This is a genomic window from Enterobacter sp. BNK-18, from assembly GCF_047456135.1.
In the GTDB taxonomy this organism is placed as follows: domain Bacteria; phylum Pseudomonadota; class Gammaproteobacteria; order Enterobacterales; family Enterobacteriaceae; genus Enterobacter; species Enterobacter ludwigii.
In genome coordinates this window covers 1,485,091-1,712,697 of the sequence record NZ_CP179899.1, presented here as the reverse complement: position 1 = coordinate 1,712,697, position 227,607 = coordinate 1,485,091, and the positions used below count along the sequence as shown (strand labels likewise).

General features: G+C 54.0%; 216 protein-coding genes, 5 pseudogenes and 1 other annotated feature (2 of these 222 cut by a window edge). Of the genes and pseudogenes, 120 read left to right on the top strand and 101 right to left on the bottom strand.

All coding sequences use genetic code 11. The features are described from left to right. From ACMGG3_RS08180 to ACMGG3_RS08165, 4 genes are all read left to right on the top strand, one after another. Nucleotides 1–152, top strand: partial view of an SDR family NAD(P)-dependent oxidoreductase gene (locus ACMGG3_RS08180; protein ID WP_414149774.1) — the end only. It extends 628 nt beyond the left edge of the window; 152 of the gene's 780 nt are visible here — the last part of the coding sequence; its start codon lies off the left edge, out of view; it ends in the stop codon at nt 150–152. Nucleotides 153–250: 98 nt separating this feature from the next. Beyond that, complete coding sequence (locus ACMGG3_RS08175; protein WP_333179228.1) at nt 251–1,069, top strand: oxidoreductase; 819 nt, start codon at nt 251–253, stop codon at nt 1,067–1,069. A gap of 4 nt (nt 1,070–1,073) precedes the next feature. Then, a complete protein-coding gene (locus ACMGG3_RS08170; protein WP_244047237.1) occupies nt 1,074–1,484 on the top strand; it encodes a hypothetical protein in 411 nt (136 codons plus the stop codon). Continuing rightward, nucleotides 1,481–2,500, top strand: a complete 1,020-nt coding sequence (locus ACMGG3_RS08165) for an NADP-dependent oxidoreductase (RefSeq protein ID WP_193162248.1) — start codon at nt 1,481–1,483, stop codon at nt 2,498–2,500. The genes ACMGG3_RS08170 and ACMGG3_RS08165 overlap by 4 nt, the downstream gene beginning before the upstream one ends. An 87-nt stretch (nt 2,501–2,587) precedes the next feature. Here the strand turns inward: ACMGG3_RS08165 and attM are convergent, their stop codons facing one another. Beyond that, nucleotides 2,588–3,379 (bottom strand): AttM family quorum-quenching N-acyl homoserine lactonase, encoded by a 792-nt coding sequence (gene attM / locus ACMGG3_RS08160; protein WP_414149773.1) that lies wholly within the window; start codon nt 3,377–3,379, stop codon nt 2,588–2,590. Nucleotides 3,380–3,541: 162 nt separating this feature from the next. On the opposite strand from attM, the gene ACMGG3_RS08155 reads away from it, so the two are divergent. After that, nucleotides 3,542–4,441 (top strand): LysR family transcriptional regulator, encoded by a 900-nt coding sequence (locus ACMGG3_RS08155; RefSeq protein ID WP_410397895.1) that lies wholly within the window; start codon nt 3,542–3,544, stop codon nt 4,439–4,441. A 161-nt stretch (nt 4,442–4,602) separates the two neighbouring features. Here ACMGG3_RS08155 and ACMGG3_RS08150 read toward each other — a convergent pair whose 3' ends face one another. Then, a complete protein-coding gene (locus ACMGG3_RS08150; RefSeq protein WP_277492067.1) occupies nt 4,603–5,505 on the bottom strand; it encodes a LysR family transcriptional regulator in 903 nt (300 codons plus the stop codon). A gap of 98 nt (nt 5,506–5,603) precedes the next feature. Here ACMGG3_RS08150 and ACMGG3_RS08145 point away from each other — a divergent pair, with 98 nt between their 5' ends. After that, nucleotides 5,604–6,326: an SDR family oxidoreductase gene (locus ACMGG3_RS08145; RefSeq protein WP_414149772.1), complete on the top strand. Its 723-nt coding sequence runs from the start codon at nt 5,604–5,606 to the stop codon at nt 6,324–6,326. Nucleotides 6,327–6,467: 141 nt separating this feature from the next. On the opposite strand, the gene ACMGG3_RS08140 is transcribed toward ACMGG3_RS08145, so the two are convergent. After that, complete coding sequence (locus ACMGG3_RS08140; RefSeq protein WP_414149771.1) at nt 6,468–7,079, bottom strand: SDR family NAD(P)-dependent oxidoreductase; 612 nt, start codon at nt 7,077–7,079, stop codon at nt 6,468–6,470. Between the two features lie 248 nt (nt 7,080–7,327). Between ACMGG3_RS08140 and ACMGG3_RS08135 the strand changes: the two genes are divergently transcribed. The 3 genes from ACMGG3_RS08135 to ACMGG3_RS08125 all read left to right on the top strand — a co-directional run bounded on the left by ACMGG3_RS08135 (nt 7,328) and on the right by ACMGG3_RS08125 (nt 9,807). Next, the gene (locus ACMGG3_RS08135; protein WP_020882407.1) at nt 7,328–7,675 is read left to right on the top strand and encodes a MerR family transcriptional regulator; all 348 of its coding nucleotides are present in this window, start codon (nt 7,328–7,330) and stop codon (nt 7,673–7,675) included. 37 nt (nt 7,676–7,712) lie between these two features. Beyond that, nucleotides 7,713–8,465 carry a glucose 1-dehydrogenase gene (locus ACMGG3_RS08130; RefSeq protein ID WP_414149770.1) on the top strand — a complete coding sequence of 251 codons (753 nt, stop codon included), beginning with the start codon at nt 7,713–7,715 and terminating at the stop codon, nt 8,463–8,465. A gap of 136 nt (nt 8,466–8,601) precedes the next feature. After that, nucleotides 8,602–9,807 carry an NAD(P)/FAD-dependent oxidoreductase gene (locus ACMGG3_RS08125; protein ID WP_414149769.1) on the top strand — a complete coding sequence of 402 codons (1,206 nt, stop codon included), beginning with the start codon at nt 8,602–8,604 and terminating at the stop codon, nt 9,805–9,807. A 39-nt stretch (nt 9,808–9,846) separates the two neighbouring features. On the opposite strand, the gene ACMGG3_RS08120 is transcribed toward ACMGG3_RS08125, so the two are convergent. Next, on the bottom strand, nt 9,847–10,743 hold the full coding sequence (locus ACMGG3_RS08120; protein WP_014170406.1) for a helix-turn-helix domain-containing protein: 897 nt from the start codon (nt 10,741–10,743) through the stop codon (nt 9,847–9,849). A 174-nt stretch (nt 10,744–10,917) separates the two neighbouring features. On the opposite strand from ACMGG3_RS08120, the gene ACMGG3_RS08115 reads away from it, so the two are divergent. Continuing rightward, nucleotides 10,918–11,859, top strand: coding sequence for an MBL fold metallo-hydrolase (locus ACMGG3_RS08115; protein WP_073971023.1), 942 nt, complete (start codon nt 10,918–10,920; stop codon nt 11,857–11,859). Nucleotides 11,860–11,965: 106 nt separating this feature from the next. Here the strand turns inward: ACMGG3_RS08115 and ACMGG3_RS08110 are convergent, their stop codons facing one another. Next, the gene (locus ACMGG3_RS08110; RefSeq protein ID WP_020882412.1) at nt 11,966–12,733 is read right to left on the bottom strand and encodes an alpha/beta fold hydrolase; all 768 of its coding nucleotides are present in this window, start codon (nt 12,731–12,733) and stop codon (nt 11,966–11,968) included. A 75-nt stretch (nt 12,734–12,808) separates the two neighbouring features. Next, nucleotides 12,809–13,630, bottom strand: coding sequence for an alpha/beta fold hydrolase (locus ACMGG3_RS08105; protein ID WP_063924878.1), 822 nt, complete (start codon nt 13,628–13,630; stop codon nt 12,809–12,811). A 140-nt stretch (nt 13,631–13,770) separates the two neighbouring features. On the opposite strand from ACMGG3_RS08105, the gene ACMGG3_RS08100 reads away from it, so the two are divergent. Both ACMGG3_RS08100 and ACMGG3_RS08095 read left to right on the top strand, forming a co-directional pair. After that, nucleotides 13,771–14,250: a MarR family winged helix-turn-helix transcriptional regulator gene (locus ACMGG3_RS08100; protein ID WP_025203961.1), complete on the top strand. Its 480-nt coding sequence runs from the start codon at nt 13,771–13,773 to the stop codon at nt 14,248–14,250. A gap of 127 nt (nt 14,251–14,377) precedes the next feature. Beyond that, the gene (locus ACMGG3_RS08095; RefSeq protein ID WP_414149768.1) at nt 14,378–15,031 is read left to right on the top strand and encodes a DsbA family protein; all 654 of its coding nucleotides are present in this window, start codon (nt 14,378–14,380) and stop codon (nt 15,029–15,031) included. Nucleotides 15,032–15,108: 77 nt separating this feature from the next. Here the strand turns inward: ACMGG3_RS08095 and ACMGG3_RS08090 are convergent, their stop codons facing one another. Beyond that, entirely contained in the window at nt 15,109–15,714 is a 606-nt protein-coding gene (locus ACMGG3_RS08090; protein WP_113656296.1) for a transporter, read from the bottom strand. A gap of 589 nt (nt 15,715–16,303) precedes the next feature. Between ACMGG3_RS08090 and cspA the strand changes: the two genes are divergently transcribed. Beyond that, on the top strand, nt 16,304–16,516 hold the full coding sequence (gene cspA, locus ACMGG3_RS08085; RefSeq protein WP_014170400.1) for an RNA chaperone/antiterminator CspA: 213 nt from the start codon (nt 16,304–16,306) through the stop codon (nt 16,514–16,516). Between the two features lie 166 nt (nt 16,517–16,682). Here the strand turns inward: cspA and ACMGG3_RS08080 are convergent, their stop codons facing one another. The 3 genes from ACMGG3_RS08080 to ACMGG3_RS08070 form a co-directional block, all read right to left on the bottom strand. Further along, nucleotides 16,683–17,939: a mechanosensitive ion channel family protein gene (locus ACMGG3_RS08080; RefSeq protein WP_014170399.1), complete on the bottom strand. Its 1,257-nt coding sequence runs from the start codon at nt 17,937–17,939 to the stop codon at nt 16,683–16,685. A 314-nt stretch (nt 17,940–18,253) separates the two neighbouring features. Further along, a complete protein-coding gene (locus ACMGG3_RS08075; RefSeq protein WP_014170398.1) occupies nt 18,254–19,123 on the bottom strand; it encodes an aldo/keto reductase in 870 nt (289 codons plus the stop codon). Between the two features lie 143 nt (nt 19,124–19,266). Then, a complete protein-coding gene (locus ACMGG3_RS08070; protein ID WP_014170397.1) occupies nt 19,267–20,031 on the bottom strand; it encodes an SDR family NAD(P)-dependent oxidoreductase in 765 nt (254 codons plus the stop codon). Between the two features lie 266 nt (nt 20,032–20,297). Here ACMGG3_RS08070 and ACMGG3_RS08065 point away from each other — a divergent pair, with 266 nt between their 5' ends. After that, on the top strand, nt 20,298–21,197 hold the full coding sequence (locus ACMGG3_RS08065) for a LysR family transcriptional regulator (protein ID WP_032680878.1): 900 nt from the start codon (nt 20,298–20,300) through the stop codon (nt 21,195–21,197). Nucleotides 21,198–21,272: 75 nt separating this feature from the next. Here ACMGG3_RS08065 and ACMGG3_RS08060 read toward each other — a convergent pair whose 3' ends face one another. From ACMGG3_RS08060 to ACMGG3_RS08025, 8 genes are all read right to left on the bottom strand, one after another. Then, nucleotides 21,273–22,064 (bottom strand): carboxymuconolactone decarboxylase family protein, encoded by a 792-nt coding sequence (locus ACMGG3_RS08060; protein ID WP_414149767.1) that lies wholly within the window; start codon nt 22,062–22,064, stop codon nt 21,273–21,275. Further along, nucleotides 22,064–22,561: a cupin domain-containing protein gene (locus ACMGG3_RS08055; RefSeq protein WP_309950131.1), complete on the bottom strand. Its 498-nt coding sequence runs from the start codon at nt 22,559–22,561 to the stop codon at nt 22,064–22,066. The genes ACMGG3_RS08060 and ACMGG3_RS08055 overlap by 1 nt, the downstream gene beginning before the upstream one ends. Before the next feature lie 109 nt (nt 22,562–22,670). Further along, nucleotides 22,671–23,027, bottom strand: a complete 357-nt coding sequence (locus tag ACMGG3_RS08050; protein ID WP_050736893.1) for a cyclophilin-like fold protein — start codon at nt 23,025–23,027, stop codon at nt 22,671–22,673. 173 nt (nt 23,028–23,200) lie between these two features. After that, a complete protein-coding gene (locus ACMGG3_RS08045) occupies nt 23,201–24,304 on the bottom strand; it encodes a flavin monoamine oxidase family protein (protein WP_309950133.1) in 1,104 nt (367 codons plus the stop codon). Beyond that, nucleotides 24,301–24,984, bottom strand: a complete 684-nt coding sequence (locus ACMGG3_RS08040) for a cupin domain-containing protein (RefSeq protein WP_080456927.1) — start codon at nt 24,982–24,984, stop codon at nt 24,301–24,303. Before ACMGG3_RS08040 ends, ACMGG3_RS08045 begins: the two co-directional genes overlap by 4 nt. Nucleotides 24,985–25,027: 43 nt before the next feature. After that, complete coding sequence (locus tag ACMGG3_RS08035; protein WP_014170390.1) at nt 25,028–25,372, bottom strand: carboxymuconolactone decarboxylase family protein; 345 nt, start codon at nt 25,370–25,372, stop codon at nt 25,028–25,030. A gap of 38 nt (nt 25,373–25,410) precedes the next feature. After that, entirely contained in the window at nt 25,411–25,692 is a 282-nt protein-coding gene (locus ACMGG3_RS08030; protein WP_309950136.1) for a hypothetical protein, read from the bottom strand. A 216-nt stretch (nt 25,693–25,908) separates the two neighbouring features. Next, entirely contained in the window at nt 25,909–26,823 is a 915-nt protein-coding gene (locus tag ACMGG3_RS08025) for a LysR substrate-binding domain-containing protein (RefSeq protein WP_414149766.1), read from the bottom strand. Between the two features lie 176 nt (nt 26,824–26,999). Here ACMGG3_RS08025 and ACMGG3_RS08020 point away from each other — a divergent pair, with 176 nt between their 5' ends. Then, complete coding sequence (locus ACMGG3_RS08020; protein ID WP_044858489.1) at nt 27,000–27,776, top strand: SDR family NAD(P)-dependent oxidoreductase; 777 nt, start codon at nt 27,000–27,002, stop codon at nt 27,774–27,776. 46 nt (nt 27,777–27,822) lie between these two features. After that, nucleotides 27,823–28,830 (top strand): zinc-binding dehydrogenase, encoded by a 1,008-nt coding sequence (locus tag ACMGG3_RS08015; protein ID WP_020882430.1) that lies wholly within the window; start codon nt 27,823–27,825, stop codon nt 28,828–28,830. A 43-nt stretch (nt 28,831–28,873) separates the two neighbouring features. On the opposite strand, the gene trpA is transcribed toward ACMGG3_RS08015, so the two are convergent. The 6 genes from trpA to trpL all read right to left on the bottom strand — a co-directional run bounded on the left by trpA (nt 28,874) and on the right by trpL (nt 35,547). Continuing rightward, nucleotides 28,874–29,683, bottom strand: coding sequence for a tryptophan synthase subunit alpha (gene trpA / locus ACMGG3_RS08010; protein WP_047955704.1), 810 nt, complete (start codon nt 29,681–29,683; stop codon nt 28,874–28,876). Next, entirely contained in the window at nt 29,683–30,876 is a 1,194-nt protein-coding gene (gene trpB / locus ACMGG3_RS08005) for a tryptophan synthase subunit beta (RefSeq protein WP_020882431.1), read from the bottom strand. The genes trpA and trpB overlap by 1 nt, the downstream gene beginning before the upstream one ends. A 10-nt stretch (nt 30,877–30,886) precedes the next feature. Continuing rightward, entirely contained in the window at nt 30,887–32,245 is a 1,359-nt protein-coding gene (trpCF, locus tag ACMGG3_RS08000) for a bifunctional indole-3-glycerol-phosphate synthase TrpC/phosphoribosylanthranilate isomerase TrpF (protein WP_414149765.1), read from the bottom strand. Nucleotides 32,246–32,248: 3 nt separating this feature from the next. Further along, nucleotides 32,249–33,844, bottom strand: a complete 1,596-nt coding sequence (gene trpD, locus ACMGG3_RS07995; RefSeq protein ID WP_014170382.1) for a bifunctional anthranilate synthase glutamate amidotransferase component TrpG/anthranilate phosphoribosyltransferase TrpD — start codon at nt 33,842–33,844, stop codon at nt 32,249–32,251. Continuing rightward, entirely contained in the window at nt 33,844–35,406 is a 1,563-nt protein-coding gene (locus ACMGG3_RS07990) for an anthranilate synthase component 1 (RefSeq protein ID WP_025203978.1), read from the bottom strand. Before ACMGG3_RS07990 ends, trpD begins: the two co-directional genes overlap by 1 nt. A gap of 25 nt (nt 35,407–35,431) precedes the next feature. Then, nucleotides 35,432–35,526, bottom strand: a sequence feature (Trp leader region). Next, the gene (gene trpL, locus ACMGG3_RS07985; protein ID WP_106993556.1) at nt 35,503–35,547 is read right to left on the bottom strand and encodes a trp operon leader peptide; all 45 of its coding nucleotides are present in this window, start codon (nt 35,545–35,547) and stop codon (nt 35,503–35,505) included. Its footprint overlaps the feature before it by 24 nt. Nucleotides 35,548–35,674: 127 nt before the next feature. Here trpL and rnm point away from each other — a divergent pair, with 127 nt between their 5' ends. The 3 genes from rnm to rluB all read left to right on the top strand — a co-directional run bounded on the left by rnm (nt 35,675) and on the right by rluB (nt 38,157). Beyond that, on the top strand, nt 35,675–36,568 hold the full coding sequence (gene rnm / locus ACMGG3_RS07980) for an RNase RNM (RefSeq protein WP_106504174.1): 894 nt from the start codon (nt 35,675–35,677) through the stop codon (nt 36,566–36,568). Beyond that, complete coding sequence (locus ACMGG3_RS07975) at nt 36,565–37,185, top strand: L-threonylcarbamoyladenylate synthase (protein ID WP_044866586.1); 621 nt, start codon at nt 36,565–36,567, stop codon at nt 37,183–37,185. The genes rnm and ACMGG3_RS07975 overlap by 4 nt, the downstream gene beginning before the upstream one ends. A gap of 96 nt (nt 37,186–37,281) precedes the next feature. Beyond that, nucleotides 37,282–38,157, top strand: a complete 876-nt coding sequence (gene rluB, locus ACMGG3_RS07970; RefSeq protein WP_008502809.1) for a 23S rRNA pseudouridine(2605) synthase RluB — start codon at nt 37,282–37,284, stop codon at nt 38,155–38,157. A gap of 35 nt (nt 38,158–38,192) precedes the next feature. Here rluB and cobO read toward each other — a convergent pair whose 3' ends face one another. Both cobO and ACMGG3_RS07960 read right to left on the bottom strand, forming a co-directional pair. Next, complete coding sequence (gene cobO / locus ACMGG3_RS07965; protein ID WP_020882435.1) at nt 38,193–38,783, bottom strand: cob(I)yrinic acid a,c-diamide adenosyltransferase; 591 nt, start codon at nt 38,781–38,783, stop codon at nt 38,193–38,195. Next, nucleotides 38,780–39,541: a YciK family oxidoreductase gene (locus ACMGG3_RS07960; protein ID WP_020882436.1), complete on the bottom strand. Its 762-nt coding sequence runs from the start codon at nt 39,539–39,541 to the stop codon at nt 38,780–38,782. The genes cobO and ACMGG3_RS07960 overlap by 4 nt, the downstream gene beginning before the upstream one ends. A gap of 250 nt (nt 39,542–39,791) precedes the next feature. On the opposite strand from ACMGG3_RS07960, the gene sohB reads away from it, so the two are divergent. Next, nucleotides 39,792–40,838, top strand: coding sequence for a protease SohB (gene sohB / locus ACMGG3_RS07955; RefSeq protein ID WP_020882437.1), 1,047 nt, complete (start codon nt 39,792–39,794; stop codon nt 40,836–40,838). A 34-nt stretch (nt 40,839–40,872) separates the two neighbouring features. Here sohB and ACMGG3_RS07950 read toward each other — a convergent pair whose 3' ends face one another. Beyond that, nucleotides 40,873–41,124: a YciN family protein gene (locus ACMGG3_RS07950; protein ID WP_020882438.1), complete on the bottom strand. Its 252-nt coding sequence runs from the start codon at nt 41,122–41,124 to the stop codon at nt 40,873–40,875. A 399-nt stretch (nt 41,125–41,523) separates the two neighbouring features. Between ACMGG3_RS07950 and topA the strand changes: the two genes are divergently transcribed. From topA to acnA, 6 genes are all read left to right on the top strand, one after another. Then, a complete protein-coding gene (topA, locus tag ACMGG3_RS07945; protein WP_414149764.1) occupies nt 41,524–44,121 on the top strand; it encodes a type I DNA topoisomerase in 2,598 nt (865 codons plus the stop codon). A 187-nt stretch (nt 44,122–44,308) separates the two neighbouring features. Next, nucleotides 44,309–45,283: an HTH-type transcriptional regulator CysB gene (gene cysB, locus ACMGG3_RS07940; RefSeq protein ID WP_006175683.1), complete on the top strand. Its 975-nt coding sequence runs from the start codon at nt 44,309–44,311 to the stop codon at nt 45,281–45,283. A gap of 338 nt (nt 45,284–45,621) precedes the next feature. After that, the gene (locus ACMGG3_RS07935) at nt 45,622–45,762 is read left to right on the top strand and encodes a YmiA family putative membrane protein (RefSeq protein WP_214579162.1); all 141 of its coding nucleotides are present in this window, start codon (nt 45,622–45,624) and stop codon (nt 45,760–45,762) included. A gap of 2 nt (nt 45,763–45,764) precedes the next feature. After that, nucleotides 45,765–45,935: a hypothetical protein gene (locus ACMGG3_RS07930; protein WP_032669764.1), complete on the top strand. Its 171-nt coding sequence runs from the start codon at nt 45,765–45,767 to the stop codon at nt 45,933–45,935. Nucleotides 45,936–46,075: 140 nt separating this feature from the next. Next, nucleotides 46,076–46,174 carry a small membrane protein YmiC gene (gene ymiC, locus ACMGG3_RS07925; RefSeq protein ID WP_032669830.1) on the top strand — a complete coding sequence of 33 codons (99 nt, stop codon included), beginning with the start codon at nt 46,076–46,078 and terminating at the stop codon, nt 46,172–46,174. Between the two features lie 163 nt (nt 46,175–46,337). Next, a complete protein-coding gene (acnA, locus tag ACMGG3_RS07920) occupies nt 46,338–49,013 on the top strand; it encodes an aconitate hydratase AcnA (protein WP_414149763.1) in 2,676 nt (891 codons plus the stop codon). Nucleotides 49,014–49,057: 44 nt separating this feature from the next. Here the strand turns inward: acnA and ribA are convergent, their stop codons facing one another. Continuing rightward, complete coding sequence (gene ribA, locus ACMGG3_RS07915; protein WP_003856813.1) at nt 49,058–49,648, bottom strand: GTP cyclohydrolase II; 591 nt, start codon at nt 49,646–49,648, stop codon at nt 49,058–49,060. A gap of 197 nt (nt 49,649–49,845) precedes the next feature. On the opposite strand from ribA, the gene pgpB reads away from it, so the two are divergent. From pgpB to yciH, 5 genes are all read left to right on the top strand, one after another. Next, entirely contained in the window at nt 49,846–50,613 is a 768-nt protein-coding gene (pgpB, locus tag ACMGG3_RS07910; protein ID WP_414149762.1) for a phosphatidylglycerophosphatase B, read from the top strand. 148 nt (nt 50,614–50,761) lie between these two features. Then, nucleotides 50,762–51,070 (top strand): LapA family protein, encoded by a 309-nt coding sequence (locus ACMGG3_RS07905; RefSeq protein WP_013096374.1) that lies wholly within the window; start codon nt 50,762–50,764, stop codon nt 51,068–51,070. A 6-nt stretch (nt 51,071–51,076) separates the two neighbouring features. Next, nucleotides 51,077–52,246, top strand: coding sequence for a lipopolysaccharide assembly protein LapB (lapB, locus tag ACMGG3_RS07900; protein WP_014170367.1), 1,170 nt, complete (start codon nt 51,077–51,079; stop codon nt 52,244–52,246). 185 nt (nt 52,247–52,431) lie between these two features. After that, nucleotides 52,432–53,169, top strand: coding sequence for an orotidine-5'-phosphate decarboxylase (gene pyrF / locus ACMGG3_RS07895; RefSeq protein ID WP_020882443.1), 738 nt, complete (start codon nt 52,432–52,434; stop codon nt 53,167–53,169). Beyond that, on the top strand, nt 53,169–53,495 hold the full coding sequence (gene yciH, locus ACMGG3_RS07890) for a stress response translation initiation inhibitor YciH (protein WP_014170365.1): 327 nt from the start codon (nt 53,169–53,171) through the stop codon (nt 53,493–53,495). Before pyrF ends, yciH begins: the two co-directional genes overlap by 1 nt. 103 nt (nt 53,496–53,598) lie before the next feature. Here yciH and osmB read toward each other — a convergent pair whose 3' ends face one another. The 3 genes from osmB to ACMGG3_RS07875 form a co-directional block, all read right to left on the bottom strand. After that, nucleotides 53,599–53,817, bottom strand: coding sequence for an osmotically-inducible lipoprotein OsmB (gene osmB / locus ACMGG3_RS07885; RefSeq protein ID WP_008501216.1), 219 nt, complete (start codon nt 53,815–53,817; stop codon nt 53,599–53,601). 263 nt (nt 53,818–54,080) lie between these two features. After that, nucleotides 54,081–54,833 (bottom strand): DNA-binding transcriptional regulator YciT, encoded by a 753-nt coding sequence (locus tag ACMGG3_RS07880; RefSeq protein WP_047356767.1) that lies wholly within the window; start codon nt 54,831–54,833, stop codon nt 54,081–54,083. A 43-nt stretch (nt 54,834–54,876) separates the two neighbouring features. After that, on the bottom strand, nt 54,877–55,059 hold the full coding sequence (locus tag ACMGG3_RS07875) for a hypothetical protein (RefSeq protein WP_025204000.1): 183 nt from the start codon (nt 55,057–55,059) through the stop codon (nt 54,877–54,879). Between the two features lie 192 nt (nt 55,060–55,251). Here ACMGG3_RS07875 and ACMGG3_RS07870 point away from each other — a divergent pair, with 192 nt between their 5' ends. Then, nucleotides 55,252–56,118, top strand: a complete 867-nt coding sequence (locus ACMGG3_RS07870; RefSeq protein WP_414149761.1) for a crotonase/enoyl-CoA hydratase family protein — start codon at nt 55,252–55,254, stop codon at nt 56,116–56,118. Here the strand turns inward: ACMGG3_RS07870 and pdeR are convergent. From pdeR to fabI, 4 genes are all read right to left on the bottom strand, one after another. Then, the gene (gene pdeR / locus ACMGG3_RS07865; RefSeq protein WP_014170361.1) at nt 56,115–58,106 is read right to left on the bottom strand and encodes a cyclic di-GMP phosphodiesterase; all 1,992 of its coding nucleotides are present in this window, start codon (nt 58,104–58,106) and stop codon (nt 56,115–56,117) included. The two genes, ACMGG3_RS07870 and pdeR, sit on opposite strands and share 4 nt — an antisense overlap. A 324-nt stretch (nt 58,107–58,430) precedes the next feature. Next, nucleotides 58,431–60,365 (bottom strand): exoribonuclease II, encoded by a 1,935-nt coding sequence (locus tag ACMGG3_RS07860; protein WP_414149760.1) that lies wholly within the window; start codon nt 60,363–60,365, stop codon nt 58,431–58,433. Nucleotides 60,366–60,453: 88 nt separating this feature from the next. Further along, nucleotides 60,454–61,440: a CMD domain-containing protein gene (locus tag ACMGG3_RS07855; RefSeq protein ID WP_414149759.1), complete on the bottom strand. Its 987-nt coding sequence runs from the start codon at nt 61,438–61,440 to the stop codon at nt 60,454–60,456. A gap of 156 nt (nt 61,441–61,596) precedes the next feature. Continuing rightward, nucleotides 61,597–62,385: an enoyl-ACP reductase FabI gene (gene fabI / locus ACMGG3_RS07850; protein ID WP_020882447.1), complete on the bottom strand. Its 789-nt coding sequence runs from the start codon at nt 62,383–62,385 to the stop codon at nt 61,597–61,599. Nucleotides 62,386–62,702: 317 nt separating this feature from the next. Between fabI and ACMGG3_RS07845 the strand changes: the two genes are divergently transcribed. The 3 genes from ACMGG3_RS07845 to ACMGG3_RS07835 all read left to right on the top strand — a co-directional run bounded on the left by ACMGG3_RS07845 (nt 62,703) and on the right by ACMGG3_RS07835 (nt 65,800). Then, on the top strand, nt 62,703–63,527 hold the full coding sequence (locus tag ACMGG3_RS07845) for a helix-turn-helix transcriptional regulator (RefSeq protein ID WP_414149758.1): 825 nt from the start codon (nt 62,703–62,705) through the stop codon (nt 63,525–63,527). Nucleotides 63,528–63,983: 456 nt separating this feature from the next. Next, nucleotides 63,984–64,268, top strand: coding sequence for a hypothetical protein (locus tag ACMGG3_RS07840; RefSeq protein WP_032678287.1), 285 nt, complete (start codon nt 63,984–63,986; stop codon nt 64,266–64,268). 182 nt (nt 64,269–64,450) lie between these two features. Then, nucleotides 64,451–65,800 carry a GGDEF domain-containing protein gene (locus ACMGG3_RS07835; protein ID WP_032679689.1) on the top strand — a complete coding sequence of 450 codons (1,350 nt, stop codon included), beginning with the start codon at nt 64,451–64,453 and terminating at the stop codon, nt 65,798–65,800. A gap of 52 nt (nt 65,801–65,852) precedes the next feature. Here ACMGG3_RS07835 and ACMGG3_RS07830 read toward each other — a convergent pair whose 3' ends face one another. Both ACMGG3_RS07830 and ACMGG3_RS07825 read right to left on the bottom strand, forming a co-directional pair. Next, nucleotides 65,853–66,677 carry a helix-turn-helix domain-containing protein gene (locus ACMGG3_RS07830; RefSeq protein WP_414149757.1) on the bottom strand — a complete coding sequence of 275 codons (825 nt, stop codon included), beginning with the start codon at nt 66,675–66,677 and terminating at the stop codon, nt 65,853–65,855. A gap of 72 nt (nt 66,678–66,749) precedes the next feature. Then, nucleotides 66,750–67,145, bottom strand: a complete 396-nt coding sequence (locus tag ACMGG3_RS07825; RefSeq protein ID WP_020882451.1) for a RidA family protein — start codon at nt 67,143–67,145, stop codon at nt 66,750–66,752. 132 nt (nt 67,146–67,277) lie between these two features. Between ACMGG3_RS07825 and ACMGG3_RS07820 the strand changes: the two genes are divergently transcribed. After that, a complete protein-coding gene (locus ACMGG3_RS07820) occupies nt 67,278–67,868 on the top strand; it encodes a TetR/AcrR family transcriptional regulator (RefSeq protein ID WP_047955693.1) in 591 nt (196 codons plus the stop codon). Nucleotides 67,869–68,015: 147 nt separating this feature from the next. Here ACMGG3_RS07820 and sapF read toward each other — a convergent pair whose 3' ends face one another. The 6 genes from sapF to pspF all read right to left on the bottom strand — a co-directional run bounded on the left by sapF (nt 68,016) and on the right by pspF (nt 74,361). After that, nucleotides 68,016–68,822: a putrescine export ABC transporter ATP-binding protein SapF gene (gene sapF, locus ACMGG3_RS07815; protein WP_014170351.1), complete on the bottom strand. Its 807-nt coding sequence runs from the start codon at nt 68,820–68,822 to the stop codon at nt 68,016–68,018. Between the two features lies 1 nt (nt 68,823). Beyond that, nucleotides 68,824–69,816: a putrescine export ABC transporter ATP-binding protein SapD gene (gene sapD / locus ACMGG3_RS07810; RefSeq protein WP_014170350.1), complete on the bottom strand. Its 993-nt coding sequence runs from the start codon at nt 69,814–69,816 to the stop codon at nt 68,824–68,826. Beyond that, on the bottom strand, nt 69,816–70,706 hold the full coding sequence (gene sapC, locus ACMGG3_RS07805; RefSeq protein WP_014170349.1) for a putrescine export ABC transporter permease SapC: 891 nt from the start codon (nt 70,704–70,706) through the stop codon (nt 69,816–69,818). Before sapC ends, sapD begins: the two co-directional genes overlap by 1 nt. Continuing rightward, a complete protein-coding gene (gene sapB / locus ACMGG3_RS07800) occupies nt 70,693–71,658 on the bottom strand; it encodes a putrescine export ABC transporter permease SapB (RefSeq protein WP_014170348.1) in 966 nt (321 codons plus the stop codon). Before sapB ends, sapC begins: the two co-directional genes overlap by 14 nt. Then, nucleotides 71,655–73,295: an ABC transporter substrate-binding protein SapA gene (sapA, locus tag ACMGG3_RS07795; protein WP_020882454.1), complete on the bottom strand. Its 1,641-nt coding sequence runs from the start codon at nt 73,293–73,295 to the stop codon at nt 71,655–71,657. The genes sapB and sapA overlap by 4 nt, the downstream gene beginning before the upstream one ends. An 88-nt stretch (nt 73,296–73,383) precedes the next feature. Continuing rightward, nucleotides 73,384–74,361 carry a phage shock protein operon transcriptional activator gene (gene pspF, locus ACMGG3_RS07790; protein WP_044866560.1) on the bottom strand — a complete coding sequence of 326 codons (978 nt, stop codon included), beginning with the start codon at nt 74,359–74,361 and terminating at the stop codon, nt 73,384–73,386. Nucleotides 74,362–74,527: 166 nt separating this feature from the next. Between pspF and pspA the strand changes: the two genes are divergently transcribed. The 15 genes from pspA to ACMGG3_RS07715 all read left to right on the top strand — a co-directional run bounded on the left by pspA (nt 74,528) and on the right by ACMGG3_RS07715 (nt 88,958). Next, nucleotides 74,528–75,196 carry a phage shock protein PspA gene (gene pspA / locus ACMGG3_RS07785; protein WP_014170345.1) on the top strand — a complete coding sequence of 223 codons (669 nt, stop codon included), beginning with the start codon at nt 74,528–74,530 and terminating at the stop codon, nt 75,194–75,196. Between the two features lie 54 nt (nt 75,197–75,250). Further along, nucleotides 75,251–75,475 (top strand): envelope stress response membrane protein PspB, encoded by a 225-nt coding sequence (pspB, locus tag ACMGG3_RS07780; RefSeq protein ID WP_025204011.1) that lies wholly within the window; start codon nt 75,251–75,253, stop codon nt 75,473–75,475. Then, nucleotides 75,475–75,834 (top strand): envelope stress response membrane protein PspC, encoded by a 360-nt coding sequence (pspC, locus tag ACMGG3_RS07775; RefSeq protein ID WP_014170343.1) that lies wholly within the window; start codon nt 75,475–75,477, stop codon nt 75,832–75,834. Before pspB ends, pspC begins: the two co-directional genes overlap by 1 nt. Before the next feature lie 12 nt (nt 75,835–75,846). Continuing rightward, nucleotides 75,847–76,071: a phage shock protein PspD gene (gene pspD, locus ACMGG3_RS07770; RefSeq protein ID WP_014170342.1), complete on the top strand. Its 225-nt coding sequence runs from the start codon at nt 75,847–75,849 to the stop codon at nt 76,069–76,071. Between the two features lie 185 nt (nt 76,072–76,256). Then, nucleotides 76,257–77,954 carry a sugar phosphorylase gene (locus tag ACMGG3_RS07765; RefSeq protein WP_414149756.1) on the top strand — a complete coding sequence of 566 codons (1,698 nt, stop codon included), beginning with the start codon at nt 76,257–76,259 and terminating at the stop codon, nt 77,952–77,954. A 15-nt stretch (nt 77,955–77,969) separates the two neighbouring features. Then, entirely contained in the window at nt 77,970–79,262 is a 1,293-nt protein-coding gene (locus ACMGG3_RS07760; protein ID WP_032678282.1) for an ABC transporter substrate-binding protein, read from the top strand. 22 nt (nt 79,263–79,284) lie between these two features. Then, nucleotides 79,285–80,166 (top strand): carbohydrate ABC transporter permease, encoded by an 882-nt coding sequence (locus ACMGG3_RS07755; RefSeq protein WP_025204014.1) that lies wholly within the window; start codon nt 79,285–79,287, stop codon nt 80,164–80,166. Continuing rightward, on the top strand, nt 80,153–80,995 hold the full coding sequence (locus ACMGG3_RS07750) for a carbohydrate ABC transporter permease (protein WP_020882460.1): 843 nt from the start codon (nt 80,153–80,155) through the stop codon (nt 80,993–80,995). The genes ACMGG3_RS07755 and ACMGG3_RS07750 overlap by 14 nt, the downstream gene beginning before the upstream one ends. A 28-nt stretch (nt 80,996–81,023) precedes the next feature. After that, complete coding sequence (locus ACMGG3_RS07745; RefSeq protein ID WP_047356413.1) at nt 81,024–82,076, top strand: zinc-dependent alcohol dehydrogenase; 1,053 nt, start codon at nt 81,024–81,026, stop codon at nt 82,074–82,076. A 16-nt stretch (nt 82,077–82,092) separates the two neighbouring features. Next, nucleotides 82,093–82,881, top strand: coding sequence for a sugar phosphate isomerase/epimerase family protein (locus ACMGG3_RS07740; protein WP_414149755.1), 789 nt, complete (start codon nt 82,093–82,095; stop codon nt 82,879–82,881). Between the two features lie 14 nt (nt 82,882–82,895). After that, nucleotides 82,896–83,951 (top strand): Gfo/Idh/MocA family protein, encoded by a 1,056-nt coding sequence (locus tag ACMGG3_RS07735; RefSeq protein ID WP_414149754.1) that lies wholly within the window; start codon nt 82,896–82,898, stop codon nt 83,949–83,951. Then, the gene (locus ACMGG3_RS07730; protein ID WP_414149753.1) at nt 83,945–86,224 is read left to right on the top strand and encodes a glycoside hydrolase family 65 protein; all 2,280 of its coding nucleotides are present in this window, start codon (nt 83,945–83,947) and stop codon (nt 86,222–86,224) included. Before ACMGG3_RS07735 ends, ACMGG3_RS07730 begins: the two co-directional genes overlap by 7 nt. Next, nucleotides 86,214–86,891, top strand: coding sequence for a beta-phosphoglucomutase (pgmB, locus tag ACMGG3_RS07725; RefSeq protein WP_059305683.1), 678 nt, complete (start codon nt 86,214–86,216; stop codon nt 86,889–86,891). Before ACMGG3_RS07730 ends, pgmB begins: the two co-directional genes overlap by 11 nt. A gap of 3 nt (nt 86,892–86,894) precedes the next feature. After that, nucleotides 86,895–87,977, top strand: a complete 1,083-nt coding sequence (locus ACMGG3_RS07720; RefSeq protein WP_106504169.1) for an ABC transporter ATP-binding protein — start codon at nt 86,895–86,897, stop codon at nt 87,975–87,977. A 66-nt stretch (nt 87,978–88,043) separates the two neighbouring features. Further along, nucleotides 88,044–88,958: an OmpG family monomeric porin gene (locus ACMGG3_RS07715; RefSeq protein ID WP_025204021.1), complete on the top strand. Its 915-nt coding sequence runs from the start codon at nt 88,044–88,046 to the stop codon at nt 88,956–88,958. Between the two features lie 34 nt (nt 88,959–88,992). Here ACMGG3_RS07715 and ACMGG3_RS07710 read toward each other — a convergent pair whose 3' ends face one another. Beyond that, entirely contained in the window at nt 88,993–90,003 is a 1,011-nt protein-coding gene (locus ACMGG3_RS07710) for a LacI family DNA-binding transcriptional regulator (RefSeq protein ID WP_086532457.1), read from the bottom strand. Nucleotides 90,004–90,158: 155 nt separating this feature from the next. Here ACMGG3_RS07710 and ACMGG3_RS07705 point away from each other — a divergent pair, with 155 nt between their 5' ends. The 3 genes from ACMGG3_RS07705 (at nt 90,159) to tyrR (ending at nt 94,260) form a co-directional block, all read left to right on the top strand. Then, nucleotides 90,159–91,556: a YcjX family protein gene (locus tag ACMGG3_RS07705; protein WP_221716269.1), complete on the top strand. Its 1,398-nt coding sequence runs from the start codon at nt 90,159–90,161 to the stop codon at nt 91,554–91,556. Continuing rightward, a complete protein-coding gene (locus ACMGG3_RS07700; RefSeq protein WP_138614097.1) occupies nt 91,553–92,605 on the top strand; it encodes a YcjF family protein in 1,053 nt (350 codons plus the stop codon). The genes ACMGG3_RS07705 and ACMGG3_RS07700 overlap by 4 nt, the downstream gene beginning before the upstream one ends. Nucleotides 92,606–92,718: 113 nt before the next feature. Beyond that, complete coding sequence (gene tyrR / locus ACMGG3_RS07695) at nt 92,719–94,260, top strand: transcriptional regulator TyrR (protein ID WP_014170325.1); 1,542 nt, start codon at nt 92,719–92,721, stop codon at nt 94,258–94,260. 35 nt (nt 94,261–94,295) lie between these two features. Here tyrR and ACMGG3_RS07690 read toward each other — a convergent pair whose 3' ends face one another. Next, the gene (locus ACMGG3_RS07690) at nt 94,296–95,504 is read right to left on the bottom strand and encodes an aldose 1-epimerase family protein (RefSeq protein ID WP_370977359.1); all 1,209 of its coding nucleotides are present in this window, start codon (nt 95,502–95,504) and stop codon (nt 94,296–94,298) included. A 332-nt stretch (nt 95,505–95,836) separates the two neighbouring features. Continuing rightward, entirely contained in the window at nt 95,837–96,343 is a 507-nt protein-coding gene (tpx, locus tag ACMGG3_RS07685) for a thiol peroxidase (protein ID WP_014170323.1), read from the bottom strand. Between the two features lie 107 nt (nt 96,344–96,450). Between tpx and ycjG the strand changes: the two genes are divergently transcribed. Next, nucleotides 96,451–97,416: an L-Ala-D/L-Glu epimerase gene (gene ycjG / locus ACMGG3_RS07680; RefSeq protein ID WP_032678269.1), complete on the top strand. Its 966-nt coding sequence runs from the start codon at nt 96,451–96,453 to the stop codon at nt 97,414–97,416. Here ycjG and mpaA read toward each other — a convergent pair. After that, on the bottom strand, nt 97,407–98,120 hold the full coding sequence (gene mpaA / locus ACMGG3_RS07675; protein ID WP_020882474.1) for a murein tripeptide amidase MpaA: 714 nt from the start codon (nt 98,118–98,120) through the stop codon (nt 97,407–97,409). The genes ycjG and mpaA overlap by 10 nt on opposite strands. 185 nt (nt 98,121–98,305) lie before the next feature. Between mpaA and ACMGG3_RS07670 the strand changes: the two genes are divergently transcribed. Together ACMGG3_RS07670 and ACMGG3_RS07665 are read left to right on the top strand one after the other, a co-directional pair. After that, nucleotides 98,306–99,922: a peptide ABC transporter substrate-binding protein gene (locus tag ACMGG3_RS07670; protein ID WP_032678268.1), complete on the top strand. Its 1,617-nt coding sequence runs from the start codon at nt 98,306–98,308 to the stop codon at nt 99,920–99,922. 115 nt (nt 99,923–100,037) lie between these two features. After that, nucleotides 100,038–100,796, top strand: a complete 759-nt coding sequence (locus ACMGG3_RS07665) for a hypothetical protein (RefSeq protein WP_063156475.1) — start codon at nt 100,038–100,040, stop codon at nt 100,794–100,796. Between the two features lie 69 nt (nt 100,797–100,865). On the opposite strand, the gene ACMGG3_RS07660 is transcribed toward ACMGG3_RS07665, so the two are convergent. The 4 genes from ACMGG3_RS07660 to ACMGG3_RS07645 all read right to left on the bottom strand — a co-directional run bounded on the left by ACMGG3_RS07660 (nt 100,866) and on the right by ACMGG3_RS07645 (nt 105,315). Beyond that, complete coding sequence (locus ACMGG3_RS07660; RefSeq protein ID WP_025204027.1) at nt 100,866–101,429, bottom strand: DJ-1/PfpI family protein; 564 nt, start codon at nt 101,427–101,429, stop codon at nt 100,866–100,868. A gap of 217 nt (nt 101,430–101,646) precedes the next feature. Further along, entirely contained in the window at nt 101,647–101,787 is a 141-nt protein-coding gene (locus ACMGG3_RS07655) for an Ecr family regulatory small membrane protein (RefSeq protein WP_020882478.1), read from the bottom strand. 73 nt (nt 101,788–101,860) lie between these two features. Then, a complete protein-coding gene (locus ACMGG3_RS07650) occupies nt 101,861–103,093 on the bottom strand; it encodes a sensor domain-containing diguanylate cyclase (RefSeq protein ID WP_014170316.1) in 1,233 nt (410 codons plus the stop codon). Nucleotides 103,094–103,185: 92 nt separating this feature from the next. After that, nucleotides 103,186–105,315, bottom strand: a complete 2,130-nt coding sequence (locus ACMGG3_RS07645) for a putative bifunctional diguanylate cyclase/phosphodiesterase (protein WP_311382616.1) — start codon at nt 105,313–105,315, stop codon at nt 103,186–103,188. Nucleotides 105,316–105,772: 457 nt separating this feature from the next. Between ACMGG3_RS07645 and ACMGG3_RS07640 the strand changes: the two genes are divergently transcribed. The 3 genes from ACMGG3_RS07640 (at nt 105,773) to dbpA (ending at nt 109,966) form a co-directional block, all read left to right on the top strand. Further along, nucleotides 105,773–106,924 (top strand): methyl-accepting chemotaxis protein, encoded by a 1,152-nt coding sequence (locus tag ACMGG3_RS07640; protein ID WP_279256215.1) that lies wholly within the window; start codon nt 105,773–105,775, stop codon nt 106,922–106,924. A 200-nt stretch (nt 106,925–107,124) separates the two neighbouring features. After that, entirely contained in the window at nt 107,125–108,108 is a 984-nt protein-coding gene (gene zntB / locus ACMGG3_RS07635; protein ID WP_014170313.1) for a zinc transporter ZntB, read from the top strand. A gap of 484 nt (nt 108,109–108,592) precedes the next feature. After that, nucleotides 108,593–109,966: an ATP-dependent RNA helicase DbpA gene (gene dbpA / locus ACMGG3_RS07630; RefSeq protein ID WP_068794673.1), complete on the top strand. Its 1,374-nt coding sequence runs from the start codon at nt 108,593–108,595 to the stop codon at nt 109,964–109,966. A gap of 50 nt (nt 109,967–110,016) precedes the next feature. Here the strand turns inward: dbpA and ttcA are convergent, their stop codons facing one another. Together ttcA and ACMGG3_RS07620 are read right to left on the bottom strand one after the other, a co-directional pair. Beyond that, nucleotides 110,017–110,952 carry a tRNA 2-thiocytidine(32) synthetase TtcA gene (gene ttcA / locus ACMGG3_RS07625; RefSeq protein ID WP_138013879.1) on the bottom strand — a complete coding sequence of 312 codons (936 nt, stop codon included), beginning with the start codon at nt 110,950–110,952 and terminating at the stop codon, nt 110,017–110,019. 141 nt (nt 110,953–111,093) lie between these two features. Continuing rightward, a pseudogene (locus ACMGG3_RS07620) lies at nt 111,094–111,210 on the bottom strand (site-specific integrase); the annotation flags it as partial. Nucleotides 111,211–111,300: 90 nt separating this feature from the next. On the opposite strand from ACMGG3_RS07620, the gene ACMGG3_RS07615 reads away from it, so the two are divergent. The 5 genes from ACMGG3_RS07615 to ACMGG3_RS07595 all read left to right on the top strand — a co-directional run bounded on the left by ACMGG3_RS07615 (nt 111,301) and on the right by ACMGG3_RS07595 (nt 113,135). Then, nucleotides 111,301–111,645, top strand: a complete 345-nt coding sequence (locus ACMGG3_RS07615; RefSeq protein ID WP_020884005.1) for a DUF1294 domain-containing protein — start codon at nt 111,301–111,303, stop codon at nt 111,643–111,645. Between the two features lie 144 nt (nt 111,646–111,789). Beyond that, complete coding sequence (locus ACMGG3_RS07610; RefSeq protein WP_020884006.1) at nt 111,790–112,239, top strand: hypothetical protein; 450 nt, start codon at nt 111,790–111,792, stop codon at nt 112,237–112,239. A 134-nt stretch (nt 112,240–112,373) separates the two neighbouring features. After that, nucleotides 112,374–112,571, top strand: coding sequence for a hypothetical protein (locus ACMGG3_RS07605; protein WP_014170281.1), 198 nt, complete (start codon nt 112,374–112,376; stop codon nt 112,569–112,571). 3 nt (nt 112,572–112,574) lie between these two features. Further along, the gene (locus tag ACMGG3_RS07600; protein ID WP_394245671.1) at nt 112,575–112,988 is read left to right on the top strand and encodes a GFA family protein; all 414 of its coding nucleotides are present in this window, start codon (nt 112,575–112,577) and stop codon (nt 112,986–112,988) included. Between the two features lie 69 nt (nt 112,989–113,057). Beyond that, nucleotides 113,058–113,135, top strand: coding sequence for a hypothetical protein (locus tag ACMGG3_RS07595; protein WP_223263916.1), 78 nt, complete (start codon nt 113,058–113,060; stop codon nt 113,133–113,135). A gap of 58 nt (nt 113,136–113,193) precedes the next feature. Here ACMGG3_RS07595 and ACMGG3_RS07590 read toward each other — a convergent pair whose 3' ends face one another. From ACMGG3_RS07590 to nifJ, 3 genes are all read right to left on the bottom strand, one after another. Then, on the bottom strand, nt 113,194–113,400 hold the full coding sequence (locus ACMGG3_RS07590; RefSeq protein WP_032678257.1) for a hypothetical protein: 207 nt from the start codon (nt 113,398–113,400) through the stop codon (nt 113,194–113,196). 143 nt (nt 113,401–113,543) lie between these two features. Beyond that, nucleotides 113,544–114,653 (bottom strand): porin OmpC, encoded by a 1,110-nt coding sequence (gene ompC / locus ACMGG3_RS07585; RefSeq protein ID WP_020884010.1) that lies wholly within the window; start codon nt 114,651–114,653, stop codon nt 113,544–113,546. A 392-nt stretch (nt 114,654–115,045) separates the two neighbouring features. After that, nucleotides 115,046–118,570, bottom strand: coding sequence for a pyruvate:ferredoxin (flavodoxin) oxidoreductase (gene nifJ, locus ACMGG3_RS07580; protein WP_410393771.1), 3,525 nt, complete (start codon nt 118,568–118,570; stop codon nt 115,046–115,048). Nucleotides 118,571–118,843: 273 nt separating this feature from the next. Between nifJ and ACMGG3_RS07575 the strand changes: the two genes are divergently transcribed. Beyond that, the gene (locus ACMGG3_RS07575) at nt 118,844–119,110 is read left to right on the top strand and encodes a DUF333 domain-containing protein (protein WP_014170276.1); all 267 of its coding nucleotides are present in this window, start codon (nt 118,844–118,846) and stop codon (nt 119,108–119,110) included. Here the strand turns inward: ACMGG3_RS07575 and hslJ are convergent, their stop codons facing one another. The 4 genes from hslJ to ACMGG3_RS07555 form a co-directional block, all read right to left on the bottom strand. Continuing rightward, nucleotides 119,111–119,548 (bottom strand): heat shock protein HslJ, encoded by a 438-nt coding sequence (gene hslJ / locus ACMGG3_RS07570; protein WP_014170275.1) that lies wholly within the window; start codon nt 119,546–119,548, stop codon nt 119,111–119,113. Between the two features lie 127 nt (nt 119,549–119,675). After that, nucleotides 119,676–119,804: a DUF2474 domain-containing protein gene (locus ACMGG3_RS07565; protein WP_014170274.1), complete on the bottom strand. Its 129-nt coding sequence runs from the start codon at nt 119,802–119,804 to the stop codon at nt 119,676–119,678. After that, nucleotides 119,804–120,814 (bottom strand): cytochrome d ubiquinol oxidase subunit II, encoded by a 1,011-nt coding sequence (gene cydB, locus ACMGG3_RS07560; RefSeq protein WP_251884532.1) that lies wholly within the window; start codon nt 120,812–120,814, stop codon nt 119,804–119,806. The genes ACMGG3_RS07565 and cydB overlap by 1 nt, the downstream gene beginning before the upstream one ends. After that, the gene (locus ACMGG3_RS07555; RefSeq protein WP_219373054.1) at nt 120,814–122,214 is read right to left on the bottom strand and encodes a cytochrome ubiquinol oxidase subunit I; all 1,401 of its coding nucleotides are present in this window, start codon (nt 122,212–122,214) and stop codon (nt 120,814–120,816) included. Before ACMGG3_RS07555 ends, cydB begins: the two co-directional genes overlap by 1 nt. Before the next feature lie 394 nt (nt 122,215–122,608). On the opposite strand from ACMGG3_RS07555, the gene ACMGG3_RS07550 reads away from it, so the two are divergent. From ACMGG3_RS07550 to ACMGG3_RS07510, 9 genes are all read left to right on the top strand, one after another. Next, the gene (locus tag ACMGG3_RS07550; protein ID WP_020884014.1) at nt 122,609–122,797 is read left to right on the top strand and encodes a hypothetical protein; all 189 of its coding nucleotides are present in this window, start codon (nt 122,609–122,611) and stop codon (nt 122,795–122,797) included. Nucleotides 122,798–122,879: 82 nt separating this feature from the next. After that, the gene (locus ACMGG3_RS07545; protein WP_020884015.1) at nt 122,880–124,289 is read left to right on the top strand and encodes a PLP-dependent aminotransferase family protein; all 1,410 of its coding nucleotides are present in this window, start codon (nt 122,880–122,882) and stop codon (nt 124,287–124,289) included. 273 nt (nt 124,290–124,562) lie between these two features. Next, nucleotides 124,563–125,708, top strand: coding sequence for a putative ABC transporter substrate-binding protein YdcS (gene ydcS, locus ACMGG3_RS07540; RefSeq protein ID WP_414149752.1), 1,146 nt, complete (start codon nt 124,563–124,565; stop codon nt 125,706–125,708). A gap of 15 nt (nt 125,709–125,723) precedes the next feature. After that, on the top strand, nt 125,724–126,737 hold the full coding sequence (locus ACMGG3_RS07535) for an ABC transporter ATP-binding protein (RefSeq protein ID WP_126488146.1): 1,014 nt from the start codon (nt 125,724–125,726) through the stop codon (nt 126,735–126,737). A gap of 43 nt (nt 126,738–126,780) precedes the next feature. Further along, nucleotides 126,781–127,683, top strand: coding sequence for an ABC transporter permease (locus ACMGG3_RS07530; RefSeq protein ID WP_108648610.1), 903 nt, complete (start codon nt 126,781–126,783; stop codon nt 127,681–127,683). Then, nucleotides 127,673–128,479, top strand: coding sequence for an ABC transporter permease (locus ACMGG3_RS07525; protein WP_032680927.1), 807 nt, complete (start codon nt 127,673–127,675; stop codon nt 128,477–128,479). Before ACMGG3_RS07530 ends, ACMGG3_RS07525 begins: the two co-directional genes overlap by 11 nt. A 24-nt stretch (nt 128,480–128,503) precedes the next feature. Further along, the gene (gene patD / locus ACMGG3_RS07520; RefSeq protein ID WP_044857707.1) at nt 128,504–129,928 is read left to right on the top strand and encodes an aminobutyraldehyde dehydrogenase; all 1,425 of its coding nucleotides are present in this window, start codon (nt 128,504–128,506) and stop codon (nt 129,926–129,928) included. Nucleotides 129,929–130,083: 155 nt separating this feature from the next. Next, the gene (locus ACMGG3_RS07515; protein ID WP_032670341.1) at nt 130,084–130,257 is read left to right on the top strand and encodes a GhoT/OrtT family toxin; all 174 of its coding nucleotides are present in this window, start codon (nt 130,084–130,086) and stop codon (nt 130,255–130,257) included. Between the two features lie 86 nt (nt 130,258–130,343). Further along, complete coding sequence (locus ACMGG3_RS07510) at nt 130,344–131,102, top strand: alpha/beta fold hydrolase (RefSeq protein ID WP_414149751.1); 759 nt, start codon at nt 130,344–130,346, stop codon at nt 131,100–131,102. A gap of 150 nt (nt 131,103–131,252) precedes the next feature. Here ACMGG3_RS07510 and ACMGG3_RS07505 read toward each other — a convergent pair. The 3 genes and pseudogenes from ACMGG3_RS07505 to ACMGG3_RS07495 all read right to left on the bottom strand — a co-directional run. Next, a pseudogene (locus tag ACMGG3_RS07505) lies at nt 131,253–133,202 on the bottom strand (virulence factor SrfC family protein); the annotation flags it as partial. A 666-nt stretch (nt 133,203–133,868) separates the two neighbouring features. Continuing rightward, a pseudogene (locus ACMGG3_RS07500) lies at nt 133,869–136,211 on the bottom strand (virulence factor SrfB); the annotation flags it as partial. A 4-nt stretch (nt 136,212–136,215) separates the two neighbouring features. Then, a complete protein-coding gene (locus ACMGG3_RS07495; RefSeq protein WP_044868216.1) occupies nt 136,216–137,568 on the bottom strand; it encodes an SrfA family protein in 1,353 nt (450 codons plus the stop codon). A gap of 283 nt (nt 137,569–137,851) precedes the next feature. On the opposite strand from ACMGG3_RS07495, the gene ACMGG3_RS07490 reads away from it, so the two are divergent. After that, on the top strand, nt 137,852–139,450 hold the full coding sequence (locus tag ACMGG3_RS07490; RefSeq protein WP_025204114.1) for an ABC transporter substrate-binding protein: 1,599 nt from the start codon (nt 137,852–137,854) through the stop codon (nt 139,448–139,450). A gap of 51 nt (nt 139,451–139,501) precedes the next feature. Further along, nucleotides 139,502–139,735 (top strand): YdcY family protein, encoded by a 234-nt coding sequence (locus ACMGG3_RS07485; RefSeq protein ID WP_049023144.1) that lies wholly within the window; start codon nt 139,502–139,504, stop codon nt 139,733–139,735. 14 nt (nt 139,736–139,749) lie between these two features. Here the strand turns inward: ACMGG3_RS07485 and ACMGG3_RS07480 are convergent, their stop codons facing one another. Further along, nucleotides 139,750–140,199 carry a DMT family transporter gene (locus tag ACMGG3_RS07480; protein ID WP_014170257.1) on the bottom strand — a complete coding sequence of 150 codons (450 nt, stop codon included), beginning with the start codon at nt 140,197–140,199 and terminating at the stop codon, nt 139,750–139,752. Then, entirely contained in the window at nt 140,196–140,714 is a 519-nt protein-coding gene (locus ACMGG3_RS07475) for a GNAT family N-acetyltransferase (RefSeq protein ID WP_020884028.1), read from the bottom strand. Before ACMGG3_RS07475 ends, ACMGG3_RS07480 begins: the two co-directional genes overlap by 4 nt. Before the next feature lie 150 nt (nt 140,715–140,864). On the opposite strand from ACMGG3_RS07475, the gene ACMGG3_RS07470 reads away from it, so the two are divergent. The 3 genes from ACMGG3_RS07470 to ACMGG3_RS07460 all read left to right on the top strand — a co-directional run bounded on the left by ACMGG3_RS07470 (nt 140,865) and on the right by ACMGG3_RS07460 (nt 143,469). Further along, a complete protein-coding gene (locus ACMGG3_RS07470) occupies nt 140,865–141,440 on the top strand; it encodes a helix-turn-helix domain-containing protein (RefSeq protein WP_032670344.1) in 576 nt (191 codons plus the stop codon). A 65-nt stretch (nt 141,441–141,505) separates the two neighbouring features. Beyond that, nucleotides 141,506–142,546: an NADP-dependent oxidoreductase gene (locus ACMGG3_RS07465; RefSeq protein ID WP_121339641.1), complete on the top strand. Its 1,041-nt coding sequence runs from the start codon at nt 141,506–141,508 to the stop codon at nt 142,544–142,546. Between the two features lie 254 nt (nt 142,547–142,800). Next, nucleotides 142,801–143,469: a GntR family transcriptional regulator gene (locus ACMGG3_RS07460; protein ID WP_020884031.1), complete on the top strand. Its 669-nt coding sequence runs from the start codon at nt 142,801–142,803 to the stop codon at nt 143,467–143,469. A gap of 133 nt (nt 143,470–143,602) precedes the next feature. Here the strand turns inward: ACMGG3_RS07460 and pqqU are convergent, their stop codons facing one another. After that, nucleotides 143,603–145,717: a TonB-dependent receptor PqqU gene (pqqU, locus tag ACMGG3_RS07455; protein WP_414149750.1), complete on the bottom strand. Its 2,115-nt coding sequence runs from the start codon at nt 145,715–145,717 to the stop codon at nt 143,603–143,605. A gap of 241 nt (nt 145,718–145,958) precedes the next feature. On the opposite strand from pqqU, the gene ACMGG3_RS07450 reads away from it, so the two are divergent. Beyond that, nucleotides 145,959–147,020, top strand: coding sequence for a YncE family protein (locus tag ACMGG3_RS07450; protein ID WP_032678242.1), 1,062 nt, complete (start codon nt 145,959–145,961; stop codon nt 147,018–147,020). A gap of 71 nt (nt 147,021–147,091) precedes the next feature. Here ACMGG3_RS07450 and ansP read toward each other — a convergent pair whose 3' ends face one another. Together ansP and ACMGG3_RS07440 are read right to left on the bottom strand one after the other, a co-directional pair. Further along, nucleotides 147,092–148,588: an L-asparagine permease gene (gene ansP, locus ACMGG3_RS07445; protein WP_020884034.1), complete on the bottom strand. Its 1,497-nt coding sequence runs from the start codon at nt 148,586–148,588 to the stop codon at nt 147,092–147,094. 347 nt (nt 148,589–148,935) lie between these two features. Next, nucleotides 148,936–150,471, bottom strand: a complete 1,536-nt coding sequence (locus tag ACMGG3_RS07440; RefSeq protein WP_414149749.1) for a methyl-accepting chemotaxis protein — start codon at nt 150,469–150,471, stop codon at nt 148,936–148,938. A 341-nt stretch (nt 150,472–150,812) separates the two neighbouring features. Between ACMGG3_RS07440 and ACMGG3_RS07435 the strand changes: the two genes are divergently transcribed. The 10 genes and pseudogenes from ACMGG3_RS07435 to pptA all read left to right on the top strand — a co-directional run bounded on the left by ACMGG3_RS07435 (nt 150,813) and on the right by pptA (nt 159,897). Beyond that, nucleotides 150,813–151,352, top strand: a complete 540-nt coding sequence (locus ACMGG3_RS07435) for an AAA family ATPase (protein ID WP_025204120.1) — start codon at nt 150,813–150,815, stop codon at nt 151,350–151,352. A 110-nt stretch (nt 151,353–151,462) separates the two neighbouring features. Continuing rightward, nucleotides 151,463–152,482: an LLM class flavin-dependent oxidoreductase gene (locus ACMGG3_RS07430; protein ID WP_032678238.1), complete on the top strand. Its 1,020-nt coding sequence runs from the start codon at nt 151,463–151,465 to the stop codon at nt 152,480–152,482. Next, the gene (locus ACMGG3_RS07425; protein ID WP_032680943.1) at nt 152,461–153,582 is read left to right on the top strand and encodes an amidohydrolase; all 1,122 of its coding nucleotides are present in this window, start codon (nt 152,461–152,463) and stop codon (nt 153,580–153,582) included. The genes ACMGG3_RS07430 and ACMGG3_RS07425 overlap by 22 nt, the downstream gene beginning before the upstream one ends. Nucleotides 153,583–153,598: 16 nt before the next feature. After that, a pseudogene (locus tag ACMGG3_RS07420) lies at nt 153,599–155,862 on the top strand (NtaA/DmoA family FMN-dependent monooxygenase). Nucleotides 155,863–155,871: 9 nt separating this feature from the next. Further along, complete coding sequence (locus ACMGG3_RS07415; RefSeq protein ID WP_106504156.1) at nt 155,872–156,381, top strand: GNAT family N-acetyltransferase; 510 nt, start codon at nt 155,872–155,874, stop codon at nt 156,379–156,381. Nucleotides 156,382–156,390: 9 nt separating this feature from the next. Continuing rightward, nucleotides 156,391–157,317, top strand: a complete 927-nt coding sequence (locus tag ACMGG3_RS07410) for an amino acid ABC transporter permease (RefSeq protein WP_020884042.1) — start codon at nt 156,391–156,393, stop codon at nt 157,315–157,317. Next, nucleotides 157,301–158,074 (top strand): amino acid ABC transporter ATP-binding protein, encoded by a 774-nt coding sequence (locus tag ACMGG3_RS07405; RefSeq protein WP_014170239.1) that lies wholly within the window; start codon nt 157,301–157,303, stop codon nt 158,072–158,074. The genes ACMGG3_RS07410 and ACMGG3_RS07405 overlap by 17 nt, the downstream gene beginning before the upstream one ends. A 9-nt stretch (nt 158,075–158,083) precedes the next feature. Continuing rightward, a complete protein-coding gene (locus ACMGG3_RS07400; RefSeq protein WP_020884043.1) occupies nt 158,084–158,971 on the top strand; it encodes a transporter substrate-binding domain-containing protein in 888 nt (295 codons plus the stop codon). A 40-nt stretch (nt 158,972–159,011) separates the two neighbouring features. After that, a complete protein-coding gene (locus tag ACMGG3_RS07395; RefSeq protein ID WP_121339646.1) occupies nt 159,012–159,629 on the top strand; it encodes a glutathione S-transferase family protein in 618 nt (205 codons plus the stop codon). Nucleotides 159,630–159,666: 37 nt separating this feature from the next. Next, on the top strand, nt 159,667–159,897 hold the full coding sequence (pptA, locus tag ACMGG3_RS07390) for a tautomerase PptA (RefSeq protein ID WP_040017580.1): 231 nt from the start codon (nt 159,667–159,669) through the stop codon (nt 159,895–159,897). Between the two features lie 43 nt (nt 159,898–159,940). On the opposite strand, the gene ACMGG3_RS07385 is transcribed toward pptA, so the two are convergent. After that, nucleotides 159,941–160,240 (bottom strand): ArsR/SmtB family transcription factor, encoded by a 300-nt coding sequence (locus tag ACMGG3_RS07385; RefSeq protein WP_014170235.1) that lies wholly within the window; start codon nt 160,238–160,240, stop codon nt 159,941–159,943. Between the two features lie 161 nt (nt 160,241–160,401). On the opposite strand from ACMGG3_RS07385, the gene fusA reads away from it, so the two are divergent. Beyond that, nucleotides 160,402–162,501 (top strand): elongation factor G, encoded by a 2,100-nt coding sequence (fusA, locus tag ACMGG3_RS07380; RefSeq protein WP_020884046.1) that lies wholly within the window; start codon nt 160,402–160,404, stop codon nt 162,499–162,501. Nucleotides 162,502–162,543: 42 nt separating this feature from the next. Here fusA and ACMGG3_RS07375 read toward each other — a convergent pair whose 3' ends face one another. Further along, the gene (locus ACMGG3_RS07375) at nt 162,544–163,119 is read right to left on the bottom strand and encodes a flavin reductase family protein (protein ID WP_414149748.1); all 576 of its coding nucleotides are present in this window, start codon (nt 163,117–163,119) and stop codon (nt 162,544–162,546) included. Nucleotides 163,120–163,262: 143 nt separating this feature from the next. On the opposite strand from ACMGG3_RS07375, the gene nhoA reads away from it, so the two are divergent. Then, nucleotides 163,263–164,108, top strand: coding sequence for an N-hydroxyarylamine O-acetyltransferase (gene nhoA / locus ACMGG3_RS07370; RefSeq protein WP_346589217.1), 846 nt, complete (start codon nt 163,263–163,265; stop codon nt 164,106–164,108). Between the two features lie 42 nt (nt 164,109–164,150). Here the strand turns inward: nhoA and narI are convergent, their stop codons facing one another. The 6 genes from narI to ACMGG3_RS07340 all read right to left on the bottom strand — a co-directional run bounded on the left by narI (nt 164,151) and on the right by ACMGG3_RS07340 (nt 173,038). Next, on the bottom strand, nt 164,151–164,831 hold the full coding sequence (gene narI / locus ACMGG3_RS07365) for a respiratory nitrate reductase subunit gamma (protein WP_014170231.1): 681 nt from the start codon (nt 164,829–164,831) through the stop codon (nt 164,151–164,153). Further along, a complete protein-coding gene (narW, locus tag ACMGG3_RS07360; RefSeq protein WP_414149747.1) occupies nt 164,828–165,523 on the bottom strand; it encodes a nitrate reductase molybdenum cofactor assembly chaperone in 696 nt (231 codons plus the stop codon). Before narW ends, narI begins: the two co-directional genes overlap by 4 nt. Continuing rightward, a complete protein-coding gene (gene narH / locus ACMGG3_RS07355; RefSeq protein WP_020884050.1) occupies nt 165,523–167,067 on the bottom strand; it encodes a nitrate reductase subunit beta in 1,545 nt (514 codons plus the stop codon). Before narH ends, narW begins: the two co-directional genes overlap by 1 nt. Further along, nucleotides 167,064–170,804 carry a nitrate reductase subunit alpha gene (locus ACMGG3_RS07350; RefSeq protein WP_414149746.1) on the bottom strand — a complete coding sequence of 1,247 codons (3,741 nt, stop codon included), beginning with the start codon at nt 170,802–170,804 and terminating at the stop codon, nt 167,064–167,066. Before ACMGG3_RS07350 ends, narH begins: the two co-directional genes overlap by 4 nt. A 66-nt stretch (nt 170,805–170,870) precedes the next feature. Next, on the bottom strand, nt 170,871–172,256 hold the full coding sequence (locus ACMGG3_RS07345) for a NarK family nitrate/nitrite MFS transporter (RefSeq protein ID WP_414149745.1): 1,386 nt from the start codon (nt 172,254–172,256) through the stop codon (nt 170,871–170,873). A gap of 206 nt (nt 172,257–172,462) precedes the next feature. Further along, the gene (locus ACMGG3_RS07340; protein ID WP_032680950.1) at nt 172,463–173,038 is read right to left on the bottom strand and encodes a TetR family transcriptional regulator; all 576 of its coding nucleotides are present in this window, start codon (nt 173,036–173,038) and stop codon (nt 172,463–172,465) included. 116 nt (nt 173,039–173,154) lie between these two features. Between ACMGG3_RS07340 and ACMGG3_RS07335 the strand changes: the two genes are divergently transcribed. Beyond that, a complete protein-coding gene (locus tag ACMGG3_RS07335; RefSeq protein WP_025204129.1) occupies nt 173,155–174,642 on the top strand; it encodes an MFS transporter in 1,488 nt (495 codons plus the stop codon). Between the two features lie 38 nt (nt 174,643–174,680). Here ACMGG3_RS07335 and ACMGG3_RS07330 read toward each other — a convergent pair whose 3' ends face one another. The 3 genes from ACMGG3_RS07330 to yddG all read right to left on the bottom strand — a co-directional run bounded on the left by ACMGG3_RS07330 (nt 174,681) and on the right by yddG (nt 177,801). After that, nucleotides 174,681–175,139 carry a GFA family protein gene (locus tag ACMGG3_RS07330; RefSeq protein WP_163305600.1) on the bottom strand — a complete coding sequence of 153 codons (459 nt, stop codon included), beginning with the start codon at nt 175,137–175,139 and terminating at the stop codon, nt 174,681–174,683. A gap of 79 nt (nt 175,140–175,218) precedes the next feature. Then, entirely contained in the window at nt 175,219–176,292 is a 1,074-nt protein-coding gene (ompD, locus tag ACMGG3_RS07325; RefSeq protein ID WP_020884056.1) for a porin OmpD, read from the bottom strand. Nucleotides 176,293–176,922: 630 nt separating this feature from the next. Next, a complete protein-coding gene (gene yddG / locus ACMGG3_RS07320) occupies nt 176,923–177,801 on the bottom strand; it encodes an aromatic amino acid DMT transporter YddG (RefSeq protein ID WP_014170222.1) in 879 nt (292 codons plus the stop codon). Nucleotides 177,802–178,022: 221 nt separating this feature from the next. Here yddG and fdnG point away from each other — a divergent pair, with 221 nt between their 5' ends. The 3 genes from fdnG to fdnI are packed head-to-tail and all read left to right on the top strand — an operon-like array spanning nt 178,023 to nt 182,612. Beyond that, nucleotides 178,023–181,070 carry a formate dehydrogenase-N subunit alpha gene (gene fdnG / locus ACMGG3_RS07315; RefSeq protein WP_154819385.1) on the top strand — a complete coding sequence of 1,016 codons (3,048 nt, stop codon included), beginning with the start codon at nt 178,023–178,025 and terminating at the stop codon, nt 181,068–181,070. An 11-nt stretch (nt 181,071–181,081) separates the two neighbouring features. Further along, the gene (gene fdxH, locus ACMGG3_RS07310; protein WP_063156453.1) at nt 181,082–181,966 is read left to right on the top strand and encodes a formate dehydrogenase subunit beta; all 885 of its coding nucleotides are present in this window, start codon (nt 181,082–181,084) and stop codon (nt 181,964–181,966) included. Further along, nucleotides 181,959–182,612 carry a formate dehydrogenase-N subunit gamma gene (gene fdnI / locus ACMGG3_RS07305; RefSeq protein ID WP_020884059.1) on the top strand — a complete coding sequence of 218 codons (654 nt, stop codon included), beginning with the start codon at nt 181,959–181,961 and terminating at the stop codon, nt 182,610–182,612. The genes fdxH and fdnI overlap by 8 nt, the downstream gene beginning before the upstream one ends. Nucleotides 182,613–182,655: 43 nt before the next feature. Here fdnI and ppk2 read toward each other — a convergent pair whose 3' ends face one another. Then, complete coding sequence (gene ppk2, locus ACMGG3_RS07300; RefSeq protein ID WP_025204134.1) at nt 182,656–183,474, bottom strand: polyphosphate kinase 2; 819 nt, start codon at nt 183,472–183,474, stop codon at nt 182,656–182,658. Between the two features lie 166 nt (nt 183,475–183,640). Here ppk2 and araJ point away from each other — a divergent pair, with 166 nt between their 5' ends. Next, complete coding sequence (gene araJ, locus ACMGG3_RS07295) at nt 183,641–184,819, top strand: MFS transporter AraJ (protein WP_342863384.1); 1,179 nt, start codon at nt 183,641–183,643, stop codon at nt 184,817–184,819. Nucleotides 184,820–184,849: 30 nt separating this feature from the next. Here araJ and ACMGG3_RS07290 read toward each other — a convergent pair whose 3' ends face one another. After that, complete coding sequence (locus ACMGG3_RS07290; RefSeq protein WP_414149744.1) at nt 184,850–186,052, bottom strand: NAD(P)/FAD-dependent oxidoreductase; 1,203 nt, start codon at nt 186,050–186,052, stop codon at nt 184,850–184,852. A 199-nt stretch (nt 186,053–186,251) separates the two neighbouring features. Between ACMGG3_RS07290 and ACMGG3_RS07285 the strand changes: the two genes are divergently transcribed. Continuing rightward, nucleotides 186,252–186,758, top strand: coding sequence for an RrF2 family transcriptional regulator (locus tag ACMGG3_RS07285; RefSeq protein WP_014170178.1), 507 nt, complete (start codon nt 186,252–186,254; stop codon nt 186,756–186,758). Between the two features lie 43 nt (nt 186,759–186,801). On the opposite strand, the gene adhP is transcribed toward ACMGG3_RS07285, so the two are convergent. From adhP to ACMGG3_RS07255, 6 genes are all read right to left on the bottom strand, one after another. Beyond that, entirely contained in the window at nt 186,802–187,812 is a 1,011-nt protein-coding gene (gene adhP, locus ACMGG3_RS07280) for an alcohol dehydrogenase AdhP (protein WP_020884077.1), read from the bottom strand. A 205-nt stretch (nt 187,813–188,017) separates the two neighbouring features. Then, nucleotides 188,018–189,727, bottom strand: coding sequence for an ABC-F family ATP-binding cassette domain-containing protein (locus ACMGG3_RS07275; protein WP_414149743.1), 1,710 nt, complete (start codon nt 189,725–189,727; stop codon nt 188,018–188,020). A gap of 323 nt (nt 189,728–190,050) precedes the next feature. After that, nucleotides 190,051–191,748, bottom strand: a complete 1,698-nt coding sequence (locus tag ACMGG3_RS07270) for an NAD-dependent malic enzyme (protein ID WP_020884079.1) — start codon at nt 191,746–191,748, stop codon at nt 190,051–190,053. Nucleotides 191,749–191,924: 176 nt separating this feature from the next. Then, nucleotides 191,925–192,062, bottom strand: a complete 138-nt coding sequence (gene sra, locus ACMGG3_RS07265; RefSeq protein WP_013096533.1) for a stationary-phase-induced ribosome-associated protein — start codon at nt 192,060–192,062, stop codon at nt 191,925–191,927. A 95-nt stretch (nt 192,063–192,157) separates the two neighbouring features. Beyond that, on the bottom strand, nt 192,158–192,373 hold the full coding sequence (bdm, locus tag ACMGG3_RS07260; RefSeq protein WP_020884080.1) for a biofilm-dependent modulation protein: 216 nt from the start codon (nt 192,371–192,373) through the stop codon (nt 192,158–192,160). Nucleotides 192,374–192,604: 231 nt separating this feature from the next. Next, nucleotides 192,605–193,456, bottom strand: a complete 852-nt coding sequence (locus ACMGG3_RS07255) for a Vmh family MBL fold metallo-hydrolase (protein WP_025204138.1) — start codon at nt 193,454–193,456, stop codon at nt 192,605–192,607. A 111-nt stretch (nt 193,457–193,567) separates the two neighbouring features. Between ACMGG3_RS07255 and ACMGG3_RS07250 the strand changes: the two genes are divergently transcribed. After that, nucleotides 193,568–194,443, top strand: a complete 876-nt coding sequence (locus ACMGG3_RS07250; RefSeq protein ID WP_414149742.1) for a LysR family transcriptional regulator — start codon at nt 193,568–193,570, stop codon at nt 194,441–194,443. Nucleotides 194,444–194,466: 23 nt separating this feature from the next. Here the strand turns inward: ACMGG3_RS07250 and ACMGG3_RS07245 are convergent, their stop codons facing one another. Beyond that, nucleotides 194,467–195,426 carry a hypothetical protein gene (locus tag ACMGG3_RS07245; protein WP_047356455.1) on the bottom strand — a complete coding sequence of 320 codons (960 nt, stop codon included), beginning with the start codon at nt 195,424–195,426 and terminating at the stop codon, nt 194,467–194,469. Nucleotides 195,427–195,553: 127 nt separating this feature from the next. Between ACMGG3_RS07245 and ACMGG3_RS07240 the strand changes: the two genes are divergently transcribed. Beyond that, the gene (locus ACMGG3_RS07240) at nt 195,554–195,982 is read left to right on the top strand and encodes an OsmC family protein (protein ID WP_014170171.1); all 429 of its coding nucleotides are present in this window, start codon (nt 195,554–195,556) and stop codon (nt 195,980–195,982) included. 78 nt (nt 195,983–196,060) lie between these two features. Here the strand turns inward: ACMGG3_RS07240 and ACMGG3_RS07235 are convergent, their stop codons facing one another. The 3 genes from ACMGG3_RS07235 to ACMGG3_RS07225 form a co-directional block, all read right to left on the bottom strand. Continuing rightward, nucleotides 196,061–196,480 carry a hypothetical protein gene (locus tag ACMGG3_RS07235; protein ID WP_014170170.1) on the bottom strand — a complete coding sequence of 140 codons (420 nt, stop codon included), beginning with the start codon at nt 196,478–196,480 and terminating at the stop codon, nt 196,061–196,063. After that, nucleotides 196,458–196,850, bottom strand: coding sequence for a polymorphic toxin type 44 domain-containing protein (locus ACMGG3_RS07230; RefSeq protein ID WP_020884085.1), 393 nt, complete (start codon nt 196,848–196,850; stop codon nt 196,458–196,460). The genes ACMGG3_RS07235 and ACMGG3_RS07230 overlap by 23 nt, the downstream gene beginning before the upstream one ends. Before the next feature lie 147 nt (nt 196,851–196,997). Beyond that, nucleotides 196,998–197,903, bottom strand: coding sequence for a LysR family transcriptional regulator (locus ACMGG3_RS07225; protein ID WP_032680963.1), 906 nt, complete (start codon nt 197,901–197,903; stop codon nt 196,998–197,000). 153 nt (nt 197,904–198,056) lie between these two features. Between ACMGG3_RS07225 and ACMGG3_RS07220 the strand changes: the two genes are divergently transcribed. Next, nucleotides 198,057–198,806: an SDR family NAD(P)-dependent oxidoreductase gene (locus ACMGG3_RS07220; protein ID WP_020884087.1), complete on the top strand. Its 750-nt coding sequence runs from the start codon at nt 198,057–198,059 to the stop codon at nt 198,804–198,806. 26 nt (nt 198,807–198,832) lie between these two features. Here ACMGG3_RS07220 and ACMGG3_RS07215 read toward each other — a convergent pair whose 3' ends face one another. Genes ACMGG3_RS07215 through ACMGG3_RS07185 form a run of 7 tightly spaced genes read right to left on the bottom strand, consistent with a single transcriptional unit; the run spans nt 198,833 to nt 205,670 of the window. After that, nucleotides 198,833–199,765: an ABC transporter ATP-binding protein gene (locus ACMGG3_RS07215; RefSeq protein WP_063156450.1), complete on the bottom strand. Its 933-nt coding sequence runs from the start codon at nt 199,763–199,765 to the stop codon at nt 198,833–198,835. Further along, complete coding sequence (locus tag ACMGG3_RS07210) at nt 199,758–200,744, bottom strand: ABC transporter ATP-binding protein (RefSeq protein WP_414149741.1); 987 nt, start codon at nt 200,742–200,744, stop codon at nt 199,758–199,760. The genes ACMGG3_RS07215 and ACMGG3_RS07210 overlap by 8 nt, the downstream gene beginning before the upstream one ends. After that, entirely contained in the window at nt 200,741–201,637 is an 897-nt protein-coding gene (gene ddpC, locus ACMGG3_RS07205; RefSeq protein ID WP_414149740.1) for a D,D-dipeptide ABC transporter permease, read from the bottom strand. Before ddpC ends, ACMGG3_RS07210 begins: the two co-directional genes overlap by 4 nt. Beyond that, nucleotides 201,634–202,656, bottom strand: a complete 1,023-nt coding sequence (locus tag ACMGG3_RS07200; protein ID WP_014170162.1) for an ABC transporter permease — start codon at nt 202,654–202,656, stop codon at nt 201,634–201,636. The genes ddpC and ACMGG3_RS07200 overlap by 4 nt, the downstream gene beginning before the upstream one ends. A 23-nt stretch (nt 202,657–202,679) precedes the next feature. Beyond that, the gene (locus tag ACMGG3_RS07195; protein WP_414149739.1) at nt 202,680–204,212 is read right to left on the bottom strand and encodes an ABC transporter substrate-binding protein; all 1,533 of its coding nucleotides are present in this window, start codon (nt 204,210–204,212) and stop codon (nt 202,680–202,682) included. A gap of 15 nt (nt 204,213–204,227) precedes the next feature. Continuing rightward, on the bottom strand, nt 204,228–204,803 hold the full coding sequence (gene ddpX, locus ACMGG3_RS07190) for a D-alanyl-D-alanine dipeptidase (RefSeq protein WP_014170160.1): 576 nt from the start codon (nt 204,801–204,803) through the stop codon (nt 204,228–204,230). A 12-nt stretch (nt 204,804–204,815) separates the two neighbouring features. Beyond that, complete coding sequence (locus tag ACMGG3_RS07185; RefSeq protein ID WP_025204147.1) at nt 204,816–205,670, bottom strand: MurR/RpiR family transcriptional regulator; 855 nt, start codon at nt 205,668–205,670, stop codon at nt 204,816–204,818. Nucleotides 205,671–205,936: 266 nt separating this feature from the next. Here ACMGG3_RS07185 and ACMGG3_RS07180 point away from each other — a divergent pair, with 266 nt between their 5' ends. From ACMGG3_RS07180 to dsbG, 18 genes and pseudogenes are all read left to right on the top strand, one after another. Further along, a complete protein-coding gene (locus ACMGG3_RS07180; RefSeq protein WP_251884512.1) occupies nt 205,937–207,418 on the top strand; it encodes an alpha/beta hydrolase in 1,482 nt (493 codons plus the stop codon). A 93-nt stretch (nt 207,419–207,511) separates the two neighbouring features. Beyond that, complete coding sequence (locus ACMGG3_RS07175) at nt 207,512–208,723, top strand: diguanylate phosphodiesterase (protein ID WP_025204149.1); 1,212 nt, start codon at nt 207,512–207,514, stop codon at nt 208,721–208,723. An 89-nt stretch (nt 208,724–208,812) separates the two neighbouring features. Beyond that, on the top strand, nt 208,813–209,718 hold the full coding sequence (locus ACMGG3_RS07170) for an aminoimidazole riboside kinase (RefSeq protein ID WP_063924923.1): 906 nt from the start codon (nt 208,813–208,815) through the stop codon (nt 209,716–209,718). A gap of 173 nt (nt 209,719–209,891) precedes the next feature. Next, nucleotides 209,892–211,409 carry a carbohydrate porin gene (locus ACMGG3_RS07165; RefSeq protein ID WP_014170154.1) on the top strand — a complete coding sequence of 506 codons (1,518 nt, stop codon included), beginning with the start codon at nt 209,892–209,894 and terminating at the stop codon, nt 211,407–211,409. A gap of 67 nt (nt 211,410–211,476) precedes the next feature. After that, entirely contained in the window at nt 211,477–212,847 is a 1,371-nt protein-coding gene (locus ACMGG3_RS07160; protein WP_014170153.1) for a sucrose-specific PTS transporter subunit IIBC, read from the top strand. Continuing rightward, a complete protein-coding gene (locus ACMGG3_RS07155) occupies nt 212,847–214,253 on the top strand; it encodes a sucrose-6-phosphate hydrolase (protein ID WP_410377095.1) in 1,407 nt (468 codons plus the stop codon). The genes ACMGG3_RS07160 and ACMGG3_RS07155 overlap by 1 nt, the downstream gene beginning before the upstream one ends. 28 nt (nt 214,254–214,281) lie before the next feature. Further along, a complete protein-coding gene (locus ACMGG3_RS07150) occupies nt 214,282–215,298 on the top strand; it encodes a LacI family DNA-binding transcriptional regulator (protein WP_014170151.1) in 1,017 nt (338 codons plus the stop codon). Nucleotides 215,299–215,395: 97 nt separating this feature from the next. Further along, entirely contained in the window at nt 215,396–216,946 is a 1,551-nt protein-coding gene (locus tag ACMGG3_RS07145; protein WP_059306097.1) for a methyl-accepting chemotaxis protein, read from the top strand. A 216-nt stretch (nt 216,947–217,162) separates the two neighbouring features. After that, a pseudogene (locus ACMGG3_RS07140) lies at nt 217,163–217,736 on the top strand (replication endonuclease); the annotation flags it as partial. Between the two features lie 119 nt (nt 217,737–217,855). Further along, on the top strand, nt 217,856–218,629 hold the full coding sequence (locus ACMGG3_RS07135) for a hypothetical protein (RefSeq protein ID WP_127341443.1): 774 nt from the start codon (nt 217,856–217,858) through the stop codon (nt 218,627–218,629). A 69-nt stretch (nt 218,630–218,698) separates the two neighbouring features. Continuing rightward, the gene (locus tag ACMGG3_RS07130; protein WP_014170115.1) at nt 218,699–219,334 is read left to right on the top strand and encodes a phage baseplate assembly protein V; all 636 of its coding nucleotides are present in this window, start codon (nt 218,699–218,701) and stop codon (nt 219,332–219,334) included. Next, nucleotides 219,331–219,669, top strand: a complete 339-nt coding sequence (locus ACMGG3_RS07125; protein WP_014170114.1) for a GPW/Gp25 family protein — start codon at nt 219,331–219,333, stop codon at nt 219,667–219,669. The genes ACMGG3_RS07130 and ACMGG3_RS07125 overlap by 4 nt, the downstream gene beginning before the upstream one ends. 159 nt (nt 219,670–219,828) lie before the next feature. Then, entirely contained in the window at nt 219,829–220,248 is a 420-nt protein-coding gene (locus ACMGG3_RS07120; RefSeq protein WP_414149738.1) for a hypothetical protein, read from the top strand. Between the two features lie 5 nt (nt 220,249–220,253). After that, nucleotides 220,254–220,811, top strand: a complete 558-nt coding sequence (locus ACMGG3_RS07115) for an RNA polymerase sigma factor (RefSeq protein ID WP_185791269.1) — start codon at nt 220,254–220,256, stop codon at nt 220,809–220,811. An 87-nt stretch (nt 220,812–220,898) separates the two neighbouring features. Beyond that, nucleotides 220,899–221,270, top strand: coding sequence for a hypothetical protein (locus ACMGG3_RS07110; RefSeq protein ID WP_014170111.1), 372 nt, complete (start codon nt 220,899–220,901; stop codon nt 221,268–221,270). 47 nt (nt 221,271–221,317) lie between these two features. Then, nucleotides 221,318–223,351: a protein-disulfide reductase DsbD family protein gene (locus ACMGG3_RS07105; RefSeq protein ID WP_414149737.1), complete on the top strand. Its 2,034-nt coding sequence runs from the start codon at nt 221,318–221,320 to the stop codon at nt 223,349–223,351. 7 nt (nt 223,352–223,358) lie between these two features. After that, nucleotides 223,359–223,970 (top strand): DsbA family protein, encoded by a 612-nt coding sequence (locus tag ACMGG3_RS07100; protein WP_020884110.1) that lies wholly within the window; start codon nt 223,359–223,361, stop codon nt 223,968–223,970. Nucleotides 223,971–224,012: 42 nt separating this feature from the next. Continuing rightward, nucleotides 224,013–224,771, top strand: coding sequence for a thiol:disulfide interchange protein DsbG (gene dsbG, locus ACMGG3_RS07095; RefSeq protein ID WP_050736814.1), 759 nt, complete (start codon nt 224,013–224,015; stop codon nt 224,769–224,771). A 48-nt stretch (nt 224,772–224,819) separates the two neighbouring features. On the opposite strand, the gene ACMGG3_RS07090 is transcribed toward dsbG, so the two are convergent. The 3 genes from ACMGG3_RS07090 to ACMGG3_RS07080 form a co-directional block, all read right to left on the bottom strand. Further along, the gene (locus tag ACMGG3_RS07090) at nt 224,820–226,112 is read right to left on the bottom strand and encodes a glycoside hydrolase family 10 protein (RefSeq protein WP_185791195.1); all 1,293 of its coding nucleotides are present in this window, start codon (nt 226,110–226,112) and stop codon (nt 224,820–224,822) included. Between the two features lie 7 nt (nt 226,113–226,119). Beyond that, nucleotides 226,120–226,407 (bottom strand): VF530 family protein, encoded by a 288-nt coding sequence (locus ACMGG3_RS07085; RefSeq protein WP_279256937.1) that lies wholly within the window; start codon nt 226,405–226,407, stop codon nt 226,120–226,122. A gap of 153 nt (nt 226,408–226,560) precedes the next feature. Further along, nucleotides 226,561–227,607: the 3' portion of a UbiD family decarboxylase gene (locus ACMGG3_RS07080; RefSeq protein ID WP_040017527.1), read on the bottom strand. 444 nt of this gene lie beyond the right edge of the window; 1,047 of the gene's 1,491 nt are visible here — the last part of the coding sequence; its start codon lies beyond the right edge, outside the window; its stop codon occupies nt 226,561–226,563.

Sequence of the window (227,607 nt, the reverse complement as noted above, 5' to 3'; positions counted from 1 at the left end):
TTGACGCAGCCCTGGCCGGCTTTGATCGTCGCGAACTCGTCACCATCCCTCCTTTACAAAATGCTGCCCACTGGGATGACCTGGAGAAGGCGCGTCAGGCTCTGCTGGCGGATATCAATCAGGCTAAAGCGGCAGAACGGTACACAGTGTAGCCACGGGGATTCGGCATAACCCTATGCCGCGTTGTTTCCCTGCAGCGTGTTGTTGCGCTGCAGGGTGAGCAGGACTCCATCAAGAGAGCGTAGTGAGAATGACAAAAAAACGTGTAGCACTGGTGACCGGAGCTTCTTCGGGGATCGGTGAGGCGTCGGCTAAAAAGCTGCTGGCCGCGGGGTATACGGTCTATGGCACCAGCCGGCGCGGTGCGCAGGCAGGCACACATCCCTTTGCGTTATTAACGCTTGATGTGACGGACGATGCGTCCGTGAGCGCCGCCATTGAGGCGTTACTGCACCTGGAAGGGCGGATAGATTTGCTGGTGAATAATGCGGGCTTTGGGGTTGCTCCTGCGGCCGCGGAAGAAAGTTCGATTGATCAGGCCAGGCGTATTTTCGACACCAACTTTCTTGGCCTGGTCAGAATGACGCGGGCAGTGATCCCGCACATGCGCCGTCAGGGCAGTGGCCGCATCATCAACATTGGTTCGATATTAGGGATTGTCCCGCTACCGTACGTGGCACTGTATGCAGCCAGTAAGCATGCGGTTGAAGGGTATACGGGCGCGCTGGACCATGAACTGCGCGCACAGGGTATCAGGGTTTCCGTGATCGAGCCGGCCTATATAAAGACACAGTTCGACGCAAACAATTTAGAACCTGACGCGAAGCTAGAAGAATATGAACTTCTCCGGGCTAAGCTGAACAACGTCGTCAGCAAGGCAATGGACGAAGCGGAACGTCCGGAAGTGGTGGCTGATGTGGTGGTAAAGGCTGCCCAGTCTTTACGGCCTAAGGTGCGTTATACGGCGGGCACGCTGGCGGGGAAACTAGATTTCATTCGCCGCTTTGCGCCTGCTTCACTTCTGGACAAAGTAGTACGCAACAGTCTTCAGCTCGACGCGAAAGAATAAGAATATGAAATTTTCTCAACTGGCTATTCTGACTGCCGGGTTGTTTTTCATCCTGGCGGCGATATGGATGTTCTGCCCGCAACTGCTGTTAACGCAGTGGGGAATCACGCCATCACCAGGAACTGATGTGCTCGGCCATCGCTCTGCCGCCCTGTACGCGGGCCTGGGGGTGATGTGTTTATTCGCCAGGCACGCAGAGCCCTCGCTGGCCCGCTATGCCCTGGCAGCAGGGATCGGTACGTTATGTTTGATTTTAGCCGTGTCCGGCGTTGTTGAGTGGTATGCAGGACACGTTAATGGGCAGATCGTTATTGCAGTATTTATCGAGCTATTCCTGGGTATCGCTTTTTTACTCAGCAACAGCGTTGGTAAGAAACATGCCACCGGCAAACCCGGCAGAGTAAAAGACAAATGAATAAGAAGACGATGAAAGCATTTACGTTCAAACGCTATGGTAAATCCCCTGAACTGGGATTCGACGACGTAGATTTTCCCTCCCCTGGTGATGATGAAATTCTGGTCAAAGTGTATGCAGTAGGTCTGAACCCGATCGATAACATGATCCCGACCGGCATGTTCAAACGTGTTCTGCATTTCAGTCTCCCCGCGACGTTGGGCAGTGACGTGTCCGGCGTTGTCGTTGCCACAGGACGCCGCGTGACGCGTTTCAAAGCAGGCGACGAGGTGTTTGCCAGTATTTTTGACAGGGGAACGGGTTCGCTTGCTGAATTTGTGCGGGTGCCAGAAAACCTTGCAGCGTTAAAACCCGCCACTCTGGATTTCGTACAGGCAGCGTCGCTTCCGATGGTCGGTCTCACCTCCTGGCAAGCGCTGACGGAACGCGCGAAGCTGCGAGCGGGGCAGAAAGTATTTATCCCGGCCGGCTCCGGTGGAATTGGCAGTTTTGCTATCCAACTGGCAAAACACCTTGGCGCAACGGTAGGGACGACAACCAGCACCGCCAACATTGACTGGGTGAGCCGCCTTGGTGCAGATGAGGTGGTTGACTATAAAAAGCAGGAATTCGAAAAAGTGCTGAGCGGCTACGATATTGTCCTCGGGACTATCAGAGGTGACGCGATTGAGAAATCCACCCAAATCCTTAAACCGGGAGGGAAGATAGTTTCCCTGATCGGGCCGTTAGATACGGCTTTCGCACGGGAAAGACACCTTAATGTGTTCCTGCGTTTCGTATTAGGACTGATGAGCCGCAAAATCATGCGACTGTCAAAAAAACGAGGGTTAACCTATTCGTTTCTCTTTGTCCGCCCTGATGGCAGCCAGCTTAGCCAAATCGCTGAACTCATGGACGCTCAACGCATCAAACCCGTTATCGACAACGTTTTCCCCTTTGCCGAAACTGGCGACGCCTTCGCCTATCTGGCTCGCGGGCATGCAAAGGGGAAAGTGGTGGTTAAAATTCATGAGTGATAGCAATGAAGGCTTGCCTCTGTGCTAAGCATAAATGACCAGGGTTATCGCCTCAGGGAAGAGGTATTGTCACTATCACCGTTCGTATCAGTTATAGCCCTCCGTCTTCATCGCATAATGCGGCCAGATATCAGGATCGTGCCCGGGAATAATTTCCGCATTATGCATCTGGGTAACCACTCTTAGTTTTGCCACCGATCGTGCCACCTCACTGGCCGATGTCATCAAGCCAGGCAGGGCTTTATCCTGAAAATGGTCAAGCGTATAGGCAGCATCTATCGCCAGGGTGAACGATTTTCCACTCGGCAAGGAGACGACAAAAGATTGATGACCCGGGGAGTGGCCTGGTGTGTAAATAATTTTCAGAACGCCGTCGCGATACAGATCAAAACCGTCATCGGCATCTCCTGCCAGAAACTGCCATTTGAGACCTTCGCGATGAAAATCTTTCCGACAGTAGGCCCCGGCGGTAAACCAGTCCGGTGAAAAGGCATAGTCGTACTCAGCACGCTGCACAAGATGAGTGGCTTCAGGAAAGCGGCCAATCGCACCGGTATGGTCAGAATGGAGGTGGGAGAGTAAAACATAACGCACCGATTCTGGCCTTATTCCGAGCTTCGCCAGTTGTCTTCTACAGCCCTGGTTTGTATCCATGATGGGTTGATACTGGTCAACAGTCGGTCCCCAGTAGGCGCGGGGCTCCTTCAGCCCTTCCACCGCAAGACCACCGTCAATAACAACATTCCCCTGCGGATGCGTCAGTAAAAACCAGGGGACAGGTATAATGTAGTCGGAGCCTTCACCCTGATTCATCCTGATATCGTGATATTTACAACGCTGATAGCCCGACTGGAACATATAAAGCCTGATATCTGACATGCTTCTTTTCCCGTAAAAAAATGAAATGTTCTGTACGCCACAGCTACAACAGCCGTGGACGCACAGATTTTCATTAATCGAAGGGCCTGGCAGTAGAGGGGCGGGACCACTTTCATTTATCGGTTTTACCAATATAATCGGTGAATGGATTTACTTACGGCAATGCGTATTTTCATTCGGGTGGTTGAGCGCGGAAGCATGTCTGCCGCTGCGCGCGATCTCGGCATCGGACAGCCGGCGGTCAGTGAAAGGATAGAGCGTCTGGAAGCTCATCTTAATACCCGCCTGCTGCGACGTCACACGCGCCGAATGTCTCTCACGAATAGCGGGACGCTGTTCTATGAACGGAGCAAAAGCGCCGTTGCAGCGGCTGACCATGCGCTGGCAATCGTGGATAATGGTGAAGCAATTAGTGGAACCCTGCGCATTGCCGCACCCTATGGTGCCGGGGAAGAGTTACTTATGCCCGCCCTGCTTAAACTGCAATTGGCCTATCCGGGCATAAACATAGATCTGGTGCTCAGTGACAGAGTGACGGACCCGGTCACCGAAGGTGTGGATATCTCGCTACGTCTTGGTGAGGCGGGGGAAGGATATTATGTTGTCCGCCCGTTGGGGAAAATTGAGCGGTTGCTGGTGGCCTCTCCCGAATATTTGCAGCGTTATGATATGCCCCGTACACCGGGTGAGCTCGCCCGACATGCGTTTGCTCGTGTTTCGGGCCTGTTTATGAATAACCATGTGACGCTGATCGCGCCTGACAACGCGTTACTCACCGTCCCTGTGAGAATAACATTCACTTCCAGCCACTGGCGGCCGTTACGTACTGTACTTCTGGCAGGAAAGGCAATCGGGGTATTGCAGTCTCCGGTTTGCCGACAGGAGATTGCCGACGGGCATCTCGTACCTGTGTTACCCGACTACCTTGTTCCTTCATTCCCTGCATATCTACTTTATCCCCCGGCTAATATCATCTCCGCTGAAACACGAGCATGTGTCGCTTTCCTTGAAAACGAACTTCGCACAAGCCTTACGCGCTCGGTAACAAAAGGGCAGCCATAGTTCTCAAACTCGAATATGAGGCTGTTAAATAAACGGTTGAACAAAATTTCTTGCCTGCCTGAGGTACACCCCGGTTAATGGCTTGCCCAGTCGAGCATGCGTCATTCGCTGCTACGGCGCGGCAACTCTCCGGCAGCTAAATATTCTGCGCGGGTTTGAAACTACTGCAGTGACGTCTTCCCCCACTGCCTGACGTGTTCAATCAGAGCCCGCAGCTTGGGGGCCATATTTCGACGTTGCGGGAAGTACAGATAAAACCCAGGAAAAGGCGGAAGAAAATCATCCAGTAATGAAACAAGCTGTCCTTTTTCAATAAATGGCCTGAATGTTTCATAGGTTGCAAAGGTAATTCCTCCCCCCGCAAGCGCGAGCCTGAGCATGAGACGGAGATCGTTGGTGGTGATATGCGGTTCAACCGCCACGTCGAAAGGTATTCCCGCTTCCTCAAATTCCCAGCGATAGGGCGCGACGTCTGGCGATGGGCGCCAGCCGATACAGCGATGGCGGATAAGCTCTCGCGGATGGCGCGGTGCGCTGTGGGCGGCCAGATAAGTTGGTGATGCCACCACCACTTCCCGTTGCTGTCCCGTCAGAGGGACAGCAATCATGTCTTTTTCGATCACGTCACCGAGCCTTACGCCGGCATCAAAGCCCGCTGCCACGATATCAAATTCGTCATCCGACACGACGATATCGATGGTGACGGCAGGGTTAGCGGCTGCAAATGACGCGAGCAGAGGGCCTGAAAGAAATTCTTCTGCAATTGAGGTGACAGCAATTTTCAGATGCCCTCGCGGCCCGTTGTCAGAGAGAACGTCTTCGCACGCCGCGTCAATCGTTGATAGCGGTATGGACAACGATTTTCGCAGCCGTTCTCCCGCTTCAGTCAGGTTTACCGAACGCGTGGTGCGCATGACAAGCAGGGTCCCGAACGTATCCTCCAGGCGTCTGATCCCCTGGCTGACCGCCGATCGCGTCACGCCAAGACGTTCGGCGGCAGCGCTGAAGCTATGTTCCTCCGCGACAGCCAGAAACAGAGGTAAAAGATTAAGGTCAATTTTCATTGTTTAGGTTTGCTAACCAGTGCGTACACCAGTGGCAGGATACACGAAACAATACCCGCGTTCTATTATCCCTCTGAACTCAACTGAAGGAATAAATCATGGATAAAGTCATCTTGATCACCGGTGCATCCAGCGGTATCGGAGAGGGTATTGCACGAGAGCTTGGCAATGCAGGCGCGAAGTTATTACTTGGGGCACGCAGGAAAGATCGTATTGAAGCTATCGCTGCAGAAATCCGCAGTACAGGCGGGTATGCTGAAGCCTGCGAGCTGGATGTCACAAATCGCCAGTCGATGTCTGATTTCGTGCAGGCGGCATTGACTACGTGGGGGCGTATTGATGTTCTGATCAACAACGCGGGAATAATGCCCCTTTCTCCGCTGGCAGCGGGTAAATATGATGAATGGGAACGTACCATTGATGTGAATATCAAGGGCGTACTATGGGGGATTGGCGCCGTGCTTCCCACCATGGAAGCGCAGGGCTCCGGTCAGATAATCAATATTGGCTCTATCGGCGCGCTCTCTGTGGTGCCGACAGCCGCCGTCTATTGCGCCACAAAGTTCGCCGTTCGGGCGATTTCAGATGGCTTGCGACAGGAAAGCGCCAGCATCCGAGTCACCTGCGTCAACCCCGGTGTGGTGGAAAGCGAACTTGCCTCGACCATTACTCATCCGGAAACGCAGGCGGCAATGGAGGTATACCGTTCCATTGCACTCCAGCCGGCTGATATTGCCCGCGCTGTTCGGCAAGTGATTGAAGCACCTGAAAATGTTGATACAACAGAAATCACGATTCGACCTACCGCGTCTGCGAACTGAACTGGCTAACGCATATGCACCACGAAAGCTGCCTGTAAGGCAGCTTTTTTTGTCGTGTCACAGAGTGCAGGGTGAAAATTGTATGTGTATTGAAAACGTCATAACGCGGGCCAGACAACCGGTTTGGCCCGCATGGCAAACTTACCACTGCTGCTCTGTGGGCATGATGAACAATTCTGCCACGTCGACATGATCCGGCGCGCGCAGCACATAAAGGATGGAATCAGCAATATCCTCTGACTTCAGGAACGTCATGTGTTCCTTCAGGTTTTCCATCTGTGCACGGTAGTTTTCGTCAGTAATGTGCTCGAATAATTCACTTTCAACCGCGCCTGGCTGAAGTGAGGTTACGCGAATATTGTATTGAGACGATAGCTCCATGCGTAATACATCTGAAAATGCGGCTACCGCATGTTTCGTCGCGCAATATACCCCGAGTCCAGCGAACGTTTTTCTGCCCGCAATCGAGGACGTATTGATGATATGCCCTGACTTTTGCGCTTGCATCACCGGTAGTACCGCGGCAACCGTGTTCATTAAGCCCTTAATATTGACATCAGCCATACAGTACGCTGCGGTGACCTCGCCATCGCGTCGGTAATGCCAGAATGCGAAATCTTTTTCCTTCTTCTGCATAAAGAAATTGATAATGTCGGGGTGAGTATTAACACTGCCGCCGTACTTATAATAAGCCGCCTGGTAATGCGTGAAGTTTGAACGTTCCCATCCAAAAAGCGAATGTCTGAAGCCCATTATTGTTTCTCCTTGCAATCTCATCAGAGGGCGCTGTCAGCGCCGGGCAGTTCTGTCTGAACAGGCTGATTATCCCGACCGTTAATCAATAAACGGTCAAGGCAAAATCAAGATTGCTGCAATCTTCGTTGGCGGAGTTAATTTTGCCTGTCTCAGGAAATATCTGCTTACATTCCAGCTAACGCTATGCTCTTTACATTGACACTAGTGTCAATGTTGTAGAGTGCATCTATGACGAGGAGAAAGGTATGCGACCATCTGAACTGGCGGCGCTCACTGGCGTCAGCACCCGAGTGCTCAGACATTATGAAGCTAAAGGACTGATTGTTTCTCAGCGGTTGGACAACGGTTATCGGAATTACGACGCGAAAGACGTCGAGAAAGTGAGATGGATAATCTCGCTTTTAAAATGTGGGTTCAGTACCCGACAGATTGCAGAGCTGGAAAAGTTTTCTCAGGTAAGCGACATGGATGATGCGCGTTTTATCCAGTGTCTGGCCCAGCACAGAGAAAAACTTCGGGCACTGGACACGCTTATCGAATTACTTAATGAACGCAGAAATACACTTGCCACGCGTATTCACGCCTACGAGTGATCGCGCTGTCTGAGCAGTAATAACAGGAAATATCATCATGAAACAGTTAGACAATAAAGTCGCGTTAATTACCGGAGGCAGTAGCGGTATCGGACTGGCCACGGCCAAACGGTTTATTGAAGAAGGTGCAAAGGTGATTATCACTGGCAGGAATGCAGAAACCCTGCAGCAGGCGATGAATGAACTCGGTGACGATAATGCACTGTCAATACAACACGATAACAGTGACATACGAAGCCATGAAAACCTCTTTCGCATTATTAACGAAAAATACGGCAAGCTGGATGTGATGTTTGCAAATGCCGGTGTTATTGTGCTTTCCGATTTCCCGGCTTCCTCCGAAGATGATTTTAATACTCAGTTTGATATCAACGTAAAAGGGACGTTTTTCGCCGTGCAACAGGCCCTCCCGTTAATGTCCGACGGTGGCTCGATAATATTAACGTCCTCCATTGCGCATTATAAAGGGTTCGATGGACACACTATCTATGCCGCCTCAAAAGCCGCGCTGCGATCTTTTGCCCGCAGCTGGACGACCGACCTTAAAGGCCGTGGGATCCGCGTGAATTGCCTGAGCCCAGGACCCGTCGCCACACCGATTATCAGTAAAATGGGCGTTTCCCTGAGCGATCGCGAGATTTTTGACGCCAGCATCGCAAGTCGTATTCCGTTAGGTCGTTTAGGCAAACCTGACGAGGTGGCCGCGGCAGCGCTGTTTCTTGCATCGGATGAAAGCAGTTTTATTTCGGGTATCGACCTGTCTGTCGATGGCGGGATGGGGCAAATTTAGCGGCGCGCGCAGCGCTGATAAAAAAACATCAAATTTGATTAAAGCACATCAATTTTGCTAGAGCAGGCAGGTTTGACTTTCACTACTCTTGGTGCGGTAACGACATTTTCATCATCCGCTGTTAACAGGTATCGCTATGAAAAAACGTATTATTATTGCCGGTTCGGGTTTTGCAGGTATGTGGGCCGCCATTTCAGCAGCAAGGCTGGTTCATATGGAAAAGGCAAATGATCGGATTGAGATTTTTTTGGTTTCTCCGGAACCCGCATTAACCATTCGTCCAAGATTGTATGAAGCCGTACTGGAAAATATGGCACCCTCTATTCTGCGTGTTCTTGAGGCTGCGGGTGTGCACTATATTGCCGGTTATGTCACCGATATTGATGCAGAAAATAAAACTATCTCGGTAAAAAAAGAGAGTGGCGAAACCTCAGTTAATTTTGACAGTTTTGTGCTGGCCACCGGAAGCCAGGCATTTCACCCTGAACTGCCGGGGATCACGGAATACAGTTTTGACGTGAACTCATTGAATGCTGCTCATGAACTGGAGCAACACCTCATGTCGTTAGCTTCAGAGCCTGATTCTGCCGCACGAAATACTGTTGTCGCCGCCGGTGGGGGCCTGACCGGGCTTGAGACCGCCACTGAAATGCCGGAACGCCTCAGAGACCTCTTGGGTTCGGAGCGCCATTTGCAGGTTATTATTGTGGACAGTTCGAACAAAATTGGTCAGGCGATGGGCGAGGATGCCTGTGAGATCATCAATCAGGCGCTGGTCAGTAATGGCGTGACTGTACGAACGGGCGTCAGAGTGCGCGCAATCAACGCTGAGGGGGTGATGCTTTCGGACGATGAATTTATCCCCAGCAAAACGGTGATATGGACGGCGGGAATGCGGGCCAGCGCGTTAGCCGGGCTCATCCCGGGCGACCACGATAATCTGGGCCGTGTTATTGGGGATGCGTATCTGCGGGCACCTGCCGCCAGGGGTATCTTCGTTACCGGCGATACCGTAAAAGTCCCTACGGATGATGAAGGTAATTATAACGTCATGTCCTGCCAGCATGCGATGAGCCTGGGGCGCGTCGCCGGTCATAACGCGGCAGCAGAAATACTGGGATTACCGCTGCATTCTTACAGCCAGCCAAAATATGTTACCTGTCTTGATCTGGGCAAATGGGGGGCGGTCTACACGGAAGGCTGGGATCATCAGGTTATGTACCAGGGCATGGAAGCGAAAAAAATAAAGCAGGAAATTAATACTCAGTGGATTTATCCGCCAGAACCCGACAGAGAGAAAATGTTTTCTGTTGCTAACCCTGATTACATTATTGTTCCGTAACAGGCCATCTCTGTTGATGCTGCCTGGCGGCAGGCAGCATCAACGCGTGTTCTTTTTTTCACGCCATTGACCGGGGGTCAAGCCTGTTATTTTTCTGAAGGCCTGGGTAAATGCATTTTGCGAGCCATAGCCGCTTTCAATGGCAATTTCTGTAATCAGTTTATCGGTGTGTTGTAACTCGTGGAAAGCGCGTTCCATTACGCGCTGCTTAAGCCACCCGTACGGGGTTAAGCCGGTACTGTTTTTAAAGGCACGGCAGAAATGAGCTGAGGAAACTCCCAGTTCAAGAGCCAGTGATTTAATCGTGACATCACCTATCGGGCTGTTATCCAGTTTTTCCAGCGCCATTTTTAATGCGCGCGAAGACAATACTCCTTGCGACTGGCCTGCGGCTGTCAGCGTGTTGGAGTGGTTTTTTATTAACTGTAATATTAATGACAGTGTTAAGTGCTCGCAGAGCAGTTGGTTAATTTTGTTATTGTCCGAAATGATTTCCGCAACGGCCAGCGTAATTTTTGATGCCGTCTCATCAAAATGCGCTGTGCGTAAGAGTAACTCAGCAGTGGGTATCTCCATTTGATTCAGAAGATCGGCGAAAATATTATCAGGAATATATAAATGCATAACATCTACAAGACCAGCAATATCCCAGCGAGATGTACTTCCCTGAGGAATTGTCGTGATGGCGCCTTTCCGGATCGTGTTTTTAACGATTTTATTTTCTGTTTTTCGCTCAACACGCTGCATATGTCCAACGTGAGCAATAATCACATGTTGATCGAGTGGCGGGATAGTTTCATGCAATGGCCCATGCGGCCAGTGATAACAGCGAATTTGCAGCGCATCTCCACTGTCTATGCCTAATTCAGGTCGGTTCTTTAATACCTGAGCCATTTTATGAACGGCATCGTCAAGAGGAATGTCATGATTTTTCATGAGTATACCTGTTAATAACAGTGGGCATCCTAAGAGTATAGCGATGTTTTAACCCTGTTTCATTGTGTTCTGTCTGTATGTTTATTTTTGATGATGGGAAATAACAGAGGGGAAAAAGTCATTTCTACGGTGTGTATACCCTTAAATCGATTAATTATGTTGTCCGGAGGAAATATGGCGATATCTAAGAATGATGCAGCGTCGTTAGCACCTGTTAATGGTACCTCGCATGTGGAAGCCGTTTATGAAAAGGTGCCATCACGTTATGCACTACAGGTCGGTAAGATTGATGTTCTGGTGATCAGTGACGGCGTGTTGTCATTACCTGGACCCATGTTGGGTCATAACGCGGAGGCCTCCGAACGTACCCACTGGTTTGAAGATAAGTTTCTGCCTGCCGATTTTCTCGACTGGGCATTAAATGTGGTTCTCGTGCATAGCGGTGACCGGACGATCCTGGTTGATGCAGGGATGGGGGAGGCTTTCCCTGATTTACCCCGCGCCGGGCGAACGGTTAACCGCCTGGCGTCAGCGGGGATAGATCTTGCCAGCGTCACGGATGTGATTATCACGCATCTGCATATGGATCACGTTGGTGGGCTGCTTATTGAGGGTGTGAAAGCGCGCATGCGGTCAGATCTTCGCATTCATGTCGCTGCTGCTGAGGTGGAATTTTGGCGTGACCCCGATTTTTCACAGGTTTCCATGCCGCCTGGTTTCCCGGAAGCGCTGCGCCAAACCGCTACCCAATTTTTGCAAGCGTACCAGACTCAACTGCATACATTCGAAGATGAATACGAGGTTGCACCCGGCGTGCGTGTTGTTCGTACAGGCGGGCATACTCCCGGACACAGCGTGGTAAGGCTGGCCTCTGAGGGGGAACGACTCACCTTTGCCGGCGATGCTATTTTCCAGGTTGGGTTTGAACATCCTGACTGGTTCAATGGTTTCGACCATTATCCCGAAGAAGCGGCACAGATTCGCATTCGTCTGTTGCAGGAACTGGCAGATAACAGGGAGTCATTGATCGCTACTCATCTCTCATTCCCGTCTGTCTGCCATGTTGCTGTCGACGGCGATACGTTCCGTTGCATTCCGGGTCCCTGGGATTATTAAGAATACCGCTGATGTCATTTTCACGGATACCGGCAGGAACATAAGAGGCATTACATATACGGCCATCCCTCAGACGAGGGATGGCGTTCAGGGGGGAGAGCGATGTTTACTTCGCCGCTTCCTCAATAAGTGTGGCAACGTCCTGCGGATGAGAAACCATCACGACATGGGATGCGCCCTTGATCACCACGGTGTGTTTTGAGCCCGCGCGTTCAGCCATGAATCGCAAACCCTGGGCGGGGATATTCTTGTCGCCGTCACCGTAAATAAAGTAAGAGGGCAGTTTTTTCCAGGCAGGTGCCCCTGACTTTTCAGTTAAAGCCGCTTCGGTAATCGGTCTTTGCCCTGCGGCCATCAGCGCCGCCTCTTTAGCTGAAACGTCATGTGCGAATTGCTGGTGGAACTTCGCCTGGTCGATGGAGAGATCGACGCTACCATCAGCCAGCTTCACCGGTGCGGCGAGCGCCTGGCCAAGCGTGCCGCCAGGGAATTTTCCGGCCAGGTCGGCCGCCGCTTCACCGGCATCCGGAGCAAATGCGGCGACATACACCAGCGATTTCACATTGTTTGTATCACGGGCCGCGTTCGTAATGACCTGGCCACCATAGGAATGGCCGACAAGGACGACCGGCCCCTTAATATTGTTCACCACGGAAGAGACGTAAGCCGCATCAGTCGAAACACTGCGCAGCGGATTCGCCGCAGCGACGACGTTATACCCGTCCTTTTGCAGGATTTGGGTAACGCCATTCCAGCTAGAAGAGTCGGCAAAGGCACCATGAACCAGGACAACAGTCGGCTTAGCGGTTTCTGCGATAGCGCTGGCAGACAGCAAAACGGTGGCAACGGCAAGGGAGGCAGCAAATTTGGACATGATCGTTCCTCTTTTCAATTCAGTTTAAAGGCTATGCATATGATGGTTGCGGCCTGTCTGGAACAGGCCACCTTGTTAGTTGCGAATAAAGGCCAGTACGTCAGCGTTAAAGCGATCGGCTTCTGTCTCCGCCAGTCCATGTGAACCGCCGGCATATATCGTCAGCGTCGCATTCGCGACGATCTCAGCGGCGCGGTGTGCAGATGCCTTAATGGGGACAATCTGGTCGTCGTCGCCATGAATAATCAGGGTAGGGCGATCAATCTGTTGCAGGTCGTGTGTGTAATCGACTTCAGAGAACTCATGGATGCAGTCATATTGCCCCTTAATACCGCCCTGCAGGCCGATTCTGCGGAAGTTTTCCCGCAACCCGTCATTGGTGGGGACATGGTCACGGTTGAAGCCATAGAACGGAACCGTCAGGTCGAAGTAAAACTGTGAGCGGTTTTTGGCCGTGCCTTCGCGGATGGCATCAAACACCTCCATCGGGGTGCCGTCAGGATTGGCATCCGTCCGGAGCATCAGAGGAGGGACAGCGCCGACCAGAACGACTTTAGCCACACGTGAGGTACCATGACGACCGATATAATGTGCAACTTCGCCGCCCCCTGTTGAGTGACCCACTAAAATCAGATCCTTCAGATCCAGCGCCTCAATCAGCTCAGCGAGATCGTCCGCATACTGATCCATATTGTTGCCGTGGAAAGTCTGGTCCGAACGCCCGTGGCTGCGACGGTCGTGTGCGATGACCCGGAAACCCTTCTGGCTGAAAAACAGCATCTGCTGATCCCAGGCATCAGACGATAACGGCCATCCATGAGCGAAGAGGATAGGCTGACCTGAACCCCAGTCTTTGTAGAAAATGCCTGTTCCGTCTGTGGTGGTGAAAGTTGTCATTTCGTTCTCCTGTCATGTGTTGCGCTATTAGTTTGTGTGCGACTTGTTTGTGTGCAAATGAATATGGCAGCCCTTTTTGCCTTTGTCAATCGCTTGCAATTAAATCGTATGCAAATTATTTTAGGGGGACTGGAGGACATATGACTAAACACACTACTTCCGAGGATTCCCTGCCCGATGTGCACGGTATGCTCTGTTTCTCTCTTTACTCAGCGGGACATGCTTTTACCCAGCTCTATCGTCCCATGCTCGATAAGCTTGGCCTGACCTATCCCCAGTATCTGGTGATGGTCACCTTGTGGAATCAGGATGGGCGAACAGTGAAGGAACTGAGTGGAATTCTTTTTCTTGAGTCCAGCACGCTGACCCCTTTACTGAAGCGGCTGGAGACTGCGGGGTTGATCACCCGGACACGCAATCCGAAGGATGAGCGCGAAGTGCTTATCCACCTAACGGAGAAGGGTGAGGCGCTGAAAAGCGAGACCAGCACTATCACGCGCTGTATTGTGGATACCCTTGGGATGGACGCCGACATCATTGCTGACATCAAAGCATCAGTTGATAAGATCCGTGACAAGATCCACCGTGCGCAAAAACCGGACGCCGATGACCTATCCTGATTGAGAGGCGGGCAGGGACATTCTGTCCATTCGTCCGCTCCATGAAACACTGAATTTACTGGAGGGCTGTTTTTCGCATTGAGGAATCTCATTATGATGAGTGCTGATGCTTACCAGGGGATACCGCATGCGCATTGACAATCTACAGTATTTTTTTGACCCACTTTGCGGCTGGTGCTATGCCAGCTCGCCTGCCCTGAACTACCTGGCGCAACATTACAGCGAAAAACTCACGTTAATGCCCAGTGGTCTATTTTGTGATGAGGGAGCCAGGGACATCACCCCCCAATGGGCAGAATATGCGTGGACAAACGATCAGCGGATTGCTTCGCTGACCGGCCAGCCATTCAGTGAGCGTTATCACCAGCTCCTGAACTCAGGTGCGCGCTTTGATTCTACGTTTATGAACCGGGCACTCACGGCTTTCCATGAAATCAGCCCGGCGGCAGAAGCAGGGCTGCTTCGTGCACTGCAACATGCCCGCTATGTACTGGGGCGTGATACCGCGCAAAGTAACGTAGTGGAAGAGATCGGCATTGCCTGGGCTCGGGAAAATCACCTTGACCTTAACGACTTTGTCGGGCGGCTTGATGCCGATGACGGGCTTCGCAGCCTGACAGACGACAGGATCGCTGACGTAAAGCGTCTTATGAATCAAAAAGGTTTCAGAGGGGTTCCACTGCTGTTGGTTACGGTTGACAGCACTGAGCACATTATTAGCGGCCACGATCTTTACGGCGGAGCAAAAAGCATCAGCGAGGCGCTGGCAAAGCTTGCATAGCCAACATCGAGGTTTCCGGTTTTACACCCCGGTGCTTCGTTTACCAGTAGTGTTTATCCCTCCTCCGAATACCAGAATCATTTCTGGTGGGGGAGCGACCGGAAAGAGCAGTAGTACCCTACAGATGCTATAAGGCAGAGCATATACCCGAATGACTCGCTGCCTTCCTCCACGACATTTTTGACCACCCTGACGTAGCTTTGATCAAGTATTGCGTACCATAATCCGTGCATTCCAAACAGCCGGGAGAAGACCAGGACTGCCAACAGACCACTGAGCATCACGCCGTACCACGGGGTACGGGTATAGTTTGCCAGTTGCGTAAGGGTAAGACGATAATGGATAACGGGATAAAGCAAAGCGCAAACGGCGGAAAGCAGTGCAAACCATACCCAGCTTCCGTGAGCCAGAAGATCGAAAAATGCATCCAGTTCTCGAATCAGCATGGAGAGGAAAAAGCCGCCAATCAGGATGTTGCAATAGCGCATGAATGCCCATTTCTTCGCCAGCAGGAAGTGTATAAATACGATGCCCCCTAAAACTGTTTCCTGCACAATTTCGGTCAGCGATATCTCCGGTATATCCAGATTAAATAAATAGATATCCGCCCACAGGCAAAGCACGGGCACAGTGCAGGCTGCTGACGCGAAGAGAAAGAAGAAAAAGCTTTTGAGCACAGACATTAACACCACCACTTTCATTCAAAACACCTATGATAAGTGGCTTCGAACGAAAATCTATTTCACTTTGTGCGCTATAGGCATGAATTTTAAGCATTTTGAGCTACTTAGCGCGGGCGCATTAGCTTTCCACCTCAGACTTCAGCCTTGCATCAGAAATCCAGGTGGAAAGTCGCCTGCGCGATGTAATCCCATGCCAGACGAGATCAGCCTCTGGTTGAGCAGTCACGCGCATACGATGACCCATCGTCAGACGGGTATCCACCCTCAAAAGGGGCGGTATGCTTTAGCTAAACAGGGCGTGAATACGCTGTTCCAGCGCCTTAATTTCCATAGCCATTCAGCCGTCCGGGTGTTTAAGTGGTTATAATAAAAAATAAAAACTTTGCTTAAAATATTTTTCTGTGCCTAAATAGCGTCATCGGTTTGGAATACAGACCTTATTAAAGCAGTTTAGTAAAGCAGTCCTCAGTTCAGGTGTTATCAATAGATACTCTTCTTCGTGAGCCTCCTCCTAAGTGCCAAATAAGTTACTCTCTAAATACAGGCCATCATCGCCGCGCTTAGTGGCTCAAAAAATAAGGAATTATCTATGTCTAATAAAATGACTGGTTTAGTAAAATGGTTTAACTCTGATAAAGGTTTTGGCTTTATCACTCCTGACGACGGCAGCAAAGATGTATTCGTACACTTCTCTGCTATTCAGAGCGACAGCTACAAATCTCTTGATGAAGGCCAGAAAGTGTCCTTCACCATTGAAAATGGCGCTAAAGGCCCAGCAGCGGGTAACGTTTCTCCGCTGTAAGTCGCGCACATTGTCGGTGAGCCTTACGATAGCGATGAAGACGCGAGTCTGAGCAGTTAAGCTTCACCGATAATAAAAAAACCCGCCGAGTGCGGGTTTTTTTATGGCTTCAGGATGGTGATAGGCTGTCTATTATTCCGTTTTACCGGCCTGTTTTCAAAAAAGCTTAACCTTCACCCGGAGGTGGGGTGCGGTCCCGAAGGCTGTGTTCCTGTGATAAACGCCAGAAATCATGTCCTGCCGGATACTGATATAAGCGGAGCGAGAATTGACCGGCGACAGCGGTGATGTATTCAAATATCGCTGACTGAGTATTTTCATACTCCATCCACAGTACGGAAGAGGTAAAGCAATAAATTTCCAGGGGAATACCCGACGGCGTAGGCTTCAGCGTTCTCACCACAATATACATATCTTTGATAATATCAGGCCGATCGGCGAGCCAGGCCATCAGGTAGTGCCGAAAGAGCGTTAAATTTGTCAGGCCATTATCCATAAACCAACTGTCCGGTACGCCCAGGGGATCACGCCCGTCGATGAGTTTTGCCAGCGGTTCATTCGTGCCGCGCAGGGCCAGCATCGGGGCCAGCGTTTCCTGCGTGAGAAATGTAACGGAGTGCTGATCGATCGTGGTGCTGCGCATAATCCGGCGCGCGCCTGACGAAAACATGGCCTGCCAGTTGGTATACGTTTCGGTCAGAAAGTTTTTGGTCGGGATACGCGAGATCGTGTTATCCCAGTTACGGATAGTAATGGTGTGCAGCGCAATGTCGGTCACTTCGCCACTCAGGTTTTTATCGGGCATTTCAATCCAGTCCCCCAACTGCAGGACGTCATTTGACGAAAGCTGGATATTGGCAACGAGCGAAAGCAGGGTATGCTGAAAGACTAACATCAGCACGGCCGCCACGGCCCCGAGGCTGGAAATAATAATCGCGGGGGATTTATTCGACATGACGGCAAGGATCATGATCGCGGCAATGACGTGAATAAATATTTTCCCTATCTGGATATAGCCTTTGATAGAGTGATTTTTACGCTTCGTCTTGCGTAAATATGAGCTGTTGACAATATCCAACATCTCATTGAAGAAAACCGATAGAAAAATAAAGAATAAAATCCCACAAATGGTATTTATTGCCGTCACCAGCGATGCAGGCATATTGGGCATAAACTGCAGGACGTAATAAACGATAATAACCGGAATGAAATTCGACAGCTTTTCGGCTATGCGACGATCTTTTTCCAGCGGGACATCCTGTTTATGGCTGGCAAAGAAGACCTTACGAACGATTTTTATGAGCAGGAATTTGCACATCAGGTGCGCAAAGAAACCTGAGATGACCAACAGAATAAGATTAAATCCAATGGACAGAGCCGGATTGCTTTCTATAAATGTTAATAAATAATCCAAGTACACCATCGCTTATCGCCTGAATAAGTATGCCATTTTGTATTAACCTTATTCAAAAGATAAATACAAAGATTTAACCAAATCATATAATGGCATATCCGGTACAGACAAGTCCACGACCTGAATCCTAAGTCGCACAGACCTATTTTGTTACGGTCGGTAACTTTATTTCCAGAACCGTTCCAGGCAATAAAAGCAGACGATGCCCACCTTCAGCATTTGGATCGCTAAAACATATATTCTCTCCCTGTTCGGTACCGAAGCAGGGAGAGGGGCGTTACATTCTCTGCAGAAGTGGAAGAGGGTGGCACGCCGCGTCGCGCTTAGTCGTGGATTTTTACACCCAGACACCCGCGAACAAACTCAGGGTTAAAGTGTTTAACCGCATCGCCAACATAGCCTAAGTCGAGCGAACTGATTTGCGCCATTTCGGCATCGCTCAGGGAGAAATCCCAGATAGCCAGGTTCTCCTCAATCCGGTTCTGATGCGTAGATTTAGGAATGACGGTAACGCCACGTTGCACATTCCAGCGCAGAATGATCTGAGCGATGGTTTTTTGATGCGCTTCGGCAATCCCCTTGAGCATTTCATTTTCGTACGGTTTGTGCCTTCCGCCGCCAAGTGGTGCCCAGGCTTCTGGCTGAACGTTGTAATATTTCATGGTCTCAAGCGCGTCAGATTGCGCAAAGTAAGGGTGTAATTCCACCTGATTTACCATGGGCTTAATTCTGACCGTTTCACAGAAGTTGGTGAGCACGTGGGCGTAGAAATTAGACACGCCAATCGCTTTTAGCTTTCCGGCATCATACGCATCTTCCAAAGCCCGCCACGCGCTGAAATAATCGCGCATTGCCTGATGCAATAAGTAGAGATCGAAATAGTCTAATCCCGATTTTTTTAACGAGGCCTCAATACCGGCTTTGGCGGTCTCGTAGCTTGCCATGTCCTGCACCCACAGCTTAGAGGTAATAAATAACTCCTCGCGGGTACACAGACCTTCAGCGATGGCTTCACGAACGGCATCGCCCACGGCGTCTTCATTGCCGTACACTGCTGCGGTATCAATGAGGCGATAGCCTGTACGAATGGCGCTCAGCACTGACTGTTTACATTCTTCTTTATCGGTGACCTGAAAAACACCAAAACCCGCCATCGGCATTCTGAGGTTGTTGCTTAATACTGTATATTCCACTGAAGAGTCCCTCCACCCTGTATAGACACCATTCAAAAGTATAAACAGAACCACGACGAACCCGTGGTAATCGTCTTTATTCTTTCAAATCGCTGAATACGCTGGTCTACACCCTGTCGGGAATAAACCAGAATGACATCTGATTACTGAACCGTATAACCGCCATCAATTGCCAGAGCCTGTCCGGTGACGAAGCTGGCATCGGAACTGCACAACCATAAGACGGCGCGCGCGATCTCTTCGGGCTCGCCCAGGCGACCAATTGGCTGCAGCTTCATGAGCTCGGCCATTGCGTCAGGCTCGCTGTTCAGCATATTTTCGACCATTGGCGTGCGGATAATGCCGGGACAAACGGCGTTGATCTGTATTCCACGCGCGGCATATTCCAGTGCTGCGCTTTTGGTCAGCCCGAGGACGCCATGCTTTGTCGCATGATAAACGCCGCGCCCGGCAATGCCGACCAGCCCGCCCAGAGACGAACAGTTAACGATAGCGCCACTTTTCTGACGGCGCATTTGTTGCAGCTCATATTTCATGCAGTTCCAGATACCCCGCAGGTTAATCGCGTTGACGCGATCAAACTCTTCGCCGCTGGCATCTGCGGTTTCTGCAATGGGGCTCTGAATACCGGCGTTGTTATAGGCGGCGTCGAGCTGACCAAACGCCTGTACTGCATTCTCGATCATGCGTCTGACCTGCTCTTCGTCAGTCACGTCGCAGACGACGGGTTTAACGGTATACCCTTCGGCCAGTAGCGCATCCGCTTCGCGAGATAACGCATCCTCGCGAATATCTGCCATCACCACCGTTGCGCCAGATTCGCAAAATGCCCTGACGGTCGCGAGCCCCATACCGGAAGCCGCGCCGGTGACCAGCGCCACCTTGCCACTAAAATCATACTTAACCATTTGATACCTCTTATCGTGGAATCACGTGCAATGAAGACGTCTCACGTTGTGTAAAAGTATTCTGCGGGAAATGTGATGTTGTTAAAACTGACTAAATCAAAATGCAGTAATGAGGAATTTTCATAAATTAGATAGACTGTTTCTCGTACAGCGCAGGCGGCCGTCATTTATAATGAACGCCATACCGCCAGAACGCTTTTCGTCTGAAGAGACAGTGTATTGGGATGAATCAGCCACCCCTTTTTTCCGGATATCAGAGGCCCAGATTGGCACGAGAAAATCTTAATGACTTAATGGCTTTTATTGCCGTTGCGCGCGAAAAAAGCTTCACCAAAGCTGCGGCCCAATTAGGCGTATCGCAGTCAGCCCTGAGCCATACTATGCGTACCCTCGAATCTCGGCTGGGGATGAAACTGCTGACTCGCACCACGCGCAGTATTGCGTTAACCGATATTGGTCAGTCCATGCTGGATGACCTGGGGCCTTACATCGATGGTATTCAGGGTCGTTTGCAGTCCTTGAAAGATCTCAACAGCAAACCCGCGGGTACGGTGCGCATATCAACGTCAGATTATGCTATCGGGTCTGTTATCTGGCCGAAGCTAGAACCGCTGCTTAAAGAATATCCTGACATTAGTCTGGAGCTGATTGATGACTATGCCTTGACGGATATTGTTTCCGGGCGGTTTGATGCAGGAACCCGTCTGGGGGAACAGATCTCCAACGGCATGATTTCCGTGCGTATTGGCCCGGATGTCCGTTTTGCCGTGGTCGGCTCACCTGATTATTTTTCCCACAATCCTCAGCCGCAGCACCCTAACGATCTGATTGATTACAACTGCATCAACCTGCGGTTTCCTACGCATGGCAATTTATACGTCTGGGAATTTGAAAAAGAGGGTAAAAGCCTGAACGTGAAAGTCACTGGCCAGCTGGTCTTTAGCCGGATCTATCAGTGCCTTCAGGCTGCAGTGGAAGGGTACGGCCTGGCGCATGTTCCGCGTGATATCGCAGAAAAGCATATCGCCCGTGGGGAGCTTATTAGCGTGCTCGACGACTGGTGCCCCTACTGGGATGGCTATTATATTTACTATCCCGAGAACCGAAATCTTTCGAAAGCATTCCAGCTGGTGGTCGACGCGCTACGCCATTACAAACATCCCTGAAGAGAGACGTTTGTCAGCAACGCAAAGCCAGGCCCCTCATCCGGTGCCTGGCGTTTACAGTTGCGTGGCTAAATGTCAGGCATTATCCCTGCCGGCAAACACCTCTTTAAAGACCGGCATCGCCGAGAAAATATTGGGCCAGCCCGCAACAAAGGCCAGTTGCGTCAGGACTTCGGACGCCTGGGTCCGGGTTAAACCATTGTCCATGGCGCGGTTGAGATGGTAAGGAACCTGGGCCACCTGGCCGGCAGTGACCAACGCGCTGACCGTGATCAGACTTCTGTCCCGTGGCGCCAGTCCGGGCCTGAGCCACAGGTTCTGGAATAGCGCGTCGGTCGTGTATTTCACTACGCCCGGCGAGACCTTGCCAAAGTTTGATTCAACCAGCGTGGCACGCTTGTTTTCCGACTCTTCATCCAGCGGCAGGAAATTCACCTTTCCGCCTGGCAAGGAAGCGGTATCGATATGGCGTTGAGCAAACAGCTGACGCGTGATCAGCGCCGCAGAGGTGGCGTTCGGCCAGCCGGCGTAAAAAGCCAGGTGGGTGATTGTCTCTGAGATTTCCGCAGGTTTTACGCCGCTGTCCAGCGCCACGTTGAGGTAGTGGGGAAGTTCCGCCGTATCATTGCGGCTGATCAGCGCTGCAACCGTCACCAGGCTTCGATCGCGTCGCGACAGTTCCGGGCGATTCCAGAGATCTTTTTCAATAAACTGTTCTGAATAGGCAGCCATTGCTGGCGCGACCTGGGTTACAGCGTCCCGTGAGTCTTCCGGTTTCATTGTCGAACTCCTGTTTTGAGTAGTCTGGGAGACACATCCGTTAATCAATAAGAGTGAAACGATAAGCAGGGCGGTTCTGTTCAGCATTAATGCCCTCCCGCCTGCAGGTACTGCGCATCGCTGACTTTTTCAAGCCAGTTCACGTTTTGCCCCTGCTCATTCGATTCCTGAATGGCCATATGCACCATCGTGGTTTTATCCGTTGCGCCGTGCCAGTGTTTAACCCCTGGTGGGCATTGAATGACATCCCCGGCGTGCACGGTTTTTCGCTCCTGCCCCCACTCCTGCACCCAGCCCGTCCCGGACGTGACCACCAGTGTTTGCCCAAGCGGATGGGTATGCCAGTCGGAACGTGCGCCGGGCACGAAGGTGACATACGCGGCGCCTGCTCTTTGCGGGGCGACAGGTGAGAAGAGGGGGTCAATGTAAGCACGTCCGGTAAAGTGGTCAGCGGGTTCGGCAATCGTCGCGCGACTGCCCGTTTCAGACACGGTCATTTGAGTTGAAGGGGTGGTTTCGCTGTGTGCGGACATACCTGCAAATACCAATAGTGATGCTGCTACAGAGGTGAAACGGATCATCATACTCTCCTGTTGTGAATGAAACGGCAAACCCGGTACCGGGAAAAAGAGAAGGGGATAAATGTGTTGTGATGAGATTTGCCGGCTGTGCCGGAAATACATATTCGGGCGGCTACTTATCCGTCAGTAGCTCAAATCGGGCATTATATTCAGCAGGTGATACGGGCAAGGCATCCGGTTCGTCTAATTGCCCCAGCGTAATTAATCCCGACGCATATCCGTGTGCTTTATAGAAAATCGCCAGATTTCCCCACGGGGCATATAGCGTGATATCACCCTTAGCGGCCGCGGTACCCGCAGGTGCGCCGGCCGTGGACAGGTGGCGAGGAAGATCGCCGATTTTCTCTTCCCCGGCATAATCTTTCAGCTGCAGCGTAAGGGGCAACAGTGCGATAAAGTCACGACTGGTTTGGCTGCTATTCAACGTTGCGGTCAGCGTCTTGTCGTTCAGTATAATTTTTATCTTCATCGGGTTTTCCTGTATGAGTTCGTTGCGCCAGCCGGCAATCGTCTGCAGTCATTGGCAACTATTCTTAACAGAAATAAACCGCGTGTTAATAGGCGTTATCAGAATAGAAAAATGAATAAATTTCATTAATCCGGTCCGGGAAGCAAAATGTTTGTTATCGGCAGATACAGGCCTCAGGGTCTGGCAACGTGGCGTAACCAGTGCCCAACGCCTTCAGCAGCAGCGTCAATTGCGCCGGCCAGATAACCCGAAAATTGCGGTGACCATTCGCTGGCAATCCCGGTTAATTTATCAGCCCATTCTTCCTGCGCCGGAATCTGTTGCGGCTGTGCGTGCCCGACGTCCTGCTGCAGGTCAAATTCTGTCGTCGTAAACGGATCGGCGGCCCAGTCTTTTATCCACTCGGCTTCAGGCTCTGCCGCGTCTTCTCCGAAGAGTCGCACCAGTTGCTCCCGGCACAGTCGCTTGAGTTCGGCCTCGCTCACCGTCCATCGCGATTTTGCCGGTACGCCAATAAAACCAAAGATAGCCGTTTTGCTGGTATCGGGCTCTGACACATCGTGAATTTCAACCATCGGACCCACACGGCTGCTTACGTCGCCGGAGAGATACTGTGACTGCAAAAAGTCGGCCTGGTACAGGGCGACATATTTTGCGTGAGGCGCCATCCAGGTTGGCGTTTTACGCCAGTGTGAAAGTATCTGCTCCGGCAATGCCGGCTCGAACGTCATTTTTGCTGCCAGCGCGGGAGGCAGGGCGAGGAAAACGTGTTCACCGGTGAAAAGTGAGCCTTCGCCCGTTTCGGACTGCGTCGCGACCTGCATACCCTCGCCGAGACGGGAAATAGAAACCACCTGATGGTCTGACTTAATCTTCTGCGCCGGGATCTGGCGTGTTAATGCGCTCGTCAGCGTCTGCATTCCACCCTGAAGCCTGAACGACTCCGGTGATGTCACATAGGCAGGATAACGTTGCGCAGGGGACGTCGTCTGGCGTTCATAAAGCATATCCCCCGGTCGCCCCTGAGGGAGAGGCGTTAATCCAAGTTGATGAACCAGGTGTGCGAAGTCAGGCTGAATTTCCGGCCAGAACCAGGTCGCACCCATGTCCACATGAACCCCATCAGGCGTGTTTGCTAACGCCTGACCTGAAAGTACGCGACCGCCGGTTCTTTTCCTCGCTTCCAGTATCACGTAATCCACTCCCGCTTTTTCAAGCAGTGTGCCCGCATACAGGCCGCTGACACCCGCACCAATGATAATAACGCTGCCTTTCATGGTATCGCTCCGGTCAGTGTGGTCGGGCTGAGATGTCCCGTTTTAAGATAAAAAAGTGCCCCAGAGGCGGCGGCCGTCAGCGCCGGCAAATCGCCTTCAGGAAATCTGAGCCAGCTTCCTTTCAGGTAACGACCTTCCGGTGCGCTGATTTCACCTTCGAGAAGCAGGAGCTCGGCTCCTCCGGCGAGCGGAGCGCAGAAGAGTCGTTCACCCGGTGCGATCCTCTGAAGCTGGGTGGTTTCCGCTACGCTTGCGAACAGGGGACAAAGGAGTCTGTGCGGCTGGCCGTGCCAGCGACTCGCCTCGTTGGTATTGATCCTGACCGGTTCCTGTTCTTCTGAGGCGAACTGGCGCAGCTTAACGAAAAGGGTGGTGCCGTCACGACTGGACGGTCGATGCGACGAGCCGTCCGGGCTGCGCAGATACCAGCCAGCCGGATAATCGGTTCCGTTTTCCGTAAAGGTACCGCTCAGCACCAGAATCTCTTCTCCGCCGGGGTGGGTGTGCTCAGGAAAAACAGAATCAGGGGCATACCTGACAAGGCTGGTTGCGCGGGCCTGCTCGCGGCCAATGCGATCAAGCATGACGCGATCCACACCGGGCTGCGGGGAGGGCACCCAGCGGTAGTCATCAGGAGTAATGATGGCTCGCTGTGAAAAATCAGAATTCAGTAACATCATAGTCAGTCATTAAACGGCACCGCAGGCGGTGCCGTATACAGGTTTATTTTGTTGGCAGGTTGTCAAAAACATCCAGAGCCCGGGCGGTGTAGGTTAACGCAGCACCGGCGTTCAGACTGATGGCAACGGAAAGCGCTTCAGCTATCTCTTCACGCGTTGCGCCTTTCTTAACCGCAGCTTCCACATGTACCGCCAGGCAACCATCACAGCGAGTGGTAACGGCAACAGCCAGCGCAATCAGTTCGTGGGTCTTGGGATCAAGGTGCTGATTTTCAGAAGCCCCTTTATCCATCTGCTGTAAGCCTTTCATAAATTCAGGCTGCAGTCTGGCAAATTTCCCGACGGTGGCCAGCAGGCTGGTGCGATATTCATTCCAGTTTAAAAACATTCATAGCTCCGGTACGTGTAGGTTTCAGAAAATGCCCGTTACAGGACGTCGTAAATGCGGATTTCAGGCGCGCTGTTCAGATACGGTTTCAGTGCTTCAACGACGTCCTGGGTGAAAAGCGGACTGCTGAGATACGCCTGTGCCTGGGACACGGTTTTAAATCCGTGCAGGACCTGCACGTCCTCGTCACGAACAAGCAGTTCTTTAGAGGTGGCACCGTCGATGGTGGTCAGGAACGGGGTTTTGTATTGCTGGTAGACCCCGACGGCTGCCGCACGGTTTTCATTACTGATATCAAGGCTGATTTGCAGATAAGCCATCGTTCTCTCCTTCGCTCAGGGTTAAGGCAAGGCGGCCGGATAAGGTACCGGTCTGCTTTACCGTTCGTTGAGGGCGATTATGAGAAAGCCGGTTATCTTCAACAAATCAGTTAATCTTGCGTTGCAGAAAAGAAAAACTATGTCGGACGTCTGAAGAGAGAAGCATCATGCCGGTACGCGATGACCCTTGCCGCATGATGCTTAAAAAAGGGGGAGTTATGGATTGTCAGAGACCACGTCATGAAGAAGCCAGTCGTGAAATATTTTTACTTCTTCACGCATGGCGGTGTGCTGCGGGGTCACCAGGTAGTAAGACCATGTTAACGGCCAGCGATGGTCTGGGTGCAATTGAACCAGTTGCCCGGTTTCAATCAGCTGTTTCACCAGCGCGTGACGCACAATCGCCACCCCCCGGCCGCTCAGGGCCGAGAGAATAACCGCGGAGGTGGAGTTAATATGCAGCCTGCTTTCCAGCGCGCCAGGGGCATTGACGGTACGGAGAACGTCGTCCCATGAGGGAAAATTCGCGCCCGGGTGCGGCGTGTCATCGTGGATCAGCTTCTGCGTGGCGAGCCAGTCACCACAGGCAATTTTCTCCGGAGGCACCAGGCGGGGGCTACAGACCAGCACCGCCTCTTCATCCATCAGCCAGGTTTTATTCACGCCGGGCCAGTCTCCCTGTCCGCAGCGAATGCCGATATCCGCCTCGCCGTGCGATACGTCCATCAGCTTTTCCGTGACGTTAAGCCGCAGATCGATTGTGTCATGCGTTTCTGAGAAGCGGTTAAGACTCTCCATCAGCCAGTTCATCATCAATACCTGAGAGGCGGTGACGACCACGACAGAACGTGCGCGACGTCCGCGCAGTTTGTTTAACCCGCTTTCCAGCTTGTCCAGGCCCTGCGTAATGTCCTGCAGCGCATCCTGAGCCTCATCCACCAGCGTCAGGCGCTCCTTACCCGACCGCGTACGGCGAAGCAGCGGGTGGCCTACCCAGTCTTCGAGCGAACGAACAAGCTGGCCTACTGCGGCAGGCGTCACGCCAAGCTCTTGCGCTGCACCGGTAAAGCTGCCGTGACGGGCGGTCGCTTCAAAAGCATGTAGCCATTTAAGTCTGTTCAGGGAACGCATTGCAGGTACTCCGATTTATTCTTTCTTTCAGTATACCTGAGCGAAGAAGATTTTCTTTCCTGTGTCGCAATTTCTTCTCAGTCGTCAACCCTGATGCAGGGTGGCATTCTGGATGCACACGATGAGGAGCGAGGCTTTTCATCAATGACAACCAAATGTTCTAAAAGAGGTTAGCGATGAACGCATCTTTTGCCGGTAAAAAGCTGTTAGTGGTCGGTGGTACAAGCGGTATGGGCTTCGAAACGGCGAAGCGGGTTCTGAAAAACGGTGGCAGCGTGGTGCTGGTGGGGAACCGCAAGGACAAAGCGGAGCAGGCTCGTCAGGCGCTGGCGGTCGACGGGCCGGTATCCATCATCGTGGCTGACCTGATGAAAGAAGAGGGTATGCAGCACGTGATGAATACCATCAATGCTGAACACAAAGACATCAGCCTGCTGGTCAATGCCGCTGGCGTGTTCTTCCCGAAACCGTTTACTGAACATGAAGCGTCAGATTACGACATGTACATGAGCATCAACCGCGCGACCTTCTTCATCACCCGTGATGTGGTGCGCAATATGGTTGATGCCGGTATTAAAGGCTCCATCGTCAATATCGGCTCTATGTGGGCACAGCAGGCCATCGGGGCCACGCCGTCTTCCGCATATTCCATGGCGAAAGCCGGCCTGCATGCATGGACCAAAAACCTGGCTATTGAGCTGGGCGGGAAAGGCATTCGCGTCAATGCCGTGTCTCCGGCCGTTGTTCACACGCCAATTTATGAAGGCTTCATCCCGAAAGACGATGTAAAAGAGGTGATGAACAGCTTCGACAGCTTCCATCCGATTGGCCGCGTGGGTACGCCGGGCGATGTGGCTGAAACGGTTGCCTTCCTGCTTTCTGACAAGACAGGCTGGGTCACCGGCGCAATCTGGGACATTGACGGCGGCGTCATGGCTGGCCGTAACGCATAATACACCGCTCATCACAGGTGATACCGTGAATAAAACTTTTCTTGCTATGCAGGTTTCCTCGCCGGGCGTGCTTGAAATGGTCGTCAGACCGTTGCCCGAGCCGGGGCCCGAGGACGTACTGATCAAAATTGAGGTATGCGGCGTTTGTGGTGCCGATCTTCAGGATGCGGAGAAGGTACCGGAAGCGGGGCAGCCCGGGCGCATTCCGGGCCATGAAATTGTGGGCCACATTACCCGGAAAGGAGATGCAGTTCCCGGGATCTGGCACACCGGTCAGCGCGTGGGCGTCGGGCGTCTTGGGGGATATTGCCAGCATTGCCCGCCTTGCCGTAACGGGCTTTTTCACCTGTGTGAAAATCAGCTAACGCCGGGGCTGAGCTGTGACGGAGGTTACGCCGAGTATGTTGTTATCCGCCATACCGCGCTGATTGCCATTCCTTCAGCGCTCACTTCTGTTCACGCGGCCCCGATCTTGTGCGCCGGTACGGCAACCTTTAACGCGTTGCGTCAATCCGGTGCCAGCGCGGGAGACAGGGTGGCTATTCTCGGTATTGGTGGCTTAGGCCATATGGCGATTCAGTACGCCCGTAGGATGGGGTTTGAGGTTATCGTGATTGCGCGCGGCAGTGAAAAGGCGCATGACGCTTTACAGCTGGGCGCCCATCACTATATCGATGCGCAGACGGAAAACGCGGCGGAACGGCTGAGAGCGGAAGGCGGTGTCGAGATTATTGTGGCCACTGCCCCGGATGCAGACGCGGTTTCAGCGTTATTGCCAGCCCTGGCCCCCAGAGGAAAAGCGATCCTGTTGGGTGCCGGACGCACACCGTTGCAGGTCATGCCGGGTATGATGATTGGCGCGGAACGCACCCTGACAGGTTCATTTGTCAGCACCCCGTCGCAAACCGAACGCGCGCTGCGTTTCAGCCACCTCTTTCAGACGCTGCCAGTCACAGAGCTGATGCCCTTTGAACAGGCAAATGAGGCGCTCGACAGGTTACGGCAGGGAAAGGCGCGCTACCGGATAGTGCTTACGATGAACCCGGATAACTGATCGGCAGAAACACCGTCTGGCGGGGAGCCAGACGGTGGAGAGGTTACGCTTTACGCGTTGCCGCTTTCATTGCGCTCACAAACGTTTTCAGCTCAGCCAGCATTTGCTCTGGCTTGTCCACGTTCTTCTCAATGATTTTAACGATAGCGGAGCCTGAAATTGCACCGGCTGCGTTAGCGTCAATTGCCGCCGTGACCTGATCGGGAGATGAAATCCCAAAGCCCTGCAGCGGAGGAGCCGCGTGGTATTCAGCCAGCTTCTCGACCAGATGATGCAGAGGCAGCGCCGCTTTGTTCTCCGCGCCAGTTACACCCGCACGGGAGAGCAGGTAGGTATACCCGCGACCATAAGAGGCAATCTGGCGCAGCAGTTCATCATCGGCGTTTGGCGGGCAGATGAAGATAGGTGCCACGTTATGGCGCATCGCCGCCTGGCGGAACGGCGCAGATTCTTCAACCGGTACGTCTGCCACCAGCACCGAGTCAACGCCCACGCGCGCGCATTCTGCATAAAAGATATCAATACCGCGACTGAAGACCAGGTTGGCATACATCAACAGGCCAATCGGAATGGTCGGGTGCTTCTGGCGGATAGCGGCCAGCATCTCAAAACATTGCCCCGGGGTGACACCGGCCGCGAATGCCCGCAGCGTTGCGTTCTGGATAGTCGGGCCATCGGCCAGAGGATCGGAAAACGGAATACCCAGCTCCAGCGCGTCGGCACCGGCCTCAATCAGGGTGTCGATAATTTTCAGCGACTGCTCAGGACCCGGATCACCCAGCGTCACGAAGGGAACGAACGCGCCTTCCTGGCGAGATTTCAGTGCTGCAAATGCGTTATCGTAGCGTTCCATCAGATTTCCCCTCGTGCTTTCAAAATATCGTGAACGGTGAAGATGTCTTTATCACCGCGACCGGAAAGGTTAACCACCAGCAATTGCTCTTTTTCCGGGTTCTCTTTCATCATTTTCAGCGCATGCGCCAGGGCGTGAGAGGACTCCAGGGCAGGAATGATCCCTTCGTGGCGACAGAGCGTTTTAAACGCCTCCAGGGCTTCGTCATCGGTAATGGAAACGTAGTCTGCACGACCGGTGCTGTTCAGGAAGGCGTGCTGAGGCCCAACGGAAGGGAAATCCAGGCCTGCCGAGATAGAGTATGACTCTTCAATCTGGCCGTCATCGGTCTGCATCATCGGTGCTTTCATACCGAAGTAGATCCCCACGCGACCATGTTTCAACGGTGCGCCGTGCTCACCGGTTTCAATTCCGTGGCCTGCAGGTTCAACGCCAATCAGCCCGACGCTGGTTTCGTCGATGAAATCAGCGAACATGCCGATAGCGTTAGAGCCACCGCCAACGCAGGCGATCACCGCATCCGGCAGACGCCCCTCTTTTTCCAGGATCTGCGCTTTGGTCTCTTCGCCAATCATGCGCTGGAATTCACGCACAATCGTCGGGAACGGGTGCGGGCCTGCAGCGGTGCCAAGCATATAGTGCGCGGTTTCATAGCTGCCAGACCAGTCGCGCAGCGCTTCGTTACACGCATCCTTCAGCGTCGCGGAACCACTGTGCACCGGGATCACTTCAGCGCCCATCAGACGCATACGGAATACGTTAGGTGACTGGCGCTCAACGTCTTTTGCGCCCATGTAAATGCGGCATTTCAGACCGAGAAGGGCGCTGGCAAGGGCTGATGCCACCCCGTGCTGGCCTGCGCCAGTTTCAGCGATGATTTCGGTTTTACCCATCCGTTTTGCAAGCAGCGCCTGACCCAACACCTGGTTGGTTTTATGCGCGCCGCCGTGCAGCAAATCTTCACGCTTAAGATACAGCGTAGTTTTGGTGCCTTCGGTCAGGTTACGGCATTTCGTCAGGGCCGTTGGACGGCCAGCGTAGTTTTTCAGCAGGTCGGTAAACTCAGCCTGAAACGCCGGATCTTTCTGCGCGCTCACGAACGCTTCTTCCAGCTGGCGCAGGGCGGGCATCAGGATTTGCGGGACGTACATCCCGCCGAACTCACCAAAATAGGGGTTTAGTAATGTCGTCATCTTCTCTTCCTTAATATGCACGCAGAGTTTTAAATACCGAGGCCAGCTTACTGGCATCTTTGATGCCCGGTTGCGACTCTACGCCTGAATTGAAATCGAGGCCCGCGCAGCCCGCTTTGGCGGCTTCCACGCAGTTATCCGGGCTAAGTCCACCCGCCAGCAAAACATTGTCCAGCACTTCGCCGTGCAACAGGGACCAGTCAAAACGCTGTCCCGTGCCGCCCTGGCCATTATCGAGTACGTATTTATCAACATGATTCAGGTTACGCTCAGGCAACCTGTTGCCCACGCTCTGCGCTTTCCAGATTTGCACCTGAGGTGCCAGTGCGCTGCGCAGGGCATCGATATAGGCCTGATCTTCGTTGCCATGAAGCTGCACCGCATGCAGAGATAACGCTTCGGCTTTTGCTACCACGTCGGCGATATCCGCGTTGCGAAAGACCCCCACATAGCTGAGTGGCGCTGCCGTCATCACCTGACGCGCCTGCGCTTCGGTCACCACGCGAGGGGAGGAGGCGACAAAAATCAGCCCGCCGTAAATCGCACCGGCTTCATACGCGGCCAGGGCATCCTCTTCACGGGTCAAGCCGCACACTTTGTTTTCACCCAACAGTACGCGGCGCACCGCGGCATTGAGATCGTCATGTTCCATCATTGCTGAACCAATCAGGAAACCGTTGGCGAAATGGCTCAGCTCGCGGACCTGTGCGTAGCTGTTAATACCGGATTCACTGATCACGGTGACGCCAGAGCCCAGACGCGGCGCCAGCTGGCGCGTGCGGTTCAGGTCAATCGACAGGTCACGCAGATCGCGGTTGTTGATGCCGACCACTTTGGCTTTCAGCGCAATGGCGCGTTCCAGCTCCTCTTCGTTGCTCACTTCGGTCAGCACGCCCATATTCAGACTGTGCGCAACCGCAGCGAGCTGGCGATACTGTTCGTCATCCAGCACTGAGAGCATCAGCAGGCAGGCATCGGCCTGGTAAAAGCGTGCCAGCCAGATCTGATACGGGTCGATAATAAAGTCTTTGCACAGGATCGGTTGTGGCGCGATCCCGCTGACAACAGGCAGGAAATCGAAGCTGCCCTGGAAATACTTCTCATCCGTCAGCACGGAGATGGCTGACGCATGATGTTTGTAGATACCGGCAATTCGCGCCGGATCGAAATCGTCACGGATAACGCCTTTCGACGGGGACGCTTTTTTGCACTCAAGAATAAACGCGGTGCGTGCGCCCTGCAGAGCATCATAGAAACGACGGCTGCTCGGGACAACGTCATTCTGGAAGCTGGCCAGCGGCTGCTGTGCTTTACGTGCTTCCACCCAGATGGCCTTATCGGCAACGATTTTCGCTAAAACGGTCTGCATTCTTTACCCTCTTGCCGCAAGTGCGGTAACGCGATCGTAAGCTGCACCTGAGCGCAGTACGTTCAGAACTTTTTGTGCGTTGGCTTTGAGGTCTTCCTCGCCGTGCAAACGCATCAGCATCGCGACGTTGGCAGCGACGGCGGCCTCGTGGGCGACCTCACCTTTACCTTGTAATAAGCGCGTCAGAATGTCACGGTTTTCTTCAGGCGTGCCGCCCGCCAGCGCTTCCTGATGGTAAGGCGTTAAACCAAAGTCGCTCGCCTCCAGCTGATAGCTCAGGATTTCACCGTCGCGAAGTTCGGCCACCAGCGTTGGCGCATGCAGCGACACTTCATCCATTCCCCCACTGTGAACCACCGCGGCACGTTGATAACCCAGCACGCGCAGGGTCTCTGCAATCGGCAGAACCAGCTCCGGACTGTAGACGCCAATCAGCGCCAGCGGTGGATGGGCCGGGTTGATCAGCGGGCCGAGCACGTTAAACAGCGTGCGGGTTTTAAGCTGCTGGCGAACCGGCATCGCATGGCGGAAACCGGTGTGATATTTCGGCGCAAACAGGAAGCAGACGCCCAGGTCGTCCAGGGCTTCACGCGAACGTTCGGCGTTCATCTCGAGATTGATGCCGAATGCGGCCAGCAGGTCCGACGATCCCGACCGGCTGGAGACGCTGCGGTTACCGTGCTTCGCCACTTTCAAACCACAGGCAGCCGCCACGAAGGCGCTGGCGGTGGAGATATTGATGCTGTTGCTGCCGTCACCACCGGTACCGACGATATCCGCAAACATGTAGTCCGGGCGCGGGAACGGGGCGGCATTTTCCAGCAGCGCCGTTGCCGCACCGGCAATTTCCTGCGGGCTTTCACCGCGAACTTTCATGCTCACCAGCGCGGCCGCCAGTTGTTCAGGCTTCAGTTCACCGCGAACCACGGCGGAGAAGAGCTGGTGGCTCTCCTGCTGGCTCAGGGTCTGTGCCTGATACAATTTTTCCAGAACAGGTTGCAGGGTGTTGGTCTGTTCCAGTTTCTGCAGCGCCCAGTCCAGGGTCTGTTCCAGCAGACGCGCGCCGTGAGAGGTGAGGATTGACTCCGGATGGAACTGCATCCCACAGACACGATCGGTATCGTGACGTACGGCCATCACCATGCCTTCGAACGAGGCGTTAATGGTCAGGCCTGCCGGGATGTTGCTGCCGACCAGCGAGTGGTAGCGCGCCACCGGCAGCGGATTCGGCAGCCCGGCAAACATCGCCTGACCGTCATGTTCAATGCTGGAGGCTTTACCGTGCAGGATTTCACCCGCCTGGCCGACGTATCCGCCATAGGCTTCAACAATCGCCTGATGCCCCAGGCAGATGCCGATAATAGGCAACTTGCCGCGCATACGGGTCAGAAGTTCAGGCATACAGCCCGCTTCACTGGGGGCGCCGGGGCCAGGAGAGAGCATCAGCACCGGGTTTTGCATGGTTGCCAGACGCTCAATCAGGGTTTGCGCCGGCACGTGGTTACGATAGATAACGACGTTGTGACCATTCGCACGCAGCTGATCTGCCAGGTTATAGGTAAAGGAGTCGATATTATCGAGCAGCAGAATGTCAGCCATCAGAAAATCTCCTGTGCATGGTGTGCGGTAGCGATGGCGCGCAATACCGCGCGAGCTTTATTGCGCGTTTCGTCAGCTTCAGACTGCGGAACAGAATCAAGAACCACCCCGGCGCCCGCCTGGACGGTGGCAATGCCGTCTTCAACATAGGCAGAGCGGATAACGATGCAGGTATCAAGGTCACCGTGCGCGGTGAAATAACCCACCGCACCGCCATAGCTGCCACGACGACGCCCTTCGGCGGCGGCGATAAGCTGCATCGCACGGACTTTCGGCGCACCGCTCAGGGTGCCCATATTCATGCAGGCGCGATAGGCGTGCAGCACGTCGAGGTCGTTGCGCAGTTCACCCACCACGCGGGAGACCAGGTGCATCACGAAGGAGTAACGGTCGACTTTCGTTAAGTCAGCCACATAGCGGCTGCCGGGAGTACAAATGCGGGCCAGATCGTTACGCGCCAGGTCAACCAGCATCAGGTGCTCGGAGAGTTCTTTGTGGTCGGTGCGCATTTCCAGTTCGATACGGCTGTCGAGATCGCGATCCAGAGAGCCATCGGCGCGACGCCCGCGCGGACGTGTACCGGCAATCGGGTAGATCTCGATCTGGCGGCTGGTGGCGTCGTATTTCAGGGAGCTTTCCGGTGACGCACCAAACAGGGTGAACTCGTTGTCCTGCATAAAGAACATATACGGGCTTGGGTTGCTCTTTTTGAGCACGTCATAGGCCGCCAGCGGCGACGGGCAGGGCAGTGAGAAACGACGGGACGGGACGACCTGGAAAATTTCCCCGGCGCGAATCGCCTTTTGCATCTGACGCACCACGGCACCGTACTGATCGTCGGTCTGGTTAACCTCACAGGTCATCTTCTCTACATGCTGAACCGGCAGTGCGGGTGGCGCTTCGGTCATTTGCTGTTGCAGCTGAGCAATGCGCTGCTCAAGACGTGTTTTCTCGGTCACGGATGGCGTGAACAGGCTCGCCTGAATACGGGTGTATTTTTTCTGATGGTCGATCACCAGCAGGGTTTCGGCCAGGTAGAAGCAGTAGTCAGGGCAGCGGTTGCCCTGTTCGGTTTCCGGCAGGTCTTCGAAACCGGCGACCAGATCGTAAGCAAACAGCCCGCCAAAGAACATTGCTTCGCGTTCATCTTCTGGTACCGAGACCAGGTTTTGCAGCAGGCGGAAGGCATCGAAGACTGACAAAGAACAGAGGCGTGCATCTTCGTCAAGCAGTTGGCTGACCGGCGGGAAATGCAGTACCCGCACTTCCGGGTGACGTTCATTCTCGATGCCCGCTGGCAGGGAAGCGTCCAGCAGTGGCAGCAGCGCGGCACCGTTCTCAGAGAGCGCCTTAATCGTGACAGTGTCACCCAGCGCGGTAATGCGCAATGCGCTGTCGACCAGCAGCAGGCTCTTAAGATCGTCTTTACTGTCAATATCTGCGGATTCCAGCAGCAACGTTGCCGGACGCGCACCGCAGACCTGATGAAACAGCGCGGTTGGGTTGTGGCGATAGACCGCCTCGCAGGTCAGCAATTCGAGGTGTGGTTTGGCTGTTTGCATTATGTTGTTCTCATTTATTCTGTTCAAAAAAAAGCCCGCTTAGTCGCGGGCTGGGTATCTGTTTGCATTTTGCAGACGTGTGACACTGCCCGATAATCAGGATGTGCGCCACCAACCGTGCAGAGTGAAATGTGCTGTCATTTTCAGATACCTTTCTCGTGTGAACTTGCGTACTAGTTAACTAGTTCGATGGCGAGTTGTCAACCCTTGATTTCAGAATTTCGCGCCAAGCCGTTATCATAGGGGTTTCGGATGTCTTTAACCTGCTATGGGAAGTGCTTTGAGCGATACCACCTACGCCGTAATTTATGATTTACACAGCCATACTCAGGCCTCTGATGGCCTGCTGACACCCGAAGCCCTGGTTCATCGCGCCGTTGAAATGCGTGTCGGCACGCTGGCGATAACCGATCACGATACGACAGATGCTATTCCCGCGGCGCGCGCCGAAATTGCCCGCAGCGGACTGGCGCTGAATCTGGTGCCCGGCGTCGAAATTTCGACAGTCTGGGAAAATCACGAAATACACATTGTTGGCCTCAATATCGATATTGAACATCCGGCAATGCGTGCGTTTTTGCAAGAACAAAAATCGCGCCGCAACGAACGCGCCGAAATGATTGGTGAGCGACTGGAAAAAGCGCATATTCCCGGAGCGCTGGAAGGTGCACAGAAACTGGCAAACGGTGGGGCGGTGACGCGCGGCCATTTTGCCCGTTTTCTGGTTGAGGCGGGCAAAGCCACGACGATGGCGGACGTGTTTAAAAAATATCTGGCACGCGGGAAAACCGGTTACGTTCCGCCACAGTGGTGTACAATAGAACAAGCTATTGATGTCATTCATCATTCTGGCGGTAAGGCCGTGCTCGCCCATCCGGGGCGGTATAATCTTTCTGCTAAGTGGCTGAAAAGACTGCTGGCGCACTTTGCCGAATGTGGCGGTGAGGCGATGGAAGTCGCCCAGTGTCAGCAGGCGCCCAATGAGCGTGCGCAGCTCGCAACCTACGCGCGTCAGTTCGGTCTGCTGGGTTCGCAGGGGTCGGATTTCCATCAGCCCTGTGCGTGGATCGAGCTGGGACGCAAGCTCTGGTTGCCCGCAGGCGTTGAGCCCGTCTGGCAGCTGTGGGAACAGCCGCAGAAAATTGAAGAGAGGGAAGTATGAGTCAGTTTTTCTATATTCATCCGGATAACCCGCAGCCACGCTTAATTAATCAGGCCGTGGAGATCGTTCGCAAAGGCGGCGTGATTGTCTACCCGACCGATTCTGGCTATGCGCTGGGCTGTAAAATTGAAGACAAAGGGGCGATGGAGCGCATTTGCCGCATTCGTCAGCTGCCGGACGGCCATAACTTTACCCTGATGTGCCGCGATCTTTCTGAACTGTCGACCTACGCGTATGTCGATAACGTGGCGTTTCGTCTGATCAAAAATAACACGCCGGGCAACTACACCTTTATTCTTAAAGGAACCAAGGAAGTGCCGCGCCGACTGTTACAGGAAAAGCGTAAAACCATCGGGATGCGCGTACCGTCCAACCCGATTGCGCAGGCGCTGCTGGAAACCCTCGGCGAGCCGATGCTTTCGACTTCTTTAATGTTGCCTGGCAACGAGTTCACCGAATCCGATCCCGAAGAGATTAAAGACCGTCTGGAAAAGGTGGTCGAGTTGATTATTCATGGCGGCTACCTTGGTCAGCAGCCAACCACCGTTGTTGACTTAACCGAAGATGCGCCAGAAGTGATTCGTGAAGGCGTGGGTGATGTTAAGCCTTTCTTGTAAGGGTGTAAGCAGATATACTACGCGGCCATCAAAGCAGGGCTGAGCCCTCTTTTGACCTGATTCGACGCCTGTGAAGGCGACACCTGAGGAAGCTCAATGAGCGAGAAGTTACAGAAAGTGCTGGCGCGTGCCGGCCACGGTTCACGCCGTGAAATCGAAGCCATTATTGAAGCGGGTCGCGTGAGTGTGGACGGTAAAATCGCCACGCTGGGTGACCGCGTAGAAATCGTACCGGGATTGAAGATCCGCATCGACGGTCATCTTATCTCCGTGAAAGAGTCCGCTGAGCAGATTTGCCGCGTGCTGGCGTATTACAAGCCAGAAGGCGAGCTGTGTACGCGCAACGACCCTGAAGGTCGCCCGACGGTGTTTGACCGTCTGCCTAAACTGCGCGGCGCTCGCTGGATTGCCGTGGGTCGTCTGGACGTGAATACCTGCGGCCTGCTGCTGTTTACCACTGATGGTGAACTGGCAAACCGTCTGATGCACCCTAGCCGTGAAGTGGAACGCGAATACGCCGTGCGTGTCTTCGGCCAGGTTGATGAGAATAAACTGCGCGATCTGTCACGCGGCGTTCAGCTGGAAGACGGTCCTGCGGCATTTAAAACCATCAAATTTACCGGTGGCGAAGGCATTAACCAGTGGTACAACGTTACCCTGACTGAAGGCCGTAACCGCGAAGTACGTCGTCTTTGGGAAGCGGTAGGTGTGCAGGTGAGCCGTCTGATCCGTGTCCGTTATGGCGACATCCTGCTGCCAAAAGGTCTGCCACGGGGTGGTTATACCGAGCTGGATCTGACACAGACTAACTACCTACGTGAACTGGTCGGCCTGACGCCAGAAACCACCTCTAAAGTGGCGGTGGAAAAAGATCGTCGTCGTATGAAGGCGAATCAGATCCGTCGTGCGGTGAAACGCCATAGCCAGGTGAGCAGCAACCGCCGCTCTGGCAGCCGTAACAACAACGGTTAACATAAAAGCCCGGTGATGATCACCGGGCTTTTTTCTTAGTAATCAATACCGATTTGCGCTTTGATTCCCGCGTCAAACGCGTGTTTGACCGGACGCAGTTCGCTGACGGTATCAGCAAGCTCCAGTATTTCCCGATGACAGCCACGCCCCGTGACGATAACCGTCTGGTGCGCCGGGCGTTGTTGTAACGCCTCCAGTACCGCATCCAGCGGGAGATAGTCGTAGGCCACCATATAGGTTATCTCATCCAGCAGAACCATATTCAGGGCGGGGTCTGCCAGCATTCTTTTGGCGTGCTCCCAGACTGCAAGACAAGCTGCAGTATCGGTTTCCCGGTTCTGCGTATCCCATGTAAAACCTGTCGCCATCACCTGAAATTCAACGCCATGCGGTTCAAGCAGATTACGTTCGCCGTTCGGCCATTCGCCTTTGATGAACTGAATGACGCCCACTTTCTGCCCGTGACCGACAGCACGCGTGGCGGTGCCAAATGCAGCGGTAGTTTTACCTTTGCCGTTACCGGTAAAGACGATAATTATCCCGCGCTCGTCCTGTGCGGCCGCAACGCGCGCATCGACCTGTTCCTTCAGACGCTGCTGGCGTTGTTGATGGCGTTCTTCACTCATTGCGAAATCCCTGGTTTACGGCCCGGCTGGGCATCGAAGGTCATCCCCGTTTTACGTCGGCTGTCGTCGCCCATCAGCCAGAGATAGAGCGGCATAATGTCTGCGGGTGTTTTCAGTTTCTGCGGGTCTTCCGACGGGAAGGCGCTGGCGCGCATTTTGGTGCGCGTTCCACCCGGGTTAATGCAATTTACGCGCAGATGGCGGCTTTGATACTCCTCCGCCAGCACCTGCATCATCCCTTCAGTCGCGAATTTCGAGACGGCATATGCCCCCCAGTTGGCTCGACCTTCGCGGCCTACGCTTGAGGAGGTAAAGACCAGCGAGCCGGACTCGGATTTAAGTAATAAAGGAAGCAATGCCTGCGTCAGGAAAAACGTGCCGTTGACGTTGACCTGCATCACCTGCTGCCAGATATCGGGATCCTGTTCATCCATAGGACGGACTTCTCCCAGCAAACCTGCATTGTGCAGGACACCGTCCAGCCGCGGATAGTGGGCGCTAATACGGTGAGCAAGCTCCTGGCACACCGCTGGCGTGCAGGTGAGTAAATCGAGGGTATACCACGGGGCCGGAATGCCGCCTGCCGCCTCTATTTCCTGCGCGACGCTTTTCAGTTTCTCTTCGTTACGACCAATAAGAATAACGCTCGCGCCATAGTCAGCGTAGGTCAGGGCCGCCTCGCGACCAATTCCGTCGCTGGCACCGGTGACCAGAATGATGCGATTTTGCAGCAGATTTTTTTGCGGTTGATAATGCACGGGGACTCCTCTGGCGCGCAGTGACGCAATGACGCCTTCTTTATGACTTTTCGGCTTTATGCCCGAATTAGCATGAGAATTCAATCAGTCTACAGGAGGCATTACTGTAAAATTAACAATTTGCAAATATTTAAACCCCCATGAGGGGATTCCTGAAGCAGGCTCGCAGAGGTAATGTCACGAGCGAGACGCATGGGCAGGGCTGTTGTACACTGCCGTGAAAGAATCGTGGTTAAACAAGGTGGAACGCGTGGAATTACTTTCTCAGTATGGGTTGTTTTTGGCCAAAATCGCAACGGTGGTGATTGCCATTGCGGTGATTGCCGTTCTGATTGTAAACCTGACGCAGCGTAAGCGTCAGCGTGGGGAGTTACGCATTACCCGCCTGAGTGAGCAGTATAAAGAGATGCAGGAAGATATGTCTCTGTCGCTGCTCGATAGCCATCAACAGAAGCAGTGGCTTAAAGCGCAGAAGAAAAAGCATAAACAGGAAGCCAAAGCGGCAAAAGCGAAAGCAAAGCTCAATGCACCGCAGGATGAGGCAAAGCCACGCGTCTATGTGCTCGACTTTAAAGGCAGCATGGATGCGCATGAAGTTTCTTCTCTGCGCGAAGAGGTCACTGCCGTTCTTGCCGTGGCAAAACCGCAGGATCAGGTGGTGGTGCGTCTTGAAAGCCCGGGCGGTGTGGTACACGGTTACGGACTGGCTGCGTCACAGCTGCAGCGCCTGCGTGAAAAACAGATCCCGCTGACCGTTGCGGTGGATAAAGTCGCGGCGAGCGGTGGCTACATGATGGCCTGCGTCGCGGATAAAATTGTGGCGGCACCGTTTTCTATTATTGGTTCAATCGGTGTGGTTGCGCAAATCCCTAACTTTAACCGCTTCCTCAAAAACAAAGAGATCGACATTGAACTGCACACGGCCGGGCAGTACAAACGCACTCTGACGCTGCTGGGGGAAAACACGGAAGAAGGGCGTCAGAAATTCCGTGAAGATCTCAATGAAACGCACCACCTCTTTAAAGACTTTGTGCACCGCATGCGCCCATCGCTCGATATTGAGCAGGTCGCGACGGGGGAGCACTGGTACGGTATCCAGGCCCAGGAGAAAGGACTGGTAGATGAAGTGGGCACCAGCGATGACCTGCTGCTGAACCTGATGGATGGCCGTGAGCTGGTGGGCGTGCGCTTTACGCAGCGCAAGCGTCTGCTCGATCGCTTTACCAACAGTGCGGCAGAAAGTGCCGATCGGCTGTTGCTCCGCTGGCTACAGCGCGGACAAAAACCGTTGCTGTAAACAAAAACGCGAGGCTCAGGCCTCGCGTTTAGCATTAATCAACCAGGTGATATTTCTCTGAAAGCGTATGCGCCAGGTATTTAAACATGTTAAACACGGCGGTGCTTTTCGGGGTAGGTAGCCCCTGTTCGTCAAGGAAGTATTCGCCGCTGAAAACCAGCACGCCATTACGCTGTTCTACGCCGGTGGCTTCAATGCCCGCCAGAGTATCTTCATGATCACGGATAAGCTTGTTTGCTTCGATAAGCAGAGAGACTCGGTCAATTGGTTGGGTCGTATTGTGCATAATCCACTCCTTAAACAGTGACAATAGTCTACGCCGAGGGCGCTTTGGGGGCAAATTTTCCCTGTAATCTGAGGGGATAAGGCGCAGGAGCCTGGCTGGCGTGATTTGCTTTTGCATGCTAATAAAGTTGCGTAACGGATTTTATCAGGTAGAGTGTGCGCTTTCGTCATTCTGGCAACAGAATTGCTTGACATTCGACCGGTAATTCGTCACGAATCATATGAGGCGTGAGAAAAATACCCGAAAACTCAATCACCTGGGCGTCATTTCTCTGACGTTCGGTAAGACAAAGGGGTTGATATCCCCTGACGCAGTCGCAATATCAATGACGCGTCGTCAGTGGAAGGGAAATCAACGTGCGGCGTATTCCTGGAAGAATTAAATTAGGTAAAGGTGAATATGGGTAAAGCTCTCGTCATCGTTGAGTCCCCGGCAAAAGCCAAAACGATCAATAAGTATCTGGGTAATGACTACGTGGTTAAGTCCAGCGTGGGTCATATCCGCGATTTGCCGACCAGTGGCTCAGCCAGCAAAAAGAGCGCAGACTCTACCTCCACCAAAGGGGCTAAAAAGCCTAAAAAGGATGAACGTAGCGCGCTTGTCAACCGCATGGGTGTTAACCCATGGCACAACTGGGATGCACAATACGAAGTGCTGCCCGGGAAAGAAAAAGTTGTTAATGAGCTGAAACAGCTTGCTGAAAAAGCAGACCACATCTATCTCGCAACCGACCTTGACCGCGAAGGGGAAGCCATTGCGTGGCACCTGCGGGAAGTGATCGGTGGTGATGACAAACGCTACAGCCGTGTAGTGTTTAACGAAATTACGAAGAATGCGATTCGTCAGGCGTTTGAAAAGCCGGGCGAACTGAACATTGACCGTGTAAACGCGCAGCAGGCACGTCGCTTTATGGACCGTGTTGTAGGCTACATGGTGTCTCCACTGCTGTGGAAAAAGATTGCCCGTGGTCTGTCCGCAGGCCGTGTGCAATCCGTTGCCGTGCGTCTTGTCGTTGAACGTGAACGCGAAATTAAAGCGTTTGTGCCAGAAGAGTTCTGGGAAGTCGACGCGAATGTCACCACGCCGGGCGGGGATGCTCTGCCGCTGCAGGTGAGCCATCAGAACGACAAGCCTTTCCGTCCTGAAAACCGTGACCAGACCATGGCCGCGGTGGCGCTGCTGGAAAAAGCACGCTATCAGGTTCTGGAGCGTGAAGACAAACCGACCAGCAGTAAGCCTGGCGCACCGTTTATTACCTCTACGCTGCAACAGGCCGCAAGCACGCGTCTGGGTTATGGCGTGAAGAAAACCATGATGATGGCCCAGCGCTTGTATGAAGCGGGTTACATCACCTACATGCGTACCGACTCGACTAACCTGAGTCAGGATGCGGTTAACATGGTGCGCGGCTATATCGGTGACAATTTCGGTAAGAAATACCTGCCGGAAAGCGCTAACCAGTACGCCAGCAAAGAGAACTCACAGGAAGCGCACGAAGCCATTCGTCCTTCTGACGTCTCTGTGTTAGCGGAATCGCTGAAGGATATGGAAGCCGACGCCCAGAAGCTGTACCAGCTTATCTGGCGCCAGTTCGTCGCGTGTCAAATGACACCCGCGCAGTACGATTCCACTACGCTTACCGTTGGTGCGGGTGATTTCCGGCTGAAAGCGCGTGGCCGTATCCTGCGTTTCGACGGCTGGACGAAAGTCATGCCTGCACTGCGTAAAGGCGACGAAGACCGAACGCTGCCGGCGGTGAACAAAGGGGATGAACTCTCTCTGGTTGACCTTGTGCCAGCTCAGCACTTTACCAAGCCGCCTGCGCGCTTTAGCGAAGCATCGCTGGTAAAAGAGCTGGAGAAACGCGGTATTGGTCGTCCGTCAACCTATGCGTCAATCATTTCGACCATTCAGGATCGTGGCTATGTGCGTGTTGAAAACCGCCGTTTCTACGCTGAAAAAATGGGCGAGATCGTAACCGACCGTCTGGAAGCCAACTTCCGCGAGTTGATGAACTACGACTTTACCGCACAGATGGAAGACAGTCTTGACCAGGTTGCCAGCCATCAGGCGGAGTGGAAGAAAGTGCTCGACAGCTTCTTCAGCGACTTTACCAACCAGCTTGAAAAAGCGGAGAAAGATCCTGAAGAGGGCGGCATGCTGCCTAATCAGATGGTACTGACCAGCATCGATTGCCCAACCTGTGGCCGAAAGATGGGGATCCGTACTGCGACAACAGGCGTCTTCCTCGGTTGCTCCGGCTATGCGTTATCGCCGAAAGAGCGCTGCAAAACCACCATCAACCTGGTACCTGAGAACGAAGTTCTTAACGTGCTGGAGGGTGACGATGCAGAAACCAATGCCCTGCGTGCCAAACGTCGTTGTAAGAAATGTGGCACGGCGATGGACAGCTACCTGATCGATCCGAAACGCAAATTGCACGTCTGCGGGAATAACCCAACGTGTGATGGTTATGAGATCGAAGAGGGTGAGTTCCGCATCAAAGGCTATGACGGCCCTATCGTTGAGTGTGAGAAGTGTGGCTCGGAAATGCACCTGAAAATGGGGCGTTTCGGGAAATACATGGCGTGCACCAACGACGAGTGTAAGAACACCCGTAAGATTCTGCGTAACGGTGAAGTCGCGCCGCCGAAGGAAGATCCGGTTCCGCTGCCAGAATTGCCGTGTGAGAAGTCTGACGCCTATTTCGTGCTGCGTGACGGTGCTGCCGGGGTCTTCCTCGCGGCCAACACCTTCCCGAAATCGCGTGAAACCCGCGCGCCGCTGGTGGAAGAGCTGCATCGCTTCCGCGACCGTCTGCCTGAGAAATTGCGTTATCTGGCCGATGCGCCACAGCAGGATCCTGAAGGGAATAAAACGGTGTTACGTTTTAGCCGTAAAACAAAACAGCAGTACGTTGCGGCTGAGAAAGAGGGGAAAGCGACCGGTTGGTCCGCCTTCTTTGTCGACGGAAAATGGGTTGAAGGCAAGAAATAATCTTCCCTAACCGTAACTTACCTGTAAAAGGGCCGGACTTCCGGCCCTTTTTTATTACCTTGTTATTATTTTTTGTTCCGTACTATACAGTCAGGCTATAAATGATATAGTGGTTATAGTTAACCCTTTTCTTATTATCAAATCGTCTTAAGCGATTGACCGCGTGCGCTAAATCGGATGGTCTGGCATGAAATTACAGCAGCTTCGTTATATCGTTGAGGTGGTGAATCACAACCTTAACGTCTCTTCTACCGCTGAGGGGTTATATACCTCGCAACCGGGCATCAGCAAACAGGTTCGTATGCTGGAGGACGAATTAGGTATCCAGATTTTCGCCCGCAGCGGTAAACACCTCACGCAGGTGACACCCGCCGGGCAGGAAATCATTCGTATTGCCCGGGAAGTCCTCTCCAAAGTTGACGCTATTAAGTCCGTGGCGGGTGAACATACCTGGCCGGATAAAGGCTCGCTTTATATTGCCACAACGCATACTCAGGCGCGTTATGCGCTGCCAGGCGTTATTAAGGGCTTTATAGAACGTTATCCCCGCGTCTCTTTGCATATGCATCAGGGCTCGCCCACGCAAATCGCTGAAGCGGTTTCAAAGGGCAACGCGGACTTTGCCATCGCGACAGAAGCGCTTCACCTGTATGACGATCTGGTTATGCTACCGTGCTACCACTGGAACCGTTCTATCGTAGTGACCCCGGATCATCCGCTGGCGGGGAAAGGGTCGGTGACTATTGAAGAGCTGGCGCAATATCCTTTAGTGACATACACCTTCGGCTTCACCGGACGCTCTGAGCTTGATACGGCCTTTAACCGGGCGGGATTAACGCCGCGCATTGTCTTTACCGCCACGGATGCTGATGTCATTAAAACCTATGTGCGGCTTGGCCTGGGCGTTGGGGTGATTGCCAGCATGGCCGTCGACCCGGTTTCAGATCCGGATTTGGTTCGTCTTGATGCGCACGATATTTTCAGCCACAGCACGACCAAAATTGGTTTCCGTCGCAGCACCTTCCTGCGCAGCTATATGTATGATTTTATTCAACGCTTTGCCCCGCATTTAACGCGTGACGTGGTCGATACGGCGGTTGCATTACGCTCAAATGAAGATATTGAAGAGATGTTTAAAGACATCAAACTTCCGGCAAAATAATCACTCCCGGTATCTTTCCCTCACGGAAAGATACCGAATTAACTCCTCAAAGCTAAATCATAATTATCATCATCTACATTTTCCCTGCCATATAATGTCATTACCCATTTAATCTGTATGGTTTTAATGTCGTGAATTGGCGACAAAAGTAGAAAGTAATTTACGGCTACGCAAATATTTCTTTTCAATTATTTATTTCTGGTCAAAAGATTGAATATTTCCCACCAATTGATGCGTAAATTCACTGGCTTTTCGGCTAAAGTTTCTTTAGGATTTATCTCAACAGATGATTAATTGTACCAATTGTTTGGTCCTAAATGATAAGCGATATCGATTGTATGAGGTTAGCAATGCCTTCAGGAAGTGAAGAACCGCAAAGGGATCCTGCGCTCAAGCGTAAAGCCTGGCTGGCGGTCTTTCTCGTCTCCGCCCTGTTTTGGGTAGTGGTTGCTCTCCTTGCCTGGAAATATTGGGGTTGAATATGGCAGTGACGGTACGTACAGAAACGGTAAAACAGATGTGTCAGCATCGTGACAGTGGTCACAAAGGACGCAAAGCACCTGCGACCGTTGTCCCCGCGTCCTGGAAACTGACGCCACAGCAGCAAGCCTTTATTGATGTGTTCGCAGAAGACGAACCCAAAAAACAATAATTTAGTTAATTGCGTAATGATGCAAATAGTCTGAATAAAGACTCTGCACCTTTGTACTCTTTAATAAATACACATCAGCAATATAGAACTGAGGGCAAACCTCGGAGCCTTTTTAAAAAAAATGCCTGGTGTACCCTATGATGAATAACATGATGTCTCACAAATACTGGTCATGGCTCGGCGTTTTTTCTGTGTCGATCCTGTTCTGGTCTCAGCTCATCTGGCTGGCCTTCCTGTAAATCCAAAACCTCGCTGCGGCGGGGTTTTTTGTTTTCGCACTTCACTGGACCATTCCTAAATTTATCAATTCGGGTTGTTATCAAAACGTTACGACATCTTTGTGTTATCTTTAATTACAGCCCTGATGATTGTCAGGACATCTCTGTAATTAAGGAGGAGCTTATGTCGTTAACCCTACGCGAAGCCAGTAAGGACACATTACAGGCAGAAAACAAAACCTGGCATTACTATAGCCTGCCACTGGCTGCCAGAACGCTTGGGGACATTTCGCGTTTACCCAAGTCCTTGAAAGTTTTGCTGGAAAACCTCTTACGCTGGCAGGATGGCGATTCCGTCACCCTCGAGGATATCCAGGCGCTGGCGGGGTGGCTGAAGAGTGCCCATGCCGACAGAGAAATAGCCTATCGCCCGGCGAGGGTCCTGATGCAGGACTTTACCGGTGTTCCCGCCGTGGTTGATTTAGCCGCCATGCGCGAAGCCGTTAAGCGCCTCGGTGGCGATACGGCAAAAGTGAATCCGCTTTCTCCCGTTGACCTCGTGATTGACCACTCCGTGACCGTTGACCACTTTGGTGATGATGACGCTTTTGGCGAAAACGTACGTCTGGAGATGGAACGTAACCACGAGCGCTATGTCTTCCTGAAATGGGGGCAACAGGCGTTCAGCCGCTTTAGCGTGGTTCCGCCTGGAACCGGTATTTGCCATCAGGTTAACCTCGAATATCTGGGCAAAGCCGTCTGGAGTGAATTGCAGGATAAAGAGTGGGTGGCTTATCCGGATACGCTGGTCGGGACGGATTCACATACCACCATGATTAACGGCCTCGGTGTGCTGGGGTGGGGCGTCGGGGGTATTGAAGCGGAAGCGGCTATGCTTGGTCAGCCGGTGTCGATGCTCATTCCTGATGTGGTGGGTTTCAAACTCACCGGTAAGCTGTCGGAAGGCATTACCGCCACCGACCTGGTGTTGACCGTCACCCAGATGCTGCGTAAGCATGGGGTGGTGGGTAAATTTGTTGAATTCTATGGTGACGGGCTGGATTCGCTGCCGCTGGCCGATCGCGCCACTATCGCCAATATGGCGCCGGAATATGGCGCGACCTGTGGCTTCTTCCCCATCGATGACGTGACGCTGGAATATATGCGCCTGAGTGGTCGCAGTGAAGAGCAGGTCGCGCTGGTCGAGGCCTACACTAAAGCGCAGGGGATGTGGCGAAACACGGGTGATGAGCCGGTATTTACCAGCACGCTTGAGCTGGATATGGGAAGCGTCGAGGCGAGCCTTGCCGGGCCAAAACGCCCGCAGGATCGGGTCGCGTTACCGGACGTGCCGAAAGCTTTTGCCGCCAGCAATGAACTGGAAGTCAATGTCGCGAAAAAAGATCACCGTCCAATAGACTATGTCCTGAACGGACATCAGTATCAACTTCCGGATGGCGCGGTGGTTATTGCCGCTATCACCTCCTGTACCAACACCTCGAACCCAAGCGTTTTGATGGCCGCGGGACTGTTGGCCAAAAAAGCCGTTGAGCTTGGACTGAAACCGCAGCCGTGGGTTAAGGCTTCGCTGGCCCCGGGCTCTAAAGTGGTTTCAGATTACCTGGCGCAGGCAAAACTCACCCCGTACCTTGACGAGCTGGGATTTAATCTCGTGGGTTACGGATGTACTACCTGTATCGGTAACTCCGGTCCGCTGCCTGAGCCGATTGAAACGGCGATCAAGCAGGGCGATCTTACCGTGGGTGCGGTTCTTTCCGGTAACCGCAACTTTGAAGGGCGCATTCATCCGCTGGTGAAAACCAACTGGCTGGCCTCGCCGCCGCTGGTTGTGGCTTACGCGCTGGCGGGAAACATGAACATCAATCTCACGACAGACCCGATTGGTCACGATCGCAAGAACGAGCCTGTTTACCTGAAAGATATCTGGCCGTCTTCACGCGACATCGCGCGAGCCGTTGAAAAGGTCTCAACCGAAATGTTCCGCAAAGAGTATGCGGAAGTGTTTGAGGGCACGCCGGAATGGAAAGCAATTAACGTCGTGGGCTCGGATACTTATGGCTGGCAGGATGATTCGACCTATATTCGTCTGTCACCGTTCTTTGATGACATGCTGGCTGAACCTGCTCCGCTTAAGGATATCCACGGGGCGCGTATTCTGGCGATGCTGGGCGATTCCGTTACCACGGACCACATCTCGCCGGCGGGCAGTATCAAAGCCGACAGCCCGGCAGGCCGCTATCTGCAAAGCCGTGGGGTGGAACGCCGGGACTTCAACTCCTACGGATCGCGTCGTGGTAACCACGAAGTGATGATGCGCGGGACGTTTGCCAACATCCGCATCCGCAACGAAATGGTTCCGGGCGTGGAAGGGGGCATGACGCGTCATTTACCTGGCACGGAAGTGGTATCGATTTATGATGCCGCCGTTAAATACCAGCAGGAAGGCACGCCGCTGGCGGTGATTGCCGGCAAAGAGTACGGCTCCGGCTCCAGTCGAGACTGGGCAGCGAAAGGTCCGCGCCTGCTTGGGGTTCGCGTGGTGATTGCCGAATCTTTCGAGCGTATTCACCGTTCGAATCTTATCGGGATGGGGATCCTGCCGCTAGAGTTCCCGCAGGGCGTCACCCGTAAAACGCTGGGACTGACCGGGGAAGAGCAGATTGATATTAGTGGTCTGCAAAACCTGCAGCCGGGTAAAACGGTTCCGGTGACGTTAACGCGAGCAGACGGTAAAACGGAAGTGCTTGAATGCCGGTGCCGCATTGATACGGCAACCGAGCTGACCTACTACCAGAACGACGGCATATTACATTACGTGATTCGTAAAATGCTGGATTGACGCAGTCAGCCCGGCTCGCGATGGCGATGCCGGGCATCTCGCGATCACTCGCTCAGGAGGTGACCCATTTTGGCGGCTTTGGTATCAAGATAGTGGGCATTTTTCGGGTTACGGCCGACAATCAGCGGAACACGTTCGACGATATTGATCCCCGCTTCGGTCAGGATTTCCACCTTTTTCGGGTTATTGGTCAGCAGACGGACCTCATCAACCCCCAGAAGCTTGAACATATCGGCGCACAGGGTAAAGTCGCGCTCATCGGCAGCAAACCCGAGCTGGTGGTTCGCTTCAACCGTATCGTATCCCTGATCCTGCAGCGCGTAGGCGCGGATTTTATTCAGCAGGCCAATATTACGACCTTCCTGACGGTGATAAAGCAGCACCCCACGACCTTCTTCAGCGATGTGAGAAAGAGCTGCTTCAAGCTGGAAACCGCAATCACAGCGCAGGCTGAACAAGGCATCGCCAGTCAGACACTCCGAATGTACGCGAGAGAGTACCGGCGTCTGTCCTGAAATGTCACCGAACACCAGCGCGACATGATCCTGTCCGGTTGCCAGTTCTTCAAATCCCACCATCAGGAAATCGCCCCATGGGGTTGGCAGTTTGGCTTCTGCCACACGTTTAAGCTGCATGTGATTCTCCAGAGTAGGCTGACACGTTTCGTGCCTTTCGCCTGTTTGGCTTTCTGTATCTGTTCATTTTGCCACAAGCTCAGCACGTTCGCCTAATGGGCGCCATGCTATATGGACGTTAAACGCACGATCCGACATATCCACCCAACAGATGAATTTCAGTTATGATTGTGGTGCTTAGCGAAAAAGGAGAAGACATGCTTTCAATCGCCAGACGTACGGCAGCAGGTGCGGCCATTCTACTTATTATGCCGCTGGCCGTATGGGTTTCAGGCTGGATGTGGCAGCCGGGTCAGAACGCCACATGGCTGAAAACATTATACTGGATAACGGAGACGGTCACCCAGCCGTGGGGAATTATCACGCATGTGATCCTTTGCGCCTGGTTTCTGTGGTGTTTGCGCTTTCGTCTGCGTGCGGCGCTGATGCTCTTTGCGATACTGGGTGGGGCGATCCTCATCGGTCAGGGCGTGAAGTCCTGGGTTAAAGATCATGTCCAGGAGCCGCGTCCTTTTGTCGTCTGGCTGGAAAAAGCGCACCATGTTCCGGTGGATGAGTTCTACAATTTAAAACGTAAAGATCGTGGTGCGCTGGTCAAAGAACAGCTTGCGGAACAGCAGGATATCCCGAAGTTCTTACGTAAACACTGGCAAAAAGAGACCGGGTTTGCTTTTCCTTCCGGCCATACCATGTTTGCCGCCAGCTGGGCGTTACTGGGAGTAGGGCTGCTTTGGCCACGGCGACGTACGGTCACGATCGCGATTTTACTGGTCTGGGCCACAGGGGTGATGGGCAGTCGTTTGCTGCTGGGGATGCACTGGCCGCGGGATTTGGTGGTGGCTACGCTGATCTCATGGCTGCTTGTGACGCTGGCAACATGGCTTGCTGAACGCATCTGCGGTCCGTTAACGCCACCGCCTGTCGAGAAAGAAGAGATCGCCGAAAGGGACCAAAGCGACGCCTGACGGTTGATATTCCGTGTTTTGCCCATAAATCCATGACTGGCGCGTCACTTTTTCCGTTTCGCGCCCGTCACTAAAATGGTAGTTTATAAGGCTGATTGCGGTGAGTTGAACACACTTTATTCGCTTGAACCACATAACGGGAAGTAATGTGAAATATTTACTCATTTTCTTACTGGTATTGGCGATTTTTGTCATTTCAGTCACATTGGGTGCACAAAACGATCAACAGGTGACGTTTAACTATCTGCTGGCGCAGGGCGAGTATCGTGTATCGAGCCTTCTGGCGGTTTTATTCGCCGCGGGCTTTGCGATTGGCTGGCTGGTATGCGGTCTTTTCTGGTTGAAAGTTCGTGTTTCACTTGCGCGCGCTGAACGTAAAATTAAACGACTCGAACATCAAATTGCGCCTGCGTCCGACATTCCGGAAAGCTCTGGTGTGCCGGTCGTCAAGGAATAATCGACTATGCTGGAGTTGTTGTTTCTGCTTTTGCCTGTAGCCGCAGCCTATGGCTGGTATATGGGCCGCAGAAGTGCGCAACAAACAAAACAGGATGAGGCTAACCGACTCTCCCGCGACTACGTTGCTGGGGTGAACTTCCTCCTGAGCAATCAACAGGACAAAGCAGTAGATCTGTTCCTCGATATGCTCAAAGAGGATACGGGCACCGTTGAAGCGCATCTCACCCTGGGAAACCTGTTCCGCTCGCGCGGCGAGGTTGACCGCGCCATTCGTATTCACCAGACCCTTATGGAAAGCGCCTCGTTGACCTACGATCAACGCCTGCTGGCGGTACAACAGCTGGGTCGTGATTACATGGCGGCGGGGCTGTACGACCGTGCAGAAGACATGTTCTCGCAGCTGGTGGATGAAACGGATTTCCGCGTCAGTGCCTTGCAGCAGCTGCTGCAGATTTATCAGGCCACCAGTGACTGGCAGAAAGCCATTGATACAGCCGAGCGTCTGGTAAAGCTGGGCAAAGATAAGCAGCGAGTTGAGATAGCCCACTTCTACTGTGAACTGGCCCTTCAGCAAATGGGCAACGACGACATGGACAAAGCCATGGCGTTGCTTAAAAAGGGTGCCGCCGCTGACCGTAACAGCGCGCGTATCTCCATCATGATGGGGCGCGTCTTTATGGCGAACGGCGACTATGCCAAAGCTGTAGAGAGCCTGTTGCGGGTTATCGACCAGGATAAAGAGCTGGTCAGTGAAACCCTCGACATGCTGCAAACCTGCTATCAACAACTGGATAAGCAGGATGAATGGGTAGCGTTCCTGCGTCGTTGCGTGGAAGAGAACACCGGCGCGACTGCCGAACTGATGCTCTCGGACGTGGTTGAGCAGTATGAGGGCAGTGATACCGCGCAGGTCTATATTACGCGTCAGCTGCAGCGTCATCCGACTATGCGGGTATTCCATAAGCTGATGGACTATCACCTCAACGATGCAGAGGAAGGGCGCGCCAAAGAGAGCCTGATGGTACTGCGCGACATGGTAGGCGAGCAGGTACGAAGCAAACCGCGCTATCGTTGCCAGAAGTGTGGGTTTACGGCGTATACACTGTACTGGCACTGTCCTTCATGCCGGGCATGGTCGACCATCAAGCCAATCCGAGGCCTTGATGGGCAGTAATTTTTAAAAACGATCTATTTTAGTTACAACATACTAATGGGTTTTTAGAACCCGTTGAGCCCGTGCGGTTTGCCGGCCACGCAGGAGAGTAAATCGATCCTGTCAATTTGCAGCGCTGGCAGGTAGAATGCTCGCCGTTTATCTGTTCCGCGCCGCTGCGCGCCCATAGACGAAAAGGGCTGGTCATGACGTCTGTTACTTCCTCCGCTTCCCGCGTAATTACTGATTCTCCTGTTGTTGTTGCGCTTGATTACAATAAACGTGACGCGGCACTGGCCTTTGTCGACGGTATAGACCCTCGCGACTGCCGTCTGAAAGTTGGCAAAGAGATGTTCACGCTGTTTGGACCGCAAATCGTACGCGACCTGCAACAGCGCGGTTTTGACGTTTTCCTCGACCTTAAATTCCACGATATCCCAAATACCACCGCGCACGCCGTGGCTGCTGCTGCAGAACTGGGGGTATGGATGGTCAATGTTCATGCATCGGGGGGGGCAAGAATGATGACCGCGGCCCGTGAAGCGCTCCTGCCGTTCGGCAGCGACGCACCGTTGCTGATTGCCGTAACCGTGCTGACCAGTATGGATGAGAGTGATTTACGCGATCTCGGCGTGACGTTGTCACCTGCTGAGCATGCAGAGCGTCTCGCGCGCCTGACGCAAAATTGCGGGCTTGATGGTGTCGTCTGTTCCGCGCAGGAAGCCGTGCGTTTCAAATCAGAACTGGGCCAGGCTTTCAAACTTGTTACCCCAGGTATCCGCCCGGCCGGCAGCGAGGCAGGCGATCAGCGTCGCATTATGACGCCTGAACAGGCGCTGGCGGCAGGGGTAGACTATATGGTCATCGGGCGTCCTGTGACGCAGTCTGCTAACCCGTCAGAGACGCTCAAGGCGATCAACGCATCACTGAAAAAGGGGGCATAATGACTGATTCCAACAGTCGTCTGGTCTACTCAACAGAAAGTGGGCGCATAGACGAACCAAAAGCGAAAGCCGAGCGCCCGAAGGGGGACGGTATTGTTCGTATCCAGCGTCAAACCAGTGGACGCAAAGGTAAGGGCGTATGCCTTATCTCCGGCATTGATCTTGATGACGCGGAACTGGTTAAGCTGGCCGCCGATCTGAAAAAGAAATGTGGCTGCGGTGGTGCCGTGAAAGACGGCATTATCGAAATCCAGGGCGATAAACGTGATTTAATTAAATCCCTGCTCGAAGCCAAAGGCATGAAAGTGAAACTGGCGGGCGGCTAAAATAGATGAGCCACGGCATTTGCCGTGGCTCTTTTTTTACGTGCGTAAGTCAGACCTGAAATGCGTTCTAATATCGCAGTACCGGTGGAGGCTTATTTAATAATTATTTGCCGACCTGGTGACCGATAATACCACCGACAGCAGCGCCACCTAATGTACCCAGCGTACTACCATCTGTTAATACCGCACCGCCCAGAGCACCAGCACCGGCACCAATTGCGGTGTTGCGGTCACGTTTAGACCAGTTAGAGCAAGCGCTCAGGGACATTGCTACAGTGATTGCCAGAACAGCGGCGGCTAATTTTTTGCTGGTTAAGGTCATAATACTTTCTCCTGAATTATCGATTCACGGAAAGAGCTACGCTTTAAGTATAGACGAATTGAATACTTAAAAACTGTTTTCCGTGAAAGCTGGTCGCGCAGGTGTTACGTAATCACGCAGGTGATAGTCACTTCCTGTTATATCGCTAACATTAATTTTACGACTTTAAGGCGGGTTAAACAGGTAAAAACTCTTAAAGGAGGGTTAGGAATCATCTCAGACAGTAGGGACATAGGCGCCCGACATTCGGGCGCTTAAAGGACTCAGGACGACTTTTTAATAATATTGACGATAAGACCGTCATCTTCCAGTTTAATACGATGCTCTTCGCTCAAACGTTCGTCGGTAATTACACGACTAAAGCGAGAGACTGGCCCCATAGTATAAGGGTGAACGGCGCCAAATTTTGAGCTGTCAGTCAGCACAATGGCCTCACACTCTTTTTCCAGCACCGCATTCACCACATCAGAACGCATCATATCGCGGCCGGTGAAGCCCGTTTCTGGCTGCCAGCCATCAATACCAATAAAGGCCTTACTGAAATGGACCTGCTGAACATACTGGCGGGTCAGGGGGCCAACCATGCTTTCGCTTTTTTTCTGGTAAATGCCGCCCAGCAGGATCACCTCGCAGCGGGTCTCTTTGAGCAGGTGCGCGATATAGCTACTGACCGTGATGATAGTAACGTCTTTCTGTTCGGCAAGCGTACGCGCCAGTAAGGCATTGCTACTGCCGTTTTCGATAAACACCGTCTCGCCATTGTTGACTAAAGACGCGGCAAACTCCGCCAGCTCACGCTTCAGGGCGTAGTTGTTCATCATGCGCGTCTCAACGTCCTCGCTATCGAGCGGGACCGCATATCCATGCGCACGACGCAGGTAGCTCTGTTTCTCCAGCAGGTTAAGATCCTGGCGGATGGTGACTTCTGAAACGCCGGTGGTTTTAGCGAGATCGACTACGCTGACGCGTCCCTGGTCAATGACCATCTGCAAAATGATTTGTTGTCGGGAATTCATAGCATCCAATTAATAAAGCGAAACAGGTTCGAAAACAGCAGGATCAAACTTCCCACGGCGCTTTTGGCTGTCCGTTCTCAGGCGCGTTTTCAGCACCCTTCTGAGCAAGAAGTTCAGACTTCAGGATCTCCAGATTACGGATCGCCGAGTGATAATCGCCTGCCACCAGGATATCCAGCACGGTATCAATACGTTGTGCTACAGCTTGTGCATCAATAGTAGACATAATCTCACCCCAGGTGCGAAAAGGTAATATTTTCAATGATGCAGAAAATGGGATCAAAAGAGAAGGGAAAAAATGCAATAACTAAATTACATAAATGAAAGTGATAAATTTATTCCCCCACATGCTGCGGGCTTAATGAGTGGATTAGTCTAAAACTGCGCGCAAGGCGCTTTTTCTGTGAGGAATTAGACTATGACAGTTATCAACCAGCCTACCTGCACCCTGTTTACCGATACTGAACGTTTCACACAGTTGTCAGCCTACTACGAGGAAGAGCGGCACACCATCTGGATGATGCTGCGGGCGCAACCTCGTCCTTGTTTTAATCATGCGTTAATTGAGGAGATCATGAACCTCTCCTGGCTGGTTCGCCAGTCCGGGTATCTTGTCGATTTTTGGGTAACCGGGTCACTGGTTCCTGAAATGTATAATGCGGGAGGCGATTTACAGTTCTTCGTAGAGTGCATTCTAAATGGACGGCGTGAAGCGTTACGCGCGTATGCACGTGCCTGCGTCGACTGTGTCCACGCAGCGTCGCGGGGGTTTGATACGGGCGCGGTCTCTCTGGCAATGGTTGAAGGCAGCGCGCTAGGCGGTGGGTTTGAGGCTGCGCTGGCACACCATTTTGTTCTCTCTCAGCGCGATGCCCGTCTGGGCTTCCCGGAAATTGCCTTCAACCTGTTCCCGGGCATGGGGGCATATTCGCTGGTCGCACGTCGGGCAGGGATGAAACTGGCGGAAGAACTCATCTACAAGGGGGAGTCGCATACGGCAGAATGGTACGAACAGCATGGATTGGTCGATGTGCTGTTTGAGCCCGGGCAGAGCTACGTCTCCGTCAGAACCTTCATCGACACGCTGCGGCCGAAGCTGAACGGGGTAAGGGCGATGTTGCGCGCCCGAACCCGGGTACTGCAACTGCCGCGCAGTGAACTGATGGATATCACGGAAGACTGGGTTGATGCGGCGTTCTGCCTCGAGCCAAAAGATATCGCCTATATGGAGCGTCTGGTGATGCTGCAAAACCGCCATCATGGGGCGTTACGCAAAGCCAGTTAACGTTGTTTTCGCGACTGATATCGCTTTAGCCATCGCTCGAATGCGGCAGCGGGCATCGGCTTAGCGAAGAGAAAGCCCTGCCGTTCGTTGACGCCGTTCTTGGTCAGAAAGGCGTCTTCTTTCGCGCTCTCGACCCCTTCAGCAATGACCTGCAGGTTTAATGCCTGTGCCACCGCGACGATGGCCCGCACCAGAGACTGGGAGATCGATTGTTTATGAATATCCCTGACGAAGGATTGATCGAGTTTAATGGCGTCGATAGGGAACCGCGCCAGCTGCGACAGAGACGAGTAGCCGGTGCCGAAATCATCAAGATGAATTTGCGCGCCAAGTTTGCTGAACTGCTGGATCACAGAGAGCGCCAGCTCTTCGTTTTCGATAAGGCAGCTTTCCGTGAGTTCAACGTCGATAGGGCAGTATTCAAAATCCAGATCCTTCAGCGCCTGCTTTAAATCGCTGAAAATGGTCTGGTCGGCCAGCTGACGTGCGGAGACGTTGACCGCCACGCGCAGGTTAATCCCCTTATCGCGCCATTTAGCCACCTGGCGCACCACATCAAGCATCACCCAGCGGCCCAGCGGGACAATCAATCCCGACTCCTCGGCATAAGAAATAAACTCCAGCGGAGGGATTAAACCGCGTTCCGGCGACTGCCAGCGCACCAGCGCTTCAAGACTTCGGATTTCACCCCGCCAGGTAATTTTAGGCTGGTAGTGAATCAGAAGTTGATCGTTATCCAGCGCTTTACGCAGGTTGGTATCCAGCCAGAGATATTCAAATACGCGCTGGTTCATCTCGGGTGAGAAGACGCAGAACTTGCCCCGGCCATTCTCTTTCGCCGTGTACATGGCGGTATCGGCATTACGGATGACGCTTTCCCTGTCGTTACCGTGCTGCGGGGCGAGGGCGATACCGAGCGAGCAACCGGTGTAAATTTCTATCAGGCCGATTCTGAACGGCTGGCGCAGACGGGTTAAGATCCGCGACGCCATGGCTTCCAGAGCGCCCTGAGAGGTATCTGTGGCCATGACAATAAACTCATCGCCGCCAAGTCGCGCCAGCACCTGACCGTCATCCAGACAGCTCAGAATGGCCAGAGCGACAGCCTGCAACAGCTGGTCGCCAAACATATGCCCGTAGGCATCGTTGACCTTTTTAAAGTTATCCAGGTCGAGATACACCACGCCGACCTGCGTTTCACCGCGGCTGGCGATGGCATCAGAAATCAGTTCGTGGATCGCGTTACGGTTTGGCAAACCGGTGATGGTGTCGGTATTGGCCAGCACGCGCAGACGCTCCTGGGCGCGGCGCTCCTCGGTAATGTCGGTGCCGGAACAGATAAGGAAAATTTCATTTTTGCCGCTGCCACTATGAACAAACTTGTTTCTGAACAAAAACAACCGTTGCCCTTTACGCGTTTTGATCCAGCGTTCGACCTCGTAGGAGCTGCCGTTGCGAAAAAAACCGGTGATATTGCGCTTCGAAGCTGCCGCTTCGCTGCGGCTCATAAACAGCTTGAACACGTTCTGGCCAATAACTTCTTGTTCTTTCAGGCCGGTATATTCTTCACTCAGCCGATTAAAACGCTGAATATTACCGTTATGATCGAGAATAACGATGACGGAGTTGGCTTCAGAGACAACCTGTTCAGCAAAAGAGAGGCCCTGAGCCAGGTCACGAGCCACGGAGGGCGTATCGTTCCACGCTGACGCGGTGCCGGCCCATTCATTTCGGGTTATTTTGCGCCCCACAAGATGAACCGGGACATCTTCCCCGTACAACGAGAGCGTCATGGAGATGCTGGAGGTAATGACGGTTAACTGGCGGATGAGTTCGGCTTGTTCATCATCCAGCGCCACCACCTCAGTCACATCGGCATTTTCGCTGGCGGCAAGGTGCAGAGCATTGCTGTCAGCTGTCATTCGCCACCAGGGGCTATGCGTACCCATGTAACGAAACAGCAAATTCTGCTCCAGATCGTCCATCATGTTTTCTCCCGCAGCTGCTCATTAGCGCACAAATTATTCATTTGCCGTCGACTTTTCCGTTGTGAAACAGCGGCAACCCCAAAATGAACGTCGTGTTTTTTCCCGGTTTTCTTATAAAAAACGCGTCTGGCGAAAAAGGGTATTTATTGTATAAAAATTCATGTAACCGAATATAACGGCACTCTTTTACTGTAGATAATTATGGCAATTTTGGGCGGGAAGACGCTGAAAATAGTACGAAAAAATAATGATTTTGCGGCGGGGGTTCAAAAGAAAAATTGTCGGCGCTTCCCGAAGGGAAACGGCCGACAATTTAAGCGGTTATCAGGCGACCGGGCGCGCGATAACGCTGCGGGTTTCCATGCGAACTTCAGCGATGTTTACGTCAATCACGTCTGTGACTTTGTAAACTGTTTCACCTTTGATTTGCACAGTACCATTTTCCTGGCTGCAGACCAGTTCGTCACGGACAGCATGCAGGAACGGGGCAGGGATAAAGGCGACGGCACCGTTATCCACCAGGCGAACGCGCATACCGCCCCGGCTGATATCAATGATTTCTGCGGCGAAGCGAGTATCTGTACCCGCTTTATCCTGCAGGTAGCGTGCGTACAGCCAGTCTCCCACGTCACGTTCCGCCATACGGTTCAGGCGACGTCGTTCGGCCATCTGCAGGGTGGTGTCATTTTGCGGACGCGCAATGGACTCACCCTTAATGATCGCCTTCAGCAGACGGTGGTTGACCATGTCGCCATACTTACGAATAGGTGACGTCCAGGTCGCGTAGGCTTCCAGGCCGAGGCCAAAGTGTGGACCCGGCTCGGTGCTGATTTCAGCAAAGGACTGGAAACGACGGATACGGCTGTCGAGGAAACCGGATGGCTGTGCATCCAGCTCGCGGCGCAGCTTACAGAAGCCCTGCAACGTCAGCACTTCTTCAGGGTCAACGTGCATATCGTGGTTCTTCAGCAGAGCCGCCAGCGCTTCGGTATTGGCCGGATCAAAACCGGTGTGGACGTTGTAAATACCAAAGCCCAGCTTGTCACGCAGGACGCGAGCGGCACAAATGTTGGCAGAAATCATCGCTTCTTCAACAATGCGGTTCGCAATGCGACGCGGTTCAGCCACGATATTCAGCACTTCGCCTTTCTCACCCAGCACAAAGCGATAGTCCGGACGATCCTTAAAGACCAGCGCATGGGTTTTACGCCACTCGCCGCGGTTCAAACAAATGCGGTGCAGCAGGCGGATCTGTGCGGCAATCGCGTCTGATTCCGGTTTCCAGGTGCCGGTATTCTCAAGCCAGTCGGAAACATTGTCGTAGGCCAGCTTGGCTTTCGATTCGATGGTTGCGGCAAAAAATTCAATATCGTCTTCGATCGCGCCATCGGCGGCGATGGTCATGCGGCAGGCAAGGACCGGACGCACTTCATTTGGACGCAGTGAGCAGAGGTCATCTGACAGTTCGCGCGGCAACATGGGGATGTTGAAGCCCGGCAGGTAGTTAGTGAACGATCGGACTTTTGCCATATCGTCCAGCTTGCTGCCTTCAACGATCCAGGCGGTGGGATCGGCAATGGCGACGGTCAAATGCAATTTGCCATCAGCGCTCTCTTCCGCATACAGCGCATCATCCATATCTTCTGTGCTGGCGCTGTCGATAGTGACAAACTCCAGGGCAGTGAGGTCGCGACGCGTCAGGCCTTCGTCCTGCATTTCAGTCGCTACGCCGTCTGGCGCTTCTTTCTCAAGATTATGGCGTGCAAGCGTCACCCACCATGGCACGAAATGGTCGTCGCCAAAGGTGATGAACTGGGTCAGTTCAGCATAAAAGCCACGATCGCCTTTCAGAGGATGACGGCGCATTTCTGCTATGGCCCAGTCACCTTCTTTGAAATCATGCTCAACACCACGGGCGGCGCGGCAAGGAATGGCATCTTTCAGCAGGGGATGATCCGGCACGATAGAAAGACGATCGTCTTTTCGCTGGACCTTGCCCACGAAGCGGGTCAGGAACGGTTCGATCAGTTCTTCTGGCTCGGCGGACTCACGTTCCTTTTCGGTATGAATGACGGCCGTAATGCGGTCGCCATGCATCACTTTCTTCATCTGCGGTGGCGGAATGAAGTAGCTTTTCTGCGCATCAACTTCAAGGAAGCCAAAGCCCTTTTCCGTGGCTTTTACGACCCCTTCTGCACGCGGCGTCTGGGAATGCAGTTGCTGTTTAAGCTGCGCTAGCAGCGGGTTGTCCTGAAACATAATGTTCTATTTTCGTAGCCATTGAGCGGCTGACAGTTTTACGCGATTCTCACTGTCACAGCAAGCGGTCTTTGGGTAATTAGTATGGTTATTCCCCTTTGCCAAACGCGACTTTCAGGCGTTCAAGCCAGCCATCCATCGCGCTCCGGGTGAGCAGTTTTATCGCCCGTACCGCAGGCAGTCCTTGTTCAGTGAGCGGGGTGAACTGTGCGGCACTGAAGCGGTCCGGAGAACGCGTCAACAAGTCGATTGCCGCCGAAAGCGCCGGCGAATCAAGAGAAATATCATCATGGCTGTTTACCAGGATCTCACCCGTCAGGTCGAGCAGGATGGGCTCATGGCTGAGTACCGGCGTCAGCGCTTCAAGGGCGGGTTCGGCCTGCCAGCGGGAAAGCGATTCAAGCTGATGCGCGCTGGCATAACGCAGTTCAACGACAGGTAAAAGCGCCACCCAGGACTCAGGAGCAGCTGGCAGCGTGTGCGGCTGAATATAATGGCCGGGCAGCCAGCGTACAGGATGCCCCAGCAGGGCCTGAAAGACGGCCACCACGCGTGCCTGAAAACCGATAAAGCCGATAATCTGATTAATAAGCACCATGTCGTAGGTTGTCAGGCCCACCTCATCAAGCTGCTGCTGTGCTTTATCATCGATGACATCAGGTGAGCTGGCGAGCTGACGGGCGTACTGGGTGATTTGTGCCAGGCGGCGGTTACTTTCGCGTGAGGAGTCAGGGCCGGGAAGCGGGGCGAGGAGGGCGGCATAGTGGTTACACAACCGTTGGACGCCACAGGCCTGCGCGACCGTTAATGCAGTACTCAATCTGTCGTAGGCGCTGAGCGTATGCAGCCGGTTAACGGAGATTGAGAGCGGAAACAACAGGTGGCATAAGGTTCTGGCAGGGGTGAGCCAGCCAGTACAGGCGGCGACAATCTCGACAGGCAGGGCTAAATCGAGCAAAAAACGATCGTCGACGTTAGCGGCTTCGGGCACCAGAGGCAGAACATCCGTCTGCGCGTGGTTTGACTGGGTTTCGTGGTACCAGTGGCCTTTGCCGGAAAAACGGCGTTGTTCCATGGGCGTTCCTTGATCTCAAAATGGCGATCAATATCCTGGCGTAAGGCAGATGTGGGGAAAAATATTGTTAGGTGATAACAAATAGCTGAACGGAATAACGACGGGGTCGGGCGGAGGAAGGAAAACTCTCTTCCCGTGAGGGAAGAGAGTCACAGCTTATTTAATTTCCAGCTCGTTCATTGCAGCGATGTTGAAGCCGCCGTCAACGTGAACCACTTCGCCGGAGATACCCGCGGAAAGGTCAGAGCACAGGAACGCTGCAGAGTTACCCACATCTTCAATGGTAACGGTACGACGAATCGGCGTAACCGCTTCGCAGTGCGCCAGCATTTTACGGAAATCTTTGATACCGGAAGCTGCCAGGGTACGGATTGGACCCGCGGAGATAGCGTTCACACGCACACCTTCTGGACCCATCGCGTTCGCCATGTAGCGGACGTTTGCTTCCAGAGACGCTTTAGCCAGACCCATAACGTTGTAGTTAGGGATAGCACGTTCTGCGCCCAGATAGGACAGGGTCAGCAGAGCTGCGCCTGGGTTCAGCATCGCACGGCAAGATTTAGCCATTGCCACGAAGCTGTAGGAGCTGATGTCGTGAGCGATTTTGAAGCCATCACGGGTTACCGCGTTCACGTAGTCGCCGTCCAGCTGATCGCCAGGAGCGAAGCCGATGGAGTGAACGAAACCGTCGAATTTCGGCCATGCTTTTGCCAGTTCAGCAAACATGCCATCGATGCTTTCGTCTTGTGCAACGTCGCATTCCAGAACAAGGCTGGAACCCAGCTGCGCGGCAAACTCTTCTACACGGCCTTTCAGCTTGTCGTTCTGGTAGGTGAACGCCAGCTCAGCGCCTTCGCGATGCATAGCCTGTGCGATGCCGTATGCGATGGACAGTTTGCTGGCAACGCCAGTTACCAGAATGCGCTTACCGGAAAGAAAACCCATAGATTTAATCCTTATATTCATTGCTTATTTTTTGCCTTGTAAATCATAGCATTACAGGCAACATTTCAAAGTCATTCGAAATTAGCTCGAAATTATATCCCACTCAGTGCCCCTTGTGTCACGCTATTTCTCGCTCAAAGCCCGTGACGTATGTCATGGAAGGGGGTGAGCGAACGCGTTATCACGCTGTTTCACAGGCATCCGTCCATTATATCACTGCGCGACCGGTTCGCCTCATCCAACCAGAGGCGGGCGTTTTTGCGCAAAATGATCCGTTCAGTGGATTTAACGTATTACAATCCAGTTAGAGTCAAAACATGAAAGAAATCATTAACAAACACGTTATAGACTGGGTTGAAGATAATATTTTATCTCTGGAGCATATCGATCGGCTGGTCGTAAAAACGGGTTACAGCAGAAGGACGCTCGAAATCTGGTTTAAACACCAATTCCACCAGTCGCTGGGTGAGTATATGCTCAGGAGACGAATGAGCTATGCCGCGTCTTTATTAAGGATGACGTCGCTGCCGGTCACCGAAATTGCTCACATTTTTCAGTATTATAGCGGACAGGGGGTTGCCCGCGCGTTTAAGAAATTGACCGGAAAAACACCGTCTCAATATCGAAGCGATGAAATATGGGACTTCCAGCGTTACCATCCTTCACTGTTATTAGAAGGGCTCCGTAAACCTGACGTGAAGATATGTCGGCTGGCGCGGACGTTTTCCTATAACGATACCCTGACGGAATATGATCATATTTTTAATCCTGCGATACAGGATGTGACCAAAAGGCTGAGAAAACTTTTGCTTGATCATCGTGGGGAGATAAAAGAAATCGCCATCAGGGGACGGCGTCCAGAAGGCCTGGATAAAAGCCGGGAAAACATGGCTGAAGTCATAATTGATTATCTGTCACCGGATAATACGTCGCACCAAAAACAGGAATATCATTTTTCCGGTAAATATGCCGTTATGCGGTATGACGGTAGCTGGAGCGCCTACGGTAAGCTCAGCAAAAAGAACTATTTGTGGGTAATGTCATATCATCAATTCAGGCTGCGTAATGAAACCCATTTAATGACGTTCCATTCCTGCTCCGAAGATAAGGTCGTATTTGATATTTATATACCCATAGTCTGAGTCTGGCACCGTCTCGTAATTAAAACGAATCAGTCAGTACGGGCTCTCGTCTGTGAGCCCTGACGCTATATATTCCTCGCAAAACAGATGTTTTACAAATGGAGTTGTGAACGATGAAAGAAGAATTGTATCGATTCGATGATGATGATATCGACTCAATTGCCTATTCCGTCGCATTTAGCGAATGGCTCGGTATCGATAATCTGCAGGATTGTGCCCTGACAAGAATTTCGGAGGAGGACAGGGGGAATATGAGCGAAAGTTAGAGGAGTTTCGCCATTTCTTTCAATATGCTTCAGGGGAGGAGTATTTTTCACATTTTCTTTTACAGAATAAAACGCATCACTAAGTTTAACATATACGGATATATGGAATGCATGCATGAGGATTGCACAGTTATTAGTTAAGACGTTAATTGTCGGAACGGTTTCTTTTCCTTACGCGACGGTGTCGGCCATGACACCAGCGGAACATAGTCAGTATGACGCTCTGATTATCGAGGCGAGAAAAGGCAATACGGAACCAGCCTTGTCCTGGTTTTCAGGCCACCATCGGCTTGATGAGTCTCAGGTCGCCGACTGGATGCAAATCGCCCTGTGGGCCGGTAAAGATAATGAGGTTATCAACGTCTATTCACAATACAAACATCATACGTTACCGGCGAGGGCCTATTCAGCGCTGGCGATAGCCTATCGCAACAAGCAGGTAAGAGTGATCTCACTGGTGAGTAAAGCGCAGTAGGGAATATCCCGGTTCGGTACGACATCGACCGGGATAATCCACTTCAACAGACTGAGGTCGGTTAACTGAAGCATCTGAAAAGAGGGTGGCAAGCCTGACCGGTTTGCCCCTCGATGTTAAGCAGAGAATGGTGTAAATCGCTCTGCCGTTTCACGTCTTTTATTTATGCGGTATTAATGAACATGAATAACATTACGTTGGCTGAGAAAATGATCGTGCTGTCCGGTGCGCTGCTGTTTGCACTGATGATCGCGGTGAACTCCTTTTTTGTTAATGATAATCCAGGTTTCAGGGTACCCATGACAACCTATTTGATCGTCATGATTGCGCTATTTTTTCTGGATACCATTATCTCTATTTTTATCCAGATGCAGTATGCGTCTGACCGATCTCATTTATCCCTGTTAATCCTGAGCATGGCGTTTCTGAGCGGTCTCATCTATTTCATAGAAACGATTATCGTCATTCAGCTTCCTGAAGACGCAGGGTTAACCCATACGCTAAAAACTAACGATACGGCGGTATTTTATTTTTTCCGCCAGTTAAGTTTTATTTTTTTGCTGGGGCTTGCTGTATGGGTGGAGAAACACACGGCACGGCGACGGTTCACATTACGGAATAAGGTCTGGCTGGCGCTAATATCGTTAATCCCCCTGGTTATGTTCCCGGTGCTGGCCCATGCTTTGAGCAGCTACAATCCAACCTGGACATTAACGATAGCCGCGTATCGCCCCGATCAGTATCATCCTGTCTGGGATGTCCGCTACGTTAACGCTCTGATAGTGCTCTGGTCGGCCCTGGCCTGCTACATGACTTACGTGACACGCTTTTCATCTGGCGTCTGGAACAGCATCATCGTGGTGTGCCTTTCTGCGATCACCTATAACTTTTTCCTGCTCTTACTCGATACGTATAACCTGTCGCTCTGGTATATCAGCCGGGCGGTAGAAGTGTTCAGTAAACTATTTGTTATCTGTACCTTACTGTTACATGTCTTCAGCTTGCTGAGATTTTTTGGCGATCGGGTTAACCGCGATCCCCTTACGCAGATCTTCAACCGCAAGTATTTTTTTGAGGCACTTCAGCGGCTCCGCATGCTCAGAACAGAAAAGGGCACCAGCATTATGATGCTGGATATCGATAACTTTAAGACCATTAATGACACCTGGGGACATCCTGTGGGGGACCGCGTCATTCTGGCGGTCGTGGATATTATTAAAGACAGTATTCGTGATAATGACGTCTTTGCCAGACTGGGAGGTGAAGAGTTTGGCCTGCTGTTGCCCGACACGGACAGGAGTATGGCCGTAGTCGTCGCAGAACGTATTCGCAAGAATGTTGAGCAACGCACCGGGCAGGGTAATCTGTACGCGGTGCCCCTGACGGTAACGTTAAGTATTGGCGTGTGCTCAGCCATTCAGGAAAACGTCAACAGTAGCGATATCATTCGTGATGTGGATGAAGCACTGTATGAGGCCAAGCACGGTGGTAAAAACAGAACCGTGTGCAGACAGGCCGCAGGGTCGGTCTGAACCGGCGTTGCGCGCCTCCCGCGGTGTGATTTACGCGCAAGAAAAAACGGGGTTATAACACAGGAATGTAAATATCAAAGTTAACGCGCTCATCGCTGCAGGCGTTAAAACGCATTAAATGAATGCCATCGCGCAACGTCAGGCGGTTCGTCACCATTGCCTTAACAAACGCAATTTTGTTATAGGCGCTATAACATTCCCAGCTGCCTTCAAAGGACATTTTTGCATATTTTCCGGTAAGTAAAAGTGTGTCTTTCTTTGTTGTTTTAGTGCTGTCTAAACAATATGAAATTAAGACTTCTACCAGATAGGAACGGCTTTTACCCAGACGTTCTGGTCGGCGCGGCACTATGGCAAGCTGTTGGATCCGATCGCGATTCTCAAGCAGGAGTTTTTTGATTTTTTTAGTGACATCGTGCACCGCTGTATCAAAAAGATGATCGTGCTCTATAATCTCATGGGTATACGGAAAAATCTCATTGAGTTCACAGAGTGTTATTTCAGGTGTTTTAAGATCGTCTAATAAAAATGAGGGCTGAAGGATATCAAAATCCCACTCTTTTGCATTTCTGTATTCAGAAGGGGTGAGTCCCGTCATCTTTTTAAAGGCTCTTGAAAACCCCTGGCTGCTTTGGTAGTGAAATAAATAAGCAATGTCCGTAACGGGAAGCGACGTCATTCTGAGCATGATGGCCGCAAGGCTCAGCCTTCTCCTTAGGATGTACTCACCTAAAGAGAGGTGATATTTCTCTTTAAACCATGTTTCGATGGTTCTTCTGCTATACCCAGTATCTTTAATCAGTTGATCAATATGTAAAATAGAAAAATTATTTTCCTCTACCCAGGTGAGAATATATTTACTAATACTTTCTTTCATTCGATATCTACAGCGTGTGGCGTCATGACGTAATTAATAAATTGCCGGTGGGGTCTATGCCAAATATTTGCTTTATTGCGGTGGGATTCTGGCAATGACCTTAATTTCAAAATCAAAGCCCGCAAGCCAGTTTACCCCCACGGCCGTCCAGTTTGGATAAGGGGGGCGGGGGAACGCTAATTTTTTGGCTTCCATGATGGTTGAAAACTGATTTTCTGGATCGGTATGAAACGTCGTCACGTCGATCACATCATCAAACGTACATCCCGCAGCAGAAAGCGTAGCCTGGAGATTATCAAAAGCCAGTTGTACCTGAGCGCCGAAATCCGTTTCAGGTGTGCCGTCGCTGCGGCTTCCAACCTGGCCTGAGACAAATAACAGATCGCCAGAGCGAATGGCAGCAGAATAGCCATGTTCTTCATAGAGGGCATGACGATTAGCGGGAAATACAGGTTCACGTGGGTGCATGGCATTTCCTTTTCGATTGGGGGTATTGTTGAGATCACGCGGTCGTATTAACATACGTGGCGTATGTCAAAATCTAAACCACATACGCCACGTATGTCAAACGGAAAAACACAACGTAACCAAGGACGTCTTATGGCTGCAAAAAGCCGTGCCGAAACGGCCCAGGAAAATCGCGAAAAAATGATTCAGGCAGGGCGCAAAGCTTTTGCCGAGAAAGGCTATGCCGCAGCCTCCATGGATGAGTTGACCGCAAGCGTGGGGTTAACACGTGGAGCGCTATACCATAATTTCACTGACAAGAAAGGCTTGCTGGCTGCGGTGGTCGCCCAGATAGACAGCGAAATGGCACGAAAGGCGAAGGCAATTGCCGCCAGCGCCGAGAATGACTGGGAGCGACTACTGGCCGAAGGCGTCGCTTACATCAAAATGGCGCTCGATCCGGAAGTGCAGCGTATTGTACTGCGTGATGGTCCGGCTGTTCTGGGGGACCCGGCCCACTGGCCCAGCCAGAATAGCTGCCTGGAATCTACCCGTCAGACCATAGAAAAAATGATTGAACGCAAGGTCCTGAAAGACATGGATGCAAACGTCGCTGCACAGCTGTTAAATGGCGCTGCGCTCAATGCTGCACTGTTGATAGCCGCCAGTGACGATCCACAGAAGACGTTGCCACATGCGATTGAGGTGTTTGTCCTGCTTGCAAGCGGGTTACGCCATCAGTGAAAGGAAAGGGTTAACGCGCGCGAGCTGCCATTTAACCCTTAAAGGAATGGGTGTGCCGGGGGCATTTTTGTCGGATAAGGGGCGTTAAAACGCCGCGAGGATTTCGCGTGTGGTGAGCGTTGTTAATCCGCCCCTTGCACCAACGCGCTAGCGGTCTTTTCTCCACGCGTCCGCGGTTAATGCTTCACCGAAATGGCCGGCGATCAATCGCTTAGTCAGTTCATGAAGCGGAGAGGCCATAACATCTGCGGTACTGCCACGTTCAACAACCTCACCCTGATGCATGACCATCACCTGGTCGCTGATGTGTTTCATCATCCCCAGATGTTGGGTCACGTAGATATACGAGATACCCTGTTTTTCCTGTAATTCGAGCATCAGGTTAATTAACTGCGACCGCATCGACATATCCAGCGAGGCGAGCGCTTCGTCGGCGATGATCACTTTCGGGCGCAATATCAGCGCACGCGCGAGCCCAAGACGCTGTTTCTGGCCGGGGGCGAGCATGTGCGGGTAATAGCTCTCGTGATCGGGCAGCAGCCCAACCATCCGCAGGGTTTCAAAAACGCGTTTGCGTCGCGCTTCTGGCTCGAGATCGGTATTCAGACGCAGCGGAAAATCGAGGATTTGCGAAATACGCTGACGCGGGTTGAGCGATGTCGACGGATCCTGGAAGATCATGCGGATACGCTGGCTGCGGAAAGAGTAATCGCCGAATTCCAGCGGATGGTCATCTATCAGCACTTCGCCGCCGGAGGGTTCAACCATGCCTGCCAGCATCTTCGCAAGCGTGGATTTACCGGAACCGTTCTCACCGATGATCGCCAGCGTCTGTTTTTCGCGCAGGGTAAAGCTGAGCGGCTTCACGGCTTCAACGGTCTGACGATGGAACAGCCCGGTACGGTAGCGAAAGGTCTTACTCAGGTTACGGACTTCCAGTAAGGTTTCGACCATTTCACTCTCTCTCCATGTTCAGCGGGAAATGACAGGCATATAGATGATTTTTAGCCCCTGTCAGGCGTGGCGTCTCAATACATTTACGCTGCGCATACGGGCACCGCGGCCCCAGACGACAGCCAATCGGCAAGGACTCCAGTAGCGGGATAGCCCCGGGCAGGGTATTCAGGCGACTCTTGTGCGGCATGGCGCTGCCAAAATCTGGAATGGCGCGGATCAGCGCCTGCGTATACGGATGATGCGGCGCGGTGATGAGGTCTTCACTCGGGGCGGTTTCGACCGTCTGCCCGCAGTACATCACATCAATCTTATCAGCCCATTTGCTGAGCATTTGCAGGTCGTGACTGATTAACAAAATGGTGGTGTTGTTGTTCTGGTTCAGACGCGTCAGCAGGCGGAAAATCTGCGCCTGCGTGGTCGGTTCCATCGCGTTGGTCGGTTCATCCGCAATCAGCAGACGCGGCTGATTGGCCAGCGCGATGGCAATCATCACTTTCTGACACTCACCGTCGGTCAGTTCGTACGGAAAACTGCGCATGGCATCTTTATGATCTTTGATCCCGACGCGGTGCAACAGCTCAATAGCACGACGCTTACGCCAGCCAAACCGTTGCCACCAGCGGCCTTTATAGGTCCACCCGGGAATGTTCTGCATCAGCTGTTTGCCCACGCGCTCGGACGGGTCAAGACAGGATTGCGGCTCCTGGAAAATCATCGATACGTTATGGCCGACCAGCTTGCGACGCTCGCGAGGAGAAAGGCGTTGCAGGTCGATATCATCAAAACGCATACGGTCAGCGGTAACGCGCCAGTTATCCTTCGCCACACCACAGATGGCTTTGGCGATCAGGCTTTTCCCTGAACCGGATTCACCCACCAGCCCACGAATTTCACCCTCAGCAAGGGTGATACTGATGCGATCGACGGCTTTCACCCAGCCTTCACCGGTTTTGAACTCGATGGTCAGGTTGCGAATATCAAGAAGCGGCATTATTGCACCCCCGCATTAATTGCACGGCGTATACCATCGCCCAGCAGGTTGACAAGCAGCACACTCACCATAATGGCTGCGCCCGGTAACATGACCGTCCACGGCGCAACGTAGATAAGCTCGAGCGCGTCACCAAGCATCGCGCCCCATTCAGGCGACGGCAGCTGCGCGCCGAGATCGAGAAAACCAAGCGCCGCGATGTCCAGAATCGCCATCGACAGGGCGCGGGTGATCTCCGTGACCAGCCCGGCAGCGATGTTCGGCAGTACGGCAAACCAAAGGATGTTTAAGGTTGTTGCACCGTCCAGGCGAGCTGCGACGACATACTCTTTTTCCAGCTCGTCATGCACCATGCTGTATACCGAACGCACGATGCGGGGCAGGATCGCCAGCCAGACCGCGAACATGGCATGCGACAGGTGTGGCCCGACAAACGCCACCACAATGATGGCCAGCAGCAGGGACGGAATAGAGAGCAGGGTGTCGAGAATGTGGTTCAGTGCCGCCGAGCGCAGGCCATGCGTCGACCCAGCAAAGATGCCGAGCGCCAGACCGCAGATGGTGGCAGCAAACGTCACCACAAATGCACCGCCGACCGTCGGCGCCGCGCCGCTCAACAGGCGGCTCAATACGTCACGCCCGAGGTCGTCCGTACCGAGGAAGAAAGAGACTTCACCGTAGCGCGACCAGGATGGGGGCAGCAGCTGATAGCCAAGGAACTGCTGATCAATACCATAGGGCGCAAACCAGGAGCCAAAAACGCAGAGCAACACCAGCCCGGCGAAGCCATAAAGGCCAATCATTGCCGTGGTGTCACCATAGAATTTACGCCACACGGTACGCAGCGCACCGGGCGTGCGCTTTTCACTGTATACGTTATCGTAGGGCATACCATTCCTTATGCTTCAACGGGTTGGCCATAGCACCCAAAATATCGGAAATCACGTTAACAATAATCACCAGAGAGCCAATCACCATGACGCCCGCCGAAATGGCGGCGTAGTCCTGCTGGCGGATAGCGTTAATCAACCATCGTCCCAGCCCCGGCCAGCTGAAGACCATTTCGGTAATCATCGCCAGGGTGAGCATGGTGGAAAACTGAAGCCCCAGTCGCGGGATAACAGGCGGCAGGGCGTTATGCAGCACATTACGGCGCAAGATAGTCAGGCGCGATAAGCCGCGCGTGGCGGCCGCTTTGACATAGTTTTGATCGAACACCTCGATGGTACTCAGGCGCATCAGGCGGATCACTTCGGTTGTCGGTGCCACCGCCAGCGTCAGTACCGGCAGGACCATATGGCGTACGGCGCTGACGATCATCTCATGTCGCCAGGCTGAATCAGACAGCCAGGCGTCAACGATAGCAAACCCGGTCACCGTTTTTACCGTATACAACAGGTCAAAACGGCCAGAAACCGGCAGCCAGCCCAGGTTGAGGGAGAAGAAAAGCGTCAGCAGCAGCGCCAGCCAGAAGATCGGGATCGAGAAGCCGAGCAGGGCGAGGGCGCTGATAAATTTATCCTGCCATTTGTTGCGATAAATCCCTGCCAGCATCCCTACCGGAATACCAACCATTAAGGCAAAACCGAACGCCAGAATGCACAGCTCCATTGTCGCCGGGAAAACCTCTTTCAGCTGCTCGGAGATGAGCTGTCCGTTGATGCTTGAAACACCGAAATCCCAGTGCAGCAGACCGTTAAACCAGAAGAGCCACGCATCCCACAGCGACGACCCCTGGAGCGGGGCGTGCGGGGTGAAATAGCTCAGACTGAAACCAACAAAGGTCAGGAAAAAGAGCGTCACCAACAGCAGCAGAAGGCGGCGCAAGGTAAAAATGATCATGGTTTTTTCACCTCTTGTTCTTTTTCGCGAGATACGCCGGCGAAGGAGGCGTTGCCGAACGGACTCAACACCAGGCCTTTAATATCATAGCGATAGGCCTGCAGGCGCAGGGACGAGGCCAGCGGCAGCACGGGCAGCTCTTCGGCAAGGATCTTCTGCGCTTCATCATAGGCGTCTATGCGTGACGCCAGCTGTTGGGACGCCAGCGCTTTTTGCAGCACGCCGTCAAATTCCCGGTTGCACCAGTGGGCGTAGTTGGTCTGGGAGTTAATCGCCGCACAGCTCAGCAACGGACGGAAGAAGCTGTCCGGGTCATTACTGTCGGTCGCCCAGCCTGTCAGGGTTAAATCATGGTTCATGTCCATCAGGCGCGCCTCCTGGAAACGACCCTCAACCGGCACGATGATCACTTTCACCCCCACCTGCGCCATATCTGCCTGCAACAGCTCGGCGGTCTTCAGCGGGCTTGGGTTCCAGGCCTGAGAGCTGGTCGGTACCCAGAGTTGCAGCGTCAGGTTTTCCGCCCCCAGCGCTTTCAGCTGTTCACGCGCTTTTGCCGGGTTGTATTCCGTAATTTTAGCTTCACTGTCATAGGCCCACGAGGCTCGCGGCAAAATAGAGGCGGCGGTTTCTGCCGTACCGTAATAGATCGACTGCATCAGACGCTGGTTGTTGATGGCCAGCGCCAGCGCGTGGCGTACGGCAGGGTTGTTCAGCGGCGGCTTATCGGTATTAAACGCCAGATAGGCGATGTTCATGCCGGGGCGTAACGTCAGGCGCAAACGCGGATCGTCGCGCAAAATGGTGAGCTGGCTGGCAGCAGGCCACGCCAGCACGTCGCACTCCCCGGTCAGCAGTTTTGATAAACGCCCCGTCCCGCCAGAGCCAAGATCGACCACTACCTGTGGCATCAGCGGCGTGCCGCGCCAGAAATGCGCATGGCGCTGCAGGCGGATATATTGTCCGGAGCGATATTCGGCCAGCTGGAACGGACCGGTGCCGACTGGCTGACGGTCGATTAACTCCTGACGATCGATTTTGCTCAGGTTCGCGGCGTATTCAGCAGACATAACGGACGCATAGTGGGTGGCCAGGTGCCAGAGGAAAGAGGCATCCGGGCGCTTCAGCGAAAATTCCACCGTGCGGTTATCCAGCTTGCGAACGCTTTTAACGGTATCGGCAAACTGCAGGCTGTCGAAGTAGGGGAAGTTACTGCCGTTAACGTTATGCCACGGGTGATTACGGTTAAAGATACGCTGGAACGTAAAGACCACATCATCTGCGTTCAGTTTGCGCGTTGGGGTAAACCAAGGCGTGTGCTGAAATGCGACATCATCGCGTAGGTGGAAACGGTAGGTCGCGCCGTTATCCAGGACTTCCCAGCTTTCGGCAAGCTCTGGCACCAGACGGTAGGTGTAGGGATCCACATCAAGCAGACGGTCATAGAGTTGCGCGGCAAGGGTATCCACAATCAGGCCGCTGCCCGCTTTTTGCGGGTTAAATGTATCAACCTGACCGCTTACGCAATAGACGAAGCCGCTGTCGCGAATATCAGGTTGCGTAGCGGGTTCGGGCGCAGCAAACGCCAGGCTGCTGAACAGACCAAGTGCAAAGAAGGACGATAAAACCAGACGCATAATTTTTAAGGTTTTTAGGTTCGATCTGCAAAGTGTATCGCACTTACGCCTGCTTCGTAAAAATGTCTGCGGGTAAGTGCTGATATTGTCAGCGCATTTGATGCTTTTTGAGCAATGCCCTTAATTGATGGTAGGTCAGACCCAGGAGTTCAGCCGCCCGTTTCTGGTTATATTTCGCCACCTTCAGGCTCTGCTCAAGCAGCTGTTGTTCCTGTTCATGCTGGAACTGCCGCAAATCCAGGGGAAGTGCAGGGGAAGCCCCGGACACGGGCGGGGCGGAAGCTGGCTGCGGGCTACGCTGAAAAGGATCTAGAATAATGTTATCCAGCTCGGTCTCACTGCTGCCGTGGCGATAGACAGAACGCTCCACGACGTTTTTTAACTCACGGATATTTCCCGGCCAGTGGTAAGCGAGGAGTGTCTCCTTTGCATACTCGCTGAACCCCGGAAAAAGCGGCAGGCCGAGCTCGCGACACATCTGAATCGCAAACTGCTCTGCCAGCAGCATGATGTCGCTTCTTCGCTCGCGCAGCGGCGGGAGCTGAACGACGTCAAAGGCCAGCCGGTCGAGCAGGTCGGCACGGAATTTATCCTCTGCCACCATTTGCGGGAGGTTGGCATTGGTCGCGCACACCAGACGCACGTTGACCTGCAACGGCTGGCTACCGCCGACACGCTCCAGCTCGCCATATTCAATCACGCGCAGCAGCTTTTCCTGTACCAGCATGGGCGCGGTGGCCAGTTCATCAAGAAACAGCGTGCCGCCGTCGGCGCGTTCAAAACGACCCGGATGGCGTTTTTGGGCACCGGTAAAAGCACCGGCTTCATGACCGAAAAGCTCCGTGTCGAGCAGATTTTCATTCAACGCCGCGCAGTTAAGCGAAATGAAGGGGCCATCCCAGCGTCCGGATAAATAATGCAGACGGTTAGCAATCAGTTCCTTACCCGTGCCGCGCTCACCGATAATAAGCACTGGCTTGTTGAGCGGCGCGAGACGGGAGACCTGTTCGAGGACTTCCAGAAAACTGTTGGCTTCGCCGAGTAAATTGTCTTTGTATCCAGCCATGATGAAATTAACCACTCCTTAGTGATATTCACCAGGTGAGCATAGTGTGCCGATGCCTGGAAATCAACCACATCAAGTAAAATCAACAAGATAAAAACTTGGCACAGTATTTGTATTAGCTATGTAGCAGGGCATCGCCCGATAACAGAACTATGAGGATCACATTATGGGTATTTTTTCTCGTTTCGCCGACATCGTGAACGCCAATATCAACTCACTGCTTGAGAAAGCGGAAGATCCGCAGAAGCTGGTGCGCCTGATGATTCAGGAAATGGAAGATACGCTGGTTGAAGTGCGTTCTACCTCCGCCCGTGCGCTGGCTGAGAAAAAACAGTTAACGCGCCGCATTGAGCAGGCGACCGCTCAGCTTAACGAATGGCAGGAAAAAGCAGAACTTGCGTTGCGTAAAGATAAAGAAGACCTGGCCCGCGCCGCGCTGATTGAAAAACAGAAGCTGGCAGACATGGTCGCGACGCTCGAGCATGAAGTCACACTGGTCGATGATACGCTTTCGCGTATGAAGAAAGAGATTGGTGAGCTTGAGAATAAACTGAACGAAACGCGTGCGCGTCAGCAGGCGCTGGCATTGCGCCACCAGGCGGCAAGCTCATCCCGCGATGTACGTCGCCAACTGGATAGCGGTAAGCTGGATGAAGCAATGGCACGTTTTGAGTCGTTTGAACGCCGTATCGACCATATGGAAGCGGAAGCGGAAAGTCACAGCATTGGTAAACAAAAGTCACTGGATCAGCAGTTCGCTGACCTGAAAGCGGACGATGAAATCAGCGAGCAACTTGCTGCGCTGAAAGCCAAAATGAAGCAAGACAACCAATAATAATTTGTGCGGCACCTGAGTGTGCCGCCACGCATCGTAAGACAAGGAGTACACATGAGCGCGCTTTTTCTGGCTATTCCCCTGACCATTTTCGTGCTGTTTGTTCTGCCGATTTGGTTATGGCTGCACTACAGCAACCGTTCTTCACGTGGTGAACTTTCCCAGAGTGAACAACAGCGTCTCGTACAGCTGACCGAACAGGCGAATAAAATGCGCGAACGCATTCAGGCGCTGGAAGATATCCTCGATGCAGAACATCCAAACTGGAGGGACCGTTAATGGCCGGACTGAATCTGAACAAAAAATTGTGGCGCATTCCGCAGCAGGGAATGGTACGCGGCGTCTGTGCCGGACTGGCCCATTATCTTGATGTCCCGGTCAAACTGGTTCGCGTGGTAACGGTGCTGTCGATCTTCTTCGGTCTGGCGTTTATCACCCTGGTGGCGTACATCGTGCTGTCGTTTGTACTCGACCCGATGCCGGAAGGTGAACTGGCCGCAGAAGGCGCACCGACCAGCAACGATCTTCTCAACGCGGTTGACGATCAACTCGCCGCTGGGGAGAAGCGGTTACGTGAGATGGAGCGCTATGTCACGTCTGACACCTTCACGCTGAGAAGCCGTTTTCGTCAGCTTTAAGAGAGAATATACATGAAGCAAAACTGGCAACAGGCCGGTCAGAAGGTAAAACCCGGCCTGAAAATCGCAGGTAAACTGGTCCTGCTGACGGCATTACGTTTCGGCCCGGCAGGTGTGGCGGGTTGGGCGATAAAATCTGTTGCCCGCAAGCCGGTAAGAATGTTGCTGGCTGTGGCGCTCGAACCTCTGCTGCAAAAAGTGGCAAAACGGCTTTCACGCCGCTACTTTCCCCAATAATTCCTGCGTACGTTAGCCTTTCTCGTTTTCGGGGCAGGCTAGCGATACTTCTTCGCTTTCCCTTTCTTTCTTTGCGGCAGCTCACAATACTGCGTTGAGCTGCTTTGCAATCGCCTTTTTCTGCGTCCCGGTCCGTTGACAGATATTTTTCATGGGAGTAGATTGCGTTCCGTGGGACCGCTACCATGGAAAATAAAATGCAGGCTAAAATTAAAGAAATCATTAATCTTGTTTACGGGGAATCATTTTCCGATACCCATTTTTCGGTGTTGCTGGAAAAGATTGATAACGCGATTTCTGTTATTACAGATAAGCGTAAGGTGGGGTGGGATGAAAAAGATGTTGTCCTGATTACGTATGCCGATCAGTTTTCGGCAGAAGGGGAGAAAGCCCTGCCGGTTTTCACACGGTTTTATAATAAGTGGCTCTCTCACTCCTTTTCACATGTTCATCTTTTACCTTTTTACCCGTGGTCTTCTGACGACGGTTTTTCTGTTATTGATTACCACGACGTCGCACCAGAAACAGGAACGTGGCAGGACATCGCCGAATTAAAACAATCAGCCAGTTTGATGTTTGATTTCGTCTGCAATCACATGTCGGCGCAAAGTCAATGGTTCGCGAATTACCTTAAGCAAATGCCGGGGTATAACGATTTCTTCATTTCTGTTGACCCTGAAACGGATCTGTCGGCCGTCACGCGACCGCGTGCTTTGCCCCTCCTCACGCCGTTTACGCTTCACGATGGCAGCGTACGCCACCTGTGGACCACCTTCAGCAGCGACCAGGTCGATCTCAATTTTGCCTCTCCTCAGGTTCTGATTGCGATGGTAGACGTGCTGCTGCACTACCTGACTGAAGGGGCGCGCTACATTCGTTTGGATGCCGTTGGGTTTATGTGGAAGATACCCGGAACGAGCTGTATCCATCTGGAACAAACCCATCAGCTTATCCAGCTTTTCCGTGCCATCACCGAGGCTGTCGCGCCGGGTACGGTGATAATCACTGAGACCAATGTCCCGCATAAAGACAACGTTGCCTACTTTGGTGACGGCAACAATGAAGCGCAGATGGTGTATCAGTTCTCCTTGCCGCCGCTTGTGCTGCATGCGGTACACCGTCAGGATGTCCGGGCGCTGTGTCAGTGGGCGTCGTCGTTGACGCTTCCTTCCACGAAAACCACCTGGTTTAACTTTTTGGCCTCGCATGATGGGATTGGCCTCAATCCGTTACGCGGAATTTTACCCGAGTCTGAGATCCTCTCGCTGGTAGAGAAACTTCAGGACGAGGGGGCGTTGGTCAACTGGAAAAACAATCCGGATGGAACGCGAAGCCCGTATGAAATCAATGTCACTTATCTTGATGCGTTAAGCACAAGGGACTGCGATGATAATCACCGTATTGCCCGGTTTATTCTGGCTCATGCTGTACTCCTGAGTTTCCCCGGTGTGCCTGCCGTCTATATTCAAAGTATTCTTGGCTCGCGTAATGATTATGAGGGCGTGGAGCGCCTGGGATATAATCGTGCGATTAACCGCAAAAAATATCTCGCCGGTGCAATCGACAGTGAGCTTGAGAACGAAAATAGCCTGCGGCAGAAAGTCTATTATAGATTGCATGAATTAATCGCCCTGAGGCGTGCAGAAAAAGCATTCCACCCTGACAGTCAGGCTTGTTTTAGTACGGCAGGCGAGCATGTATTAAAAATAATGCGTATTGCGCAAAGCGGCGAAAAAGTTACCGCGTTATTTAATTTCAGCGATCGCGTTCAAACGCTTGAGTCGAATATTCCATCCGGCAGGGAATTGATCGCCGGGAAAGATATTACTGGTACGACTCTGACCCTTAATCCATGGCAGGTGTTGTGGGTTAAAGAAAACTAAAAAAGGACCTTAAACATGAATATGCCCAAAATTGTGCTGATATCAGCACTGGTTTCGTGCGCCTTGTTGTCAGGCTGTAAGGATGACAAACCCTCTGCTGTCACCATTGAGTTTATGCACTCCTCAGTTGAACAGGAGCGTCAGGCGGTAATTACAAAACTGATTGAAAAATTCGAGAAAGAGAACCCGACGATTACGGTGAAACAGGTACCGGTAGAAGAGGATGCCTACAACACTAAAGTGATTACGTTGGCCCGCACCGGTGCGCTGCCTGAGGTCATTGAGGTCAGCCATGACTACGCAAAAGTCATGGATAAAGAGCAGCTGCTGGACCGGGATGCGATCAACGCCGCCATCAAAGCGGTGGGCGAAAACACCTTCTATGACGGAATTTTGCGTGTCGTTCGCACAGAAGACGGCTCAGCCTGGACGGGGGTGCCAATCAGCGCCTGGCTGTCTGGCGTCTGGTATCACAAAGATGTGCTTGCTGCGGCGGGTATTGAGGAGCCGCATAACTGGGAACAGCTGCTGAAAGCCAGCCAACGCCTCAGCGATCCGGCTAAAAAACGCTATGGCATTGCGCTACCCACGGCAGAAAGCGTGATGACCGAGCAGGCGTTTTCTCAGTTTGCGCTTTCCGGTGGCGCGAACGTTTTTGACGCCAACGGGAAAATCAACATCGATACCCCGGAAATGGTGAACGCGCTGGCGTTCTATAAAGCACTGGCCGCGACCACCATGCCGGGCTCGAACGATGTCATGGAGATTAAAGATGCCTTTATGAATGGTTCGGCGCCGATGGCGGTGTATTCCACCTATATCCTGCCGGCGGTCTATAAAGACGGCAACCCAGCCAACCTGGGCTTTGTCGTTCCGACTGAAACGTCTTCAGCGGTCTACGGCATGGTCACATCGCTGACGATCACCTCCGGTCAAACAGAAGATGAAACCCAGGCTGCACAGAAGTTTGTCACCTGGATGGAGCAGGCACAGAACGCGTCTGACTGGGTGATGATGTCCCCGGGTGCCGCGCTGCCGGTGAACAAACTGGTCGTCGGCACGGACTCCTGGAAAGACAACGAGGTCATTAAAGCGTTTGGTCAACTTCCCTATGAGCTTATCGCCCAGTTCCCGAATGTGCAGGTATTTGGCGCCGTGGGCGACAAAAACTTTACCCGCATGGGTGATGTAACGGGGTCCGGCATCATCAGTTCCATGGTGCATAACGTCACAGTAGGTCAACAGGATCTCACTGCAACGTTAAGCAACAGCCAAAAGCGACTGACTGACCTGATTTCACAACGATAGGAGCGCTCTGCGGAAGGAAATTATGAAGACGTTGTTTTCTGGTCGTTCAGATATGCCTTTCGCCATGCTGCTGTTGGCCCCCAGCCTGATTTTGCTGGGGGGCCTGGTGGCCTGGCCGATGATTTCCAATATTGAAATCAGCTTTTTACGTTTGCCGCTTAACCCGCGCATTAGCGCCGTGTTTGTCGGGCTGGATAACTATGTTCGTATCCTCAGCGATGGCGCATTCTGGCACTCCCTGTGGATGACGTTCTGGTACACCGCCCTGGTGGTGATGGGCAGCACGGCGCTGGGGCTGGCCGTTGCCCTCTTTTTTAACCGGGAATTTCGTCTGCGGAAAACGGCGCGTTCACTGGTGATTTTGTCCTACGTCACACCATCCATCTCGCTGGTGTTTGCATGGAAATACATGTTCAACAACGGCTACGGCATTGTGAACTATCTGGGTGTCGATCTGTTGCACCTGTATGACCAGGCGCCGCTGTGGTTCGACAACCCGGGCAGCAGTTTTGTGCTGGTGGTGCTGTTCGCCATCTGGCGTTACTTCCCCTACGCGTTTATCTCGTTCCTCGCGATATTGCAGACCATTGATAAGTCGCTGTACGAAGCCGCGGAAATGGATGGGGCAAATGCCTGGCAGCGTTTTCGTATCGTCACGCTGCCCGCCATTATGCCGGTGCTGGCCACGGTGATTACACTGCGAACCATCTGGATGTTCTATATGTTCGCTGATGTTTATCTCCTGACCACCAAGGTCGATATTTTGGGCGTCTATCTCTACAAGACCGCATTTGCCTTCAATGACCTCGGGAAAGCCGCTGCCATCTCCGTGGTGCTGTTCGTGATCATCTTCGCCGTCATTCTGCTGACCAGAAAAAGGGTAAACCTCAATGGCAACAAATAAACGCGTACTGAGCCGTCTCGGTTTTTATCTGGGGCTGGCGGTGTTTCTGATCATCACGCTGTTCCCGTTCTTTGTGATGTTAATGACCTCGCTTAAGAGCGCGAAAGAGGCGATATCGCTCCATCCGACCATCCTGCCGCAGGCGTGGACGCTGCAGCATTACATCGACATCTTTAATCCGCTGATCTTCCCATTTGTGGATTACTTCAGAAACAGCATGGTGGTCTCGCTGACCTCGTCGGTGATTGCCGTTTTTCTCGGCACGCTGGGGGCTTACGCGTTATCCAAACTGCGTTTTAAAGGACGTACGACGATCAATGCGAGTTTTTACACCGTCTATATGTTCTCGGGGATTTTGCTGGTGGTGCCGCTGTTCAAAATCATCACCGCGCTGGGGATCTATGACACAGAGCTGGCGCTGATTATCACCATGGTGACCCAGACGCTGCCGACAGCCGTCTTTATGCTGCGCAGCTATTTCGACACCATTCCGGATGAAATAGAAGAAGCTGCGATGATGGACGGGCTTAACCGCCTGCAAATTATCTTCCGCATTACCGTTCCGCTGGCGATTTCCGGCCTCGTGTCGGTGTTCGTCTACTGCTTCATGGTGGCATGGAACGACTACCTGTTTGCATCCATTTTCCTGTCCAGCGCCAGCAATTTCACCTTGCCGGTTGGGCTAAACACCCTCTTTAGCACGCCAGATTATATCTGGGGTCGCATGATGGCGGCATCGCTGGTGACGGCGCTTCCGGTGGTCATCATGTACGCACTGTCTGAACGTTTTATCAAAAGTGGTTTGACCGCCGGTGGCGTTAAAGGCTGAGGCGGCCAGTTTTAACTAGGAGTCAGTCATGAAAAAGTTAGTTGCGACAGCGCCTCGTGTAGCGGCGCTGGTGGAATATGAAGATCGTCCTGTTGCCGTCCATGAAGTGAAAATTCGTGCGCGCTTCGGCGCGCCAAAACACGGCACCGAAGTGGTAGATTTCCGTGCGGCAAGTCCCTTCATTGATGAGGAGTTTAACGCGGAGTGGCAGATGTTTACCCCGCGTGAAGAGGGCGCGGCGCGGGGCATTGAGTTTGGTAAGTTCCAGCTGGGCAACATGATCGTTGGCGACATTATCGAATGCGGCGATGACGTGACGGAGTACCAGACGGGCGACCGTGTCTGCTGCTATGGGCCGCTGCAGGAGACGGTCATCGTGAATGCCGTTAATAACTACAAGCTGCGCAAAATGCCGCAAGGGTCTTCCTGGAAAAATGCCGTCTGTTACGACCCTGCGCAGTTCGCCATGAGCGGCGTGCGTGATGCTAACGTGCGGGTAGGGGATTTTGTCGTTGTGGTCGGACTGGGTGCCATTGGGCAGATTGCGATTCAGCTGGCGAAAAAAGCCGGTGCATCCATCGTCATCGGTGTCGATCCTATCGAACATCGCTGCGAAATTGCCCGCCGTCACGGGGCCGATTACTGCCTCAATCCGTTTGGCACCGATGTCGGTCTGGAGATTAAAAAACTGACCGGAAAGCAGGGCGCTGACGTGATTATCGAAACCAGCGGTTTTGCCGATGCATTGCAGTCTGCGCTGCGCGGGCTCGCCTACGGTGGAACGATCGCCTACGTGGCTTTCGCGAAACCGTTCGCAGAAGGGTTCAATCTGGGGCGTGAAGCCCACTTCAATAACGCGAAAATCGTTTTCTCGCGCGCCTGCAGCGAACCCAACCCGGATTATCCGCGCTGGAGTCGAAAGCGTATTGAAGAGACCTGCTGGGAACTGCTGATGAACGGTTATCTGAACTGCGAAGATCTGATTGACCCGGTTGTCACCTTTACCACCAGCGCTGAGAGCTACATGAAGTATGTCGATCAGCATCCGGAACTGAGCATCAAGATGGGCGTCACTTTTTAAGCTAAGGAGAGCATCAATGAAAATCGCAACGCAAAACCAGGCCTTTTTCCCGACTTCTATTCTGGAGAAATTCCAGTACATCAAAGCGATGGGTTTTGATGGCTTTGAAATTGACGGCAAACTGCTGGTGGATAATCTCGATGAAGTGCAAGCCGCAATCACCGCCACGGGCCTGCCGGTGACCACCGCCTGCGGGGGATATGACGGCTGGATTGGTGACTTCATTGAAGAACGTCGTCTGAACGGATTAAAACAGATCGAACGCATCCTGGAAGCACTGGCTAAAGTGGGTGGAAAAGGGGTTATTGTGCCCGCCGCCTGGGGAATGTTTACCTTCCGTTTGCCGCCGATGACCTCTCCACGCAGCCTGGCGGGTGACCGCGAAGCGGTGAGTGCTTCGCTGCGTTATCTGGATGAGGTGGCGGCGCGTACCGGGACCACCGTTTACCTTGAGCCGCTCAACCGCTACCAGGATCACATGATCAACACGCTCGCGGATGCGCGTCGCTATATCGAAGAGAACGCGCTCAGGCATGTGCAGATCATCGGCGACTTTTACCACATGAATATCGAAGAAGATTCTCTAACAGAGGCGCTGCATCGCAACCGGGATCTGCTGGGTCATGTGCATATCGCCGATAACCATCGCTATCAGCCTGGCAGCGGGACGCTGGATTTTGCCACGTTGTTCGGGCAGCTTCGTGCGGACAACTATCAGGGCTACGTGGTGTATGAGTGCCGTGTCCGCGCCGACGATCCGGCCCAGGCTTACCAGGATTCACTCACGTATCTGCGTGAATGCTAAGGATGACGAGCGTGATGAGTGCTTCAATACCTTCGCTTCTGCGCGTCGCCATTATTGGCGCCGGGCAGGTCGCGGACAAAGTGCATGCCTCGTATTACGCCACACGCAGTGATGTTCAAATGGTCGCTGTCATGGACAGCGGCCTTGAACAGGCACAGGCGTTTGCGGAACGTCATGCAATTCCTTCGGTCTGGCAGAATGCATCTGAAATGCTGCAGGCGGTAAAACCTGATGTGGTCAGCGTCTGCTCCCCAAACCGGTTCCATTTTGAACATGTCATGGTGGCACTGGAGGCCGGATGTCATGTGATGTGCGAAAAACCGCCTGCCATGACGCCGCAACAGGCTGACCAGATGCGCATGGCGGCCCGTAAAGCGGGAAAAGTGCTGGCGTATGATTTTCACCATCGGTTTGCGCTCGACACGCAGCTGTTACGTGACGCTGTCACAAATGGGGCGTTAGGTGAGATCTACTTTACGTCGGCGCAGGCGCTGCGTCGTTGCGGCGTGCCGGGCTGGGGCGTCTTTACGAACAAATCGCTACAGGGCGGCGGACCGCTGATCGATATCGGTATTCATATGCTGGATGCCGCGATGTATGTGCTGGGTTTCCCGGCGGTAAAAAGGGTGACCGCCCACAGCTTCCAGAAGCTGGGGAACCGTAAAAACAGTGGACAGTTTGGCGAGTGGGATCCCGCCCGGTTTACCGTTGAAGATGCTCTGTTTGGCACAATTGAATTCTGCAATGGCGGCGTTCTGCGCCTGGATACGTCGTTTGCGCTGAATATCCGTGAGCAGTCGATCATGAATGTTTCATTCTGTGGCGAAAAGGCGGGGGCCACGCTCTTCCCGGCTCACATTTACCACGATGAGGCGGGCGTTTTACAGACCCTCATGCAGCGTGATGAGGCAGACGACCAGCGTCACCTGCGCAGCATGGAGGCGTTTGTACGCCATGTGCTGGGAGAGCCGGTTATGATCGCAGATGCGGAACAGGGGCTGGTTATCCAGCAACTTGTTGCCGCGCTTTATGAATCGGCGGATACAGGGGAAAGCGTGACGTTATGCTGAATGTGTCTGTTTTAACCGAACCGGGCTTCTCTCCCCACAGTCTGAATAAATACGCCTCCATCATGGCTTGCGGCAATGGCTACATGGGCATTCGCGCGGCACACGAAGAGGATTACACCCAGCAAACCAGGGGCATGTATCTCGCCGGGCTTTACCATCGCGCAGGTCGCAATGAGACCACGGAGTTAATCAACCTGCCGGATATTACCGGTATTGAGGTTGAACTGGATGGTGTGAATTTTACCCTGCTTTCCGGGGCGCTTCTTGAGTGGCAGCGCGAGCTGGCGTTTGCCAATGGTGAACTGCGTCGCAGCGTGCTCTGGCGCTCGCCCGACGGGAAACGCTACCGCCTGGAGAGCCGTCGTTTCGTTTCTCTCGCTCAGCTGCCGTTAGTGGCAATGCAACTCGCCATCACTCCCCTTGATGGACCCTCGCAGGTGGTGTTGAAAACCGGAATCGATGCGACGCAAACCAACAGCGGCAGGCAGCATCTGGATGAGATTTCAGTCCGGGTATTCGACCAGAACTGTATGCAGGGCGTGTATGAAACGCAGGACCGGGTTTCTGATGTCGTTATATCCGCGTTCTGCCGGCTTTCAGCGGGTAGCGAAAGCTGCTTTACCGCTAAAAATCGTCGCATCAGTGCGCATTACGCCCTGAACGTTTCGCGGGGTGACACTGTCACGCTTGAAAAGATCGTCTGGGTCGCCCACCGCAGTGACAAAGCCCTTTCGCAGGCGTCGTTTGCGCGTAACGCACTGGCCGAACTCAAGGTGTGCGCAGCACGAGGCTACGCATCGTTGCTGGAGAGCTCTGCCTGCGCCTGGGAAGACGTCTGGCGAGATGCGCGGGTGGCGGTAACGTCTGCGGAACCGCAGGATCAGCTCGCGCTGGATTATACCGTCTGGCATTTGACCGCCATGACGCCTGCCGACAATGAGCGCTGCAGTATCGCCGCGAAAGGATTGACCGGCGAAGGGTATAAAGGCCACGTCTTCTGGGATACCGAAATTTTCCTGCTGCCTTTCCATCTCTTTACGCGTCCGCAGGTCGCCCGCAGTCTGCTGCGTTATCGCTGGCTCAACCTGGCCGGAGCTCGTGAAAAAGCGCGTCGCAACGGCTGGCCTGGCGCACTTTTCCCCTGGGAGAGCGCCGCGAGCGGTCAGGAGGAAACGCCGGAATATGCAGCAATCAACATCCGCACGGGCACGCGCCAGAAAGTGGCCTCTGCGCTGGCAGAACATCACATTGTGGCGGACATTGCCTGGGCTGTCGTGGCCTACTGGCAGGCGACACATGATGACGCTTTTATGCGTAACGAAGGGCTGACGCTACTGATAGAGACGGCAACGTTCTGGATGGGGCGGGCGACGAAAGTCAATGATCGCCTGGAAATCCACGATGTGATCGGGCCGGATGAGTACACGGAGCACGTCAATAACAATGCCTACACCAACTATCTGGCCTGGCACAATGTCGCCTGTGCGCGCCAGTTTATGGCGATGTTCAATCGTGAAGATGCCGGCTTCATGGAGAATGCCAGCCGGTTTATGTCCCGTTTGTGGTTACCGCAAGCCAACGCAGAAGGGGTCCTTCCTCAGGATGACACCTTCATGGCGAAACCGGCAATCGATCTGAGCCGCTATAAGGCGAAAGCGGGTAAACAGACCATTCTGCTCGATTACTCCCGCGCGGAAGTGAACGAGATGCAGATCCTTAAACAGGCCGACGTGGTGATGCTCAACTACCTGCTGCCGGAACGGTTTACCCCACAGCAGTGTGCTGCCAACCTGGCGTACTACGAGCCGCGTACCATACACGACTCTTCGCTGAGCAAAGCGATTCATGGAATTGTTGCTGCCCGGTGTGGCGATACGGAAAGAGCCTACGCCTTCTGGCGCGAGGGTATCGCCATCGATCTGGGCGACGATCCGCACAGCTGCGATGACGGGATTCATGCTGCCGCCACCGGGGCTATCTGGTCCGGCGTTATTCAGGGATTTGCCGGCATGCAGATCGTCCAGGGGGAATTGCATCTTGCCCCGAAGTTGCCTGCCCACTGGCGAAAACTGGCTTTCCCGCTGCGATGGAGAAACGCGCGCATGCACTTCACGTTTGAAAATGATGTTTTAACGATTGAAACCACTGCACCGGTGACCTTAACGCTGTGGGGTAAAACCCTGTGCATAACGGATCGGCAGGTCTGTTCTTTCAGGGATTTTTTTACATCTACTTATGGGACCGCTACCACGGGAGCAAATCATGATGCCTGAGGCCGTTGTCTTTGATCTTGATGGTGTGATCACCGATACCGCGCATCTGCATTTTCTGGCCTGGCGTGCCGTGGCGCAGGAAATTGGCATCTCGTTCGACGTGGTGTTCAACGACGAGCTGAAAGGGATAAGCCGTATGGAATCGCTGCAGCGGATCCTGCGCCATGGCGGAAAAGAGGGGGAGTTTAACGACCAGCAGCGGCAGGCGCTCGCGGATAAAAAGAACGCGCGCTACGTCGGGTCTCTGGCGTCGTTGACGCAGGATTCTCTGCTTCCGGGCATCCGCGAGGTGCTGGCGGAAATTCGTGCGGCGAACGTCAAAATCGGGCTGGCCTCAGTGTCCCTTAACGCCCCCGGTATTTTGCAGGCGCTGGGCATTGAGAGGGCTTTTGATTTCTGCGCCGATGCCTCGCGCATTGCCCGCTCAAAACCGGACCCGGAGATCTTTCTTGCGGCCTGCGCCGGGCTGAACGTGCGCCCCGAGCAGGCTATCGGAATAGAAGATGCTGCAGCCGGCGTTGAGGCAATCAACGCGGCGGGAATGCTCTCGGTCGGGATTGGACCTGGCCTGAACCATGCGGGCTTACAACTTCATTCAACGCAGGAACTGACCTGGAAATGCCTGACGGATTTCTGGGCATCCCGAACGGTAATGATAAGGAATTAAAAAATGGCTCAACTGTCTCTGAAGCATATTCAGAAAATCTACGATAACCAGGTCCATGTGGTTAAGGATTTTAACCTCGAAATTGAGGACAAGGAGTTTATCGTCTTTGTGGGTCCCTCGGGGTGCGGTAAATCGACGACGCTTCGCATGATTGCCGGGCTTGAGGAGATCTCCGCCGGTGAGCTGGTGATTGACGGTGTCTGCATGAACGATGTGCCCGCCAAGTCCCGCGACATTGCGATGGTTTTCCAGAACTATGCGCTTTATCCGCATATGACGGTTTACGACAACATGGCGTTTGGCCTGAAGATGCAGAAAATTGCCCCCGTGGTCATTGAAGAGCGCGTGAACTGGGCGGCACAAATCCTGGGGTTGCGTGATTACCTCACGCGTAAACCTGGCGCATTGTCGGGTGGGCAACGTCAGCGCGTGGCGTTAGGACGGGCGATTGTGCGCGAAGCCGGCGTCTTTCTGATGGATGAACCGCTTTCTAACCTGGACGCCAAGCTGCGTGTGCAAATGCGCGCTGAAATCAGCAAGCTGCATCAGAAGCTCAACACCACAATGATTTACGTGACCCACGATCAGACGGAAGCGATGACGATGGCGACCCGCATTGTGATCCTCAAGGATGGCGTTATTCAGCAGGTGGGGGCACCTAAGCAGGTCTACAACGAACCGGCGAATATGTTTGTGGCGGGCTTCATCGGATCACCGGCAATGAATTTTATTCGGGGCGCGATAGACGATCGCTATTTCGTGACGGAAACGCTGCGTCTGGAGATACCTGAAGACACGCTGGCGGCGGTGAAGGCCGCCGGATATCAGCGTAAAGCCGTGGTCTTTGGGATCCGGCCGGAAGATATTCTGACGCTGCAAAACCGTGGGGATGATATTGCGGCAAAAGTCAGCGTGGCCGAACTGACCGGGGCTGAGTTCATGCTCTATGCCACCGTGGGCGGGCATGAGCTGGTCGTTCGTGCAGGAGCGGTAAATGATTATGCGGCGGGGGATAATATCGGCATCCAGTTCGATATGAATAAATGTCATTTCTTCGACGCTGATACTGAAGTGGCTATTAGATAAGAAAGGCGTTCGCCGGAAATGCAAATTTCCGGTTTTTTTTGAGTTAATTATAAAGGGAACATTTAAATGAGTACTCTACTAAGAAGTGCTGCGCTCGTTCTGTGCGCAGGGGTTAGCTGCGCGCACGCAACGGAATCAGCAAAACACTGGGAATTTAATATCGGTGCCATGTATGAAATTGAAAACGTCGAAGGTCAGGGCGACGATAAAGATGGATTATATGAACCCTCTGTGTGGTTTAATGCCACATGGGATGCCTGGACCCTTTCGCTGGCAATGTATCAGGAAGGACCGGTTGATTACAGCAGCATGACCCGTGGGACCTATTTTGACCGTCCGGAATTTGAATTACGCTATCGCTTTATTGGCACCGATGATTTTACACTCGGGTTGACCGGCGGTTTCCGTAATTACGGTTATCACTTTAAAGATGAACACGGTGCCAAAGACGGTAGCGCAAATATGCAGCGCTACAAAATTCAGCCCGACTGGGATATTAAATTGTCCGACGACTGGCGTTTTGGTGGCTGGTTTGCCATGTATCAGTTTGCAAATGACCTGGAAAAAACCGGTTATGCCGACAGCCGTGTAGAAACGGAAACGGGTTTTACCTGGACCATTAATGAAACCTTCTCTGCAAAAGTGAACTATTATCTTGAGCGCGGTTTCAATATGGACAGTTCACGTAATAACGGCGAATTTTCAACGCAGGAAATTCGCGCGTATCTGCCTGTTTCATTAGGCCAGACTACGCTCACGCCATATACCCGTCTGGGGCTGGATCGCTGGTCGAACTGGGACTGGCAGGACGATCCCGATCGTGAAGGACACGATTTCAACCGACTGGGTCTTCTGTACGCGTATGACTTCAACAATGGATTATCCATGACGCTGGAATACGCCTACGAATGGGAAAACCATGACGAAGGCGACAGCGACCGTTTCCACTACGCGGGTGTTGGCGTTAATTACGCGTTCTGACAGACCGGATGCCAGGGGCTTTCAGCCCCTGGTTTTAGCGAAGAGAGGGCGCTAACGTAAAATGGGTATCGACAAGCACTTTTTGTGGCGCAGGCTGACCGGCGATACGCCTGAAAAGAAGATTGCAGCTCTCTTCACCCAGCTTGCGGGTTGGGATATCAAAACCCCCGGGTGCTGGCGTTAAAATGAGGGAGAGCATCGGGTCACTGTATCCTGCAATCACCACCTGCTCGGGGATCCTCAGATCCAGAGTATCCGCCGCGCGATAAAGGCTGAGTAACTTCATGCTGTCAGTGGCAAATACCGCATCAGGTGGCGTGGCCGAGGAGAGCAATTCTGTGGCCGCGGCAAGCGCGCTTTCATGGGTATATCCGCCGTCGATGATCCACGCCGGGTTAATGGCGATGCCGTGCTTTTCCAGGCTGGATTTATAACCGGCAAGACGATCAATCGAAACATGATAATTGAGCGGCGCGTGCAGACAGGCAATGTTACGTCGGCCATTTTTAATAAAGGTTTCTGTTAGCGTGGCGCTGTCGTGAAAATTATCCGTGTCGACCGAGTAAATATTCTGAAAATCACCTTCGACTTTCCCGATGACGACCACCGGTACGCCATAAGCATCCAGCGTTGTGAAAAAGGATTCATTTGCCGGTGAGCTCAGCATGATGATCCCTTTAATCATTTTTTGTTTTATTTTACTTTCGCATTTCAGCAGATCGTCTTCACTGCTTTTCGAGGTTTGCAAAATAACATCAAAACCTTCCTCTTCAGCTTTGGCTGTAATGGCATGCAGAACATCAGAGAAAAAAGGGTTGCCGGCGGTGGTTTTCGTCGAGCGTGTCGAAATAACCATAATGGCGTCGAAGCCAGAAGAGGTCAGGGCGCGGGCGAGTTTATTGGGTTGATAATTTAATTCGTCAATCGCCTTCAACACTTTTTCACGCGCTTCAGGAGAAATATTCGTTTGTTTATTCAGAACGCGGGAGACGGTTGATTTCGAAACGCCGGCAACCCGTGCGATATCATAGATGGTGGGTGACATACACCTTACTCACTCCTGACTAACAGCAATGTCGTTCATCTTACTGGAGAGAAAACGGCAATAGCAATAAATAAGAATTGATAATCAACGATCTGCCCCCATTTATTGTATTCTGAAGCAATGTATTTGAGGCTTCCGGGCAATGAAGGACGGCGATGAAGCGACTTAAGAACGAACTCAATTCACTGGTGAACCGTGGCGTTGACCGTCATCTGCGTCTGGCGGTGACGGGGCTGAGCCGCAGCGGCAAGACGGCGTTTATCACCGCGATGGTGAACCAGCTGCTTAACCTGCACAGTGGGGCGCGGCTGCCGCTGCTGAGCGCCGTGCGGGAAGAGCGCCTGCTGGGGGTTAAACGTGTGCCTCAGCGCGATTTTGGCATTCCTCGCTTTACCTATGATGAAGGGCTGGCTCAGCTTTATGGTGAACCGCCCGGCTGGCCGACGCCGACGCGCGGGGTGAGTGAAATTCGCCTCGCGCTGCGTTTTCGCTCTAATGAATCCCTGATGCGCCACTTCAAGGACACCTCCACCCTGTATCTGGAAATTGTGGATTACCCCGGTGAGTGGTTGCTCGATTTACCTATGCTGGCACAGGATTATCTCAGCTGGTCACGGCAGATGACGGGGCTGTTGCAGGGCAACCGCGCCGAGTGGTCGACGAAATGGCGAAAACTGTGCGAAGGCCTGGATCCGCTGGCCCCTGCCGATGAAAACCGGCTGGCGGCGATTGCCGAGGCCTGGACGGAGTATCTGCATCAGTGTAAGCAGGAAGGGCTGCATTTCATCCAGCCGGGCCGTTTTGTTCTGCCGGGAGATTTGGCGGGCGCACCTGCGCTGCAGTTTTTCCCGTGGCCGGACGTGGATGGCATCGGGGAGTCAAAACTGGCCCAGGCGGACAAACACACTAACGCCGGAATGCTGCGCGAGCGTTACAATTACTACTGTGAAAAAGTGGTGAAAGGTTTTTATAAAAACCACTTTTTACGTTTTGATCGCCAGATTGTGCTGGTGGATTGCCTGCAACCGCTGAACAGCGGGCCGCAGGCCTTCAACGATATGCGCCTGGCGCTGACACAGTTAATGCAAAGTTTTCACTACGGGCAGCGCACGCTGTTTCGCCGTCTCTTCTCACCCGTTATCGACAAGCTGCTGTTTGCGGCCACAAAAGCCGATCACGTGACGGTCGATCAGCATGCCAATATGGTGTCGCTGCTGCAGCAACTGGTGCAGGACGCCTGGCAGAATGCCGCATTCGAAGGGATCAGTATGGATTGCCTCGGACTGGCTTCCGTACAGGCGACACAGAGTGGGTTGATTGACCTTAATGGCGAGAAAATACCGGCATTGCGCGGGAACCGTCTCAGCGACGGCGAACCGCTTACTGTCTATCCGGGCGAAGTGCCCGCACGCCTTCCGGGGCCGGCCTTCTGGCAGAACCAGGGCTTCCAGTTTGAAGCCTTCCGCCCGCAGGCCATGACGGTCGATCAGCCGTTACCGCATATCCGTCTGGATGCGGCGCTGGAGTTTTTGATTGGAGATAAATTGCGATGACGGAACCGTTAAAACCGCGCATTGATTTTACCGGAACGCTTGAGCAAGAGCACCCGGAGGCGTTTAAAACCGCGCAGACGTTTAATGGCCCGCAGGCAGATAATTTTGCCCCGGCGCTGACCGAAGAGCTGCTTGTTGAAGAGGGGCCGGCTGAAGCTGTCGTGGAAGCTGCGCTACGCCCAAAACGCAGCCTGTGGCGAAAGATGGTGACTGCCGGGCTGGCATTGTTTGGCGTCAGCGTGGTTGGGCAAGGCGTCCAGTGGGCGGCCAACGCCTGGCAAACCCAGGACTGGGTCGCGTTGGGCGGCTGCGCTGCCGGTGCTCTGATTGTGGGGGCGGGTGTCGGGTCTGTTGCGACCGAGTGGCGTCGCCTGTGGCGCCTGCGACAGCGCGCCCATGAGCGTGATGAAGCGCGGGATCTGCTCCACAGTCACGGAACCGGCAAAGGCCGCGCGTTTTGTGAAAAGCTGGCCAGTCAGGCGGGTATTGACCAGTCACACCCGGCGCTTCAGCGCTGGTATGCCGCTATCCATGAAACCCAGAACGATCGTGAAGTGGTGACGCTGTATTCCCACATGGTGCAGCCGGTGCTGGATGCCCAGGCGCGGCGCGAAATCAGCCGCTCTGCTGCGGAATCAACCCTGATGATTGCCGTCAGCCCGCTGGCGCTGGTGGATATGGCGTTTATCGCCTGGCGTAACCTGCGTCTGATTAACCGGATTGCTGCTTTATACGGTATTGAGCTGGGGTACTACAGCCGCCTTCGCTTGTTCCGTCTGGTATTGCTCAACATCGCCTTTGCCGGAGCAAGCGAGCTGGTGCGGGAAGTGGGGATGGACTGGATGTCGCAGGATCTGGCGGCGCGTCTCTCTGCCCGTGCCGCGCAGGGTATTGGTGCCGGTTTGTTGACCGCCCGTCTGGGCATCAAAGCGATGGAAGTGTGCCGTCCACTGCCGTGGATTGATGGCGATAAGCCGCGATTGGGGGATTTCCGACGTGAGTTAATCGGTCAGCTCAAAGAGACGCTCAATAAAAAACCGGTTCAGTAGCCGGTTTGGTCATTAATCGTGCTGGCTGTCAATATTTGTTGACAGCCATCTTCCCGATCACCGTGTTCTGACATATCATTTTAATGTTATTGGCTTAAAACGGTGAATTTCCCATGCGTCTTGAAGTCTTCTGTGAAGACCGTCTCGGTCTGACCCGCGAATTACTCGATCTTCTTGTTTTACGTAGCATTGATTTACGTGGCATTGAGATCGATCCTGTCGGGCGAATTTACCTCAATTTTGCCGAAATTGAATTTAATACGTTCAGTAGCCTGATGGCAGAAATACGCCGTATCGCTGGCGTTACGGATGTACGCACCATCCCCTGGATGCCGTCGGAGCGTGAGCATCTGGCATTGAGCGCATTGCTTGAAGCCATGCCAGAGCCTTTCCTCTCCCTGGATTTAAAAAGTAAAGTTGAGCGTGTTAACCATGCCAGCTGCCAGCTGTTCGCGCAGAGTCAGGAAAAACTCAGCAACCACAACGCAGCACAGTTGATTCCCGGCTTTAATTTCCAGCGCTGGCTGGACAGCAATCCGCAGAACACCCACAGCGAGCATGTGGTTATCCACGGACAGAATTTCTTAATGGAGATAACGCCGGTCTATCTGAAAGGCGAGGCCGACACGCGCGTTCTGACCGGCGCCGTGATCATGCTGCGTTCCACCGTGCGCATGGGCCGTCAGCTGCAAAATATCTCCAGTCAGGATGTGGGGGCATTCAGCCAGATTATTGCCGTCAGCCCGAAAATGCGGCATGTAGTGGATCAGGCGCGCAAACTCGCGAGTCTGACCGCGCCACTGCTGATTACCGGCGATACCGGTACCGGAAAGGACCTGCTGGCGCACGCTGTGCATCTGGCCAGCCCGCGAGCGGCAAAACCGTATCTGGCCCTTAACTGCGCCTCGATTCCGGAAGATGCCGTCGAAAGCGAATTATTTGGTCACGCGCCGGAAGGTAAAAAAGGGTTCTTCGAGCAGGCTAACGGCGGCTCCGTGCTGCTGGACGAGATTGGTGAAATGTCGCCACGCATGCAGGCCAAGCTGCTGCGCTTCCTCAATGATGGCACGTTCCGCCGCGTAGGCGAGGATCACGAAGTTCATGTGGATGTGCGTGTGATTTGTGCGACGCAGAAAAACCTGGTCGAACTGGTGCAAAAAGGGGTATTCCGCGAGGATCTCTACTACCGCCTGAATGTCCTGACCCTGAATATCCCACCGCTGCGCGATTGCCCGCAGGATATCATGCCGCTGACCGAACTGTTTGTGGCGCGCTTTGCCGACGAGCAGGGGGTACCGCGTCCGAAGCTTTCAGCCGATCTCGGCACGGTGCTCATGCGCTACGGCTGGCCGGGCAACATTCGCCAGCTCAAGAACGCCGTTTACCGCGCACTGACGCAGCTGGAAGGTTATGAACTACGTCCGCAGGATATTCTGTTACCGGATTACGATGCCGGTACGGTGTCAGTAGGTGAAGAGGCGATGGAAGGTTCGCTGGATGACATTACCAGCCGTTTTGAGCGCTCCGTGCTGACGCAACTATACCGTAGCTATCCAAGCACCCGTAAGCTGGCAAAACGCCTTGGCGTTTCACACACCGCGATTGCCAATAAGTTGCGAGAGTATGGTTTGAATCAGAAGAAGGGTGACGAATAACGGTAAAAAGCCTCTGTAAAGAGGCTTTTTTTTACTCATTCTTTTGCGATAGGGGTGCTATTAATGTCGACCTTTGTCTCTCCCTGAATCGATGCAATTCGGTTCTCCACGTCTTTCACCTGTTGCGGGTTATGGAGCAGGGTATAGGTCAGATCAAACTGTGTGCTGGCTCCCGGTTGCAATTGCTTAACGCGTTTTTGTTCGCGCTCAATGGTGACCGGATAGGCGTAGCTGGTACCCGGCTCAATACCGGTGACATAACCTTGCTTCAGGGTGTCGGTATTTTTCCATAAGGTCAGCACCGGCAACTGGCGGGTATCAAACTGAATGGACGCCCCTTTATCACCGGCTTTATTCACCACGGCCGCGAGGGTTTCGTGGTTGTTATCCGCAAGCGGTTTGAGGTTAAACACCATCTCATCAAAGCCTTTCGTTGGCCCGGCATAGGTCTGCCAGTCGTTGACACCGGCTTTCGCGTAGTCATTGAATGGACTGACGCTCGCGACCGGGGCAAGGAAGCGTGCACCTTCTTCGAGGATCGGGGTACCAAAGTTGCTGTGGTAGATGATTTGATAATCATGCGGGTAATCGGCATGGTTTGTCAGGACATCGTGCAAACTGAACTGGTTGGTTCCTGGGACGTAACGCAGTTCGGTCATGGTCTGCAAATCTGCTTTTTTGAACGTGCTCTCTTTGATCAAACCGCGAATTCGAATTTCATGGGGGGCAGCGTCAGCCACCTCAACTTCAACCTGCGAGACAGGCGTATTGCCCGCCTTGCCGTGAAGCGTGTAGATTTGGCCGTCAGCCGTGACCGGATGCCCAGTCCACTCATAGCCACAGCGCACCATCATCTCGTTGAAACCTTCCAGCCAGCCAAGCCCGTTGCGACTTTCCAGATTAATATATGCCGGGTTCACGACCTCTTTTACCGGGGAATCCCAGCCCATTCTGGTGCCGAAGCCTTCCACATGGAGCAGGTTCATGCCGCGAGAGGGGCTTAAGGTAATGGTCAGGCCACTTTTACTGCTGATAACAAGGATTTTGCTGCCTTCCTGTTTGCCACCGTGCAACACTTTTTGTTCAATGCTGAACGCCTGATCTTTTACCTTCAGCTCATTGCTCGTTATTTTCCAGTTTCCTTTCTCCACGCCGCTTTCAGCGCTTGTCAGCACCCAGGTTTTCGCCGCAGCATGACCCGAAATCAAAGCCGCAAGGAGCGTAATAGCCAGTTTAATTTTCATATCCTTTCCTTTTTGCTGAAACGATTATTTGCTTTCGTCAGCAAATCTAATGTTTTGACCTGAAGGGAAATGTGATGTGCTTCACTGGGGAAGAAAATATGAATATTTAAGGTCTAATATGAGAATAAGATCGCAATTAAGTTAACTTCAATACAATTAATTGCACAGTAAATGTGAACGGTGAAGGGTTTAGCTTTAACGATTCAGCTTAAAGGGAATAAAAAACCCCGCCAGTGCGAGGTTTGTCATGTGTCGTCTTCCAGAGCCTGCAAAGAGAAATAAACCCTGTTATTTCATTAGATTGCTAAGCTATATAGAATGCTAAGCATTCATTATGCTTTCAACACGTCCAGCGCGGCAGTGTAATCCGGCTCGGTGGTGATTTCGTTAACCAGTTCGCTGAACACGACGTTGTCATTTTCATCGATAACCAGTACAGCGCGCGCTGCCAGGCCTTTCAGTGGGCCTTCCGCGATGCTCACGCCGTAGTTTTCCAGGAAATCCGGGCTGCGCAGGGTGGAGAGGGTAATGACGTTGCTCAGACCTTCAGCACCGCAGAAACGGGACTGGGCGAACGGCAGGTCGGCAGAAATACACAGCACAACGGTGTTATCCATTTCCGTCGCCAGCTGGTTGAATTTGCGCACGGATGCAGCACAGACGCCGGTGTCGATGCTTGGGAAAATGTTCAGGACTTTGCGTTTGCCAGCAAACTGAGACAGTGTGACGTCAGACAGATCTTTAGCCACCAGAGTAAAAGCCTGTGCTTTGCTGCCAGCCTGTGGAATGGAACCTGCAACAGCAACCGGGTTGCCCTGGAAATGAACGAGTTGTGACATAGATATCTTCCTGTTTACATATAGTTAACGTCGGGGCTAGTGTATGCCATCAGCGGATAACACGGCAAACCAATTTTTTCGCCTTTCCGGGCCGCAAGGAGTCAGTGATGAGAAGCGTTAAGGTCTATGAAGAAGCCTGGCCATTGCATACCCCGTTTGTGATCTCCCGCGGCAGTCGAAGCGAAGCCAGTGTGGTCGTGGTGGAGATAGAAGAGGACGGCATTAAGGGCGTCGGCGAATGCACGCCGTACCCGCGCTATGGCGAAAGTCTGGCGTCGGTAATGGCACTTATCATGACGCTCGTTCCCGATCTGGAAAAAGGGCTCACCCGCGAGGCGTTACAGCAGCGTATACCCGCCGGCGCGGCACGTAATGCGATTGACTGCGCACTCTGGAGCCTGGAGGCTGCCAAACAGCAAACCTCGCTGACGACGCTGCTAGGCGTCACGTTGCCGACATCGGTTGTCACGGCGCAAACGGTGGTGATTGGCGAGCCTGAACACATGGCCGCCAGCGCAAAAGCACTCTTTGATGCCGGGGCGACGCTGTTAAAGGTGAAGCTTGACGATCGTCTGATCAGCGAGCGTATGGTCGCTATCCGCTCGGCAGTCCCGACAGCCACGTTAATTGTGGATGCGAATGAGTCATGGCATCCCGAAGGCCTTGCCGCACGATGTCAGCTGCTGGCCGACCTGGGCGTGGCCATGCTGGAACAGCCTCTGCCGGCACAGGATGATGCGGCGCTGAAGAATTTTATCCACCCGCTGCCCATCTGCGCGGATGAAAGCTGCCATACGCGCGATAGCCTGGTTGAACTGCAGGGCCGTTACGAGATGGTCAATATCAAACTCGACAAGACCGGCGGGCTAACAGAGGCGCTGGCGCTGGCAGAACAGGCGCAAGCTCAGGGGTTTTCAATCATGCTGGGATGCATGCTCTGTACATCCCGGGCGATCAACGCGGCGCTGCCGCTGGTAAATCATGTCAGTTTTGCCGATCTTGATGGCCCGACATGGCTGGCGGTTGACGTTTCACCGGCACTCACGTTTACCAGCGGCGTCCTTCATTTTTGAGGCTGCCAGCGCAGAAGCTCCACCATGGCCTTTAAATATTTTTCGCTGGCTTCGTCTGACGATATCGGCGGGAATTCCGCGGTGATGCAAGGTAATCCCAGGTCGGCACACCAGCTGCCGAATGAGCCAGGGGTTTCATAGCCCACGCTGGAGACAAGCGGCAGGGCGAAAGCATTCGCCAGCCATTCGCCCAGCTCGGTGTGCCGCGGATCTTCGATGCAGGCCAGCGGATCGTGAAAGGTGACAACCCAGGCCGGGTGGATCTTATGGATTAACTGGCACAGCGCCTGTGTTTCCGGCTCCGAGCCCGGCGTGTCGCCGGTCAGTAAGACAACGTCACGCTCTTCAGCGGAGCTGTTCCAGCGATAAACCGTTTCACCGGCGCGCCAGTTTGCTGCAGGGAAATTACGGTTTAAATCGATGCCCCGCGCATTGGCGCGTAACCCAAGCTGGCACCCATCCGGGTTGACGGCCAGAATCACGTGATGACGTCGTAAGCTGGGCGTCAACGTGCGCAGCGCGCACGAGAGCGTGACGACAGAAGAGTTCTCGTCGCCGTGCGTGCCGGCAATGATCAAACCGCTGTTGCGATCGGCATCGGGGGCCGGAAACCAAATCAGCGATGCGCCTAAAAATGAACGACCATACTGCTCTGCACCTGGCGGGAAGGCGCCGCGTTCCGCTCTGGGTCGGGTGATTGCCATAGGAAATCCTGATAAAGAAGTCTCTACTGGCAGTGTTGTGCAAAACTCGCGGTTAATCAAATAGTTTCCGTATGGCGGGAAAATTGCCGGATATCAACTTTCCGGAGGAAGGTATTTGCAATTCTCATTGTCGAAACAAATAATTACGCATCTGCTTATTACCTGAATTCATAAAAGGGGATCTTATGAAGCATCCTGTTTCGCGTCTCTGTACTGCACTGTTGCTGTGCGGACTCTCTTCACTCTCGTACGCCGCTGATGTGCCACAGGGCACGGTACTGGCGCAAAAACAGGAGCTGGCCAGACACATTAAAGATGAGCCGGCTTCCCTTGATCCGGCAAAAGCCGTGGGATTACCCGAGATACAGGTCATTCGCGACCTTTTTGAAGGACTGGTTAATCAGAATGAGAAAGGTGAACTGACCCCGGGCGTGGCGACGCGCTGGCAGAGTAATGATAACCGTATCTGGACCTTCTCCTTACGTGATAACGCGAAATGGTCTGACGGTTCGCCAGTTACCGCTCAGGATTTTGTCTATAGCTGGCAGCGTCTGGTTGATCCGAAAACCACGTCTCCGTTTGCCTGGTTTGCGGCGCTGGCGGGTATCCATAACGCACAGGCGATAATTGATGGTAAAGCCGCGCCAGATACGCTGGGCGTGACGGCCGTAGATGCAAAAACCTTACGTGTGCAGCTGGATAAACCGCTGCCGTGGTTTAGTAATCTGACGGCAAACTTTGCCTTCTATCCGGTGCAAAAGGCCAATGTGGAGAGCGGCAAAGAGTGGACGCGTCCGGGGGCTCTGGTCGGAAATGGCGCCTACGTTCTGAAAGATCGCGTGGTGAATGAAAAACTGGTTGTGGTGCCAAATACACACTACTGGGATAACGCCAAAACCGTCCTGCAAAAAGTGACGTTCATACCGATTAACCAGGAATCCTCGGCCACTAAACGCTATCTGGCGGATGATATTGATATCACCGAATCGTTCCCGAAAAACATGTATCAGAAGCTGCTCAAGGACATTCCGGGACAGGTGTATACACCGCCTCAGCTGGGCACCTATTACTATGCGTTTAATACGCAAAAAGGACCCACGGCCGATGCCCGTGTACGTCTCGCCCTGAGCATGACCATCGATCGCCGCATCATGGCGGACAAAGTGTTAGGAACCGGTGAGAAGCCCGCCTGGCATTTCACGCCAGACGTGACGGCAGGGTTTACGCCAGAAACCTCGCCGTTTGAGCAGATGTCACAGCAGGAACTTAATGCCCAGGCGAAAACGCTGCTTCAGGCCGCGGGCTATGGCCCTCAGCGCCCGCTGAAGCTGAACCTGTTGTACAACACGTCAGAAAACCATCAGAAAATCGCGATTGCGGTGGCCTCGATGTGGAAGAAAAACCTCGGCGTTGACGTCAAACTGCAAAACCAGGAGTGGAAAACCTACATCGATAGCCGTAATACCGGTAATTTCGATGTGATCCGCGCGTCATGGGTTGGGGATTACAATGAGCCATCGACCTTCCTGTCGTTATTGACCTCAACCCACAGCGGCAATATTTCGCGTTTCAACGATCCGGCGTACGATAAAATTATCCATCAGGCGACGCTCGAAAACACGGCGAAAGCCCGTAACGCAGACTACAACATGGCGGAGAAAATCCTCACGGAAAAAGCGCCAATCGCACCTATTTACCAGTACACCAACGGCCGCCTGATCAAACCATGGGTGAAAGGTTACCCCATTAATAACCCGGAAGACGTGGCTTATAGCCGGACGATGTATATTGAGAAACACTGACGAGCCGGGAACCGCCGGTCTTCGTTGTGAACGTTAAATTAAGAGCTGGCGCATTTGCGCCAGTTTTTCTTTATTGAACGAGGGATGTTTGTTCCGTGAGTCAAAGGGGAGGTAAATGATGACGGATGAAAAGAAAGAGAAAGCGTCTTTCCCGGCAGGGTTAGGGATTATGGATAAAATCTGGGAATGGCAATGGATTATCCGCTTCATCTATATTGTCCTTTTCGCCGATCTGGCGCTGCTGGTATACAGCGGGCAAGGAATATTAACCTGGCCTGTTCAGACACTTAACTGGACCGAACATCTGGGTTTTTTCTGCGTGGCGCTCGCCGCCTTAGGTTTGATTGCCACCACCGTGATGCCTTTTATAGCCAATATCGTCAGGCTATTACTCAATGAGCTTATCTACAGCAGTATCTTCCCGGATTTCTTGCGCGCGCAGAGTGATTATCAGAAGAGGTCGGGTGAAGTTCCTTCAGGCGAAGTACTTGATTTAGCGTTGAAGGAAAACAACCAGTTCCTGCTGAATTATTATGAAAAACATAATGCAAACTGGCGCACGAAATTTCATGAACGATTTAAAGTCGGGGATTTACTCTTTGGGATCCTGTTTTTCATGATGCTTGATGACCATCCGCAGTGGTTTAGCGACGCGCAGCATTCGCTGGTCATCGATCTGTTCAGCCACGGCGATGAAAGCGGAACCGTTCTGTTTTATACCGTACTTATTATCATCTTTAGTACGCTGATGAGTCTCTGGTTCGGTAAATGGGACTGGGGGAACATCTACTATCCGCCACTGTATCGTGAAAAAGAGGAAGCCCGCAGAAAAGCGCGTGAGCGGGAAGCGCAGTGGGAGCAGCAGGATCGCTAAATCGCCGGGCGACACATTATTCCCAGCAGATTGCTCCCGCCAGGCGCTGCTGGCGGGAGCAGGGCAACGTTATTCTAACAATGCACTGAATTTCGCCAGCCATTGCGGATGCGCAGGCCAGGCGGGGGCAGTGACAAGATTACCGTCTACGTGCGCCTGATCGATACCAATATTGGCATAGTGCCCACCGCCGAGGCGGACTTCAGGCGCACAGGCGGGATAGGCGCTACAGGTTCGTCCTTTTAATATGCCGGCAGCAGCGAGCAGTTGCGGTCCGTGGCAAACCGCAGCAATCGGTTTGCGCGCGGCGTCGAAGGCCTGCACCAGTTTCAGCACGTCATCATTTAGCCGGAGATATTCAGGGGCTCGTCCACCCGGGATTAGCAGCGCGTCATAATCCTGCTCTTTTACGGCGGAAAAATCGGCATTGAGGATAAAACGGTGGCCCGGCTTTTCACTGTAGGTCTGGGCACCGTCGAAATCATGGATCGCCGTCATGATGTAGTCGCCACGGGATTTGTCCGGGCAGACGGCGTCCACCTGATGGCCAATCATCTGTAAAGCCTGAAAGGGCACCATTGTTTCATAATCTTCGGCGTAATCGCCGACCAACATCAGGATTTTCTTGCTCATCATTTCTCACCTTTAGGTTTAACGATGTTTAAGATATAGCCTGGCACAGCTGAATTGCCGGAAATAAAAAAAGCCCGTCAGAGAACGGGCGAAATAAGCAAATGATTTAATGATTCGTTATCAACTTGTTGGAGGATAACGTTGCGTATTTTACGCACCTCTTACCGGTGCTGATACCTGACAAATTCGGTAGGTGAAACAAGGAATTAAACATGCGTCATAGCGCATCGAAGGTGGGGTAGATACTGTTCTCAAGGTATTCCACCAGAAACCAGATCTCACCGCTGAAAATAAACCAGAAGCCGAATATAATAACGAATAAAATAATTATGGTGAGTATTATTTCTGTTTTTCCCATTGCACATCTACCCACCTGTGGTCCATTTATTCGAGAGGGGCATTGTAACGGGGCTTACGGAGATACACCAGTTTCATGCCGCCAGGACTTTATTGCGCCCATCACTTTTGGCGCGATAAAGCGCATCGTCCACACGTTTAAACAGCTCATCCATACTCTCGCCCGGATTATGTCGCGCCACGCCAATGCTGACGGTGAAGCGAGGTAAACCCGGGATCGTGATGCGGGCGACCGCATCGCGCACAGTTTCGGCGATTTGCAGGGCGGTGTCGAGCGGGGTGCGCGGCAGCAGGATGACGAACTCCTCACCGCCCCAGCGGAAGACCAGGTCCTCTTTGCGGCTACAGGCTTCCAGCGTGCGCGAGAGCGAGATCAGTACCTCATCACCTTTCAGGTGGCCGAAGAGGTCGTTGATATTTTTGAAGTGATCGGTATCCACCAGCAGCAGGCTAAATTGCTGCTGCGCGGGAAGATGATGGGTATTGGCCTGGTCGGTGATGATATAGAACTGACGCCGGTTGAGCAGGCCCGTCATGGAATCACGCAGCGCCGCGTGTTCCAGCTCCTGCTCCAGCCTTTTTTGCTCGGTGATATCGTGGATAATGCACAACATCAATTTGTCACCGTAAATTTCAATCGGCCCGGCATAGGTCTGAACATGGCGGGTGGAGCCATCGGCCAGACGGTGGATAAAGTTGAGGGGCTTATGGCCGCCCGGCAACGCGGCAATTTCCGTCATTACGGGGATCACATCCCGCCCCAGGGTATTGATTTCCCAGGTATGTTTCCTGCACATTTCATCATGCGCATAACCGTAAAAAGTCAGCGCCGCCAGATTGGCATCCACAATCTGGCCATCCCGGGACGGATCGATAAGCAGCATTGGCGCGCTGTTGGTCAGGAAAAAGCGCGCGTAAAATCCCTGTTTTTTGCGCTGGTAGGTCGCGGAGCGGCTGGCCTTAAGCCCGGAGAGAACCTGCTGCGTCAGCCCTTCAAAAACAATAACATTCCCCTGGGGCACGAAATGGGCAAGCGAGAGACGGCAGCTCAGCGCGGTTTCATGTCCATCGCGCGAGATGGTCCAGATTTCGACGATCTCCTGCTCACTCTTCAGTTCAGGCACATACATCGACAGCACGTGATGCGCATTGGCGGAATAGGTACCTTTGCGTAGGTCATCCAGGGTTTTATCGCCCATGATCTGAGCGGCGGCCACATTTGCAAAAATGATCTGTTCTGAAGCAGGTGAAATGAGCCACACGGGGGTTTTAATTAAATTCAGCGCATCAAAACAATTTTGCGACATAGCGTATTCCTGTACATCGGCACAATGTGCCTGAGGATCATGACAGAATTAACGGGAGTGGACTCCTTTGAAACATACTCTACTTAACCCGGTCAGGCATGATTTTTTTGTGAAATATATGCGGGTTCCGCGTGAATTTTACCAATGGGTATAATTTGTTTGTCTGAGTTTTTTTGCAGCAGCAGCCAGGGAACCTGTTCGGCAGGTAAAGGACGGGAGAAAAGAAACCCCTGCAGGTAATCACAGCCGAGGTCCGTCAGCACCACCTGTTGTTCTTGCGTCTCGATCCCTTCCGCAACCACATTCATTTCCATGGTCCTGGCGATATTAATAATGGTTTCCACCAGCTTGCGGCTTTTTTCATTTACCAGCATCGAGTGCACAAAGCTTTTGTCGATTTTTAGCTCTTTAGCGGGCAGAACGCTCAACATCAACAGGTTGGAATAGCCGGTGCCAAAATCATCAATCGAGACGGTAATCCCGGCTTGATTGAACGCATTGAGTAATTCAATACTGCGGTCGAGATTTTTCAGTGCGGTACTTTCTGTCACCTCAAGGATAAGCCGGGAGGGCGACAGATTATATTTATGCAACATCGACGAAATGATGTGGAAGATATCCGGCTGTTCGAACTGGACGGGGGAGAGGTTAAAGGACAATGTCCACTGGCTGAAACCTTGTTCTGTCCAGAAATGAAGCTGACGGCATGCCGCTTCAATCGCCCAGTTCCCCACCGGGATGATCAGCCCCGTTTGTTCCAGCGACGGTAAAAACAGATTAGGCAGCAACACCCCTTGCTCAGGGTGCCGCCAGCGCAGAAGGGCTTCAAAACCGTGAATAGTGGTGTCTTTTGCATGCCAGGTCGGCTGATACCACAGTTCAAACTGATCGCGTTCCAGCGCCTGAGTTAACTCCTGCAGGAAGCCGGGGTTAGCCGGAATAGCCGTTGACATCTCGTTCCGGTAGACGGCCCAGCCGTTTCGTCCATCCTCTTTGACGCGATTCAGGGCCGCATCGGCTTTTAGCTTCAGCTCATGCAGCGTCTCGCCATCCTGCGGGTAGAGGCTGACACCCGCGCTGATTGTTGTGCTCAGCGTGTGCCCACAAAGTGAAAACGGGCGGCGCATATCCTCCAGCAATGTCGTGAGCAGCGGGTTGAGTTTATCGTCGTCACACTCGGGAACCAGCAGGATAAAGGCGTCGCCGCCAAGCCTGGCGAGTGTCATCTCGCGGGTAAGGCGGGCGGTAATGCGCTGCGCGAGAGAGATTAACAACTCATCCCCGGTGTTGTGGCCCCAGGTATCGTTGATGCGTTTGAAATGATCGACGTTGAGGAAAATCACGGCGAATGGCTTCTTGCTGAGCAATGCGCTGCGCAGGCAATCCTGCATCCGAATGTCCATCTGGTGGCGATTAGCGAGACCGGTGAGCGCATCAAACCGCGCCTGCAGTTCAAGCTGACGATTAAGCTGGCGTAGGTTGTCGGTCAGTCGGTTCGTCCGCCGGTGCGAGTCGATGAGCGAAATAATTAACATACCGCCGAGCAGGCACAGTGTGGTGACAGAAACCCAGACCGATAACCCCAACTCGCTGATACCGCCGGGCAGGGTATGCGTCATTTCCTGAAAATGGGCAGCACGCATGCCGGTGTAGTGCATCGCACAGATGGCGACACCCAGCACGCAGGCCGCGAGAATACGATTGATAAACACCCCTTTGCGCATATCCCGCAGGCGGAATGCCAGCCACAGCGCCGCGCCGGAGGCCATAACGGCAATCAACACGGACACGGCAACAATGCGTCGATCCCAGAGAATATGGCTGTCCAGCATCAGTGCGGCCATACCGATAAAGTGCATACAGACCACGCCAGCGCTCAGGAGCACCGTGGCAACGATCAATCGAAAAGGGGAAAGGGTTTTACCCGTTACGGCAATATTGATGGCGACCGTGGATGCAACCACCGCCACGCCCAGTGAGGCGAGGGTTAACCAGAGGTTATAGCTCATTATCATCGGCATTTGCATCGACAGCATGCCGATGAAGTGCATTGACCAGATCCCGATCCCAAGCGTGACGCCTCCGGCGATACGCCAGAACATCGCCGTTTTACGGCTGGAAAGCGGGATTTTTCCGGCGCTGTCCAGGGCCACAAATGAGGCGATAAAGGCCACCAGATACGAGAGGGCTATTAACACAGGGTCCCACGATATATTGAGCATTATGCAATCCCACGCCAAAGAGGGTTACCGATTTCGCCTGCCGGGCACGTCTTTAACTGGCAACGTACGTGCGCATTCAAATAATATGAGTTAGGTATCGTGAAAAACGACCGGTCATATTAAAATGTTAAGGCTGGCGGTGAATATAAAATATATTCTTACCGGCACTTATTAAGCATTGCTAAACAAAGGCGAATAATTGCAGCAAAGCCCCTTAAATATGAGCGCGGCCATATTGTCTCATCGCAGGCGATGGTATCGCTTAAAGTGGCAGGAAACCAGTATCACAGGATGCTGCATATAACATTTTCACTAATACCCTGTTTTTATCTGACTTAAGTTAAATCTTAGGTGGCTAACGGCGAAAGGTGAAACCAGCGTTGTTCATCAGGACAAACAACAACACGAATGCTATAAATCTTAATGCCGACCTAAATATAAAATCGTGGATATAATCATGCTAAGAAATATTAGTGTCAGAACCTTCATTGCCGGGTTCCTTTTATGTCTTTTCCTGGTTGATGCAGGTGTCGTTGTTCTATTTTCCAGCAAATCCTCTCTCTTTATTTCACTTAATATCATCAATTTCGTTGCGCTATTTTTGCTCTGGGGCTACATGACTAAGTATCTTGTGACGCCGATCAATACGGTGAAAAAAAGTATTGAAGAAGTGACTGCAGGCAATCTTGGCGTGACTATCCCTGAATTTGGCAATAACTGTGCAGGGCGTTTAATCCCCGGGATTAACAGCCTCTCCAGCAACATCGCGACCCTGGTACGCGAGATCAGGGTCTCGTCGCAAACCGCCATGACCTTGTCCGATCAACTCTCCGCGCGTAGCGCGCAGCTTTCGGTGAAAACAGAGCAGCAGTCTGCATCGCTGGTGCAAACGGCTGCCAGCATGGAGCAGATGGCAGCAAGTACCCGAAATAATGCCGATAACACCCGACTGGCCAGCGAGCAGGCAAACAGGGCAACACTGCAGGCGCGCAAAGGTGGCGAGTTGATGGGGCAGGTGGCCACTAATATGCAATCCATTACCGAATGTGCACAGCAAATGACGGAGATTATCTCGATGATCGACGGCATTGCCTTCCAGACGAATATCCTGGCGCTAAACGCGGCCGTTGAGGCGGCCAGAGCCGGCGACCACGGAAAAGGGTTTTCGGTGGTGGCAGAAGAGGTGCGAAACCTGGCCCACCGCAGTGCGGATGCCGCCAAAAACATCAAAACGCTGATTGAAGTGACCAGCAATAACGTCACTCAGGGCGTGACCGTTGTGTCCGAGGCTGAAAAGAATATGCAAGAAATTGTGACCGGCTCCGGCAATGTCAGTCAGTTGATGGATGACATTTTCACCTCGACGTCAGAGCAGGAGAAAGGCATTTCCCAGATTACGCTGGCCTTATCTGAGCTGGAACGGGTCACGCAAAGTAACGTTACGATGGCAGAAGAACTCAACGGATCCTCTGATGTACTGCGTAATCAGGTAAGTGAACTGCAGGCGCGGACGCGTAACTTCCGGCTCGAAAAGGGGTATCAGGCTGAATCCACGCCTTCTCATGCTGGCCCGCTGTCATTCCACTCGCGTCCCGGTCACTCCCTCTGATGCACGAAAAGAGCCTGGTCAACCGGGCTCTTTTATCCGGACTTCTCGCCGCTGAATGACCCTCCCGTGCGGTCTGAAAAGGCTCCTGGCGGAATACGGTTATTTCCTGAGCGAATTCAGCGCGATGCGAAACATAGTTGTTGCTTAACCCCTGATGAAAGCTAGACTGACAACGAAAGAGCTGAAAAGGGGGAGGCGCGGTGGAGAGTATAAAAGGATCAGAACTAAACGTTCCTGATGCAGTTTTTGCCTGGGTGCTGGATGGTCGTGGCGGTGCCCGACCGCTGGAAGACAACGATGTCATTGATAATGAGCATCCCTGCTGGCTACACCTTAACTATACCCATCCGGACAGTGCCGACTGGCTGGCCACGACGCCGCTCCTGCCGAACAACGTGCGTGATGCGCTGGCGGGTGAAAGCCTGCGGCCACGTGTGAGCAGAATGGGGGACGGCACGCTCATCACTTTGCGTTGCATTAACGGCAGCACCGATGAACGTCCTGACCAGCTGGTCGCGATGCGTGTTTATATGGACGATGGTCTGATTGTCTCCACCCGTCAGCGTAAAGTTCTGGCGCTGGATGATATCGTGAACGATCTGAAAGAGGGCACCGGACCGACCGATTGCGGAAGCTGGCTGGTGGACGTCTGCGACGCGCTGACTGACCATGCGAGTGAGTTTATCGAAGAGCTGCACGATAAAATCATCGACCTCGAAGATAACCTGCTCGATCAGCAGATCCCGCCGCGCGGTTTTCTGGCGCTCCTGCGTAAGCAGTTAATTGTTATGCGCCGCTATATGACGCCACAGCGGGACGTATACGCGCGTCTGTCCAGCGAAAGGCTCAACTGGATGAATGACGATCAGCGACGCCGAATGCAGGATATTGCCGACAGGCTGGGCCGCGGACTTGATGAAATCGATTCCTGTATTGCCCGCACGGGCGTCATGGCGGATGAAATCGCGCAGGTGATGCAGGAGTCGCTGGCAAGAAGAACCTATACGATGTCGCTGATGGCAATGGTCTTTCTGCCGAGCACATTCCTGACGGGATTGTTTGGCGTGAACCTGGGCGGAATTCCCGGCGGCGCGGCCCATTATGGCTTTACCGCATTTTGCGTCATGTTAGTTGTTTTGATCGGTGGTGTTGCATGGTGGTTGCATCGTAGTAAATGGCTGTAAATTTACACTTTTTTCAGCTTTTACGGAGATCAAAACGCTCTTTTAATTGAGCGAAGTCAATAAACAATGACCCCGTAAGGTGCAATATTACTCCCGCAGGTGAATGCAACGTCAAGCGATGGGCGTTGCGCTCCATATTGTCTTACTTCCTTTTTTGAATTACTGCATAGCACAATTGATTCGTACGACGCCGACTTAACTAGTCGGCTTTTTTTTGCCTCCTGTTCCCCAGCGACTACCCTAAAAGGGACGTCAGTAAAACCTGGAGGGAATGATGAGCATCTTACTCGCTCTGCAACTGCAGTATTCACGTCAGTCCGATCCGATCCCCACCGATCCGACACCGATGCCCGATCCTGTTCCGCGTCCGCAACCCATGCCTGACCCGCCGCCCGATGAAGAACCGATTAAATTGTCGCATCGAACCCCGAGATCTGCGAGGATACGCGCCATCTGACCGCAAAGATGACCACGAGAGACTATTGTGACCGCTTTTTCAACCCTGAATGTACTGCCCGCCGCCCAACTCGATAACCTCAACGAGTTGGGATACCTCACCATGACGCCTGTTCAGGCGGCCGCATTGCCCGCCATTCTTGAGGGGCGTGATGTACGCGTTCAGGCTAAAACAGGGAGCGGAAAAACGGCGGCTTTCGGTCTGGGTCTGCTACAGCATATTGATGCTGCGCTGTTTCAGACGCAGTCTCTGGTGCTGTGCCCAACCCGCGAACTGGCGGACCAGGTCGCGGGCGAGCTGCGTCGTCTGGCGCGATTCCTGCCTAACACCAAGATTTTAACCCTCTGTGGCGGACAACCGTTTGGTGCGCAGCGTGATTCGCTTCAGCATCCACCTCACATCATTGTGGCGACGCCTGGCCGACTGCTCGACCACCTGCAAAAAGGTACGGTCTCGCTGGATGCATTACACACGCTGGTCATGGATGAGGCAGACCGGATGCTGGATATGGGCTTCAGCGATGCTATCGATGAAGTGATCCGTTTCGCGCCTGCAGACCGTCAGACGCTGTTATTTTCGGCGACCTGGCCTGAAGCGATCGCCGCAATCAGTGGCCGCGTGCAGAAAAATCCGCTCACCATCGAAATTGACAGTGTTGATGCGCTGCCTGCTATCGAGCAGCAGTTTTATGAAACGTCCCAGCACGGAAAAATCGCGCTCCTGCAGAAGGTGCTCAGTCAGCATCAGCCCGCTTCCTGCGTGGTGTTCTGTAACACCAAAAAAGATTGTCAGGCGGTCTGTGACGCCCTGAACGCCGCAGGGCAGAGCGCGTTATCGTTGCATGGCGATCTGGAACAGCGCGATCGCGATCAGACGCTGGTCCGTTTCGCCAATGGCAGCGCCCGCGTGCTGGTTGCCACCGATGTGGCGGCGCGCGGTCTGGATATTAAATCGCTTGAGCTGGTCGTGAACTACGAGCTTGCATGGGATCCTGAAGTACACGTTCACCGTATCGGCCGTACTGCGCGTGCCGGAAACAGCGGTCTGGCCATCAGCTTCTGCGCACCGGAAGAGGCGCAGCGCGCCAATATTCTGTCTGAAATGCTGCAGATTAAGCTTAACTGGGTGAATGCACCGGGCAACGTCAGTCTCGTTCCGCTGGAGGCAGAAATGGCAACGCTGTGTATTGATGGCGGTAAAAAAGCCAAGATGCGTCCGGGTGATGTGCTCGGTGCGCTGACCGGAGACGTGGGGCTGGATGGGGTGGATATCGGCAAGATTGCGGTACATCCTGCACATGTTTATGTTGCTGTTCGCCAGTCGGTTGCCCATAAGGCCTGGAAACAGCTGCAGAACGGGAAAATCAAGGGTAAAACCTGTCGCGTTCGTCTGCTGAAATAAGGTTTAAACGCGTCTCAGACGGTGGTCTGAGACGCGTTTGCATTATTCCACTATTTCACTTCCACGACATTCAGGCGCAGTTCTTCAAACTGATTGTCATCTTCTTCTGGCTGCCAGCCAGCAGGTTTCACGGGGATCTCTTCCCGGTCAAACGCCAGATCGCCGCCATTCACCACTTCCGACTCATGGTTGATACCTTTGAAATCGAAAAGCTCAACGTCCGCGAGGTGAGAAGGCACCACGTTCTGCATCGCGCTGAACATGGTTTCGATACGGCCCGGGTAGCGTTTGTCCCAGTCACGCAGCATGTCACCAATCACCTGACGCTGCAGGTTCGGCTGAGAGCCGCACAGGTTACATGGAATGATCGGGAACCCTTTGGCCTGAGAGAACCGCTCGATATCTTTCTCGCGGCAGTAGGCAAGCGGGCGGATCACAATGTGTTTGCCGTCATCGCTCATCAGTTTTGGCGGCATGCCTTTCATCTTGCCGCCATAGAACATATTCAGGAACAGCGTCTGCAGGATATCGTCGCGGTGATGGCCGAGTGCGATTTTGGTTGCACCCAGTTCTGTCGCGGTACGGTACAGGATGCCGCGGCGAAGACGAGAGCAGAGTGAGCAGGTGGTTTTGCCTTCCGGGATCTTCTCTTTCACAATCCCGTAGGTATTTTCTTCTACGATTTTGTACTCAACGCCCAGTTTTTCGAGGTATTCCGGCAGAATGTGCTCCGGGAAACCAGGCTGCTTTTGATCGAGGTTAACCGCCACCAGGGAAAACTTCACCGGCGCGCTTTGCTGAAGATTACGCAGGATCTCCAGCATGGTGTAACTGTCTTTACCACCTGACAGGCAGACCATAATGCGGTCGCCTTCTTCAATCATATTGAAGTCTGCAATGGCTTCACCAACGTTACGGCGCAGACGCTTTTGCAGTTTGTTCAGGTTGTATTGCTCTTTCTTATTAATTTCTTGATTTTGTTGCATTTAATCTGTACTCAAATTTCAAATGGGGCACCAGTGGGGCAAACGGTTTAGAGGGGCAGCTTCTTTCCGCATTGCCCTCTCTTTGCTGTTCATCTCTTCACTCTATGAAGCTTAGATTTCAAACACCCTCTGCGCATTTTAGTGCCCCATCTGACTGGCAATAAAAGACGGGTCAGCGCCTGCGGTTAACCACCAGCATGCGAAAGTGTGCCGTGTATGGTACGGATTGTTGCGCCGAATGCCAGCACGTTTTACAGGATTTTGAATTGTGGACGGCAGCAACCTTGCTTTGTGATATCGCGTATAATGCGGCTTCGACATACTCTGAACATTCCAGTGGCTTGTGCTATGACCCTCAATCGCTTTTGTTATTTGCTTCTGTTGATCGCCGCAATCGGAAGTCTATTCACCTCGCATCCGTTCATCCTGTGGCTCCTGCTTATCAACGTACTGACGTTAGCGATGTATGGCGCCGACAAAATGGCGGCGCGAAGGGCCATGCGCAGAGTGCCGGAAGCCACACTGCTGGTATTTGGCCTTATCGGCGGATGGCCCGGGGCGATTATAGGTCAGCAACTGTTTCGCCATAAAACGCAAAAGCAGCCCTTCAAAACCTACTTCATTGTCAGTGTCATCGTCAGTATTTCAGCGATGGTGGCGGTGTACCAACTCTTTCCTGTTTTAACGTACTGAGCGTGTACAAACGGAATGCAATAACGCGCTGACCACGGTAGATAACTAAAAACGACTGCCAATAGTAGTAGGAATATTCTTAAGGTGTTGCTGTTTTTTGCACGATCTGAATAATGTGTGCAACGACACGGATGACAACATCTCATGAAAATTCAAACTATTACACTGGCAATGCTGGTGGTCGTTTCTGCGCCTTCGAGGTCAGCTTTTCAGGAGCGGGAATATAATACCTGGTATATAAAAAATGCTGTTCTTTACGATATGACCCAGACCTCAGACGGTTTCCCGGTCATGTTGAGCATCTCTCAGCCTGAGCGGAAATCAGCAAATTTGCTGGTCTCCTATATCACCGAAGGGCGCTGTGGCGGGACCCGACAAGAACTTAACGTGAATGGCAAAGTGCTTCCGGCCACGTATTATTGTGTTCAGGTCGGGCAGAACCGGATAGAGCATTTTTCGGTGAAAGATGCACAGAGCGTTAACGGCATGGTTAACCATCTGAAATCGGATTTTACCTTACTTCTTCAAAACGACATCAAGGTCTGGGCCGCGAACATTAATGCGCCCAAATACGGCCTCGCGCCGCGATTCTGACACGTACACCTCGACCTCATCGTCTGTTAGCGGAGGGGTTACGCCCTGTATCACAGCATAAATAGCATCCGTGACAACGCCACGTTTTACCACAATCCTGCTACGCTTTTTGTGTTGTACAAGGGAGCACAAACATGAAGAACAAAGATGAACAAACGGGATTAGTGGGACTGGCAATTGGTGCCGCCGTTATCGGTCTTGTTTCAGCACAGCAACCCATCCATCGCGACAGTATTGTGAGTGAACTGGTCAGACTCGGCAGACAGAAAGGCGATGGCGTTGAAGATGAGGTTTTCGTTAAGGCTGCCGAGCTCGTGAGAAAGGGGGTGTAACCGATGGTTGATATTCGTCATGCACAGTGCCATTGTGGCGCGGTGACGTTTACCGTTGAACTCTCAGACGGATTAAATACCGCCCGGCGCTGCAGTTGCTCTTTTTGCCGGATGCGGGGCGCCGTGGTGGTCTCGGCACCGCTGTCGGGCATTACCGTAACGAAAGGGGCGGATAAGCTCACGGAATATCGTTTTAACACAGGAACAGCCCGCCATTTCTTCTGCTCGGTCTGCGGGATTTATACCTTCCATCAGCGGCGTTCAAATCCCAACGAATACGGCGTGAATGTGGCCTGTTTTGAAAATGTGACCCCCTTTGATTTTGCCGAAGTGGCGGTGATGGACGGCGTTAATCATCCCGCGGATGGCGACAGCGGGGTTTTCGGCTACCTCTCTTTTCGTCAAAAAGAAGCATAACTGCCGCCTGGCCAGATTTTAACAATGCGGCCTATAGTGGGGAGTGGGTATCCGAAACAGGAGAGAAATATGCTGTATGTTGAGAAAGACGATCCGCGTGAGGCGCCTGAGTCAGGTGATAAAAAGCCTCAGCCGGTCAAAAAATAGTCCGTTGATACGTTTCCCGCCACCGGCCCTGCTGGTGGCGTATTGTTTGGGGGAAACCTTAACTGCCATCCAGATGGTTCAACAGCGCGCCGAGATGCCCAACGACACCACCAAAATCAAAAATTAACGCCATCCATATAATCGCCAGAAGGGTAAGTACGGCAACTGATACACGACCAAACAATGCAGTTATCCTTAATGAAGCAAAGTCTATAAGGTGAGTGTACACGGGTTTCTTTAAACTTACCCTTAACGACATAGTCATAAATTTTCCTTTTGAGATGATTCACACATTCACTGAGCCGACAGGCGCGAAGAGGGGGAAATATGATGGGAGAGAAGAGGAGGGCTGGCTTCAGGCGTCGCAACGAAAATAACGAGCCCGCATCACGATGCGGGCTCTTGGGATCAGAACTGGTAAACCAGACCTAATGCAACGACATCATCCGTGCTAATGCCGTTATTTTTGTAGAAACTGTCATCTTCATCCAACAGGTTGATTTTATAATCAACGTAGGTGGACATGTTTTTGTTGAAGTAGTAGGTTGCGCCTACGTCAGCATATTTAACCAGATCCTGATCGCCCTGACCGTTGGCCAGGTCTTTACCTTTAGACTGCAGATAAGAAATTGCCGGGCGCAGGCCGAAGTCGAACTGATATTGCGCGGTCACTTCAATGTTTTGCGTTTTATTGGCCACGGCATCCGTATTATCGCCATAAGGGGTCATATTGCGGGTTTCAGAATACATTGCCGCCAGATAAATATTGTTGGCGTCATATTTCAGGCCTGCAGTCCAGGCATCCGCTTTATCGCCACCGGCAGTGGTATTCATCACCTGCTCGTTGGTACGGTCAGAAGAGGTATAGGCAGCACCCGCGCTGATACCCATGCCAAAGTCATAGGTGGTGGAGATACCGAAGCCGTCACCGTTCTCATGGCGCGTGTCGCGACCATTGTTGGTGCCTTCCTGGTTGTTGCTGGCATCTTCGTTTTTACCCTGATACTGCAGGGCAAAGTTCAGACCCTGTACCAGACCATAGAAGTCAGTGTTACGGTAGGTTGCGACCCCGTTGGCACGGCCAGTCATAAAGTTGTCTGCATTGGTGTAAGAGTCACCACCGAATTCAGGCAACATATCGGTCCAGCCTTCCACGTCGTACAGAACGCCATAGTTACGACCGTAATCGAAGGAGCCATAGTCACCGACTTTAACACCGGCGAAGGCCAGACGCGTCCATGACTGGTTATTAGACCCTTCAGTGTTATTGGCCTGGATGTTGTATTCCCACTGGGCGTAACCGGTCATCATGTTGTTGATCTGGGTTTCACCCTTGAAGCCCAGACGCATGTAAGTTTGATCGCCATCTTTAGAGGCATCGTCGGAGAAGTAATGCAGACCATCTACTTTTCCGTACAGATCTAATTTGTTGCCGTCTTTATTATAAATTTCTGCAGCATGCGCAGCGCCAGCCATTAACAGCGCTGGAATCATCAGGGCCAGTACTTTTCTTTGCATTTTGGAATTCCTTTGCAGTTGTTTTTATTTAATTACGTATTGAACTTTCCGCACGAGAAAGCTGTCTCATGCTAAATCACTCCTGACCAAGAATAATAAAATATAATTGTTACGAGTTAAGTTAATTCTTAACCGGATTATGCGGCGGAAATAGTCATTGGTTTTATGAATGATTTAAAGCTAATCATATTAAATAAAAATTATTAATTGCCCATTAAATCAGATAACCTCAGCGGCGTTATATGCCTTTAAGATTTTTCATCCATAATTTATGTGAATGTCATTTAGTGATTTAACGTGATATTCATTAATTATCTGGACTCGCCCGGTGTGAATACATCGGGCTTTTTTTATGGCAAAAAAATGCCCGGACGAGCCGGGCAGAAGGAGCGTCAGTCGCGGGTGGGTTTTTCCGCTTTTCCGGCCATTTGCGCCAGGAAATCATACCGTTTTTGCAGATCGGCGGCGGCATCTTTCCACAACTGCTCGGCCACCTCTGGTTGTTGCGCGTTGAGGCGACGGAAGCGCTGTTCCTGCATTAACGTTTCGGCCAGCGCATCGGAAGGCGGGCGTGAATCCAGCGCCAGAGGCAATTTACCTTCATCGGCGCGGCGCGGGTCGAACCGGTAGAGCGGCCAGAAACCGGTTGCGGTCAGCTGGCGCATCTGATCGTGGCTGAGTGCCAGGTCGTAGCCATGCTCTTCACACGGGCTGTAGGCAATGATCAGCGACGGACCCGGGTAGGCTTCCGCTTCCTGAATTGCTTTCACCGTCTGGTTCAGCTGCGCGCCCAGCGAGATTTGCGCGACATACACGTGGCCGTACATCATCATGCTGACGCCGAGATCTTTACGCGCCTTGCGCTTGCCGTGTTCACCAAACTTAGTTACTGCGCCAAGCGGAGTAGCTTTTGACGCCTGGCCACCGGTGTTGGAATAGCACTGTGTATCCAGAACCAGGATGTTGACGTTTTCGGTAAGGCTTAACACGTGATCCAGCCCACCAAAGCCGATGTCATACGCCCAGCCGTCACCGCCAATCAGCCAGATTGATTTTTCCACCAGCGCGTCAGCGTCGGTCAACAGCTGCCCGGCACCTTCCACGCCCTGCAGAGCATTGCGCAGTTCCGCAACCTGCTCACGACGACGTTCTGGCGTTGCATCGGCGTGCAACGCCTCATTCAGCTCCGCCGGGATGTGGCCGGCAAACTGTTCCAGTAACCGCATCACGCGTGCGCGGTGCTGGTCAACGGTCAGACGGAAGCCCAGACCAAACTCGGCGTTATCCTCAAACAACGAGTTCGCCCATGCCGGACCGCGGCCATGGGCGTCGGTGGTGTACGGCGTGGAAGGCAGATTACCGCCATAGATTGATGAACAGCCCGTGGCGTTAGCGATCAACATTCTGTCGCCGTACAGTTGCGTGAGCAGCTTGATATACGGCGTTTCACCGCAGCCGGAGCAGGCGCCTGAATACTCGAACAGCGGAGTAATGAGCTGCGAGGTACGAATATCAATACGCTCCAGCGTGCTGCGGTCGATCTCCGGCAGGTTCAGGAAGAAGTCATAATTTACCTTCTCTTCTTCGACATGCTCGAGGCGCGACATCATATTGATGGCTTTGATGTCCGGATCCTGACGATCTTTCGCCGGACAGACCTCAACGCACAGATTACATCCGGTGCAGTCTTCCGGAGCGACCTGCAGAACATACTTCTGTCCGCGCATATCACGGGATTTCACATCAAGTGAATGCAGGCTGGCCGGGGCGTCTTCCATCGCTTCCGGGGAGACCACTTTGGCACGAATGGCCGAGTGCGGGCAGGCTGCTACGCAGTGGTTGCACTGGGTACACAGCTCCTCTTTCCAGATGGGGATTTCTTCGGCGATGTTGCGTTTTTCCCAGCGCGTGGTGCCCATCGGCCAGGTGCCATCCGGCGGCAGCGCGGAGACGGGAAGGGCATCACCCAGCCCGGCCAGCATGGCTGCCGTCACGGTTTTCACGAAATCCGGTGCCGCGTCAGAAACCACCGGTGGACGGTTCGGGCTGGATGGATCAACCGCTTGCAGCGGTACTTCAAATAAAGACTCGCGCGCCAGCGCCAGCGCCTGCCAGTTACGCTCGACCAGCTCCTGACCTTTACTGCTGTAGCTTTTGGCAATCGCCCCCTGCAGTTCCATTAGCGCGCTGTCTCCCGGCAGGATCTGCGTCAGGTGGAAGAAGGCCATTTGCATCACGGTGTTGATTCGCGCGGCAAGGCCACACTCGCGGGCAATTTTTGCAGCGTTAATGACGTAGAAGCGGGCTTTTTTCTGGTTCAGCACCGCCTGCACTTCCTGCGGCAGCCGCGACCAGACTTCATCCACGCTGTATGGCGTATTGAGCAGGAAAATACCGCCCGGTTTCAGGCGCTCTGCCATCTGGTACTTATCGATGAACTGCAGCTGGTGACAGCCCACAAAATCAGCCTGCGAGATAAGGTACGCCGAGCGGATAGGGTGCTCGCTGACACGCAGGTGGGAAACGGTCAGCCCGCCTGCTTTTTTGGAGTCGTAGACAAAATACCCCTGGGCATACCACGACGTGGAGTTCCCGATAATCTTAATGTTGTTCTTGGTCGCGGAGACGCTACCGTCGCTGCCCAGTCCATAAAACAGCGCCTCAAGTTTTGCGGTGGAAGGCAGCGTGTTTTCCGGCAGGGGCAGAGAGAGGTTGGTCACGTCATCATAAATACCGACGGTAAAGCGCGGTTTTGGTTTAGCCTCGCTCAGCTCATTAAACACCGCCAGCACACAGTCCGGGCCAAACTCTTTGGAGGACAACCCATAGCGACCCCCGATCACGCGGGGCAGTGTTTCGCGCTCACCGCAATTAAACGCTTCAGCCAGCGCGGACATGACGTCCAGATACAGAGGTTCTGCGTGGGCGCCAGGCTCTTTAGTGCGATCGAGCACCGCCACGGTGCGCGCGCTTTCCGGCAGGGCGGAGAGCAAATGTCGCGCGGAAAACGGTCGGTAGAGCCGCACTTTGAGCACGCCGATTTTTTCACCACGGGTCAGCAGTTCATCCACCACCTCTTCACAGGTGCCAATGGCTGACCCCATGAGCACAATGACCCGTTCCGCCTGCGGATGGCCGTAGTATTCAAACGGTTTGTATTGCCGTCCGGTTGCCGCGGCAAAATCATCCATCGCCTTCTCAACGTGATCATAAACGGCGTTGTACCACGGGTTCGTTGCTTCCCGGGACTGGAAATAGGTATCCGGGTTGGCCGATGTCCCGCGGATCACGGGGTGTTCCGGGTTCAGCGCACGGGCGCGATGTGCGTCGATTTCCGCCTGCGGCAGAAGATTGAGGAGGGTGTCGTCAGTCAGCGGAACAATTTTATTGATTTCGTGAGAGGTACGAAAACCATCAAAGAAATGAATAAAGGGCACGCGACTCTTCAGCGTCGCCATGTGCGAAATTAACGCGAAGTCCTGTGCTTCCTGAACGCTGCTGGCGCACAGCATGGCGCAACCGGTCTGGCGAACGGCCATCACGTCTGAGTGATCGCCAAAGATGGAGAGGGCGTGTGTCGCAACGGTTCGTGCGGCAACGTGAAGCACAAACGGGGTAAGTTGTCCTGCCAGTTTATAGAGCGTCGGGATCATCAACAATAATCCCTGCGACGAGGTGAATGACGTCGACAAAGCACCGGTCTGCAGCGCCCCGTGTACGGTCGCGATAGCGCCAGCCTCAGACTGCATTTCCACGACTCTTGGGACATCGCCCCAGACGTTTTTCAGTCCGTTTCCCGCCCAGGCATCGGCCTGCTCGGCCATCGTAGAACTTGGCGTAATTGGGTAGATGGCGATAACTTCACTGGTGCGAAACGCGACGGACGCGACTGCACCATTACCGTCAATAGTTTGCATAGGACAACACCCTTACATTGCGCAAAAAAAGGAGCCCGAAAAAAACACAACGGGCTTTGAATATTATTCCCTTAGTTTAGCAAAGGTCGGATTTTACGATTTTCGCTTTTGTGTCCTCGGTATTCTCGACATCAATGAGTAGATCAATCTTTTGGCGAAAAAATTGCGAGAAATTGTTTCAGGAGCGCATAAATACGCACTTTCGCTCTCGACGACACGGCATGTGATGCCTATTATGCATAGGTTTCGCATTATTAATGGGGGAGAGAGAGCATGCGTTCAGCATTTTGGGTCGGGTGTGCCGCGTTATTATTATCGGCATGCAGCAGTGAACCTGTTCAGCAGGCAACGGCGGCACACGTAACGCCGGGGATGAAAGCGGCGATGTCCAGCTCCGGACAAGCCAACTGCGCGATGATTGGCGGCTCGCTGTCTGTTGCCCGCCAGCTTGACGGCTCAGCTATCGGGATGTGCGCATTGCCAAACGGCAAACGCTGCAGTGAACAGTCGCTTGCCGTAGGATCCTGCGGAAACTACTGATTACTCCGCACGCTTAAACATCAGCGTTTTATCGGCTGTCGCCAGCGTTAACTGGTCTTCAGTCAGGTCGACCTGCGCCCCTTTGCGCAGCATGTCGCCAATGGCCTGATCCAGTTCGTTTAACTGTGGTTCGGTACAGAGCTTGCGCGTCATGGCGAGCGTTTTGACCTTGAGCTCACCTTCGGACAATTTCCCCTGTCCGTTAAACGTGTTACACATCACGCCGGAAACGCTAATGTTATTAACCAGACTGATATCAGACAGGGCTTTGAAGCTGATCTCTGGTTGCGTTGTCGTGGCCTTAACGGCTTTCCCGTCCACATTCTCCAGCACAAAACGGTGGCTCTTAAGTTGGTCCGGCTGAACGGAGGCTTTACCAGGATTAACGCACCCGGTGAGGACAAGACTGATAACACTTAACGCAATGAGCTTTTTCATTTTTCTTCTCAGACGATAGATACTGTGAATCTTTTTTTCAGTGTAACGATACTCTGCCGTGCGTTAATGGGGTTTATCTGAAAGTGCGGGCGGGTACCGGGCAACGTTGTCGTTGCCCGCAATACGATCAGTGCGATTTAAACCCTGCGGCCGTCATTAACATGCGAAAGAGCATACTGACCGCCGCCAGTGCCAGTACGCTGCCGCCCCAGATAATGGCCAGCCACATGACTCTTTTCCAGAAAGGTTGTTGCATCAGTGATAACCCTCTCCATGCTGTACTTTTCCGCGAAACACGTAGTAACTCCAGAAGGTGTAGACCAGAATCACGGGAATGATCAACAACGCGCCCACCAGCATAAAGCCCTGGCTTTGTGTCGGAGCCGCCGCCTGCCAGAGCGTGATTGACGGGGGAATAATGTGCGGCCAGATGCTGATCCCAAGTCCGCTAAAGCCGAGAAAAATCAGCCCTAACGTCAGGATAAACGGCAGATGATGGCTGTCGGGATTATTCAGGCAACGCCACTGACACAGGCTCAGGATCACCACCAGCACCGGCACGGGCAGCAGGAAGAAGAGATTCGGCAGGGTAAACCAGCGCGCGGCGATGGCCGGCTGCGCCAGTGGGGTCCAGAGGCTGATTACTGCAATGAATACCAGAAGCAGGATCAGGAGCGTTCTGGATACCCGTCGCATTCGCTGTTGCAGCGCGTTTTCGCTTTTCATCACCAGCCATGTCGAGCCTAACAGCGCGTAGGCCACCACCAGACCTGCGCCGCAGAACAGGTTAAAAACGGTCAACCAGTCGAACGGTCCGCCACTGTAGGCACGCCCGGTGACGCTAAAGCCGTTAATCACCGCGCCCACCGTCATGCCCTGGGTAAAGGTCGCCAGGATCGAACCGCCGATAAACGCTTTATCCCAGAAAGGGCGGTGTGCCGGCGTGGCTTTAAAACGAAACTCAAATGCCACGCCCCGGAAAATAAGTCCGATCAGCATTAACGTCAGCGGAATAGTGAGGGCATCAATAATGACCGCATAGGCCAGCGGAAACGCGCCAAACAGCGCTGCACCGCCGAGCACCAGCCAGGTTTCATTGCCGTCCCAGACCGGCGCAACGCTGTTCACCATCACATCGCGATCGTCGGCATCAGGCGTAGCCGGGAACAGGATACCTATCCCCAGATCAAAACCATCCATCACGATATACATCAGCGTGGCAAAGACGATGATAACAAACCAGATAATGGAAAGATCGATACCCATTATGGTTGCTCCTTATGTTCAGTAGTAACGGCAGAAAGCGGGCGTGCGGGACGTCCATCGGACTCGGTGGCAAACGATTCATGAGGCTGAGGTCCTTTTTTAATCAGGCGGACCATATAGCTGTAACCCACGCCAAATACGGAGGTGTAGACGACGAAGAAGGCCAGCAGACTCACGCTCATATGCAAGTCACCATGCGCAGAAACCGCATCCTTTGTTCGCTGAAGCCCGTAGACGACCCACGGCTGGCGGCCCACTTCGGTAGTGACCCATCCGGCCAGGATGGCAATCAGCCCGGTGGGTCCCATCAGGAGGGCAAACCACAGGAAGGGACGCGAAGCGTACACGCGCTTTTTATAACGTAACCAGAGCGCCGTTACCCCAAGCAACAGCATCAGCATGCCTAAGCCCGCCATAATGCGGAATGACCAGAAGACGATGGTGGAATTTGGCCGGTCTTCCTTTGGAAATTCTTTCAGTGCCGGAACCTGTTTGTCGAGGCTGTGCGTCAGAATAAGGCTGCCAAGCGCCGGGATCTCCAGCCCAAAGCGGGTGCGCTCCTGTTCCATATCCGGCCAGCCAAACAGCAGCAGCGGGGTGGGTTCACCCGTTGGGTTCTCCCAGTGGCCTTCAATGGCTGCTATTTTAGCGGGCTGATGCTTCAGGGTGTTCAACCCGTGCATATCACCCACCATCGCCTGAAGGGGAGCCACAATCAGGGTCATCCACAGCGCCATGGAAAACATCGCGCGGATGGCGGGGGTGTTGTTTCCGCGCAGCAAATGCCAGGCTGCGGATGCGCCGACAAACAGGGCGCTACTCAGGAAGGCCGCTATCGACATATGCAGCAGGCGATACGGGAAGGAGGGGTTAAACACCACGGCAAACCAGTCTACCGGCACCACCTGTCCGTTGACGATTTCAAAGCCCTGTGGTGTCTGCATCCAGCTGTTTGATGAGAGGATCCAGAAGGTTGAGATAACGGTCCCCAGCGCCACCATGCAGGTTGCAAAGAAATGCAGACCCGGCCCGACTTTATTCCAGCCGAACAGCATAACGCCGAGGAATCCTGCCTCGAGGAAGAAGGCAGTAAGCACTTCGTAGGTCAGGAGCGGGCCGGTAATACTGCCGGCAAATTGTGAAAACCCACTCCAGTTGGTCCCAAACTGGTAGGCCATGACCAGCCCGGAGACCACGCCCATACCGAAGTTAACGGCAAAAATCTTCGACCAGAAATGGTACAGCGAACGCCAGACCGGGTTTTTGGTTTTCAGCCACAGGCCTTCTAGCACAGCGAGATAACTCGCCAGACCGATGGTGATTGCCGGGAAAATAATGTGGAAGGATACGGTAAAGGCAAACTGTATCCGTGCAAGATGAAAAGCATCTAAACCAAACATGCACAACCTCAATGTCAAACGGTGTGCTGTTATGGTATAGGGGCGAAATAACGAGTATCAGACGCAGAAAAGCGAAATTTACCTATAACAGTTCATGAAAACATCACGCTTTGCACATCTGATATAGCTTGCGTGAAAGAATAAAAAAATTATTTTTATGAAATTTATGCATTAAACAGCTTGCCTTGTTATCAACATTATGCGTTAATGGCCCTCTGGGTTTGAGTCCAAATAAACATCTGACGTAGTTTTATAAAGCAGTTCTCATCACGTTGTGCCTCTCCGCAGCCTCTCTTGGGTCTTTTTCTACACTCCGATTAGTTTTTGTTTCAAACCACTATCGCCTGAAGGGCCCATTAAGCAATTAACGTTTTTACGTTTACAGGAGAATCCTATGACTTCTTATATCCATTTCCGCTGCCCATGCTGCCATGGTTCGCAGTACCGTACCTCAGCTTTTGATGTGTCTGAGAAAAACCCGTTCGGTGCAAAATGCATTTTTTGCAAATCGTCGATGATTACCCTCGATCATCTGGCCGCTGCCCGCCACGCTCAGCGTAACGTCACCGAACTGCGTAAGTAATGCATCTGGCTAACTATAACAGTTAGCAAAATCTTCTCTTTTTCTCCTGCTGATATACACTGTCGGTCATAAGGAGAATCTGATGAAAAAATACCAGCGTCTGGCGCAACAAATTATCTCGCAGATCGAGCTTGGCGTATGGTTGCCGGGCGATAAGCTGCCTTCTCTGCGAGAGCAGGTCGCGAGCAGCGGCATGAGTTTTATGACCGTGGGCCACGCGTATCAGATGCTGGAAAGCCAGGGGCGTATCGTCGCCAGGCCGCAGTCGGGCTATTACGTTGCCTCGCGCCCGACCGCACACCAACCTGCGCCGCCTGCCCAGGTGATGCGGGACGAAGTGGTAGATATCAACACTTATATCTTCGACGTATTACAGGCCAGCCGCGACCCGTCGGTTGTTCCTTTCGCTTCTGCCTTCCCCGACCCCCGGCTTTTCCCGCTGCAGCAACTTAACCGTTCGCTGGCCAATGTCAGTAAAACCGCCACAGCAATGAGCGTAATTGAGAACCTGCCTCCGGGTAACGTTGACCTTCGCCACGCCATTGCTCGCCGCTATGCGCAGCAGGGAATGAATATCTCGCCGGATGAGATTGTCATTACCGCAGGGGCACTCGAAGCCCTGAATCTTAGCCTGCAGGCCGTTACCGAGCCTGGTGACTGGGTGATTGTCGAAAACCCCTGTTTCTATGGTGCACTGCAGGCGCTTGAACGCCTGAAACTTAAAGCGCTGTCGGTGGCGACGGACGTCCGCGAAGGGATCGATCTGAATGCGCTTGAGCAGGCGCTCAATGAGTATCCGGTCAAAGCCTGCTGGCTCATGACCAACAGTCAAAATCCCCTCGGCTTCACGCTCAGCGCAGAGAAAAAAGCGCACCTGGTCGCGCTTCTCGCCAGGCACAACGTCACCCTGATCGAAGATGATGTCTACAGCGAACTCTATTTTGGCCGGGAGAAACCTCTGCCAGCGAAAGCCTGGGATCGTGACGATATGACGCTGCACTGCTCGTCCTTCTCGAAATGTCTGGTGGCGGGGTTTCGCATCGGCTGGGTGGCGGCAGGTAAACATGCGCGACGCATTCAGCAGCTACAGCTGATGAGCACCTTATCGACCAGTTCACCCATGCAGCTGGCGCTGGTGGATTACCTGGCGACAAAACGCTATGACGCCCATCTTCGCCGCCTGCGACGCACGCTGGCCGAACGCAAACAGCAGGCGTGGCAGTCGCTTTTGCGCCATATGCCGGCAGGCGTCAAAATTCATCACAACGACAGCGGCTATTTTTTGTGGCTGGAACTCCCGGCGCAGCTGGACGCCGGGCTGCTGAGTGAGAAAGCGCTAATGCACCACATCAGTATTGCCCCCGGTAAGATGTTTTCGACCTCTGACGCCTGGACACCGTTCTTCCGGTTTAATACCTCCTGGGCGTGGGGGGAGCGGGAAGAACAGGCTGTGATTCAGTTAGGGAAATTAATTAGCAGCATGCTCGAATAATAATCTCCGCACCTTTCTAAAATAATCATTCCTTATCCTGATGGCGGTACGGCGAATATTCCGCAGTACCGCATCATAGGAAATCTGCATACCGCCTCTCAACGCTAACTCCTTGTCTATAATCCAGTTAACGGGGAATGCGCCCTCGGTCACACCTTGATGAAATTTCTTTAAGCCGCACGGTGCGGCGCATTTGCGCGGTCTACGTTTAATAAGGGAGATATTTTTACGGCACGGCTGCCGCTAAATTTCATTGCGACAGGAGTAATTCTTATGAGCAAAAAATTTGCCCGCAGCAGCCTGTGCGCGCTCGGCATGACCCTCATGACAGCGCACGCCGCAGAGCCACCGAAGGCTATTGGCGACGGGGAAGGACGACTGGATATTATTGCCTGGCCCGGGTACATCGAACGGGGACAAACCGATAAAAATTATGACTGGGTCACGCAGTTCGAAAAAGAGACCGGCTGCGTGGTGAACGTTAAAACCGCGGCCACCTCGGATGAAATGGTTAGCCTGATGGCGAAAGGCGGATACGATCTGGTCACGGCCTCGGGCGATGCCTCACTGCGCCTGATCATGGGGAAACGCGTTCAGCCGATTAACCCCGACCTTATTCCAAACTGGAAAACCCTCGACCCGCGGATCGTCAAAGGTGAATGGTTTAACGTCGGCGGCAATGTCTACGGCACGCCGTATCAGTGGGGGCCAAACCTGCTGATGTACAACAGCAAAACGTTCCCGACGCCGCCGGACAGCTGGAGCGTCGTCTTTACGAAACAGGATTTACCTGACGGTAAAACCAATCAGGGCCGCGTGCAGGCCTATGATGGCCCGATTTACATCGCCGATGCGGCGCTGTTTGTCAAAGCCACGCAGCCGCAGCTGGGTATCACCGACCCGTACCAGCTAACAGAAAAACAGTATGCCGCCGTACTGAAGGTATTGCGTGACCAGCATGCGCTGATCCACCGCTACTGGCATGACACCACCGTTCAGATGAGCGACTTTAAAAATGAAGGCGTAGTGGCCTCCAGCGCCTGGCCCTATCAGGCCAATGCCCTGAAAGCGGAGAACCAGCCTGTCGCCACTGTTTTCCCGAAAGAAGGGGTAACCGGCTGGGCGGACACCACCATGCTGCACGCGCAGGCCAAGCACCCGATGTGCGCCTACAAATGGATGAACTGGTCGCTGACGCCTAAAGTGCAGGGCGATCTGGCGGCCTGGTTTGGCTCGCTGCCCGTAGTGCCGGAAGGGTGTAAAGCCAGCACATTGCTCGGCGATAAAGGCTGCGAAACGAACGGCTACAACTATTTCGACAAAATCATGTTCTGGAAAACCCCGATTGCAGAAGGCGGCAAATTCGTTCCTTACAGCCGCTGGACACAGGATTACATCGCCATCATGGGCGGCCGTTAATCGCAGGAGCAGAACATGACGTACGCAGTAGAGTTTAATGACGTTTCCCGTCTGTACGGTGACGTGCGGGCGGTGGATGGGGTCACCATTGCTATTCATGACGGAGAGTTTTTCTCCATGCTGGGGCCTTCGGGCTCCGGCAAAACTACCTGCCTGCGTCTGATAGCCGGTTTTGAGCAGCTGTCAGGCGGCGCAATCAAAATCTTCGGTAAAGAGGCGAGCGCACTTCCCCCATGGGAACGCGATGTGAATACCGTGTTCCAGGATTATGCGTTATTCCCGCATATGTCGATCCTCGACAACGTCGCGTACGGACTCATGGTCAAAGGTATCGACAAGAAAACGCGGCATGCGCAGGCGCGTCAAGCGCTGGAAAAAGTGGGGCTAAGCTTTGCTGTCACGCGTAAGCCTTCGCAGCTTTCCGGCGGGCAACGTCAACGTGTCGCCATCGCGCGGGCGCTGGTCAATGAACCCCGGGTATTACTGCTGGATGAACCGCTCGGCGCGCTCGATCTTAAACTGCGTGAGCAGATGCAGTTCGAGCTGAAAAAGCTGCAACAGGAGCTCGGCATCACCTTTATTTTCGTCACTCACGATCAGGGGGAAGCCCTGTCGATGTCTGACCGGGTCGCGGTTTTCAATAATGGCCGCATTGAGCAAGTCGACACCCCGCGCGATCTCTATATGCGTCCAGGAACGCCCTTCGTGGCGAGCTTTGTCGGGACCTCGAACGTGTTTGACGCCGGTATGGCACACAACGTGTGCGGGATGGAAGGCATCTATTCTTTACGGCCGGAACATATTCGCCTCAATGAGAGCGGTGAGGTTCAGGTTGAGGGCGTGGTGCAGGCAGTACAGTATCAGGGGGCGGCAACGCGTCTTGAGCTAAAACTCGCTGACGGTGCAAAACTGCTGGTCAGCCAGGCCAATTTTAGCGATGCCGCAACGCTGAGCGGTGTGACGCCGGGACAGGTGGTGATGGCGTCGTGGTCACGTGATGCCATGGTTCGCCTGCAAGAGGAGAGGTGACATGAACACGCATGTCGCGCCGCCTCCCGCCCACCGTAGCCGCATGAGCCGCCTTACCGCACTGTTCTGGCGTAAGCCATCGCTTGGGCTGTTCCTGCTGCTGCTCGCGCCGCTAATGTGGTTTGGCATCGTTTACCTGGGATCGCTTCTCACGCTTTTATGGCAAGGGTTTTATACCTTTGACGATTTCACCATGGCGGTCACGCCGGAACTGACGTTCGCCAATATCCTGGCGCTTTTTAATCCGGCAAACTATGACATCATTCTGCGTACGCTGATGATGGCCATTGCGGTGACCATCGCCAGCGCTATCCTCGCGTTTCCGATGGCCTGGTACATGGCACGTTACACTCGCGGCAAGTGGAAGGCGTTCTTCTATATCGCCGTGATGCTGCCAATGTGGGCCAGCTATATTGTTAAAGCCTATGCCTGGACGCTGCTGCTGGCGAAAGACGGGGTGGCGCAGTGGTTTCTGAGCCACCTGGGGCTGGAGCCGATCCTGACCGCGATCCTTACGCTACCGGCCATTGGCGGAAACACGCTTTCCACCTCCGGGCTGGGGCGTTTTCTGGTGTTCGTCTATATCTGGCTGCCGTTTATGATCCTGCCGGTACAGGCGGCGCTGGAGCGGCTGCCCGCGTCGTTACTGCAGGCTTCAGCCGATCTCGGCGCGCGACCACGCCAGACTTTTCGTTACGTCGTTTTGCCGCTGGCAATCCCGGGCATTGCCGCAGGGTCAATCTTCACTTTTTCCCTGACGCTGGGCGATTTCATTGTTCCACAGCTGGTGGGGCCGCCGGGGTACTTTATTGGCAATATGGTCTATTCCCAGCAGGGCGCTATCGGCAATATGCCCATGGCCGCGGCCTTCACCCTGGTGCCAATTGTCCTCATCTCTCTTTATCTGGCGTTCGTGAAACGTCTGGGAGCATTCGATGCACTCTGAACGCGCACCGTTGTTCCTGAAAGTGGCAGCCTGGGGAGGCGTTATCTTCCTTCATTTCCCGTTGCTGATTATTGCGACCTACGCCTTTAACACCGAAGACGCCGCGTTCAGTTTTCCGCCGCAGGGGTTGACCTTGAAGTGGTTCACCGTGGCAGCGGGGCGTGGTGACATCATTGAATCAGTGACGTTGTCACTTCAAATCGCTGCGCTGTCGACGGCTATCGCGCTGGTGCTTGGCACGCTTGCTGCAGCGGCGCTGTGGCGAAGCGCGTTTTTTGGCAAAAATGCGATCTCGCTGTTGCTGCTGTTGCCGATTGCGTTACCGGGGATTATCACCGGTCTGGCGCTGTTGACGGCGTTTAAAACCATTGACCTTGAGCCGGGTTTTTTCACCATCGTGGTCGGTCACGCCACGTTCTGCGTGGTGGTGGTGTTTAACAACGTGATTGCCCGTTTCAGACGCACCTCCTGGAGTCTGGTCGAGGCGTCAATGGATCTGGGGGCCGACGGCTGGCAAACCTTCCGTTACGTGGTCCTGCCGAATCTCGGTTCGGCGTTGCTGGCCGGGGGGATGCTGGCGTTTGCACTCTCGTTTGACGAAATCATCGTCACAACATTTACCGCGGGACACGAGCGCACGTTACCGCTGTGGTTGCTTAATCAGCTCGGGCGTCCGCGCGACGTGCCGGTCACCAACGTCGTTGCACTGCTGGTGATGCTGGTCACAACCCTACCCATTCTGGGAGCCTGGTGGCTAACCCGCGACGGCGAAAACAGTGCCGGAAGCGGGAAATAACATTGATTTCAACAGGACAATGCTATGCAAACACAACTGCTGATAAATGGTGAACTGGTCGCCGGGGACGGGGAAAAACAGCCGGTCTATAACCCTGCCACCGGAGAGGTACTTCGGGAGATTGCTGAAGCGTCAGCAGCGCAGGTCGACGCGGCGGTTCAGGCCGCCGATCGCGCATTCATTGAATGGGGACAAACCACGCCTAAAACGCGTGCCGAGTGTCTGCTGAAGCTGGCTGACGTGATTGAAGCCCACGGCGAAGAATTTGCCCGTCTCGAATCGCTCAATTGCGGTAAGCCGCTGCACTGTGCGTTGGGAGATGAAATTCCGGCTGTGGTCGACGTTTTCCGCTTCTTTGCCGGCGCCGCCCGCTGCCTGAACGGGCTGGCCGCCGGCGAATATCTTGACGGTCACACATCGATGATACGCCGCGATCCGGTGGGCGTGGTCGCCTCCATTGCGCCATGGAACTATCCGCTGATGATGGCGGCATGGAAGCTGGCACCCGCGCTGGCCGCGGGTAACTGTGTGGTGATCAAACCTTCGGAGATTACCCCACTGACGGCCCTCAAGCTGGCGGAACTGGCGAAAGACATCTTCCCGGCAGGCGTTCTGAACGTTCTGTTTGGCCGCGGAAAAACGGTCGGCGATCCGCTGACCGGCCACGAAAAGGTGCGTATGGTGTCGCTCACCGGTTCTATTGCCACCGGCGAACATATTATTGGACACACGGCGTCCTCGATTAAACGCACCCATATGGAGCTGGGCGGCAAAGCCCCGGTTATCGTTTTCGACGACGCCGATCTTGATGCGGTTGTTGAAGGGGTACGTACTTTCGGTTTCTACAATGCCGGGCAGGATTGCACGGCAGCCTGCCGTATTTATGCGCAGAAAGGCGTTTATGCCGCGCTGGTGGAAAAACTGGGTGCCGCGGTGGCGAGCCTGAAAATGGGTGCGCCGGAGGAGGAAACCACCGAGCTGGGCCCGCTCAGTTCCGAAGCCCATCTTTCACGCGTCTGTAAGGCGGTTGATGAGGCTAAAGCCCTGAGCCATATTCGCGTGGTGACCGGCGGCAGCAAAAAAGAGGGGGCAGGCTACTATTTCCAGCCAACCCTTCTGGCAGGGGCAAAACAGGACGATGCTATCGTTCAGCGTGAAGTGTTTGGCCCGGTTGTAAGTGTCACCGAGTTTGATGACGAAGCGCAGGTGCTGGCATGGGCGAACGATTCGCAGTACGGCCTGGCGTCATCGGTCTGGACCCGCGATGTAGGGCGTGCCCACCGGATGAGCGCGCGTCTGCAGTACGGCTGCACCTGGGTTAATACCCATTTTATGCTGGTGAGCGAAATGCCGCACGGCGGGATGAAGTTATCCGGCTACGGCAAAGATATGTCGGTGTACGGCCTTGAAGATTATACCGTTGTTCGCCACGTGATGATAAAGCACTAAGCCCCCATGCCCGGTCGCATTCAGCGCCGGGCATTCTCTCCTTTCAGTACATTATCCATAGTATTCAAATGGTTATTCTGTAACGAAAAAACTTGATCTGTATCAACATATGACGCATATTGCGTGCGGTTATTTTTTCGGCTCTGGTAAACAGAATGACGTTGTATCAAAAGATGTTGGTTTTTTACGCAATCATGGCTTCTGTCTGTGCATTAATTACCTGGTTCCTCTCTAAAGACCGCAAACGTATCCGACTGCTCAGTGCTTTTCTGGTGGGGTCAACCTGGCCAATGAGCTTTCCCGTTGCGCTGTTGATCTCGCTTTTCTGAAGCACGCTTCCCGTTTTAAAAGATGAACATAGCATTCCAGACACGAAGACTGTATAAATACACAGTGAATCGTTAAAGGAGTGCTTATGAACAGTTTTTACTCGCAGCAGGCCGGCTGCGTTGTGCGCTGGCACGATCTTCCCGGCTCTGGCGATCCTGTGGTGTTTATTCACGGGTTAGGCTGCGCCTCTTCTTATGAATATCCTCTTATCGTCTCTGACGCCCGGTTTGGTGCGCGCAGAGCCATTCTTATCGATCTCCCGGGCAGCGGTTACAGCGACAAACCCGTGCAGTATCGTTATCGCACCAGCGAGCAGGCGCGAGTGGTGGCTGAACTGTTGGACCATCTCAAACTCAATAGCTTCTGGCTATATGGTCATAGTATGGGTGGCAGCATTGCTATCGAGGCAGCAGGACTGATGGCGCCACGCGTAAAAGGGTTGATGGTGTCGGAACCCAATTTTCACGCCGGAGGTGGCATGTTCAGCCGCTCTATCGCTGCACAGACGGAACAACAGTTCCTGGCGCAGGGGTATGATGCGCTGCTCAATGCAGAAACCTCACCCTGGGCGGGCAGTCTGCAAAGCAATGCGCCGTATGCCGTGTGGCGTGGCGCGTCCAGCCTGGTGGAAGGGGTAGAGCCGGAATGGGAGGTTCAGTTTTTGTCTCTGCGCTGCCCGGTGACGTTGATTTTCGGCGAGTGGTCCCTGCCTGATGATGATGCGGACTCTCTGCAAAAGCGGGGCGTTGAGGTGAAAATCATCCCAGCGGCCGGACACTCCATGTCCTGGGAAAATCCGTCGGCACTGGCGCAGACGTTAGCAGAGTGTATGACCACGACCTGAAAGGATAGCCCGCATCTCTGCGGGCCTGGAGCGCTATCGTAACAGGGCTTGTAAGGCCTGGCGTGCGGCAGGCTGTACATCGTGCGGGTGGCGGAAATCGATGTTCTCTATTCCTGAAAGGATAGCCCGCATCTCTGCGGGCCAGGAGCGCTAACGTAACAGGGCTTGTAAGGCCTGGCGTGCGGCAGGCTGTACATCGTGCGGGTGGTGGAAATCGATGTTCTCTATTGCCCGGCTATAGAGGGCGACCAGCCAGTCATAGACATACACCGTTGCCGCATGTACGGGTTGTTCTCCCAGACGCGTCAGGCGCGGCGCGGTACTGTTGACCACCGGTGTGACAAAGATTGCCTGGCCTTTACGGATGCGGCTCGCCGGGCGTGCCTCTGCGGGTGTCCGATCGTAGCCCAGCCAGCCAATGAAGTTGCTCATCACGGCATGCAGTTGAGCAGCGCTGCTCTTGTCGGTTTCAACGATGTTCTGCAACTGCTGTGGCAGGTTCAGTCGGTAGCTGGCCACCACCAGAACGTCGGCAATTTGCTGCAAAACAGCGGGTTCCAGCCCAAGGCGCGCGGCAGTGGCATCGTTGCGGCTCCACTGGCGCAGATGGTTTATCCAGACTTTATGCGCCAGGCGAGCTTTGTCTTTGGTCTGGAATGGACTGGCGCTCTCCTGGGCATGTTCGGCAAACAGGTCAATGGTATCCGTAAACAGTCCGTTCACCTGTTCCTCGCGGGGCTGCTGAACAGCCAGCAGGGTTTCAAAGGCTTTAAGCGGCGGCAGAAGACCTTCAAGCAGTTCACCGTGGCGGGCGGCGGAGCTTTGCAGAACGCGCACCATGTTTTCGGCCTGAGTTCGTCTGGCGCCGGGTTCCTCAACCAGCGGTGCCAGATACCCCTTCATCAGGGCCGAGAGTTCCTGGCGCAGCATTGCTTTCAGCGTGCTAAGACGCTTCTGCCGCTGAGCGGGTAACGTGGCCTGAGACAACCACTCGATCACGCGCTGCATGCTGTTGCTGTCCAGCGCCTGCAGTGTCCCCCAGCGCACACCCGGTTTGCCCAACAGGTGCTGTACCGTTTCATCAAGGTTCTGACGGGTGGTAAAACGTGCGTCGTGAGGCGTAATCGCCCACACCAGCCCCGGCAGGGCGGATTCTTCAACCGGCTGAGTCTCTTTGACCCAGTTCATCAGCACCCGGGCTTTTTTAGCCGTTTGCTCGTGCTGGGCTGTCGCATTGCAGATAACAAGCACGTCCGGCTGCAGCTGCTGGCGATAATGCTCCAGCAACCACTGGCATTTAGCCTGATTCAGTGCATCGGCGCTGTTATCTGAAAAGACCGGAATATCAATAATATCGACATTATCCAGGGCGCTGCTTTCGACCGGCAAGACCAGCTCACGCGTCAGGAAGGCGAGCGTATCGACAGGGATACTGATGGCGTTAAGCATCTCGCCGTTGTTCAGCGGATGAAGCAGCGTCTCCTGGGCCTCCGGAAGGGTAAAGGTGCCGTGAGTCAGGAACCCTTCGCCCGGCAGCCCGAAGTTATCGACCAGCAGGCTGAGCGGGGCGGCGAGTGCTCCGGAATGGCTGGTCTGATGCAGGACATGAGCGAGCTTTAACCACTGCTGGGTCAACTCCTGTTGCTCACCCCACAGCAGCGACCAGACGCTGGCTCGCGTGCTGAGATCGAGCGAAGGGACCAGCTGTGCAAACTGATGCCACAGGGCATCATCAATTTGCTGTTTCGCGGCAGGTACTGAGCTTTGCCAGAAGCGGGCGATGGCACCCACGTCCTGAGCCGTAATACCAGGAACGCCCTGCGGCTGGCGCAGGCCACGCCACTTCTCCAGGCGCGTCTCAATGACCGCTTTATCCACGGCGCGGATGTCCGGCTGCAGCGTGGTGCGGGCGATAAACAGCTGAACCAGCTCTGCCTCTGTCACCAGGCTCAGGCGCAGCGGGAACGCCTCATCCATCACCTCTGCATTTCCGCGGGTGAACCGCACGGCCATGTTGGTCAGGGCATGTCCCGGATTAATGTGCGAAAAATAGTCAAATGTACGCTGGCCTGGCGTAACGTTCAGGCGGCCATTACCGTTTTTTTTTTTTTTTTTTTTTTTTTTTTTTTTTTTTTTTTTTTTTTAAAAAAAAAAAAAAAAAAAAAAAAAAAAAAAAAAAAAAAAAAAAAAAAAAAAAAAAAAAAAAAAAAAAAAAAAAAAAAAAAAAAAAAAAATAAAAAAAAAAAAAAAAAAAAAAAAAAAAAAAAAAAAAAAAAAAAAAAAAAAAAAAAAAAAAAAAAAATTTTTTTTTTTTTTTTATTTTTTTTTTTTTTTTTTTTTTTTTTTTTTTTTTTTTTTTTTTTTTTTTTTTTTTTTTTTTTTTTTTTTTTTTTTTTTTTTTTTTTTTTTTTTTTTTTTTTTTTTTTTTTTTTTTTTTTTTTTTTTTTTTTTTTTTTTTTTTTTTTTTTTTTTTTTTTTTTTTTTTTTTTTTTTTTTTTTAATTTTTTTTTTTTTTTTTTTTTTTTTTTTTTTTTTTTTTTTTTTTTTTTTTTTTTTTTTTTTTTTTTTTTTTTTTTTTTTTTTTTTTTTTTTTTTTTTTTTTTTTTTTTTTTTTTTTTTTTTTTTTTTTTTTTTTTTTTTTTTTTTTTTTTTTTTTTTTTTTTTTTTTTTTTTTTTTTTTTTTTTTTTTTTTTTTTTTTTTTTTTTTTTTTTTTTTTTTTTTTTTTTTTTTTTTTTTTTTTTTTTCTGTGAGCTCACACAGCAGAGGCGAATAAGCGCCTGAACGCCAGGCAGGCAGCCCGGACGCCCCGTGATCAGCAGAATATCGCAGCTGTAATGTGAAATGGCCTCGCACACCGCATGCAGGGGTGACGCCAGCGTGAACTGGCCTGCCAGCATCGCATCCTGCATTTCACGGAAATTCACGTGCAGCGGAACGGCAAACAGATCGAAGGCGTCTGAACCTGCCGGCAAGGCATGATCGACGGCCTGTTGCAGATAATTCATCACGTTGCGGGTCGGTTTCTGCGACAGCAGATCGCCAAAGGTGGCATGCAAGCCTGCCAGCGGATCGTCGATGTCGCTGGATTCCCACGCGGCAAGGATGGCGTGACCAATCGGCATAAAGAGCTGAAGCGCCGTTTGCTGGCGCAATACCGCCTGAGTATCGATACGTCCTGAGTCACCAAACAGCGAGGCCATCAGCAGAGAGGCATCGGCGATACCGGACTTCTGCAGCTGGGTTTGCAGGGCGGGTAACACATAGCGCTGGATGACGTCCAGCAGGGTGTCGTCACCGGCCACTTTAAACCCTTCACGGAACAGCAGCTGCGGCGTGATTTTGACGTTGTTACCGGAGCCGTCATCCAGCTGATAATGGGTGATCGCCATGTCGGTTGTGCCACCGCCAATGTCGATAGAGGCGACACGCAGCGAGCGCCCCGGCTGAACGCCTGGTTCAGGTTCACGATCCGGGCGGGCGAGGGAGGCGAAGAACGCTTCCGTCTGACCACCAAAATGTGAGATTGCTTCGTTATACAGCCACACCAGTTGACCACAGCTGGCCTCGTCCCACTCCATCTGGATTGCAGGTACCGGCACCACGCTTTTTTCCTGGTGCTTACGGGTGGCAAAATCGTCGTCCTGCGGGTGCCAGCCCATCGCTTTCCAGACGATAGCGATCGCTTCGAACATGCGGCGACGGAAGATCTCGCGTTCCTGCTTCGGCATCGCCGAGGGCAGGGTCAGGATCAGCGTACGCAGCTGGCGTGGCGAGGCCGGAAAGCCCAGACGCAGGCGCGTGGCAACGCTGTTGATCTGCCCCAGCGCCTGTGCCAGCAGTTCGCACAGCATATGCGTCATCAGCGTGCTGCGGCTGTACTGCGGGGAGAAAACCGGCAGTCGCTCGTCCTGCGGCAGCGTAAAGAGCGGTTCACCGTCATCGTTCATCAGGTTCATCAGCGGGAACGCGGTCGCCAGCGGTTCGCGCTGGGTCTTGCTGTTCATCTGGCTAAAGCGCCAGTCCTGGACCACCGGGGTTTCATCCCACAGGTAGCGACGCGGGCTGGAGATACCGCTGTTACCTTCCGTGCCCAGACGGCGCGTAGCCAGTTTGCGGGCTTCATCGCCCACGCGGACAATAGACGGCCAGACAAAGGCATCTTCACGCCCACTTTCCACCGAGAAGTGCTGCTTGCCAAAACGCGCTTCTGAAAACTCCAGACGACTGGTAAACAGCGGCTCATTGAGGAACTGTGGCTCGCTTAACGAGCGCACCTGCAGTTCGGCCGTCTGGCGCAGACCGTCGTTCGCATCACCGTGATCTTCAATAATAACGCCGCAGGTATGGGTATTTCCGACGTCGAGGATCAGGTCGACCGGAATAGCCGGCGTACTGAGGGTATGGGTGACAAATTTCACTTCCGGTACGGTAAGCTGTTCACCGAGCATGGACAGCAGGTTGAGCCAGTGTGCCTGGTACTCAAAGCTGCGCATTGCCTGTTGCAGGTCGCGTTCTGCGCGGTTTTCAACGTCGGTCGCATAGTGGGTAAACGCCTCGCGCAGCCAGCCGTCAATCCAGGTCTGGTCGAGGAAGCTTTCCACCTCATCGTCACGCCATGCCAGTCCGAAACGGGTGCCGTTGAGAATGTCATTTTCAACCGGGGACAGCGCGGCAGTAGCATGCTCTGCAATCTGGCTGTCGAGAGCGAGCGTGACGCGGTGCGTATTACCTGCCGCATCAGGCGTTTCAAGTTTACGCACCTGGACTCGCGCCCAGTTATCCGGCCCGTCAACAAAGGTACGTGGCGGATTGAAGCGCAGGAAGGGAATGGGGAGCCAGACACCATCCAGCACCGTCAGGGACTGATGCAGTGGGATCGTGGTTTCCGGTTTCACCACTTCAGGCTGTCCGCCGTTCAATCCCGGCAGCGTGTAACGCCCGTTGACGAGATCGAAATCGAGACGCAGAAGCGGACCGTTGGCGGTTTTACGTACGAAGCGCCCGTTGCTGGCGGTGTCCTGCGGAGTCAGGCCAAAATCGAGGAATTGCACGCCGCTGTTGGCAATAAGCGTGACGCTCTGTTTATAGTCGCAAAGATTTACCAGCATAGGGTCAGGCACCTGCTTTCTTGAACGTCAGTGGAACGACGGTTTTGGCATCATAACGGGCATTACATTCAGCGACATCGCTGGTACCTGCTTTACAGGCAACTTCCGGCATCGGGTAGCGTGAACCGTCTGTGCAGCGGGCATTACCGCGACTCTTGATCATCAGTTCGCCATTGCTGTGCAGCCCGGAGAAAACCTCCACGCGGCAGACAACATTGTCACCGTGAACAACACGAGCGAAGCCTTTATTGTTCTGGATCTGATAGCGCAGCGACGGTGGTTTGCCGGTAATCGGATCTTTCACGTCGAGGATCGCACGCCATGTTCCGTTCAGAAAACGCGTCGACCCCGCTTTCACCTGGTTTGCTTCCATGACCATGGCGTCTTTCGGGATCGCCGCAATCACAACCGGCGCAGGCGCTGGGGCAGCGACGGGAGCCGGCTCTTTTTCTTTGCTCGCGACCACCTCTGCCTGATGCAGCGGTAATTTCATCGGCAGTGGCTCAACGGCTTTAATCGGCTTTGGCGCAATGGCGACAGGTTCAGGGGCAACGACAGCCACTGGCTCGGCAGAAGGGGCCTGTTTTGGCCACAGCAACGGGGTGGCAATCGCGGCAACGATCACGGCGGCAACCGGAAGCGTCCACAGGGGAACGCGGCGTTTTTTGGCGACGATCGCAGGCTCTGGCTCGGGTTCTTCCACAGGTGGCACAGTGACCGGTGCAGGTTCAGGCGTATACAGTTCGTCCGGCGTGATGCGCACCACCGTGGCCGGGGCGATCAGCGGCTCATCGGCCTGTTCAAAGGTCAGGACTGGGGTCGGTTCCGGCTCGGGTTCAGGGTCTTCAATGACAATCGGGGCTGGCTCAGGGATCAGCGATTCACGTAAACAGTCGAGTACGTCGTCACGCGCATTCTCATTGAGATTTACAAACCCCCAGAAGCTTATGACCGGCTTTCCATCAACCAGGAAAAGGAAATTTTCGCCGGGAAACTGAAATGCTTTCGACAGCAGGGAGCCGAAAAGCTGTTGCGCTGTTTTTGGCGACTGCAGGCACTTCTTACTCAGCGATTCAACGCTGGCCAGCGTATTTTCCAGATAGCGAAGGGCGCGATAACGATCGTCTTCGTTCGCCGCTTTCCAGCTGGTTACGCAACCGTCGACCGGCGAATACCAGTCGACACGGTCGCCACCATCATTGACCTGCGGAATAGCCAGACAGTCGACAATCGCCTGTTGTTTGCGTAACCGGAGCGCTTCCCGGATTTGTAACGCTGATTCAAAAACGGCTTGTCCGCCGCCGCCAACGGCCTGAAAATCATCCAGATTACCGCTGCGTAAAAGAGTTTTTGCCACGATTTGATCCCATATACTTCTTCACACCGTTACTTTAACGAAATCGGGAAGCAACCAAACGGAGGAAGAGACGCCAAAAGGGACGATTTCTTGTGGCATAGAAAGGTGCGGTTGTGCTTGACGAATAATGGCACTTAAGGCAAATCAACCTCTGGCGCACTGGCTGTAAAACCAGCGGAAAACGTTGCTTTAGAATAACCTGATAGTGATTCGTTATTTGCCAGGTTATAGCGGCTGTGCTGTTATTACAGTCCAATATAATAAAACTGCCAGGGTTATAACCATGTCTACAGGGAAAACGCTGCTCGCTCTCGCACTGAGCACTCTCTTACCAGCAGGTGCCGCATGGGCGGCGAATAATGACACCATCATTTATTGCTCTGAAGCATCACCGGAGTCTTTCAACCCGCAGATCGCCAGCTCAGGCCCGTCATTCGTGGCCAGCTCTCAGGTCCTGTATAACCGCCTGATCAATTTCGACCCGGTGAAAAACACTCCGGTACCGTCGCTGGCAGAGTCCTGGACAATTTCCCCGGACGGTAAGACTTATACCTTTACGCTGCGTAAAGGGGTCAAGTTCAACAGCAATAAATACTTCAAGCCGACCCGTGATTTTAATGCGGATGACGTTATTTTTTCCGTCATGCGTCAGAAAGACCCTAAGCATCCTTATCACAATGTCTCGCAAGGTAATTACGAATACTTTAATGACGTAGGCCTGGACAAGCTGATTCAGGACGTCAAAAAGGTTGATGATTATCACGTGCAGTTTACGCTGAGCGAACCAAACGCCGCATTCCTTGCTGACTGGGGGATGGATTTCGCCTCTATTCTTTCCGCTGAATACGCTGACGCGATGCTGAAAAAAGGGACGCCTGAGAATGTCGATACCTGGCCGATTGGTACCGGGCCATACGTTCTGCAGCAGTACAAAGTGGATTCGCTGATCCGCTACGTCGCTAACCCGAACTACTGGGAAGGTGCGGTTCCGACGAAACACCTTATTTTCTCCATCACGCCAAACGTAGAAACGCGTCTGGCGAAGCTGCAGACCAACGAATGTCAGATTATTCCTGCGCCGTCACCGGTTCAGTTTGATGTTATTAACAAAAATAAAGACCTGAAGCTGCACGCCGTGGAGGCGTTGAACGTGGGGTATCTGGCGTTCAATACCGAGAAAAAACCGTTTGATAACGTGCTGGTGCGTCAGGCCCTGAACTATGCGACGGACAAAAAAGCCATCGTGAATGCGGTCTTTATGGGTTCCGGTACGGTGGCGAAATCACCCATTCCGCCGAATATGCTGGGCTTTAATAACGATCTGAAGGACTACAGCTACGATCCTGAAAAAGCGAAAGCTTTGTTGAAACAGGCCGGTCTGGAGAAGGGCGCGGACGTGACGCTGTGGTCAATGCCTGTGCAGCGTCCGTATAACCCTAACTCGAAGCGTATTGCGGAGATGATCCAGAGCGACTGGGCAAAAGTCGGCGTGAAGGCCAAAATTGTCTCTTACGAGTGGGGCGAGTATCTCTCCGGTATGCGTAAAGGGGAGCATGATTCCGCGCTGTTTGGCTGGATGTCCGATAACGGCGACCCGGATAACTTTGCTGATGTACTGCTGGGATGCGACAGCATCAAAACCGGATCGAACGCCGCGCGCTGGTGCGATAAGGGGTATGATGATCTGGTCAAGAAAGCCAAACTGACCAGCAACCCGGGTGAGCGTGCGAAACTCTACAGCCAGGCGCAGGAGATCTTCTATGCTCAGGCACCGTGGATTGCGCTGGCGAACGGCAAAACGTTCTACGCCACCCGCAGCAACGTAACGGGGTACAGCGTGAGCCTGATGGGCAGCGATTTCTCCAAAGCGAAACTGAACTGACATTTTTCCCGGCAGGCACCGCGCCTGCCGGGCATCTGACAAGGAGTGACAATGTCACATTTAAATGAAGTTATCGCCCGTGTCGATACCGCCATCGAAGAGGGAGTGATTAGCCGAATGAATGAACTGCTGATCGAACTGAGCGATGACACAGCGTTAAGCCGTGAAGATCGCTACAGTCAGCAGCAGCGTCTGCGTACCGCGATTGCACATCACGGTAAGCAACATAAAGAAGAGATGGACGCCCGTCAGGAATTGCTGACCAAAGGCGGTACGATACTGTAGCGGTGAGCCGGGGGTCAGAACTGGCGTCTCGCGACCAGCCACGCCCCGACCACCAGCATTACGGCACCGCACACCGGGCCAATCAGCGCGCGCAAGGGGATGCCATTGCTTCTGAGTACATCCATCACCAGCCCGCCAATCAACTGGCTTGCCACCAGCACGGCGATGGTTGTCGCTGCGCCAACATTTTGATAGCCGCTGATACTGGCAAAAACAAAAAACGACCCTAACAGCCCCGGAATCAACGTCCACCAGCGGATCGTTGAGGCCAGCTCGCTAAATCCGGCGAAGCCCTGTTTTAGCAGCAGAATGCTGACAAACAGCACAATGCCAACCAGCGAATTCAGCAGCATCGCGATAAGAATGGTCGAGGAGGACTGAGTGATGCGCACCATTAAGGTGTTTTGCACCACCAGGCCAATTCCCGCCGCCACCAGAAAAGCCAGCGTCAGAGACTGATTCATGAGATAGCGTCCGGATCGCTGCGCTCATCAAGCTGCAACTGCATAAAGGTCAGATCCAGCCAGCGGCCAAACTTTGTGCCCACCTGCGGCATCTGGCCGGTGGTCACAAAACCGAGCGTCTCATGAAGATGAATAGAGGCCTGGTTTTGCGCCTCAATGCCCGCCACCATGACGTGTTTGCCGAGGGTCCGCGCTTCAATAATCAGCGCGTTCATCAGCGTGCGGCCAATTCCTTTCCCCTGATGATCCGGATGAACGTAGACAGAATGCTCTACCGTATGCCGGAAACCGTCAAAGGCGCGCCAGTCGCCAAACGAGGCGTAGCCGGTGATAACGCCATTCTCTTCACTCACCAGCACCGGGTAGCCTGCGAGGGCACGCGCCTCAAACCAGGCAATGCGGTTATCCGTATCGACGGTTTTATCATTCCAGATCGCGGCAGTATGCAGCACCGCGTGGTTGTAAATCTCCCCAATAGCGGCGCAGTCTTCTTTGCAGGCATGACGAACGATCATGTTTGAACCTCTGAGTGTGTTGTTCACTATAGTATTACGTTGTGGTTACGATATTACACAACTGTACAGACGGATGGCTATGACATAAGCCAGATTTTTTTGTTATCAAAACCGCGTTGAAATGCCGTTCATACACTATAGTATGACGTCATGAATACTATGACAGACACAATGAATCAAAGGATTAGCGCGCGAATTCGCCTTGAACGCGAGTCGCGAGGATGGTCATTAAGCGAGCTTGCTGACCGGGCCGGCGTCTCGCGCGCCATGATCCACAAGATAGAGCGCGGGGACAGCAGCCCGACGGCGACCTTGCTCGCGCGGTTATCCGGCGCGTTTGGCATCAGCATGTCAACGCTGATCGCCAGGGCCGAAATGCAGGAAGGAAAGCTGCTGCGTCTGGAAAACCAGCCCGTCTGGCGTGACCCTCAGACACACTACCTCCGCCGCCACGTTTCACCCCGCACCGATCTGCCCATCGATCTTGTTCAGGTTGAGCTGCCGGCGGGAAGTGATGTCCCTATGCCCGCCTCGTCGTATGCGCTGGCGCGCCAGCTTATCTGGCTGCAGTCTGGCGAACTGGTTTTCCAGGAGGGCGATACCCGTCATGAAATGCACGCCGGTGATTGCCTGGAACTGGGGCCGCCCAACGACTGCCGGTTCATTAATGAGACGAATGAAACCTGTATCTATCTGGTTGTGCGGCTTAACCAGTCTGGCTCGTAAAGTTAAAGCGTTTACGCCGATCATGAGCCAGGCTCTAATGACATTTGTACCAGAAGGAGTTCCTGATGAATCAATCTGTTTCGCAAAATCGCCGCTGGGTTCTGGCTTCTCGTCCGCACGGTGCGCCGGTCGCGGAGAATTTTCGTCTGGAAGAGCAGCCTGTTCCTGAACCTCAGGCAGGACAGCTTTTGCTGCGCACGGTCTGGCTGTCGCTTGATCCTTACATGCGTGGCCGCATGAGTGATGCACCTTCCTATTCACCGCCAGTGGAAATTGGGGCGGTCATGGTGGGGGGAACGGTCAGCCGCGTGGAGCAGTCAAATCATCCGGACTATACGCCGGGTGAGTGGGTGCTGGGCTACAGCGGCTGGCAGGAGTATGCAATTTCAGACGGCAGCGGCCTGGTGAAACTGGGCGATAATATTTCTCACCCCTCGTGGGCGCTGGGCATTCTGGGTATGCCAGGGTTTACCGCCTATATGGGGCTACTGGACATCGGCCAGCCTAAAGCCGGTGAAACGCTGGTGGTTGCGGCGGCGACGGGGCCGGTTGGTGCGACGGTCGGGCAGATCGGTAAAATCAAAGGTTGCCGGGTGATCGGCGTTGCCGGTGGTACAGAAAAATGCCGCCATGCCGTAGAGGTGCTCGGGTTTGACCAATGCCTGGATCACCATGCCGATGACTTCGCGGCCCAGCTGGAAAAGGCCTGCCCGAAAGGGATTGATGTCTATTATGAAAACGTCGGCGGGAAAGTTTTTGACGCCGTGTTGCCCTTACTGAACACCTCGGCGCGCGTACCGGTATGTGGTCTGGTGAGCGGTTACAATGCGACGGGTCTGCCGGAAGGGCCGGATCGTTTGCCGTTATTGATGGCGACGATTCTGAAGAAACGTATTCGTATGCAGGGGTTTATCATCGCTCAGGATTACGGCCATCGCATCAAGGAGTTCCAGGATGAGATGGGGCGCTGGGTGCAGGAAGGCAAAATTCACTACCGTGAGCAGGTTACAGACGGCCTGGAGAATGCGCCTGAGGCGCTGATTGGCCTTCTTGAAGGAAAAAACTTCGGCAAAGTCGTGATTCGCGTCGCGGGTGACAATAAATAATCTAAAATATGGCGGGGTTTCCCGCCATATTTATTTGTGAAGATACGATATATTGTCTTTAATTAACTGGACATGGCTTTTCGCGCCTTCCGTTCAGATGAGCACGAAAACGAAAAAAAATAAATTTTGCATTTCTTGCCATTTTTACAGACTTCCCATCACCAGGCATGACGATACAGGATATATCGGAACAGCGTCGTTTATAAAAAACGGCGTTTAAAAATAGCATTAAGTATTAGCTACAGGAATTGAACATGCTTGATTTGGACCATTTAGAAAAAGCGCAAAGGATCAGTCTTACCATGCAAGTCGAACTCAGTTTGAAAGGCGCGTTAATTACAGGCTCACTGAAACCTGGCGCTCGACTGATTACCAAAGAAATTGCTGATAAATTAGGAACCAGTATTACCCCGGTCCGCGAGGCGCTTTTGCGTCTGGTGTCGTCTGGGGCATTACACGCCACGCCAGCCCAGGCGTTTCTGGTTCCTGAGGTCACGCTTGAGCGTTATAACGAGATTAACGCCATCAGAAAACAGCTTGAGCCTATGGCGGTAGCTGCCGCCTGTCAGCATATGACGGAAAATAAGCTGGAGGTGTTGCGCAAGCTATCAGAGACATTCCATGAAGCCATGCGCAACGGGCACGTTCAGCAGGCGCTGCATGCTAACCGCATCTTTCGGTTTACGCTTTATCAGTACGCGGAAATGCCGACACTCAGCGCCTTAATTGAGCAGCTATGGGTGCGTATTGGACCTTGCATGAACTATCTGCATCAGGAGCTTAACGACATCAAGGTGTCGACTTATCACTACGCCGAGCTCCTGTCCGCGCTTGAGCGAAGAGATGTTGATGGCAGTCAGAAGGCGATAGAGACGTTGATTGACGAAGCGAACACGCTTTTACAGCGACAATATTTTAACTGAGAGATTATTTAGCAGAGCGACTATATCCTGCCGCGAATTATATTCCTGGTTAAATACTCCTGATGGCTTATTGCCATCAGGAGCGTTATTCCATTTATAAAAATAATATACAGCAAAAAAGAATGCTTTTTGCTTACTCGAAGCGATAAGAGACCGACAGACCTACGCCGTAGTTACGGCCCGGTGCAGGTTCGTAATAACGCCCGTTGGATTCATTCACGATAACCGATCCGACATACTCTTTATCGAACAGGTTATCGACGCGACCAAAGACGTCCATTCCCCAGTTACCGTAGTTGAATTTATACCCGGTATTCAGCCCAACCACCGTGTAGGACGGGGCTTTCGCCGTGTTCTCGTCATCCGCCATGATATCGCTCATGTAGCGCACATCCGATCCCGCATACCAGCCTTCTTCCGGCTGCCAGCCAAACGAGGCATAACCCATGTTGCGGGCAATGCCTGGCATACGGTTGCCGTTACAGTCGCCGGTGCTGCACACGTTGGTACGATAGGTGGCGTCCAGATAGGTCCACGCCATTTTCAGCTTCCAGTTCTCAGCAAACTGCTGATCCAGGGAAACTTCAACCCCCTGACGACGGGTTTTACCGGCGTTTTTATAGCTGGTACGACCGCCAGCGCTGGCATCGACGACAATCTCATCATCCGTATCGGTGCGGAACAGCGCTGCCGTCAGCAGACCATTACCGATACGGGTTTTGCTGCCCACTTCATAGGTATTGTTCGTGGAAGGTTTCAGGCCAATGTTGAGGCCGCCCTGGTTATCCGCACGATAAGAGAGCTCATTGATGGTTGGCGTTTCAAACCCGCGACCTGCCGCAGCATAGAGATTCCACGCATCGGTCACGGCATATTTCACCGAACCGGCCGGGAGCCACTTGTGATAGCTTGCGTCACCGCTGTCGTCTCCGTTGCCCGGGGTCACGTAATGGTCGTTGGAGTCAAACCAGACCGAGCTGTAACGGACGCCGGCATCCACGGAGAGTTTCTGCGTTAACTGCCAGCTGGTTTGCAGGTACGGGTCGACGTTCCACATCAGGTTACGTTCGTTACGACGTTTGTCACCCTTGACGCCGTACTCCGGCACGCCGTTGTTCATGACGAAGTTCTCGTATCCGCGACGATCTTCGCTCATGTTTTCGTAGTTCAGACCGGTGGTAAAGGTGACCGGAACCAGCAGTTCGCCACGGTGCGTCCAGCGGGTATCAATCCCCTGGTAATGGCGCTGCATATCAATCACGCCGCCGGAGTGGGAAGGTCTCAGCTGAGGCTGATAAGGAATTGACTGGTACTGCGTCATTTCACGTTCGCCGGCGTACATCATGACGCTGAGATCGTCCTGGGTGCTGAGCTGACGATCGTAGCGCAGGCCAGCCTGGGTCTGCTTGATGGTCTTGCGCGTATTGTATTGATCGCCACGCGGAGACTGGCGAGGGTTGTCATGCCACTCCTGGGCACTCAGTCCACCCGGATCGTTGGCTTTCATGTCCACGCTGTTGAAAATCAGCGTCAGCTTGCTCACGTCATCAATACGAACACCCAGTTTAGCGTTGGCGAGATTCTTCCGCGCGCCGCTGTGGTCGCGATAACCTTTAGTCGTGAAACGGGTAGTGGACACGGTGTAGTCCACATCCCCGGCATGCGTCCCGTCACCCATCGCGCCGGTGGCTTTCATTCCATAGCGCCAGGTACCGTAACTGCCGTAATAGCTGCTGGCCTCGATGGTCGGCGGCTGCTGCCCGGTCTGGGTCGTCATGTTGATCACGCCGCCGGAGGCGTTGCCATAAAGGGCAGAGAAGGGGCCGCGCAGCACTTCTACGCTGTCCACGCTGGAGAGATCGATATTGGAGGTTTGTCCCTGTCCATCCGGCATGGTTGCCGGAATACCGTCGACATACATACGGATACCGCGCACGCCGAAGGTTGAGCGGGCACCAAACCCACGCATCGAAAGCTGGAGATCCTGAGCATAGTTCTGGCGGTTCTGGATCTGCAGCCCCGGCACGCTGCCAAGAGATTCAGACAGGTTAATGCGTGGCGCAGCATGACGCATATCCTCGCCATGCACGACGCTAACCGCCGCCGGGGTATCGAGCTCCGAGACGGTTTGCGGCGTGGCGCTGACGATCATGGTCTGTTCATCGGCACTCATCGCAGTGAGAGGCGCAGAGATAACAGGAACCAGCAGCAGTGGAAGCGTTGCCTTACGGGCAGAAATGATTTTCATGAAATAGACCGGTTATGGAAAAAACGTACCAAATGGAACATGTCCATATATGTTAAATCTTTTGTAAATCTTTTGAAAACTATAACCGCACATTGCGTTAATGAAAGGCCGGGGAGGAAAGAAAAACTCCACATTTGACTCATAAATGATTACTATTCTCATTATCAAAACGGCAATGCCATGACGTTGCCTGCCGGAAGTGATGTCAGCAGTAAACCCTGTGTTCAAAAAAGGAATTGTTATGTCTTTACGTCATCTGTGCTCGCCGCGCCTGAGTATGTCTCTGCTGTCAGGGGCGTTACTGTTTGCCGGAACCTTCCAGGTTCATGCTGCCGAAGAGATGTTGCGCAAAGCGGTAGGGAAAGGCGCATATGAAATGGCCGTGAGCCAGCAGGAGAATGCGCTGTGGGTCGCGACATCGCAGAGCCGCAAAACGGACAAAGGCGGGATTGTCTATCGCCTTGACCCGGTCACGCTGGACGTGACGCAGGTCATTCATAACGATCTCAAACCCTTCGGTGCCACCCTTGATAATGCCACCCAGACGCTGTGGTTTGGTAACACCATCAACGGCGCGGTAACCGCGATTGATGCCAAAACGGGTGAGGTGAAAGGGCGACTGGTGCTGGATAACCGTCAGCGCAGTGAAACCGTCAAACCGCTGCAGCCGCGCCAGCTGGTGGCCGATGACAGCACAAACACCGTTTACATCACCGGCGTAGGCCAGGAGAGCGCGATTTGGGTAGTGGATGGTGCAACGCTGAAGCTGAAAGAGACCATCAGCAGTACCGGTAAATTCAGTACCGGCCTGGCGCTGGATGCGAAGGCAAAACGTCTTTACACCACCAATGCTGATGGCGAACTGGTGACGATTGATACGGCAACCCACAAAATCCTCAGCCGTAAAAAAGTGCAGGACGACGGTAAGGAGCACTTCTACCTGAATCTGAGCCTGGATACCGCCGGACAGCGTGCGTTCTTAACCGACTCAAAGCAGCCGGAAGTGCTGGTGGTGAATCTGAAGGACGGCAGCGTCATCAAGAAAATTGCCGTGCCTGAATCGCTGGCCGTTCTGTTTAACCCGGCGCGCAACGAAGCGTATGTGACGCACCGTGAAGCGGGTAAGGTGAGCGTAATCGACGCGAAAACCTACAACGTTACCAAAACCTTCGACACCCCGGTCTATCCGAACAGTCTGGCGCTCTCTGCGGATGGGAAAACCCTGTATGTGACGGTAAAACAAAAATCGACCCGTCAGCAGGAAGCCACCCAGCCTGATGACGTGATTCGTATCACGCTCTAAGTTTCGCTCCTCAACACAAAGAAAAAGGGAAGGCGCAATGCCTTCCCTTTGTATTAACCAGCAGGTCGATATTAACGCGACGTCTCTTCAACCAGCGGGGCGTCGTGTTTGGCATCATCAGGATGAACCGGCGCCGTGCTGTGAATTTCTTGTACGCGTTTACGCACGCCAAACCAGCCGGCAATCAGCAATACGGCCAGCAGAGGAATGGTGGCAATCGTGTAGGTACCGTTCGGGTAATCAAACGCCATCAGCACCAGCACGCTGAACAGGAACAGCAGGGTGAGCCAGGAGGTCACCGGTGCGCCCGGCAGCTTAAAGCTGACTTCAGCGGCTTTGCCTTCTTTGATCGCTTTGCGCAGACGCATCTGGCAGACCACGATAAAGGCCCAGGAGGCGATGATGCCGAGCGCGGCAACGTTCAGCACGATTTCGAATACCTGAGACGGTACCAGGTAGTTCAGGAACACGCCGAAGACATACACCACCAGCGTCGCCAGAATGCCCGCGTAAGGCACATGCTGACGGCTCATCTTCGACATGAATTTCGGCGCCGAACCGCCCATCGACATGGAGCGCAGGATACGACCGGTAGAGTAAAGACCCGAGTTCAGACTGGAGAGCGCAGCCGTCAGCACCACGATATTCATGATGCTGCCAACATAAGGCACGCCCAGTTTAGAGAAGAAGGTCACAAACGGGCTTTGACCCGCCTGATAGGCGTTCCACGGCAGCAGCAGAACCAGCAGCACCACGGAACCAACATAAAAGAGACCGATACGCCAGATAACGCTGTTAATGGCTTTAGGTACCATGGTCTGTGGGTCTTTACATTCACCCGCCGCGGTGCCGACCAGCTCAATGGACGCGAAGGCGAACACCACACCCTGAACCAGTACCAGCGCAGGCAGCAGGCCATGCGGGAAGAAACCGCCGTTATCAGTGATCAGGTGGAAACCGGTGGCATTGCCATCAAGCGGTTTACCGCTACCGAGGAACACCGTACCCACGACCAGGAACACCACGATGGCCAGCACTTTTACCAGCGCGAACCAGAACTCCATCTCCGCGAACCACTTCACGCCGATCATGTTCATGGTGCCGACAATGGCCAGTGCGCCCAGCGCAAACACCCATTGTGGCACATCACCAAACGCGCCCCAGTAGTGCATGTAAAGCGCGACGGCGGTGATATCGACAATACCGGTCATTGCCCAGTTGACGAAGTACATCCATCCAGCAACGTAGGCCGCTTTTTCACCGAGGAATTCACGGGCATAAGAGACAAAACTGCCGCTGGAAGGGCGATGCAGTACCAGTTCGCCCAATGCACGAAGAATGAAGAAAGAGAAGATCCCGCACACCAGATAGACCAGGGCGAGAGCCGGGCCAGCCATCTGCAGACGAGCGCCAGCACCTAAAAACAGACCCGTTCCGATAGCGCCGCCGATGGCGATCATTTGAACCTGACGGTTGCCCATCGCTTTGTGGTAGCCCTCTTCATGGGAGTTTAACCAGCGACGTTTAGCAGCGTGATGATCGGCTGCGCTTTTATTGCTTGTTTTCATTGAGTTACCTGTTTGCCTGTCTGAACCATTATCGTGATAGTCCTGCCTGGCAGAGTGCAATACAAACGATTGCTTCTGCGCAAACACATGTTGCCTTCCCAGTCATTCTGCGTATGGATAAGGCGAAACATGGCGAGGCATCCTACCTGCAATTCATAAGCGACGCAAAATATAACCGTGCCGAAAGTGATGCACGTCGAAGGAAATCGTGTGGTCAGAGCAGACGGGGATCACAACACGCTGAATAGCGGTGAGTTTTTAGACAAATCCATTAATGAAGTGGTGCTTTAATCATCAGTTTCGCTTAATGATTGCGCAAAGCAACCAGCGCATAACGGCGCCTTTGCTCAACCGCCAAAAACGGCAATCGCCTGTTGCAGACGGGTCGTGCTCTGCGTCAGATGGTGTGCGGCGTCCGTCACGTTATCCACCATACCGGTATTGTTTTGGGTCATTGTACCGATACGGGAGATGGACGCGTTAATCAGGGTCAGCGCCTGCGTTTGCTCCTGCGTGGCGTGGCCTATCTCCTTAATCAGAGAAGACATCTCCATGACATTGCCAATCATCACCGTGAGCTGCGATTCAGTTTGCTCGACCTTCTCCACGCCGGCGTTCACGCTGGAAACGTTTTTCTCTATAAGCGTTTTGATCTCTTTGGCCGCCGTGGCAGAGTGCTGGGCAAGGTTGCGCACTTCGGCCGCCACGACCGCAAAACCGCGCCCGGCATCACCCGCACGCGCCGCTTCAACGGCCGCGTTCAGCGCCAGAATATTGGTCTGGAAGGCGATACGATCGATGACGCTGATGATGTCGACGATCTGGCTGTTATCCTGCGACACGGACTGCATCATGCCGATAGTCTCTTTCATCATTGCTTCACCGCGGTGAGCGCTGGTGCGGGTGCGATCTGCCATCAGGATCGCGTCTTTCGCCGTTTCAGCCGTCTGCTGAACCGCGCTGGCAATTTCTTCCACGGCTGAGGCCGTTTGCTGCAGAAAGTCTGCGGTTTCTTCGGTACGTGTCTGTAACGCCATACCTTCTTTCGCCACCTGCTGGCTGATTGTACTTATACCGCTGATTTGCGCACCGACATCGTCCACCAGCGAATGGAGGTTCAGACCCGACTGATTCACCATGCGCATCATCAGGCCGATTTCATCGACGCGGTCAAAATGGTAATAGTCAGCTTTACGTCCTGAAACCACCCGCTGCATTTGCTGGACAATGGATTTAACCGGCTTTGCAATTTGCGCATGAAGATAAACGGCCAGGGCAATAAATAGCAGAGCCAGACCTACAGTCTCAACAATACGATCGGCAAATATAAACAGCTGCAGACAGGCGAGCAGGGCGGTTATCGCAATACCAAGATGGATCCTTTTACTGGTGCTGAGGCGTTTAAACAGCGACGTAAAAGAGAACAGACCGTGGCGAACAAACAGGCCTTTATAAAAGCGGTGATGTTTTAATTCATTATTGCGCACTTTCTCATACCGTTTTTCACTGACAGCAATCTCTTTACGCGAAGGAATATTCCGCACAGAAATATAGCCGGTTAACGTTTCATTCTGATAAACCGGGGTGACGTTTGCGCGCACCCAGTAGTGATCGCCGTTCTGGCGGCGGTTCTTGACTAGCCCCGTCCAGGTCTCACCCTGTTGCAGGGTAAACCACATGTCGCCAAACGCCTCGGCAGGCATGTCGGGATGGCGAATAAGATTATGCGGCTCACCGAGAAGACTCTCTTCTTTATAGCCGCTGGCGTCAATAAAGGCAGAGTTCGCATAGGTAATATGGCTGTGCGTATTGGTGGTCGACATGAGCGTCGAACCTTCGTTAAGTAAATACTCGTTTTGTGTAACGGGAGTGTTATTCCGCATCAGTAACCCCATGGTCATATATCAATAAAAAAGAGCCCGTTAAACATTCAGGCAAGATTGAAAGGTTTGTTTTTATTTTTACTGTCGGCATATTCTCTACGAAAGTTATGCGTTCCGGAATACCCTGTGTTTAGTATTTTTTATTTTTAAATTGCGTTCGATGTAATAAAAATGAAAATATTTATCGGTGCGTTTTTGTAGCACCCTGCAAATAAACGCCATAAGGCAAATTAAAAGCGGGAGATCACTCTTCGACGTAAACTGACCCGCCGAAATAGCGTTTCGTTAACAAGATGAAAACGCTATGCTTTAAGGGTTTTTCTTCAACAGGGGGCAGCAGGGTGAAAGTAAATGTGATTGGCACCAGCGGGAGTGGAAAAAGCACTCTGGCGAAGCGTATCGCCGCAGAACTGGATATTCCTTACATTGAAATGGACCGACTTTACTGGTGTCCGGACTGGCAGGGCACACCGGACGCTATCTTGCTGGAAAAACTGGAGACGACGCTAAAGGCGTCAGCGGAGTGGGTGCTTGATGGCAACTATAACCGTACGCGTCCTGTGAAATGGCGAGACGTGGATCGGGTGGTGTGGGTGGATTATGGGTTCGCCCGAACCCTGTATCAGGCTGTCACCCGAGCGTTCACGCGCGCCTGGCACAAACAGGAACTGTGGCCCGGTACGGGAAACTGTGAGAGTTTTCGTCGCTCATTCTTGAGCCGTGAGTCCATTATTATCTGGACAATCAAAACCTGGCGCAGCAACCGCGCACGTTATGCACGCGATATGGTAGACCCGCAATACGCCCATATTCATTTTGTCCGCATTACCCGCCGCAGTGAGGTGGAAAACCTCATTTCATCGCTTAAGTCACACGCGTAGCATGGATTTATATATCTGATTTCCGGCAAACCAAATGTAAATTAATTGTTTCTCAGAGGTGAAATACGCCTTTAATAATGACGACATGTTAAGTCAAACGAGAACGCAACATGTCCTGGCGAATCAGTATTCTGGATAAAAGCCCCATCGCTGAAAACGAAACGGCTGCCGATGCACTGGCGCGAACCCTGGCGCTGGCACAGCAGGCAGAAAATCTGGGCTATCACCGTTTCTGGATTGCCGAACACCACAACACGCCCCAGCTGGCCAGCCCTTCACCCGAACTGTTAATCGCCTGGATCCTCGGGCAAACACGGCGTATCCGTGTGGGCTCTGGTGGCGTCATGCTCCAGCACTACAGCCCTTACAAAGTCGCAGAAAATTTCAACCTCCTGGCCGCGCTTGCTCCCGGGCGCGTGGATCTGGGCGTCGGGAAAGCCCCAGGCGGCCTGCCGCTCTCCACCCGGGCGCTGCAGCAGGGCCTCGATCAACAGCAAAAAGGCAGTTTTGCCGAACAGCTGACACAGCTTCATCACTGGATCCAGCCGGAAAATCAGTCGGTGGACGAGGCCGTTCGCGCGACGCCGCTGCCGCCGGTTCCGGCGCAGGGGTTCCTGCTGGGGGCCAGTACCGAAAGCGCGCTGCTGGCCGCGAAACTTGACTGGCATTTTGTCTTTGCTGCTCACCTGAATGGGGATCCGGCGCTGCTGCGTGAAGTCATTACCACCTGGCGTAACCACAGCGCCCGGGATGCGATTGTGGCGGTGCAGGTCATCGTCGCCCAGTCGCAGGCTGAGGCTGAGGCACTGGCACAACAGGTTGAAGTCTGGGGCGTCGAACTGGCAAATGGGCAGCGCGTCACCGTGGCCAGCGAAGAGCAGGCCTATGCCTTTGCCCGACAGGCGGGCAGCGAGCCGGTGCGCATTGCCCGTCGGGCACAGTCGCTGCTGGCGGGAACAGCTGAATCGGTGCTGGAACAGTTGAACGCCCTGCACGAAAAATGGGGCATTGATGAATTCATTATTGATACCCCCGTTGCGGATGGCGTAACGCGACTACAGTCTCTGCGTCTGCTGGCGCAGGCGAAGCTTAACAAGGAGGTCGCCGTATGCGTTTTGACGAACAACTGATTGCCTGGCGCCGGGAGCTGCACCAGAACCCGGAGCTGTCCGGCCAGGAGGTCGAAACGACCGCTCGCCTGCGTCAGTGGCTGACGACGGCTGGTATTACGCCGCTGCCTTATGCGCTTCAGACCGGCGTGGTGGCCGAAATTGGCACGGGAAAAAAGCTGATTGCGCTGCGGGCCGATATTGACGCCTTGCCCATTGAAGAGCGCAGCGGCGTGCCGTTTAGCTCACAGCGTGCGGGGGTGATGCATGCCTGCGGACACGATATTCATACCAGTGTGATCCTCGGGGCGGCGCTAAAGCTTAAAGAGCGTGAAGCGTCTTTAAACGGGCGTGTGCGGATCCTCTTTCAGCCGGCTGAAGAGAACTTTGGCGGCGCGAAAAGTATGGTGCGGGCCGGTGCCTTACGTGATGTCAGTGCCATCTTCGGGATGCATAACGAGCCGGGGCTGCCGGTCGGGGAATTTGCCACCCGCGGTGGGCCGTTCTACGCCAACGTCGACCGGTTTGTTATCCGAATTACCGGTAAAGGCGCGCATGCTGCACGTCCGCATGAAGGTAACGACGCCATCGTGTTGGCGAGCCAGCTGGTAACGGCGTTGCAGAGCGTTGCCAGCCGCAACGTCAACACGCTTGATTCCGTGGTGCTGAGCGTCACGCGCATTACCGGGGGCAATACCTGGAACGTCCTGCCGGAAAGCGTTGAGCTGGAAGGCACGCTTCGCACCCACCGCGTGGAAGTGCAGCAGAATGTGAAAGCACGCGTCGGCGAAATTGCCGCCGGGTTTGCCAGCGCGTTTAGCGCGCAGATCGACATTACCTGGTACGCCGGGCCTACCGCGCTGGTCAATGACGTGCACTGGGCCGAATTTGCCACCGCCGTTGCCAGAGAATCTGGGTATGAAACGCAGCACGCCGAGCTGCATATGGGTGGGGAAGATTTCGCGGTGTATCTGCAGCAGATCCCCGGGGCGTTTGTCAGCATCGGCAGCGCCAGTCCGTTCGGTTTACATCACCCGGCCTTCAACCCGGATGAAGCATTAATTGAGCCCGCTGCCCGCTATTTTGCACAGCTTGCGGAAAAAGCCCTGCAACACGTTTAATTCTGAAGAGGTGAATATGTCTGCAACCCGACAATTGCGGCTGGGAACCATTTTGCATGGTGCTTCCGGAAATATGTCTGCCTGGCGTCATCCGGCGGCGGTCGCCGATGCCAGCATTAATTTTGATTTTGTAAAAGCCACGGCGTTAAAAGCCGAAGAGGGGAAGCTTGATTTTTTATTCGTCGCCGACGGCCTCTATATTAACGAGAAATCCATTCCGCATTTCTTAAACCGGTTTGAGCCGTTAACGGTCTTGTCCGCACTGGCAAGTCTGACCTCGCGCCTCGGTCTGGTCGGTACCTTATCGACCTCCTACAGCGAACCATTTACCGTGGCGCGCCAGTTTGCCAGCCTGGATCATTTGAGCAACGGACGTGCAGGCTGGAACGTGGTGACCTCACCGCTGGAAGGGTCGGCGAAAAACTTCTCGCGCGAGAAACACCCTGAACATGCGCTGCGCTACCGGATAGCGGATGAATACCTCGACGTAGTGAAAGGACTCTGGGATTCCTGGGAGGGGGATGCCTTTGTGCGCAACAAAGAGAGCGGGCAGTTCTTTGACCCGGCAAAACTGCATACGCTTGATCACCACGGCGATTTCTTCCAGGTGGCCGGTCCGCTCAATATTGGCCGCACGCCGCAGGGACGCCCGATTGTCTTTCAGGCGGGTGCATCGGATGACGGAAAAAAACTGGCTGCGAAACATGCTGACGCCATTTTTACCCATCATGAAACGTTAGAGGAAGCCAAAGCGTTTTATCGCGACGTGAAACACCAGCTTGAATCCAATGGCCGCAGGGCATCGGACTTACATATTTTTCAGGGCGTCAGCGTGATTGTTGGCAAAGACGCGGAGGACGTGGAGAACCAGTATCAGACAACCGCGGCTCTGGTGTCGATTAACGATGCCCTGAATTACCTCGGCCGTTATTTCGAACATCACGATTTCAGCCAGTACCCGCTCGACGAGCCGTTCCCGGACATCGGTGAACTGGGTAAAAACAGTTTTCGCAGCACGACCGATGAAATTAAGCGTAATGCTCGCGAACGCAACTTAACCCTGCGTCAGGTTGCACTCGAAGCGGCATCCCCGCGCCCGCGCTTTTCCGGTACGCCGGAGCAGGTGGCAGACGGTCTGCAGGGCTGGTTTGAGGCATTCGCCGCGGACGGCTTCATTATTCAGGGTGGAACGCCGGACACGTTCCCGCGTTTTGTTGACCAGGTTGTCCCGGTGTTACAGGCCCGCGGGTTATTCCGCACCGACTATCCCGGCACTACGCTGCGCGACAGTCTGGGGTTAGACGAACCGCAAAACCAGTTCACACAACAATAATAGAGAACCTCGCTATGCAGAAATCATCGCTTATTCTGGCGCTTGCGCTGGCCTTTTCCCCTGCCGTCTGGGCAGAGAATGTGAACATTAATGGCACTGGCGTGAGCCTGGAAGCCAACAAAACGCCCGTCAACACCGCCAAAAACAGCGACGCCATCGCGCAACTGCCGAAAGATTATCGCTTCGCCGTGCCGGGCAAATTCACCGTGGCGGTTGCCGCGCTTAACTCACCGCCGCTGACCGTTTTTTCCGACGACAATAAAACGCTGCTCGGAAGCGAGGTGGACGTTGCCCGTCTGGTGGCCGACAGCCTTGGGCTGGAGCTGAACGTGGTGCCAACCTCCTGGGAGGACTGGCCTCTCGGCGTCGCCTCCGGGAAATACGATGCGGCGATCAGCAACATCACCGTGACCAGAGAACGCAAAGAGAAGTTTGATTTTGCCACTTACCGTAAAGATTCCCTCGGCTTCTATGTGAAATCGACCAGCCCGATTACCTCGCTGCAGAAGGCGGAGGACATCGCCGGGCTGCGCATCATCGTAGGTTCCGGGACCAACCAGGAGGCTATCCTGCTGGCGTGGAATGCGGAGAACGTGAAGAAAGGCCTGAAGCCGTTTACCCCGATCTACACCAAAGACGATGCATCACAAACCCTGTCTCTCCAGTCAGGCCGCGCAGATGCGTTCTTTGGCCCGAACGTGACTGGCGCATGGAAAGCGGCGCTGACCGGGAAAACGAAACGGGTTGGGATTGTCGACGGCGGCTGGCCGAAGGCGGCACACATTGCGGTGACGCTGAAAAAAGGCAGCGGCCTGGTCGAGCCGGTACAGACCGCACTTAACGGGGTCATCAAAAACGGCGATTACGACAAAGTGCTGAACCGCTGGGGGGAAGGGGTAGAACGTATCCCTCAATCAGAAGTGAACCCGGCAGGACTGGGTGACTAAGGAGGCGCTATGCGCGAGCAATTTCGGGACGTGTCACCGGAAGACGCCGATCTTCAGCCCATTATCGACGGATTATTCGGTGAATATGCCGCCCGCTATGGCGACTACTTCTCTAAAGACGCGGAAGTGGAGCTCACGGAGTGGTACCTGGCCCCGCAGGGGCTGTTTATTGTCCTTGAGCGTGACGGCGACATCATCGCCACCGGCGCGTATAAACCGTTTGATGAACGCACCGCTGAAATCAAACGAATCTGGACGCACAAGGCGCTGCGTCAACAGGGGCTGGCGGCCCGCGTCGTCCAGGAGCTGGAGCGTCGGGCGGTACAGGCCGGTTACAGCCAGATCTACCTCACCACCGGTTTTCGTCAGCCGGAAGCGGTCAGGCTCTATATCAGCCAGGGCTATCAGCCGCAGTTCGATCTGAACCGCGATCCGGAAGAGTACAGCCAGCCGCCGTTTGATGGCCGGCTGCGTTTCACCAAAACGCTGGTCAGTGAAGCGTTCAGTAAAACAGCATGAGGAATGACGATGAGCAACGTTGAAACCATTAAGGTGGTCCCGGCGCGTTATCCGCTGCGGACTGTCGGTGCCGTGGTGGCGCTGTTTGTGCTTGCGGTGGTCATTCAGTCCGTGGCCTTTAACCCGCGCTGGGAGTGGTCTGTTTTTGCCCGCTGGTTCTTTGATCCGGTTATCCTTGAAGGCGTAGGGCAGACATTGCTGTTGACCCTGATCGGCACTGCGCTGAGCGTGGTCATTGGCGGCCTGCTGGCGCTGGCGAGGCTCTCTTCATCCTGGCTGCTGAGCAGCCTGGCCTGGGGGTATATCTGGCTGTTTCGTTCGTTGCCGCTGATTGTGGTTCTGATCATTCTCTATAACTTTTCCTATCTCTACGACACGCTCTCGCTCGGCGTACCCTTCACCGCCATTACCTGGGGTCGCTTCGAAACCATCAACGTGCTGGGACAGTTTTCCACCGCCGTGGTGGGGCTGACGCTGGTTCAGAGCGCGTATACCGCCGAGATCATTCGCGGCGGTTTTCTGGGTGTGGATCATGGTCAGTATGAAGCGGCGGCGGCACTCGGTCTGCCAGCCTGGCGTCGCACGGTGCGTATCATTTTGCCGCAGGCGCTGCGCACGATTCTGCCGTCCGGATTTAATGAAATTATCAGTCTCGCGAAAGGCACGGCGATGGTGTATGTCCTGGCGATGCCGGAACTCTTCTATACCATTCAGATGATCTATAACCGCACGCAGGAGGTGATCCCGCTGCTGATGGTCGGTGCGGTCTGGTATCTGGTGATTACCACCGTGTTGTCTGCCATTCAGCATGTTGTGGAGCGCGGGCTTGCCCGCAGCGAACGCCGTTCAGCCGTTAATCAAAACCGGGTAGCCAGTCGCGTCCGTTCCGTATCCACCGCATCAGTACAGGAGCCCGTCCATGCAAACCTCTCCTGAAGGGCATATTTCGATTACCGGCGTCAGTAAGTTTTTTGGTCGCCATAAAGCGCTTGATAACGTCTCGCTGGAGATCCCGCCCGGATCGGTAACGGTCATCCTCGGGCCTTCCGGATCGGGTAAATCGACGCTTCTGCGCACCATTAACCATCTGGAACGCGTCGACGAAGGGTTTATCCAGATTGACGGTGATTACATCGGTTACCGCCGTCAGGGTGACAAACTCTACGAGCTGAAAGAGAAAGAGATCCTCAAACAGCGCGTCAATGTGGGCTATGTCTTCCAGAACTTTAATCTCTTTCCGCATCTCACGGTGCTGGAAAACCTGATTGAGGCGCCCATCGCCCATAAAAAACTGAGTAAGAAAGAAGCCGTTGAAAGGGCATACAGCCTGCTGGATGTGGTCGGGCTGCGCGATAAAGCCGACGCCTGGTCGCGCCATCTCTCCGGGGGCCAACAGCAGCGTATTGCCATTGCCCGCGCGCTGGCGTTACGTCCCCGGGTAATGCTGTTTGATGAGCCCACTTCAGCGCTCGACCCGGAACTGGTTGGCGAAGTGCTGGATGTGATTAAAAAGCTCGCCCGCTCGGGTACCACGCTGGTGGTGGTCACCCACGAGATCGGCTTTGCCCGGGAAGTGGCGGATCAAGTGGTCTTTATGGTCGACGGCAAAATTGTGGAGCAGGGCAGCAGTGACGACGTATTAACCCGTCCGTCGCACCCGCGAACGCGGCAGTTCCTGTCAAAAGTGCTGTAAGGAGCGCAGATGAAATATGCTTTTCTGGCCGGTCTGGCTTTTACGACCGCGAGCCATGCGGGTATCGATTTACACGCCAACGAGCAGCCGCTTCCGGTGACGGTAGATCGGCAGGCCGTCGCGAAGATCCCCGCGAACTATAAATTTGTTGAGCCGGGCACGCTCACGGTAGCGATCTCAGCGCTCAACTCTCCACCGCTGGCGCTGCTTGCCAGCGATAACCGGACGCGGATTGGCAGCGATCCGGATATTGCCCGCTTGCTGGCGGGCAGTCTGGGGTTAAAGCTGAAGCTGGTTCCCACGGCCTGGGAAGACTGGCCGCTGGGGATCAGCTCCGGACGCTATGACGTGGCGCTGGTGAATATTGCGGTGACCGAACAGCGAAAAGAGAAATTTGATTTTGCGACCTATCGCGTCGACTCACTGGCGTTTTCCGTGAAATCCACCAGCGCGGTCCAGGCGATTAACAGCGCAAAAGATCTGGCAGGCAAAAAGGTGATTGTCGGTTCCGGGACCAATCAGGAGCGCATTCTGCTGGGCTGGAATGAAGAGAACAAAAAAGCCGGTCGTGCGCCTGCGCTGCCGGTCTATCTGACCGATGATGCTTCCGGCAACCTCTATATTCAGTCCGGCAGGGCGGATGTGTTCTTCGGGCCTCAATCCGTATCCGCCTATAAAGCGGCGTTGACCGGCAAAACGCGCGTAGTGGGTCTCGGGCCGAAGAGAGCCTATGTCGCCACGACGACCAAAAAGGGCAATGGGCTGGTTTATGCTTTGCAGGCTGCGCTGGAGGGCGCTATTACGCGTGGAGAGTACCAGCGGGTGCTGGCACGCTGGGGAGAAGAGGGCGAAGCGGTGACGCAATCCGACGTGAACCCGCCTGGGATAACCTATTAGTCATGTCTACACTTAGGGTTTTCATCCCGGAGGGGGCAATATGATGAAACTCTATGGCGTACCCGGCTGGGGATCGGCAATCAGTGAAGTGATGCTGACTCTTGCAGACATCCCTTATCAATTTATCAACGTGGACGGGTTCGACCAGCCCGGCCCGCAGCGTGAGTTGCTGAAAGCACGCAATCCGCTGTGTCAGGTACCCACGCTGGAACTGGAAAACGGGGCGATCATGACCGAAACGGCGGCGATTGCCCTGATGGTGCTGGACAGATGTCCCGATCTTGCACCTGCCGTCGGGCAGGCTGAGCGGCAGCAGTTTCAGCGGTTGCTCATCTGGTTTGTTGCGAACGTTTATCCCACCTTTACCTACGCCGACTACCCCGAACGCTGGGTGCCGGATGCGCCGGAGCAGTTGAAAAACAGCTGTATTGAATACCGAAAATCACTCTATCTGTGGTTTGACAGCCAGCTCAGTGCCACCCCTTTTGCGCTCGGGGAACGGCTGACGCTGCTTGACGTCTACATCACGGTTGCACGCACCTGGGGGCCTCGCCATGCATGGTTTGCGGCGAATACGCCGAAGATAACGGCGATTGCGGATACCGTGTGCCAGCTGCCGGAACTGCACAAGGTGTTAAAGGCAAACGAGATAATCTGATAACGTGGAACTCACATTCATAACTGGAAGCCTGCATATGCCACACGTAGATATCAAATGTTTTCCCCGTGATTTGAACGACGACCAAAAAACCGCGCTGGCGGCGGATATTGCCGAGGTGATTACCCGTCATCTGAACAGTAAAGATCGCTCTATTTCGGTCGCCCTGAATGAAGTGCAGGAAGCCGACTGGAAAGCGCAGGTCTGGGATACCGAAATTGAACCCAACCTGGATCACTTAATTAAGAAACCCGGCTATTCAATATGAGAGAGGGTCGGGCGGCGCGGAGTCGCCCGACACGACACACGCGTTACTTCGTCTGCAGTAATATTGCCATCAGCCCAGGAAAGCGGGCATCAAGATCGTCTCTGCGCAGTGAAATCATATTTTCTCGTCCCTGCGGGCGCTGCCAAATCACGCCGCTGTCGCGCAAGACGCGCCAGTGATGGGTCATCGTCGATTTCACCACCTCGTCCGGGCGCAGCGCGTTACAGCTCAGTTCGCTGCCATCGGCCAGCCTGCGGATAATCGACAGCCGTAGCGGGTTACCGAGGGCAAAAAGCACATTTTCCAGCAGTATTTGTTCAGTTTCAGGGTGGTTCGGGATCATCGTTTTCCTGCGTCTGGTGTCAGATTGAGCTATATCAACAATAGGTCAACCGTAAAAAAAATAGTTCGATAATACTCGTACAATAGGACTATTATAGCAAATGAACGAACACGCGACCATCCCGGTCGTCACAACGCAGTCTTAATGACTAAGGAAATATTATGCCCCGACCCATCCCTCTCGAACGTTATCGCAACATCGGTATCTCCGCGCATATCGATGCCGGTAAAACGACCACCACCGAGCGCATCCTGTTTTATACCGGTATGAGCCACAAACTGGGTGAAGTACACGATGGCGCGGCAACTACCGACTGGATGGCACAGGAGCAAGAGCGCGGGATAACCATTACCTCTGCGGCAGTCAGCTGTTTCTGGCCAGGTATGGACCGGGGCTTTGAACCGCACCGGATCAACATTATCGACACCCCGGGCCACGTGGATTTCACCATTGAGGTGGAACGTTCCATGCGTGTACTCGACGGCGCGGTCATGGTGTATGACTCCGTCGGTGGCGTGCAGCCGCAGTCGGAAACCGTCTGGCGTCAGGCGAACAAATATCATGTCCCGCGGCTGGCCTTCGTCAATAAAATGGACCGCCCGGGTGCGGACTTCTTCCGCGTCGTGCGAATGATGCAGGAGCGTCTGAAAGCGAATCCGGTCCCGATTGTTATTCCGGTGGGGGCAGAAGAACACTTCACCGGCGTGGTGGATCTCATCAAAATGCGTACCATTTTGTGGGACGATGCCACCCAGGGCATGGTGTTTACCTATGCTCCTGTGCCGGATGACGTAGTGAGTACTGCGCAGGAATGGCGGGAAAAAATGGTCTCTGCGGCGGCGGAAGCCAGCGATGAGCTGATGGATAAATACCTGGAAACGGGTGATTTAGAGGAAGCGGAAATCATCAGGGGGCTGCGTATGCGGACCATCTCCGGTGAAATCCAGCCGATGCTGTGCGGCAGCGCGTTTAAAAATAAAGGCGTGCAACGCATGCTTGATGCGGTCATTGAACTGATGCCGTCGCCTCTGGACGTGCCCGCCATTGATGGTGTGGATGAGAATGGGCAGCATGCCGAGCGTCATCCAGACGACAACGAGCCGTTCTCCGCGCTGGCCTTTAAACTGATGAGCGACCCGTACGTCGGACAGCTGACCTTTATCCGCGTTTACTCTGGCGTGCTGCGCAAAGGCGACGCGGTGTACAACCCGGTGAAAGGGAAGAAAGAGCGCATTGGGCGCATCGTACTGATGCATGCTAACGATCGCCACGAAGTGGATGAGCTGCGCGCGGGCGATATCGCGGCCTGCGTTGGGTTGAAAGATGTGACAACCGGTGACACGCTCACCGACCCGAATGCCGTCATCACGCTGGAACGGATGGAGTTTCCGGACCCGGTTATCTCGCTTGCGATCGAGCCGAAAACCAAAGGCGATCAGGAGAAAATGGGCATTGCATTGCAGCGCCTGGCAGCAGAAGACCCTTCGTTTCGTCTGCACACCGATGAAGAGTCCGGCCAGACAATTATCTCCGGGATGGGTGAGTTACATCTTGAGATTATCGTTGACCGCATGCGGCGTGAGTTCGGCGTTGAGGCGAACATTGGTCGCCCACAGGTCACGTACCGTGAAACCCTGCGTAAAGCGGTGAAGGATATCGAAGGGAAATTTGTCCGACAGTCCGGCGGTAAAGGGCAGTACGGCCATGTGGTGCTCAGTCTGGCGCCGTTAGAGCCCGGCAGTGGTTTTGTATTTGAAGATGCCACCAAGGGCGGCGTTGTCCCGCGCGAGTATATTCCGTCTGTGGAGAAAGGCCTGCGCGAAGCCATGAACAGCGGTGTCCTGGCGGGGTATCCGGTTGTCGATGTGAAAGCGACCCTGACGTTTGGCTCCTATCACGAGGTCGACTCCTCGGAAATGGCGTTCCGCATGGCGGCGATCCTCGGCTTTAAAGAGGGCGCTCGCAAAGCGGACCCGGTGATTCTTGAACCGGTCATGCATGTCGAGGTGGAAACACCGGAAGAGTACGCCGGCAACATCATGGGCGATCTCTCTTCCCGCCGCGGCATGGTGCAGGGAATGGAAGAGCAGTACGGTAGCCAGATTATTCGCGCGGATGTGCCGCTGGCGGAGATGTTTGGCTATGCCACGACGCTGCGTTCGATGTCGCAAGGCCGCGCGACCTACACGATGGAATTCCATCATTTCGCGGAAGCACCGCGTAATGTTGCGGATGAAATTATTGCACGGCGCGCGAAGTAATTTAAAAGCCCTTTCCCTCGCGGAGAGGGCTTTTTTTATAGGCTATTTTTCCAGCGCCTTGACCATTTTCCCACTGGTCACAAACGTCCCGGCCCCCAGATGATGCAGGGTGTTCAGCTTATCGCCGTCAAACTGCCAGCGTCCGGCGACAAACGCGCGTTCATCTGCGGCTGCCGAAACAACCTCACCAAACAGCGTATCGTATTTTTCTGCAACTGCGGTAACCGGGAGTAAACGACACTCCATCCACGCCAGGCATTTCTCTTCAATCACCGGCAGGCCGAGTACCGGACCTTGCACAACCGGGATCCCGTAGCAGTTGAACTTGTCTTCGTCGCGCCCGCTCACGCTGCCGACGGCATAAGCCCAGTTAGCCGCTGCCACGCCGGGGATGACGATGCCGAACTTTCCGCTGCGCTCAATCAGTTCGCGCGACCAGGTGCTTTTGTCCACCACAATTGCGATACGCGGTGGCTCAAACTCCACCGGCATCGACCAAGCCGCAGCCATGACGTTACGACGGTCGATAGACTCATCGCGGCTGGTAATCAGCACCGTAGGGCCATGGTTCAGCAGACGGCTGGCATGCTTTAATTCAACGGGACGAAACGCGCTCATGAACATTCCTCTCAGCAGGTATTCTGGCATTAAACGTCTGATGGGGAGCCGAAATCAAGATGCACCCGCAAAAAGCACTTTTGCGCATATGGAGGCCGGAAAATAGTTTATAAACAGGGAACATCACATCATGGAAGCGAATCATGTCCCCATTTCTGAGTGCTTATTTTGCCCGTACGGGCTGGCAACAGCCTGTACAGGTTGACATCGACACCCTGCGGGCGCTGCATTTACACCACAACTGCGCGATCCCCTTCGAGAATATTGACGTCGTGATGCCGCGCGAAATCCATCTGGAAGATCAGTGCCTGGTCGACAAACTGGTGACGGCACGTCGTGGAGGCTATTGCTTTGAGCAGAACGGCCTCTTTGAACGCGTTTTGCGTGAAGTGGGCTTTACAGTTCGCAGCGTGCTGGGCCGCGTGGTCTTAGCCAGTCCGCCACAGATGCCGCCGCGTACGCATCGTCTGCTGCTGGTTGAACTCAACGGTGAGCGCTGGATTGCCGACGTCGGTTTTGGCGGACAGACCCTGACGGCGCCGATTCGTTTGCTCGCCAACGAGGAGCAGGAGACACCCCACGGGCTGTACCGTTTGCTGAGCGAGGGCAACGACTGGATCCTGCAGTTCAGTCACCACGATCACTGGCAGTCGATGTACCATTTTGATCTGACAACACAGTATTTCAGCGATTACGTGATGGGCAACTTCTGGTCGGCGCACTGGCCGCAATCCCATTTTCGCCACCATCTGTTGATGTGTCGCCATCTGCCTGACGGCGGAAAGCTGACCCTGACCAACTTTAACTTTACCCACTGGCAGAAGGGGCATGCGGAAGAGCAGGTCCATCTTCCCGACGCGAACGCGCTGTATCAGGTGATACAGTCACGGTTTGGACTGGGCGTAGACGATCCCAAACACGGGTTTTCGCTGGACGCGCTGACGGCGGTGATGGCCGGGTTTGATACACATCCTCAGGCCGGGAAATAGACCGGTGGCGCTGCGCTCAGGCGTAGCGCCACCCGGCAACACTCAGCGGCGCGATCTCACCACCTGATACCTGCGCGTTAAATACTCCACCGGCGCGCTCCAGACGTGCACCAGTCGGGTGAAGGGGAAGATCAGGAAAATGGTCATGCCCAGCACCAGATGGACACGGAAGATAAACGCCACGCCCGCCAGATGTTCGGACGAGCCACCGCGGAAGGTGACTACCGACTGCGCCCAGTCCACCAGCTTGAGCATCTCGCTGCCGTCGGGATATTTCGCGGAGAACGGAATGGTGGTGAGCCCAAGAATACACTGCACCAGCAAAATGCAGAGGATCAGGATATCTGCCGTGGAGGAGGTCGCCCGGATACGCGGGTTCGTCAGCCGGCGAATCAATAATCCCGCACCGCCCACCAGCGTGAGCACGCCGCAAACGCCGCCCAGAATCATCGCCATCAGCTGTTTCTGCGACATCGGCAGAAACCACGAATAAACCCAGTGCGGCGTCAGCATCCCGAAAAGATGTCCGAAGAAGATCCCCAGGATCCCGATATGGAACAGATTCGACCACAGCACCATGCCGCGCTTATCCAGCATCTGGCTGGAGGAGGCGCGCCAGGTATACTGCCCGTAATCGTAACGCAGCCAGCTTCCCACCAGAAAAACCGTGCCGCACAGGTAGGGGTAAATATCGTAGAAAAAGACGTTCAGAAACTGGATCATTTTGGGCCTCCCGCACTGACGTCGACATACTGCGGGGCAACGTCCTGGCTAAAGCGTCGTTGATATTGCTGCATCGGTGAGGTATTACACGATGTGGCGTTGTCCTCGATAAACTTGACCTGTTCCTCTTCCCAGACGGCGTCCAGCGCCTGGCGGGTATCATCCCGTTTCTCGGTGGAAACCTGTTTCGCCACGCTGTCGCTGGTCAGACGCGTGCCTGCGAGCGTCAGGAGCGCATCAAACAGCTGATAATGCGCCACGCCGCGCTGCTTCAGGCGACCGCCAATCAGCGCCAGGATCGGCGCAACGTTGTGTAGCCCTTCGCGGGCCTCGTCGTCGGTGACGAGGCTGAGATACTCCAGGTAGAGCGGCAGATAGTCCGGCAGCTCGCGACAGTCCAGCTGCAGGCCGGCTTTTTCGTACTGGCTCATCAGGTCGACCATCGCCTGGCCGCGATCGCGGGATTCAGCATGAACGTGCTCAAACAGCAGCAGCGAGGTCGCACGACCCCGCTCAAACACCTCGCACCATTCGGCCTGCTTATCCAGCAGTGCGGCATCCAGATGCTGGCGGGCAAAGGGCAGTAACGCAGGGAGATCCTGTTCTATCAGGGAAAGTGCTTCCTCGCGATTTTCCCATAATATTTCATCGGGATACTCAATCAGCAGGGCGATGATTTTGAGGATCTGCATCACTCTCCCTCCCCGTGGTCGCGCACTTCGGTGATATTGATGGCATCAATGCGGCTGCTGTTAAAGAGGTTGAATTTGGTGTCGGAACCGTGGCACCCGTCGCCAAAGGAGAAGCCGCAGCCGTTGCGTTCCGGGAAGGCGTCGCGCGCCATTTCGCGGTGGCTGGTGGGGATCACGAAACGATCTTCGTAGTTGGCAATCGCCAGATAGCGGTACATCTCTTCAACCTGCTCGACGCTAAGGCCCACCTCTTCGATGGCGCGCGTATCGGTCACGCCTTCAACGGTCTGAGAGCGTTTGTAATGACGCATTGCCATCATGCGTTTGAGGGCGCGCAGCACCGGAGCAGGATCGCCCGCACTGAGCATGTTGGCCAGATACTGCACCGGTATGCGCAGGCTTTCGACCGCCGGTAACACGCCGTCGTTGAGCGGCAGGCCGCCCGCATCTGCGTAAGACTGGATCGGTGACAGCGGCGGAACGTACCAGACCATCGGCAGGGTGCGGTATTCCGGATGCAGCGGCAGGGCCAGCTTCCAGTCCATCGCCATCTTGTAAACCGGGGAACGCTGGGCGGCGTCAATCACGTTCTGCGGAATACCTTGCTTGAAGGCTTCTTCAATGACCGCCGGGTCATGCGGATCAAGGAATACGTCACACTGGCGTTCATAGAGGTCGGTTTCATGTTCGGTGCTGGCCGCTTCTTCAATGCGATCCGCGTCATACAGCAGCACGCCCAGATAGCGAATACGCCCGACGCAGGTCTCCGAACAGACGGTTGGCTGGCCAGACTCAATGCGCGGGTAGCAGAAGATGCATTTCTCCGACTTTCCGCTTTTCCAGTTGAAGTAGATTTTCTTGTACGGGCAACCGCTGATGCACATGCGCCAGCCACGGCATTTGTCCTGGTCAATCAGCACAATGCCGTCTTCTTCACGCTTGTAGATGGCACCGCTCGGGCAGGTGGCCACGCAGCTCGGGTTCAGGCAGTGTTCACACAGGCGCGGCAGGTACATCATGAAGGTGTTTTCAAACTGGCCGTACATCTCCTTCTGGATCTTGTCGAAGTTGCGGTCGCGGGCGCGTTTTTCGAACTCGCCGCCAAGCAGTTCTTCCCAGTTCGGGCCGCCAACAATTTTGTCCATCCGTTTGCCGCTAATCAGCGAGCGCGGGCGGGCCGTCGGGAGGTGATCGCCTTGTGGTGCACGGTGCAGATCCTGGTAATCAAACGTGAAGGGTTCGTAGTAATCATCAATGCCGGGCAGGGACGGGTTGGCAAAGATTTTCGACAGCACGCCCACGCGCCCGCCGAGGCGCGGCGTCAGCTTGCCGGTGATCCCGCGTACCCAGCCGCCTTGCCACTCCTCCTGATCTTCCCAGTTTTTCGGGTAGCCAATCCCCGGTTTGGTTTCAACGTTGTTGAACCACGCATATTCCATACCTTCACGCCCGGTCCAGACGTTTTTACAGGTGACCGAGCAGGTGTGACAGCCAATGCATTTGTCGAGATTCAGCACCATTCCAACCTGTGAGCGTATTTTCATTTTTTCGCCTCCTGTACCTGATCCCGACCTTCGCCATCCAGCCAGTTAATGTTTTTCATTTTGCGGATCATGATGAACTCGTCGCGGTTAGAGCCGACGGTGCCGTAATAGTTGAAGCTGTACGCCAGCTGGGCGTAGCCGCCAATCATGTGTGTCGGTTTGGGACAGACGCGCGTCACCGAGTTATGGATCCCGCCGCGACGACCGGTGACTTCTGAACCCGGAATATTCAGGATACGTTCCTGCGCGTGGTACATCATGGTCATGCCCGGCGGGACGCGCTGGCTCACCACTGCCCGGGCGGTCAGGGCCCCGTTGGCGTTGAAGGCTTCGATCCAGTCGTTATCCTCAATGCCTAACTCTCTGGCATCGGTTTCGCTGATCCAGACGATAGGCCCCCCGCGTGACAGCGTCTGCATCAGCAGGTTTTCACTGTAGGTCGAGTGAATGCCCCATTTCTGGTGTGGCGTCAGGAAGTTCAGCGCCTTCTCAGGAAAGCCGTTCGGCGGGATTTCGCGCATATGGCTAACGCTTCGGGTATCAATCGGTGGGCGATAGGCCACCAGACTCTCCCCGAACGCGCGCATCCACGGATGGTCCTGATACAGTTGCTGACGACCGGAAAGGGTGCGCCAGGGAATAAGCTCGTGAACGTTGGTATAACCGGCGTTATAGGAGACATGCTCGCTCTCAAGGCCCGACCAGGTGGGGCTGGAGATAATTTTCCGCGGCTGGGCCTGAATATCGCGGAAGCGGATTTTCTCATCTTCTTTGTTCAGCGCCAGATGGGTGTGATCGCGACCGGTCAGTTCGCCCAGCGCTTGCCAGGCTCGCACTGCCACCTGGCCATTCGTTTCAGGGGCGAGGGCGAGGATCACTTCAGAGGCGTCAATCGCCGTTTCAATACGCGGGCGTCCTTTTGCCGGGCCATCGAGCTTGACGTAGTTCAGCTTGCCAAGGAAATCGACCTCGCTCTGGGTATTCCATGAAATGCCTTTTCCGCCGTTGCCGAGTTTGTCCATCAGCGGGCCGAGTGAAGTAAAGCGCTCGTAGGTTTCCGGATAATGTCGTTCGACCACCGCAATCGTCGGCGCCGTTTTACCCGGAATGAGATCGCATTCGCCTTTGCGCCAGTCCTGAATATCAAACGGCTGTGACAGTTCCCCCGGGGAGTCGTGCTGCAGCGGCTGCAGTACCACGTCCGTTTCGGTGCCAAGATGGCCGACGCACACCTCTGAGAAAACGCTGGCAATACCTTTGTAGATCTCCCAGTCGCTGCGGGATTCCCAGGCCGGGTCGACGGCAGCTGAAAGCGGATGAATAAACGGATGCATATCCGACGTATTCATGTCGTCTTTTTCATACCATGTCGCGGTTGGCAGCACGATATCGGAGAACAGGCAGGTGCTGGACATGCGGAAATCGAGCGTCACCAGCAGGTCAAGCTTGCCCTCGATGGCCTGAGTTTGCCACTCGACCTCTTCGGGCTTAACGTCATCCGTCGACCCTAAATCCTCGCCCTGGATGCCGCTTTCGGTACCGAGCAGGTATTTGAGCATGTACTCGTGACCTTTCCCAGAAGAGCCGAGCAGGTTAGACCGCCAGACAAACAGATTGCGCGGGTGGTTTTTACCGTTGTCAGGCTGTTCGCAGGCGAAACGTATATCGCCCGATTTTAATGCCTGCACGGTGTACTCCTGCGGGGTCATGCCGGCGGCGTCGGCCCGGGCTTTAATGTGCAACGGATTGAGGTTTAGCTGCGGCGCCGAGGGCAGCCAGCCCATACGCTCTGCCCGGACGTTAAAATCGATCAGGTGACCGGTGAATTTTGTCGCGTCCGCCAGCGGAGAGAGTAACTCCTGCGCGGTCAGTTTTTCATAACGCCACTGACAGGAGTGGTTGTAGAAGTACGATGTACTGTTCATCTGGCGCGGGGGACGGTTCCAGTCCAGCGCAAACGCCAGCGGCAGCCAGCCGGTTTGCGGACGCAACTTCTCCTGACCCACATAGTGTGACCAGCCGCCGCCGCTTTGACCCACGCAGCCGCAGAACACCAGCATGTTGATCATCCCGCGGTAGTTCATGTCCATGTGGTACCAGTGGTTCACCCCGGCACCGAGGATAATCATCGACCTACCGTGCGTTTTGTGCGCCGTGTCGGCAAACTCACGGGCAATTTTCTCTATCAGGTAAGCAGGGACGCCGGTGATCTGCTCGCCCCAGGCGGGAGTATAAGCTTTGATCTGGTCATAGCTGCCCGCCGCGTTGCTGTCTTCCAGACCACGATCGAGACCGTAGTTAGCGAGAATCAGATCGTAGACGCTGACCACCCGTTTCTGGCTGCCATCGGCCAGCATCAGGGTTTTACTCGGTACACGGCGCGTCAGGACCGGATCCTGCTTGACGCTACGGAAGTGTGGATTTTCATTGCCGCCAAAATAGGGGAATGCCACCTCTGCCACGCTGTCGTGGGTAATCAGCAGCGAGAGGGTGAGCTCAGTTTCATGATCTGCCGCCAGCGGCGCCAGGTTCCATTTGCCTTTTTCGCCCCAGCGGAAACCAATGGACCCGTTCGGCACCACCAGATCGCCGGCGATATCAAAGGCGACGGTTTTCCACTCAACATTATTGGTTTCTCCCAGCCCGTCCGTGAGATCAGAAGCCCGAAGCATCCGCCCCGGCACCACGCGGCCATCGGCCTGTTCATCCAGCAGCACCAGCATCGGCATGTCGGTGTAGCGGCGGCAGTAGTTGAGGAAGTACTCGCTGGGGTTGTCGAGATGGAACTCTTTGAGGATCACGTGGCCCATTGCCATCGCCAGCGCGCTGTCGGTGCCTTGCTTGGGTGCCAGCCACTGATCGCTCAGTTTGGCGACCTCGGAGAAGTCCGGGGTGATGGCCACGGTTTTGGTGCCTTTGTAGCGGACCTCGGTAAAGAAGTGGGCATCTGGCGTACGCGTTTGCGGAACGTTAGACCCCCAGGCAATGATGTAGCTGGAGTTATACCAGTCTGCGGATTCCGGCACGTCGGTCTGCTCGCCCCACGTCATGGGCGAGGCGGGCGGCAAATCACAATACCAGTCATAAAAGCTGAGACAGGTGCCGCCCAGCAGAGAGAGATAACGCGTCCCGGCGGCATACGAGACCATCGACATCGCCGGAATCGGTGAAAAACCGGCCACGCGATCGGGGCCGTAGTGTTTAATGGTCCAGACGTTGGCGGCAGCAATCAGCTGGTTTAGCTCTTTCCAGCTGGAGCGGATAAATCCGCCGTGTCCGCGTGCCTGCTTGTAGCTCCGGCTCTTCTGCGGATCGTTCTGAATGGCATCCCAGGCCAGCACCGGATCGCTGTGTTGCGCCAGCGCGTCACGCCACAGTTCGATCAGCGTGCGGCGCACCAGCGGGTATTTCAGCCGGTTGGCGCTGTAAAGGTACCAGGAATAACTTGCACCGCGCGGGCAGCCGCGCGGCTCGTGGTTAGGCAGGTCGGGGCGGGTACGCGGGTAGTCGGTCTGCTGGGTTTCCCAGGTAACCAGGCCGTTTTTGACGTAGATTTTCCAGCTACAGGAGCCCGTGCAGTTCACGCCATGGGTGGACCGCACAATCTTGTCGAACTGCCATCGCTGTCGGTAGCTGTCCTCCCAGTCACGGTTGGTGTTGTACACCTGCCCGTGTCCATTGGCGAAGCTGTCGCCTTTTTGTTTGAAATAGCGAAAGCGATCCAACAGTTTACTCATGACATTTCTCCTGCTTCGATAGCCTTTTCGGAGAGGGCTGCCCACTCTCAGGCGAATGTGTAATTGTTATTGTTGTGAAGATTTGCGGCCATAAACCAGCCAGGTCACCAGGACGCAGACGATGTAAAACACGAGAAAAACTTTCATGGCACCCACAGGCGAGCCGGTCATGGCCAGCGACGTGCCGAAGGCTTTCGGAATGAAGAACCCGCCGACGGCACCGATGGCGGAGATAAAGCCCAGCGCTGCCGCGGTTTCGGTCACTGCTTCATGCTGCGCCTGCTCGTCACTTCCCCCTTGTTGCTTCACGCGGGTGAGGGTGATTTGGCGGAAAATGATGGCAATCATCTGAAACGTTGACCCGCTGCCCAGTCCGGCGGTGAGGAACAGACCCATAAAGACCAGATAGAAGGCGAGAAAACTGTCCGACCCGGAACCGGGAAGCGTCAGGAAAAGCAGGGCGCTGAAAAGCGCCATAAAGACGAAGTTAATCAGGGTGACGCGTACGCCGCCGAGTTTGTCTGAGATCATCCCGCCCGCAGAACGGGCCAGCGCGCCAATCAGTGGGCCAAAGAAAGCCAGATGGAGGATATTGACGTCAGGAAACTGGGTTTTCGACAGCATGGCGAAGCCTGCTGAAAAACCGATAAACGAACCGAAGGTTGCCAGGTAGAGGAGGCTCAGGAGCCACAGGTGAAAACGTTTTAACACCGGTAGCTGGCTGGCAATCGTGGCCTTAGAGCTCGCGATGTCATTCATGCCGAAAAACGCCGCAATCGTGGCCAGCAGGAGAAGGGGCGCCCAAATCCACGCGGCATTGGCCAGCCACATCGTTGAGCCGTCATCCTGCGGCACGCCGTTTACGCCGAGAAAGGTGAACATGGGCAGGAAGATCACCAGCGGCGCGACCAGCTGCATTACGCTCACGCCCAGATTCCCCAGCCCGCCGTTAATCCCCAGGGCGCTACCCTGTTTCGTTTTCGGGAAGAAGAAGCTGATATTGCCCATGCTGGAGGCGAAGTTAGCGCCGGCAAAACCACACAGCAGCGCGATGACGATAAAGATCCAGTAGGGAGTGGCAGTGTCCTGAATCGCGATCCCTAACCAGACGCAGGGAACAATCAGGATCACCGTGCTTAACACCGTCCAGTAGCGTCCACCAAAGAGAGGAACCATAAACGAATAGGGGACGCGCAATATCGCACCGGACAGGGAGGGTAAGGCTGTTAGCATAAAAAGCTGGTCGGTGGAAAAATTAAATCCAACTTTATTCAGATTGACCGCAATGGCACTAAATAACATCCATACGCAAAACGCTAATAACAGGCAAGCCACAGAAATTAAAAGATTTCTTCGGGCAATATGCTTTCCTTTATTTTCCCAGAATTGCGCGTTTTCGGGTTTCCAGTTGCTCAGCAGATAAGGATTATTCTTCTCACTTTGTTGTGACATGTCGCCCTCTTGCTTAACCATAAAAAGAAAAAATGGAGTAAAAACAGGTGGATGTCTGACGGTGTGTTTCTGGAATTATTGGATGGTTTGGGATACATCTGAAAGGATAGATAAAAAAGCGAATCCCTGAGCCGGGAGGGGAAATAAGGGTTCGCTTAATGTGTTACGAATTGTAAGTGAGGGCTGTTAATACTCATAAGTGAGTATTAACACAATTCCAGAGAGATTAATTTATCAAGATGGTTATTAAAGGCATCGTCGTCCATCTCTGGGATATCTAATATATAAATGCCGTCCAGGCCACACACCAGACCAATTAAACGCCAGGCAATATTTTCTGGCCGATCGCCCGGGGTAAAATCTCCCGCGTCAGTGCCTGCTTTGATAAGGGCGACGGTCTCCTGGTGCCACATCTCCATGGTCAGTACATATGCGCCCCTGATGTCCGTATCCCGGCTTGCCAGGATCTGCGCCTCACGCCACAGGCGAATATAGGGCTCAAACCGGCCATCATCGCTGCCGAGCATGGCATGCAGCTGCTGTCGCCAGCTGGCCTGCTTGCCGACTACATCCGCATCCAGCAGTTCACGGATTAACCGCACAAAAGCCAGCGATTTTAGCTCCCCGCCAGAGGTGAAATGGTGGTGGACCTGTCCGGTGGCGACGCCGGCTTCGGCGGCAATTCGCCGTACCGTCATTGCGGAAAGTCCGTCAGAGAGCGCCACGCGCATAGCGGCCTGTAAAATCTCTTCCCGCCTTTCATCCTTGCTCAGATATCGCATTTTCACTCACTCTTAATGGGACTGAAACAAGTGTAACAAAAAGCTGGACACTCGTTCAACTTTACGTAGGATCGCAAGCTGGACATGTGTCCATGATTTAAAAGAAAAGGAAATTTATGTTTCGTCAGTGGTTAGCGTTAGTCATTATCGTGCTGGTGTATATCCCGGTGGCGATCGACGCGACGGTACTGCACGTAGCGGCGCCGACGTTGAGTATGACGCTGGGTGCCAGCGGTAACGAATTATTGTGGATCATCGATATATACTCGCTGGTGATGGCGGGGATGGTGCTGCCGATGGGCGCGCTGGGTGACCGCATTGGTTTTAAACGGTTGTTGATAATTGGCAGTACGCTGTTTGGCTTGTCATCGCTGGCAGCTGCATTTGCGCCTTCAGCAGGATGGCTGATTGCTGCCCGCGCCTCGCTGGCGATTGGGGCGGCGATGATCATCCCGGCCACGCTTGCGGGGATCCGCACGTTGTTCGTTAATGCGCGCGATCGCAACATCGCGCTTGGGGTCTGGGCCGCCGTCGGTTCAGGCGGTGCGGCGTTTGGTCCGTTGATTGGCGGTATGTTGCTGGAGCATTTTTACTGGGGATCGGTCTTTTTGATCAACGTGCCGATCGTGGTCATCGTTGTTTCCCTTGCCGCGCGTCTGGTGCCTCGTCAACAGGGACGCCCGGAACAGCCGCTGAATATTGCCCATGCAATCATGCTGATTGTGGCGATATTGCTGCTGGTCTACAGCGCGAAAACCGCGCTCAAAGGGGTGCTTTCTCCGTGGCTGGTGGCAATGACGCTGCTCACCGGAGCGGTGATGCTGATGATCTTTGTTCGGATCCAGCTTCGCGCCCGCGTGCCGATGATCGACATGCGTCTGTTCTGTCATCGCATTATTTTAAGCGGTGTCGTGATGGCGATGACCGCCATGATCGCGCTGGTGGGGTTTGAGCTGTTGATGGCCCAGGAGCTGCAGTTTGTGCATGGCTTTACGCCATTTGAAGCGGGGATGTTTATGCTGCCGCTGATGGTTGCCAGCGGGTTTAGCGGGCCGATTGCCGGTGTGCTGGTCGGTCGTCTGGGGCTGCGGCTGGTGGCGGCAGGCGGAATGGGGTTGAGTGCCGTCAGCTTTATCGGTCTGTCGATGCTCGACTTCAGCACGCAGCACTGGCAGGCATGGAGTCTGATGGTGCTGCTGGGCTTCAGTGCCGCCAGTGCGCTACTGGCCTCAACCTCGGCAATTATGGCGGCCGCGCCAAAAGAGAAAGCGGCTGCCGCAGGGGCGATTGAAACCATGTCCTATGAGCTGGGCGCAGGGTTGGGCATTGCCATTTTTGGTCTGCTGTTAACCCGCAGCTTCTCAGCGTCAATTGTTCTGCCGCAGGGACTGAGCGCGACGCTGGCCGATAAGGCCTCGTCATCGATTGGCGAAGCGGTGAACGTGGCGCAGAGCCTGACTCCAGGGCTGGCGGAGTCGTTAATTGCGGCGGCAAAAACGGCCTTTATCACGTCGCACAGCGTGGCGTTAGGCAGTGCCGGCGCAATGTTACTGGTGCTGGCGGTCGGGATTTGGTTTAGCCTGGCAAACGTACCGAAACAGTAAAAAACAGGCCCGGTGGTGCAATGCTTACCGGGCAACCCTCAGTGTGCGTCATGGGGAGTCAGCAGGCAGCGCTTGTCGTGTGCTTCAATTTCGGTGCCGCTAAAGCGCGCGTATTGCCCGGTCAGGCCAAAGAATGCGGGTTGCGTTTCTGTATAGATTTCAGCGGCAAGTATCAGACGGCGACGTTCGTCTTCGCTCATCTCAAGCTGTGTCCAGGGAATGAAATAGCGCGTCGTTGAGCTTGCGGTCAGTGTGAACCACAGCGGGCAACCGCATCCGGGACAAAACCAGCGTTCGCCGCGCGCAGATGACGTGAAATGAGAAGGGGCTATCGACTCTTCTTCCACAAGCGGTTGACCCTGCGCTTCCAGATACATGGCCATTCCCCCCGACCATTTCTGGCACTGGGTACAGTGGCAGGCATAGACGTCGAAATTGTTGAGGGAAACGCTGAATTGGCTCATCCCACACAGGCAGCGTCCTTTGAAAATATGCATGGCGTGCTCCTTTATTACGCCAGTCAAACCGAATAAAAAAAGCCAGCCACGAAGGCTGGCTTTTTTATACTAACAAATCTTAGAACTGGTAGGTCAGACCAACAGCAACGATGTTGTCGGTAGAAACGCCAGCTGCTTTAGTGAAGCTGCTGTCGTCAACCAGGTTGATTTTGTAATCAACGTAGGTAGACATGTTTTTGTTGAAGTAGTAGCTCGCGCCAACGTCAACGTATTCAACCAGATCCTGGTCGCCGTAAGTACCAATGTCTTTACCTTTGGATTTCAGGTAAGCAATGGATGGACGCAGACCGAAGTCGAACTGGTACTGAGCAACCACTTCGAAGTTCTGCGCTTTGTTAGCGATGAAACCGCTACCGAAGTTGGTCATGTTACGGGTTTCAGAGTAGGTGGTTGCCAGGTAGATGTTGTTGGCATCGTACTTCAGACCCGCAGCCCATACTTCCGCGTTTTCGCCGCCTGCATTCAGATTGCTTGCAGCAGCAACCTGACGGTCAGTACGGTCAGATTTCGCGTAGGTAGCACCTACACCGAAGCCTTCGAATTCATAAGTAGAAGACAGACCCCAGCCGTCACCGTTCGCTTCGGTGATGTCGTTACGGTCGTTTTTACCCTGGTACTGAGCAGCCACGTTCAGGCCATCAACCAGACCGAAGAAGTCGGTGTTACGGTAAGTTGCAACGCCAGTCGTACGGCCAGTCATAAAGCCATCAGTCTGAGTCCAGGTATCACCACCGAATTCTGGCAGAACGTCAGTCCATGCGCCGATGTCGTAAGCAACACCGTAGTTACGACCGTAGTCGAAAGAACCGAATTCGTTGAATTTCAGGCCCGCGAATGCCAGACGGGTTTTGTTGCCGTCAGAACCCTGAGATTCAGAGCGGTTGCCTTTGAACTCGTATTCCCACTGGCCGTAACCGGTCATCTGGTCGTTGATCTGAGTTTCACCTTTGAAGCCCAGACGAACATAGGTTTTGTCGCCGTCGTTGCCAGCGTCATCAGAGAAATAGTGCAGACCTGTTACTTTGCCGTACAGATCCAGTTTGTTACCGTCTTTGTTAAAAACTTCAGCCGCGTTTACAACGCCTGCTGCCAACATGGAAGTCACTGCCACTGCAACTAATTTAAGTTTCATCTTAAATATTCCTTATAATTTTCTTCAGTATTTCCTGAGCCACTTTGAACGATTTCTAAACGAGGCTAATCATCAATGGCATGCTATTTTTAAGAATCTTGTAGTAGGGTTTCAATAATAAGTTTCAAAATATTAGCAATAATTTCAATTAGTGTGATCCGGATCGGATAAATTGCGGCTGTAACGAATGAGATGGTGGGGATTTGTGCATTTTTTGATGAATTATTCAACAAAACCATTGGCCGCAATATAGTTTTCGGCCGTTTTAGTTTCTTTTGTTAATTGTCGGTATTTTCTGTCTTTTTGCTCGTTTGATATAAATGTTAGTTGTTTAAAATCAATGGGTTAACTATTCCATTGTACGGGATAATCGTTGTTGGACGTGAAACACACAGAAACACACTATTGCACTTTGTGCTATATACATTGTTAATATTCGCAAGGGATTAATAACGTAACGGTGTCAAGTTATGTCAATAAAAGACGACGGAGATTTACGAAAGGGCGGTAATATAAACAGAATCTAAACGGCTTTTCTAACGCGCCGATCATTATTTTGACGCGCGATCACATATTAAATTTATGTTAATTCCCGCCGGGCGATTATGGGCCCGGCAGAAGATAGCGATATTATTTTCGCGTGGCGTACCAGCACAACAATGACCCGGCACAAACCATTAATGCGCCTTGCCAGAAAGAAAACGAGAGGGGGGAATTCAGCAATACGGCAGCGAGTGCTGCTGAGAGTACAGGCGTGAAATAGGATACCGCTGCGAGTACCGTGACGTTGCCATGAAGAATACCGATATTCCATGCCGCATAGCCAAACCCCAGTGCGACGCTGCACATGATGAGCTTTACGACCACCGGGAGAGTAAACACCATTTGCGGCTGTTCGCTGAACGCATATTTCACCCACAGACTGAGCGCGGTGAGCAGCACGAAAAGCGTTATCCCGTTTTGCCCGTTGGCAAACTTACTGGTGACGGTGCAGTAAGCCGCCCAGATAAAAGCCCCGGCGAACGCCAGCGCGTAGCTGAGCGGGCTTGAGATGACATTACGCATGATGTCATCAAGATGTAGCCCTTGTTCTCCGCCTAATACCCAACAGACGCCCAACAATGAGACGGCTAAGCCCGGGATCACCCACAGGGTGGACCGTTGGCCGTTAAATAAAATGGCAAACACTATCGTCAGGCTTGGCCAGAGATAATTGACCATTCCCACTTCGATAGCCTGGGAGCGCGTTGCGGCATAGCCTAACGACAGGGCGAGGCAAATTTCATAGCTGACAAACAGCACGCTGCCGGCAATAAGATACCGGGGTGAAAACCGTCTGATATCAGGAAATCCTACCGTCACCAGGCACAGTAATCCGCTGAGGGTGTATATCATTGCGGCGCCTCCCACCGGTCCCAGCCCCTCACTGACGCTACGAATGAGGCCAACCATGGTGCTCCACAACAGTATCGCCGCCAGTCCCGTGAGCGTTGCTCTCTTTCTGTCCATAACCCTGCCACCGCTATAAAAATCAAAGGAAAAATTTATAGCATTAATCCTCCTGCCATCGCGAATTATTCTCTTAAGTCTTTAATCAAAAAGAGGTATTTAAATTCCGTGGGCGTGACTATTAAGGGGGTGAAGACAAGTGACCTTGATTTGACGCAAAAAAATCAGGGGCTTTACTGCTAGTTTGCGGCGCGAAGTCTTATATGAAAACGAGGACAACAATGGACGTCAGCCGCAGACAATTTTTTAAAATCTGCGCGGGCGGTATGGCCGGAACAACAGCCGCAATGCTGGGATTTGCACCCAAAATGGCACTGGCTCAGGCACGCAACTATAAACTGCTGCGCGCTAAAGAGATCCGTAACACCTGCACATACTGTTCCGTAGGTTGTGGGCTTTTAATGTATAGCCTGGGCGATGGCGCGAAGAACGCCAAAGAAGCGATTTATCATATTGAAGGGGACCCGGATCATCCGGTGAGCCGTGGCGCACTTTGTCCGAAAGGGGCGGGTCTGCTGGATTATGTCCACAGCGAAAACCGTCTGCGCTATCCGGAATACCGTGCGCCAGGATCTGACAAATGGCAGCGTATCTCCTGGGATGAGGCGTTTTCCCGAATCGCAAAACTGATGAAAGCTGACCGCGACGCCAACTTTATCGAAAAGAACGCGCAGGGCGTTACGGTGAACCGCTGGCTGTCGACCGGCATGCTGTGCGCGTCCGCGGCAAGTAATGAAACCGGCATGCTGACGCAAAAATTTGTGCGCTCCCTCGGCATGCTGGCGGTAGATAACCAGGCGCGCGTCTGACACGGACCAACGGTAGCAAGTCTTGCTCCAACATTTGGTCGCGGTGCGATGACCAACCACTGGGTTGATATTAAAAACGCCAACGTCGTGATGGTGATGGGCGGTAATGCCGCTGAAGCCCATCCGGTGGGTTTCCGCTGGGCGATGGAAGCGAAAAATAATAACGATGCGACGCTGATCGTTGTCGATCCGCGCTTTACGCGTACGGCATCGGTGGCGGATATCTATGCGCCTATTCGCTCCGGTACGGACATTACGTTCCTCTCGGGCGTTCTGCTGTACCTGATTGAAAACAACAAAATTAACGCTGAATACGTTAAGCATTACACCAATGCCAGCCTCCTGGTACGGGATGATTTTGCTTTTGAAGAGGGGTTGTTCAGCGGTTATGACGCGGAAAAACGGCAGTACGATAAATCGTCCTGGAACTACCAGTTCGATGAAAACGGCTACGCCAGACGCGATGAGACCCTGAGCCATCCGCGCTGCGTATGGAATTTGCTGAAACAGCATGTTTCCCGCTATACGCCGGACGTCGTGGAGAATATCTGCGGCACGCCAAAAGCAGATTTCCTCAAGGTGTGTGATGTACTGGCCTCTACCAGCGCCGCCGACAGAACCACGACGTTCCTGTATGCGCTCGGCTGGACGCAGCATACCGTCGGTGCGCAAAACATCCGCACCATGGCAATGATTCAGCTGTTGCTCGGAAACATGGGGATGGCTGGCGGCGGCGTGAACGCCCTGCGCGGACACTCCAACATTCAGGGCTTGACCGATCTGGGCCTGCTGTCGACCAGCCTGTCAGGCTATCTGACGTTGCCGTCTGAAAAGCAGACTGATTTGCACAGCTATCTGGCGGCCAACACGCCAAAAGCGACGCGTGCCGATCAGGTGAACTACTGGAGTAACTATCCGAAGTTCTTCGTCAGCCTGATGAAGTCGTTCTATGGCGATGCCGCGCAGAAGGAAAACGACTGGGGCTTCGAGTGGTTGCCGAAATGGGACCAGGCCTACGACGTCATTAAGTATTTCAACATGATGGATAAGGGCAACGTTACGGGCTACATCTGCCAGGGCTTTAACCCGGTGGCGTCTTTCCCGGACAAAAACAAGGTCGTTCGCAGCCTGAGCAAACTGAAATACATGGTGGTTATCGATCCGCTGGTGACCGAGACCTCCAACTTCTGGCAGAACCACGGCGAGATGAACGACGTCGATCCTGCATCGATTCAGACCGAAGTGTTCCGCCTGCCGTCCACCTGTTTTGCAGAAGAAGACGGGTCGATTGCCAACTCCGGCCGCTGGCTGCAGTGGCACTGGAAAGGCCAGGATGCACCGGGTGAAGCGCGCAACGACGGCGAAATCCTGGCCGGGATTTACCATCGTCTGCGTGAAATGTATCGCACCGAAGGGGGGAAAGGCGCTGAACCGCTGCTGAGGATGAGCTGGAATTACAAACAGCCGGACCATCCTGAATCCGAAGAGGTCGCCAAAGAGAATAACGGCGTTGCGCTGGCGGATCTGTATGACGCGAACGGCACGCTACTGGCGAAGAAAGGCCAGTTGCTCAACAGCTTCGCGCTGCTGCGGGATGATGGCACGACCGCGTCGTCATGCTGGATCTACACCGGCTCCTGGACGGAACAGGGTAACCAGATGGCGAACCGCGATAACGCTGACCCGTCAGGGCTGGGCAATACGCTGGGCTGGGCATGGGCATGGCCACTGAACCGTCGCGTGCTGTACAACCGTGCTTCTGCGGATATCAACGGCAAACCGTGGGATCCGAAACGGATGCTGATCGAATGGAACGGCAGCAAATGGACGGGTAACGATATTCCGGACTTCAGCACCGCCGCACCGGGCAGTGAGACCGGGCCGTTTATCATGCAGCCGGAAGGGCTGGGACGCCTGTTTGCCCTCGATAAACTGGCGGAGGGGCCGTTCCCGGAACACTACGAGCCAATGGAAACGCCGCTCGGTACCAACCCGCTGCACCCGAACGTCATATCCAGTCCGGTGGTGCGTATCTATGAAGAGGACGTCCTGCGTTTAGGCAAGAAGGACAGGTTCCCGTATGTCGGGACTACCTACCGCCTGACCGAGCATTTCCATACCTGGACCAAGCATGCACGGCTTAACGCCATTGCCCAGCCGGAACAGTTTGTGGAGATCAGCGAAACGCTGGCGAAAGCGAAGGGTATTGCCAACGGTGACCGCGTGAAGGTGAGCAGCAAGCGTGGCTTTATTCGCGCGGTTGCGGTGGTTACGCGTCGTCTGCAGGCGCTGAGCGTGCATGGTCAGCAGGTGGAAACCGTCGGTATTCCGCTGCACTGGGGCTTTGAAGGGGTGGCGCAAAAAGGCTACCTCGCCAATACCCTGACGCCAAACGTCGGCGATTCCAACTCGCAAACGCCGGAGTACAAAGCGTTTCTGGTCAACATCGAGAAAGCGTAAGGAGCGAATACATGGCAATGGAAACACAGGACATTATTAAACGCTCCGCGACCAACTCCATCACCCCCGCGCCTCGTGCGCGGGATGATAAGGCAGAAGTCGCCAAGCTTATCGATGTCACTTCCTGCGTAGGCTGTAAAGCCTGCCAGGTGGCCTGCTCGGAGTGGAACGATATCCGCGATGAAGTGGGACACTGCGTCGGCGTTTACGATAATCCGTCGGATCTGAGTGCCAAATCCTGGACGGTAATGCGTTTTAGCGAAACCGATCAGAACGGCAAGCTGGAGTGGCTGATCCGTAAAGACGGCTGTATGCACTGCGAAGATCCGGGGTGCCTGAAAGCCTGTCCGTCAGCCGGGGCCATCGTCCAGTACGCCAACGGAATTGTCGATTTCCAGCAGGATAACTGCATCGGTTGCGGCTACTGCATTGCGGGATGTCCGTTTAATATTCCGCGCCTCAATAAAGAGGATAACCGGGTCTACAAATGCACCCTGTGTGTCGATCGCGTGAGCGTCGGGCAGGAGCCTGCCTGCGTGAAAACCTGTCCGACCGGGGCTATCCACTTCGGGACAAAAAGAGAGATGCTGGAGGTAGCCCAGCAGCGCGTGGACAAACTGAAAGCGCGCGGTTACGCCAGTGCGGGCATTTATAACCCGCAGGGTGTGGGGGGAACGCACGTGATGTATGTTCTGCACCATAACGACCAGCCGGAGCTGTACCACAATCTGCCGAAAGATCCTGCGATCGATACCTCGATCAACCTGTGGAAAGGGGCGCTCAAACCGCTCTCTGCGGCGGGCTTTATCGCTACTTTCGCCGGGTTGATTTATCACTACATCGGTATCGGACCCAACAAAGAGGTGGATGACGATGAGGAGGAACCTCATGAGTAAGTCATGGATTGTGCGCACGAAGTTTGTCGACCGCGCCTGTCACTGGACGGTAGTGATCTGCTTCTTCCTGGTGGCGGTCTCGGGGATCTCCTTCTTCTTCCCGACGCTGCAGTGGCTGACGGAAACCTTCGGGACGCCACAGATGGGGCGTATTTTGCATCCGTTCTTCGGCGTGCTGATTTTCGTGGTGCTGATGTTTATGTTTGCGCGCTTCGTACATCACAATATTCCGGACAAGCATGACATTCCATGGCTGAAGGGGATTATTGAGGTTCTGAAGGGCAATGAGCATAAGGTTGCGAAGGTCGGGAAATACAACGCCGGGCAGAAGATGATGTTCTGGACCATCATGAGCATGATTTTTGTTCTGCTGGTCACCGGCGTCATTATCTGGCGGCCGTACTTTGCGCACTACTTCCCCATTCAGGTGATTCGCTACGCGCTGCTCATTCACGCGACGTCAGCCATTATTCTGATCCACGCCATCCTGATCCACATGTATATGGCCTTCTGGGTCAAAGGGTCGATTAAAGGCATGATTGAAGGGAAGGTGAGCCGCCGCTGGGCGCAGAAACACCACCCGCGCTGGTACCGTGACGTTGAGCGGCTGGAAGCGAAACAGGACAGTACGAAAGGGATGCCGTAAGTCCCGCGTTCGCGGGTCAGCGAATGACCCGCGAACGCTTCAGTCAAAAACGCTCTTCAACATACCGAAACGGGTATTGGGTCGGCTTCACTTTACCAATCTTACGCTTCGGCAAACTCACCGCTTCGATGTGAATGGCTTTGTACGGGATTTGCGCCAGCAGGTGCGAAATAATGTTCAGGCGCACGCGTTTTTTATCTTCCGAACGGGCGACAAACCACGGCGCCCAGGCGGTGTCGGTGGCAGCAAACATCGCATCTCGCGCCACGGTATATTCATCCCACAAATTGAAAGACTTAATGTCCATTGGAGATAATTTCCAGGTCTTTCGCCCGTCGTTGATACGATCGCGCAGACGACGCTCCTGTTCTTTCGGCGTGACCTCCAGCCAGTATTTAAGCAGGATGATCCCGGCATCCACCATTGCTTTTTCCATCACCGGCGTGCCATCAAGAAACTTCTCGACCTGCTCCGGTGTGCAGAATCCCATCACCCGTTCAACGCCCGCGCGGTTGTACCAGCTGCGGTCAAAAATGACAATTTCGCCGGCGGCTGGCAGGTGGGGGACATAACGCTGGAAATAGAGCTGGGTCTTCTCTTTTTCCGTCGGGGCGGGGAGCGCAACAACCCGGAAGACGCGTGGGCTAACGCGTTCAGTGATGGCTTTAATGGTTCCGCCTTTACCGGCACCGTCGCGCCCTTCAAAGACAATACAGACCTTTAAACCCTTTGCGACGACCCACTGCTGGAGCTTAACCAGTTCAACGTGGAGGCGACGAAGCTCTTTTTCATACTCTTTCGTTTTTAACGGCTCATGCTTTATGACATCAACTGCGACACTGGTTTTCTTCTTGCTTCCCATGATTGTCATCCTCAGGTTGTCCGGCGCGGGAAAAAGCGGGGCCGCACTATGAAGTGTAATCCACCTGAATTAATGGATTAACGTGTCAGCCAGCTGATTTGAACTGGCTCACCATACAAGATTGTTCAATAATGCCCGTCGCGCGTTGTTAACCAGTGGTTGTGGTATGAAAAAGACAATTTTTTCGTTGGCACTTGGCACGTTTGGCCTGGGAATGGCTGAATTTGGCATTATGGGCGTATTAACTGAACTGGCCCATGACACCGGAATTTCAATTCCCGCCGCCGGGAATATGATTTCGTTTTACGCCTTTGGTGTGGTGATTGGTGCCCCGATTGTGGCGCTGTTCTCAGGCAAATTTTCGTTAAAATCCACGCTGTTGTTTCTGGTGGTGCTGTGTGCCGTCGGTAATGCGATTTTTACCTTTTCAACGTCGTATGCCTGGCTAGCGATAGGGCGGCTGATTTCCGGTTTTCCGCACGGCGCCATTTTTGGCGTCGGGGCGATTATTCTCTCGAGAATTGCGCCTCCGGGGAAGGTGACGGTCGCCGTGGCGGGCATGATAGCCGGCATGACGGTTGCCAATCTGGTGGGCGTACCGCTGGGCACCTGGCTGGGTCATGAATTCAGCTGGCGCTATACCTTTTTCCTGATTGCCCTGTTTGATGCTCTGGTGATCATCTCGGTACTGGTCTGGGTGCCGCACATCCATGATCGCTCCGAAATCAAATTGACCGCGCAATTTTCCTTTCTGAAAAAACCGGAGCCGTGGCTGATTTTTGCCGCCACCATGTTTGGTAATGCTGGTGTGTTTGCGTGGTTCAGCTTCGTCAAACCGTTTATGGTCAACGTCTCTGGCTTCTCCGAAGGCGTCATGACGGTCATCATGATGCTGATGGGGCTGGGTATGGTGTTAGGTAATCTCCTGAGCGGGAAATTATCGGGTCGCTTCAGTCCGCTGCGTATTGCCGCCACCACCGACATGGTCATTGTCGCGTCACTGCTGTTGCTATTCGCCTTTGGGGAACATAAAACGGCGTCGCTGGTGATGGGCTTTATCTGCTGTGCCGGGCTGTTTGCACTCTCTGCGCCGCTGCAGATCCTTCTCCTGCAAAATGCGAAGGGCGGTGAGATGCTGGGTGCCGCAGGCGGGCAGATGGCATTTAACCTCGGCAGTGCGATAGGGGCGTATTTTGGCGGGATGATGATCACGCTTGGCTTTAGCTGGAGCTATGTCACGCTGCCAGCGGCTGTGCTCTCATTCTCAGCCATGAGTTCACTGCTGGTCTACGCACATCTTCGGGCCAGAAAGGCAGACGCCGGTTCGTTCGCTTCCGCACGTTGAACCGCGCCGGTAAGGCGCGGTAGAAGGGCGCTAGACAAATTTCGCCAACGGATCGGCAGCGGCAAACGCCACGGCTTTGTCCGCTGCTGGCGGGCAGATAAGTTCATTGGTGATGGCGATTTTGATTTTCTTTGCGTCATCACGCACCGATTTGACGGCCTGGTCCCACCCTTCAGTGTAAACGGCACCCCAGGCACCCAGGTCCAGACAGGTCACGTAGTTAACCTGGCGGTAAGGATAAGGCGTGCTATTCAACAGGCTGGCTGCCGCGTTGTGGCCGGCAAATTTACCCAACTGGATCGCGTGCTGGCAGGTCATTAGCGCCGTGTTCCCCATCTCGTCCGTTCTGGCGTAGGCCATATCTCCCGTCGCGTACACGTCCGGATGAGCCGGAACCTGCAGCGTTTCTGTCACTTTCAAACGCCCCTGGTTATCGCGTTCGCCGTTAATCTGTTGTCCAAGCGGGTTTGCTTCAACGCCTGCTGTCCAGACTACGGTGGCAGCGGGGATACGTTCGCCGTTTTTCAGCGTTACGCCGTTCGCATCGATGGCCTCAATTTCACTGTTCAGACGCCACTCAATCCCCAGTTCCTGGCTCGCGTCTTTAATGGTGTTACGCAATGCTTCACTGTACCGTCCGCCAATGACATGACCTCTTTCAACTACGATAACTCTTGTCGCCGTATCATCGCCGAAGCGAGCGCGCAGTCGGGCAGGAAGCTCGGTTGCCAGTTCAATGCCGGTAAAACCGCCGCCACAGACAACCACGGTATTGCGCGCAGCGGTGGAAGGGCGCGAGACCAGGGAGTCAAGATGCTGCTCAAAGGTCTGTGCGGATTCAAGCTGATCGATATCAAAGGCGTACTCAGCCAGCCCGGCAATCGGTGGACGCTTGCTCTGACTGCCGGTGGCCAGCACTAACCGCTCGTAACTCACTGCGGCAGTTACGCCATTCGCATCACGATAGGAAACACTTTTCCCTTTTATATCAATGGATTTTGCTTTACCGGCGATAAAATCAATACCCAGTTCAGCGAACAGTCCGGTCAGCGGCGAGACCAGCGACGTCACGTTCTCTTCATAGAAGCGCGGGCGAACACGCAACTCAGGGGCGGGTGCCAGCACGGCGATCTTTAGGCTGTTATTGCCCTCCAGCGCATTCAGACGCGCGGCACTGACGGCAGCCCACATGCCGGAAAAACCACTGCCCACAATTAAAATCTGCTTTTTCATCTTCGATCCTTTTGATCATCACGCTGTATACCTGACATAACTGCAACTATACTTGTCGCAGTTAACTGCGACAACTTCTTTCTGAGTTAAATTTTAATGCTGCATAAAATCAGCATGTTAATGAAAAAGGGGAGGGTAGTTGTGATTGTGGGCAATAACGCCGTTATAATGACCCAGATAAATAACTTCGGAGTTAACCATGGCGTTTTACAGTTCCGGTGTGGAATACGGCATTCACAGCCTGATGTGCATGGTGGATGCAAAAGGCAATGAGCGTGAGATGAGCGTCCGGGAAATGGCCGCCTTGCAGGGGGTGCCGTATGATTACCTGGGAAAAATCTTCACCCGTTTGTCACGTGCCGGGCTGGTGAGCAGCACGGAAGGTAAGGGCGGCGGGTTTAAACTGGCGCGCCCGGCGGAGTTGATCACCGTACTGGATGTGGCGCACGCCATTGACGGTGAGAAGAACATGTTTGAGTGTCGCGAGGTGCGTCAGCGGCTGGCGGTGTTTAATGAAACGCCTCCTGCCTGGGTGTGCAATGGCCCGTGTGGCGTACGTTCGGTCATGGACAGCGCACAGCAACGCATGGAAGAGGAGTTAGCGCGACATACCATTCTCGATCTGGCGCGCAAGATGTACCGCAAAGCGCCGGATACCTTTCAGATTGAGGTTCAGGAGTGGATTTCTGACCGGCGATCGTCGTAGTGAAATGCCGGGTAAGGCAAAACCGCCCCCCGGCAACCGGCGATTAAGAGCGTAAATCAATCACCATACGACCGCGGATTTGACCCTGCTCCATCTCTTTAAAGATGGCATTGATATCTTCCAGCGGACGCATTGTCACTTTTGGCACCACTTTGCCCTCTGCTGCAAACTGGAATGCCTCCATCAGGTCCTGACGGGTTCCCACCAGCGAACCGACGACCTGAATGCCGTCCAGGACCAGGCGCGGAATATCCAGGCTCATCGCTTCCGGCGGCAGGCCCACGGCGACCACGCGGCCACCGGCACGCACGGCATCCACCGCTGAGTTGAAGGCTGCTTTTGCCACGGCAGTTACCACCGCGGCATGTGCGCCTCCGGTTTTCTCCTGAACAATTTTCGCTGCATCTTCGCTGCGAGAGTTAATGGTTAAATCTGCCCCCATGCTCGCGGCCAGTTTCAGCTGTTCATCGTTCACATCAATGGCGATGACCTTGGCGTTGAATACGTTTTTAGCGTACTGCAGCGCAAGGTTACCCAGACCACCAAGACCGTAAATCGCAATCCACTGGCCCGGCTTAATGTGGGACACTTTTACCGCTTTGTAGGTGGTGACCCCCGCGCAGGTGATGCTGCTCGCCGCTGCGGAATCCAGACCGTCCGGCACTTTTACCGCATAATCGGCGGTCACGATGCACTCTTCAGCCATCCCACCGTCAACGGAATAACCCGCGTTTTTCACATCGCGGCACAGGGTTTCGTTGCCGGTATTACAGTATTCGCAGTGTCCACAGCCTTCAAAAAACCATGCCACGCTCGCACGGTCGCCAATTTTCAGCGAGTTGACGCCTGGGCCAATCTCTTTAACGATCCCTATTCCTTCGTGACCCAGGATCACCCCGGTCTTATCGCCGAAATCACCGTTCTTCACGTGAAGATCGGTATGACATACGCCGCAGCATTCCATCTTCAGCAGGGCTTCTCCATGCTTAAGCGGACGTAATGATTTTTCGGTGACATTGACCTGATGATCCTGAGTGACAACAGCAGCCTTCATATGTTTCTCCTTGTTCATGATGAGATTCTGCATAGCAGGTGTACTACTTCTTAAGGATTAATACTTAGGCGCGTTAATGCAAGGTGGCAGCAACATAATGTCATCATTTGATTCGATTTCGGATTAAGAATACAGCGATCCTCTAATAATCAGGGGGGGCGTTCAGAGGCAGAGCGACCCGGCGAGACGCTCGCCGGGCGCGGACTTACAGTTTTGCTTCTATCGCCTCAATCTCCTGGCGCCATTGCGCCTGCAACTGCGGCTTCTGGTGCTTCGGTTTGCGGGCCAGGTCTTCCTCCAGCAATGTCTCCAGCGCGATCAGCCGTTCAAGCAGGTCGTCAAACTGCGAAGGGCGATCGTGCTGTTGTTTCGGTGAACACGGCGATGTTATCAGGCCTGCACTTTCACGCAGCCGTTCAAAGACCGCTTCGGCGTCATGCCATTCACTCAACCTGCCGTCCTCAATCAGCCAGAAACGGTTGCAGCTTTGGCTGATTAATTGACGGTCATGGCTGACCAGCAGCACGCCACCTTCAAATTGCTGCAGGGTTTCTGTCAGCGCCTCTTTGCCTTCCATGTCCAGATGGTTGGTCGGTTCATCCAGCATCAGCAGGCTATAACGCGCTAACGTCAGGCCAACAAACAGTAGGCGAGAGCGTTCTCCACCGCTGAGCGTCATGACTTTCTGACCGTGACGTGGCCACGCAAAGCCGGCACCGATCAGGGCCATCTTGCGATTCTGCGGATCGGGTGCAAACGGCTCCAGTGCGTCAAACAGCGATGCATCGTCCGGGAGCTGGTTCAGCGTCTGATCATAATAGCCAGGCGATACGCGTGGATGGAGTTTCAGCCCATCGTCAGCCTGCTCGCCGCGAAAATGCCGCCAGATCAGCTTCATCAGGGATGATTTACCGCAGCCGTTACGTCCAACGATGGCCACGCGATCGCCGCTTTTGAGACGCGCGATGTCAATGTTAAACAGCGCAGGCAGTCCGGGCGCCGGCGGCACCGCGAGGTTTTCAAGCTCCAGCAGACGGTCGGCCCGCAGCGCGTCGCCGCGCAGGGTTAATGTCCACTGACTTCCCGCCGTGACCTCCGTCTGGCTCTCTTTCAGCCGTTCAACCTGCTTTTCCATCTGTTTCGCTTTGCGGGCCAGGTCTTCGTTGTCGTAGACTTTGCCCCAGGTCGCCAGTCTTTTTGCGCTGGCCGCGACGCGGTCGATCTCCTTTTGTTCTGCCTTGTGGCGCTGCGCATCACTTTCGTCTTTCGCATCCAGCGCTTTGCGTGCGGCGGTGCAGGGAAGGGCAAAGTAATGCAGCATCTTATCGCGCAGGATCCAGCTGCCGTTGGTCACGGCATCCAGCAGCTGCCTGTCATGTGAAACCAGCACAAAGCTGCCTGACCAGGCCTGTAAAAACTGCTCCAGCCAGAGCATGGTGGGTAAATCGAGGTGGTTACTCGGTTCATCCAGCAGCAGCAGGTCCGGCGCATTAATCAAAGCCCGCGCCAGCAGCAGACGCGTATGTTGCCCGCCGCTCAACGTTGCCGAGGTTAATGTCCAGTCCTGCGGCGTAAAGCCCATACTCGCCAGCAGCGTTTCCGCTTTCCAGCGCAGGCTCTCGCGTTCAGCCGCAGGCAGTTGTGCCAGCACGGCATCCAGCATGCTCAGGGGATAAATCCCGTCCGGGAGATGTTGTTCTACGCGCGCCATGATGCAGTGCCCGGCCAGCGCGACCGTTCCGGCGGCAGGCGTGTCCGTACCGTCCAGCACCTTCAGCAGCGTACTTTTACCGCAGCCGTTGTCGCCCAGCAGACCGATGCGATCGCCTTTTTTCAGCGTAAAGGAGAGAGAGTCGAAGAGCGTACCAAACGCCGTATCAACACGTAGAGATTGTGCAGTGAGTAAAGTGCTCATTGTTGCTTACCCAAGAGTTTCAGGCATGTTTATGCCTCGTCAAACATCGCTGACGATAACTCAGTAAGCCCGAGAGAAGGGATTTCAGGGGTTGGTGTCTTCGCTCAAGCAGAAGTTATCGCAGCACGATACCGATAACGCTTGAGCTGGTGCGATCACCAAATGTATGTGAAACATTGAAAATTTCACAGTACAGCATAATTGGCCTCCTTATATATTCAGTAGGTTAATGGATGAAGGCAGTGTAGCGGGGATTTTACGGCCCGGCAAGCGCGGGCAGAATGGCAGGCCGGGAGGCATGATTGCCTTACCCGGCCTGTTCTTTAGATAGACGTTCTGCGATAGCTGCGGTATTCCGGCATCCAGAAGTTGTCGTCAATGGCCTGCTGCAGCGCATCGGCGGAGGTTTTCACCGCCACGCCTTGCTGCTGTGCCATTTTTCCTACTGCGAAAGCGATCGCACGGGACACTTTATGAATGTCTTTCAGCTCTGGCAACACCAGGCCTTCACCGTTATTCACCAGCGGTGAGTGTTTCGCCAGGGTTTCGCTGGCTGACATCAGCATTTCATCGGTAATGCGTGACGCACCGGACGCGATAACCCCCAGACCAATCCCCGGGAAGATGTAGGAGTTGTTGCACTGCGCGATCGGATAGGTTTTATCCTTCCACACCACCGGGTCGAACGGACTGCCGGTTGCCACCAGTGCGTTACCTTCGGTCCAGGCGATGATGTCCTGCGGCGTTGCTTCTACACGGGAAGTCGGGTTAGAGAGCGGCATCACGATAGGGCGTTCACAGTGTTTGTGCATTTCGCGAATAATCTCTTCGGTGAAGAGACCGGTTTGCCCGGAAACGCCGATAAGAATGTCCGGCTTCACGTTGCGCACCACGTCCAGCAGGGAGAGCACCTCGTTGTCGGTATCCCAGTTTTTCAGGTTCTCACGTTTCTGAACCAGTCGGGTCTGGAACGGCAGGAGGTTAGGCATACCGTCGGTCAGCAGGCCGAAACGGTCAACCATATAGACACGGGAACGGGCCAGTTCTTCACTCAAGCCCTCGCGCTGCGTCTGAGCAATAATCTGCTCGGCAATACCGCAGCCCGCAGAGCCTGCGCCCAGGAAGACGATTTTCTGGTAGCTCAACTGGCTGCCTGCCGCACGGCTGGCGGCGATCAGCGTCCCAACGGTCACGGCGGCGGTGCCCTGAATGTCGTCGTTGAATGAGCAGATGTCATCGCGGTAGCGATTCAGCAGCGGCATGGCGTTCTTCTGCGCAAAGTCTTCAAACTGCAGCAGCACGTTCGGCCAGCGTGCCTTAACGGCCTGGATAAAATCATCAACAAACTGATAATACTCATCGTCGGTAATGCGCGGATGACGCCAGCCCATGTACAGCGGATCGTTGAGCAGCTGCTGGTTGTTGGTACCCACATCCAGCACTACCGGCAGGGTGTACGCCGGGCTGATACCCCCACAGGCGGTGTACAGGGAGAGCTTACCGATTGGGATCCCCATTCCGCCAATGCCCTGATCCCCGAGGCCGAGAATACGTTCCCCGTCAGTCACAACAATGACCTTGATGTTGTGGTTCGGCACGTTCTGCAGAATATCGTCCATATTGTGACGGTTCTGATAAGAGATGAATACGCCGCGGGAGCGACGGTAGATCTCAGAGAAACGTTCACAGGCCGCACCCACCGTTGGGGTGTAGATCACCGGCATCATCTCTTCGAGGTGGTTCTGAACCAGGCGATAGAAGAGGGTTTCATTGGTGTCCTGAATGTTACGCAGGTAGATGTGCTTATCGATTTCAGTCTTGAAACCCTGATACTGGATCCACGCACGTTCAGCCTGTTCTTCAATGGTTTCCACCACTTCGGGCAGCAGACCAAGCAGGTTGAAGCTGCTGCGCTCTTCCATGCTGAAGGCGCTACCTTTGTTGAGCAGGGGGAATTCCAGTAAAACCGGACCGGCATAAGGGATATATAAGGAACGATGTTTTTTCAGTTTGTTGTCCATGTCACTCACTCTTTTTTTGAAGATCCGTCCCTGACACTGCTGTTTGTCATCTTTCTGGCCTGTGCGGTGGGGTGCGGTCAGGCGGTATTATAAAGGAGCTAAATGTTAATTACCGCAACACATAAACAAAAACACCATCGGTTTTGCCGATGGTGTTCAGGATCTCTTACTGGAACTTACTTGCCAGCGTGGCGTTTTCTGCCGGTGGCATGGGTGACTTGCGTTTCACTGTCGCCCTCAATCACCACTTTACGTTGGTTAGAAAGCTTGTAGTTCAGTCCCAGAATATGGCGTGCCTGACGGTTCGATTTCATCTTTACTCCTCAATCCTGTTGATAGTTTTAAGGACAAGTTTGCTTACGCAAACGAAATGTAACCCCTTAGGTTGCAGATCCAGCTTAGCAGGTTTTTACAAAGAGGCATTCTGTCCACTGACCACGTAGTTAATGGTCTGTTGGTAGATGTCACTGAGGATGTCATTGTCTGTGGATTCCACCCATTTGGTCAGTTCCATCAAAATGTCATCTTCAGTCACAGCACCGTGTTCGGCGTGAAGACCTTGTGCGATTGCGTTAACGAGTTCAGGTTGTGCTGCTGCAGTATTTGCCGGGTAATAAGTAAACATGCTGCCTCCGTGTCGTTGTCTGTGTAATGGTACGGCTCGCAAAAAATGTAATTCACAAACAGAATGGCAAATATTTCCCTTGCTGTGTCTAAGATTCATCTTAGAAATAAAAATTACATAAGTGCATGCTTTTAGACACTTTTAGAAATGGAGGAATAATAACAGGGGACGAGGGGGGATATTTTGATGCTGCTCCTGCTATCCGAGAAAATAGCAGGAGCAGAGATTAATTTACCATTTCATTTCGCCGGTATTCACTTTCGCACTTAATTCCAGCGAGCTCTCTTCGGCCAGGCCCGGATACGCTTTTTTCATGGCGCTAATGACGCCAGCAGAATCTTTGTGATTAGCCAGCGTCTGCTCGAACCGCTGCAGATATTCACGGGTAAAATCGATAGCGCCGGTACCTGACGGTGGCGTCCCCAGATAGTGACCCGGGATCACGCGCTCAGGTTTGTGCGCCGCCATGTTTTCCAGCGTGTCCTGCCACTGCTGGCGACGCGCCCGGGTCTGGGTATCGGCCGTCCACAGATGGATGCCCCATGAAACGCCCGTGCCGCCAAGAATCGTCTTCGCTGACGGGATCCAGACATAGGCCGCGTAGCTGTCTGGCTGTTCAATATCGATTTTCTCACCATCAACCATAAACGTGGTGGAGGTCAGCACCTGGGGAACGATCAGCGTTGTTGGCGCGCCGTCTTTCATCTGTGGGCCCCAGAAGGCCAGCTTGGCATCTTTGGTGGCCTTGATATGGTCAACCACCTGCTGAGTCGCCACGACTTTCGCATTCGGGAATGCTTTAACCAGCGGTTGCAGACCAAAGTAGAAGTCCGGATCGCCGGAGGTGATCACAATCTTGTTCAGGGTTTTACCACTGCGGCGAATTTTCTCCACCAGTGCTTCACCGTCTTTCACGCTGAACTGCGCGTCAAACAGGACGGCCTCTTTCGGGCCAGACACCAGCGTCGACGAGACCGCAAAGATGCCTTTCTCCTGCGGGTTCCAGGTATCAATGGTCAACGGTGCGGCAAAGACCGCCGGCGTGAAGAGGGTGCATAGCAGTGCAAGGCGAGTGAGCTTCATCATCATGTCTCTTTTTATCAGGAAAGACCCTATTGTACCGAACTCTACATTTGCCAGAATTCCTGAAACAAGACATGCTTAGTTTCATAAATCGAGCAAATGGAGCGTTATATGGATCGCGTTATTGCCGCACAGGTCTATAACCGGATTTGCGAGCTGGGAAGTTTGAGTGCCGCAGCCCGTGCGCTGGGCATTTCCCGGCCCATGGTAAGCCGTTATCTTGAGCAGATGGAGAAGTGGGCGGGGACCCGGCTGGTGAACCGCTCAACGCGCAAGCTGACGCTGACCGCAGCAGGGGAAAAGGTACTGCAGAAAACGCGTACCCTTTCGCAACTGTCGCAGGAGATTGAAGGTCAGTCGGAGAAAGATTTACCTTCCGGCACCTTACGGGTAGCCTGCGCGCACTTTACCGCCATACACATGATTGCGCCGGTACTGCCCGGGCTGCTGGCGCGTTATCCGCAGCTCAGAATTGAACTGGATGTGAATAACCATCCCGTGAGTCTGGTGGGCGAGCGTATTGACGTAGCCGTGCGAATTACCGATAACCCGGAGCCGGGGATGATTGCCCGCAGGCTGGGTGAGTGCCGTTCGGTGCTTTGCGCCTCGCCGGACTATCTTGCGCAGCACGGCACGCCCGTGACGCCTGAGGATTTGGTGCAGCACAATTGTCTGCATTACAGCTTCTTCGCGGGTCAGTCTTGGCATTTTATAACGCTGGGAGGCGAAAGCGTGAGCGTCGCGGTGAGCGGCAATCTTAGCGCCAGCATCTCGTCGTTGTTGATGGACGCGGCGGTTAAACATTGCGGTATTGCAATGCTGCCCGAACACGAAGCGCAAGGGGCGCTCGAGCAAGGACTGCTGGTCCCGGTGCTCACAGACTTAGTGCCTAAGCCGCTCGCCATTCACGGGATTTACCAGTCGCGGGAATATCAGCCTGCGGCCCTGCGCGTCTTTCTTGATGAAATTGCAGGGCATCTGAACTGATGCCCGCGCAGTGAGCCTGTGGCTTATTTCGTCGTCAGCCAGGGCGACGTCGTGCTCCAGAAAATAATATCTGCGCCGAGATACGCTTCTGCGAACTGAACAAATTCATCTTTGGTGAAGGGCTTGCCGGTAGCCGGGTTTCGGTAGGTGAGCGTGGGCTCCTGAACGGCCATGGCGACCAGCGGCAGTTTGTTTTTATACTGGTTAAAGAACGGATAGGCGTTTTTCATTTGCGCCTTGCGGTTGGGAACAATATCCGGTCCGCCAAGCCCGATATTATGGGCACTGGCGTATTCAAACAGCCGCCCCATGTAATTATGGTCATTGTTCCATTCACACGGCCAGAAGTTCACATATTGTACGACATGGGATTGCGTGAAAACCTTTCGCGCAAAGGCGAGGTTTTCCATTTCTCCGGCAAAATAGTTGTCGCACGAAAATCCTGTCGGCGGCTTTTTCTCATCAAGGTCAATCGCGGTTTCCGGTAAGTTCACACCATAAACCTGGCCATCAAAACGCTTCGCCAGGGCTGCCAGTAAGGCCTGATACCGTTCACGCACGGCAGGATCCCACTGCCGGGCTACCCAGCCTGAACCTGTTGGTTTCCCTTCACCAGGGTTGTCAAACTGCGGAGAAATACCGCCGCTGTACTTCGTGTCTGCCATCAGATAATCAGGGACATACCGGGCATCTTTTTCGAAGAAGCGATCCTGAATTTGAATAAACAGCTTTTTATTGCTGGCCTTCAGGCGCGCCAGATCTCGCTCTATGGATGAGAAGTCATATCTGTTTTTCTCAGGCTCCAGTGCACGCCAGTTATAAACGATCTGCGCGCCACCGATATCACGACGGGTGATAAGCGCGGCGGCGGCATCAAGGTCGCCCGAGCTGGTATAGATAAAATTCTCCGGCGTGCTGGCAAAGAGGGGGAACGTCACGGCGAGCGTGGTCAGTGCCACGACAATCCTGGTGTTTAGCATCATAGGCCTTTCCCTTTTGATGGTTCGAAGTGATGTATCGCATCAACGCCAACCAGAATACTCTGTGTTCCAGGACGCGTCAGATCTCTGGTCTATACTTAACCCTTTGTAAGCCAAAAGGAGAGCAAGAATGACAATTCATAAGCACGGTTCAGCACACTGGTCTGGCGATATTAAACGCGGAAAAGGAACTGTTTCTACCGAGAGCGGCGTTCTCAATCAACAGCCTTACGGCTTCAACACCCGTTTTGAAGGCGAAAAAGGGACCAACCCGGAAGAACTGATTGGTGCCGCACACGCAGCCTGTTTTTCGATGGCACTGTCGCTGATGCTGGGTGAAGCAGGCTACACCGCCGATTCCATTGATACCACCGCCGACGTGTCACTGGATAAAAAAGAGGGCGGTTTCGCCATTACGAAGGTCGCACTGCAGAGCAAGGTTACTGTCCCTGGCATTGACCCTCAGCAGTTCGATGGCGTTATTCAGAAAGCGAAAGCCGGCTGCCCGGTTTCACAGCTGCTGAACGCGGAAATCACGCTGGATTACACGCTCAATTAAACCAAAGCTCATTAAAAGCCCTCATGCGCGCAGCTGTGCGCATGAGGATAGGTGTATTTGTGGGTAGCAAAAGGAATCTTAACGCGTGCCGGTTGCGTTAAGGCTGATAATGGGCATGATGGCCACATTACCTGCGTAAAAGAGATCTGAATTCGTAAACGAATAAACACGCCCGGTGAGGTTTACATTGACGTGAGAGCCGTAGCCAGAGATTTTGGCGTCGCCAGTGTCAGCTACCATAAAGGGTGAGCGTTTCTTCAGGTGCTTCAACAGATTACCCTGCAGTTTTGTGTCCAGGTAATAGCGATAAACATCTGAAACCGTCGCACCACCGCCTTTGTACTTTGTAACGTACAAATAGACCTCGGGTGTAATTTGTTGTTGTGAGTAAAGGTCATCATCCGGTGGCTGGTTTGCAAAATACTGAAACCCTACAAAAACCAGCAGCGCGGCAGTTAGCGCTCTGTGCAGCCACTTAATAACCGTGCTGTTTGGCATAATCTATTCCCTGTTTAATCCAAAACTGGTCATGAGGGTCATCCCCATAAGGTAACTCACCGTACCATGTTCCCCATTGCGGCTTCGACGTTCCTGCCCGGCTTTGTGCAAAACCCGCGCCCATATACAAGGTTGCTTCTGGTATCCCTGCTGCAAACCCGGTGGCTCCATAATTAAAATTACCAAAATTAGCCAGGTCACGGCGTTGCTGTTTGTAATCCCACGGGCCACGATTTTTGACCTGTTGATAGAACCAGTAATAGGTTTGCGGTAGCGCCATATTCCGCCCTGCGCCATGCGTGCTAGCTTCACGCATATTGCTATCAATTAACCTTGTGCCTCCACTCGGCATTTGTGGCAATACAGCCATAACGTCATCCTTAAAGTTTGATTTTTGGGTAGATATCAACCCATTATCCGCACCAGGTCAATAAAAAACGCTGAATTAAAGGATAGAAATAAATGCATTAGCACCGGATTTTCATGGATTATAAAGTTTATCCGTATTTTGCTCCGGCTATCCCTTCAGCGCGGCAGGAAACACCTCTGCCAGCCAGGCGATAAACACTCTCAGTCGATGTGTCAGATGCCGGTTCTGCGGATAAACCACATGAAACGGATAAGCGTCAGGTCGCCAGTCGCTAAGAATTTCAGTTAACGTCCCCGCCTGTAAATGCCTTTTTGCCGAATATTGAAATGTCTGAATAATACCTAAACCTGCCACCGCCGCCGCCAGATGAGCGTTGCTTTCATTGACACCAAGGAAGTGCGGAATACTTATCTCCAGCCTTTCTCCCTTTTCCCTGAAGCGAAACGGGAACGCCCGACCGGTGACGGGAGAAAGGTAGCTAATCAGCTTATGGCCATTGCACAGCTCCCGCGGATAGGCCGGTACGCCATGATGTTTTAAATAATCGGACGTCGCGCAGGTGACCATTTCAGCGTCGCCCAGATGACGGGCAATAAGGGAGGAGTCGTCCAGAGGGCCGCCGCGGATCACGCAGTCAACGTTACCGCTGATCAAATCCACGGGCCGGTCGGCCACGCCAAGATCGATGCGTATTTCCGGATAACGCTGCATAAATTCCGGGAGTAGGGGGATCAGCACGTCGCGCGCGGTTGAACCGCCCACATCCACCCGCAGATGGCCTTTCGGCGTCGCGCGAGAAACGCGAAACGACGTATCGATATCTTCAATATCAATCAGCACCCTGAGCGCTTTTTCATAGTACCCGGCACCTTCCGGTGTGGTGACTACCCGTCGTGTCGTGCGATGTAAAAGCCGGATCTCCAGGTGCGCTTCGAGCGATTTCACCAGCTTGCTCAGGGTGGCGATAGGCATATTCAGAGAATCAGCCGCACGCGTAAAACTTCCGGTTTCCACCACCCGTGTAAATGCGCGCATTGCCATGAGCTGGTCCATTCGTACTCCGGATTATTTCCACCTGTGAATAGTGATTTTCATTTTTGCCCGTTTTTCATTAATCCTGCAACCGATAGAGTTTATTCAACGCAAGCGAAAACCTCTTCAGCCGTTTTTGCGGGCATCCTGAAAACATGATTAAAGGTGAATAACATGAATACGTCTCTCGCAGGTAAAATTGCCCTGGTTACGGGCGGTAGCACAGGTATCGGTCTCGCCACCGCGCAGGAACTGGCGGCCCAGGGCGCGAAGGTTTATATCACCGGACGTCGTCAGGCGGAGCTGGACGCTGCCGTTGCACAAATTGCCACCGCGGCGGTCGGCATCCGTGCGGACGTCTCTCAACTTTCCGACCTCGATAAAGTCTATGCGCAGATTGCAAAAGACGAAGGGCGTCTGGATATTCTGTTCGCCAATGCGGGGGGTGGCGACATGCTGCCGTTAGGCGCTATCACTGAAGAGCAGTTTGATCGCATCTTTGCAACCAACGTTCGCGGTGTACTGTTCACCGTGCAAAAAGCGTTACCGCTGTTATCTGCCGGATCGTCGATCATTCTGACCGGATCCACGGTGTCCATTAAAGGAACCGCAAACTTTAGCGTATACAGTGCCAGTAAAGCCGCCGTGCGCAACTTTGCTCGTTCGTGGGCGCTGGATTTGCAGGGGCGCGGTATTCGCGTCAACGTGGTGAGCCCGGGGCCCATCAAAACCCCAGGGCTGGGTGACCTGGTACCGGAAGAACATCGTCAGGGGCTGTATGACGCGCTGGCCGCCCAGGTGCCGCTGGGACGCTTAGGCGCGCCGGGGGAAGTGGGGAAAGCGGTGGCGTTTCTGGCCTCAGATGCAGCAAGCTTTATCAACGCCACCGAACTGTTTGTCGACGGTGGAATGGCGCAAATTTAAACGTGAAACAGCGCCACCCTGCGTGGCTACTCGCTCAGATTGCGCCAGCAGCGCACGCTACAGCCCTCAACTGAAGGCTGTAGCGACTGCGGGCGCTCGCACCCTTGCGCTGCCTGCGGACAGCGATCCCGGAAAAAACAGCCGGTGGGAAGGTGACGATTGCCAGGAAGCTCTGTTTTACGCAGCGCCAGGTTTTCATCCAGCGGTTCACCGGTTCTGGGAACGGAATCAAGCAGCAGCCGGGTGTAGGGATGGCGCGGCCTGACAAGCACCTGATCGGTGGTTCCCAGTTCCACGATCTGGCCCAGATACATCACCGCCACACGATCGCTCATGTGTCTGACTACCGAGACGTTATGTGAGATCAACACATAGGTGAGATTCCGTTCCTGCTGCAGTTTTACCAGCAGGTTGAGGATTTGCGCCTGCACGGAAATATCCAGCGCGCTGGTGGGTTCGTCGAGCACGATGATATCTGGATTGGACGACAGCGCCCGGGCGATAGCAATGCGCTGGCGCTGCCCGCCTGAAAAGGCATGCGGTAACCGGTCAAGGTATTCCGCACGAATACCCACCTGCATCGCCAGCGTCTCTGCCAGCTGGCGCCGTTCGCGTTCACTGCTGCGTTTTTGCACCCACACCGGCTCGGTGATGATGCGCCACACCGGCAGCCGCGGGTCGAGGGAGGAGAGCGGGTCCTGAAAAACCATCTGCATGCCGCCCGCGTGATGCGTCCGCTGATAGTCGCCGGTGCTGGGCCTGAGCATGCCCATCAATAGCTGTGCCAGCGTGCTTTTCCCGCAGCCGGATTCCCCAACAATGCCCAGCGTTTCGCCGCGACGGATCTGCAGGTCCAGCCCATTGAGGGCATGCACCTGTTCCGTGACGCGGCCCAGCCAGTTTTTGCGCGCGGGAAAGTTGACATGCACGCTATCCAGTTCAAGCAAAATGTCAGACATGGTGTTTCTCCCGTTGCGGGTACCAGCAGGCAGCCATCTGGCCCTCTGCACCATTGGGAAGCAGGCGCGGTGCCTCACCGCATTTCGTCCCGGCGGCAAAGCAGCGCTCGCGGAACGCGCAACCTTGTGGACGCTGGCTGAGATTAGGCACCGTGCCGGGAATGGCCGGAAGCAACTCGCGCGGCGCACCGTTTTCAGGCGCACATTGCAACAGGCCGATGGAGTAGGGATGAACGGGATGGTGGATCAGCGTTTGCGTGGCACCGCTCTCAATTACGCTTCCCGCGTACATCACATACATCCGGTCACAGAGCTGGGAAACCACGGCCATATCGTGGCTGATAAACAGCACCGAGGTTCCGCTGGCCCGCGCCTTGTGCTTCAGCAGACGCAGTACCTGCAGCTGCACGGTCACATCCAGCGCCGTGGTCGGCTCGTCGGCGATGATAAGTTCAGGCTCGCAGGAGAAGGCAAGGGCGATCATCACCCGCTGACGCATGCCGCCGGAGAGTTCAAACGGATAACGCGCCATCACCGCTTTCGCGTCCGGGATTTGCATCTCCTCCAGCAGGGCAATCGCTTTTTGCTGCGCCGCGCGACGGTCGAGCGGCTGATGCTGGCGGATCACCTCCACCATTTGCTTACCAATCCGCCGCGTTGGGTTCAGGGCGGTCATGGGCTCCTGAAAAATCATCGCCACTTTTGCCCCGCGCCACTGGCGAAGCTGTTTTTCCGATGCGGTCAGAACATCTTCTCCCAGCAATGTCACCTGACCGTGATGAATTCGGTAGCTGCCTTCCGGCAACAGGCGCATAGCGAGCATGGCGGTAACCGACTTCCCCGACCCCGACTCGCCCACTACGCCGACAATTTCGCCCCGTTTAATCTCCAGCGAGACGTGGTTCAGCGCATGAACCTCACCGCAGTATATCGGGAAACTCAGATGTAAATCCTCGATGGTTAAAACCGAGTCGGTCATGACTGTTTCCCTCCTGATTTCGGATCCAGCAGGTCGCGGATGCCGTCACCAAAAAGATTAAAGCCCACGGCGGTAATCAAAATGGCCGCGCCAGGAAAAGCGCAATACCACCACTGGTCGAGTACATAGTTGCGCCCTACGGCAACCATCGCGCCCCATTCGGCGGTGGGTTGCTGTGCGCCCAGACCGATAAAGCCCAGCGTGGCGGCCATCAGAATGGCGCTGCCAATATCCAGCGAAGCCTGCACAATCAGCGGCGGGAGGGCGTTGCGCAGAATATGCCAGCTGATTAAATGCCAGCGTGATGCGCCGAAGGTGCGGGCCGCCTGAACATAGGTAAACTGGCGCACGACAAGGGTTTGCCCGCGTGCCAGACGCACGTAAAACGGGATACGTACAATCGCGATGGCGAGCATTGCGTTAAACAGGCTCGGCCCCAGCGCCGCTGCCAGTGCCATGGTCAGCACCAGCGAGGGAATGGAGAGCATAACGTCCATAATGCGCATAATAATGGCGTCGCCGCGCCCGCCCAGCACGCCAGACAAACAGCCCAGAAGCGAGCCAATACCGCCCGCAATCACCACGACGGCCAGCCCCGCGCTGATCGACTGCTGGCTGCCGGCGAGCACCCGGCTGAACAGATCGCGGCCAACCTCATCGGTGCCAAACCAGTGTTCGGCAGACGGAGCCTGCAGACGCGCGGTCAAATTCAGCGCATTGGGGTCATGCGGCACAATCCACGGTGATGTCACCATCAGCAGGAGCATCAGGATCATGATCGCGGCGCCAATCAGCGTGAGGGGGCTTTTACGCAGCATCCAGAACAGTTTTGCCCAGTTGATGCCTGCTTTCGCTGTTTTAACCGGGACGGGCGTTTCCTGAGTCAACATCATTCGGCACCTCCGCGTCCGATTCGCGGGTCAACCCACAGATAGAGCAGATCGACCACCAGATTAACCAGCACATAGGCCAGTGAGACCACTACCGCGAAGCCCATGACGGCAGGGAAATCGAGTGCCTGAATAGAGGTGACGACCCAGGCGCCCATTCCCGGCCAGGCAAAGACGGTTTCGGTGAGGACTGCGCCATACAGCAGATCGCCCAGTGCCAGTCCGAGCACGGTAATCGACGGGATCATCGCATTGGGCAGGGCATAGCGCAGCACGATGTACCAGCCGGGCAATCCGCTGGCGCGTGCGGTTCGTATGTAATCTTCACTGAGCTGCTCCAGCATGGCCGAGCGAACCTGACGCGCCACAATGCCGAGATGAACAAATGCCAGCGTCATCGAAGGTAAAATCAGATGCTGCAGGGCATTGAAAAAGACCTCCCCGTTGCCTTCCAGCAGCGCATCCACCAGATAAAAGCCGGTAACGCGCGTCGGCGGATCGAGCCAGTCGTCAAGCCTTCCGCCTCCCGGCAGAAGTTGCAGATGCCCGTAGAAGAGGACAATCACTCCCAACCCAAGCCAGAATGCGGGCGTTGAAATGCCCGTCATCGCCATTAAGCGCACCAGATGATCCAGCCAGCGGTCACGGTAGACCGCCGATAAAATCCCCAGCGGCACGCCGATAACCAGCGCCAGCAGCAGGGAACAAAAAGCCAGCTCCAGGGTGGCCGGGAAAAAGGCCTTCAAATCTTCCGCGACCGGACGTCCGGTGCGGATAGAGGTGCCTAAATCGCCATGGGCCAGCGCATCCACATAGCGACCAAACTGGATATACAGCGGTTGATCCAGCCCCAGCTGCTGGCGGATGCCTTGCACAATGTCGTCGCTGGCGCGGTCTCCGGCCAGCAGGCGGGCCGGATCGCCGGGGATCAGGTGTGAAATAATAAAGGTGATGATACAGACACCGGCCACCACCAGGATTAACCCCCAGCAGCGCTGGCGCACAATGCTCCAGAACGTCATACACTTTCCCCCGGCGAGAACCGTTATTTACTCATGGTGGCAATGTTAAAGACCTGCTCCAGCATTGGATTAAAGGTGAAGCCTTTCACCTCTTTGTTCATCGCCAGCTGGTAGTTCTTCTGGAACAGATACACGTAGGCCGCCTCGTCGATCACCACCTTCTGCGCCTGCTGGTAATCGTGGGTACGCTCCGCCTGATCGGTGGTTTTCAGGGCCGCCTTCAGCAGGGCGTCGACCTCTTTGTTCTCGTAAAACGAGCGGTTACCCGGCAACCCTTTTTTGTCCGACTCAAACCAGTAGTTCATGAACATGTACGGGTCGGCAAAGTCCGGGCTCCAGTTGCCAATAGCGATGTCATAGTCACCTTTCCCGACACGATCGCGCATGGTGGCGTTAGCCAGTTTTTCCAGCTTCACGTTGATGCCGATCTTGCCGAGGCTCGCCTGCGTGGACAGGGCGATCGGTTCCCAGTTGGGGTCGTTGTCTGAATAGAGGAATGTCAGGCTTGCCGGCTTGTCTTTGACTTTCTCCAGCGCGGCTTTGGCTTTGGCCTCGTCAAAGCTGTACTGCATTGCCGTGGCGTCAAACCCCCACATGCCGTCCGGTATCGGGCCGCGCATCTGTTTACCATTGTCACTCAGGATGCCTTTCACCATCCCCTGATAATCCGTTGCCCAGGAGACGGCCCGACGTAAATCCACCTGATTGAGCGGGGCTTTGCTGTTATTCAGATAAAGATAGGTCACGCGCAGGGACGGATATTCCGCCACTGCCACTTTGCCTTCTTGCTTAAGGGCTGAAAGCTGATCGACGGGCAGTGAATCGGCGATATCCAGATCGCCACGGGAAAGCTGCAGGCGGCGTGAAGCGCTTTCACCAATAATTTTCACCGAAACGCGCTTGAAGTGCGGCTTCTCACCCGCCCAGTGTGGGTTCGGAACGAGCACCAGCTGCTGACCTTTCTGCCAGCTTTTCAGCATGAATGGCCCGGACCCGGCGGTGTTTTGCGCTAAATAACCGCGTGCATCATCGGCAGCGTTCGCCTTTAGCACCGCCGGGTTAACGATCGACGCACCGTCGTTGGCCAGGGTGTAGAGGAACGGGGCAAACGGCTGGCTGAGGGTGAATTTCACCGTGTGCGGATCGACCGCATCAATTTTGAGATCTTTCGGGAACGCTTCAGATGGCCCCTGGCTAAGCTTCAGCAGACGTTCAAAGGAGAGTTTTACCGCCTCGGCAGTAACCGGCGTGCCATCGGCGAATTTTGCGTTATCGGTAAGGGTAAAGGTCCACTCTTTCTGATCCTCTGACGCTTTCCAGCCCGTTGACAGGTCGCCCTCCACCTCGGTGGAGCCTGGCTTGTACTTCACCAGACGCTGATAGGCGGGGTAAGTCACCGTCCAGTCGTTGTTATCAATGGTCACCGCCGGGTCGAGCGTTTGCGGGTCGGCCGCTTTTCCGATCACCAGCATATCTTTCGGGACGGCAGCCAGCGCAACCGGGGCGCTGAGTGCCAGCGAGGCGGCGATCAGGGTAGTAAGAAGCGTTGTTTTCATGGCAGTGCTCCAGTTTTAAAGAGGGGTGTGCGTCAACGGGAAACAGGCAAAACGATCGTCAAGCAAGGGATAGCTGGCCGCGTTCGGCAGCTCGAAGTGCCACCATTCGCTGCTGATCCCCACAAAGCCGCCACCGGACATGATGGCGTTAAGCAGCAGGCGATTGCGCTGCGCGTGCGGCGGCACGGACGGGTGCCAGGCGTGCGAGCGGTCGTGCATTTCGTCAAAACCGGCCCCCATATCCAGCACGGTGTTCTGTTCGTCCATCAGCGTAACGTCGATGGCCGTCCCGCGGCTGTGGTTGGAACCAATCGCCACATCAACCACGTATTCCGGGTTCGGGCAGGCATCCCACAACTGAGCCTGCGCTTCCTGCGGGCGATAAGCGTCGTAGACCACCAGCTTCAGCCCGGCCAGTGCGGCGATGCTGATGGCTTTCGCCAGCGCGGTGGCCGCATCGGTATGCAGCAGGCACAGCGCCTCCTGATAAATCGGACGACCCGTGATGTTGTCGGCTGTGGCGTATTTCAGATCGATATGCAGCGCAGGGAAGGTCTTCGCCACATCAATCAGTTCACTCTCTGGGGGCATAGCTCCGCTCCTTTAGCGTTCGAATTGACCAAACTCTTGTTGTAATTGCCGGTTTACCGCCAGCCGCTGTGGAAGGGCATCACCCAGCGCTTCCACGACACCTGACAGCAGCAGGTTGAACAGACAGCTCACAGGTGCCAGCGAATCCCAGAAATGGCCGGTTTCGGTTTTCACCTGCAGTAAATCAAGCGGGTAATCCCGCGCCCACGGGCACCAGATATCGGTGATCAGGGCCAGCGAAATACCTTTTTCGCTTGCGACCCGACAGTACTGACGCGCAATGGTGGAATAGGTGCGGGTATCGGTCAGCACCACATAGGGGTGGGCGAAACCGGAGTTCAGGGATTCAACCCAGCTGCCGGACGCGCCTTCGGCGTAACTGACGCGCGGGCGAAGGTACTCAAGATGGCTGAAGAAGGCATTGGCTATCCCGCGTGTCGACTGGATCCCGAGCACAAAAACCGCATCCGCGTGGGCAAGCTGATGAACCACCTGGCGGAATGCGTCGGTGTGCGCCAGCTGATAAACCTGGGTGATGGCATCCACCTCCAGCGACAGAGAGTGCTGAAGGCGGTTGGGCAGAGGGGACTGCTGCTGCCAGGAGTCCAGCCGCTCGTTCATACCCCAGGGCTGATGCGGGTCGCGCAGGCTCTTTTTGGCATCTTCCAGATTGCGGTAGCCGAGTTTTCGCAGAAAGCGTCCCACGGTAATGCCGCTGGTGCCGGTCGCCAGACCCACGCTTTCAGCCGTTTCAAACGGGATCTGTGCGGCATGCGCCAGCAACCAGCTCGCCACCCGCTTCTCGCTGGGGGTCAGCTGGCTGAACGTGGCTTCAATACGGCTCAACACCTCGGGTTTTGTCGTCATACCGCCTCGCTGTTAACAGGCTGTCAGTCATCAGATTTGTGTTATTTGATTAACAATGCATGACGCGTGCCATGTCCACATCGCGACGGGACGCCGCTGTGCTGCAAACTTCATGCAATATTTAGTTAACCAATGATCAACATTTGTGCAGCGTAGTTCACTTTTGGTGCACTGGCTGAGCGTGGAGGTATGAATTTCGTGAATACGTCAGCGTCTTCACATTTTTGATAAGATAGAGACAACGTAAATATGAAAGGGATCCCGGCATGGCGAACTTGCCCTGGCGTATCAGCGTGCGCCTGATGGCGCTCGCAAAGAAAATGGCGATGATCGCAGGAGGGGTACTGATCGTCCTGCTCGCGGTTCGGGTTTATCTCTCGCAGCAGGGACCGGAACTGCATCTCTGGCATACCTGGCGGGCAGATGAGATGTCCGTACGCGAGATCGATAAGGCCAATTTTGCCCAGTATGTCGCCCGGGAAAACGCCATTTTCACCGATCTGGATAACGCGGTAACGCGCAAAACCCAGGGTGAGGAGCGCACGCCGTTAAACCGTTACTACCGTCAGAGCCTGGTTTGGCCCGGTAAATTTTCACCCGATGCCAACCGCTCCTTTGTGCTGATGCCTGCCGGAACGCCACGCGGCGCGGTGGTGTTGCTGCACGGGCTAACAGATTCGCCTTACAGTGTCCGGCATCTTGCCCGTGATTATCAGCAGCACGGTTTTGTGGCGGTGGTCCCACGCCTGCCCGGACACGGCACCGCGCCCGGCGCGCTGACCGACGTTGACTGGGAGAGGTGGCTGGCGGCGACGCGCCTTGCCGTGCGCGAAGCCACGCGGCTGGCGGGAGACAATGTTCCCCTGCATCTGGTGGGTTACTCCAACGGTGGGGCGCTGGCGATGAAATATGCCCTTGATGCGCTGGACACGCCTGCGCTTCGCAAACCGCAACAGCTCATCCTGCTCTCGCCTATGATTGGCGTCACGGCGTTCGCCCGGTTTGCAGGATTGGCCGGATTGCCGGCGATGTTACCGCCGTTTGCCAAAGCGGCATGGTTAAACATCTCGCCGGAATATAACCCGTATAAATACAACTCCTTCCCGGTCAATGCGGCGCGCCAGTCATGGCTCTTGACCCAGGCCCTGCAGGAGCAAATGGGGCGTGATGCCCGGGAGCACAGACTGGACCAGCTGCCACCGGTACTCGCATTTCAGTCGGTGATGGATTCAACGGTCAGCACCCGCGCCGTGGTCACCGGGTTATTTGACCAGCTTCCGGCGAACGGCAGCGAGCTGGTTGTATTTGATATCAATCAGGCCGCCAGCTTCCGTCCTCTCTTTAAACCGTCGTCGTGGGCGGCGACCTCTGAGTTACTGCCTGTGGCGAAAAGGCGTTACGGTGTCACGATTATTACCAATGCCAGCGCGGACAGTTTCGCCGCGGTGGCGAAAATAACCCCGGCGGGAGGCACCGATGAGACCGCGGTACCGCTGGCGATGTCCTGGCCGCAGGAGGTCTATTCACTGTCGCATGTCGCCGTGCCGTTCCCGCCTGATGACGATCTCTATGGCCGACATCCTGCGGAGAAAAACCGGTATGGCATTAGCCTCGGCACGATTGCGCTGTGGGGGGAAACCTCCGTGCTGAGCGTAGGCAAAGACGCGTTAATGCGGGTGACCTCGAACCCGTTTTATGCCTACATGCAGGAGAGAATTGACAGACGCATCGGGGATGAGAAAAAGTAGCCTCTCCCGCAAGGGGTTAATCTGTTAGGTCGCGCAGATGAAGTATGTTAAACAGTAATGTCCAACGCATACCTCTTATCGGAACACGTTTTTGTGCTGACTACTCTTATTTACCGCAGCCAGTTGAATTTATCCTGCCGATCCGCCGAACTCCAGGCGCTGGTTGAACAGGCCAGGACGCGCAATGCCGGGTTGAATATTACCGGCGTTCTTCTTTCAAAAGGAGATGATGTCCTGCAACTCCTCGAAGGCTCGGAAGAGAGTGTGGTTAGGCTGTTTCAGAAGATCCGTGAGGATAAGCGGCACAGCGGCGTGGTTGAGCTTATGCGTGATTATGGCCCCCGCAGACGTTTTGAGAATGTCGGTATGCTGCTGTTTGACCTGCAGAACCAGTCGCCGAAAGACGTTCTGCAGTCGGTACTGCACTACAGCAAACTGGACAGTTATCTGACATCTGATGATCGGGTGTTCAAATTTATTCAGACGTTTATTACCGGCAAACGACCGGCCCCGTCGGGGGCGCGTTTTGCCCCGGAGAAATGGACGCTCTCGCGTGAGAAATCGCCGTTTGGCGAGAGTCTGGGTCTGCTGGACAAACAAACCTGCCAGTTCGCCCTCCAGCCCATCGTCGAACCGCTGGAAGGGAAAATCAGTTCACTTGAGGCCCTTATCCGCGGTAATGACGGGGGAAGCCCGGAGCATTTTTTCAGCCGCCTCGATCAGGACAAAATCTATGAAGTCGATCTCCAGACCAAAGCCTGGGCTTTTGCGCTGGCCGATAAACTGGGGATCGGGAGCCATAAAATCGCGGTAAATCTTCTCCCGATGTCGCTGGTTAAAGTGCCTGGCGCCGTGGAGTTTCTGGTTGAACAGATTAAACAACATGGGCTTCAGCCGGAGCAGGTGGTCATTGAAGTGACCGAAAACGAGATGATTTCCGGGTTCAACAAGTTTAATAGCGCCATTAAACACCTGCGCGCTGAAGGTATTGGCCTGGCGATCGATGATTTCGGTTCGGGCTACGCCGGGCTTTCACTGCTGACCCGATTCCAGCCGGATAAAATTAAAATTGACCGCGAAATTGTCAGCAATATTCATCTCAGTGGGCCAAAACAGGCGATTGTGCGCTCGATAGTCAGCTGCTGCACCGACCTTGAAATCACCCTGGTGGCGGAAGGCATCGAGAAGCTGGAAGAGTGGTGCTGGCTTGAATCTGCCGGGATCCGACGCTTTCAGGGCTTTCTGTTTGCCCGTCCAGCGCTGAATGGCGTAGGCGATATTAGCTGGCCACACCTGGTGCGTTAAGCCAATTTTCCTTCCGTATTATTTCCCCTTCGTCCTGCCTGTGCTTAAATAGCTAAAACGGTTTAACATTGTTTAGCTGAGAGGATCACATGCAAAAAATCTGGGTACTTGGCGATGCGGTAGTGGATTTATTACCGGAGGGAGAAGGCCGGTTGCTGCAATGCCCCGGCGGCGCGCCGGCGAACGTGGCGGTCGGTATTGCCCGTCTGGGCGGGAAAAGCGCCTTTATCGGCAGAGTCGGCGACGATCCTTTCGGTCGCTTTATGCATAAAACGCTGGCTGACGAGCAGGTTGACGTAAACTGGATGCGCCTCGACCCGGCACACCGCACGTCAACCGTGGTCGTGGATCTGGACGAACAGGGCGAACGCTCTTTCACCTTTATGGTTCGCCCGAGCGCCGATCTGTTTCTGGCATCAGCCGACCTGCCGCCCTTTAGCGCAGGAGAGTGGCTGCATGTCTGTTCCATTGCCCTGAGCGCTGAACCGAGCCGTTCTGCAACGTTTCAGGCCATGAACGCGGTCAGGGAAGCGGGGGGTTATGTCAGTTTCGACCCCAATATCCGCCCGGATCTCTGGCCGGATGAGGACGACCTGCGCCGCTGCCTCGAACAGGCGCTGCAATGCGCTGACGTCGTCAAACTCTCCGTCGAAGAACTGGCTTTTTTAACCGCCGACCTTGGGGTCACGGAAGGGCTGGCCGCGCTGATGCGCCGCTGTCCGGCCCGGCTGGTGCTGGTCACTCAGGGCAAAGATGGGGTCATCGCCTGGCATGACGGAACGATGAAGCATTATCCGGCAACCCCCGTTGAATGCGTGGACACCACCGGCGCAGGTGATGCCTTCGTGGCGGGACTGCTTTATGGACTGGCTTCCGCTGGGAGCATTGACAGCCACGATCTTCCACGCGTGATCGCATTAGCCCAGCGCTGCGGCGCGTTAGCCACCACGGCTAAAGGGGCGATGACCGCGCTGCCTTATCACCCGCAACTGTAATTCCTCCCGCAACGGGCCGTCTGTCGACGGCCTGAATTGTCGCCTCGATCACACTTACTAAATCGGTTTAGCAAAAAAGATTGCCGATCCAAAATTGGCAGGTTTAGTATCATCAACCTAAACCGGTTTAGCAATTTAGCACTTTCAATGACTTCTTTTAGGGATGCGACAAAATGTATAAAAAACGCAGACTTGCCGTGATGATAGGCATGCTGGCCGGGAGTACCTCTGTTTTTGCCCAAACGGATATGACGAGTATCGAAGCGCGTCTTGCTGCTCTGGAGCAGCGTCTTCAGGCTGCGGAAACCCGCGCGCAGGTTGCGGAGAAACGCGCCACCGACGCAGAACAAAAAACGCAGCAGTTGGTGACTGCCCAGCAGCAGGCGCAAACAACAACCCAGCAAGTGGCGCAGCGTACCGCCGCACTGGAGAAGAAAGCCGATCAGAGCAGTGGGTTTGAATTTCATGGCTATGCCCGTTCTGGCCTGCTGATGAACGATGCGGCGTCGAGCAGTAAAAGCGGCCCTTATCTGACGCCAGCCGGGGAAACCGGTGGTGCGGTCGGGCGTCTGGGGAATGAAGCCGATACCTATGTTGAGCTGAACGTGGAACACAAACAGACCCTGGATAACGGGGCAACCACGCGCTTCAAGGCCATGCTGGCGGATGGTCAGAAAACCTATAACGACTGGTCCGCTGACACCAGCGATCTCAATATTCGTCAGGCGTTTGCTGAACTGGGCAATCTGCCTGATTTTACCGGCGCGCTGAAGGGCAGTACCTTCTGGGCCGGTAAACGCTTCGACCGGGATAACTTTGATATTCACTGGCTGGATTCCGATGTGGTGTTCCTGGCCGGTACCGGTGGTGGCGTGTATGACGTGAAATGGAATGAATCGCTGCGCAGCAACTTCTCTCTTTACGGGCGTAACTTCGGCAGCGAAGAGCAAATCGACAATAACGTTCAAAACTACATCCTGAGCATGAACCACTTCGCCGGGCCATTCCAGCTGATGGTGAGCGGCCTGCGGGCAAAAGACAACGACGACCGCAAAGACAGCAATGGCGATCTGATAAAAACCGACGCCGCCAACAATGGCGTTCATGCTCTGGTCGGATTGCACAATGAAAGTTTCTACGGCCTGCGTGAAGGCTCAGCCAAAACGGCGCTGCTGTACGGCCACGGGCTGGGGGCAGAGGTGAAGAGCATCGGTTCCGATGGCGCATTGCTCTCTGAAGCCGATACCTGGCGCTTTGCAAGTTACGGTGTCACGCCTCTAGGTGGTGGCTGGCATATCGCGCCTGCCGTTCTGGCCCAGAGCAGTAAAGACCGCTATGTAAAAGGCGACAGCTATGAGTGGGTCACGCTCAATACCCGCCTGATTAAAGAGGTCACGCAGAATTTCGCCCTGGCGTTTGAGGGCAGCTATCAGTACATGGATTTAAATCCGGAAGGGTATAAAGACCGAAACGCCGTCAACGGAAGTTTCTACAAGCTGACCTTTGCCCCAACGTTAAAAGCGGGCAAGATCGGCGATTTCTTCAGCCGTCCTGAGTTGCGTCTGTTCGCCACCTGGATGGACTGGAGCAGCAAACTGGATAATTACGCCAGCGATGATGCCTTTGGCAGCAGCGGTTTCAACGCCGGCGGGGAATGGAACTTTGGGGTACAGATGGAAACCTGGTTTTAACCTTTTACGCTCCCGCAGTGCGGGAGCGTTTCTCACATCATAAAAATACAGTCAGGCAGAGGTATCTATGGATTTTGATAATATCGCCCGCGCGCTCATTCCGCTGCTCGGTGGCAAAGAGAACATCGCCAGTGCGGCGCACTGCGCAACGCGTCTTCGACTGGTGCTGGTCGACGACACGCTTGCCGATCAGCAGGCCATCGGCAAGGTTGACGGCGTTAAAGGCTGTTTTCGCAACGCCGGGCAGATGCAGGTGATTTTTGGTACGGGGGTGGTTAACAAGGTCTACGCCGCGTTTATCCAGGCGGCAGGGATTAGCGAATCCAGCAAGTCCGAAGCGGCCGACATGGCGGCACGCAAGCTGAACCCGTTCCAGCGCATTGCCCGACTGCTCTCGAACATCTTTGTGCCGATCATTCCTGCGATTGTGGCCTCCGGTTTACTGATGGGCCTGCTCGGGATGGTCAAAACCTACGGCTGGGTCAATGCCGATAACGCACTCTATATCATGCTGGATATGTGCAGCTCAGCGGCGTTTATCATTCTGCCGATCCTGATTGGCTTCACGGCCGCGCGTGAATTTGGCGGTAACCCATATCTGGGGGCGACCCTCGGCGGCATTCTGACGCACCCGGCGCTGACAAACGCCTGGGGCGTGGCGTCTGGCTTCCACACCATGAACTTCTTCGGCCTTGAGATTGCCATGATTGGCTATCAGGGAACGGTGTTCCCGGTGCTGCTGGCCGTCTGGTTTATGAGTATCGTGGAGAAAAACCTGCGCCGTATTATTCCGGATGCGTTAGATCTGATCCTGACGCCGTTCCTCACCGTTATTCTCTCCGGCTTTATTGCCTTGCTGATTATTGGCCCGGCCGGGCGTGCGTTAGGGGATGGCATCTCCTTTGTTCTGAGCACCCTGATCGCCCATGCGGGCTGGCTGGCCGGGCTGTTATTTGGCGGGCTTTACTCGGTTATCGTTATCACCGGTATTCACCACAGTTTCCATGCCATTGAAGCCGGGTTGCTGGGGAATCCGTCGATTGGCGTTAACTTCCTGCTGCCTATCTGGGCGATGGCTAACGTGGCGCAGGGGGGAGCCTGTCTGGCGGTCTGGTTTAAAACCAAAGATGCAAAAATTAAAGCCATTACGTTACCGTCTGCGTTTTCGGCCATGCTGGGCATTACCGAAGCGGCAATATTTGGTATCAACCTGCGTTTCGTGAAACCGTTTATCGCCGCGCTGATTGGCGGTGCGGCAGGCGGGGCGTGGGTGGTCTCGGTGCATGTTTATATGACCGCCGTCGGGCTGACTGCCATCCCGGGCATGGCGATCGTGCAGGCAAGCTCGCTGCTTAACTATATTATCGGCATGGTGATTGCCTTCGGCGTGGCGTTTACCGTCTCGCTGCTGCTGAAATATAAAACGGATTCTGAATAATGACGTTACCTTCCCGCTGGCCTGCAATCCTGCAGGCCGTCATGAAAGGCCAGCCGCGTGCGTACGCCGACAGCCATTATCCGCAATGGCATCCGGCACCGGTGACGGGGCTGATGAACGATCCTAACGGGTTTATCTGGTTTGCCGGGCGCTACCACCTGTTCTATCAGTGGAATCCGCTGGATTGCGACCATCGCTATAAGTGCTGGGGGCACTGGAGCTCCGCAGACCTGGTCCACTGGCAGCATGAACCGATGGCGCTGATGCCCGATGAGGAGTATGACCGCAACGGCTGCTATTCCGGCAGCGCCGTCGATAACAACGGTGTCCTGACGCTGTGTTATACCGGCAACGTGAAATTTGATGATGGCAGCCGCACCGCCTGGCAGTGCCTTGCCACGCAACAGCCCGACGGTACATTCAAAAAACTCGGTCCGGTTCTTGCGCTTCCGGAAGGCTACACCGGGCACGTGCGTGACCCGAAAGTGTGGCAGCACGACGGGGTGTGGTACATGGTACTGGGGGCGCAGGATCTGCAAAAACGCGGCAAGGTGCTGCTGTTCACATCTGCCGATTTGCACCACTGGGCGTCTTGCGGAGAGATTGCCGGTCATGGCGTGAACGGCCTGACCGAGGCGGGATACATGTGGGAGTGCCCGGACCTGTTTGCCCTCGACGGGACACACGTACTGATCTGCTGCCCGCAGGGGCTGGCGCGCGAACCGCATCGCTATCTCAATACTTATCCGGCCACGTGGACGAGCGGGGCGTTCGACCATACCCGCGCTACGTTTGAACATGGTGAGTTACACGAGCTGGACGCCGGTTTCGAGTTCTACGCTCCCCAAACCACGGTGGCGGAAGACGGACGGCGGATCCTGATCGGCTGGATGGGCGTGCCGGACGGAGAAGAGATGCTTCAGCCCACACGGGCGCAAGGGTGGATCCATCAGATGACCTGCCCGCGAGAATTACACTTCCGTGACGGCAAACTGTGGCAGATTCCGGTGCGCGAACTGCAGGCACTGCGTGAAGAAGAATGTCGCTGGCAGGGTAACGCCAGCGATGCCCCGGTTTTTGATGCGACGCGCCTTGAGTTTGAGCTCACCTCATCTTCAGTAGCCGTGGATTTCGCCGGTGCGTTGCGCCTTATCGTCGAGGACAGCGGGTTGCGTCTGGAACGCGCTAGCCTGAAAAACGGGGAGACATTGACCCGTTACTGGCGGGGCGACGTTCATCATTTACGCGTTCTGTGTGATAGCTCCAGCGTTGAAATTTTCATCAATCATGGCGAAGGGGTGATGAGCAGCCGCTATTTTCCTGACCATCCGGCACGGGTGCGATTCGAAGGTGGGTCCGACATCACATTACGCTACTGGTCGCTACGCGGCTGCATGGTAGAATAAGGGTTTTGGCAGCCGGATCTAAGTCGTTGTGAGAAAAACAAAACGCGTCACAATTAAAGACATCGCGGAACTGGCGGGGGTTTCAAAAGCCACCGCCAGCCTGGTACTGAACGGGCGCAGCAAAGAGCTTCGCGTGGCGGAAGAGACGCGTGAGCGCGTGCTGGCGATTGCGAAAGAGCATCACTACCAGCCCAGCATTCATGCGCGCTCGCTGCGTGATAACCGTAGCCACACCATCGGTCTGGTGGTGCCGGAGATCACTAACTACGGCTTTGCGGTATTTTCTCACGAACTGGAGACGCTGTGCCGTGAGGCAGGCGTTCAACTGCTCATCTCCTGCAGTGATGAAAACCCGGGGCAGGAGACGGTGGTGGTTAATAACATGGTGGCGCGTCAGGTGGACGGGCTGATTGTGGCCTCCAGTATGCTCAATGATGCCGACTACCAGAAGCTGAGCGAACAGCTGCCGGTCGTCCTTTTTGACCGCCATATGAACGACAGCACATTGCCGCTGGTGATCACCGATTCCATTACCCCGACGGCGGAACTGGTGGCCGACATTGCGCGCCAGCATCCTGATGAAATTTACTTCCTTGGCGGGCAGCCGCGGCTTTCCCCGACGCGCGATCGTCTGGAAGGGTTTAAGCAAGGGCTGCAAGAGGCCAATGTGGCGCTGCGCCCGGAGTGGATCATTCACGGCAACTATCACCCGAGCTCCGGCTACGAGATGTTCGCCGAGCTGTGCGCCCGCCTGGGACGCCCGCCAAAAGCCTTGTTCACTGCCGCCTGTGGTCTGCTGGAAGGGGTATTGCGTTATATGGGGCAGCACAACCTGATGCAAAGTGATATCCGGTTAGCCAGCTTTGACGATCACTACCTTTACGACTCGCTCACCATTCCGGTTGATACCATTCGCCAGGATAACCGCCAACTGGCGTGGCACTGCTTTGATCTGATTGGCAAACTGATCGACGGCGAAACGCCACAACCGTTACAGCGAAAACTGGATGCCACCCTGCAGCGGCGCTATAAAGCGAAAGCATAGCTCTGGCTGCTGAAGGGAAACGTTAATAACTTTAATTAATTTAAGTTTTGGATCGGCCGATAACGATAGGGAATGTTTATTCTTGAGGTATCGGTCCATGTCGTTAAAAAAATCATCCCTGATTGTCCTTTTTGCTCTGCTTTTCTTCTTTGTCGTCAGCACCATTACCAGCGTTGGCCTCATCATTAAAAGTAATAATTCCCTGGATAATGTGAACAAAGAAATCCAGGTAGTGCTGTCGATCATTGACCCCATCAACCACAGCCGTACCTTGCGCGTCAGGGTGATGGAGTACGTGAAGATGGTGGAAGCGGGGAACTCGGCTGACGAGTCAGCGAAACTTTCCGCGGTTAAAGAGGCCCTCACAAAAGCGGATCATGCCTTTGCGGCGTTTATGGCGTCTCCGCGCCTGTCGGATGAAGCGCCGCTGGTGAGCGCGTATCAGGATGCCTGGCAAAACTACCGTAACCAGGGGCTGGCACCGTTGATTGACGCCGCTGCTGCGCACGATGTCGCGAAGTTTAATGCGCTTATCCCGGAGGTGTCCCGCCTCGACCGTCAGTATGAAATCGTTCTCGACCAGGTGCTTGCCGTTCACCAGAAATATGCCAAAACCCTGAACGAGGATGCGAGCAGTAATTTCATCTCCGGTCTGGCGATCATTGCGGCGATTGCTTTGTTGTTTGTAATCGTGATTGTTGCCGTCAGCCTGCTGATGAAGCGCTTTGTTTTCGCACCGGTCAACCTGGCACGCGAACACTGCAGCCAGATTGCCGCCGGTAAACTGGACATTCCAGTGCCGGTAAAAGGCACCTCCGGCAATGAAATCGATCACCTGATGGGCTCAATGGAGCAGATGCGCCAGGCGCTTCTGTCGACTATCGCTCAGGTGCGTGACGCGAGCCATACCGTCACCCACGCCGCGCAGGAAATTGCTTCCGGGAATATCGATCTGGCTTCACGCACCGAGCAGCAGGCCTCCGCGTTAACCCAGACGGCGGCCAGCATGGAAGAGCTGAGCGCGACCGTGGCGAATAACACCGATAACGTTCACCAGGCAGGAAAACTGGTGCAGGACGCGGTGAACAATGCGCACACCGGTGAGGCCGTGACCCGCGAAGTGATCGAAACGATGAATACCATCGCGGCGAACTCTAAGCGCATCGAGGACATCACCAGCGTCATCAACAGCATTGCTTTCCAGACCAACATTCTGGCGCTCAACGCCGCGGTTGAAGCAGCACGCGCCGGCACACAGGGACGCGGCTTCGCCGTGGTGGCCAGTGAAGTGCGCACCCTTGCGCAGAAAAGCGCGGTTGCCGCGAAAGACATTGAAAGCCTGATTGCCCAGTCGGTTTCCAGCGTCAAAAACGGTGCTGAACTGGTGAACCGCTCAGGCGAGGTTATTGATTCAATTATCAGTTCGGTGAATAAAGTGAATACGTTGATGGAGCAGATCTCCGTGGCCTCTGAAGAGCAGAGCCGTGGGATCAGCCAGGTCGGACAGGCGGTGACTGAGATGGATGGCGTGACCCAGCAGAACGCCGCGCTGGTTCAGCAGTCCGCCGCAGCCGCCGCTTCCCTGGAAGAGCAGGCGCAGCAGCTCTCAAGGAGTATTTCGAGCTTTAGTTTGCCGGCGCAGGCGTGATTGATAATGAGAGGCTCCTGAGGGAGCCTTTTTAATGTCTGGCGTAAGTAAATGGGAAGCCGCGCCAGACAAGGCTTCACGTTTTACTACTAGCAGTCAAAAACCATAAAAAGCGGCTAGGATGTGGACACTCTTACCACCATTAGCACCCTTCAGCGGGTTAAACGAAATCGCGTCATGCAGGTATTGAGGAGCGAAGTGCGTATAGACCATTGTCTGCGCGATTTGCCTCGCGGGGTAAGCATTGCTGATGAATTCGATGAACGTGTCGAGGCGGCAAGAGGTGCAGCTGATGCAGGTGAATTTGACCTGTATATCATAATGCAGGGTGGGGCGAATGTTCCACTCGATAGCCAGACCGTCCGCGTGGCTCGTAACGTGGCTGGCGAGGTCAACGCCTACGTAGAGGATATAGAGAGAGTTGTGGGCATCTACGCCCCGCACTTGGGCTGTGTTACCCGGACAGCCGAATGGCGCATTGTCCAAAGCTTTTGGCCGTTGAGCCTTTGACTTTAAAAAGCGGCATTGCCGCGCCTCGGAGTCCTGTCAATAACTGTGGAAAGTTCACCGATGATGGTGATCCAGTTATGATCCCCCACACCGTCTGAGCGAGCGGGAGCGGTGTTAAATCTGATTGAGAGCGGGGATTATAGGCTGGAATGAGCCAGACGTCGTGAAGATACTTAACGGCGCGTTAAAAGCTGGTGCCCCGCGTAAGAATCGCCAGCAAAGAAGCACTGCGCCGCTCAAAACGAGCGGGCAAGCGCCATCAGCGAGAATGAAAGACTGAGGGTTAAGCAGATAATCATTGATACACTGCGTTATAATGTTCATTCTTCCTCTTTCGGCATAATTGTGATTAATTATTTGATGTAGGAAATGATATTAATACGAATGAGGAAGTATTCCATGTTTGAAAGTATGTTCAGTATTGAATCTCTGCTGGCTATTTCAGTAGGTGCTCTGTTTAGCTTTAGGGTTAGTAAAGTTATTAGCGTTAGTCTTAAAAGTAATATAAGAAATCAAAGCCCGGAAATCCACGGGAGCAATAATGTTGTGATATACAATCAGGCTATCAATGATGTCGGAAAGGAAATGGCATTCTCCGTCAAGCTCTGCGCCGTAGTGATGATGGTTGTTTTTCATATGTTTCCTGGCTTTTTCATTAATTTGCTCAGGTCACTTTCATTTTTTTTGGCTGTGTTCAGTATTATTGGAGTAGCAAACACCATCAGACTGAATGGCATCAGCAGGGGATGGGATATTTTATATCCTCTTGCCTCCGCTCTGATGGGCGTCCTTTTCTATTGCTCTGCGAAGATTATGCTTCAATATCTTTCGCTCTATCCGCAATTATCACAACTTTTTGATTATCTGTCCGGCCAGCGCTTGATGGGGATTCTCGATACCCCGCGCGATTTCAACTTTTTCCTGCTTATTCTGGTGTCAAGCATGGCCTGTCCCGCATTGATCGTGCTGGGGTTCTATCTATCTTTTGCATATACAAAGGTAAGGGATGGGAATAATGCTTTCCGGTACAGCACAATGATTCTGGCGGCGGGATACATGCTTTATATTCTTCTGTCAGGCAGTCTCTTTTCTCCTGACCAGAGCCACGACGATTACTTCTGGCAGGTTTTGACCTATCCCTTCAACACCCTTTTCTTGCTTTTCTCTTTCTAAATCGTTGGGCGGTCCGTAACACATACGGCTTAAATTGCCGCTGGCCTTGCCCGGCGGCATCCTTTCCCCATGAATAGTCTCAATTCTTTGCAGAAAATCGCACGCGTGATCCGCAACCTTATCGGCATCGTGACCAACGTCGACCATGACGAGGGGTTGTGTCGTGTCCAGACCAGCGGCATCGAAACCACCTGGATTAACAGGCTCACCTGTCGCGCCGGTCGCTCTCGCGTGTGGTGGGCTCCCTCGGTTGGTGAACAGGTGTTATTGCTGGCCATCGGCGGCGAGCTCGATACCGCCTTTGTGCTGCCGGGCATTTTCTCTGACGACAATCCCTCGCCCTCAACCTCACCCGATGCGTTACATGTGTCATTTCCTGACGGGGCGGACATCGACTACGATCCCGAAAGCGGCGCACTCATCGTGTCAGGCATCAAAACCGCTGACGTCACCGCGTCGGATTCCATTACGGCCACCGTACCGGTGGTGCTGGTGAAAGCCTCGACCCTTATCACACTCGATACTCCCGAGGTGGTATGCACCAACAAACTGACGACCGGCACGCTCGAAGTGAAGCAAGGCGGGAAGATGACCGGGAACATCGAGCACGCCGGCGGGACACTTATATCAAACGGCGTACAGGTGGATAACCACGCACAAGGCAGCGTACAACGCGGCGGAAGCTGGACGAAGGGGACACAATGACGGTGCGTTATCTCGGAATGAACAGCCAGACCGGCCTCAGTATCTCTGAGATTAAGCATATCAGGCAAAGCGTGCGCGACATTCTGGTCACACCGATTGGCTCGCGCGTCGTGCGCCGTGAATACGGCTCGCTTCTGTCGGCGCTGATTGACCAGCCGCCGACACCGGCGTTGCGCCTGCAGATTATGGCCGCGTGTTATTCCGCGAGCGACTTAACCAGTTTAGGTGGCATGCTAAACCCGCTATTATCCTCACACATCTTCCTTACGTTGCTGTCAATCATCTTGGCCGTTATCGCTACCGCATTAGTTAAACGAATGTTTCGTACGAGGTGATATGTCGGGAGGCGACGCATAGCGCCCACCCGTCGCGAGCGATATGCGTTAAAATCCGTAAGCACAAAAAATTTTATATTCTCCCCAGCAATATTTCCCCGCTTCATCCGTCTACCTCATCACAAGCCATAATCAATCACTGTAAATGAGGTAAACACCATGAGAGATTTCGATATGCACGGAAGAGGGCACGGACGCGGGTTTGGCCGCCACCGTATGGGTAAAGGGCTGGTGATAGGCGCGGTAATTGTCCTTGTACTGGGACTGGTGGTCATGACCCTGTGGAATGCCTTACTCCCGGCCATTCTTGGCGTGAAAGCCATCGGTTTCTGGCAGGCGCTGGGGATTCTGGTATTAAGCCGGATCCTGTTCGGCGGGCTGGGCTTCCGCCCGGGGATGTTCGGCGCTCACCGTCGTATGCACGAACGCTGGATGAATATGACCCCCGAACAGCGTGAGGCGTTTATTCTGCAGCGTCGCGAAGGCTTTGGTCGCCATGGTCGCGGGCATTGCGGCTGGCACGGTCATCGCGAAGATAAACGCGACGACAGCGCGCCGAAAACGCCGGAAGCAGAGTGAGCGAGATGAAAACCGGGCTGGCGGGAGAGTCATTGCTGATGTCGGCGCTTAATGCCTGCCGCGCCCGGCTGAAAGCCTTTATCCGCGGACGAACGTCCGTGCGCGATGATGCCGACGATATTTTGCAGGAAGTCACCTATCAGCTGATGAAAGTGGAGCAGCCGGTCGAAAACGTCGCCGCCTGGCTGTTTCGCGCGGCGCGTAATGAGATGACCGACCGGGCACGAAAAAAACGTGAGGTCTCTCTTTCAGGATATTTTACCGGGGATGATGAGGACTTCCCTGAAGATGAACTGGCGGAAACCCTGTTCGGTGTCCCGCATACGCCGGAGGAGGAGTACCTCAAAACGCTGCTGTGGGAAGAACTGGGTCAGGCGCTGTCTGACCTTTCGCCGCCTCAGCGCGAGGTTTTTGAAAAAACGGAGCTCCAGGGCTACAGCATTAAAATGCTGGCAGAGGAAACCGGGGCCAGCGAGCAGGCGCTGTTATCGCGTAAGCACAAGGCGGTGCTTTTCCTGCGCACGCGACTGCGGGACGTCTATGATGCGCTGACCGGTGACTAACGCCGACAGACAAAACCTTACATTGTCAGGACTTGTAGATTCATCACTATCGTTTATGATCGGGGCGTCTGGTAAATTTGGAACGTTATGCGCAACCGTCAGCTTCTGGGAAAATGGCTTTTGATAATCACGTGTCTGGCGATGGCTATTTGCCTGGTGCAGCGTGCGGTTTATCTCAACCATTTTTTGCAGGGACTGGATCCGCAAACGACCCTGATTGCTGATGCCCCGGTTCAAACCAGCGACGCTGAGCCGTCCGGGCCATCGCCGTGTCAGTTAGGCGCACACTCGCTGCTTTGTGCTCAGCCTCTGTTCTTTGATGGTGCGCTACCGGCGATTATCATCTTCTTCGCGCTACTTCAGTTGTTTACGCAAGGGCGGGCATGCGTTCCGAGAGAACAGCCCGTTCAGGCACCGCCTCCCCGAATACACCTCAAAAACTGCGTTTTCCGTGAATGAAAATCATCGTCACCACACGATAATTTTCACTATTCACGGAGTAAAACATGTTTAACCTCTTCAGGGGATTCGTCTTCCTGTGGCTGTCCTGCATCGGCATTGTCCATGCGGCGGATACAGGCTGGCTGGTTTCCCCGCAAAACGATCATGCCCGGATCCGCGTTCAGGCGGAAAGGGAGCAAAACCGCATCCTCGCGCTGCTCACCGTTGAGCTGCAGCCCGGCTGGAAAACCTACTGGCGTTCACCCGGCGAGGGCGGCGTAGCCCCGAAAATCACCTGGCCTGCTGGCGTAACGGATGACTGGCACTGGCCGGTGCCTTCGCGCTTTGATATCTCCGGGATGACCACCCAGGGCTATCACGATAAGGTCATCATCCCCATCACCCTCGACGGTGCGGCGGGGGATGCGCTCGACGGGACGCTTACCCTTTCCACGTGCAGCAATGTCTGTCTGCTGACGGACTATAAGCTGCACCTTGATTTTAACCAGCCGGTGGATGAGGGGTTCAGCCACGCGTTTGAACGCGCGATGCAGGCCATTCCCGCGACATCTGGCGTGTCCGCAGACCTGTCAGCCTGGTTATCAGACGACAAGCTGATCATTACGGGAACCACACAAGGGCAATGGGACAAGCCAGGGATCTATTTTGACCCGCTGGAAGGCGACATTCTTCCCGGAGAACCGACCCTCAAAGCCGACGGCAATCAGCTTCGGGTAACGGTGCCCGTGACCGATGAGTGGGGAGATAAACCCACTTCGCTGCAGGGAAAAGCGCTGTCGTTTGTGCTCACCAATGGCGATAAAGCGCAGCAAACCGTGATGAGCGTCGGGGCAACGCCCGCGGAACCGTCAGCGGCGGGCGTGTCTGAGGGAACCGGCAAAATGGTGCTCTTTGCGCTACTGGGCGGCTTGATCCTGAACCTGATGCCTTGCGTGCTGCCGGTGATGGGCATGAAGCTCAACAGCGTGCTCCATGCGGGCTCAGACAGACGGATGATCAGGCTCCGCTTTCTGGCAACCAGTGCCGGGATCCTGGTCTCCTTTATGCTGCTGGCCGCAATGGTCACCGCGCTTAAGCTGACCGGTGCCTCGCTGGGCTGGGGTATTCAGTTCCAGAATCCGTGGTTTATTGGCCTGATGGTCGCGGTGACCTTCCTCTTCGCACTCAATCTGTTCGGGGCGTTTGAGATGCTGCTGCCTTCTGCCGCCGCAGGACGGCTGGCAACGGCAGGGGGAACGGGGCTTGCCGGCAGTTTCTGCGAAGGGATGTTTGCCACGCTGCTGGCCACACCATGTTCTGCGCCGTTCCTCGGCACGGCGGTGGCCTTTGCCCTTGGCGCACCGCTGCATTCCCTGTGGCTTATCTTCCTGATGCTCGGCGTGGGGATGAGTTTGCCGTGGTTGTTCGTTGCGCTGCTTCCAAAAACCGCCATGCTGCTGCCAAAACCCGGTCGCTGGATGAACGGCCTGAAAATTATTCTCGGCCTGATGATGCTGGCTTCCAGCCTGTGGCTGGTGACGTTGCTTAACCCGCATCTGGGTGAGGCGGTGAGCCAGAGCGTGATGTTAGTGCTTATCGTCGTCGCTATCGCACTGCTTGCGATGACCGGGCAGAAAACCTCGCCGCTGTTCTGGTGCGTGGTGATCGCGCTGTCAGCCTTTGGCGGGTACCAGCTGCGCGGGTTGCTTACCTCACCGCCTGTAACAAACACCGCAAGCGTCGCTCAGGCAATCCCGTGGCAACCGCTAAGTGAAGACGCTATTCAGGGTGCCCTTGCGCAGGGCAAACGGGTCTTCGTGGATATCTCCGCGGACTGGTGTGTTACCTGCAAGGTAAACGAGCATCGGGTGTTGAACCAGCCTGACGTTATTGCCGCGCTTAGCCAGCCGGACGTGGTGGCGCTGCGTGGCGACTGGAGTAAGCCGTCAGCGTTTATCGCCGAATTCCTTGAAAAGCGAAACCGTTACGCCATCCCGTTTAATGAGGTGTACGGCCCGGGCTTCCCTGAGGGGGAGATGCTTTCGCCGCTGCTGGATAAAGACACGCTTATTGCCACCCTGAACAACGCTAAAGGTTAAATGTATTATGAAAAGAATCCTTATTACGCTTCTGCTACTGTTGACCTCAGCGCAGGTGATGGCGGCGCAGACCATGACGCCGGAACAGGAGCAACGTGCACAGAAGATGGTTTATGACTTTCTGTTTAACGACCCGGACTCGCCGCGCATTGGCGCTAAGGATCCGAAGCTCACCCTGGTGGTCTTTACGGATTACAACTGCCCGTACTGCAAGAAATTCGATCCTTACCTGGAAAAGATCGTCGAAAAACACCCGGATGTGGCGGTGGTATTTAAGTTCTTGCCTTTCCGGTCGGAAAGTTCACTGACCTCAGCACGCGATGCCTTAACCGTCTGGCGCGCGCATCCTGAGCAATTTATGAAATTTAACCATACCCTGATGGCCAAAAAGGGATATCACGATGACGCCAGCATTCAGGAGGCGCAAAAACGGGCCGGGGTGAACGTCACAACGCCTGATGATGAGAGCCTGGTGACGATCAAACGCAGCCTGATCATCGCCGAAAAGATGGGTATCCAGGGAACACCGGCCACGCTGATTGGCGAAGGGTTACTCCCGGGCTGGGTTCCTTTTGAACAGTTCGATGAAATGGTCAGTGACGCACTGAAAAATCGTTAACGTGAAGGGGGCGGTTCGCCCCCAATGATCCCGGAGCGGAAAATGAAAAAATTACTGTTACTGTCGGTGCTGGCAACGTCAGGGCTGGCGCAGGCCGCTGAAGCGATACCGGATGTGGTGAAGCTCTTCAGCGAGCAGCAGAATATCAAAATCATTAAGAAAATTGATGCGCCAGGGGGCGCGCCGGCCTGGCTGGGGCAGTATCAGGATATGGGCGTTACGCTGTTTTTAACCCCTGACGGCAAGCACGTAATTTCTGGCTATCTGTACGATGAAAAAGGAAAAAACCTGAGCGAAGGCTATTTCCAGAAAGAGATCTACGCCCCGATGGGACGCGAAATGTGGAAGCAACTGAACGCGGCGCATCCCCTGAAAGAGGGGGCGGATAACGCTCCGCGCAAAGTCTTCGTCTTCGCCGATCCGTTCTGCCCGTACTGCAAGCAATTCTGGTCCGAGGCGCAGCCGTGGGTGAAGGCGGGCAAGGTGCAGCTTAATACGCTGCTGGTGGCGTTTCTCAACCCCAACAGTGGGCGTAATGCCTCCGCTATCCTGAATGCGAAAGATCCCGTTTCGGCCTGGCGTGATTACGAGCTTTCTGGCGGGAAAAAATTGCCAAAACCGCAGGGCACTGCATCCCGTGAAACCGTCAACATACTGCAAAAACACCAGACGTTAATGGACAACCTGGGCGCGAACGCTACGCCCGCCATTTATTATCTGAATGCCGATAATGAGCTTCAGCAGGTGGTCGGCATGCCGGATGAGAAACAGCTTGAGGCGATGTTTGGGCCGAAGCCGTAGTAAAAAAAAACAGGCAGAAACAGGGTGTTTCTGCCTGATGTTGACCGGTCAGCTACCCCAGCGTCCGCGCAGGTAGCTGACGGCTTCCTGCGTCTGCGGCTGATTAAGATAATCTTCGCGGAACAGGATCGTGCCATTCACGTTGGGCAGTGAATCGTTGAGATCGAGCTGTTTTTTCAGCTCCGGCACGCCGCCCTGAACCGTCCAGTCCGGCTCATTTTTCGACGGTTCACCTACCTTGTAGAACGCAATGCCGATATACAGGCGGGTATGCGTCGGTTTCACCACCTCTGCCCACCATTTCGTCAGCACGTCATAGCGCGCCGCATCCCGGGAGAAAGGCCAGTAAATTTGTGGCGCGATATAGTCCAGCAGACCCTGCTGCACCCACTGACGCGTGTCGGCGTAGGATTCATCATAGGCTGCGGCACCGCGCGTGTCTGAACCGGCCGGGTCGAATGAGCGGTTACGCCATACGCCAGCCGGGCTGACACCAAACTCCACGCCAGGTTTAGTCTGCTTAATGGCCCGGGAGACCTGCACAATCAGCTGCTGTGTATTGTGGCGGCGCCAGTCTGCTTTAGAGGCAAATCCCTGACCGTATTGTCTGAAAGTCTGCGCGTCATTGAGCGCGGATCCCGGTGATTCGGTATAGAAATAGTCGTCAAACTGCACGCCATCAATGGGATAGTGCGCAACCACTTCGGTGACCACCTGCGTTATCCAGTCACGCACTTGCGGAATGCCGGGGTCGAGCACAAAACGATCGCCGGCAATGCGGATCCATTCCGGGTGCTGGACATAAACGCTGGAAGGGTGCAATGACGACGTGCGGTTCAGCGCGGCAATGGTCGACGGTTTGGTATTGGTTGAAACGCGGTAAGGGTTGAACCAGGCATGGACTTTCATGCCGCGCTTGTGCGCTTCATCGAGCATAAACTGCAGCGGATCGTAGCCCGGGTACTCGCCGATATTGCCGGTGAGCATATCTGACCACGGCAGAATTTTAGACGACCAGAGCGCCGTGCTGTCCGGTTTGACCTGGAAAAACACGGTATTGATACCGAGGTGCTTAAGCTTGTCGAGCTTGTTCGTCAGGGCCTGTTTTTGCATCACGATGCGGTCTTGCGCATCGCGGCCATTCACTGAGGCCACCGGGGGCCAGTCCAGGCGTGAGACGGTTGCCAGCCAGATCCCACGCATCGGCTCGTTAGCCTGCTGGGTCGGTTTGCTCGCGGTCGGGAGAGGCGTTACCAGTGATTTTGGTGGTTTTGAGGAGCAACTAACAAGTAAAAGTGCGCAGGCAGTCAGCGCACCAATCCGTTTTACATGTCGCGTCATTTGCGTTTTAGCTCTTGGTTATCCGACTGTTAGCCCAGGGGTTAAAGGCGGGTTCGTCCGGTTCTGCGATCCCCGCATCATTCAGGGAATCAAGATACAGGGCTTCAACTTCTGCGCGAGCCCAGGGTGTGCGGCGCAGAAATTTCAGGCTCGATTTAACGCTTGGGTCTTTTCTGAAACAGTTAATTTTGATTCGATCGCCCAACTCACTCCAGCCATATCGTGCAACCAGGGCATTGACCTGCATCTCCAGCGTTACGCCATGTAAAGGGTCTTTAGAAAGGTGTGCAGTCATAAGCGTCCGGATGTCTCAGTTCTTGTGGGGTTGGGGTTAACGACGAAAGGGTACAAGAAAGCAGGGGAAGCGGCAATTTCCCTTTTTGCCTGCGATGAAAAACAGAAGAGCGTATGACCCGAAAGCCATACGCTCTTCTGTATCGCGGAAGTGCTAGTCGTGTTTTGCGTCAAACAAATCTGGTGCCCACGGACGTGGGTCAACCTCCATAAACGGCGCGCGTTCGAAGCGGTCCTTCAGCGCCCACGGTACCGTACAGTCGAAGATGGTCTTACAGGAAATGCCGTTTCCGCGAATCGACGTGCTGTAATCCGGCGATTGCGACGGATCCAGCTGGTGGCCGCGGATCCCTGGAATAGTGGTGATGCTGACATCTCCCTGCATGCGGGTGGTCATCGCCCACAGGATGTCGTCACTGTCGAAAATATCCACGTCTTCGTCGACAAGAATGATGTTTTTCAGCTCGGAATAGGTCGCGAGTGCGATAAGCGCCGCCTGTCCCTGACGTCCTTCATCGGATGGCTGGCGTTTTTTCACCTGCAGAATGCCGAGGAACTTACCGCCGCCCGCGGTATGCGCATAGACATTTTGCAGGAAGCCAGGAATGGCCTCTTCAACGGCATTGCGGATGCTGGCCTCCGTTGGCAGGCCAGCGAGCGTGGTGTGCTCTTCACCTGGCCCCACCAGCGTTTGCAGGATTGCCTGGTGACGCAGGGTGACGGCTTTCACTTTGATGACAGGCAAAGAAGGGTTTGCCTCGCCGCAGTAGCCCGGAAATTCCGGCATCGCATGGCCACTGTTGGTGTGCTGGTCTTCTCTAACGCGCACCCCTGGCAGCAGTTCGCCTTCGATAATGATTTCAGCCCGCGCGATCGCTTTCTCTTTTACCGCCACGCCCTGTACCAGTTCGACCGGTTTCTGACGCAGCGCCCCGGCAACGCCCAGTTCGTTATAACCAAACGGCGTCGTGGGCGCTTCAAAGCACGCGCCGATATAGATCGCCGGGTCGAGCCCCATGTTGATCGTCACCGGCAGCGGTTTTCCGGCTGCTTCAGCTTTTTTACGAAAGACCTCAATATGGCGTCCCGCGGCCAGGAACATGGAAAGCTCATCGCGCTCCTGAACGCAGAGACGGTGAATCGTGACGTCAGTCAGCGAACTGTCTTCCGGATCGCTTGCCAGTACCAGCCCCAGACAGAA

Coding starts and splice junctions, on each gene's coding strand:
- ACMGG3_RS08175 (WP_333179228.1), top strand. CDS start 251: ATGACAAAAAAACGTGTAGCACTGGTGACCGGAGCTTCTTCGGGGATC.
- ACMGG3_RS08170 (WP_244047237.1), top strand. CDS start 1,074: ATGAAATTTTCTCAACTGGCTATTCTGACTGCCGGGTTGTTTTTCATC.
- ACMGG3_RS08165 (WP_193162248.1), top strand. CDS start 1,481: ATGAATAAGAAGACGATGAAAGCATTTACGTTCAAACGCTATGGTAAA.
- attM (WP_414149773.1), bottom strand. CDS start 3,379: ATGTCAGATATCAGGCTTTATATGTTCCAGTCGGGCTATCAGCGTTGT.
- ACMGG3_RS08155 (WP_410397895.1), top strand. CDS start 3,542: ATGCGTATTTTCATTCGGGTGGTTGAGCGCGGAAGCATGTCTGCCGCT.
- ACMGG3_RS08150 (WP_277492067.1), bottom strand. CDS start 5,505: ATGAAAATTGACCTTAATCTTTTACCTCTGTTTCTGGCTGTCGCGGAG.
- ACMGG3_RS08145 (WP_414149772.1), top strand. CDS start 5,604: ATGGATAAAGTCATCTTGATCACCGGTGCATCCAGCGGTATCGGAGAG.
- ACMGG3_RS08140 (WP_414149771.1), bottom strand. CDS start 7,079: ATGGGCTTCAGACATTCGCTTTTTGGATGGGAACGTTCAAACTTCACG.
- ACMGG3_RS08135 (WP_020882407.1), top strand. CDS start 7,328: ATGCGACCATCTGAACTGGCGGCGCTCACTGGCGTCAGCACCCGAGTG.
- ACMGG3_RS08130 (WP_414149770.1), top strand. CDS start 7,713: ATGAAACAGTTAGACAATAAAGTCGCGTTAATTACCGGAGGCAGTAGC.
- ACMGG3_RS08125 (WP_414149769.1), top strand. CDS start 8,602: ATGAAAAAACGTATTATTATTGCCGGTTCGGGTTTTGCAGGTATGTGG.
- ACMGG3_RS08120 (WP_014170406.1), bottom strand. CDS start 10,743: ATGAAAAATCATGACATTCCTCTTGACGATGCCGTTCATAAAATGGCT.
- ACMGG3_RS08115 (WP_073971023.1), top strand. CDS start 10,918: ATGGCGATATCTAAGAATGATGCAGCGTCGTTAGCACCTGTTAATGGT.
- ACMGG3_RS08110 (WP_020882412.1), bottom strand. CDS start 12,733: ATGTCCAAATTTGCTGCCTCCCTTGCCGTTGCCACCGTTTTGCTGTCT.
- ACMGG3_RS08105 (WP_063924878.1), bottom strand. CDS start 13,630: ATGACAACTTTCACCACCACAGACGGAACAGGCATTTTCTACAAAGAC.
- ACMGG3_RS08100 (WP_025203961.1), top strand. CDS start 13,771: ATGACTAAACACACTACTTCCGAGGATTCCCTGCCCGATGTGCACGGT.
- ACMGG3_RS08095 (WP_414149768.1), top strand. CDS start 14,378: ATGCGCATTGACAATCTACAGTATTTTTTTGACCCACTTTGCGGCTGG.
- ACMGG3_RS08090 (WP_113656296.1), bottom strand. CDS start 15,714: ATGTCTGTGCTCAAAAGCTTTTTCTTCTTTCTCTTCGCGTCAGCAGCC.
- cspA (WP_014170400.1), top strand. CDS start 16,304: ATGTCTAATAAAATGACTGGTTTAGTAAAATGGTTTAACTCTGATAAA.
- ACMGG3_RS08080 (WP_014170399.1), bottom strand. CDS start 17,939: ATGGTGTACTTGGATTATTTATTAACATTTATAGAAAGCAATCCGGCT.
- ACMGG3_RS08070 (WP_014170397.1), bottom strand. CDS start 20,031: ATGGTTAAGTATGATTTTAGTGGCAAGGTGGCGCTGGTCACCGGCGCG.
- ACMGG3_RS08060 (WP_414149767.1), bottom strand. CDS start 22,064: ATGCTGAACAGAACCGCCCTGCTTATCGTTTCACTCTTATTGATTAAC.
- ACMGG3_RS08055 (WP_309950131.1), bottom strand. CDS start 22,561: ATGATGATCCGTTTCACCTCTGTAGCAGCATCACTATTGGTATTTGCA.
- ACMGG3_RS08050 (WP_050736893.1), bottom strand. CDS start 23,027: ATGAAGATAAAAATTATACTGAACGACAAGACGCTGACCGCAACGTTG.
- ACMGG3_RS08045 (WP_309950133.1), bottom strand. CDS start 24,304: ATGAAAGGCAGCGTTATTATCATTGGTGCGGGTGTCAGCGGCCTGTAT.
- ACMGG3_RS08040 (WP_080456927.1), bottom strand. CDS start 24,984: ATGATGTTACTGAATTCTGATTTTTCACAGCGAGCCATCATTACTCCT.
- ACMGG3_RS08035 (WP_014170390.1), bottom strand. CDS start 25,372: ATGTTTTTAAACTGGAATGAATATCGCACCAGCCTGCTGGCCACCGTC.
- ACMGG3_RS08030 (WP_309950136.1), bottom strand. CDS start 25,692: ATGGCTTATCTGCAAATCAGCCTTGATATCAGTAATGAAAACCGTGCG.
- ACMGG3_RS08025 (WP_414149766.1), bottom strand. CDS start 26,823: ATGCGTTCCCTGAACAGACTTAAATGGCTACATGCTTTTGAAGCGACC.
- ACMGG3_RS08020 (WP_044858489.1), top strand. CDS start 27,000: ATGAACGCATCTTTTGCCGGTAAAAAGCTGTTAGTGGTCGGTGGTACA.
- ACMGG3_RS08015 (WP_020882430.1), top strand. CDS start 27,823: ATGCAGGTTTCCTCGCCGGGCGTGCTTGAAATGGTCGTCAGACCGTTG.
- trpA (WP_047955704.1), bottom strand. CDS start 29,683: ATGGAACGCTACGATAACGCATTTGCAGCACTGAAATCTCGCCAGGAA.
- trpB (WP_020882431.1), bottom strand. CDS start 30,876: ATGACGACATTACTAAACCCCTATTTTGGTGAGTTCGGCGGGATGTAC.
- trpCF (WP_414149765.1), bottom strand. CDS start 32,245: ATGCAGACCGTTTTAGCGAAAATCGTTGCCGATAAGGCCATCTGGGTG.
- trpD (WP_014170382.1), bottom strand. CDS start 33,844: ATGGCTGACATTCTGCTGCTCGATAATATCGACTCCTTTACCTATAAC.
- ACMGG3_RS07990 (WP_025203978.1), bottom strand. CDS start 35,406: ATGCAAACAGCCAAACCACACCTCGAATTGCTGACCTGCGAGGCGGTC.
- rnm (WP_106504174.1), top strand. CDS start 35,675: ATGGGAAGTGCTTTGAGCGATACCACCTACGCCGTAATTTATGATTTA.
- ACMGG3_RS07975 (WP_044866586.1), top strand. CDS start 36,565: ATGAGTCAGTTTTTCTATATTCATCCGGATAACCCGCAGCCACGCTTA.
- rluB (WP_008502809.1), top strand. CDS start 37,282: ATGAGCGAGAAGTTACAGAAAGTGCTGGCGCGTGCCGGCCACGGTTCA.
- cobO (WP_020882435.1), bottom strand. CDS start 38,783: ATGAGTGAAGAACGCCATCAACAACGCCAGCAGCGTCTGAAGGAACAG.
- ACMGG3_RS07950 (WP_020882438.1), bottom strand. CDS start 41,124: ATGCACAATACGACCCAACCAATTGACCGAGTCTCTCTGCTTATCGAA.
- topA (WP_414149764.1), top strand. CDS start 41,524: ATGGGTAAAGCTCTCGTCATCGTTGAGTCCCCGGCAAAAGCCAAAACG.
- cysB (WP_006175683.1), top strand. CDS start 44,309: ATGAAATTACAGCAGCTTCGTTATATCGTTGAGGTGGTGAATCACAAC.
- ACMGG3_RS07935 (WP_214579162.1), top strand. CDS start 45,622: ATGAGGTTAGCAATGCCTTCAGGAAGTGAAGAACCGCAAAGGGATCCT.
- ACMGG3_RS07930 (WP_032669764.1), top strand. CDS start 45,765: ATGGCAGTGACGGTACGTACAGAAACGGTAAAACAGATGTGTCAGCAT.
- ymiC (WP_032669830.1), top strand. CDS start 46,076: ATGAATAACATGATGTCTCACAAATACTGGTCATGGCTCGGCGTTTTT.
- acnA (WP_414149763.1), top strand. CDS start 46,338: ATGTCGTTAACCCTACGCGAAGCCAGTAAGGACACATTACAGGCAGAA.
- ribA (WP_003856813.1), bottom strand. CDS start 49,648: ATGCAGCTTAAACGTGTGGCAGAAGCCAAACTGCCAACCCCATGGGGC.
- pgpB (WP_414149762.1), top strand. CDS start 49,846: ATGCTTTCAATCGCCAGACGTACGGCAGCAGGTGCGGCCATTCTACTT.
- lapB (WP_014170367.1), top strand. CDS start 51,077: ATGCTGGAGTTGTTGTTTCTGCTTTTGCCTGTAGCCGCAGCCTATGGC.
- pyrF (WP_020882443.1), top strand. CDS start 52,432: ATGACGTCTGTTACTTCCTCCGCTTCCCGCGTAATTACTGATTCTCCT.
- yciH (WP_014170365.1), top strand. CDS start 53,169: ATGACTGATTCCAACAGTCGTCTGGTCTACTCAACAGAAAGTGGGCGC.
- osmB (WP_008501216.1), bottom strand. CDS start 53,817: ATGACCTTAACCAGCAAAAAATTAGCCGCCGCTGTTCTGGCAATCACT.
- ACMGG3_RS07880 (WP_047356767.1), bottom strand. CDS start 54,833: ATGAATTCCCGACAACAAATCATTTTGCAGATGGTCATTGACCAGGGA.
- ACMGG3_RS07875 (WP_025204000.1), bottom strand. CDS start 55,059: ATGTCTACTATTGATGCACAAGCTGTAGCACAACGTATTGATACCGTG.
- ACMGG3_RS07870 (WP_414149761.1), top strand. CDS start 55,252: ATGACAGTTATCAACCAGCCTACCTGCACCCTGTTTACCGATACTGAA.
- pdeR (WP_014170361.1), bottom strand. CDS start 58,106: ATGATGGACGATCTGGAGCAGAATTTGCTGTTTCGTTACATGGGTACG.
- ACMGG3_RS07860 (WP_414149760.1), bottom strand. CDS start 60,365: ATGTTTCAGGACAACCCGCTGCTAGCGCAGCTTAAACAGCAACTGCAT.
- ACMGG3_RS07855 (WP_414149759.1), bottom strand. CDS start 61,440: ATGGAACAACGCCGTTTTTCCGGCAAAGGCCACTGGTACCACGAAACC.
- fabI (WP_020882447.1), bottom strand. CDS start 62,385: ATGGGTTTTCTTTCCGGTAAGCGCATTCTGGTAACTGGCGTTGCCAGC.
- ACMGG3_RS07845 (WP_414149758.1), top strand. CDS start 62,703: ATGAAAGAAATCATTAACAAACACGTTATAGACTGGGTTGAAGATAAT.
- ACMGG3_RS07840 (WP_032678287.1), top strand. CDS start 63,984: ATGACACCAGCGGAACATAGTCAGTATGACGCTCTGATTATCGAGGCG.
- ACMGG3_RS07835 (WP_032679689.1), top strand. CDS start 64,451: ATGAATAACATTACGTTGGCTGAGAAAATGATCGTGCTGTCCGGTGCG.
- ACMGG3_RS07830 (WP_414149757.1), bottom strand. CDS start 66,677: ATGAAAGAAAGTATTAGTAAATATATTCTCACCTGGGTAGAGGAAAAT.
- ACMGG3_RS07825 (WP_020882451.1), bottom strand. CDS start 67,145: ATGCACCCACGTGAACCTGTATTTCCCGCTAATCGTCATGCCCTCTAT.
- ACMGG3_RS07820 (WP_047955693.1), top strand. CDS start 67,278: ATGGCTGCAAAAAGCCGTGCCGAAACGGCCCAGGAAAATCGCGAAAAA.
- sapF (WP_014170351.1), bottom strand. CDS start 68,822: ATGGTCGAAACCTTACTGGAAGTCCGTAACCTGAGTAAGACCTTTCGC.
- sapD (WP_014170350.1), bottom strand. CDS start 69,816: ATGCCGCTTCTTGATATTCGCAACCTGACCATCGAGTTCAAAACCGGT.
- sapC (WP_014170349.1), bottom strand. CDS start 70,706: ATGCCCTACGATAACGTATACAGTGAAAAGCGCACGCCCGGTGCGCTG.
- sapB (WP_014170348.1), bottom strand. CDS start 71,658: ATGATCATTTTTACCTTGCGCCGCCTTCTGCTGCTGTTGGTGACGCTC.
- sapA (WP_020882454.1), bottom strand. CDS start 73,295: ATGCGTCTGGTTTTATCGTCCTTCTTTGCACTTGGTCTGTTCAGCAGC.
- pspF (WP_044866560.1), bottom strand. CDS start 74,361: ATGGCTGGATACAAAGACAATTTACTCGGCGAAGCCAACAGTTTTCTG.
- pspA (WP_014170345.1), top strand. CDS start 74,528: ATGGGTATTTTTTCTCGTTTCGCCGACATCGTGAACGCCAATATCAAC.
- pspB (WP_025204011.1), top strand. CDS start 75,251: ATGAGCGCGCTTTTTCTGGCTATTCCCCTGACCATTTTCGTGCTGTTT.
- pspC (WP_014170343.1), top strand. CDS start 75,475: ATGGCCGGACTGAATCTGAACAAAAAATTGTGGCGCATTCCGCAGCAG.
- pspD (WP_014170342.1), top strand. CDS start 75,847: ATGAAGCAAAACTGGCAACAGGCCGGTCAGAAGGTAAAACCCGGCCTG.
- ACMGG3_RS07765 (WP_414149756.1), top strand. CDS start 76,257: ATGGAAAATAAAATGCAGGCTAAAATTAAAGAAATCATTAATCTTGTT.
- ACMGG3_RS07760 (WP_032678282.1), top strand. CDS start 77,970: ATGAATATGCCCAAAATTGTGCTGATATCAGCACTGGTTTCGTGCGCC.
- ACMGG3_RS07755 (WP_025204014.1), top strand. CDS start 79,285: ATGAAGACGTTGTTTTCTGGTCGTTCAGATATGCCTTTCGCCATGCTG.
- ACMGG3_RS07750 (WP_020882460.1), top strand. CDS start 80,153: ATGGCAACAAATAAACGCGTACTGAGCCGTCTCGGTTTTTATCTGGGG.
- ACMGG3_RS07745 (WP_047356413.1), top strand. CDS start 81,024: ATGAAAAAGTTAGTTGCGACAGCGCCTCGTGTAGCGGCGCTGGTGGAA.
- ACMGG3_RS07740 (WP_414149755.1), top strand. CDS start 82,093: ATGAAAATCGCAACGCAAAACCAGGCCTTTTTCCCGACTTCTATTCTG.
- ACMGG3_RS07735 (WP_414149754.1), top strand. CDS start 82,896: ATGAGTGCTTCAATACCTTCGCTTCTGCGCGTCGCCATTATTGGCGCC.
- ACMGG3_RS07730 (WP_414149753.1), top strand. CDS start 83,945: ATGCTGAATGTGTCTGTTTTAACCGAACCGGGCTTCTCTCCCCACAGT.
- pgmB (WP_059305683.1), top strand. CDS start 86,214: ATGATGCCTGAGGCCGTTGTCTTTGATCTTGATGGTGTGATCACCGAT.
- ACMGG3_RS07720 (WP_106504169.1), top strand. CDS start 86,895: ATGGCTCAACTGTCTCTGAAGCATATTCAGAAAATCTACGATAACCAG.
- ACMGG3_RS07715 (WP_025204021.1), top strand. CDS start 88,044: ATGAGTACTCTACTAAGAAGTGCTGCGCTCGTTCTGTGCGCAGGGGTT.
- ACMGG3_RS07710 (WP_086532457.1), bottom strand. CDS start 90,003: ATGTCACCCACCATCTATGATATCGCACGGGTTGCCGGCGTTTCGAAA.
- ACMGG3_RS07705 (WP_221716269.1), top strand. CDS start 90,159: ATGAAGCGACTTAAGAACGAACTCAATTCACTGGTGAACCGTGGCGTT.
- ACMGG3_RS07700 (WP_138614097.1), top strand. CDS start 91,553: ATGACGGAACCGTTAAAACCGCGCATTGATTTTACCGGAACGCTTGAG.
- tyrR (WP_014170325.1), top strand. CDS start 92,719: ATGCGTCTTGAAGTCTTCTGTGAAGACCGTCTCGGTCTGACCCGCGAA.
- ACMGG3_RS07690 (WP_370977359.1), bottom strand. CDS start 95,504: ATGAAAATTAAACTGGCTATTACGCTCCTTGCGGCTTTGATTTCGGGT.
- tpx (WP_014170323.1), bottom strand. CDS start 96,343: ATGTCACAACTCGTTCATTTCCAGGGCAACCCGGTTGCTGTTGCAGGT.
- ycjG (WP_032678269.1), top strand. CDS start 96,451: ATGAGAAGCGTTAAGGTCTATGAAGAAGCCTGGCCATTGCATACCCCG.
- mpaA (WP_020882474.1), bottom strand. CDS start 98,120: ATGGCAATCACCCGACCCAGAGCGGAACGCGGCGCCTTCCCGCCAGGT.
- ACMGG3_RS07670 (WP_032678268.1), top strand. CDS start 98,306: ATGAAGCATCCTGTTTCGCGTCTCTGTACTGCACTGTTGCTGTGCGGA.
- ACMGG3_RS07665 (WP_063156475.1), top strand. CDS start 100,038: ATGATGACGGATGAAAAGAAAGAGAAAGCGTCTTTCCCGGCAGGGTTA.
- ACMGG3_RS07660 (WP_025204027.1), bottom strand. CDS start 101,429: ATGAGCAAGAAAATCCTGATGTTGGTCGGCGATTACGCCGAAGATTAT.
- ACMGG3_RS07655 (WP_020882478.1), bottom strand. CDS start 101,787: ATGGGAAAAACAGAAATAATACTCACCATAATTATTTTATTCGTTATT.
- ACMGG3_RS07650 (WP_014170316.1), bottom strand. CDS start 103,093: ATGTCGCAAAATTGTTTTGATGCGCTGAATTTAATTAAAACCCCCGTG.
- ACMGG3_RS07645 (WP_311382616.1), bottom strand. CDS start 105,315: ATGCTCAATATATCGTGGGACCCTGTGTTAATAGCCCTCTCGTATCTG.
- ACMGG3_RS07640 (WP_279256215.1), top strand. CDS start 105,773: ATGCTAAGAAATATTAGTGTCAGAACCTTCATTGCCGGGTTCCTTTTA.
- ttcA (WP_138013879.1), bottom strand. CDS start 110,952: ATGCAACAAAATCAAGAAATTAATAAGAAAGAGCAATACAACCTGAAC.
- ACMGG3_RS07615 (WP_020884005.1), top strand. CDS start 111,301: ATGACCCTCAATCGCTTTTGTTATTTGCTTCTGTTGATCGCCGCAATC.
- ACMGG3_RS07610 (WP_020884006.1), top strand. CDS start 111,790: ATGAAAATTCAAACTATTACACTGGCAATGCTGGTGGTCGTTTCTGCG.
- ACMGG3_RS07605 (WP_014170281.1), top strand. CDS start 112,374: ATGAAGAACAAAGATGAACAAACGGGATTAGTGGGACTGGCAATTGGT.
- ACMGG3_RS07600 (WP_394245671.1), top strand. CDS start 112,575: ATGGTTGATATTCGTCATGCACAGTGCCATTGTGGCGCGGTGACGTTT.
- ACMGG3_RS07595 (WP_223263916.1), top strand. CDS start 113,058: ATGCTGTATGTTGAGAAAGACGATCCGCGTGAGGCGCCTGAGTCAGGT.
- ACMGG3_RS07590 (WP_032678257.1), bottom strand. CDS start 113,400: ATGACTATGTCGTTAAGGGTAAGTTTAAAGAAACCCGTGTACACTCAC.
- ompC (WP_020884010.1), bottom strand. CDS start 114,653: ATGCAAAGAAAAGTACTGGCCCTGATGATTCCAGCGCTGTTAATGGCT.
- nifJ (WP_410393771.1), bottom strand. CDS start 118,570: ATGCAAACTATTGACGGTAATGGTGCAGTCGCGTCCGTCGCGTTTCGC.
- ACMGG3_RS07575 (WP_014170276.1), top strand. CDS start 118,844: ATGCGTTCAGCATTTTGGGTCGGGTGTGCCGCGTTATTATTATCGGCA.
- hslJ (WP_014170275.1), bottom strand. CDS start 119,548: ATGAAAAAGCTCATTGCGTTAAGTGTTATCAGTCTTGTCCTCACCGGG.
- ACMGG3_RS07565 (WP_014170274.1), bottom strand. CDS start 119,804: ATGCAACAACCTTTCTGGAAAAGAGTCATGTGGCTGGCCATTATCTGG.
- cydB (WP_251884532.1), bottom strand. CDS start 120,814: ATGGGTATCGATCTTTCCATTATCTGGTTTGTTATCATCGTCTTTGCC.
- ACMGG3_RS07555 (WP_219373054.1), bottom strand. CDS start 122,214: ATGTTTGGTTTAGATGCTTTTCATCTTGCACGGATACAGTTTGCCTTT.
- ACMGG3_RS07550 (WP_020884014.1), top strand. CDS start 122,609: ATGACTTCTTATATCCATTTCCGCTGCCCATGCTGCCATGGTTCGCAG.
- ACMGG3_RS07545 (WP_020884015.1), top strand. CDS start 122,880: ATGAAAAAATACCAGCGTCTGGCGCAACAAATTATCTCGCAGATCGAG.
- ydcS (WP_414149752.1), top strand. CDS start 124,563: ATGAGCAAAAAATTTGCCCGCAGCAGCCTGTGCGCGCTCGGCATGACC.
- ACMGG3_RS07535 (WP_126488146.1), top strand. CDS start 125,724: ATGACGTACGCAGTAGAGTTTAATGACGTTTCCCGTCTGTACGGTGAC.
- ACMGG3_RS07530 (WP_108648610.1), top strand. CDS start 126,781: ATGAGCCGCCTTACCGCACTGTTCTGGCGTAAGCCATCGCTTGGGCTG.
- ACMGG3_RS07525 (WP_032680927.1), top strand. CDS start 127,673: ATGCACTCTGAACGCGCACCGTTGTTCCTGAAAGTGGCAGCCTGGGGA.
- patD (WP_044857707.1), top strand. CDS start 128,504: ATGCAAACACAACTGCTGATAAATGGTGAACTGGTCGCCGGGGACGGG.
- ACMGG3_RS07515 (WP_032670341.1), top strand. CDS start 130,084: ATGACGTTGTATCAAAAGATGTTGGTTTTTTACGCAATCATGGCTTCT.
- ACMGG3_RS07510 (WP_414149751.1), top strand. CDS start 130,344: ATGAACAGTTTTTACTCGCAGCAGGCCGGCTGCGTTGTGCGCTGGCAC.
- ACMGG3_RS07490 (WP_025204114.1), top strand. CDS start 137,852: ATGTCTACAGGGAAAACGCTGCTCGCTCTCGCACTGAGCACTCTCTTA.
- ACMGG3_RS07485 (WP_049023144.1), top strand. CDS start 139,502: ATGTCACATTTAAATGAAGTTATCGCCCGTGTCGATACCGCCATCGAA.
- ACMGG3_RS07480 (WP_014170257.1), bottom strand. CDS start 140,199: ATGAATCAGTCTCTGACGCTGGCTTTTCTGGTGGCGGCGGGAATTGGC.
- ACMGG3_RS07475 (WP_020884028.1), bottom strand. CDS start 140,714: ATGATCGTTCGTCATGCCTGCAAAGAAGACTGCGCCGCTATTGGGGAG.
- ACMGG3_RS07470 (WP_032670344.1), top strand. CDS start 140,865: ATGAATACTATGACAGACACAATGAATCAAAGGATTAGCGCGCGAATT.
- ACMGG3_RS07465 (WP_121339641.1), top strand. CDS start 141,506: ATGAATCAATCTGTTTCGCAAAATCGCCGCTGGGTTCTGGCTTCTCGT.
- ACMGG3_RS07460 (WP_020884031.1), top strand. CDS start 142,801: ATGCTTGATTTGGACCATTTAGAAAAAGCGCAAAGGATCAGTCTTACC.
- pqqU (WP_414149750.1), bottom strand. CDS start 145,717: ATGAAAATCATTTCTGCCCGTAAGGCAACGCTTCCACTGCTGCTGGTT.
- ACMGG3_RS07450 (WP_032678242.1), top strand. CDS start 145,959: ATGTCTTTACGTCATCTGTGCTCGCCGCGCCTGAGTATGTCTCTGCTG.
- ansP (WP_020884034.1), bottom strand. CDS start 148,588: ATGAAAACAAGCAATAAAAGCGCAGCCGATCATCACGCTGCTAAACGT.
- ACMGG3_RS07440 (WP_414149749.1), bottom strand. CDS start 150,471: ATGCGGAATAACACTCCCGTTACACAAAACGAGTATTTACTTAACGAA.
- ACMGG3_RS07430 (WP_032678238.1), top strand. CDS start 151,463: ATGTCCTGGCGAATCAGTATTCTGGATAAAAGCCCCATCGCTGAAAAC.
- ACMGG3_RS07425 (WP_032680943.1), top strand. CDS start 152,461: ATGCGTTTTGACGAACAACTGATTGCCTGGCGCCGGGAGCTGCACCAG.
- ACMGG3_RS07415 (WP_106504156.1), top strand. CDS start 155,872: ATGCGCGAGCAATTTCGGGACGTGTCACCGGAAGACGCCGATCTTCAG.
- ACMGG3_RS07410 (WP_020884042.1), top strand. CDS start 156,391: ATGAGCAACGTTGAAACCATTAAGGTGGTCCCGGCGCGTTATCCGCTG.
- ACMGG3_RS07405 (WP_014170239.1), top strand. CDS start 157,301: ATGCAAACCTCTCCTGAAGGGCATATTTCGATTACCGGCGTCAGTAAG.
- ACMGG3_RS07400 (WP_020884043.1), top strand. CDS start 158,084: ATGAAATATGCTTTTCTGGCCGGTCTGGCTTTTACGACCGCGAGCCAT.
- ACMGG3_RS07395 (WP_121339646.1), top strand. CDS start 159,012: ATGATGAAACTCTATGGCGTACCCGGCTGGGGATCGGCAATCAGTGAA.
- pptA (WP_040017580.1), top strand. CDS start 159,667: ATGCCACACGTAGATATCAAATGTTTTCCCCGTGATTTGAACGACGAC.
- ACMGG3_RS07385 (WP_014170235.1), bottom strand. CDS start 160,240: ATGATCCCGAACCACCCTGAAACTGAACAAATACTGCTGGAAAATGTG.
- fusA (WP_020884046.1), top strand. CDS start 160,402: ATGCCCCGACCCATCCCTCTCGAACGTTATCGCAACATCGGTATCTCC.
- ACMGG3_RS07375 (WP_414149748.1), bottom strand. CDS start 163,119: ATGAGCGCGTTTCGTCCCGTTGAATTAAAGCATGCCAGCCGTCTGCTG.
- nhoA (WP_346589217.1), top strand. CDS start 163,263: ATGTCCCCATTTCTGAGTGCTTATTTTGCCCGTACGGGCTGGCAACAG.
- narI (WP_014170231.1), bottom strand. CDS start 164,831: ATGATCCAGTTTCTGAACGTCTTTTTCTACGATATTTACCCCTACCTG.
- narW (WP_414149747.1), bottom strand. CDS start 165,523: ATGCAGATCCTCAAAATCATCGCCCTGCTGATTGAGTATCCCGATGAA.
- narH (WP_020884050.1), bottom strand. CDS start 167,067: ATGAAAATACGCTCACAGGTTGGAATGGTGCTGAATCTCGACAAATGC.
- ACMGG3_RS07350 (WP_414149746.1), bottom strand. CDS start 170,804: ATGAGTAAACTGTTGGATCGCTTTCGCTATTTCAAACAAAAAGGCGAC.
- ACMGG3_RS07345 (WP_414149745.1), bottom strand. CDS start 172,256: ATGTCACAACAAAGTGAGAAGAATAATCCTTATCTGCTGAGCAACTGG.
- ACMGG3_RS07340 (WP_032680950.1), bottom strand. CDS start 173,038: ATGCGATATCTGAGCAAGGATGAAAGGCGGGAAGAGATTTTACAGGCC.
- ACMGG3_RS07335 (WP_025204129.1), top strand. CDS start 173,155: ATGTTTCGTCAGTGGTTAGCGTTAGTCATTATCGTGCTGGTGTATATC.
- ACMGG3_RS07330 (WP_163305600.1), bottom strand. CDS start 175,139: ATGCATATTTTCAAAGGACGCTGCCTGTGTGGGATGAGCCAATTCAGC.
- ompD (WP_020884056.1), bottom strand. CDS start 176,292: ATGAAACTTAAATTAGTTGCAGTGGCAGTGACTTCCATGTTGGCAGCA.
- yddG (WP_014170222.1), bottom strand. CDS start 177,801: ATGGACAGAAAGAGAGCAACGCTCACGGGACTGGCGGCGATACTGTTG.
- fdxH (WP_063156453.1), top strand. CDS start 181,082: ATGGCAATGGAAACACAGGACATTATTAAACGCTCCGCGACCAACTCC.
- fdnI (WP_020884059.1), top strand. CDS start 181,959: ATGAGTAAGTCATGGATTGTGCGCACGAAGTTTGTCGACCGCGCCTGT.
- ppk2 (WP_025204134.1), bottom strand. CDS start 183,474: ATGGGAAGCAAGAAGAAAACCAGTGTCGCAGTTGATGTCATAAAGCAT.
- araJ (WP_342863384.1), top strand. CDS start 183,641: ATGAAAAAGACAATTTTTTCGTTGGCACTTGGCACGTTTGGCCTGGGA.
- ACMGG3_RS07290 (WP_414149744.1), bottom strand. CDS start 186,052: ATGAAAAAGCAGATTTTAATTGTGGGCAGTGGTTTTTCCGGCATGTGG.
- ACMGG3_RS07285 (WP_014170178.1), top strand. CDS start 186,252: ATGGCGTTTTACAGTTCCGGTGTGGAATACGGCATTCACAGCCTGATG.
- adhP (WP_020884077.1), bottom strand. CDS start 187,812: ATGAAGGCTGCTGTTGTCACTCAGGATCATCAGGTCAATGTCACCGAA.
- ACMGG3_RS07275 (WP_414149743.1), bottom strand. CDS start 189,727: ATGAGCACTTTACTCACTGCACAATCTCTACGTGTTGATACGGCGTTT.
- ACMGG3_RS07270 (WP_020884079.1), bottom strand. CDS start 191,748: ATGGACAACAAACTGAAAAAACATCGTTCCTTATATATCCCTTATGCC.
- sra (WP_013096533.1), bottom strand. CDS start 192,062: ATGAAATCGAACCGTCAGGCACGCCATATTCTGGGACTGAACTACAAG.
- bdm (WP_020884080.1), bottom strand. CDS start 192,373: ATGTTTACTTATTACCCGGCAAATACTGCAGCAGCACAACCTGAACTC.
- ACMGG3_RS07255 (WP_025204138.1), bottom strand. CDS start 193,456: ATGAAGCTCACTCGCCTTGCACTGCTATGCACCCTCTTCACGCCGGCG.
- ACMGG3_RS07250 (WP_414149742.1), top strand. CDS start 193,568: ATGGATCGCGTTATTGCCGCACAGGTCTATAACCGGATTTGCGAGCTG.
- ACMGG3_RS07245 (WP_047356455.1), bottom strand. CDS start 195,426: ATGATGCTAAACACCAGGATTGTCGTGGCACTGACCACGCTCGCCGTG.
- ACMGG3_RS07240 (WP_014170171.1), top strand. CDS start 195,554: ATGACAATTCATAAGCACGGTTCAGCACACTGGTCTGGCGATATTAAA.
- ACMGG3_RS07235 (WP_014170170.1), bottom strand. CDS start 196,480: ATGCCAAACAGCACGGTTATTAAGTGGCTGCACAGAGCGCTAACTGCC.
- ACMGG3_RS07230 (WP_020884085.1), bottom strand. CDS start 196,850: ATGGCTGTATTGCCACAAATGCCGAGTGGAGGCACAAGGTTAATTGAT.
- ACMGG3_RS07225 (WP_032680963.1), bottom strand. CDS start 197,903: ATGGACCAGCTCATGGCAATGCGCGCATTTACACGGGTGGTGGAAACC.
- ACMGG3_RS07220 (WP_020884087.1), top strand. CDS start 198,057: ATGAATACGTCTCTCGCAGGTAAAATTGCCCTGGTTACGGGCGGTAGC.
- ACMGG3_RS07215 (WP_063156450.1), bottom strand. CDS start 199,765: ATGTCTGACATTTTGCTTGAACTGGATAGCGTGCATGTCAACTTTCCC.
- ACMGG3_RS07210 (WP_414149741.1), bottom strand. CDS start 200,744: ATGACCGACTCGGTTTTAACCATCGAGGATTTACATCTGAGTTTCCCG.
- ddpC (WP_414149740.1), bottom strand. CDS start 201,637: ATGATGTTGACTCAGGAAACGCCCGTCCCGGTTAAAACAGCGAAAGCA.
- ACMGG3_RS07200 (WP_014170162.1), bottom strand. CDS start 202,656: ATGACGTTCTGGAGCATTGTGCGCCAGCGCTGCTGGGGGTTAATCCTG.
- ACMGG3_RS07195 (WP_414149739.1), bottom strand. CDS start 204,212: ATGAAAACAACGCTTCTTACTACCCTGATCGCCGCCTCGCTGGCACTC.
- ddpX (WP_014170160.1), bottom strand. CDS start 204,803: ATGCCCCCAGAGAGTGAACTGATTGATGTGGCGAAGACCTTCCCTGCG.
- ACMGG3_RS07185 (WP_025204147.1), bottom strand. CDS start 205,670: ATGACGACAAAACCCGAGGTGTTGAGCCGTATTGAAGCCACGTTCAGC.
- ACMGG3_RS07180 (WP_251884512.1), top strand. CDS start 205,937: ATGGCGAACTTGCCCTGGCGTATCAGCGTGCGCCTGATGGCGCTCGCA.
- ACMGG3_RS07170 (WP_063924923.1), top strand. CDS start 208,813: ATGCAAAAAATCTGGGTACTTGGCGATGCGGTAGTGGATTTATTACCG.
- ACMGG3_RS07165 (WP_014170154.1), top strand. CDS start 209,892: ATGTATAAAAAACGCAGACTTGCCGTGATGATAGGCATGCTGGCCGGG.
- ACMGG3_RS07160 (WP_014170153.1), top strand. CDS start 211,477: ATGGATTTTGATAATATCGCCCGCGCGCTCATTCCGCTGCTCGGTGGC.
- ACMGG3_RS07155 (WP_410377095.1), top strand. CDS start 212,847: ATGACGTTACCTTCCCGCTGGCCTGCAATCCTGCAGGCCGTCATGAAA.
- ACMGG3_RS07145 (WP_059306097.1), top strand. CDS start 215,396: ATGTCGTTAAAAAAATCATCCCTGATTGTCCTTTTTGCTCTGCTTTTC.
- ACMGG3_RS07135 (WP_127341443.1), top strand. CDS start 217,856: ATGTTTGAAAGTATGTTCAGTATTGAATCTCTGCTGGCTATTTCAGTA.
- ACMGG3_RS07130 (WP_014170115.1), top strand. CDS start 218,699: ATGAATAGTCTCAATTCTTTGCAGAAAATCGCACGCGTGATCCGCAAC.
- ACMGG3_RS07125 (WP_014170114.1), top strand. CDS start 219,331: ATGACGGTGCGTTATCTCGGAATGAACAGCCAGACCGGCCTCAGTATC.
- ACMGG3_RS07120 (WP_414149738.1), top strand. CDS start 219,829: ATGAGAGATTTCGATATGCACGGAAGAGGGCACGGACGCGGGTTTGGC.
- ACMGG3_RS07115 (WP_185791269.1), top strand. CDS start 220,254: ATGAAAACCGGGCTGGCGGGAGAGTCATTGCTGATGTCGGCGCTTAAT.
- ACMGG3_RS07110 (WP_014170111.1), top strand. CDS start 220,899: ATGCGCAACCGTCAGCTTCTGGGAAAATGGCTTTTGATAATCACGTGT.
- ACMGG3_RS07105 (WP_414149737.1), top strand. CDS start 221,318: ATGTTTAACCTCTTCAGGGGATTCGTCTTCCTGTGGCTGTCCTGCATC.
- ACMGG3_RS07100 (WP_020884110.1), top strand. CDS start 223,359: ATGAAAAGAATCCTTATTACGCTTCTGCTACTGTTGACCTCAGCGCAG.
- dsbG (WP_050736814.1), top strand. CDS start 224,013: ATGAAAAAATTACTGTTACTGTCGGTGCTGGCAACGTCAGGGCTGGCG.
- ACMGG3_RS07090 (WP_185791195.1), bottom strand. CDS start 226,112: ATGACGCGACATGTAAAACGGATTGGTGCGCTGACTGCCTGCGCACTT.
- ACMGG3_RS07085 (WP_279256937.1), bottom strand. CDS start 226,407: ATGACTGCACACCTTTCTAAAGACCCTTTACATGGCGTAACGCTGGAG.